The organism is Pantoea sp. nfd-35, assembly GCF_056892255.1.
Genome location: NZ_CP122403.1, coordinates 2,590,804 through 2,821,489 on the forward strand (window position 1 = coordinate 2,590,804; position 230,686 = coordinate 2,821,489).

Sequence of the window (230,686 nt, forward strand, 5' to 3'; positions counted from 1 at the left end):
AGGCCACGGAGACAGCATTGGCGCCAATATCGGTTTCGGTACGAACGCGTTTGGCCACCGAGAAGGTTTTCTGGAACATGCGTTCCAGCTCGCTGCTCAGCGCATGACCACGCTGAGAGTCGGCAAAGGCTTTTTTGACCTGCCCCAGAATCTGGGGTTCACCCAACACCAGCGAGTCCAGCCCGCTGGCCACGCGCATCAGGTGGCTAACCGCCTCGTTATCCTGATGCCAGTAGAGACTGTTGCGCACGTCCGCTTCATCAAGCTGATGGTATTCACACAGCCAGCGCACCAGACGTTCCTGAAGATCGACCTGTTGCTCTACACTGAGGTACAGCTCGGTTCGGTTACAGGTAGAGAGCACGACGCCGCTCTGCACCATAGGCTGGGATAACAGGCTGTTTAAGGCCTGCTCCAGCGACTCCGGCCCGAACGCAACGCGTTCGCGCAGAGCAATGGGTGCAGTTTTGTGATTGATTCCGAGTGCGAGCAGCGTCATAGCGTTTTAGGTTGGGTTATCCCAATAAATGTCAGGGTTTTGTGAAGCGCATTCTACAAGATGCAGCAGATCAAGAAAAGCCATACAAAGGCTATGACTGTAATAAGATTAAGCCGATCATAGCGTTTTTGCCGTATAAGAGCATTGACGGTTAAAACGCGGATGGTTAGCGTTACCTGTTATCAATTAAAAATGTGTCCGAGGAGATGACCACTTGATGCTGACTTCTACACGCAACCTGTTGCGCCTTTTACCCCTTGCCAGTGTTCTGCTGGCTGCCTGTAGCATCAATAAACCACAAGGTCCTGGCCCGAGCGTCACCGCGCCACAGTGGCAACAGCATCAGCAAGCCGTCAGCCACGTGACCCAGTATCAGACGCGCGGCGCGTTCGCCTATCTGTCGGATAAACAAAAAGTCTATGCCCGCTTTAACTGGCAGCAGACCGCGGCCGACCGCTATCGCCTGCTGTTAACCAACCCGTTAGGCAGCACCGAGCTTCAGCTGGATGCTCAGGGTTCAGTGGTGCAGATTGTGGACAACAAAGGCAAACGTTATGTCAGCAACGATGCGCAGAAGATGATTTCGCAGCTGACCGGCATGGATATCCCGCTGACCAACCTGCGCCAGTGGATGATGGGCCTGCCGGGCGATGCGACCGATTACCAGCTCAACGATCAGTACCAGCTAAGCAGCCTGACCTACAAGCATGACGGCCAGACCTGGCAGGTGACCATTGCTGACTATGACAACAAGGTCAATCCACCGCTTCCGGCCAGCCTGGAGTTAAAAGAAGGCGATCAGCGTATTAAATTACGTATGGATAACTGGACGCTGAAATGATGACCACCTGGCCTGCTCCGGCAAAACTGAATCTGTTTTTGTACATCACCGGTCGTCGGCCTGATGGTTACCATAATCTGCAAACCCTGTTTCAGTTTCTTGATTATGGCGACAGCCTGACAATCACGCCCGACACGAGCGATGAGATCAGGCTGTTAACGCCGGTGCCTGGCGTGCCGGATGCGCAAAACCTGATTGTCCGGGCGGCAGAGAGCCTCAAGTCGGCGGCGCGTGAAAACGGCAGCCTGCCTGCCAGGGCTGGTGCGCGCATTGCCATTGAAAAGCGTTTGCCCATGGGCGGCGGGCTGGGCGGCGGCTCGTCGAATGCCGCCACCGTGCTGGTTGCGCTAAACCACCTGTGGCAGACCGGCTTTTCCCCTGAGGCGCTGGCGGAACTGGGCGTGAAACTGGGCGCCGACGTCCCGGTTTTTGTTAAAGGCTATGCCGCCTTTGCCGAAGGCGTCGGTGAGGTGCTTTCTCCAGCATCGCCTGCAGAAAAATGGTATCTTGTTGCCCATCCAGGCGTCAGCGTGGCCACGCCGGTGGTCTTCAACGATCCGGCGCTTACCCGTGACACGCCCGTGCGCAGTTTATCAGCACTTTTACAGGCTCCGTTCGTCAACGATTGCGAATCAGTAGTAAGAAAACGTTTTCGTGAGGTTGATGAGCTTGTTTCATGGCTGCTAGAATACGCGCCGTCGCGCCTGACGGGGACAGGTGCTTGTGTGTTTGCTGAATTTGACACCGAGCATGCTGCTCGCCAGGTGCTGGAACTTGCCCCACCATGGGTGCGCGGTTTTGTAGCTCGAGGCCTTAACGTCTCGCCGTTACAGCGTACTCTGCAAGGCGATTAGCGATAGCGTGACTGTGTCACCCTGTTCCAGACACAGCACGTTTCGCACTCACATACCCGTGTGAACGTTCACGACAGTATTCGCCGGTTACTGTCATGACGTTCATTCTCTGGACGCAAAGCCTGAGGTTCTTCTCGTGCCTGATATGAAGCTTTTTGCTGGTAACGCCACCCCGGAACTAGCACAACGTATTGCCAACCGCCTTTACACCAGCCTGGGAGACGCCGCCGTTGGCCGTTTCAGTGATGGCGAAGTAAGCGTACAGATTAATGAAAATGTACGCGGTGGTGATATTTTCATCATCCAGTCCACCTGTGCTCCCACCAATGATAATTTGATGGAACTGGTCGTGATGGTCGACGCGCTGCGTCGTGCTTCAGCTGGTCGTATTACCGCTGTTATCCCCTACTTTGGTTATGCCCGCCAGGACCGCCGCGTGCGCTCCGCCCGCGTGCCTATTACGGCTAAAGTTGTGGCTGACTTCCTTTCCAGCGTCGGTGTTGACCGTGTTCTGACGGTTGACCTGCACGCCGAGCAGATCCAGGGCTTCTTTGACGTCCCGGTTGATAACGTATTCGGCAGCCCGATTCTGCTGGAGGATATGTTACAAATCGGTCTGGAAAACCCGATTGTTGTGTCTCCGGACATTGGCGGCGTAGTGCGCGCTCGTGCCATTGCCAAACTGCTGAACGACACCGATATGGCAATCATCGATAAACGTCGCCCGCGTGCGAACGTTTCTCAGGTCATGCATATCATTGGTGACGTTGCGGGCCGTGACTGTGTGCTGGTCGACGACATGATCGACACCGGCGGCACACTGTGCAAAGCCGCAGAAGCGTTAAAAGAGCGCGGTGCCAAGCGCGTGTTCGCTTACGCTACGCACCCTATCTTCTCTGGCAATGCGGTGGAAAACCTGCGTAAATCTGTTATCGATCAGGTTATCGTCTGTGACACCATTCCGTTATCAGAAGAGATGAAGTCGCTGCCAAACGTCCGTACCCTGACGCTGTCAGGTATGCTGGCCGAAGCGATTCGCCGCATCAGTAACGAAGAGTCCATTTCGGCAATGTTCGAACATTAATCTTCGCAGGCCGGGCATTATGCCCGGCCTTTTCTTTTGTCTCCTGTTTATTCCCTCCGACAAAGCTGCTTGGTTTTCAGAAATTTTCATTATGAGTGACCTCAGTTATTGTCACGATCACTACGAAAAACTCTTTCGCTGAAATTATGTTATCTGGCCTTTTGCCTTTTTGAGTTGAGTGGTAATTTGCCCGCACTTTTTATTGCGATCGCCGCCCACTATGAACCTCGACGTCTTTACGTTATTTATTTGCGAACTCTACGTACTGGGGTTTATGAGCCTGATTATGATCTTTGCCTGGGTCGGATCTCACTATGACCGCATTCTGGGGTATGTCTGTGTCGCCATCGTACTCACGCTTGTTGCCTTTTTTCTCAGCAGCTTGCGCAGCAAGGGCGATCAGTTCTTGCCGGTGGCCGTAAGCAACGTATTAGTGATGCTGGCCTACGGGGGGTTATTTAGCGCTTTTCGCACATTCTGTGGTAAATCCCCAGGCATGACCGGCTTAGCAGGGGCGGCACTGTGGTCTCTGCTCTGCCTGTTTCCGACCTTTTATTACAGCTTATCACTGCGTGTTTTGGTGCTCTGCCTGCTTTGCATCGCCTATACCGCCGCACTCATTTATCTGCTCTGGCTGGCACGCCGTGATATGAATACCACCTTTTGGCCCGCACAATTATTGCTCTGGACTCACCTGCTTTTTCACGTCGCCCGGTTATTTCTGGATAACACCCGTCCTGTTGGCATACAGGGGGCGATCAGCGGTTCTGACTTTTCGATCTACGTGATTCTGGAATCCATGCTTTTCGTGATTGGCTTCACCGTCACCATATTAGCTATGGTGAATGAACGCACCCGTAATGCACTTAAGGACGCCTCGCTTCATGACCCGCTAACCAATATCTGGAATCGTCGTGCACTGTTTTCCGGGGCGGACGCTATGATCCGGTTTTGCCTGAAGCAAAACAAAGCGCTGACGGTCGTGTTATTCGACCTTGATCATTTTAAAGGGATCAATGACCGCTACGGGCACCAGCAAGGGGATCGGGTGTTAATTGATTTTTGTAACAGGGTCTCGGGAACGCTGCCACAGGATGGCCGCTTTGCAAGACTGGGCGGTGAGGAGTTTGCAGCACTGCTGCCGCTCAGCTTTGAGCAAGCCCGAGTGTGGTGCGAACAGGTACGCCAGACCGTTCAGCATTCGCGTCCCGGCCAGATCGCCTATTCAGTCAGTATCGGTTTTGCGACTGCAGATAACGGCGAAATAGATTTTGGTCAACTAATGGCTCTGGCGGATAAAGCACTCTATCGCGCCAAAGCCAAGGGCAGAAATCGGACAGAACCTTACATGGTTATGTCAGAAAATCTAATGTGACGAATGATGGGTGCGGCGACAGCGTTTATCGCCATAATGGCGCACCCAGTAATAGCGATCTTCTACTTTTTCACGACCGCTAATACAGGCGCCCACCAGCCATAACAGTGCGCCAAAGAAAATGCCGAACATCGCGCCCTGAGCCAGCATCTGTGGTAAATCAAGCGAAGGCAGCTGGTTGATAATCGAAAAACCGATGCCGAGAAGCATGGTCACGAGTCCAATTCCCATCAAGGCATTACCTGCCATGCGTGAGTGATGACGTTTCATCTTTCACCTCCTTTATGCGCGGTCGGATGAGCGCACACAATGTTAAACTGATAGTAGTGTAGGCAATGCCCTCAGGCTAATTTGTGCACTAACTCACATAAAGGCCAGATGATTTGTGACCAATACGTTATTCCAGTTTATTGATTTAGATGAAAAATAATTAATCACTGACACTAATAATTTCCCCTGCGCGGTCTTTGTGATCCGCGTCGCGGCACAGTAAACTATCGCCCTTGAGTTATTACAGCAGGATATTCCTTGTGAGCAGCATAAAACTGATTGTGGGCCTGGCGAATCCCGGCGCGGAATATGCCGCCACGCGCCACAATGCGGGTGCCTGGTATCTGGACTTGCTGGCTGAGCGTCACAATCAGTCGTTGAAAGAAGAAGCCAAATTTTATGGCTATACGGCACGACTGGCTTTAGCCGGTGAAGACGTGCGCTTGCTGGTGCCGACCACGTTTATGAACCTCAGCGGCAAAGCCGTGGCAGCCATGGCGACCTTCTATCGCATTGCGCCGGAAGAGATCCTGGTGGCCCATGATGAACTTGACCTTCCCCCTGGCATTGCCAAATTTAAACAAGGCGGCGGACATGGCGGGCATAACGGCCTGAAAGACATTATCAGCAAGCTCGGCAACAACAATAACTTTCACCGCCTGCGGATTGGCATCGGCCATCCCGGCGATCGCAATAAGGTCACCGGCTTTGTTTTGGGCAAGCCCCCAGCCAGCGAGCAAAAACTGATTGATGATGCCATTGACGAGGCGGCGCGCTGCACCGAACTGTGGCTAAAGGAAGACCGCATCAAGGCGATGAACCGCCTGCATGCCTTTAAGCCTGTCTAATCGCCCAGATTGTCGCGAATCTGTGTATAATGCGCGAAAATTATCTTACGTTTCCGGCGGAGCCTGCTAATGGCTCTGCCCATACAGCTATAAAGGGTACTAAACCATGGGATTCAAATGCGGTATCGTGGGCCTGCCAAATGTCGGTAAATCCACTCTTTTTAACGCGCTGACTAAAGCGGGTATTGAAGCGGCTAACTTCCCCTTCTGCACGATTGAACCCAATACTGGCGTCGTCCCTATGCCAGACCTGCGTCTGGATCAGCTGTCTGAGATCGTTAAGCCGCAGCGCGTAGTGCCCACCACCATGGAATTCGTTGATATCGCCGGCCTGGTAAAAGGCGCCTCCAAAGGTGAAGGCCTGGGCAACCAGTTCCTGACCAACATCCGTGAGACCGAAGCGATTGGTCACGTGGTGCGCTGCTTCGAGAACGACAATATCATTCACGTGAATAACAAAGTCGATCCGGCTGATGATATTGAAACCATCAACACCGAGCTGGCGCTGGCGGATCTGGACACCTGTGAACGTGCTCTGCAGCGCGTACAGAAGAAAGCCAAAGGCGGCGATAAAGACGCTAAAGCAGAACAGGCCGCACTGGAAAAATGCCTGCCGCATTTAGAAAATGCGGGCATGCTGCGCGCGCTGGATCTGACGGAAGAAGACAAGGCCGCCCTGCGTTACCTGAGTTTCCTGACGCTGAAGCCCACCATGTACATCGCCAACGTCAACGAAGACGGTTTTGAGAACAACCCCTATCTGGATAAAGTGCGCGAAATTGCGGCTAAAGAAGGTTCTGTTGTGGTGCCCGTCTGCGCCGCCGTTGAGTCCGACATCGCCGAGCTGGAAGATGAAGATCGTGATGAGTTTATGGCCGAGTTGGGCATTGAAGAGCCAGGCCTGAACCGCGTGATCCGCGCCGGTTACTCCCTGCTAAACCTGCAAACCTATTTCACCGCTGGCGTGAAAGAAGTTCGCGCATGGACTATCCCTGTCGGTGCCACCGCGCCACAGGCAGCCGGTAAAATCCATACCGACTTCGAGAAAGGCTTTATCCGCGCGCAAACTATCGCGTTTGAAGACTTTATTGCCTACAAGGGCGAGCAAGGCGCGAAAGAAGCCGGAAAAATGCGTTCAGAAGGTAAAGAATACATCGTTAAAGATGGCGACGTGATGAACTTCTTGTTTAACGTCTAAATAAAATGTGTTGTCTCATGAGGTTTCATTGAATCTCATGAGCTTCACAAAAACTGATTAAATCCACGCAGTTGCGTGGATTTTTTCATTTCATAACGTCTCAAATGATTTCGTAGAAGCGCAGTCAAAAATGAGTAGATGGATGAGTACAACATTCTTCCATTTTCCTTTTTAAGTGAATACAGAAACGGTGTAATAAATAAACTAGGCCCCGTTACGCTCACCAATACGCAATGTCGCACTGCCAGGCCGAAAGAAAAACTCTATCGACTTAATGATTTCAACGGTCTCTACCTCGAAGTGAAACCCAATGGCAAAAAGGCATAATGCTATCGGTTTAAACTCAGGGTAAATCAAGCATGTTTGCGTTGGGTGAGTATCTGGCGATAAAGCTCGCCGAAGCTCGCGAGAAATACGAGCAAGCGCGAAAACAGTCGCAGATGGCGTTAGCCCGACACAGGCTCGTTAGTGAGATAAGATCCGCAAGGTCAATGACGCTTCTAATAACTTTGAGCTCATCGCCAAAGAGTGGTTGCAGATGAAAGACTGGGCCGAAATCACCAAAACGCGGCGACTGGATATGCTTGAACGTGTGGTTTTCCCTGCAATCGGTAAGCTCCCAGTCAGAGAGATCACCCCACATCACATTCTGAAAATTCTTCAGGAAACGGCTAAGCGCGGCGCTCCGACCGTTGCCGCTGAAGCCCGCCGCACCATTTCATCCGTTTTTGAGCTGGCGGTGGCGACGATTAGAGCAGATAGCGATCCTGTCTGACTGGCGCGCAAGGCCCTCCCCGCCAATAAGAAACAGCATAAACAGGCATTGAGTCCACAGCAAATCGGGAGGCTATTAAGCTGTTTTGACAACAGTCGCGGCTCGTACCAAGTTAACTATTGCATGTGGCTAATGTGGTGGACGCGGGCGCGGCCAGCCGAAGTCACAGAGGCAGAATGGGCAGAATTCGATCTTGGTAACGCACTGTGGACCATTCCGGCAACGCGCATGAAAGCCCGCAGAGAACATGTTATTCGCCTTCCCTATCAAGCTGTCAACATGCTCAGAACACTACAGGGATTAACCGGGCATCGACAGCCCTTTTCCGGGCAGGGATAATCCTCCAGGTCTAATGACATCGCACTCTCTGCGCCAGCTACTTAAAAGCCTTGGCTTGAGTGGTACTTATAGCCCACATGCTACAAGAATTACAGGCTGTAAACGTTTAAACGAGATGGGCTAACGGCCTGATGCTATTGAGGCCCAACTTGCGCACGCTGATATTGTAAGTATCCCGCATAATCGTGCCATTCACATTTAGAGATCCTCCGGCATAATCACTCTGTCAACAAAGGAGATCGCTATGCGTAAAGCCCGTTTTACTGAGCATCAGATCATTGCCGTAATTAAATAGGTTGAAGCCGGACGAACCGTTAAAGATGTCTGCCGGGAGGCCGGTATCTCTGAAGCCACCTACTACAACTGGAAGTCCAGATACGGCGGCATGGAGGCTTCTGACATTAAAAAGATCAAGGATCTTGAGGACGAGAATCGGCGTCTCAAACAGATGTTTGCCGACCTGAGCCTTGAGAACCGGGCGCTGAAAGACGTTATCGAAAAAAAGCTTTAAAACCAGCCTTTAAGCGTGAGCTGGTCACTCATCTGATAACGACATTTGGACTCAGTATCCGTCAGGCCTGCCGGAGTCTGAACCTGAGCAGAACGGTTTACCATTACCGTCCGGATACCACGCGTGACGAACCCGTTATTGTCGCGTTGCAGGCAGTGGCAGACCGATACCCACGGTATGGTTTTCCAAAACTTTTCCAGGTTCTGCGGCGGCAGGGATACCCGTGGAATCACAAAAGGATCCATCGGATTTATTGTCTGCTGAAGCTGAATTTTCGCCGTAAAGGCAAACAACGGTTGCCGGTGCGTAATCCCTCGCCACTGGTCACACCGGAAGCGCTGAACCAGAGCTGGTCTGTCGATTTTATGCATGATGCTCTGGTCTGTGGCCGTCGTTTTCGCACGTTCAATGTCGTTGATGACTTTAACCGTGAGGCATTGTCGATTGAAATCGATCTGAATCTGCCAGCTTTGCGCGTGGTCCGTGTACTCGACAGGATTGCGGCAAATCGCGGCTATCCGGTCATGCTACGCATGGATAATGGTCCGGAATTTATCTCACATGCACTGGCTGAATGGGCAGAGCAACATGCAGTAAAACTGGAATTTATTCAGCCGGGTAAGCCGACGCGGAACGCTTTTATTGAGCGCTTTAACCGAACATACCGTACAGAAATACTCGATTTTTATCTGTTCAGAACGCTGAATGAAGTGCGGGAAATCACGGAAAGGTGGGTGTCAGAATATAACTGTGAACGCCCGCATGAATCACTGAACAATATGACGCCGGAGGAATATCGGCAACACAATCATTTGGCCGGGATCTCAAAAAATGCCTGGAACTAAAACGGGTCTATCTACATTAGGAAGGGTTATTATGTAGCCTTAAATGAAGTCATCTGCTGAGGAGTTAGTGTTTGTAAGCCCGTCAGCAACTATGACAGGCTTATAATATGTCAAGAATTTGATTAGGAATTTAGTTTCCTTCCTTTAATTTCAGTTACAACAGAGTCGATGCTGGGCCTGGAGTGAGCAAAAAGGCTATATATTGTACATAGTAAACATATAATCAGACCAATTATAAAAAGCCCTTTCCACGCTCCAGCATCAATCCCTGCAAAATTTTTAAAATCAGAGGTTAATAAAGAGATAAGTATCGTAAACCCTATGCTTAAGTAAGTTATCCAAGATTTGCTTTTGCTAATATTTTGTGAGTAATTGTTGAGTATTAATAATAGCTTATCTTCACTAACTTCAATTAAAGATGACTTAATATTTGAAGATATCTCATCTACTTCAATAGTTCTGGTATTAAGGTTTTGATTTCCAGTAGGCATCATAATTCCCTAATCCAAAATTGAAGGGTAATAAAGTTAGTTTCACCAATAAGCGCGTTGTATAACATTAGGTCAACTATGTGGGTCTCCTCAATAGTAACCAATTCAAAGGGCTTGTTAAGTGATGTACCTAGCGGACTATTCCAGTTGGTAATGACGAAGTCTGCTGTACCATCTTTTTGGGGAGAAAATCCTGCTGAAGGATTTGATTTTTCATCATTATAAAATTTAATATTGATTGATATCTTAACCGGACTGCTCAAGCTGACTGCGTCGTTTTGGTCAAACAACAATTGCAGTTTCAAGGCTTCATTAGGTGGGATAAGATATTGAGAAGTTCCTAAAAATGTTCTGTTACCCAGAGTAGCTATCTCTTTCATGAGAAAATTCCTAAAAAATAAAATACTATCATTAATATCAAATTAGTCAAGGTTCTCTTATGTTCGGCGAAGATCGGGAGTTTTCCCAACTCGATCTAATTTAAATGTATGAGTTAATAATCTTCCCTCGCCCCGTATAGCACGAAATTATTACGACACCAATTTGATAGCAATCATTTTTATGACTCTTTCCTCTACAATTGCAAAGGTAAACACGTTCATGGAAGTTCTTAGAATAACTCTCTATTTCGTCTTTTGCACGTCCCACAGTTAAAGGGTTGAAAGAATGGTAAAAGCCTACGCACCAGAAGGAACGCTGTTTAATTTCTGTTTCAGCGTAATGTGATTTTATTATAGATCTAACTTTAACAATGTCTTTTAACATTGCCTTGACTAAAGTTGTTGCTTTGATAGCTCTCTTGAATTCAATATAAAAATAATTATTCCTTGCTGTATTTGGCTTTCTGAAAATTAAATCAACAAACATGTAAAGCCTTCCAAGTTTACTTCTCCCATCCGACTTAGCTTTTAATTCCCTTCTTGTTTTGAATTTCTTTTTGTTTAAAAGAAAGTACTCAAACTCAATCTGAAACCATTTCTCCCAGTCATTGTATTCATTTTTAATGACATAAGCGAATTTTTCTTTAATTTCCTTTCGGGTTAAAAATTCCAATAACAAGCATTTAACCAAATTAAAATCCTGAAGCTCACTCATTGTTAAAACCATAATTAATAAAAAAAGAATATTATTATAATGATAAGTATTAATCAACTCGCTAAGCAATATGGCTATGATGAGTCCATCATAAGGTAAATTTTGATTCTATAAGGCCTATATATGAGTCTTTCTGAGCAAGATATTAGGGTGACCCTGGCCCAAAATCCTACTCTGTTCAGAAACAGAATTCCGGCATGATTAATCCCCCCCGAGCGGAGGTTGAGCCAATGAAAAAGTCACGATTCACTGAAGAACAGATTGTCTTTGCCCTCAGGCAGGCTGAACAGGGTACATCAGTACCGGAGGTCTGTCGCAAGCTGGGTATCCCCGATGCCACATTCTGTACGTGGCGCAAGAAATACGGCTTGATTTCACCATCTGAACTGAAGCATATGCGACAGCCTGAGGAAGAGAATCTCAGGCTGAAGAAGCGGGTTGCTGATCTGAGCCTCGACAAGGCCATGCTGCAGGATGTGCTGGCAAAAAAGAACTTACGCTGGCGCGACTGCGCGAATGGGTCCGGGATCTGCAGGCACGCTAAGCCTGCGCATCAGGGAGTTCAGCGAAACCCGGATCCACTATGGCTATCGCAGAGTTCACGCCATGCTCAGGCGTAAAGGCTGGCAGCATAACCATAAACGCATCTGTCGACTCTACAGCGAGCAGGGTCTGTCCCTGCGTCTCAAACGTCCACTTCGTAACAAATCGGCACAGCGCCGACAACCCCAGCATCAGGGATTGTATCCGAATCATATCCGGGGCATGGACTTTGTCTCTGACGCATTATTTGACGGGCGTCGGTTACACCTGCTGACGGTAATTGATCTCTACACGCGTGAATGTCTGGGGATCTGCGTGGTCCAGAATCTGCGCTCAACGGAGGTTGCGGAGATGCTTGACAGTATTGCGTTCAGACGTCCTTTACCACAGTTGCTGAAAACCGATAACGGCTCTGAGTTTGCAGGAAAAATGCTGGACAAGTGGGTGTATGAACGGGGGAGCCGTATAGACTTCTCACGCCCGGGAACCCCAACGGAAAATGCGACGGTGGAGTCGTTCAACGGCAGGCTGCGGGAGTAATGCCTGAATGAAAACGGGTTCATGTCGCTGGAAGATGCCCGGTGCAAAATTGAGGCCTGGCGCATACACTATAACCAGAGACGTACCCATTCTACACTGGGCTGAATGACGCCGTCAGAATTTGCCGGGAAATCTGCCGGTTGCTAGAATATGCAGCCAGACTGAAGCCGGATATTACTGGTTATGAATGGATCATATACGGGGAGCGGGTCATTATGAAGACATTACTAACACTGCGGTGTGTTAATAAACGGGGAGCACGTAACTGGTAACTGGTAACTGGTAACTGGTAACTGGTAACTGCATCTCAACATTTTTACCAACACTTGCACATAAAGATCTTATTGGATAGTGAATGACACTTTATGCATAACTACATGAGAGCAGTACTAATTTCTTTTTATTCGATGCTTTGATCTTGAGTCCCAGAAGTCATACAGAAGGTTACTTTCAGATTCCTCGAGGTCTTTAATATTTTCTGATAATATCTCGTACAAACTTTCACTCTGAAACTCAACCGGTAACTGGTCATGTGAGTCTTTCATAAAATGTACAATGGTCGAATATACAGAGAGGTCATTGCATTGGTTTTTTGCTATGTTTACCAGTGATCTTTTTGTTGAAAAAATAGCCTCAAGGTTTTTTATTACAAAAATGTCATCTAATTTTTCTCGATAGGTATCAGATACATCGCTCCACTTATCTTTTTCCAAAAGAAGACTTTCAAAATCAACAGGAAGAGCGTTACTAAAAGTTATTAACCTTTCACCTTTTTCGCGTCTAAAAATATCAATACCAATATTCCTGAAGACTACATCAACAAACTGAGAGCAGAAAAGAGATTTTTCATTCTCTCTGAGAATGATGCCTTTGTTATATGTCTTTTTCAGGTGAAATATTGCAAGTTCTTGTACTTTTTCTTCAATCTCTTGGTGCACGCCGCAATGTCTAATGACTCTCCAGTTACCTTCAGATTCACTAATCAATTCAGAGAGGAAAATTAAGTCAACGCCGCAAGACTTGCCAGCATGTATAAATCCGCCCTCACCTAAACTTAATGCAATATGGGTTGTGTTTACAGATCTTTGTGGGCGTAAAATCTTTTGTCCTAAAATGTTACCCCGAGTTCGATTATTAACTAAAAGAACATCACCTGCATTCAAGCCAAAAATAGACATTTTCTTTCCTTTTACTAGTAGTTTATCTCATCAAGACCTATCAATTTTAATTCCACGTATTTTTTATCACAGTTTTAATCATGGAACATAGTCAAAGGGGCATTTAAAATACTCATTGCCTGAAAGACCACTGACAGATTCTGTTAGTAGCCCCCCCCACTCTGATAAATTCCATTGCTCCCGAATAACTCTTTCCATTGAGGGAAGCATCCTCTCGCAAGATCACCTCCACTCAGATCATTTTGAGCTGGGGGAGGATATCTCTGTGTCCTTAGACATTTGTCTCAAATCTCCTTGTGTGCTGCCTTCATCCCAGACATAGGCTCGCGATCACAATAAGCAGAATGACATGAACTAGGGATAGCGGATTCTCCTCAGGACTGTTGCAATCATCTTATGTCACTTCATCCTTAAGCTTGATCCCCTTGCTACCTTCACACGAGCTATCCAGTTGCAGGTATGCTGAACGCGTTTACGCCACGCACTAAAAGCGTCATGCGCATAATCAAATGCACCCGGCTGCTCACAAGATATGATTAGAAGCTTGTGTGCAGTCACTGTAGTTGCTTCAACGGATAAGAATTGGAGCTACTGGAACCGTCGCTGTAGACCTCTGTAATAATGATTTTTTTACCCTCAACAGCATATTTGACTGTGCTGTCTGCAGGATCGTCCCGCCAGCGACCGGTGCTGTCAGGGTTGTCAGACGCCCACATCACTTGATTGCCGATAAGTTTGCACTTGATGGCCCAGCGGGTGTCATCGCTCTGTCGGATATAATGTACGTAAGCAGTACCTGACTCGACTTTGTCCAGCTGCATAATTTTGTGGTCACGGCCGAACATCGCCGCTGAAGCAGCCTTGCAAATCTGACCCACCGTCACTTCAGAAGCCAGTACCGGAGCAGCAAACACGAGCGGAACAAGAAGCAGGAGTTTATTCATGCGGATCCATCCTTTTGGTTATGTTCATGATTAACGCTTAATGTATATTTCGGCAGCCTAGAGTATTTCTTGACGAGAATTTAGCGTTGCGATGACAGGTGTGACTAACAGGATCCCTAGCGTAATCTCAGACACTCCCCGACTGTCAGTCCAGCTCCTGCTGTGCATCCTCAGCATGGTAAGCGAACGAAACATCGGGCATGAGGTCGGTTTTCTCAATGGTTGCCAGCACGGACTGCGTTGAAGCCTCGGAAATAACCTTCATCGCCTCATCACGTATTTCAACATACGCAGGGTCTTCACGGGGCACGAAAGGCTCCAGGAGGTGGGCAATGGCTTTACCGTTAACAGAAAGGCTGAACGTGCCAGCAGCACGATCCACATTCCAGATGTAGATGAGTGGCCATAGCCCCAGCTCGTCGCATTCAGCCTCACTGCGGATCCCCGGCAGGTACACAGGCATCGACAACTTTTCATCACTCAGCGTCAGCGCGATAAACTGTTGCGCCGTCAGTCGGGGAGCTTGCCCGGGCTCAGCGTCAGGTTTTTTCTTTTTAAAGAATCCGAACATGGTCTTTCCTTGTTTATGACGAATCGGAGGATAGTCACTGTCTTACTGAGCTGATTAATCAGGGCATCACTGTGACCTGCCCCCGGGATTAGATGCAACGCTCACTTAGTAATGTCGGATCCTTGACCCGCTCCCCGTATGTGATCCATTCATAATCGGGAATATCCGGTTTAAGACCGATCCCTTAACACCTGATAATGGGCACAGCCAGCCCATATCACCGCTTTTCCTTTGCATCCTTTTTACACCTCGCCATTTCTTTTTTACGCCACTTTTACACGCCGGGCGTTTTAATCAACGGCACCGGGTACTCATGGCCCATGCATAAGGAAGTCGTTGATGAAATGCGTTAATGCGCCCTTTTCTCTGCCTGTCAGTGGCAATGCCGCCTTAGTCGAGCTGGCTGAGCAGCAACGTCTTCGGCTGATGTCACCCCGTAAATGGTTCAGAGACGCGATTGAGGTCAACACCGATCCGACCAGGCTTAACCCCCGGCTGATTGCTCAATGGCTGGGGGCGACGATCCCCGATGCGCGCCTTCTGACGCTGGCGTTGAACAGCAGTCTCTGTTTTGGCGTCTACCGTAATGCACGACAAATCGGCTTTGCACGCGTCGTAACCGATATGGCCGAAACCTGGGTAATCCAGGATCTGTTTATTTCGCCAGAATATCGCTTTATCGGTCTGGGATCCTGGCTATTGCGCTGCTGTCTGTCGCATCCAGGTGCCTGCGGCTGCCATAGTATTATCGCCCTGAGTGAATCCGCACCGGAGTTTCTTCAACACAACGGCTTCATCTGTCATCCCTCACTGCCGGGTATTTACGTGGCGCCGCCTCAGTATCACGGCGTTGACTATCCAGCAGGCTCCGATATCACACGTAGACATTAAGCGACTATAACGATGAGCAGCCTGCTTCAGTTTCTCATTCGGCCTCAATTATCCAGCTGTTGGTCGTTAAGCAATGCGACTGACGAACCTCTGTCTCACAAGGAAAACACCATGTCAGGTCTTATCCTGGTATCACATAATCATTCTCAACGCTCCACGCTTACTGCGATTTACGAAGGCATTCTCGCCCATCAAGGTGGGCTCTGGGTGAGCTGGGATGGCCAGACCGCAGTTCTGCCATTGGATACGGCAAGACCTCTGTCATCTCAGCAGAAAGATCACTATGAAACCCTGACCTTTCCCCTGACACCCGGCGAGGCGAATGAGGGTTATCACAATTACGTTCATAAAGGACTCTGGCCTGTTTTCCACCAGCGCCCGGATCTGGCTCGTTTTTCCGCTGACGGCTATCGGGAATATAAAAATATTAATGAGGCTTATGCGCGTGCCATTTGTGAGCACGCCCTGCCCGAGGACAGAATCTGGATACAGGATTATCATCTGCTGGGTTGCGCCCGCTATCTTCGCGAAGCCGGTTTGACCAATCCAGTGGGCTTTTTTCTGCATCAGCCTTTCCCATCGGGCAAGATGTTTGAGGCCATTCCCGACTGGCGCTGGCTCACCGAATCCCTGCTGTGCTGTGACGTGATCGGTTTTCAGACGGTACAGGACATGAACAACTTTATTGTCTGGCTGGAAAGTGAATTCCGTACAGAGCGTTTGGCTGGCGACAGCTTTCGGGTACAAGGCCGTATTGTCCGGCTCGGCGTCTTTCCTGTGGGGATTGACCTTGACGATGCCCGCTGTCTGCGCGACAGCAATAGCTGTGCCTTCATGGAAATGCAGTGCCGCGAAAACTTGCCAGAAAATACCGTACTGAGTGGCGGCCATCTTGATGACAGTGCCGGGCTGCCTTACCGAATCAGCGCCGTGGAAGTGCTGCTGCGCAAACATGCTGTTTACCAAAAAAATATCACCCTGTTGCAGTTGGCTCCGCCCTCTGCCGGGTATGCGCATCGCGCGCCGGAAATCAGTCAAACCTTAGAAACCCTGTGCGGCGAGTTTAACGGCGTGCACGGCATGATGAACTGGTACCCGGTGAACTGTCTGACGCATGCTTACAGTCGGGAAGAGCAGGCGGGAATCTATCGCGCTTCCCGTGTTGCGCTGGTGACCCCACTGATGGCGGGCATGAGCCTGATGGCGAAGATGTATGTTGCACTTCAGGATCCCGATAACCCTGGCGTGCTGATCCTGTCGCAGTTTGCAGGCGCAGCAGAGCAGATGGACGGCGCGATAATCGTCAATCCTTACGATCCCGATGCGATGGCCGATGCCATTCATAGCGCACTGCTGATGCCGGTCAGGGAACGGCGTCATCTTCACGCGCGTCTGATGAAGGGATTGCATTTGCACAGCAGTCATCGCTGGTCTCAGGCATTTTTGTCCATGCTGAGCGATCAGCCCGTGATGCCCGGGCCGGTCGTCGCAACCGCCCCCTCTTTGCGTCTGAACAGTAGTCGGGCCCGATACTGACGTTACCGTCCTCAGTAAGCGGCAGGTCTGCATCGCCTCTGCTTTGCGGACCGGGCTTTTAGCTGCAACACAACGATGAAATAGCCTGAAAACGGCTCAGCCCTGAGCCATTTTCATCAAGCTATTGAATCGCAGCCGCTGGTGCAGCGTGGTGATAACGGCTGAGGCGTGCGTTAACGAGAAGCCGAAAGGGTTTGCAGCACTTTCAGCTCGGCCACCGCTTCCTGCATGGCATCCATTCCCGCCGTTAAGGTGCGCAGGCTATCCAACTGTTTCGCCATACCTGCCCGCTCATGGCGGGTGCGGTCGCTCATCGCCGCTATGGCATCGGCTGCGTGGATACTGCGCTCTGCCATGTCCGTGGCAGTTTGCACGGTGTTTGTCGCCACATTGCGAATGCGGGAAATCGTGCTGACCGCATCGTTGATATTGCTTGCCGTGGCTTCCGCCTGCTCTTTGGAGGATTGCGCCAGACGACGCACTTCTCCGGCGACAACCGCAAACCCCCTGCCCGCCTCACCCGCACGGGCGGCTTCAACAGCCGCATTAAGCGCCAGAATATTGGTCTGGAACGCGATATTGCTGATGCCATGCGTAATGACGTTGATGCCATTGGAGATCGCCTCCAGATCGTCCAACCCGTCGCCTAAGCGGCCCTGTGCCTGCTGGCTCTCTTTGGCGATATCGCTGATAGCGCGGATGCTGCTCTCGGCCATCGTCAACGCCTCACTCTGGCTCTGGGTTGCCGCCTCAAGCACCGGCAGTGCCTGGACGATAGGCGCTAACTCCTGCTGATAATTCACCACGCGCGCCAGCACGCCGGACTGCACCCTGTTCAGCGCCTCCCAGCGACGCAGGGCGCGCTGAGCGTAGTGAGCCGCATAGCTGGCATATTCCACCGGGAATTGCGCCATCGCATTGACGCTGTGATTAAAGAACACCAGCGCAGAGAGCGTCTGGTTGATCGGCACGCCGAGAATCTCACCAAAACTGGAGAAGCCGGCGGCCGGGATCCCTTTAAAGAAATGCGCATCGTGCAGCTTATCGGCATTCCCTACGCGACGCAGTATGCAATCGTTCATCAGAATCGCTGCCGGTTTGCCGTGGCGTTGGGTAAAGGCCTGCCAGTCACGCTGCGTGGCCTGTTTAAAATCGGTTTCACGCATTAAGTAAAGCCGATCGCCAAATTCCAGGTCGCAGAAAAACTGCACGCTCTGGCTGTCCATTTTCGCCACGGAACGAATAAAGAAGGCTTCGCCTACCTTGACGGCAAATGTCAGACCTTTAAGCCGCTCGCTGAGCTGCTGTTCGTTGCAGCCAAGATGTTCGGCCAGCGCCTGGGTGAATGGCTGCTGCTGTCCCTGCGCGTTGAACACCGACGTCAACGTACGCTTTACCGGATCGGCCTCTGCAATCAGCCAGCTTTTATTCAGCGGTTCGAAATTCTGGCTTTTGAAGGGTGCGAAGGATTTACCCGCTGCCATTTTGCAGAACACGATAACGGCCTTGCCCTGCAGCACACGACCGCCGACACCCATCCATGTGCCGTCAAAGGTTGCACGTCCTCCTGCGGAGCCACCAATCGCCAGGCACGGAAAGCGCCCGGTGTTATACCAGGCCTGCATCAGAAAGCCTTCTGATGCGGACAGTCCGTCGCAGTAAATCATAGCGAAGGTGCGATCGGCAGAAAGCGGCATGCGCAGCTTCAGTGCGGCCAATTCATGCTGAATGGCGCTGATGCGATCGGTCGCCGTGTGCGTGTCGTGAAGATGCAGATCGACAATGTGCGTTTCATGCTCCGCTATCAGGTTGCGAGGCAGCCAGAGCCAGCTGCCCTCTTGTCCGTCTCCCTTGCAGTAAGTTGTCTGCTTGCCGCTGGCGCTGAGCGCCCCGTTCGAGGAGAGCGTAATGACGGTCAGATCCGCCGATGTTAAACGTTGCCATGCCTGACTGACCTTCTGAAAATCTGCCTCTGGCGGTACAAACGTCAGCAAAATACCCGCAGCACGTTTGCTAAGGCCTGCAGCAGAGAGCGATGCAGGTAAGCTTTCACAGTGAAAGATCCCGTCCGCGGGCCGAGCGGCCCCTGCAAAACGGGAACCGGTTAAGCTTCTGGTCATTGTCTTAATGACAGACATATTGTTATTTCCATTGTAATTAAAAGGAATGCACGTACTGGTGTTGTAAAAAAGAGGGCCAAATGCTGCGCCGGTATGACCAGAACGCATGAGCCCTCTTCAGCCCCAAAAATGAGCTGAGCATGCGTTATCGACTCACGCGGCCATAGCTTCAGCGATTACCGGGATTATTATTAGCGATGCGTGCGGGTAAGCGTTTGCGTTTGATGTCCGTCAGGTACAGAGAAAGTTTGCGCCAGTTTAAAAGAATGAACGTCGGCTCAGAGCGAGAAGTGGTCTTTTGTTAATTTTCCAGAAATGAAGTGGGTATGCTTTGACTTTCCGCCTTGATGAACACCTTCACAACAGGATGGACAAGATGAAACAGGTCAGGATTTATACACTCAAAGACAGCCAGTCAGCAGAAATTTATTTTCACATACACTGGCCCCGACACAGGGTTTCTCTTTCTGCTTTTGATATTTATGTCAATGATGTCTATCTGGGAGAAAACTGTCAGGTCATTGCAACAGTGACCTATCAGGAGGGAGCCGATATACAGGCTATCAATCAGAAATACATGAGCAGCGAGGCGTTCATGTCAGACATGAAGGGTTTCGACATGTCTTCAATCCTCCGGGTGAACGAAATCACCATTAAAGAAACACTTTTCTGACCATGCGACGTTCACAGTCAACTGAGGCGTTCCCTTTTTAGCCTCTGAAATTTGTACACCGCAACTCAGTCGCCCTTATCGCGGTGTTCAGACAGAAAGCAATTGATCGGTTCACTTCTGGCTGTGAGTTCAATCAACGGATGAAACACATTGGTCAAAACGCTCTCCGGGGAATTCAGAGCCTGGCGCATTTCCCGGCCTTTCGCTGAGCTGCCTGACAACAGGGTTTAATCTTTGCCAGGGGGGAACAGATGCGTCGCTTCCTTTTGGAAAGTGTTGTCTGAGGGATCTGTTCGTCATTTCATTTGAGCCACATCGCGCGGGAGCTTAGGGATCACAGACCTAAATCTGGATGTCTGTCTCTACAGTAAATCGGGTGCGGCGGGTTAGTTCGGCGCTCCGATCCCGTGTTTATGTTTTATAACGCTCGAAAGCTCATTTCCGGGCTTGTTTGATGAGGGCAGATATCACCGTTAAGGCCTTGTTGTCTCTGATACAGGTGGGGATTACTAAGCGGGAGTGGCGTTATGAGAGGGTAAGAATACTGGTGGTTTTAAGCCCTCACCCATTACCTGGCCACTTGCCACAGTGGCCAGGTACGTTAATGATTATTTAATATTGAAATCAATCCATTCACCGCCCGCATCAGCAGATTTGACGCAGTGCTCTACCCAGTTCACACCGATCTGACCGGCGTGCACATCGGGATACCAGAATGATTCCAGGAATTTCGCGTCGCCACGATCGGTTGCATCCATTGCAATCGCAAAGCGGCGATAAAGATTAGACCATGCTTCAAACAATCCTTCCGGGTGTCCACCCCCGATGCGATCGTCAGCCAGAGCCTGCGAACTGAGATAAGGCATTCCGCGTTCAAGGATCCGAACAGGCTCCCCCTGGATTTCATAGCGAAGCTGGTTAGGTTGCTCATCCCACCACTCCAGGCTTGCCTTCGAACCCACAACACGAATTTTCTGACCATGCATAGAACCGCAGTTCACCGCTGAGCACCACATAGAACCCACCGCACCGTTGTCATATTCCATCAGCACATAGGCGTTATCTTCCAGCGGTGCGCGGGATTTGACAAAGCTCTGCCGCGAGCACAGCAACCGTGTGATGCTCAATTGAGGCAGCATCGTTTCAGCCAGAAACAGCGGATGGGTAGCCAGATCGCCCAGAACATAACCTGGCCCGACATATTTAGGGTCCACGCGCCAGCGGGTGGAGGGATTATCCAGTTCTACTGCTTCTGCATGAAAACCGTGCGCGAAGGACATGTTAATGATACGGATATCACCGAGCAGCCCTTCCTCGATCATCTGCCGCGCCTGCAAAATTAATTGATGCCCTGCATATCCATATGTGACACCAATGATTTTTGTATGGGTTCTGCATAACGCCGCAAGAATGCTTGCTTCCTCGCCGGTAAAACAGAGCGGCTTTTCGCAAATCACATGCAAACCGGCTTCCAGTGCAGCTTTGCATATAGCAAAGTGTGTATTGTTTGGGGTGGCAATTGAGACAGCTTCAATGCCATCTTCACGACTCGCCTCTTCCCGGAACAGGGTTGCATAATCGGGATAGCATCGATCTTCTGCAATACCGAGTTGAACACCAAAGGCTTTACCTCGTTCAGCATCAATATCTAATACGCCTGCCAGTAAAGTGAATGCGTTGTCTCTTAAGGCTGCAGAACGATGAATATAACCAATCTGGCTTGTGCCACCTCCCCCAACCATTCCCCAACGAACAGATCTGTTAAGCGGTTTTAGTCCGTTAATCATAATGTTATCTCCGGTTAGAAGCCGACTGATTTTAGCCACTTAAGACTTTCGGTCACATCGTGTAGACTGCCATCAGCCTGGCGTGGATCGCGTTCCTGCTCAATCGTGATCCAGCCTTGATAATTCAAGTCGTTAAGGAGTTTCTTAATTGCGGGATAATCAATTGCCCCTTTGCCAATGGGGCACATTACGCCTTCTGCGCATGCGGCAAAGAAATCCAGTCCACGCTTGAGTACATCTTTATGGACACTTTCGTTCACATCTTTGAAATGAATATAATCAAGGCGATCGAAATAACTCTCAAGCCAGCTTACAGGGTCCATGCCAGAATAATAAAGGTGCCCTGTATCCAGACATAACCCAGCAACTGAATGCGGTATATCCTCAGCAATTTTGATAATTTCATCTGAGAACTCAATACATCCCCCCGCATGCGGATGAATTACCGGACGAACACCGTATTCACTCCAGGCCAGAGAACTTATTTCTTTAATATGTGAGACCATGCGCTGCCAGTCATCAGCACTCAGGCGAGGTGCTTTATCTGAATGTCCGGCATAACGAGCGCGTTCTTCATTACCAAAATCAATAATCACCAAATATGGCGCGGGATAATTAGAGCTGTGATCTTTCACCGCAGTGGGTATTTTAGAAAGATTTCGACACAGATTATGCGTCAACTCAATCATGTTATCAAAATTACTGTCACTGACTAAATCATCAAAAATTGTACCCGCCACGATTGAAAGCGAGGCCTTATTTAAGGCTTCCGTCAGTTTGACCGGATCCGTTGGTAAATATGTCCACGGTCCGAGTTCAATACTTTTATAACCCGCCTGATTTGCCTCACTGAGAACTTTTTGCCAGGGCGGCAGAAACGGATTTTTAGGATCATCAACTCCCCAACTGCAAGGTGCATTAGCAATATGAATAGTCATAATTACGTCCTTACTATATTAATGTTTTATATCACTGGTCGTGACGGATACAGAATTTTTATTGATAAGGGCATTCATGAGTTCTTCGACTTTCTCGAGTGCCACACCTTTTGTTTCCGGAATGTAGCGTTTTACGAACCACCAGGATATCAGGCAGGATACTGAGAACAGCAGCAGCGGGAATCCACCGTGGAATTTTTCACGCAGCCATGGATTATCATTGATAATCGGGAAAACCTGGCTAATGATAAAGTTGGATACCCACATTGAGGCATAAGCGATCCCCATGCCCATTGCGCGAAGGCGGTTAGGCAGAATTTCGCCCACCACGGTCCAGGCGATTTGCGACCATGTTAAGCCAAAGATGAACATGAAGCCTAACAGGCCGATGATTGAGGCATAGCCTTTAATACCAAAATAGAAAGTCAGGAAGGTAAGCGCCAGACAGATGAAGGTGCCGAAAGAGCCAATCAGCAGTAAAATACGGCGTCCGACACGATCAACAAAGACAATACCGACAAGCACGCCCAGGAACTGCAACGCCGCTAGCCAGGTGACCATAAACATGGCTTCTTCCATGCTGCTTGTGACATTCATCAACAAGGTTGGCCCAAAGTACTGAATAACGTTGATGCCGGTGAACTGGTTGAATACGGCAATCATTGACGCAATGATGATGAACATCTTCGCGTTACGTGTTAACCCCTTTATCGAAGGTACATTTTTTACAGATGTCGTTACTGAATCAGTATTAAAAGATGCTTTAATTTCATTAAATAAATTCGAGGCATGCGTAGGGTTGGAGATGCGAGTCAAGGTTTTCATCGCTTCGGCATCACGATTTTTCATTATATTCCAGCGAGGAGACTCCGGAATAAAAGCCATAAACATTAAATACAGGAAGCAAGGAATAACACCAAATCCAAGCATATAACGCCAGCCAACCGTCACCAGCCAGGTTTCATCTGCTCCTTTGGCGATCAAATAATTAACGATCAGCACCAAAACCTGTCCACCAACGAAAAAGACCATATTCATTGCGACAACGCGGCCGCGATAATCCCTTGGTGCAACTTCCGTCATATAAATAGGTGACACAACCGATGCCAGTCCAATGCCGAATCCGCCCAGAATACGGAAGATAATAAACATCGTAAAGTCGGTGGCTAATGCCATGCCCGCTACAGAAACCAGCATAAAGAATACTGTTATAGTCAGGGCTTTTTTTCTGCCATAATTATCGGCAAGTTTACCGGCGAGCCATGCGCCTAATACGCAGCCGATAACGATACTTGATACCGCCCAACCGGTCTGCGATGGCGTTAAACTAAAATGTCTGTTGAGAGGCTCAATAACACCTGAAATAACAGAAGTATCATACCCTTGTAACAGGCCACCCAATGCTGCCACGGTGCAGATCGCCATAACATAGGCGAGATTATATTTCTTCTCTTTCGTACTCATACGGTTACCTTTGCGTTTAATTCACACAGTTTGACTGAGTGAAGTCATATAATGACTGTTTTGAATTTGCGTAGATAATGAAATAGAAACGTAAAAGACAAACAATGTTAAACTGTCATTCTTAATATGTAGCCTCCAGAAAATCAGGCATGGATACGCCGCACACAAAAAATCCCTCCGGCGCTGATGTCATCTTTATGATTGACCTAAAAGTTCTCTTTCGATAATCCTGCGCGTGTCGACGGCCTGTGAGTTCATTTTTTCCGGATATCATAATAGTGATGCGGTAATAATGGATTCACCGCCGACTTCGAATTTTCGATTTGCAAAATTCATTTCACGTAATACGCGAAAAATCCACTTTACCTTTGCCAATGCCCCTATGCTGGTGAATTATGGCATTAACATCTGGTGGATTAGCGATGAAGGAAGGGAGTTCCACCCCGTACTGATTCAGTGCACGTTTATACTCGCTCATCAACGCTCTGGAAGCTCGGGGATGTTTACAGAACGGGTTGATACGCGGATGCGGGGATTGTTCAATATATTTATAACCCCACTCAGAAACCTGACGAATCATGCAGGTTATTGATAAATGCTTAATGACGTCAACATCAAAAGCGACTTTCATTATCCCTTTCTCCTTCTGAATAAATCAGTAGTGACAGGCCTGGCCATTTCTTTTCGCCAGCATATCGGCAATAGCGCGAATGCTCTCTTTTGCGATACCCGGCTTGGGCACCAGCGACATGCCATCTCCTCTCTTTTCGTGACTGACAGACAGCGATGCCCCCTCGCTCTCCTCCAGGCGCCCGACCTGAACCCAACACATATCCCTGCCCAAAAATAGCGAAAATGCCTTTAACGAATGTCTTCGCGTTGCCATCTACTTCAATGTATTGATTATCAATGAGCTGAACGCATGCCTGGGCCATAGTCAATCTGATGGTTTCCATTCGATCCGCCTGCCAGTTTCAAGGTTGTTCACCAGCGAACGCAGGTAAGGAATGGCATGCAGGTAATGGATTAACAGGATTATGAAACAAACAATCGAAACATCAACACATTTAAAATTCATCTTTCATTTTTGGGAAGACGATCTCAAAAAGGAACATTTAAGCCGTAAATTCCCTTTACATGAAATATTTATTTTTCAATCAAAAAAATTACATATGCATGATTTATAATGAATATAAACCAACAAAAAGGCAATCGCAGACGGGTAATGAGTGATTTCAATTACATGCAGCAGTAAAATTTTAAATCCATTTATGTTGAAAATGGAATTTTAAATCTCTAACATTCATGTTGAACATCGTGGCTTATCCCTCTTTTATACACAGTCGAAGGTGCCCCGTTATGGTCAGGAGACCAAAAAAATCAGATGTCATTTACCCTGGCCGTATCGCTGTAGATCCCGACGGACAGCTAACTGGCGCTTGTCTGGAAGACATAAGTACATTCTTTAACGCTTCAGATGGCTCTTCAGGCAACGCCGCCTATGGCACAGCGATTCAAGGGCTGCGCTCAGGCATGCAAGCGATCGCCCTGCGACTCACGCGTAAGCCTGTATTTGGCCCTGATCAACATTCAGGGCCATTCAGTAAAAAATCATTTATCTGGTGAATGCCAATGCGTTTAACTACGGCTGTATTCAACGATCGCCAGTCAACCTTGCACATGTTACGTATCAGTTTCGCCATGTTTTTTGCCTACATGACCATTGGGCTCTCCCTGACGGTCGTTCCTCTCTATGTCCATAATATTCTTGGTTACAGCGACACCCTGGTTGGATTAGTCATGGGATGCCAGTTTGTCGCAACGCTGCTGACGCGCGGGATCGCGGGACGTAATGCAGATGAACGTGGCGCAAAACAAGTGATGCATATGGGGTTGGCGGTTAGCACACTTTCCGGCCTTATGCTGCTTGTGGCGGACAGGGTCGCCCACTTTCCTTTCCTGACGTTATTCTTCCTTTTTGCCGCCCGGATACTGTTGGGCATCAGTGAAAGCCAGATCCTGACAGGGAACCTGGCATGGGGGCTGGGTTTGAGTGGCGACAAAAAAGGGGGCCGAGTCATGTCATGGAACGGGATAGCCACATATGGTGCTCTGGCAGCAGGCGCGCCTTTTGGCCTTTATCTCTTTCACTATTATGGATTTTGGGCAATTGGCCTTTGTACCGTCATGCTGCCTGTTATTGCCTTTACGCTGAATGCTGCCGTTCCCGCTGTCATCCCCTCACATGGCGTTCGCCTGCCTCTGTGGTCCGTTGTCGGCAAAATCTGGCGTCCAGGGCTGGCTCTTGCACTTCAGGGCATTGGTTTTGCTGTTCTCGGTACGTTTGTCTCCCTTCATTTTAACCAGCAGCACTGGGCGAACGCGGGACTGGCATTAACAGCGTTTGGCGCGATGTTTATCGCTGTACGACTCATTTTTAGTCATTTCCCGGACCGGTTTGGCGGCAAAACTGTCGCAATTTTTTCGCTTTTAACTGAAAGCCTGGGGTTGCTGACATTGGGTACAGCATCCACACAAATGCTCGCTTTGATTGGAGCAGGCATGACCGGTGCCGGATGCTCTTTAATCTTTCCCTCGCTAGGTGTTATCGCCTTGCGTCATTCTCCTCCGCAAACAAGAGGAACGGCATTAGGTGGCTATGCCGCTTTTCAGGACATCGCCTATGGGCTTAGTGGCCCCCTTGCAGGTTTGATCGCGGTTGCAGCCGGTTATCCGATGGTCTTCCTGTTGGCGGGTGGATGTAGCATTGCGGGCGTCATTTTTGTAGCCCTTTTCATCAAGAATGAATGAGAAGCATGAAAATTTTTCTCATGACAGACCTGCTGTTCAGTAAGCAAAATCCAGGAGATCGGGGCATGTTTAACCTGTAACGCCAGAAAAGGCAGATTAGGTTTGATATTTGGCATCTCAAGGCAGGACGTTAACAATGTGATTTTTTAACGTGGCAAATCATGCATAGCGGGCCTGGCCTGGACCCGCCAGAAAGTAAGTTACTTAGCTAACAGAGGAGGGACAGACGGGACTTCCGGCGCATTATCAATATCACGTTGAGTCATCCGGAAGGCTTCAGGATAATGTTCCCGCTCCGTTCTTCGGGCTGGCTCTGTATTGCGCCATGTGTACAGGCAATGCTGACACTGATGCACCGTCCATATCCCCTCAACTGGGGATGTTGCCATGATTTCAATGTGTTCATCAGCACAACGTGGACAAATCATACTTTCTCCTTAACCGCGATTTGATAACAGGGACGTTAACTTCTCAACCCAGATTGAAGTTTCTGGCAGGTCTTTTACCGGCTGACTGTAGTGGCCGCGGGTATCCGGTGCCACGGGAGTCGTCGCATCGATCACAAGTTTATCCGTGATTCCCGCAGGGCTGGAACCCGGGTCCAGTTCCAGTACGGACATGTTTGGCAGTTGAACGAGATCGCCTTGCGGATTGACCTTTGAAGACAGCGCCCACATCACCTGAGGCAGGTTAAAGGGATCGACATCCTCATCGACCATGATCACCATCTTGACGTAGCCCAGACCATGCGGGGTTGTCATCGCCCGTACGCCTACAGCACGGGCAAATCCACCATAACGTTTCTTTGTAGAAATAATGGCCAGTAATCCGTGTGTATACATTGCATTTACAGCCTGCACCTCAGGGAAATCCGCTTTCAGCTGTTGATACAAAGGGACACAGGTTGCCGGGCCCATCAGATAATCAATTTCGGTCCAGGGCATTCCCAGATACAATGACTCGAATATTGGCTTAGTGCGGTAGGAGACCTTATCAATCCGTACAACGGTCATATTGCGACCGCCGGAATAATGGCCGGTGAATTCGCCAAACGGTCCTTCAATCTCACGTTTGCGCCCTTCTATCACGCCTTCAAGAATGACTTCCGATCCCCACGGCACATCAAAGCCGGTCAGAGGCGCGGAGGCGATGGGGTACGGGCTTTCACGCAGCGCACCTGCCATCTCATATTCTGACTGGTCGTATTTCAGCGGCGTGGCGCCCATCAATGTAATAATGGGGTCATTGCCCAGCGTAATAGCCACTGGCAGATCGTCGCCACGTTCTTCGGCCTTATGGAGATGAAGTGCAATGTCATGCATCGGCACGGGCTGTAGCCCGAGTTTACGTTTACCTTTCACCTCCATCCGGTAAATGCCGACGTTTTGCTTACCGAAATGTTCTGGATCAAGCGGGTCACGTGATACTACGCAGGCCTTATCAAGATAGAAACCGCCGTCGCCGTCGTTCAGGCGGAACAGGGGAAGGATGTCGAAGAGATTGATCTCTTCACCATCAACGGTATTTTCTGACCAGGGCGCATTGTCGCGCCGCTCTGGTGCCACAGGAAAAGTGTCCCAGCGACGAATGAATTCATCTATCTGCTGTTTCACTGGGGTATTCATTGGGAGGCCCAGTGAAATTGCATGGTTTTGCCAGGAACCAATAGTGTTCATCACAACATGAGCATGATTGAACCCCTTTATTTTTTTGAATGAGATTGCCGGTGCACCTTCACCGATTCGGCCTGTAGCATTAGCGGCCGCGGCAATATCAGGTTCGGGTAAAACCTCTTCATCAATCTCAAGAAGCTGCCCCTGCTCGTCCAGAGCCTTAAGGAAGCTACGTAGGTCATCAAAAGCCATTATTTACTCTCCATACTCAGGGATTTCTTAGAATTGTTCAGGCCTTTCCAGCGATTTGCCTTTGGCGAGGCAATCCCAAACTGGTCGAGAACACGAGAAACGACATGATCGATCACATCATCAATTACTGCGGGGTGGTTATAAAAAGCGGGCATGGGCGGAACCATGGATACGCCAAGACGGGAAAGGGCTAGCATATTTTCCAGGTGAATGGTGCTGAGAGGCGTCTCTCTGGGGACCAGCACAAGTTTTCTGCCTTCTTTAATGACGACATCAGCAGCCCGTCCAATAAGGCCTTCCGCGTATCCCATGCGAATTCCCGCTAAGGTTTTCATACTACAAGGAATAATGACCATCCCATCGGTGTGAAAAGAACCTGACGAGAGAGTAGCGGCCTGGTCGGACGGGCCATACACAACATCAGCCATGCTCATCACCTCACGCGATGAAAAAGGCGTTTCGAGTTCAATTGTGGTTTTAGCCCACTTGCTCAAAATCAGATGAGTTTCAACCTCTTTGATTTCCTGCAAAATACTGAGCAGAGCCACCCCTAAAGGGGCACCTGTTGCTCCCGTCATACCGATTACAATTCTCATCTGACTTCCTTGCAAATAACGTTCGTGTACGAATGAAATTAACGGTAATCTACTCAAACCCATAAAGTCAATTGATTTCCATGGTTACTATTTTTAGTGTGACCTTTTGTATCTGGTGATAAAGAATGTTTAACGGTGGGATAATGATTTAACATTAACTAAATACGAGGATGACAGAGCCAGAGAAAAGTTAATATGAACAATGACTTGAGCAACCTTTTCTTTCATTTGACGAGGCAACTTCTACAGGAACATACCGCCCTGTGGCAGGAAGCGATGCCCTTTCTGACAAAGCAGCAGTATGCTGTTCTTTCAGCCGTTCATGCTAAACCGGGAATCGAACAACTGGAATTAACAGAGGCGGCGTTAAGTTCGAAGGCTACGCTGGCAGAATTGCTGGTTCGCATGGAACATAAAGGTCTGATACAACGTGAAGAAGGAAAAAAAGACAAACGTCGTAGATTTGTTACGCTTACCGATCAGGGCGAAGAGATGCTTAACACTGCATCACCGATTGCTGAAAGCGTTGATTCACATTTTCTGAACAGGTTAGAAGACCATGAGCAAAAGGAAATCATAAGCCTTCTTAAAATCATGTTAAAAAAACAGGCTTCCTGAAAGCATCCCGTTATTCTTCAGAAACAGATTTAATGGCAGGGTTGTGCCTTGATCGGGCATGATTCACGCAACGCTGAGTTAATCAAAGGTCGGCGGGTCACTGAAATGACAGAGAAAACAGCGCTGGTTGACGGGGCGAAGCAAGAAACCGTCTGAGTGCTCATCTTTACCCTGACTAACACGCACTTTAAGGATTTCAGCATGACCACTTTTCATCAACTCAACGCCACCAGCCTGAATGGCCAGCACATCTCGATGGCCGACTATGCTGGCAAGCTGGTTCTGGTGGTGAATACCGCCAGCCATTGTGGATTCACTCCACAATATGCAGGTCTTGAAGCACTCTACAAAAAGTACGCTGCGCAGGGGCTGGTGGTGCTGGGTTTCCCTTGCAACCAGTTCGGTAAGCAGGAACCGGGCAGTGCCGACGACATCGCGCAGACCTGTCACATTCACTACGGTGTGAGCTTCCCCATGTTCGAAAAAGTAGAGGTTAACGGCCCCGGAACGCATCCGCTATTTCGTTACCTGAAAGCGGAGTTACCCGGTGTGCTGGGTGAGCGGATTAAATGGAATTTCACTAAGTTTTTGATCGGACGCGACGGCAAACCACTCAAGCGTTTTGCACCCATCGCTACGCCGGAAAAAATGGAAGCCACCCTCCTTGCGGCACTTGAAAGCTAACCAGGGTGGTCAAATTTATCCTTGGCCATTTTCTACAAACTGATGCTATCCAGACTGGATTACCCTTTACTGATCGCTCGCAACGTCTTTTAACGCTATAACTTTGCTCATTACGCAAAGAGCCGGTCGCTTAATAAAAAGCACGCCCTTCTCTTGAGCAGGGATGGCAGGGATGTTGCTATATCCTGTCCTCAGCGCGCAATACCGGTATCCATTCATTTTTAATGCCACTATCCAGCACTGAAGCGTAATCGGCCAGGCGCGACGATTTTCGCCTTTACCACGTGTTACTTGAGGCAAGCGGATGAACATTGACTGGCACAGCGCAGAACTGACGCGCATGACGATCGTGGATAAAAACTATAAAAATACGCAAAATGTGCGCCGCTTTATGGTTGCACAGTGCGGAGAACGTTTCCGGTTCGATCGGGATTTTATGGCCTGGATACGCAATGACATTCCCAAAAACCTGGGAGAGGTGGTGGATGAGTGGAAGCGCAGAAAGGCTGGCTGACACTCACAATCTGTTCATCCCCTCTCCTTTTTGCTTTCGGGCATCTGTCCGGGCACCGTTTACGTCCACACCTGATGCCAGCGCGTGAAAATAACGGCCAGCAGGTGTACGCGGCGGTTATTTTATTGCGGCTTTACAGAGCCAAGCCTGACAGGGTGACAAAAAAAGGCCCGATCACCGATCGGGCCTTTGCTCATACACAGGTCATTCACCGAATGTCTGACGCCGTTATTTCGACAGCAGTTCTTTACGGATGATTTCTGCACCGGCGCTGAGGGCACTCAGCTTGCCCCGGGCAACCTGACGGGATAACGGCGTCATGCCACAGTTGGTAGAGGGATAAAGCTTATCGGCATCCACAAACTGAAGGGCTTTACGCAGCGTATCGGCCACTTCTTCAGGGGTTTCGATCGCGTTGGTTGCCACATCAATGGCCCCGACCATCACTTTTTTACCGCGAATCAGTTCGATAAGATCCATCGGCACGCGAGAGTTTTGGCATTCCAGCGAGATGATATCGATGTTCGACTTCTGCAGCTTAGGGAAGACTTCTTCATACTGACGCCATTCGGTTCCGAGCGTCTTTTTCCAGTCGGTGTTGGCTTTGATGCCGTAACCGTAGCAAATGTGCACAGCGGTCTCGCACTTGAGCCCTTCAACGGCGCGTTCCAGGGCGGCAATGCCCCAGTCATTCACCTCATCGAAAAACACGTTAAATGCCGGTTCGTCAAACTGGATAATATCGACACCCGCCGCCTCAAGTTCCTTCGCTTCCTGGTTAAGAATTTTGGCAAATTCCCAGGCCAGTTTTTCGCGGCTCTTGTAATGGTTGTCATACAGCGTATCGATCATGGTCATGGGACCCGGCAGCGCCCATTTGATCTGTTTATTCGTCAGCTGACGTAAAAATTTGGCATCTTCAACGAAGACCGGCTTCTGACGGGCCACTTCACCCACCACACTCGGCACGCTGGCATCATAACGATTACGGATTTTGACGATCTCGCGTTTTTCAAAATCCACACCGCTAAGGTGTTCAATAAAGGTGGTCACAAAGTGTTGGCGCGTTTGCTCACCATCGCTGACGATATCGATACCGGCGCGATCCTGATCGTCCAGAATCAAACGCAGTGCGTCTTTCTTGCCATCGATTAATTCTTCATTTTCCAGTTTCCAGGGCGACCACAGTGTTTCAGGTTGCGCAAGCCAGGACGGTTTTGGCAGGCTTCCCGCCGTGGAAGTCGGTAACAAAGTTTTCATAACAGGTAACCTTATACTGAGTTAATCAAAGAACGTAATTAGCAGACCATTGCTCAAGAACATTTTTGTAGGGTTTGATGAAGTTCTTCTCGGTAAACTTCCCTTGTTCAATAGCCAGATGGCTACGCTCTTCTCGGTCGTAAACAATTTGCGTTAAAGAATAATCCCGATGGCTCAGGCTCGGTTGATATTCAATACCAGCCGGCGAGTTTGCATTATAGATCTCAGGGCGATAAATCTTCTGGAACGTTTCCATCGTACTGATGGTGCTGATGAGTTCGAGATTAGTGTAATCACGCAGCAGATCACCCGTAAAATAGAACGCCAGGGGCGCAACGCTGTTTTCAGGCATAAAATAGCGCGCATGTAATCCCATCTTGCTGAAGTATTTATCGGTCAGCGAATATTCATCCTGCTGGTACTCAATGCCCAGTACCGGGTGACGGTTGCCGGTGCGGACATAGGTGTTTTTGCTTGAAACACTCAGGCAGATCACCGGTGACTTGCTAAAATTCGCCTTGTAAGCCTCTGATTGCAGGAAGCATTTGAAGATATTGCCATGCAGCTCGCCAAAGTTTTCCGGGATAGTAAACACCGGATTATTTTTGTTGTGCTCTGACAGCAAGACGCTGAAGTCATAGTCACGCACGTAAGAAGAGAAGTTGTTCCCCACAATGCCTTCAATACGTTCGTCGGTTTTTTTATCGACGATACTGGTTTTCAATATTTCGATAACCGGGAAAGCATCGCGATTATTTTCCACATTGATATTCATCTCAACGGAAATGATCTCAAGCTCGACAGAATAACGGTCCCCTTTCGGGTTATCCCAGTGCGCCAGGGAATTAAAACGATTATCCATCATCACCAGGGCGTTACGCAGGTTTTCCTGGCGGTTCTTGCCACGGGCCAGGTTAGCGAAGTTGGTCGTGATGCGCGTGTTTTCTGACGGATTATAATTCTCATCAAAAACACTGCTCTTAATCGTAAAGGTGAAATTGTTATTCATCGTGTCTGGATCCTGAATTCTGATGTAAAAACTGCGTTATTTGCCAGACTGGTCTGCTTGTCTCGTCTGCTTCACAGTTTTTAACGCGCCTGCAATCAATAAGCATATTTTATGCCAGAGTCGTAACATGAGTGAAAGCGACTTAATTTCACATTAACATGAGCCTTCTTCATGGTGGTCCTTCCGTTGCTGTACGAACCCCATGCCCACACAGTGGCTGGTGGGCATGGGGAGCGCAACGTGCAGAGTAAAAAAAGGCCTGCCGGGCTGACAGAACGCGGCAAACATTCGGCAGGCCGCCTCTCTCCTGCCCTGTTCCAAACGCTGCCAGATGTCAGCACCTGCCATCGTCATGCAGAAAGACAAGATGCAACAGGATGGCCAGCGGTTATTTCTTTTTGGTGAGCATCGACTTTAGATCGGCAAAGGGATTGTAGGTGGCGGCCCCCACATCATCCTGCGCATCCTCGCCAGCCACAACGGAGGTGCCGTACTGATCGGCTTCCGTATATTTTGAGTGTTCATGATCATGGCAGTACAGGCACAGCAGCTCCCAGTTACTGCCGTCTGGCGGATTATTGGTGTGGTCGTGATCGATGTGGTGAACCGTTAATTCCCGCAGGTTTGAATAAACAAACTCCCGCGAGCATCGCCCACAAACCCACGGATAGATTTTTAACGCTTTTTCACGATAGCCACTTTCCAGCCGCGAGTAGTTTTTGGGGATCAGAGCCATGACCGACGTTACCTGTATGATGAGATTTTTTCACTTGTGATTGCAGCAGGCTAACCTGCTTATCGGATGACTTCAAGTTGTATGCTGGGTCCGTTTTTTGCCCGTTTTTCCCGCCGCCTACCTGTTCCGTTCAGCGCTAAAGCCAGAAGCACATTTCCTGTCTGTTGAGCAATGCCTGGGTGCGATAACGTTATGTGTGCTGGATAAAGGGACAGGACCAGAAGCCGGTAACCAGGCCCCCTCATCGGCCTGTTAAAATGCCAAGCCTGCCCTGAATGATTTCACCTGACCCGATACAAAACGTGCATGTTATTCTGCACAGACATGCATTGTAAGCATTTCCCTTAACGTAAGCCTTCCAGCTTTGGAGCGTCCCAGACAGAATAAAAAATTCGTTCATGATTTCAGGCCTTCTCTAAAGCCGTTTTTCCTTTGAATTTATGGAGCAGAAATGAGAACGCAGAAACGTTGCATAGGTTATATCGCCATTGTGGTTGATGACTACGATCGGGCTATTGAGTATTACACTGACAAGCTGGGCTTTATTCTTGTTGAGGACACACCGCAGCCGGGTAAACGTTGGGTGGTCGTCACGCCGAATCCGGAAAGCGATTGTCATCTCCTCCTGGCACGCGCCTCAAATGACCGCCAGGAAAGCTTTATTGGTAATCAATGCGGCGGCAGAGTGTTCCTGTTCCTGCAGAGCAATGATTTCTGGCACGACTACCAAGCCATGAAAGCGAAAGGTGTGACGTTTTGTGAGGAACCACGAGAGGAAGAGTATGGGCTGGTTGTGGTATTTGAAGACCTCTATGGTAACCGTTGGGATCTTTACCAGAACAGGTAAACCAAAACGACAGGCCTGTAAAACAGGAAACAGAGGTTCACAAATAAGGGCTGCCATCTGCCCTTGTGATGTGATTACCCATACTCAATGCGGTGGTTCAGTTTCCTTAATCGCTGGACATCGATGACAGGGGCCATAAATATGGATGTCTTCTGATCCCAGAGCTTCAGCAGATAAAGGCATTATGGAAGAAAAGCTAAAATTTATGATGTTGGCGCTTGAGTACTCCCGCCAGGCATTACCCGAATGCAGACCCAATCCCCCTGTCGGATGCGTGATCGTTCATGACGGTGAGGTTGTTGCTAAGGGGTTTACACAACCGCCAGGCCAACACCATGCTGAGATCGACGCGATCGCAAAACTTACCTTCCCCATTAGCGAATGTGAAATATATGTCACGCTTGAGCCCTGCTCTTTTCAGGGCAGAACGCCTTCGTGTGCTTTAACAATTGCAGAGCTAAAGCCAAAACATATTTATATTGCCATGGACGATCCGCACCCGAAGAACAGGGGAGCGGGACGCACTATTTTAAAAAAGGCAGGCATCAGCTTTACATCGGGCATCGGAAAGCAGGCGGTCGAGAAATTTCTTTTCCCCTATCTGGACACGTCTTCTTCATAAACATCACTTTTATCGCCGCATTGGGATCTCCGCGGGACGTTATCCCATCATCATCCCGACATTTTCGTCGTGATGGCACTTACCGCCCGGCCAGAACGGCCCGGCTTTGCCAGTAGCCAATAATCTGTTCTGTGGGCACGCGCAGCTCACTCTGGTTAATGCATGAACGGGCAAATAAGCGGATGCCCGCACGCTTGTTAATTTTCCCGCCCCCCGCCGCTGACTGGCAGAAAAATCGCGAGATGAATGTTATGATTAACCCATTCTATTCAGTCACAAAAGACACAGGTGCAAACCCTGAGGGCAAGATATGAACAACGAAGTCTCACTGAAATACTATGACATTGCCGATGAGTATTCGTCAGAAACGGAAACGCCGGTAAGCGAATCCGAGCGTGACGCCCTGGCACACTATTTCCAGTTGCTGATTGGCCGTTTAATGAATAACGAAGAAATCAGTGAAGAAGCGCAGAAAGAGATGGCCGTTGAAGCGGGCATTAATGAACAACGCATTGATGAGATCGCCACCTTCCTGAATCAGTGGGGCAACGAAGACTAATTCCGGTAAACGCTGCCGCTAAAGCACCTGTGCCGGAGCACAGGTGCAGGCGATAAACACTATACCGCGTGTTGGCTAAAGGATACGGATTCCGCTTCCTCATCGGTAATGTTGGGTTGAGAAAAGCTCGCTTTAACGCCCCAAAAGTAGCAGGCCAGAGACGCGACAATAATGAGGATCATGTCGAGTGGTGCGTCAATCATACCGCTTCCGCCATAGGTACCCAGCATAGAAACCACCATGACCGCGATGTAATAAGCCAGCAGCCACCAGGCGCACTGCAAATCCTGACTGAACTGGTTGCTCTTTTTGCCAAAGATCGCGTAAGCGACCCAGGCAACAATCAGAATCGGAATGAGGATCTCATTAACAGACCAGCCGCTCCAGTAAATCAAAAGCGTACTGGCAACAAACGCCAGCGGGCTGAGAACCGCCGCAACGGGCAGACGAAACGGACGCTGCATATCGGGCAGGTGTTGACGAAAAGCGCCCAGGGTTATCGGGCCGGGCATGTAAGTAAAAACGGTTGCCGACGTCACCGCGCCGATTAAACCGCCCCAGACCTGAAACTCGGAAGGCAATGTCCAGGCGATGGCCAGCAGCAACGACAGCCACAATGCACCGCGCGGTACGCCAGATTTTGCATCCACTTTGCCAAACACTTTAAACAGATGGCCATTACGCGCCCAGGCAAACAGCACGCGCGCGGCGCCGGCCAGGTAGATGTTGCCGGTCCCGGCCGGGGAAATCACCGCGTCGATCAGAATCAGGTTAATCAACCAGGTCAGCCCCAGGCTGCGCGCCAGATCGGCATAGGGAGACTGGAATATCTGCTTCAGCCCTGCCCAGCCATGTTGTGACAGCAAATCGGTCGGTACCGCCCCCATGAACGCATACTGCAGGGCCAGGTAAATCACGAAGCTGACAGCAATGGCAATACCGATTGCCAGCGGCACGTTGCGCTGTGGATTTTTAGCTTCACTGGCAAAATCAACCGCCTGACGAAAGCCAAGATAGGCAAAGACGATCCCTGCCCCCGTCAGTGAGCTGAAAACGCCATGAGCCCCACCCGGCGGAGAAGGTGGAACATCAAGGTTCGGCGCATGGAAGTAAAGCAGAAGTGTCACGATGGTCAGCAACGGCACGATAAATTTGAAGGTGGTGACAATCGTGTTCACCCGCCCAAAGAAGCTGACGCTCCAGTAGTTGAGCAGAAAAAACACCACCAGCAGCCCAATCTGCACGCCAAACCCTAACCCCGTTGGGCTGCCGTCCTCATGCCCCAGTGCGGGCCACCAGTAGATCGCATACTGACGAACGGCCTCAACTTCCACCCCTGCGGTGCTGGTATAGGCCAGCAGCGAGCTGACACCAATCACGAAACCGACGATGTTGCCGTGCGAATAATTGGGATAGCGAACAAAACCGCCGGCGCGCGGTAGCGCTGAGGACAGCTCGGCGTAAACCAGGCCAATCATCAGAACAATCACGGCACCCAGTACCCATGCCCAGCCGGTATGGCTGCCCGCATAGCCGGAACTGTTAAGGGCGGCATATAACCAGCCCGAACCGATCATTGAGCCGATGCCAAGTAATGACAGATCGACCAACCCTAATTTCTTTTTAAGTCCCGTAGATGCCATGCTATGCCCCTGTCTGATTATTGGATGTTGTAGGTGGGAATAAAGCATATTGTGTGCCAGCAATATTTTGCTGTCGTAATAGTTTATGTAAGAAACATTCCAGATCACATAACCTGCCAGATAAGGGTTTCAGGAATCCGTTTCAACAGAAATATAAAATATCCGTCGGCGTGAGTAGCGATGTTAAGCATGAGATCAGGGTGCAACGCGCACTGCAATGATCCAGAAAATATATAGCGATGCTATTTGAAACATTCCGTCACCAGTGCAAAAGTTGTGACATATATTCAGGGGACAGGTCGTTAGCAACGCCTTTAGTCAGTTGAATGACGCCACGCAAAATAACGCGACGTGAGTTTCCCCGTCATCCCTTTGCTGTCAGGGCCTGCGTTGCAGTGATGGAGGAGCATCGAGGTGTCAAGCAGACTGCGTAAAAATGCGGATGAGGTTGGCCTTTTTCACCTCACACCCGATATTTCAATGCGTTTTCCCATCTGGTGTTTTATGAATAAAAAAGAAAGTTAAAAAAGAGAGGGGTCATCAGACATTCAGCGTAATGATGCTGCTGCGTCCTGTGTTAATGATTATGGCAATAAGAAATCATCGTCTGAAAAAGGTGCCCTCTGTCTCCTTGTTTTTTTTTAGTTCAAGGATCAGCAGAAGCACCCTATATTCAACTTGAGGCTATCCGTTGCGGTAACCGCATTTTAATCTGCCATCAGTCCACAATAAACAGCGTCGCCCCTTCTCTGGTGGTTGATCGATGGGCTTCGGCATCGTCGGCAACCTGATAACTCACGCCCGGCGTTAATACAAACGTGCGTCCATCATCCAGCTCTGTGACCATTTCGCCTTTCAGGCACAGAAGAATATGCCCTTTTATACACCAGTGATCGGCCACGTAGCCGGGGGAATAGTCAACCATTCTGACTCTGATATCGCCAAACTTTGCCACGCGCCAGAGCGCAAACCCGCTATCACCCGGATGCCGTTCTGCCTCTATCTGTGCCCAGTCTGTTATCCCGAAAGGGATATTTTCCATTTTCATTTTTCAGGCCTTATTGTTGCGCTTCGCTGACAGTTAGGTGCGTGGGCGAGAAACGGCACGCCAATGTATTATTCCGGATTCAGTAGACGTGATTTCGTTATTTAAGGCAACGGGCAACGTAAAATCGGGAGGTGTTAATCTGCGGCGTCAAAGGCCAATGTGATAGTCGGTCAGAGAAGTCAAATTTTATCCGGGTAAAACACCGGCCCTTTTTAATTACAGGTCGCACACCCGAATACCTGTCCCCGCCGCACAGTCGAGGCACAGAATGTTCAGCTGAAGATGCGTCGTATAAAGCCATCGTTTTTAACCTGCGCCCCTTTATCACAGGAGCCGGCATTCGCGTCTGTTTCAGCCACCGCGTCCCGTAACCGAAAGTAAAAGGCTTGTGGGTTACGGCTAAGGCTTTTTCATCCGTTACCTTCCCTGTTACCTCCCTCACCTGTAACTTGCCCGGATGCACTCTCGCGCATCCGGATTATTACGCGCGGCGCTTAAGACATCGCCGTCCAACGCTTTTTAAGCAGAAAAGCGGAGGCCTTAGGTTTACGGTCTCGGGTAAATACGCCCTTTTTATTTCCCCCTACCCGAATAATGCCCTGCGAGGTGGCGAAGTCGGCAAAGTTCCACACGTGCTCCCCGACGACAAAGGGTAAGCGATCAAAGACCTTATGGTACATCTCAAGGAACGCGCACTGGTACTCTTCAGACCACATTTCGTTATAGACGGAATGAAGGCCCGACAGCGTATCAGTCCCGTATTCGGTGATGATGATGGGCTTTTGATGGCGATCGTGCCAGGCGGTAAGTTCCGCTTCCAGCGTTTTCTCCGCTGCCGTCAGATCGGCGGGATTTTCATACCAGCCGTAATATCGGTTCAGGCAAAGTACGTCAAACAGATCGCTGATCTGGTCTTCATCCAGCGAGGATTTCGTAATATTAACGCAGCAAACCGGACGGCTGGGATCCCGTTGCTTTGTCGCCTCAACCAAAGGTAGAAAATAATTCCGGCTGGCGGGTTCACGTGCGTCCGGCTCATTCGCGATACTCCACATCACCACCGAAGGATGATTTTTATCCCGGTCAATCAGTTCATGTATTGCCTCAAGATGCGCCTGCTGCGTGACCTCGTTAAGCGCGTCGGCGCAAAACAGTTTTTCTGGCCGGGCAATGTTGCGAATCATAGGCAGCGAAACGTTAAATCCGACCGCCGGGGTTTCATTAATGACCACGATGCCGTGCTCATCCGCCCAATCGAGCATCTCTTCTGCATAGGGATAATGCGCGGTTCGGTAAGAGTTGGCTCCTGTCCAGGACATCAATGCATGGTCGTGCACCAGCAGCACATTGTCGAAGCCTTTGCCGCGGAGATCGGCATCTTCATGTCGACCAAATCCCTTGAAGTAAAAGGGCTGGTTATTAATAAGAAAACGGTCGCCCTTCACCTGGACAGTCCGAATCCCCACCGGCAGTTCATAACAGTCGGTTTCGGCATTAACGATCAACCGGTACAGGTAGGCCTTACCGGGCTGCCAGAGCACGGGCCGACTCACCGCCAGACATCCTTCACGTCCCGAACCTTGCGCAACCGGCGTTCCCTCATGATCGATTAACTGACAGGTCACATTACCCGGTGCGTCAATGCGGTAATGCACCGCGCCCGAAAGGAGATCGTCGGTGAAATCCGTATGTACCTCAATGTCCCTAATAAACTCGCGCGGCGAGGTATAAAGCCAGACGTGACGATGAATGCCCGCATAGTTAAAGAAATCGTGGAAATAGTGCTGCTTCAACCGCCCGTCCTGCTCGGCAACCACGCCCGGCGGAATGGTGTGCCACGACAGCTCGTTGTTTACACACACCGTGAGACGTACGACGCGTTTCGTCGCCACATGGGCGGTAATATCGCATTCGAATGGCGTATAACCGCCCTGGTGGAACAGAATCTGTTCGTCGTCCAGCCATACCGTTCCACGATGCGTGACAGCGTCAAAACGCAGCACCACGCGCTGCTCATGCCAGCGATCGGGAATGCGGACCTCGGTCTGGTACCAGACATCGCCCACATGCGAGCGCACCTCCTCATCGGCGAACTGATCGTTATAGCTTCCGGGAACCGCCACTTTGCGGGCACCGTTGAGACGGCCTTTCCACCACTCATCGGTCAATCCGCGCCTGTCTGCATCACGTTTAAACGTCCATAAACCATCGAGTAATTTAGCTTCACGTGACGCCGTTTCAATAGGTTTTAACATCTGACCTCCCTTCTGTTCGTTAAAGCGCAAAAAATATTGGTTATTTCAACATAAAGTCGTACTGTATTCCGGCTTTGACATCCCAGTAATAGAGGTTATTACCCAGCGAACTGCCGTACCTTTTTTCTTTAGCGACATCCGACGCCACATACATTTTCAATCCTGATAGCGGCCCTTCCTGTACGTTATAGAAAACACCGGCGAGAATGCCCCGTCCCTTCATCCGGATGGTTCGTCTTGTATCTTCATAACCGCGGGTAATCAGAGGGGCGAGCATGACGCTCAGGTTTGGCTGAAAGAAATAGTGTGCGCCGGCCTGTAGAGAAAACATATCTTCTTTATTTCTGTCGATACTCAGGGAGTTGGGATAGCCGATATCAGTATCAACATTCGAACCAATGCCGTTCATTGCATGAGTGACAATTCCTGCCGCGCCAAAAAAGCTTATTTTGGGCATGCTGTAGGTAACCTGACCTGAATAAACCTGAGTATTATTGTGATAGCTCTGAGTACGTGATACGCCATTTAACAACGCATGAAACGCCAGCAGTTCGACTTTAATTACGTTGTTATTTTCAAAGGGGAATTTCTTTTCAATCATGGTCTGATACTGAGAAGAAACATCCTCCTGCCACGCGCCGCCAAGAGCATAAAGGCTGTTTTCATCACGCCAGCTGCCGGCCAGAAATGAACGTGCCCGCCGGGTGTCGTAACGACCGGTGGCGGTGTTATAGATCCCTTCATTGCGGACCCCGACTGCCGCATCCGGCCAGAGAAAAACGCGTGTGCGATACATTGCCCACAGATCGATATTGTCGTCTGGCTGATAATGGCCCAGCACGCCTTCCGATAGCGTCGGCATGGTTCGGGTGGATCCAGAGGCAATCAGTGGAATGCGATATGGCAAACTGCCATAGCCGTTATCAGTACCGAAGCGACCTATTTTAAGGTGGATATTATCCTGAAGTTTTAACTTTACCGCCCCCGTCACCAGGCCAAAGCTGTCGTGGTCGGCAAGATAGCCGCGTGTACTCCATTGTTCTTTGGCACCAAGCTTATAAACATAATAAGCTCCGGCTTCGATACCAATTAAATCTGAATAATAGTGCGAGTTTGCATCAATCATGGCGCCCTGGACCCAGCCATAAATATTTTCTTCGTAATTACCTGCACTGGGTCGATCGGCGCGACGAAAATCATTTTTCAGTCGAATGCGTAACGCATCTTCATCATCGTTAATGTCTGCGGCCTGGAGTAAGGGTGAAGTGAATGCCAATAGTAATAACGCTATTGTGAATTTTTTAGTTTTCATAATCATTTTCTTTTTAGAGAGCAGAGGTAGGGTTATGTTATTAATTAAATTATATCAGCAGGTTATTCCCGTTTATTTTTCTGTTCTGTTTACACCGGGCAGCCTCAGCAGACAACCGCCCTCAGAATCTTATTTATCAGGCAAAATGTGCGTACGCATTAAACCGGTTTGCCTGCGCCCTCTTTTTCCAGCATATAAGACGCTGTATCTGCCCTTTTGAAAAAGGGATACCAGACAATTATCTGCACCGCGACCAGCGCAACCTGTAATACCGCAATTTTCCAGCTGCCTTCCATAATGCCGCTTAAGATAATGGGCATGCCCGTGATTGGTGTAATCCCGGCAACGCGAGGCACAAGACCGATATAGGTTGCTACATAGGCAATGACCAGGCTGATGGCGTTCATAAAGATAAAGGGAATAGCAAAACGGAAGTTAAATACCATCGGTGTGCCAAACACCAGGGGTTCACTGATGCCAAACAGCGCGGGAACCGTAGTGAGTTTGCCCAGGGTTTTATATTGCTGGCTTCGGGCAAAAAACAGCATGAGTAACGTCAGACCAATCGCACTGGCCGACATGGTATAGGTGCTGACAAAGGCCCGCCCGGTGATGTTCGGCAATGACTCACCGGCAGAGTACGCGGCCAGTTGCATTGCATCCATCGCGGTAAAAATTGGCAGCACGACGGAGTAGATGACCATGGTGCCGTGGATCCCGACAAACCACAGCAGCTGCGCCAGCGTCCAGAGCAGAATGATGGAGACAATATTTCCTCCCATGCCCTGAAGCGGAATTTGCAGGAAGGTATAGATAAACTGATGCATGTTTTTGAACGGCGTGGCGGTAAAAATGACCGACACGGCAGCAAACAAAATTAATGAGACGAAACCAGGGATCAGGCTACTAAAACTGCTGGACACCACCGGCGGCACGCTGGCAGGCATCTTAATAGTAAACCCTCTTTGTTTAATAAAAACGTAGACCCGGGTTGAAAGCAAGCTGACCACAATGGCGGTAAATATGCCCGTTCCACCTAACCATTGCATAGGAATAATGGGCATGCCGGTTTCGGCGAAGGCCACCGGCGTCACGATGAAGAAGTTCAGCAACGCCAGGATTCCACAGAATAACGCATCTTCGTCATGTTGCCTGGCATAACTTCCCGCTATCGCGACCCCGAATATCACAGCAAGGAAGTTGGTGGTGAACATAATGATCGTTTTCAGTGCGGTGGCAATCCCTACACTGGCAATAAAGGCGCTATAGGCCGGAACGGGTAAATTCAGGAACAATGCGGCAAATGCACCCAGTATCGTTATCGGCATGGCACTCATCATGCCGCCTGTAATGCCGTTTACCAGTTTACTGCTCTGAATGGTATTAACTACAGGATTAATTTTATTGGTTATCGTCTTTCGGTCAAATTTAGGCATAATGATCCCCTGCCAAATTTATTTGGCTATGCACCTGATGTTTTATTCGTGGTTTACTTTAATAAAGCGAGCGCGTCTGCCAGGACTTTTTCACCATTCATCATTCCGTAGTCCACCATATCGACCACGGCGACGCTAATGCCCTGAGGTTCATACTTTTCGCGCAGGTCATCTTCCAGATAGGATATTTGTGGCCCGAGAAGAAGTACGTCTGTCTTTCCGTTATGCGTTTTGAATTTTTCTTCTGGCATCGCAACAATGCTCACGTCGATTTGACGCTGTTTGGCACTTTGCTGCATTTTTGCCATCAACATAGAGGTGGACATTCCAGCCGCGCAAACTAATGTGATGTAGATCATATGTATTTCCTTATCGCTATTTATTGTGGATGAGTTTATACATTTCAATCATTTCGATGGCGATATCTCGTGTTGTCATCGCACTGATTAAATGATCCTGACCGTGGACCATAATAAGTGAAACGGCACAGGGGTTCTCTTCACGAGCCTCCGCCTGAATCATTTCCGTCTGAAAATGGTGAGCCTTTTGTAAAAATTCACTGGCTTCTTTTATCCGCAATTCTGCCATTTCAAAATCGCCCAATCTGGCCGCTTTCATGGCCTGCATGGCTTTACTTTTCGCGCTGCCGCCGTTGACAACTAACTCAGTGATAATATCCTCAAGACTAATTTCCATCACGTTACCGCTCCGTTTTCTGATGATTTACGTTCATCTTAATCCTCACCCTTTTCTCTCTCCAGCGGGAAATTTACCATATTGAACATGGTAAATTTTGCCTGTCGCTTACAGCGCGTCACTTCCTTTAAGCAGATCCATGATGACGTCAAAGGTTGGGTTATTAAGCAGTTGTTGTATCGCGGCAGAATCAAACAGCAACTTTGTTGTCAGTTGATAAAAATGGCCGACGTCGCTGTCTTCATCGGCAGAAATCGAGACAAGGAATACCACCTGTACATCGTTGTGGCCCCACCATACCGGGCGCTCTAATATTCCGATGGCGACAAAGCTATTTGGCGTCATCACCTGGAAGGGATGCGGAATGGCCACAAGATTACCAAAGTCGGTTTGCCCTAATGCTTCCCTTTTCATCACCGCATCATAAAAGCCGGCGGGCAGCGGAAAGGTTTTTTCCGTGTGCTGGCACAATATCCTCAGCACCTCTTCTTTTGTAGATGCGCTGATATTGGTCAAAAAAAGTTCGGGCCGATAGTATTTATATAAAAAAACATGATTATTGCTTTCAAATACTTCACTGCAGGTTGCGATATCTTTGCTTTCAAGAAACTGTGTGACTTCGAAGACGGGCACTGGCACCTCTGTATTCACGGGAACCGTAGTGAAAATGTAATCAATGTTCTTGCCGGCAAAGTCAAAGCTCCCCAGTTCCCAGGCGGTACATTCATAAATGTGCTCTACATAGTTTCCAAACGCCTGTCTGTATTTATACATGAATAACTGCGTTGTGCCTTTTCCCGACGCACATACGATGATGATATTTTTCTTCTCTATTTTTTTATCTTTTTTCATCCGCGCCAGTTCAAAGATGATGGCAAAATAAGCAATTTCATCGTCAGGAATCCGGGTGGCATAATGTTCAGACAGTGCAATACAGGCTGTGGCCGCCAGAGTATAGGCAAAGGCATATTCTTTTTTAATTTCATGCAGCAGTGGATTACTGAGTGGAATGTCGAACTGCATGCGAATGTCCAGCGGAACCAGATGTTGATTTAACGACATGCGCAGCTCAAGGTTATCCATGAAATCGATGTTGAAACTCTTGAGCAGAATTTCCAGCATTCGCCCGGTCAACTCGTCGATCTTGCGCGAGATAACGATATTGACGCCGGATTTTTTACCTGGTGTGGAAGAGAGCTTGGCGCCCATGTGCAGGGCAATATAAGAAAATTCGTTTTGATTCAACGGGAGGCTTAGCGCTTCCTCAACCTGTTGCACGATCAGCCCTGTCGCCTCAATAACCTCAGGCTTGACCAACATGCCTATTCTTTGGTGATCGATGGAAACGGCATGACCGTGCTTTGTTCGGTACACCGCAATAAAAACATGTGAAACCAGATTTTCCAGTGAGACTTCGGAGATGCTTAAGCCACAGCGGTGCAGCACGGATAAAACAATTTTACCGATTATCTTCAATCCCTGCTCTTTCTCCCCCTCTACATTCATAAAATGATTAAACCGGATAAGGTTATTGGCTATACAAGTACGTTTATCAAATTCATTTCCCTGAACTGCAATACCATAGTTAGGCCGACGGTCGAGTATGAGTTGATGCAGATGAAGGATGTCCTCGACTTTTTTCAGGTCCGCAGTCATCGTATTGCGGGAAACGTAACAGGTTTCACACAGGTCATCTAATTTAATATAGTTCTCGCGGCTCAGCAGATTAGCCAGAATAAAAATCACTCTTTCATTTGAATTGGTCGGCCGCTGTGCGTTGCTGCCTTTTTCCAGCGAGGTTGTCAGGCTTTGAAAGTCTTCCTGGTTATAAACCACCAGCTGATAGCCCATGCTGGATTTGGAATGTATTGAGGCACCGCGCGAAGTCAGGATGTCATTTAACGCTTTTAACCGGGTCCGCACCGTTTTTTCACTCACATTCAGCCGACCCGCCAAATCGCGTGCTGTATGAAAATCCTGGTCAAGCATTTCATTAAAAAGGACCGATAATTTACTGTACATACCATCCCCTTTATAATAATTATCTGCATCCTGATAACTTTATCATTGCCGATTTACCAACTCCACCCAGGTGGTCACCATTTGAATCTGGTAAGCAATTGGGTTAAAAGCCTTTTTTTTAGATGCGAGTCACACATTTGCTATGCGTGCAGCAAAACATGGCATCGGTGAAGCCTGATTCTCACGCCTGTCATTATGCGAATTCAGCCTGAATCCCGGCGACAAACACCCGGACAGAATTCAGCCCGAATACGCGAATTTGGCGTATGCTTTAATTTTGACGGACACAGAGGTTATTGTCGGAGAAGTGATAATCAGGATATTTAACCGTTTTATCTCATTATTTTTACTGCGGCCGCAACCCAATCAAGTCCGTTATTAAACAATTAAAAGAAAATAGTGGTTAAATATCGAATGCGTGCGATTTCAAATTAAAAGTCTCGTATTTCAGTCACGCACGGATACCTGTTGACGAAACTGCCAGGATTTTTTTACGCCACCGCTCCGCTGGCGACGTGCATTACTAGCCTGGCCGCTATTCGCTGACGGGCACCCTTAGCCGCGCAGGGTAAGCTTATTCCTGCGCCTCGGGATTTATTAAATGGCTTCGGTCACCATCGAAAAAGCGCACCACGTTTTCGAACGCGGTGCCGAAATACAGGCTGTAGCTGTCCTTCTCGACATAGCCGATGTGCGGCGTGCAGAGCACGTTGGGCAGTGATAACAGCGGATGCGCGGGATCGTATACCGGCTCCTGCTCGTAAACGTCCAGAGCGGCAAAACCCGGGCGGCCCTGGCGCAGCGCACTCAGCAGCGCATCGGCAGCCACCAGCTCAGCCCGGCTGGTGTTGACGAACAATGCATCGGGCTTCATCTGCACCAGATCGTCGCGCGTGATATTGCCCTCGGTTGCTGCCACTAAGCGCTGATGAACGGTTATCACGTCGCTGGAGGCAAAAAATGCCTCACGGCTGGCTGGCACCATCACTCCCTCCTGCTGCGCTTCCTGCCTGGCGCGATCGCTTCCCCAGACCTGCAACCGCATACCAAATGCCTTTGCATAAGCCGCAATCCGCTTGCCAATTTTACCGTAGCCCAGGATCCCCAGCGTCTGGTTACTCACGCCCTGCCCCAGCTCTGCCTGCCAGTGACCGGCGCGCATGGCGTTAACGGCCTGAACGAACTTTCTGCGGGCTGCCATAATCAGCAGCCACGTCAGTTCAGCCGGTGCAACGGGCGAGCCGACGCCCTCGACAATCGCCACACCCGCCCGTGAGCAGGCCGCAATATCGATATTGCGGGCGACCTTACCGGTCTGGCTGATAAGCTTTAGTTGCGGCGTGCGCTGTAAAAAGGCCTCGTCAATGGTGGTGCGCTCACGGATCAGGATCAAGGCCTGAGCCGTCGCCAGCGCCTGTTCTGCATCAGGATCGAGGCTGATATCCCCAACAGCGGTACAGGTAAATTGGGGATGGCATTGCAGGCAGTCGAGGCCTGCCGTGGCCTGATGATAATCGTCGGGAATACAAACCTGTATTGTCATGGGATCGCGCGCCTTAAGAATGGAGTTGGCTTGTTACCGTCGGCTGAATAACCGCCCTACATCATTAAAACAGCCTCTCGGTTACGTCAATGTCCTTGTGCAGAATGCGCGCCATGCCGCCCGAGGCAGTGCGAAGTGTGCGCCGGACGATGTCATTCGCACCTCAGCGATTGTTCACCCTTTCCCCGTCACTTATCTCGCTCTAAAACATCGCAAAAAAAGTCGAATAAAAAAGTCGAATAAAAATCCGCATACGCACGTTCACTCATCATAAACCTGAAGGAGAGAACGAAAGCCATGATTCACACACAACCCAAGAAACCCCGACAGCGCTACGACGGAATGACCCTGGCGCTGCACTGGATTACCGCGGCCAGCGTCATCTTTTTGTTTGCCAGTGCGCACATCTGGGAATGGCTGGAGCGCGGGACACCGCTCCGGAAAGGCTTACAGTCAGTGCATATTTCCTGCGGGATCGTGCTGGCGCTGGTCATGGTGATCCGTCCGGTCTGGCGGCTAATGAGCCAACGTTCGCCGCGTTACGCGATGCCCGCTGCCGCCGTTTCACGTCCGGCGAAATTCCTTTCTCACTGCGTTCACGGTGCGCTCTATCTGCTGCTGTTCACGCAAATTGTGCTGGGCTTTATGTTTCGCTGGGCGCAGCAGGAACCCTTTGGCTTTTTTGGCCTGTTCGATCTGAGCGGATGGGTGCATGTCGATCCTCTGCTCAAACATGCTCTGGGTGAATTACACAACAATGTCGCCTGGGCGTTAATTATTCTGGCCGCGTTCCATGCTCTGGCCGCCCTGTTCCATCACTATTTTCTCCGCGATAACGTGCTGCGCCGCATGCTGCCCGTTCGCCTCTTTCGTTAACTGGAGCACTACCATGAAAAACACCGCTTCACTGCTGCGTACCCCAGGCCGTAAGCTGCTGGTTCCGGCCCTGCTGTTCGTTATCCACGTCGCCCCGGCACTGGCCGCAGGCGATGACAGCACCAACAGTAAAATTCCGGACTGTCCGCGCGGGCAGGTTTACGACAGCAAGACCAAACAGTGTGTTTCCGACAAAACGGCGCGCCTGAGTGACGAAGACAAGACAAACTATGCCTATCATCTGGCGAAGAAAGGCGACTATCAGGCCGCGCTTACCCTGCTGGATAGTCTGAAACAGCCCGACACCGCAGAAGCCTGGAATTACCGGGGTTATGCCACCCGAAAACTCGGGCGTACCGACGAAGGGATCGGGTATTATCAACGCTCGCTGGCGCTTAACCCGCGCTATGCGAAAGTGCGCGAATACCTGGGCGAAGCGTGGCTGATTAAGGGCCGTCCCGACCTGGCAGAAGCGCAGTTGAAAACCATCGCCAGCCTGTGCGGTACAGGATGCGAAGAGTATCGTGATTTGCAGGCCGCCATTAATGGTCATCCGGAATCCTGATACCTACGATGAGGACAGTCACATCACGACCAGCGAAGTTCGCCAGCAGCTTGCTGCCCATCTGACGCGCCTGTGGCGCTACGGGCTGGTGCTGTCCCGAAACCACGACGTTGCTGAAGAACTCGTGCAGTCTACATGCGTACGCGCGCTCGAAAAGAGCGCGCAGTTTACGCCGGGTACCCGGATAGATCGCTGGCTGTTCTCGATCCTTCACTCTATCTGGATTTCCGACCTGCGCGCCCGCCGCGTGCGGTTAGGACAGGGCTTTGTTGAAAGTGAGGAACTGCTGGCGCCTGACACGCGGGAACGTGATGATGAACGCCTGCATTTTCAGAAAATCATGCAGCGCGTCAGCGCATTGCCAGAAGCCCAGCGCAATACCGTCTTTCTCGTCTATGTTGAAGGATTTACCTATCAGGAAGCCGCAGAGACGCTGGCCGTACCCATCGGCACCATTATGAGCCGGCTGGCAACCGCGCGTTCGGCGCTGGCAAAATCGTTCGATGCTCAGGCTTCTGCGCAGGAGAAACGCTCATGAACACGCTACGCTTTGCGCCCCCCTTCAGCGACGAAGCGCTGGTGGCTTGGCTGGATGGCGAAATGAACCCTGATGACGCACGCAGGCTCGAATTACTGCTGGAAACCGATGCTGAACTGGCTGAACGCATCGATGAACTGATGAAAAGCCAGCTCGACTTTGACACGGCCTTTGCGCCCTTACTGGATAAGGCCCCGGAAGCAAAAATGCAGCGCCGGCTCGACGCGTTGTTAAACGCGCCAGCGCAGGCACCCGCCGCCGATGTTGTCGCTACCGCGACATCGGGCATTAGCCGTCGTTCGCTGATTGCAGCCTCGCTGAGTTTTCTGATGATCGGTTCAGGCCTCGGCTACCTCGCCCGCCCGGCTAAAACCAGGCTGAGTGAGAGCGAGAAGATTCGCGATCTTGAAGCCCAGTACATGTCGCTCTACAGCGCAGAAACGCTGCTGGATGCGGATAACTCCCCTGCCGCGTTACAGCATGGCCTGGCCCGCACCGCGCAGGATATTGGCCTACATCTCAATACGCAGCAGCTTTCCCTGCCGGATGCAGAGCTGAAGATGGTGCGCATGTTGCGCTATGACAGCACATCTATCGCGCAAATTGCGTGGATCCATGCGGAATATGGCCCGATGGCGCTATGCATTTCGCCGGACGCCCAGCCTGCCTCAACCGGGCTTCAGCGCGAACAGCGACATGATATGCGCCTGGTCTGGTGGCACCACGGCGGCTATCAGTTTGTCCTGATTGGCCGCAACCCGGACGAAGCACTGGCAGACAGCGCCAGCGCCCTGAAAAACGCCCTTAGCGCTTAACGGCGTGGGACGCTTTCAAGGCACATGACTGGCCTCTGCCTGAATATCAATCTTGATCGTCACCGTATCATCCACCAACGCGGTGAAGCGATCCATATGGTAGGCCGAGCGGGAAATCGTGGTCATGGCATGTAGCGCGATCCGTTCATCGCGTTGCGCCGTGCGGTCGTGCTCTTCCATCGTGGCTTCCAGAATGACCGGTCGCTGAACGTCTTTTACCGACAATGAGCCAAAAATCCTGAAATTGCCGTTGCCCTGCGCCACGATCCGGCTGCTGGTAAAAACGATATTGGGATAACGGGGAGCATCAAAAAACATGCTGCTTTTTAACTGATACGTCAGCAGGTTGTTGGACGCGATAAGCGTGGTGACCGGAATAGTGACCTTCACACGATTATCCATTTCATTTGCCGGATTCAGCGCAACCTCGCCGGTTACGCCCGTTAATTTCGCATGCGAAATACCGCCAAATGCGTGCCATGACAGCCCTATCGCGGTGTCAGGTGTGGAAATCGTGTAGTAAAGTGAAGCCGCGTGGGATAACGGATTCAGCAGCAACCCAGCAACCAGAATAGATACAGCGCGCGTCATAACGGGATTCTCCAGTAAACAGACAACGCATTAACGCGCCAGGTAGCAACTTTATTCGATTAATACTTACAGTTATATAACATTTGAAAGGATGTGGATCCCGCCTCATCGCTTTGATGTGGAAGCGGGTAGCTTGTGCGGCTCAGACAGACTCGGGATGCCGGGTGCTGATGATGTTTTGCGGGTGCGCCTTGATGACCGGCATTCTGCTTGTAGCGTTCTGGAAAACGGTTTTGTCTGCTGTCAGCCTTGAAATAAGACTGTCTGCTTCTGGCACAAATCAGATGAGCATGTCGGGTCCGCAATAAGTGACAAGCAGACATTCGCCGTTTTTCTACACTAGATACCGGCTTGTACCTGGTCGCGTATTGTTCAACAGGGAGCAGGTAACCTGTACGGCTGTCGCTGTGGATGGCTCATAACGACATGATTCAGACCGCTCTCAGTTGTGCTTTTTCCTTAACAAATTCCATCGCACTTACCGTGAAGAAATAAATCAGCAATTTTAGATAGTTAAGTGCTCAATTTTTGCAACCAGCAGGTGATGTCATGATCTTAAGTGCTAATCACGTCGGTTTTTCAGTCAAAAATATTGAAGACGCATTATTCGTCTGGACCCATATTCTTGGAGGGAAGTTATTACGCGAAGGGAACATGTCTGGACCCATTATTGATGAAGTCACAGGCGCAAGGGGAGCGGATGTACGAATGGCTTTGCTTGAAGTGGCTGGTATGAACATTGAATTACTGCAATACAATAACATTGAACAGCCAGAAGCGCCTTCAGCACCCTATATCCCAGGCTACGCGCACCTGGCGTTTATGGTTAAGGATCTTGATACGCTCCTGAGCAAAGTATCGGACTATGGCTGGAAGACGCCAGGAAAACCCCAGACAGTCTCATCAGGCCCCATGCAGGGAACCAGAGTCATATATTTACAAAGCCCTGATGGTCAGACGCTTGAGTTGATGGAACGCAATCAATGAAGTCTACATGTCATGATCCACTACCTTCTTATCAGAGCGGTGATGTTTGCAACGTGCGCTTGGTGGCACAGAGCGGACTGACCTGCTCCCTGTAAACTAACCTACCATGATGCAAGCAGCGTCCGCTCCTGGCACTAAGCGGACGTTCCGTAGACCCGCTAAAAATTACATTTATGGTTTAATTAATTATTAGCGTACAAGCATGCGTACTTGCTTACCGCGATAGGTAACATAATCTTGAAACTGGAAACCAAAGCGCTCAGCCAGATGATTTGAACGTTTATTTTCTTCGTCAATAATGCAGCACAATGGGGAGGATAATGTCTGATCGGCCCATAGTAAAACTGCGGCCAGTGCTTCAGACGCATAACCTTTGCCTTGAACTTCAGGAATTAATGTCCATCCAGCTTCAGGGTATTTTAACTGAGGTGTGATATCACGATGAACATCCTGGAAACCAAACGAACCAGCATAACGGCCTGTAGTTTTCTCAAACACCGCCCAGTAGCCATACCCTAACGCTTGCCAGTGTCCGATATAACGTAATAAGCGGCTCCAAACACTTTCTGTCGTTGGTTTCTCACCGCCATTAATTTTAATCATTTCAGGCGTGCTCCAGCACGCCATAAGCGCTGGAAAATCGTCGAGCGTAAATTGCTTTAAAATTAGTCGTTCTGTCTCAAGTCGAGGCGCATCCTGAAATGTCATCACTTCTCCTGGTGTTAGCATATTTAAAGCGACTGCTTTACCAAAATGCACAATTCTTCTTTCAGGGACAATAAAATTTTGCCAATGCCCGCTTCTGGCACAAACCGGACAAGGTAACTAAGTTGAAGGTCCGCTATGAGAAAGCAGACATTAAGCGTTAAGCATGTCCTCAAAAGCGAGGCTCCACGATAAAACCTCAACCGATGCTCGTAAACCATGGATCCAAAAAGGGTCATCGGAAAATATGGATAAGGCTTCTTCTTCATGCTCAGCCTTAACTACCCATAGAGCTCCGACAGGTTGATCGTTATTTTTTTCACGTAATGAACCAGCAGCAAGAACCACACCTCGTTTTTGCTTTAACCAGTCCAAATGAGGATTAAGATATTGTTTTCTGACATTGTATTCACCTGGGTGATCCGTAAACCTTATTGCGAAAAGCATTCCTTCTCCCATTTTGCAGCATTTTGGATGCCGATTCCTGAATGTTAATAAGCACTAAAGATGACTTTTTATCAAGCGTTGACGTCCGTTTTTGGCACAAAGCGGACATATGCAATAAACAATGTTCGCTTTGTGAGGAATTGAATGTTTTGTGTTTATCATTCAGAAATTGTGAATAAACACTGGAGATAAGTGCGTTTTCCTGAATGATAAATAGCATCATTGGGTTTTAACGATAGCTAGAACGAAACCATCCCATCCCTTTTCACCAACAGTCTGAACTGCCGTCGCTTCAAGGCGCTCATCCTCAGAAATCATTTCTACAAATTTTCGCAGGCCTATAACGTTCGGATCTTCACTACCAGATTCGATGACATTGCCACCGCGCACGGTGTTATCTGCTACGATAACAGTGCCTGGTTTCGACAATTTGATAGCCCATTCAAGGTAGTGGGGGTTATTCACTTTATCGGCATCGATAAAAATCAGGTCAAAAGGCGCATCAAGCGTGGGTAAGACCTCAAGCGCAGCTCCCCTGTGCAACGTGACGCGCTCAGCCAGCCCCGCTTTATTGATGTTCTGACTGGCCACTTCTGCATGATGGTCGTTGAATTCAATTGTCGTTATGCTTCCATGGGGTGGAAGAGCTTTGGCCATCCATATGGTGCTATACCCCCCAAGTGTGCCTATTTCAAGAACACGAACGGCACGTGACATTTGCATGAAAATAGCCAGCATTTTTCCCTGCAAAGAGGATACGTCATGTGTCGGCAAACCTTGAGCTGAGTTATTAGCGAGAGCGTATTTTAAATCTGAATCTTCAGCGGCTAGCTTTTCAGAAAACCAGGCATCTACCTGAGCCCATTTATCGGAATCTTGTGAAGGGTAATCCGGAATGCGCATATGAATTTACTCTCCTTAAAAAACTTCAGTAATGAACCAGCCCACCATCTACAGCATACTGGCTGCCGGTAACATAGGATGCGTCATCGGACAGCAGGAAAAGTGCAACTGCAGCGGCCTCTTCTGCTGTTCCGGCTCGGCCTAAAGGAACCTGGCTTACCACAAAATCTTCAAACTGCTGACGTGACTCTTCTGGCATAAAGTGCCTGAAGTTGGTTTCAATCGGACCCGGCACCAATGTGTTAGCGCGGATACCGCGTTCAGCCAGCGCTGATGCCCAGCTTTTGACCATAGCGATAATGGCACCTTTCGTCGCTGCATACAGACTTGTCATCGCCGCACCTTCATAGACAGAGGAGGAAGAAGTTACCAAAATAGACGCGCCTGAATTGAGCGATTCGGACAGGGCTGCCAGCTGTAGCATCGGGCCTCGCACATTAACGTTCATCATACGATTAAAAGAATCTGCCGTTACAGATTCCGGGGAGCCTACTTCAGCATAACCGCCATTTAGCCATAATCCATCAAGTGAACCCCAGTCGTTAATAGCCTCACCAAGCCCATGTATATCAGCTTCGCTTGCAGCATCGCTTTTCAGAATAAGCGAAGCTGCAGGAAGCAGACTGCGTGCACGCTCCAGTCTTTCTTCATTAAGACCGGTTATGGCTACATGGCCACCTTCCGTGACAATACGCTGAGCGCCTGCCAGCCCCATGCCACTCGTGCCTCCAGTAATTAGTATCCGTTTACCCTTAAATCTGCCCACGCTTACAGCCTTATTTGTCTCTGGAATCAGCATTTAACTTACGTAAAAAAATACTATTCATCATCTGTTTCATTATGCAACGATGACATTGTTGCCTGAAGGTCCGCTTCTGGCACAGAGCGGACAGGCTAATTGAGCTAAGGTCCGCTATGAGCGAGGAGCGGACATCAAATGGTGGTCACAGGGAAGCTCTGGCACATTAGACATAACAACCCCTGGCCGCACCATCTGAAAAGCTCTCAGCGCGTTTCCGCCGCGTCCGGGCTGTTTCCGGCACCTTTCCCTGCTTCAAAACCTGAAAAACGCGCCTGATGATTTCTGCGCGCCTGCATGATTATGTAGTAAAAGCTATTCTCGACAAATTAGTGCGTGCAGATGCTGAAAACGTCCGCTTCTGGCACAAAGCGGACGCTAACATCTCTTCCTTTGTCCGCTATGAGCGATTAACGGACATTGCAAACACTCTTCTGTGCAAATCGACGGGAAGTAGTTCAGATTGTCTGTTTCATAGCCCGTTTTTTCCGGAAACGTGAACCGGCGGACCGGACGCTCACCGGCTGAGTGCCCGGTGCCGGGTTTAAAGACCCAGCACGCCTGCCAGGCCACCGATATCCCTGATTTCATGATACTGATAAAAAGGCGTGCCCGGCTCGTGGCCACGCTGTACGAAAACCTTATGAACAATGCCCATATCATGCGCCGTCATCAGGTCATAACGCATGCTGGATGAAACGTGCATAATCTCTTCCGGTCCGCATCCCAGTTGATCCAGCATATATTCAAACGCCTTCATCTGCGGTTTGTAAGCCTGCGCCTGCTCTGCGGTGTACACCGCGTGAATGGGAGCCCCCAGTCTGGGCACATGGTACGTGATTAAATCGTTCATTGAATTCGTCAACAGAACCAGGGGTATCTCTCTGGCCACCTTGCTCAGTCCAGCGGGAACATCCGGATGCGGTCCCCAGGTCGTCACAGCGTGATTAATGGCCGCACAGTCCTCGTCGTGGCAGACAATTTTCCATTTTTTACAGGTACGTCTGACGGAATTGTTCACAACTTCCGCGTAGGGTTTCCAGGCACCAAGCACTTCATCAAGACGATAAGCCGCAAAATCTTTAACAAATGCCGCCATATCGTTGCCGTTAATACGATCGGCAAATTGTGTTCTGGCTGCGCCTGCCATATCGAAATTGATCAAGGTACCGTAGCAGTCGAACGTAATATATTTTGGTTTGAACAGCGACATCGTCATATTCTCCTGGTTGTCTGTTTTGTTTAAAGCATGCTGGCGATCATTTTTAATTAAACATCTCTTCCATTACGTCGGTCATGACAGCAAGAAGGTAGTGCGCGTTTTCGGCAGAGAAAACCAGGGGCGGCCGTATTTTTAAAACATGGCTGTCCTTACCACAGGCGCTGATAAGAATCTGGCGCGCCCTTAAACGGTTAACCACATCCAGCGCATATTCCCCGGCCGGTTTTTTAGTTGCATTATCGCTGACCAGCTCTGCGCCAATAAATAATCCGCTGCCTCTGACATTACCTATAACGGGAAAGCGTTGTGCCAGCGTATTCAGCCCGTTAATCAGTAACTGGCCCGTTTCAGCGGCGTTCTGTTGCAGCTGTTGTTTTTCGATAACATCAAGCACGGCCATCCCGGCAGCGCAACTGACCGGGTTACCGCCAAACGTATTAAAATAACGGGCAATCCCGGCGAAGCGTTGCAAACAGGCTGGCCGGGCAACCACGCCACCAATGGGAAGACCATTGCCCATGGGTTTCCCCAGGATGACTAAATCGGGAACAATTCCGTGGCGCTCAAATCCCCACATGTGCGTGCCCAGCCGGCCAAATCCAGGCTGAACTTCATCGGCAATAAACAGCCCACCCGCCTCACGAATCGCCGTCACTGCCCCCTGTAAAAAGCCTGCCGGCCCGGAATAAATTCCGTCGCTTGAAAAAATGGTATCGGTGACCAGCGCGGCGGGACGAATACCGTGGCGCCGCAGATCGGCTATGGCGTTGCGCACAGCCTCTGTGAATAAATCGGCCGTATTGCCCTCGCCCTGGTGATAAGCATTGGGTGCCGGGACAACACGCACGTGAGTGCCCAGCGGCACCCCCTTACCCAGCGACGGTGAGATTTCAGCAACTGCGGCGGTAATGCCGTGATAGGCATTTTCCGTCACAATGATGCCCGTACCGTCTGTGTGGCAACGGGCAATACGAAGCGCAAGGTCGGACGATTCACTGCCTGTGCAGGTAAACATGACATTGCTTAAGTCTGACGGAAACGTTGAGACCAGCCGTTCGGCATAATCCAGCACCACCTCATTCAGATAACGTGTATGCGTATTCAGCGTGCATAATTGCCGGCTGACCGCGTCAGTGACGGCGGGATGACAATGCCCCACTGCGGGTACGTTGTTATAAACATCCAGATAAGCTTTACCATATTGGTCATAAAGCCATACACCTTCACTGCGAACGACGTGCAGCGGATGTTTATAAAATAATTTATATGAGGGACCCAGCACACGGCCCCGACGCGCAATTAACGCGGCGGTATGGCGATCCAGGATGGTATTTTCAGACGGTTCGTAGGCATTGACCATTAGGGCAGGTTTCATCATTCCCCCTCAGTTACAGGCCGCGCGCAGTATTCTGCGGGCAGATAAAAAATCGATCGTTATTAACCGGGAAAGTCCCAGCCACGCAGAGTGGGTATTTTTTAAGATGTATTTTCTGTTTTCCGGATAGAGACGAGCGCGATATTCGGTGATGACGATCGTCATACATAACCTGGCAATAATCAGGTCATACAGCATGTCAATTTCTTCCCTCTCGAGCGGAAAGACAGAATGATAGCCCTGCACTAAAGGAATTATATGATCAAACGGATTCTCACCTGAAAGATGATAACTTGCTGCAATGGCAATATCGTTTACGCGCGCCGTATACGTCATATCACCGAAATCAAAAATACCCGATATATTTGCTGGTTCGTGAGGTGACATGACAAAATTATGCGGATTCATATCGGCATGAATGATCTGCTTACTGAAGTTTCTTATCGGCCCTACAATCCGCGTATCGATGTGGTCGAAAAACTGATAAACCGCTTTCCATTTTTTGTCCGGGCAGTGACCGGGCAAAAAGACCTGACAGTCAGCGATATGACTCAGATCCCAGTTTAAAGGCCGGAACGCGCCATCATGACGAAAGTCTTTTAAAACACGTCCCAGTCTGGCCAGTATCACACCGATATTAAAGAACTGAGCCTCACTCTCCGGTAAAGTTCGCAGAGGAACGCCGTCCAGCCAGGTGCTGAGCCAGGTCAGACGCGGTGGCGTCCCTGACTGAGCATCCAGCGTCTGACTTAATAGCACAGTCTGGCCGGTCTGACTTTTTATGATCCTCGGCACTGGTAAATCCGGTGCCTGCCGCGCTATCCACTGCAACGCCTGCACCTGCAGGTCCGTTGTTTCGGGACAGTCGGCGGGGTTGGCCAGCCGCAATATACCGCGCTTCCCGGAAGCATCCTCGAGACAAAAAAGCTCATCCCGCTCGCTGGCCAGCCGTTGAGCACGGGCCTCCCAGCCATAATTTCGCCTGACAAAATCCTCAATGCGCTGCGGCGAAGACGCGTCCACCGACGTGATCATACTGGCATGAAGCCGGACATCATAAGACTGCGCCATAGCTTGTCCCGGTGTTGAAGCAACCGATTTCACAGCCGCCCCGTCACCCGAAAATAAAAAGTGTGGATGATGGCACAGCGTGATTATCCCCCGATGAGGTTGGCTGAAAAATAAGACATAATGGACTGACACTCTATAGCCAATCCGGATCAATTTTTATGTCCACTTCCCAATCCGTTCTGCTCTGCGATCTTATTCTTCAGGATATTGATGCCGATGCGCATCGTCCCCTGCAGGTCAGGATTTTCAGCATTATTCAGAAGGCGATACTGGGTGGCATGTTGATTTCCGGGTCCAGGCTGCCCTCAACACGTCAGCTTTCTGCTGAGCTCGGTGTGTCACGTATGACGCTGACGCTGACCTATGACAGACTTTCCGCTGAGGGCTACATTCTTTGCCAGCGTGGCAAAGGCACTTTTGTCGCCGACGTTGCGCCTTCAGCAACCGGCCGGCTGGCGCCTGCGCCCCCGGAAGCCCAGGCGGCGTTGTCATCGCGGGCGAAAATCATGATTTCAGGTGTTTCCGGCGTTTCGCAGCATGCAGGCGCGTTTGTGCCCGGGGTAGTTGAAACCAGTAACTTTCCCTTTCCGGTGTGGAAGCGCATGCAGAACCGCCATATTCGTCGGCCCGCGGCGCACATGACCGGCTACGACAGCGAAGGTGGCTATTTACCTTTACGCGAAGCGATTGCGCATTATCTGCAGGTTTCCCGCTCGGTGGTGTGCCAGCCGGAACAAATCCTTATCACCATGGGCAGTAATCAGTCACTGAGTCTGTGCGCCCATATGCTGGCGGATCCCGGTGACAGTGCGTTAACAGAGGATCCCTGTAACTGGAGCACCGCCCTGCTCTGGCAGGCAGCAGGACTGAACATTATCCCCGTACCCGTTGATGATCAGGGCATTGATATCAGCCAGTTTTCGTTTGCGGCCCCGTTTCCCAGATTGCTGTTCACCTCGCCGTCACATCAGTATTCGATGGGCGTTGCGCTCACGTTGCAGCGCAGGCGTCAACTCACCGAACTGGCTGCCGAATACGGCTTCTGGATCGTTGAGGACGACTACGACAGCGAGTTCCGTTACGACAGGAGTCCGATCTCGTCTCTGCAGGGACTGGACAGCTACCAGCGCGTTATTTACTGCGGGACGTTCAGTAAAGTCATGTTTCCGGGATTACGCATCAGCTATATGGTGTTGCCGGAAAAACTCGCGGGTGCCTTTAAAAAAGGGCTGGTTCAGCTTTACCGCCCAGGCCAGTTTACGGTGCAGGCGGCGCTGGCTGACTTTATCAGTGAAGGCTATTTTTCCACCCATATCAGACGGATGCGCGGGATTTACGCTGAGCGTCAGCACACGCTGCGCAGCGCGTTGACTCAGGTTTTTGGCAATGAAGTCACGATGTCCGGGGGGAATGCAGGGCTGCACCTGACGGCCCTGTTTAATGCGTCAGTTGATATAAACAGGATGACGGCCAGTGCGGCCAGTAAAGGTGTCGCGTTAAGGGAACTCGGGCACTATTATTTTCAGCCCCGTCGGAGCAACGGCCTTGTGCTGGGCTTCGGTGGCATAAAGAGCGAAAACATTGCTTCGGCCGTTAACATTATGGCGGAATCAATCTGACTGCCCTTTAAGAAGGCATGATGAGCGATAACAGTCGTAGAGGTGTTATCCCCCTCAGACAGGGTAACCATCGATAAACAGATGTGAAAACTTGCTCACTGTTTTGTGGTTCCCTGAAAATGGAAGCTGGCTTTTGTAACGGTGATTTCTGTGCTGCGTGAAATATCTGATTCAGGCTGAGTTGACAGTTTGCTGACTGAAGTGCTCATGATTGTAAACGGGCAAAGTCTGCTATGAGCGATAAGCGGACATTGGTTTTATGAGCGTTTCAGAACTTAAACAGTCGTAACTGGTCTTTAATCTGGTATTGCCGAGCAGCAAGAATCATTCGCACAACGTATATGAGCACGCACGACGCTTGGTGAAAATAAATACTAGATCCTCAGAACCACAACGCCGGAAATTATCATAAAAAGGCCTGACAATCGTGGCAGACTCAGACGCTCCTGTTTCAGAGTAAAGCCCAGCAATGCAGTAACTGCGCTGGCCAGAGAACTTAAAACCGTAACTACAGCAACGTGGCCAAGGCTTGCTCCGTATGCAAGCGTAAAGAAGCCTGTAAGGCTCATACAGCTGATACAAAAAAGCAAACCAAGCATCCCTAAAGAAGGGCTTTTCACGTCTTTTCTACCCATAACGACCAGAGACAGAAACATCAGAGCGGTGGCATAGTAAATCCATAGCGACTGTATTACGCCCAGTTCTTTAACTGCAAACTCACCCTGCAGCCAGAATCCCAGCCCAAGCGATAGTGAAGACATCAAAGCGAAGCCGACGGAAGCCGGGGATTCTCTTTTTCCGTCGTGCGAAGGTGAAATGCTGGCAAGACAGGCACCGAGTATGCACAAAAAAAGGCCGGATAAAATAATCCATGAAACCTGCCTGCCACTGATAATGGCGAGCACAGTTGTTACTGCGCCGTACAAGGAAACAAGAGGCGCAACGACTGAAACTTTCCCAATTGAAAGCGCTTTTAGCAAAAAAGCCATGCCCAACAGATTACAAAATGAGGCAATGGCTGCAGTCAGAAGTCCTGAAATCTGAAGCTCAAAAGGAATTGAGAAAACGAAAAAAATAAGCGAAAGCATCATTAACCCAAACAACTGGCTCACAAAAAGCGCCTTAAAAACCCCAAGTTCACGGGCTGCTTTTCCTGACAAATAATCCGTACCGCCCCAGCAAAGTGCAGATAATAATCCCATTAACAGATACATAACCGCCCTTATCAATATTTTCTACTGCTACGAATACGAAGCTGCTGACCATGACAGCGAAAGTGTTGAGTACACTGTGCTTAAGGACGTAGCTGCTGTAAAATTAAAGTTCAAGATCCTAATCATTAGGTGAGCTACTGATAAAATGATGAATCTTTTGCACTGGCGCTTGATTGTTGCCGTTGCCGATTCTGGAAATATCACGCGAGCTGCAGAGCAGACAGGCATGACTCAGTCTGGAGCCAGCCAGGCAATTGCCCAGTTAGAAGCCTCCCTAGGATTCCGGATGTTTATTCGCGAACGGCGACATACCAGTGTTACCGCGCTGGGTGAAGAGGTCATCGGACACGCAAGGCTTATGGTGTCCCGACTGGATGCTATCAGGGCACTGGCCGACGACGAGCGTGGCCTGAAAGACGCCCGCATCAGAATAGCCAGCTTTCCGACCGTAACTTCAACATTCTTACCCGGCCTGCTGCGAGAATTTAAACGCCTGCATCCGGGTATTAATGTGGTTGTTCTTGAAGGAACGGATCATGAAGTGGAAGAGTGGCTTTCGAAAGACACTGTAGATCTCGGCGTAGTCATGAACCCTCTGCCCGGCTATTGTGACTTACTTCTGGGAAGGGATGAATGGGCTGCGGTGCTACCAGCTGGTCATGCTCACTCCCGTCAGGCAGCGTTGAGCGGCATATCGCTAGAGGTTCTGACAAGTCTGCCGTTTATTCTTGCAACGGGCGGCTGTGCAGTGAACCCAAAAAGCCTTGCTGAGCAGGCGGGTTTGCAGATCTCTGACATCCGTATAACCGTACGAGACTGGATTAGCGCCTGTATGTTAGTGCGCGAAAATATGGGAGTTGCTCTTATTCCCCAGTCAGCATTGCCTGCTGATTTGCATGGTTTATCTGTTATAACAGTAACCCCAAGGATTTACCGGGAATTTGGCCTTATTTGCTCTTCATTAGGCAGATCTTCACCTGCGGTTCAGACGTTGTTAGAAAGTTTGTTTAACAGGGCCGGCACAACACTCAAATATGAAATCTAAAGTCTGCTAAAGTTCCGCTTCTGGCACAAAGCGGACGTTCGCAGTTATTCTGAAGCAGGCTGAAGTTTGTCACATTGTCGCGTATTGCTTAACAGGTGGCGGGTCACTGCAGACAATGTAAGTATCTAGGATCGCTTCTCACGGCCAGCTTTATTGCCAAAAAATTAATTAAATATCAGTTAAGGAAAGTTAGGGTGCCATAACCCAGCTGGTCATACCCGCCACTGTTCGGGCCGTAATTACCGCCTCCACCCTCAAGGCCCTCCTTCTCCAGCGCCACCTTTATCTCTGGTGCGCTGAGATGCATAAGCTGTACATAATGTCCGTACAACAATGCCCACACAGGTCTTATTTCTCCACGACCTTTGTCTGAAATAACTGACTGTGCGACGTCACTGTTATGGTAAACAGTATAAGGGACGCTGATTCCTGAATTATATCTGGCTACGTAGCGGGCCGCCCCGAGTAAGCGATTATTATAGGCACCAAACAGGTCATCACCCTGGTTCCAGGCAAGCTGACAGATGGTTCCTGCCAGACCAATGCCGAGCAACGTGTGCGCCTGATCTCGCCCGCTCTCCTGCCACTGGACAAGTCCGTCAGGATAAACTTTCCATGCAGCTTTTCTGAGCGCGCCGTTACCGTTTCCATCAAGATAGTAGTGCCGGGCCTTTTCATAAAAATCTTTTCGGTCTGCATAGATACCAATAGCCATCAGTGAAGCGGTACTAGACAGGTCCCAGTTTGCCCAGTAGTGGTCCGTTTTTGCGCCGTTATGATGCTCAAGAAAGGCGATGTTCATGGGTGCAAACACCGTAACGAGCATATTTCTGATCGCCTTTTGCTGAGAAGCTGAGAAGTCGGATGACCCCCGAAGCGTTTCGGCTGCGACAGCAAGCTGGTAGCCGTAGAGTCCGGCCGCGAGAAATTTATCTGATGTTCCGTCAATGGATCGCAGTTTTTCCGCCCACTGAGTGAGAATATAAACGGCCCGCTTTGCACGTGAGTCGTCTCCGCTCAACCGCCAGTCCAGAGCTAGAGCATATGCGGCCGCAGCGTCATTAAAGAGGAGTGCGTAATTTTCTTTTGGATGGCCTGCCGCCGTGCCCCTGTAAAGAACAGCCACAGGATGAGGCGTATAGTCAGGTGAATCATGCGCATTACTGCGTAATAACGCAAAATCTGAAGACCAGGGTTGATGTCCTTCTTTTACTTCCAGAGCTGTTTTTTTGAAGTCATCAGCCGTGTTTAATGCACCAGGATGGATAAACGAACCATTTTCAGAAAAACACGAAGGTGAAAGTCCAAAAAAGAACATGGCTGTAATAATCGCGTTTTTACTTTTCATCATGTTAGCTCATTTATCCCGATATTTTATCGTACGAAAGTAATACAGCTTAAACCCGCATCTCTTTTGACATGCTACCCCTTAAACTGGTTCCCGCCGAAGTTAGCAACGCGAGCTTATGGCACAATCGCTGGTCAAATCAAAGCCAGTAAGCAGCGCAAAACAAACAAGAAGATTGCAACTTTCATCCATATGCAGAATCCAGAAATGGAATTACGCAATACCTGAGGGGTTCAGGGGAAGGTGAGATGGTCATTCGTCCGCTTTGAGCGAGGAGCAGACATAGCTAACAGTATTCTGTATGAATCAACAGGGAGTAAATCACCAAAACTGTACTTCACTCGAATTATAAACCTTAACGAGTCCAGAACCTGCTAATCAACTGAAAACGAGGTTAGCAGCCACCGCAGTGAAATATTCTTGAAGATGATGCTTCAGCGGCATGAAGGGACCAACTTATGCCCGCCAGGATAAACTGGCCACATGTCGCCGATAGCTTGGCGAAGCCGGTTCCCGTTAAATATATTCTGCCAATCCCCAACCTTTGGAATGATTGTAGTCATGGGAAATATTTAAAATATTAATTGATACTTGGACTTATTTTTATTGCGTTGGGTTATATACTGTTTTAATACGTTAGAATATAATCGGGTTAAAATTGACAAACTCAATCAAGGGCGTGCAGGATGGAAAAGACAGGAATTATAAAACTCACACTTAAAAAAGCCATTTTCGCTCCAAAAAAGTCAGTGTTGTTATCCGTATTATATTTTTTGTCAGTGTTGTATTTTGAATTTACCAGGTATGCTAACTTCAACGCTTACAGTTTCACTGTGTTTCAAATAGCGTCGCTTTTGTTATTGACATGTTTTATATGGTTTTTAATACTGTTACGATGGATGGATGCTGTGGTAATTGCTCTGGCAGTATTCACGGTTGGTAAATTTTTCCATAGTGATATAAGCACTCTTGTGGTTCGCACAGGATTCGTTTTCTTTCAAAAAGAATTAATAAAAAATCCATCTGTATGCACCCCCGAAAAATATAATAATGGTAAGGATTTACTTTCATACTGTTTCAGGACCTATTCAGAAAAGCAAGGGGTTGTTAGAGATGTTTTTTATGATTCAGGCCATGAAATACCCTTAAATAATTATCAACGTCTTTGCTCATGGAGAGATGCATGGGTAAAGTTTGCCAATAAACCTAATGAAAGTTTATTGTATAATTTAGATGCACCTTCGCTGGCCCCGGTCCTGGAATTACATGCTGTTGATTTGAGCTCTGGTTTTTATCAGCTGGAATACAATGAACAACAACCTCTCTACAAAGACGCACTTCATACTTCCTGTATAAAAAATAGATAGTTTTATCTTAGAAAAGGAATCTGCGCCTGTGCAGGGCACAGAAATCCTCAATACATCATAAGCACATCTTCAGTGTCTTTAGTCAGAATTATGCTGAGCAACCGGGCGCGCTTCTCGCAGACCAGAGTCTGAACTGCGTTCCCGGGTAATCTTAAGTTTTTGTCAGGACAGATAGTTGAGTGACTGCTCAATGTTGAGCTTATCGTGCCGCATGACAACTATGATAAGCGAGTAGTCTGCACGGTATCGCTTGAGAAGGTGGCCACATTGTCTTTCCAAAAATCAAGATGCCCGGCAGTCTGGCGCGTAGTCATGACCTACTCCCCTTTGATTAATAAACCGATATGTTAGCAACGTCCGCTCCTGGCACTGAGCGGACTTACGAACAGACCGGTTTCAGCTATGAGCCAAATGAGAGCCCCTGCACCCGAGTGATAGCATCTCTTTAAATGCCCGGAAAGTATATGTTAAAACTCTTTATGACATTTTTCATAGACGATAAAAGGGCTGTTAATGGCTACAGTTGAGGTATTAAAAGCAAAGTATCCAGGAGCAGTTGCCTGGCAGTTTGGTGACAGCCCAGAGCTGGCAAGCAATCTGGCTGACCTGATTAAAAAAGGGATCAAAACGGCCTCCTGCTGCTCTCTTATATCTTACCAGCAGGAAGAGCCTGCCCCGAAAATTGGTAGCTATAACATCATCCTTGATGGAGAGAACGTCCCGGTCTGCGTAACCAGACTGGTTTCAATGAAACTGGTTCGTTATTGTGATGTTACTGAGGAGTTTGCCCGCAAAGAAGGTGAAGGCGATTTAAGTCTTGAATACTGGCAGCAAGAGCATAAGAGGTTTTTCTCGAGTGTAGGACATTTTTCTGACGATATGGAACTAATCACAGAAGAATTTGAGGTGGTTGAGTCGCTGTAAGATTCAATAAATACTCTGGCGTTTCAAACCTTATCATTTATTACAATGTCCGCTTCTGGCACAAAGCGGACGATCTAACTTAGCTGAAGGTCCGCTGAGAGCGAGAAGCGGACATAGTGTAAGTTTATACTCATAAAGCTTTTAGTAAATTTATGCACTAATTACTAACTTGAATGAACGCGAATTCAAAGAGTGTCAAGATGAAGAAAGAACCCAAGTGTCTATTCGCAAAAGTGCGGCAACCTTGTGATTATCGTCCAAACGTAACGGCTATCGTGCTGTTTGGGTTAAAGGTCATGGGAGATGAAGAAACGGTTTATATTGAGATCCGCTTTATCGATTACGACAGCTTGCAGGTTGAGGGCGACCATATAATGTTTTCACTTGAAGAGGCCCTTCAGTTTGCTCTTATAGATTATGGTATTGAGGCGTCGGATTGGCGCGAGATGAACCAGCAGGAAATAAGTCGGATTGAATGGTAGCCAGTGACCTGCTCCCCATAGATTAACATATCTTAATATTATCAATGTCGGCCTTTGGCACAAAGCGGGCAGGCTGACTGAGCTGGAGGTTCGCTATGAGCGATAAGCGGACGTTGGCACTCTGCTTCCCGCAAGAGTGGCCACTTAAACAGTCGCAATTTACTTTGCTAACTTTGGTTTGTGACAAATGAGTCAGTGCATACTGAAATGAACAAGGTATCTGCCATATTGTGCTTCAATGACAAACTCTTCGTGCAGAGAGCCATACCACACTGGTGGGCTGGTAATAAGAGTAAAGAACTCTGCAATACCGGTCATTTCATCGAGAGCAACTGTAAAATTGGCGAGGAGGTTCTGCTTGAGTGCGGAGGGCAGAAGTTGCATGTCCTTATGCTCAAAGAACCATAAAGCCACTCTCTCCATAAATATTTTTTGAGAGCATGCTTTGAGTTGTGGGTGCCAGTATGCGGACGGAAACTTATCTGTGATGGATGAGTGATACATCCCCAAAGACGTCAGCATGCTGTCACTTTCCTCAAGTCTAATCACAAAATAGTCAGATACGCGGTTTGCCGCATCATTCATACAGCCTACAGCCAGCATAAATCCTGTGAGTCGTTCCGCATAATTATCCATTTTTCCTCTCTAAGCGCGTTCCCCTATCTGAATTCGCATGTCTGGAGTAACGTTTCAGGACATTACAGCATGTCTGCAGGTGTACATGTTAAACAACTCGAGGGGATAGTAAAACCTTGAACCGCCCCAAATGACCAAGACATACTGCTGTAACAACGTCCGCTTCTGGCAAAAAGCGGACAGGCTGACTGAGCATGAGGTCCGCTATGAGCGAAAAGCGGACCAAGCGAGTTTCGCTTATGAGTTGAATAACAGCGTTAGAGAAATTAAAAGTATGTACTTCATATAAAAGCCTTTAACTCATCAGCCTTTATGTTCGCCAGCATTGATGCTTTCAAATGTGGGGATGAAGCGAGATACCTGGATATCAGATTGAACCCTGCGGTATAACCCAGCCACCTTGGTAAATCTCCTGTTCCGAAAAACCAGGTATTATGGTCGTAATCAGTGTGATTCCAGATTTCAAACATGAGTGGATAGTAGGGCTTAACAATATCGGACTTGAGGCTTTCCCAGGGCTCAGCTTCACCACCCAAAAGCTCAAGAGAAAAATGGCCGGCAAGTCCTTCAGAGACCAGTGCTTCCCCCAGCGTTGAGCCGTATCCCGGTCCTGCCCACCTTGCCGCATGGTGAAGTTCATGAGCGAACATACGTTCAATAGAATGCGCAACGTTTTTGCAAAATGCAGGGTTTTCAGGATCGACGGTTATATAGATAACACCAGATTCAGGACAAAAACCGGCATGCCCTTTTTCGGGGATAACAGACTTCCCAGCCTTAACTATGACATCAACTGAAGGGGTCGCCATCAGCCTTGTGACTTTTACATAGGTATCGGTCAGGGTAGTTCGCAGCCATTCACAGTGAACAGTGAGTTTTTCCTGAGCATTCAGAATATGGATGGTTATTTGAGGCATGTCAGTCTTACCCAGAATCATTAGTAATGTGCGTATATTAACAGACATACAGGGCATGTAATGTTGCTGCTCAGCAGTGGCCGACCAATGATCACTAATGTCAGCATCTGGCACAGAGCGGACGCTAACATTTCTTTCTTTGTCCGCTATGAGTGATCTGCGGATATTGTTAACAGCGTTCTGTGTAAGAGCAGGTTATCGCCACCCGCATTGGACAGAAATTGTCCTAAGTGCAGTATGTAAGCAATCAGTATGCGTTCATGTCCCACACTTCCTTAAGACCGTGTGTCACTCACTTTATAAATAAAATTAGGCATATAGCTTACTTATAACCTGATCTGGTACCCGTTGATTCACAGGGGCTGTTATTATCTACTTCCGCCTTTGGCATGGAGAAAACATCCTGGGCAATAAGGACAGAAGCTGTACCGGTGTCATAAGGGGCACCCAGGAAATTCTGTCCAGTCTAAGCAGACTGAAAACACTGGAGTGGCTCATGGATATTCATTTCGCAGAAATCTCCCCGGACAGCTCAGGATTTGTCGAATTGCGAACGCAGAGCATGACTGAAGGATTGAACATGCTGCGTCGGCTAGAAGAAAATTGGCTCAGCGGCTATAACCGTTTTGACAGGCCTGGAGAAAAACTGATTGGGGCTTATGTTGATCGTTTAATTATTGGCGTGTGTGGGCTTAACGTCGATCCTTTTACACAAGAAACTGGTGTCGGTCGTCTACGGCATCTTTATGTAGACACTGAATGGAGAAAAAATCGGATTGGCAGTGCTCTACTCAATGAGATTCTGAAAGATGCTGGCCGCTGGTTTGATTTTATCAACACGAATGCACCTTCATCAGCATTCACTTTCTATGAACGAGCTGGTTTTGTAGCTTTATCAGGTGTAGAAAAAGTTACACATCAGTTATGCCTGAAAAACCCAGCACGGCACTTCATCAGGTACTGAACACAAATCCAACTCTTGTCCAAACATGCTGAGTGGCTGCCGAAACACCTTACGGAGATTAAAGTACCTGACTGGCAGCTATGAGCGAGAAGCGGACATTGCTAATAGCGTTATGAGTGAATCAACGGGGAGCAGGTCACTCGCAGCGATCAAAGCGCCTGCCAGGTCAGATAGTTTTGCTTCACCTTACACCCCCGAGACAACGTCCTTCGGCGACATATTAATAATACATGTGCGCGAACCGCATTTAGTTCAGCCGACTCATTCAAATCTCAGTAAAAATTCTCAGATGAAAATCCAGCAATGGCTAATGCCGCTGCGAACAGAACTTCATCCCGAGAAAAAATGATTATTTAGCTTAAGTGCTTTGTTTAACGTTACTAAAAGTTTATTCCGTAAAGCAGTAAATCAACAATGCGGTATAAAGTTAATGAAGGAATAACCGATAAAAAGGTTAAGGTGCTTTGCAAATGTATCTTTTGCAATTGTCACTATAACGAACTAATTCACCAGGAATTATAAATGAATAAGATTCTAAACAATATAAGTCTTACCGCCAAATTTGCCATTCTGGGCCTGTTTTCCCTTGTTCTGTTCTCAGTTCCTACCATGCTTTTTGTTTCCGAAGGTAATAAATACATTCAGGACAAGCAAAGAGAGCTAACAGGTGTACCCGTAGAAAATAAGATTTTAGCCCTGCTGAATTTGATACAGCGCCATCGTGCAGAAACCGCCCTGGCCATTGCAACTAAAAATCCAGCAACACCGTCCCGCGTTCAGGTCAGAGATGAAATTGAAAACATCACTGACGTTATTACTAAAGATATGGCCAAGACAGAAGGCAGCGCTGCCATAATCAGCAAAATTAATGATGTGCGCACACAGTGGAGCCAGCTACAGCAGAGAATAGATTCTTCACAACTGACTCTGACAGCCAGTCTTGATGCGCATGCCCTCCTCATCCGCAACCTTTTGAACGCGAACCGTGATGTGCTGGATTTTTACGGCCTTTCTCTCGATTCAGATATCAACACGTACCGTTTAATTACGAGTAATTTTTCATCATTGCCTGAATTGACCGAAAGCCTTGGGAAAATACGTGCATTCGGCACTTCCCTTCTTGCCCGAAATGAAAGCATAAGTGAAGCAGACTCTGTCCGTATGGAGTCTTTAATCAGTAATGGTTCGTATAACCTGAATTTATTTGTTCAGGATTCTGAAAAACTATTTTTATCTGATAACACACTTAAGCAAAAGTTCAGTGCAGATGCAGATGCAGCCGTTCAGGAGGCAAACAGTGCTCTCAAAACCGCTGAGGCGATTTTTATTAACCGGAGCATGACGAATCAAAACCCGAAGGACTATGCAGCGCTCTTTACGCACGCTATTAACAAATTCAGCGACTACGCCATTGGTGGAGGTAATGAGCTGAGTGAAATACTGAATGCGCAGATTAAGGAACACCGATATGCACAATATGCACTACTGACCGTTCTTGTTTTTATCGTCCTGTTGGCAGTAATTTTCGCTCTGGTTATCATTCGCTCCGTTACCAGACCTGTCAGTGCAGCATCAAAGCTGGCGCTTGAAGTCGCAGGTGGTGACCTTACGTCAACATTTACGGTGACAGGACGTAATGAAACTGCCGGACTGCTCAAGGCATTACTGCAAATGAGTCAGCGACTTACACTTACGGTTGAAAGCATCAAAAGCAACGCTGTCACTATCGCTACCTCATCTGAAGAAATTGCTCGCGGAAATGGTGATCTTTCTGCGCGAACTGAACAACAGGCAGCCTCTCTGGCTGAGACTGCGGCCAGTATGGAGCAGTTATCGTCAATTATCGGCAATAATGCAGATAACACGCGCCATGCTGCTGAAATGGCCAACTCCGCTACCAGTGCGGCCTTAAGAGGCGGTGAGGCGATGGAGTCAGTGCTGGCTTCAATGGAAAAAATAAGCAACAGTGCGGGGCAGATTAAAGAAATCATCTCCGTTATTGACGGGATAGCGTTTCAGACGAATATTCTTGCTTTAAATGCAGCCGTTGAAGCTGCCCGGGCAGGTGAGCACGGCAAGGGCTTTGCTGTTGTTGCATCTGAAGTCAGGGCACTGGCACAGCGATCGGCTGGAGCGGCGAAGGAGATCAAAGGACTGATTGAGCAGTCAGTTGAGCATGCCGAACAGGGCATTTCGATGGCCCGGGATGCCGGTGAAAAAGTTAAGCAAAGCGTGGAAGCTATTGAGCAAACATCTCAATTAGTCAGAGAGATTTCATCTTCTTCTGAAGAACAAAGTGCGGGCATATCTCAGATAAATATTGCGGTGACACAGATGGATCAGGTTACGCAGCAGAATGCCGTACTGGTTGAAGAGTCTGCATCATCTGCTGATGAACTTGCAAGCCGGGCCGCAAGCCTGAGGGATGCTGTCAGCGTATTCCGCACAAACGCTGTATAATTGGTTCAAATACTTTGGTTGTGTGCCATTTAATGCGGCAACATTTTTACAAAACTGCGTCTGTATTTGCACTTGATAAGCCATCTTCAGGGATGGCTTATCTCATTTAAAACCATGATAAAGTTATACTTTTGCACTTAAAGGCCCGGTGGACTAATTAAACGCCTGTTGAAATATTTGGCATTACCCCCCAATTGCCCATATGAGCTACGCTCATAACATCCGTAATGCAACCTGCAACGCGTTCCTCTTTAAAGTTGTTTCTATTGCAGATGGCCTTCATAATTCCTCTCGTGCCGGACGGCGCGTTACACCTTCCCCCTGGGGCGCTGTTCTGCACTCGCGCCATCCGGCCATTCAGTCAAATCTCTTACTACGCAGTTTCATAAATCAGACTTCAAATTTGAAAATGGCGATATGCAGAAAATCATTAGATGCGGGGTTAGCTGCATAGAGGCGCTGACCTGCTCCCGGTAAACTAACATTCCATGATGCAAGCAACGTCCGCTTTTGGCACAAAGCGGACAGGCTGACTGAGCTGAAGGTCCGCTTTGAGCTGTGAATTCAACCGATGAACGCACACATGCATAACGCCTCTGATGAACAGAGCGCTGAACTGTGCTGAATTTATCAGGGTTCAGGAAGCAGACTGAAGATCACCGAAAAAGAGACGTCATTTTACTAAAAAAAGAGTCATTCGGCCTGCTCTCCCGAACTTAATCCTAATCCTAAATACGAGGTATCACATGTTCGTCAGGACGCCATGCCTTCCGCTTATTAATATTTACTTACCGTAATTAACTAAAGGCGTCATCAAACTGTCATCAAAAAATCTTTGAATAACCGAGGCGCATCTGGGTTTCACCTTCCAGGCAACCCGCTGTGTTCCTACAAGTTTTTGTGATTACGTTTCTCAATTCGCTGAGCGCTGTCAGGGCAATCAGCCTTCTGTTTTCTTAAGCTGAGAGGAATCGTTATGCCTGTATCTGTTATAAAATACGCAGTTAAAACCGCCGCGTTAGCAGCGATCGTACTGGCTGGCCTGCAGGGCGTTTCGTTCGCAAATGATCTGCCTTCTCGCACGACTTTAGGGCCCGATTCAGTTAAAGAAATGTCCGCTCAAAAAGCAGACGCCTCCACTAATGAAAGCGCTATCAAACTGGCCGCGTGGCATCACCATCTGGAGATTAATCCGGGTTGTAATGATCCCTCTTCAGGTCTCGGTTGCACCGACGATGATAATGCATAACGCGTAAAAGCGGCAGGCACCGTTTACAGATTCGGTGTCTGCACTGAGAGGAATAGATAAAAAGTACCGTCATCCAGACTGCTATTCATTCAGGCACTGGAGCATGAGGCATGTAAAGCCTCTTACAAAGTAAAGGCTGGCGTCGCGTGCTGGTTACTGCCCTGCCGACCCGGCCATTCCTACCGGTTTATTTGCAGGGTCTTGCCAGATACCCGTTTACCTGTAGAGGGTCAGAGGTGTCGTGAGTTTGAACCTCCTCCGTTCACGGGAATTCGCGGATAACATATAAACCCGATGCGGTGTTATTCCTCTCAATATAAATATCCGGAGCTGCATAAACGAAAGACTGACCTTATTCAATGCGCCAGTCAGTTACGTTTTTTCAGAATTTTATCTCTCAGCTGTGGGTAGCAGACCTGCAAACCTGTATCCCTCAATAAGTTCATCAAAAAGCTGAATATTGTTCCGGCTTCTGGCCATTAGCTGTGCGCCGGCGATGGCTGAAAAAATGGCACCGGCACGCATTCTGCTGTCTTCTGACGCAGTGATCCCCGCTTCCAGTAGCTGCCCTGCCAGCCAGTCTATATTGACGTCCGCAAACTTTTGCACCTCAACTTTGACAGGTTCAGGCAGATCATCATATTCCGCCGACATGAAACTTCCCATACAAAGTCGGTTTCCGCTTTCCAGCGAACGGCGAAATATTTGTGGATAGCGGCTCAGACTCCTGAGCGCATCGCCTTCCGCATCCCTCAGTACGTCCAGGTCACGCGCCGTATCCTCCCAATAACGCTGGGCCACCGCCGCACCCAGCTCGGCCTTGCTGGGGAAATGATAGTAAATGCTTGCCGCTTTAATCCCCACTTCATCTGCCAGTCCGCGGATATTTAAACCTGTATAACCATGCGCCTGCGCCGCCAGACGGGCTGCGTTCAGAATTTCGTCGCGGGATGTTTTGCTCATTATGTCACTCCTCCAGAAACCAGAACCCCAATTCTAACATTTGTTAGGTAGGTATTGACAGCGTCATTTTACAGGACTAGAGTTTACCTACCAACTGTTAGGTAGGCTATTAACCAAGAGGATTTATCATGAGCAAAGAAATTTATTACTCAGACGCGACTCACCTGGCCAGCATGATCCGTAACCGCGACGTTTCTCCCGTTGAGGTGATGCAAGCGCATCTTGATCGGATTGCCGCCACTAACCCGGACGTCAATGCTGTTGTAACAGTGGCAGACGATGCCCTGAAGCAGGCTGCCGCTGCCGAAGCCGCCGTGATGAAGGGTGAGAAACTGGGCCCGCTTCACGGCGTTCCTTTTACCGTAAAGGACTCCATCGATACGGCAGGTGTGCTGACTCAGCGTGGTTCACCTATTTTCAAAGGCCGTCGTCCTGACGAAGACGCAACCAGCGTGGCTCGTCTTAAAAAAGCAGGCGGCATCCTGCTGGCTAAGACGAACCTGCCGGAATTTTCATACTGGATTGAAAGCGACAACCTGCTGTCCGGGCGCTCTAATAACCCATGGGACCTGACCCGGACGCCCGGCGGCTCCAGTGGCGGTGAGTCTGCCGCGATTGCCGCAGGCATGTCTCCGCTGGGACTTGGCACGGATTTGGCCATCTCGGTACGAGGCCCTGCGGCGCAGACCGGCATCACTTCCATGAAAGCCACGCACGGCAGCGTGCCCATGACAGGCATCTGGCCGCGTGCGCCCCGCCGCTTCTGGCATGTTGGCCCTATGGCCCGCTCAGTTCGCGATATTGCCCTGGCATTCTCGCAGCTTTCGGGACCGGATGGTCACGACGCATTCTCCAGCGCTGCGCCCGTTCATTCTGACGGGCTGCCGTTTGTAGCATCGCGTCCGCTGCGAATTGGCTGGATGACCGGCCCGGGCTTTGGGCCGGTTGATCCGGACGTTAACGCCATCGTGAAGGCGGCTGCGGAAGCGCTAAAAGCACCGGGCGTCGTTGTGGAGCATGTCGGCATTCCTGCACTGGAGAAGGACTTTGCGCTGGATGTGTTTAACCGGCTCCACGTCATGGAAATGAAGCCCGCCTTTGCGGCGGCCACGGCCGGTCGCCAGCCTGATGAGATCTATAAAATGGCGAAAACCATGCTGTCGTTACCTGATACACCGATGTCTGCTTATATTGATGCAGAGCAGGCCGCCGAACGATTGCGTGACGGCTTCGCGGAATACTTTTCACGCTACGATGCGCTTATCACGCATGTACTCCCCATCCCGGCACATAAACACGGCGTGGACAGGTTTGTTATTGACGGTCAGGACGTTGATGCCACTTATCTGCAAGGTGCCACGGTGCCGCTTAACGTCACAGGGTTGCCTGGCGTAGCGTTGCCGTTTGGTAAGAGTCGTGAAGGCTTGCCGATTAACGTGCAGATCGTCGGCAAATGGCATGATGAGCACGTCATTCTCCATATTGCCTCTCTGCTGGAAGCAGTGAGCCCTGTGAAAGGTTCTCATCCGTCACTGTAACAAGGATCGTGCCCCACGAACCCCGTGGGGCATGTAAGATCGTCGCTCACGTCTCAGCATGGAGCTTAACCCGTTGCTCCACATTTCCTTCATGGCGCACGCAATTACCGCTAATGACCGTCGGCAACCCACCCAGAAGCACTGTCGATCAACCGCTTCAGAGCTGACGAAATGTTCTGCTGATTCCAGGCCAGCCCGGTTTCGAGGTCAGGCGCCTCGCCTTGTAACTGCAGGTAAAGTACGCCGTGACGTTGCAGGTTTCTTAGCGATGCAGTAACCCGCGCTATTCCCATCCCTGCTGAAACGAGGTCTGCATGGTCACTGCCTGACCATCACCGGTCGCAGCCTGGCAGAGGAGCTGGCGGATATTCCAGCACAACCGCAGCCTGATCAGAACGTCATCCTGCCGCTTCAGGCCCCCTCTATAAAGAAGGCCACCTGGCAATACTTAAGGGTAATCTGGCCCCTGACGGGGCGGTCGCAAAAATCAGCGGCCTGAAGATGCCCGCCATCACCGGTCCGGCGCGCGTCGCAAAGCAGGCGATCCTTGAGGATCGGATACAGCCTGGTGATGTGCTGGTGCTGGGATATTTAGGGCCTAAAGGGGGGCCGGGGATGCCCGAAATGCTCTCCCCGACAGCGGCCCTGGTGGGCAAAGGATTGGGAGAGAGCGTTGGCCTGATCACTAACGGCCGCTTCTCTGGTGGCACCAAGGAAATGGTGGTCGGTCATGTCGCACCGGAAACTTTTGTAGACAGAACCCTTGCCTTGGTGGAGGAAGGCGACGCCATCACTATTGATGCCCATCGGCAACTGCTGCAACTGAGTGTCGATGAGGCGCTACTGCAGGAAAGAAGAAACCGCTGGAGCCCACCAGCGCCACGTTACACAAGAGGTGTGCTTGCGAAGTTTGCCCAAATGGCGATTCCGGCTTCCAGGGGCGCGTGTAACGGATAAACGTACCGGATTACGCTGTTTACTGACAATGGTCGAGGTATGTCAGTAATCAGCAGTCCGGGGAGCCCTAGCCAGCCCCTGCTTTGATAGCGATGTTGTCGTCGTGGTCTCTTTTACTGGGATACTTTTCTGCTTTACCTAAAGCAATGTTTTTGCGGTTGCTAAAGCCTCTTCTTTAGAAGCGGCCATCAATAAAGGATAGCCCCAAAATTTTTCATAAATAATGGCGAAAGGTCTGGCTGCAGCCCTTTTTACAGTGTTGGGTTCAATCAGGATTGACGCTTTAACAAAGGCTTTTAATTCATTTTTATGCGCTTTCATCCAGCGGGTTGTCATCTTCATCTCATCGGCGGAATGCTCATGTTTGCTTTCAGTAAAGCCTTCACCGCTAAGCAGTACGAAGGGTGTTTTGCGGGCGAGTAACGCTTCGAATTCATTAAATGCGGGGGCAGCCGAATCCTTTCCAGGAGCATTCATTTTTATCCATACAACGGGAAAATCGGCATCGTCAATTTGCATAGTCATAATCCTGTGAATCGGTTGATTAAGATTTTCAGCCCTCCTGATGCAGCGCTGAAAAATGGCCGCTTCGGTAGCATGACGCGCAACGCACCAGGCAACCGCCAGCCCTGTTAAATGAAATTATCTGAATCCCTTTTAGACTGCATTGCGAATGTTGGTCATAATATTATTCAAAATTGCCAAATGCTGCTTTCAAAACCAAGGTTGAATACATGTCCCGGCTATCTTCTCTGAATGCTGTTGCTTTGCCTGATATTGACAGTATCCCTCGCCCCATCTTTGCACTGAGCGCATCCATGATTTCAAATGGCTGGGAACATGAAACACACCAACATCGTAAGTCGCAATTGCTCTATTCAGTCCGTGGTGTGCTCAATTGTGAGGTCGACGAGGGGATGTGGATTGTTCCACCTCAATGTGCAGTCTGGATACCGGGCAACATGCCACATTCAGCACGGGGTTCTGGAAATACAGAATGTTACTGTCTGTTTATTGAACCTGAGGCGATACCCGCGCTTCCAAAAACCTGCTGTACACTCTCCGTAAACCCACTCCTGCGCGAGTTGTTGCTTAAAGCTGCGGGGTTACCGCGGCTTTATCCGACAGAGGGACCGGAAAGCCGCTTGATAGCAACCCTTCTTGATGAATTATCAGCGGCGCCAGTAGAAGATCTGCATCTGCCAATGCCACGCGATCGAAGGCTGCGACAGCTTGCTGAAAAGCTACTGGCCGAACCTGCTGATAAATCCTCTTTGGGCGAATGGGCCCATCGCATCGGTATGAGTGAAAGAACCATGAGCCGGCTGATGCTGCAGGAGATCGGAATGAGTTTTGGTCATTGGCGTCGGCAGTTACATGTCATCCTTTCACTTCAACGGCTAACCCGTGGGGAGAGTGTTCAGACAGTCGCGCTGGAACTTGGCTATGAGAACGCCAGCGGATTCATCACCATGTTTCGAAAAGCAGTAGGCAAGCCGCCCGCTCGCTACCTTTTCGAAAGAACAGAGAAGGCAACAGGCGGAGCTTCGGGCATTATGCCCGGCAAAATTTATTTGGATTAAAGGCACTGCCGGATCCGTCATCCATTGCACACTCTGTTCGTCGACGCTAAAGCCGTTACCCTTCTTTCTGCACTGACAGCGCTGCCTTGCGTTAACCGGTCATCCCCTGCGCGATGCTATCGGTATGAGGCGGGCGCTGACGGAAGACGCCGGGCAATAACAATCCATAATGCCAAGAAACATTCCGGCAGCATCTCTGACTTCTTTTTGAACATACCTCCCGTCGCAATTCAAGACAGTGTTGAGGCACCTAAGGGGAACGATCCTGGATGGGTATTGCTTATCATCCGGCAGCACGTAAGACGAAAAAGATTCGCACCGTCAGCGCCATTACCTTACCGACAGTGCGTAAAAGAACCGACTTTTCTGCAGCAACGTTAATATTCCCCCCTTTTAAGCTGCCTGTCTGACAGGCACTCATCCCTTAATTGTCCGAAACGATTGCCCGAGTGCGCCCGCGTTTTCTGTCGTTAAATCTGTCTTTACCCTGATGTAAAGAAAACAGGCAACTTTTGGCTGAAATGAAAAATTTTATGTCTGTGTTTCGCTATCGGAAAAAAGATTTTCGCTGTTAAATGAGAATGATTTTTATTTTTAATTACATGAGTCTTATGTGATTGAAATGTCAGGAGTCAGCGTACTGCAGCGGCAACAGGTGCTGAATTCACTGCAGCGCAGGGTAAGTGGCATTGACTGATAACGAAGTCATGGAAGGCGTGGATACGACCATTCGGGTACGATTTAACGTTATGAAAAGCATACTGATGTTTAAAAAAACATCGTGAGCAACCTGGCTCTTATTCGTTTCAGTGAAATGTATTTTATTAAACCTAGACGAGTACATACAGACATGAAAGTTCGAAGAGCTCTGATTCCACGTTCTTGTGCAGTAATGCTTAGTGCATTAATGAGTTCACTGTCATTCCCTGCACTGTCAGCAGACAGCGCCGTGGCTGCGACTAAACAGAATACCCTCACTGTAACAAGCGAGGGGAAGACTCCCCCGGAAGAAAATGCCTGGGGGCCAGTAGGCTCTGTGGTGGCAAAGCGAAGCGCGACAGCGACTAAAACTGACACGCCACTCCGTAAAACGCCTCAGTCCATTACCGTTGTTACGCGTGAAGAGATGGATTTGCTAGACCCACCGACGCTGAAAGATGCTTTTCGTTACGCTGCAGATGTGATGGTTGACAGTCGGGGGTCGGTAAGCGGCTTTAATTCAGTCAATATCCGGGGGTTCAGCCAGATCTCGGATAATATTTATCTGGACGGACTCAAACTTCAGGCCGACAGTTTTACTTCCTTCCAGGTCGATCCTTACATGCTTGAACGTGCTGAATTGCTGCGTGGCCCTGCATCTGTTCTGTATGGTCTGAGTGAGCCTGGCGGTGTTATCGCGCTGGTCAGTAAGCGCCCCACTCCGCAGACCATTCGCGAAGTGCAGTTTAAAACTGGCAACCATAATCTTTTCCAGACGGGCTTTGATTTTGGCGGCGCGGTTGATGATGACGAGAAATTAACCTACCGCCTGACAGGTGTTGCCAGCGATCAGGACCAGCAACAGACGGGTGAAAAAGCAAAGCGTTATTCATTAGCGCCTTCATTCACATGGCGCCCCGATGACAAAACTCAGTTTACTTTTTTAAGCAGTTTCCTCGATGAACCCAATATAGGATGGTTTGGCTATTTACCGAAAGACGGCACGGTAACCAGCGGTGCGGGTGGAAAATTACCCACAAGTTTTAATGATGGGGAACCGGGTTATAACAAAATTTCCCGTAAGCAGAAGTTAGTCGGTTATACCTTTGAGCATCAAATTAATGACAACTGGACTGTGCGTCAGAACTTGCGCTACGGAACGGTAGATATGGATTACCGAACCATCTATGGAAGCAGTGTTTCTCCGTTTGATCCTTCTTTTTTAACCCGGGGTGCACTTGCGGCCAAAGAGCATTTATCGAGCTTCGCGATGGATACTCAGGTGCAAAATAAATTTTCTACAGGTAACACAGACCATACCCTGCTTATGGGCATAGATTACCGGCGCACACGGAATGATGTCTGGCAGGCGCTCGGTCTGGCATCCAGTCTGAACCTGGTTAATCCTGTGTATGGTAATACCGCTGTACAATATTTCGGTTACAGGAGTCAGGTCGATCGTCTTGAACAGACTGGCCTCTATTTGCAGGATCAGGCTGAATGGAATCACTGGCTATTAACATTGGGTGGTCGTTATGACTGGTCTGAAGCAGACAGCGTCAATCGCCTTAATAACAATTCCGCCTCCAAACAGGACGATAATGAATTTACATGGCGAGGAGGTCTGAACTACCTGTTTGATAATGGTCTTTCACCTTTCATTAGCTACAGTGAATCCTTCCTGCCAACAGCAGGAGCGGATTATACAGGGAAAATGTTTCGGGCATCTCGCGCCAAACAGTATGAAGCCGGAATCAAATATATACCTGACGGTAAATTGATTTCCGCCACCTTATCGCTGTTCCAGATAACAAAAGATAAAAATCTGACGTCAGATCCTGAGCATATTTTATATTCAGTGCAAAATGGCGAGTTACGCTCCAGAGGCATAGAACTGGAGACGAAAGCAGCACTGACAGAAAATGTGGATATTATCGGCAGCTATTCCTACACGGATGCTGAGTATACCAAAGACACCTCATACGAAGGTAATCGCCCAGCTGAGATCCCTAAAAATATGGCGGCATTATGGGGAAACTACACTTTTCATGAAACGGCGTTAAGCGGATTGACGTTAGGGCTGGGAAGTCGCTATGTCGGGTCGACGGAAGGTGATAACGCTAACTCCTTTAAAGTGAAGCCCTACACGATCTGGAATGCCGTCATCCAGTACGATCTGAGCAGGTTCAATCTGCCGGGTTCATCAATTGGCTTAAATGTTAACAATCTTTTTGATAAGAACTACGTCGCAGGCTGTTACGCCACGACGGCGTGTTTTTACGGCGCGGAGCGACAAATTACGGCAACGGCTACGCTCAGGTTCTGATAATGCACGTACTGAAATGAATGTTTCCCAGAATCAGACTGGCTTTTATCCTGCGAGTTCCACCGATGGATGCAACACATTAATTGAATCGCTCTGCGGGTGATTCAGGGTATGGCGGATTTCCCGGCCTCTCGTCGAGCGGCCGGGCGACGCCATAAACGCTTTACTGGCGGTAACCCGGTAAACAAGTGCCTGAGGGAAAATGTTGTCTGAGCACGCTGTTCGTATTTTCATTTAAGCCGCATTGCCAGGGAGATTGAGGAGCACAGAAATAAATCCGAATGTCTGTCGCTACAGTAAATTAGGTGTGACTGATCCTTTCACCTCCCCGAATCCATGTTGATATTTTATAACGCTCAGCAGCTCATTCCAGGGCTTATGTGATGAGTGGAGGCATCACCCTTAGGATCTGCTGTCCCAGACTTTAGCCAGCCTAAGCAAGCCGGAATGGCGTTCTGCAGAGTGACGATAACCCCTTTGATACCCTTAAATAAGGGGTCTGACGGTGGAATATCCTTCGCCTGGTAAAGTCGTCTGGTGCGATAATGTCGATTAACCAGCCGTCGCTGCAACGGGCGGCAGGGAATCAGAACGCGCTTAAGCGTTGAAGCTGAACACATGTGGTTTATTCTGGAAAGTCTGCCTCAGATGCCACCTGAGCAGCTTCATGACGCGGGAACGATGCGGACCGAAGGCCTGAAGAAATGGGGCCCGGCTGCAGTGTCACGTCACCCTCATCGGCGAATAACGCCTTCAACTCTGCTCTGGAGAAACTGAATGTTTACCGGTTTGTCTGCTTTCCCGTTAACACCTGTCACGGCGCGTGGTGTCGATGAAGAGGGATTGACTAAGATTCTGGCTCGCCTGACGGCAGCCGGTGTCGATTCGTTGGGTATTCTGGGTTCAACCGGCAGCTATGCCTATTTGAGCAGGGAAAAGCGTAAACGCGTCGCAACGCTCGCCCGTCAGATTGCCGGGCAAATCCCCATGATGGTTTGCGTGGGTGCAATGAGCACCGATGCCGTGCTGCATCTGGCTGAAGATGCGCAGTCTGCAGGCGCTGATGCGTTGCTGCTTCCGGCGATGAGCTACCAGCCGCTGCGTAATGAAGAGGTTTATGCGTTTTATGAGACGGTTACCCGACATGTTTCAGTCCCGGTTTGTGTTTATGACAACCCACGGACCACGCATTTCACGTTCACAGATGAACTGCACGGGCAGCTGTCGTCACTGAAGGGCATTCGCTCAGTTAAAATTCCAGGCGTATCGGATAATCCCGTTGCTGCGGCTGAACGGGTCAATGCATTACGGCAACATCTTCGTCCTGGCATGACCATTGGCATCAGCGGTGACGCCAGTGCCGGGCTGGGATTAAATGCCGGTTGTGAAGTCTGGTATTCCGTTTGCGGTGGTCTGTTTCCGGAAACCGCCAAACAAATTACGCAGGCCGCCGCAGTTAACGACCATGAACGCGTGACTGCCTTCACTACCCGTCTGGAACCTTTATGGGCGCTGTTTCGTAAACATGGGGGAAGCATCCGTGTAATCGCCGCTGCAGCAGGCATACTCGGGCTTACCGATCCAGACTGTCTGCCTCGTCCCCTGCTGCCGTTGTCGAAAGAAGATATTGCCGATGTCGCAGGTGTGATTGCAGATCTGGATCTTAAATAACGCGCCAACAGGATCGGTTATCCGCCGATCCTCAACATATCTGGCTGGAGCATAATCTTAATAATGCGCCTTATCATTATGAGCGCCGTTGGCCGGGCAGGTTTCAAGCACTCGTGCAGAGCGTGAGATCGCGTTGTCCGCTGCCCGGTTTAATGCGGGCGTTGCTGATGGACATGTCCGGTTTGTGCCAGGCGCGGGGAGTGAAAGTCGAAAAGGGAACTCCCCTCTTTCGCTAAGCCTTATTTCTGTAGTCTGGCTGCGGCTTTTAACGTCGCCTGTCGCCTCTTTTCAATAAATGGCGCTGTTTGTTCCCGCGCCTTTTTTAACTGCTCTTCAGATGCAGTTCGGGGCGAGCCACAGGTAAACGGCGGTGCGGGATCATATTCCATATGCAGTTGAATATTTTCAGCAACACTGCTCCCGTGCATTTCTGATACAACGGTGAGCGCAAAATCTATACCTGAAGTGACACCTGCGCCGGTTATACGGTTACGGTCACGGACGACGCGCTCATTAACCGGCTCCGCACCTAACAGAGCGAGTTGGTCCAGAGAAGCCCAGTGCGTCGTTGCTTTATATCCATCCAGAAGTCCTGCTGCGCCCAGAATCAGCGAACCAGTGCATACAGAAGTCACCAGCTTTGCTTCTTCACTTTGGAAACGGATAAATGAAAGAACGTCTTCATCATCCATTAGGTTTATCTGACCAGGCCCTCCGGGGATACAAATTACATCCAGTTGTGGGCATGTGTTAAAAGTGGTCGTTGGCTGTATAGCCATACCACGATCGGAAACAACAAGGTCCAGGTTTTTCCAGATGAGATGAACCTTTGTATTGGGTGCCCTGACGAAAACTTCATATGGCGCGGTAAGATCAAGCTGAGTAAGCGCTGGGAACAGGAGCAGCCCGATTGATTTGCTTGCAGAATCACGCATAGAAAATCCTTTAACCTAAAAAGATATAATGGCTTTTCCTTCACCAAAGGCAATCGTTGCGTAAAAAACAGACGCTCGCCGAATGGATGTCCTGTTTAACCCAGCTTTATTATCGTAGCGTTAAGCAATTTATGACCCACCCAAACGTCAGGATGATTTATGGGTAAAACATCCGATTCTCGCTCATCGCAGACATCACCTACGCACAGTCGCTTTGTGCCAGGAGCAGACATTGATATTTCAGCATTGCTGTGATTATTGGGGTGCAGGCCAGGCGGCCCCCCATCCCTTAGAGCTGCTGGCCACGCTGAAGCAGCGCGGCGAAAAGGCCGCCCAAAAACGTTATAAATCAACATATGCAACCTCAGAGCATGCCAATTAGTCTCTGAATTAATGGTATCCATCTAAGCAAGTCAACGTAAGAATCGTAGATATATGAATGGCCAACGTCCGCTTTTCGCCCATGTTCTACTGATTGATACGTACAGTTTGCACCTGGATGTTCCCTCTGAAACGCAACTTTGGTGTTAATAAAGGCTATTTGTGATTAACACCTTATTTACACGATTAACATTCTCTTTTTACTGGCTTGCCCTCAGGAAATGACTTTATAGTCGATTCATTCTGTAAAACACAGTTTTACCCTGTAAACCCTGAGTTGCATTCAGCCTGGCTTCTGAGCCCTGTGAGCAACGTCAGAACAGACGCGGTTAAAAAGCATAAGGGGAAGCGATGGAGACAGTTAATGCACCGCATTTGCCTGTCAGAGAAAACTGGCTGGCACTGCATCACGAAAAAGCGTTGATGCCCGATCTGGCGATAGTCGATGCTCATCATCACTTATGGGATCGCCAGTCAGGACGTTATCTGGTTCCTGATTTCAGCCACGATATTGAGCAGTCCGGACACCGGGTTCTGTCGACGGTTTATGTGCAGTGCCGTTCCATGCTGCGCCGTAACGGACCAGAAACCTTCAGGCCAGTCGGTGAGGTTGAGTTCGCGAGCGGCGCTGCCGCTATGTTTGACAGTGGCCACTATGGCAAGGCATCAGGCTGTGAAGCGATAGTGGGTGGTGTCAGTTTGCTGGCAGAGGATGACCTGCAACCCGTCATTGAACTCATGATGGCGCGCTCTGGTGGACGTTTACGAGGGCTGCGTAATCCGCTTGCCTGGCACAGTGATCCTCGCGTTGTATCAAGCCCTGTCACACCCCCTGCTGGCCTTGCCACCACTACCGCATTTCGCAAAGGCGCAGCCTGCCTTGTCCGGAACGGACTTTCGCTGGATGTCTGGGTTTACCACACCCAGCTTGATGACATTATTGCGCTGGCAGATGCGTTGCCCGATCTTCATATCATTGTGGACCACTGCGGCGGGCCGCTCGGCACGGGGCCTTATGCCAGCAAAAGGGATACCGCCTTTCAGGCGTGGCAAAAATCCATTACCGCTCTGGCTGAACGGCCAAACGTGAGCATGAAGATCAGCGGCTTTGGTATGACTGTCATGGGCTTTCCCTTCGCACAAAGCGCCACACCGCCAGACTCGCGGGCGCTGTGTCTCGCCTGGCGGCCACTGTTTGAAACGTTGGTCGAAACGTTCGGCGTCAGGCGCTGTATGTTTGCAAGCAATTTTCCGGTCGACAAAGGCATGTTCAGCTATGGCGTTTTCTGGAACGCCTGCAAACGGTTGGCGGAGCACGCGTCCGTCGAGGAAAAAGCACATCTTTTCTGGCGCACCGCAGCGTTAAGCTATCGCTTATCTTCCCTGGAGAATGCTGATGAATATCAAATCAAGACCGCATGAGACTCATCCACTGGAACAGAATGAAGCCAACCTGACACTCTCTCAAACATCGGTAGAAAAACGAACGCTCGCGCTGGGTGGGCTCGGGTGGGCTTTTGAAAGCTATGACTCATTTTTGCTATCGCTTTTATTGCCTGTGCTTGGCGTGGTGTTTGCTGTCAGCAAAACTGAACTGGGTCTGTTTATCAGCACCACGGCTGGCGGACAGATCATTGGCGGCATTCTGTTCGGGATGGTCGCCGACAAAATCGGACGAGTCAGAACCGCTTTCATTTGTATTACGATCTATTCGCTTTTCTCAGGACTCCTGGCCTTTTCTCATCATCAACAAACCTTTGTTTTGTTGCGATTTTGCGGGGCACTGGGAATGGGTGGAATGTGGACCTCTGGCGCAGCACTCATCGCCGAAACATGGCGTCCTGAACGCCGTGCCCGGGGTGGTGCACTGATGCAAATGGGACTGCCGGTGGGGGCCATTTTAGCGATTGGGCTGACGGCACTGGTCACGGCGATGACAGGCAAACTGGAAAACGGCGGCTGGCGATACCTTTTCATGATTGGCGCCTTGCCGGTTTTTATCATGATGGTCATTGCGTATATCACGCCTGAATCGCCAGTGTGGCTGGCACGCCAGCGGGAACGGATTAACAGACCGACCCAAACGGCGCGGTCGGGCAAAACAAACCTCAAAGGACTGTTACTGGCCTTTACCTTTATCTTTTTCATTCAGTATCTGTTCTGGGGGGTTTTCACCTGGACGCCCACCTATCTTCGTGAAGTGAAGCATCTTGATTTCCTGCACAGCCTGAAATTTGTACTTGCCTTACAAACAGGTGCGATTGCCGGCTTCCTTGTGTTTTCACTCCTGGCAGATAAATGGGGACGCAGGCCCATGTTTTTGATCTACCTGTTTATCGGCGCTGTGGCAGTCGGCCTGTATCTGGCGACAACTCAGCCATTGATTCTGATGGCCGCCATCTTTATGGCGGGGTTTGGTGTAAACGGCATCTTTGCCGGCTCCGGGCCGTTCCTTGCCGAAATGATTGGCGACACACAGTCACGCGGCTTTTTAATGGGTCTGGCTTATAACGGCGGTCGCTTAGGTGGGTTTATTGCGCCGCTACTCATTGGCTATGTTGCCAGCATAGGAGGATTTACCGCAGGGCTGGCGACTACCGTTGTGGCCTTTATCGCCGCGATGGTTGTCGTGTGGATGGCACCCGAAACGAAAGGCATTAAGCTGCAATAGCCCTTTTCCTTTAGCCTGATAAGGCACGGCTGTTTTGGTCGTGCTTTATTCAGTGGCGTGAAGAGACAACCGATGGTCAGTACAATGCTAACCCTCTTTCCGGGCCCACCGCTTCCGATCAATTCATCACCCTAATGACGTGCGACTCTTGCTGCCACAGGCCGACTGTCGGAAGAGCGTTAATCCGGCTTTCGCTTTTTACTTTTCTTGCTGAAAATGATGTCCGCTTTGTGCCATGAGCGGACGTTGCTAAACGTAGTTGGGTAATCGAGTCTCTTCCCGGCACGCATTCTTTATCAGGGCAAGCTTGCTCCCTTCAAGTATCTGCGCGTGCCGCTCCTGCTCCCAGAAACTGGCATCAACGGTGATGTTAAAATTAGGGCTGTATATTGCTTTTTCCGCCCCTGTCAGGCTCTGACTATAGCTGGCCCAATTGAACCGGTTTCTTTATTATCTACTCAAACATGAATGCAGTTGAAACATTCGGGTAAGCTTTATCAGGTATGATTTACATGGATAAATTTGTCGCATATTTCTCCTTAAAGATGAGACAAATATGTAAGTTCGATAAAAAAGTACTATCTATATAACAGGATTTAATGATGTCAATTGCTACCATCGGGCCTGCAAAATACGATTTTCAGGATTTTGTTTGTATAAAGTTTGCGCTGGATTTTTATAAATTTGAGAATGCAACTCTCATTGTTGAAGGCGAAGGGGGTGAGGATGCGGAAATATCTGCAGACATTGACGGCACGAAGATTGTGTATGAGATTCAGGTGAAAGGTTCTGAAGAGCATTTCGGCCTCCCTCTTTTGGCAGAATGCCTCAGCCATTTTCCAGCACATGAGCCCACTCACTTTTTCCTAGAACGCCTAGTTAACGATCCAAATCGTTTTGCCGTCATGGTGATGTCGGGGCGCGCGAATGATTCTCTTCAGAAGTTTATACCAAGAGGGAACTGGCGTGGCAAAGAACATAGCACTATTTATTTCACACTTCAGGAAGCCGAACTGCTGATTGATGCAATGCGGAGTCATGCTGAATCGTTGAAAGGATCTGATCTTAAGGCTGAAAGAAAAAAATATCTGAATGACTACTTAACGGGTATTGACAGAAAATCCCTCACCGCAGCATTTAAACGACTCATTATCATTGATGGCATCAAAGATACAGACCTAAGCGAAGCTTGCAGGCAAATCCTGCGAAGTGATTTTTTGGTTCCAGATGATTTATTTGATGCACAGATTAATGGTCTCCGGTCAGTAATGAAGATTGGGAGATCTTCTCAACAAAATATCATGGCGGAATTTATTGCCAAGTTGCAGGAGAACCCCGTTGAGTGTGTCAGGCCCAGAAAATATGCCTTACGTGGAGATGAGGATAATTATCTCAGCATACTTAAAAATCAACATGCTCTGCTGCTTTCAGGCAAGCCTCGTGTAGGGAAAAGCAGTGTGGCTAGGTGGATTGCTGCTACTTATCAAAAGCAGGGATACCGCGTTTTACGCACACAAGATGCAGATGCGGCTGAGCGTTTTTTACTGGACCCTGTGAGCAGCCATCGACTTGTATTGATCGATGACCCTCTGGGTGGCGCGCATGCAACCAACAAACCGCATGAAAAATGGATGCTGCTTAAACGAGTCATAGACAATGCCGACGCAGGCAGAAAAGTGATTGTCGCGCAGGGGCAAGAGCGCTTGTATGAGCTCAATGGGGGGCACGAACTAACCGCCCTACAGCTCCTTGGACATCACTGGAACGATTTGAGTGAAACCCCCGATTCCTTTTTGCTCAACTGCTGGGCGCAGTATGAAAGTCATGTACCTTATGAATTTTATCATAAAATAGCTGGGTATATCCTTCAGGGGCTTCTTAATATTGAGCCCGGATGCCTGAGTTATCTTGCCATGACAGACTCAGGGCTTGAAACGCTTGACTCACCTGAAAAAATTATTCGCTTTGCACGAAAAGAATCAAGTGACCTGGCTAACGGACTGGTCGCTGAAGGGTATAAACATCTATTACTTGGCCTTGCAGTATCCACAAGCCATTTAGAAAGCATCAGCGATCGTGAGTTAGCCTGGATTTTAAATGAAGAAAGTGAAGGAACCTATGGGGTATCTAAAAACTCATTAGGTTATTCTTTTGGGCGTCGCGAAGAAGATGAAGTTCTTCCCTTCCCTGAATACACTCCCGAGCCTGAGTTAACCTCAAGCGATGGTGATAATCTTGACCGTTTGGAAAAAAGACACATTCTTCAGATAGATGATTTGGAAAGAACGAATTTTACACACCCATTTTATCGTTCTGCCGCTGAATCACTATTTAGAGAAGCTGGCAGACGCGAATTTAAAAATATTGAACGAGCGTTACGCAAAGGTATTTTTTGTCTTTCGCCATCAACCGCCAGAGCAAGCGCAAGCAACCTTTACTGGATATATCAACAAACATACGCAGTTTCAAATAAAGATTTAATAATTAAGATGGCAATCGATGGGTTGGATTCAAGCTACCCTTCCGTACGCGATATCTGCTTTGATTTTCTCATTCAGCAAACTCCGACCTTAAGTCCGGATATACAGAACCAGTTGCCATCGTGGACTCACAAAGTTAACAACAACAGCCATACAGTTCTTCAGTGGGAAAATGGACAGCCCTGGTACCCGATGAACAGTGAACTCATCATTAGTACGAGATGGTTCCATGAATATGACAAGCAACACGTTGAAACTCTTCTAGATGAAATTGCGTCAGGCTTGGATGTCATCCTCACTTCCAAAGACGCTTATGACATTGTTCATCACTTGGAGACGTCACGGGAGAGACTCGATCACAAACTCATGGCTAAGTTGCTGAGTGTAAATGAGCGGTTTATTCGTGCACTGGCTGCAAAACTATGGATGCGTATTAACCGAGAAAATGATTTTGATATTCTTGAGCGAATATTCAATGAAACACACCCAGCTGTTGCAGAATCTGTCTTCCAGTCGGCTATGAAGGGATGGCATCTGTACTCCGCAGAAAGGCAACATTACGTTCTGAATGCACTTGAACGCATCGCATCTCAACCAGTTCTGGCAAATGCCATCATACAATTGCTGGTTATATTTGAACGAGAGCATGCTACAGGAGATACCCCCCCTTGGCAGGTCTTTGCTCGGTTATTTCCTATCGCACTTTCCTCTCTGACAGCAACCGTGCATTTAAGTTTTGCACGCCTCGCTCATGTTGTCGAAGAAGCTCAGCAAAAACTTACACCTGATGAAATGATGGACGTGCTGACAAGCTGGGTTACATTACTTGAAAAACTGAGGTTTTACAGGGATAGCTTTGCTTTAAATGCAACTAATGCACTGCTAGGTATTGAAATATCAGAATCGCTGCTATCGCGAAGACTTTCTTTGATTGAACGCTTGTTAGCACTATGCAGTACCAATGACAGGATGAGAATAGTACAAGACCTTGTTTACGCCTGGAAACAATTGACATCTGCTGAACAAGCAGCAGTCGGTGCGGTGTTAACCAAGGGAGGTCCGGACAATCGGTGGATATTGGCGGCCATTCTCATAATGTCAAATATCCCCCGTGAGCTTGTAAAAAAAATTTTACCCAATCATGAAGGTAACGCGCTTTCGGTCGCGGCAATAATATCTCTTGAACCTGCATTATTTGAGGCCATTGCATTGGTCGCAACCCATTCTATTCCATGCGACGTATATCATATTAACTCAGAGTTACAGCATGCATTGATAAAGATGCTTGTCATGGATGAGTTAAGTCCTTATGCACCTATGGCGTTTGATTATGTTCTGATGTTTTTTGAGGATAAGGAGGAATTGCTTTGTGAGGTTATCAACGTATCGGATGAATCGCGATTGCAGAAAATTTTTGACTACCTATTTTACTTTTATCAGGATTCCAATCCCGAATATCTTCCTCTCGTATGGGAAACGTTGTTCAGTCGAGCTACTGAAGATGTAATCTGCGATAACTGGCTGCCGTTGTTCGTTAGATATGCCAATCGTATCTTTAAAGATTTTCTCGTTGAAGAAATGGAAAAATTCATCCCGCAACGCTATATTCATATATTTTTAAAGAAAATTCCCGATACGTTTTATTACATGTACTCCCATAATTTTCTGAAAAGTGAATTTTGTGAACATAAAGGTAATGAAATTATAGTAAGTGAAGAGATGATGTCTGTGTTTTATAAAAACATCAATGACCGAATGGTCAAATCACCTCCAGTACACCATAACACCTATGATCACATTATAAACACATTAAGGAAGATGCATGGTTCGGAGGAAATCATTCAGGCTTGGAATGATGCAAGGAGCAGCTTGTTTGAGTATACATCCCATGAGTCTCCTTTCCTCCCTCCTGCTTTAAATGACTGGCAGAACTAGCAGCCTCATAATGTCGCAGTACTCACTGCGGCATTATTCATCGAATCCGTTTCTGCTAAAATCTATCGTACTTGAAGAGGATCGGAAATAATTCACGGTCAAGCAGCTTGGTCAGCCCCCATTTATTGGTGCTTAGAATTGTTCGTAATCTTCTATCAGCAGCGAGAACATCAGGTGAGGGGCTGGGCGATACAAGTGGCAGCGACAGCGTATTGATAACCTACTTTTTGGTCAACTTCATCATCTATGCCTATGTTGGGTTAATCAGATTAACCTTCCCGATAAACAAGGTCCTGAATGTCCGCTCCTCGCTCATAGCGGACCTCGCGACGCTTTAGGCGGTCCCCTCCGTGCCTGGAGGGTAACTTACTTACATCGTATTATGTTAGTTTGCTGGGAGCTGGTCGCCTTATATGTTATGAACCTGGAGATAACCTTGAGCGCATCTACTGGTCAGGCGAAGTGATTCCCCATTCTACGCATCGTGGCAAGGGGATAGGCTCTGCATTAATAAAACGCATCGTTGAATTAGCTACTAAAAGAAATATTTCTGAACTCTGGCTCTATACGCCTGACAAGCAGGCGCTATACCGGAATTTAGGCTGGAAAGAACGTGAACAACGTCTCGTAGCGGGTGAATCTGTTACGGTGATGGTTCTCAGCCTGCCCTGCCCGGACGCGGCCTGAAAGCGACAGGCAATATCGCGGTACGGTTAACGTTTTATCTGACCATACATTAAACGTTAACGGCCTGTATCCCCTGCTCTTCCGGCATCCATTCAGTCCACTGTGGGCGCTTTGTGAACGTTTCTCCACGAGTCTGTGAGCGTTGCACCGCAAGCGAAGGTGCGCATAAGCGGGTGATTTTAATGTCTGACGCACGGTTTTAAGAGGGTCACTCCTCTTTGAGAAGCCGCCTACAGCTGCTGGAGAGACCTGATAATCGCCTCATTCATCTCGCATACCGCCTGTTCGCGTCGGCGATAGTAGGTCCATTTTCCTACTTTACTGGCCTCAAGCAGACCGGCATCATGCAGCGCTTTAAGACACAGTGAGGTAGCGGGCTGTGAAAGGCCCGCTTTGTCCTGAATAAGACTGGCACAGACACCGTACTGATCGAAGGGATAGAGCTGAGAATAATCAGCAAAGGCTTCGTCAGGGCTTTTAAGCCATTTGAGCACCGCAACCCGTGTCGGGTTGGCCAGTAATTTAATGGCATTTTCGGGTGTCATGCCGTCTTCAAACCTCAAGCAGAATAAAAAGGATAGTCAGTATAGCCTTTCTGGCTTCCACCATACAGTGAGGCGCTATCGACGTCGTTCAGCGGATAGCCCATTTTGAAACGCGCCGGTAAATCGGGGTTAGCGATAAACGTGCGCCCGAAGCCAAACAGATCTCCCCATCCCTTTTCCAGCATGCGCTCGGCTTTTTCTTTGGTGTAACGGCCCGAATACATAATGGGCGAACGGAAGGCTTCGCGAAGCGCTTTGCGAAAATCTTCAGGCATATCCGGGCTGTTGTCCCAGTCAGCTTCGGCGATGGAGAGATATCCCGTTTCGAGCGCGTTCAACATCTGGGCCGCACGGAGGTAGGTAGCCTGCGGATCGCTCTCCACCAGCCCCAGATAAACGCGCTCTTCCTCTGTGCTTGAGAACAGAGGCGCGAAACGCACGCCGACACGATGACTGCCAAACACCGAACTCACGGCCTCGGTAACTTCACGCAGGAAGCGCAGGCGGTTATCAAGCGAACCGCCATATTCATCGGTGCGGAAGTTAGTATGTTCAGAAATAAACTGATTGATCAGATAACCATTGGCGGCATGCAGTTCGATACCGTCAAAGCCCGCTTTTTTGGCATTCTCCGCCGCCGTACGGTACATCGCCACAATCGCTTTCACTTCCGATGTGGTTAACTCGCGCGGCATGCTGGGTTCCGTCAGAATACCGGCACCAGGCCCGGTTTCGATAAACACCCGTACGCCGCTGGCGGCAACGGCTGACGGTGCAACAGGTGGCTGCTTTCCGGGCTGCAGTTCATTGTGCGATACGCGACCAACGTGCCAGAGCTGACAAAAGAGGATCCCACCTTCTGCATGAACGGCGTCGGTTACTTTTCGCCAACCCGCGATTTGTGCTTCGCTGTGAATGCCAGGTGTCCAGGCATATCCCTGCCCGCGTGGCTCAATTTGCGTCCCTTCGGTTACCATAAATCCCGCACTGGCACGCTGGCGATAGTAGTCCACCATCATCGTGCCAGGTACGTTGCCCGGCTGCTCACTGCGGCAACGGGTTAGCGGTGGGAGCGCAATACGGTTACGCAAGCTGAGATCACCCAGCGTCAGGGGCGCGAAGAGAGACGACATAACAATTATCCTGTGAGAAGAAAGAAAGACAACATTATATTTACACATTTAAATTTGTAAATGTGTAATTTGTGCGGTCATACAGCCCTGCTCCCTGTTAATGCGTCAGTGAAGACGCCAACAAAACCGCTATCCGCATCAGGAAAACGGCGGATGTCTCCTCCTCGCGCACAGCGAACACGATCCCGCGCGCATTCTTAAGCTGATGTCGTGCGGCGCTGGCGTTGCGCCTGGTGCGAAGTGATCGCCGATGCGGTGGTATCTACGACATCCACAGAAATTACGCCCCCTGATGCTGATTATCTCGCACTCACGCAGCGTTGCAGGGCGCGGTTGATCTCTGCCGGGTGGCTTAATCCAGCAGCCTGTATTTTCGGTAAAATTCCTATCTGGGGCAGAAGGTCAGCAAGCCTGGATTGCGCGTCTCAAACACGACAGAGCATTGGGGCCGTTTGTCATCCCCCTTACATCGGCAATGGCTGAAGATGTGTACCGGCACGGCATCCGTTATCTTCAGGGGCGGTAACAGCCGTTTGCAGAGGCTGCCCTGAACAGGCAGCCGCTCTATTTCGCGCAAACGGCTCGGGGCGAATACGACCTCAGGTACGCTACAGGTCCAGTGCGAGCCAGCATCCGCGCGCATAACGCGCCAAACCTGCCGCCTCAAAGCGCCACAGATGGAGCCAGCCGTTATCCAGCAGTTGCCGGATGACCTCATGCTTTCCGATTACCGCTTCAATGGCCGTTTGCGGTGCGTCGATAACCACTGTCAGGCGCAGCGGCTCGTGCATCCAGCGCTCGCCGTCGTGGAGCGACTGGCGTGACAAGCCGATGCGCAGATCGCCGCCGTTGCCCTCAAAGACGCCGATGCGTCCACCCACCACGTTATGCAGCACCTTGTTGCCGCTGCCCAGTCGCTGCGGATCGCAAGTGGATGCGTGATACTGCCAGTTGATCCAGTGTGTAACCAGCATCGGAGCGGTCATTAAACCCTCGAGCAGGCTACCGTCAACATCCTGACTGGCGTCGTAATCATGCAGAAAACTGCGCCCGCTCAGTACTACGCCGCGGCTACGGTGACGCGACGCGATCAGAAAGGCAGCGTTGCCCGCGAGTCCCCATTCAGGTCGGGTTTGCGCGCCGTCGTTAGCGCGACGGCGTAACTGACCCAGTAACACATCCTCACGTGCTTGCGGGTCCAGTTGCAGGCCGGGCGCTCGCTCACGGCGTACCTGGTCGCAGGCTTGATGAAAAATCGGTTGTATCCTCTCACAGCGTGCACGCGCCGCCTGGGGCAGCAGGTCGAGATCGAACCACTCGATTTCATCGGTGGTCGTGTTGTGCAGCGCAGCCACGAACGCCGTTGAATCAGGAACGTCCACGCCTTGCAGTTTCAGCCCCTGGCGAACCGCCGGTTCATTGAGCAACTGGGCCAGGCTGCGCGCATTCACTTCGCCGGTCTGGCCACAGCAGGCACCACAGTCCAGTGCCGCTGCGTGAGCATTGTTAGCCGACTGGCTGCCATGACCGACAAGGAGCACTGTCGGAGCCAGACGTTGCGCCAGGCCCATGGCATGAAGAACTCCCGCCGCCAGCTTAACTTTAGCCTCTGTATTCAGCCCAACCAACTGTGGACGGCAGATCGCGCGGTAACGCGCAGCCAGGCCAGCCAGATCGTCCCTGGCACGTGCTTTTTTGCCCGGCAGTAACCCCTTCACCAGCTTGACGGAGTAGCCCAGTCCGACCGCTTCCACAAAGGAGAAGGCGGCACCGGGCCAGTGGCTAACGGCATTCCACTGATCGGCCATGGCAAATCGGGCCTGACGCGACCTGCTGGCTGCGTTTTGCAGCGCTGTATCGGCCCGGGATGGCGTCGAATTCGCGCTCACAATACGGTCGTTGACGTCGATGGAAGGCGCAAGTAAGCCGGGTAACTGGGGGCGCCGGGCTTGGGTAGCAAGAGGCGTGTACGCAACCGTAAGGCCGAAGAACCCCGCACAGCCGAGCGTATGAACGCCAGGACTCGCGGCCTCCAGGGCGCGGCGCAACGGTTCACTGCGAACATCAATGCAGAAAGCGGCCTGGACTTCGATCGCCTCAGCGTCCACATCCTGCCCCTTAGCCGTGGCCAGCCGATGCGCCAACTCACGCTGATAGCCAATCTCCAGCGCCAGCTGCCACACTTCGTCAACCCGCAGCGCGTATTCGGTCTCCTCCAGCACGTGAGGAGCCTGAGCCCAGGCCTGCTGAAGGGAAGCAAATGCTTGCCGGGTGGCGGCATCATCTTTGCATTCTAAAAGGATGATGCCCCAGGCCAGACGAATAGCCAGTAACTCACGCAGGTGCGCATCCTTACCGCCCGCCAACCCTGCCTGCCAGCCGAGATACGCGCACCAGGAGGCCCAGCCATTAACGGTAAGCAGCACCGACTCCAGATAATCTGCCCACACGGTTTCAGGCAGGCCAAGCCGCTCAATGACCCAGCCTCCAGCGTCCATGGCGTTATCCGGTAACGTCTTGATAGCCTGCCTGATGTTCGGTAAGCCCATTAACAGACCAATGCCATGGTCGTGCTTCAGCGTGTCGAGCCAGAAGGCATATAAGCCCTGCTGACGCTCAGGCTGCCAGCTCGCCTGATGTTCGTCGAAGTAAGCCGCACAGGTTTGGCTAACCTGATGCGTGATGGCTTGCCGCCAGGATAACCTTTTGTGGCGATGGGGATCGTTGTCGAGCACATCGATCAGCAGCGGTAACTGTACTTGCAGACTACCTGCTTGCAGCGCCTGCGTGCACTGTTCAACCGTCAGGCCGGCCGCTTGCGCCTCAGGTAGCTGTTGCAGCGCCTGGGTGAGATCAGCAACGCTAATACGCCCCTCACGCCAGGCCTGCATCTGCCGATCGCGCGGTGGGAAAACCTGAATACCGCCTAGCGCAGCCATGCGCGCGGCCACCCTGCGCACCGGCATGCCAATACGCGCCCAATGAGGATTGACAGCGATGGCGCGATCCAGTGGCCATGCCGGTGCAATCGCCTGGCAGGCGCGGTGGCAAGCTTGCTCAATGGCGGCCTGCCGTGAATCTGCATTGCGTGCGGATTGCGTCAGGCTCGCCGACACGGATTTCTCTTTGTTGGTCAGTGTATCCATCAGGAAACGCTCCGGGTTGTCAGTGTTATTCAGCGCGGCCTGTCAGCAACAGGTGCATCAGGCATTTCAGGTTTAACGGGCGTGGCATTGCCGGATGCCCAGGTCGTTGGCCACAGGAGCAGCGTCAGGCGCGTATAGGCTTCGTCCAGGTAAAACCCCGCGTAGCTCCAGCGACGCCAGCGCGACAGGCGTTGTGGTTGCTTTTGCAGCAACACCTGGCACAGATACAAGGCCGCCATTCCTGTCAGCGCGATCAGGCCCAGACGTTCATCGGGGGCATCCTGCAGGCCGAGCGGCAGCGCATGCAGAAACAGGGCAATCATCGACAGGCCGATAACAGTGAAGAGCCCGAAAAGAAGCTGTGAGGCAGGTGAAGCGCCGTCGTCTTGCGCATCAGGCAACCACAGCAAGGGCGCCCACGCCATGCCCAACACCCCGCTCCACCACCAGGGCCAGGCGGCCAGATCTGCCAGCCTCAGCACCAGAAACACCGCTGAAATCGTCAGCACTGGGGCGAGCATCACACTCACGGTGCCGGGCAACGAGGTCCGGTGCAGCGTCTGCTGGCGAGTTTGTCTTACGCTTTCTGAAGCGGACAGGAAAGCATGGGCTTTGTAGAGCGAATGGCCAATGAGATGCAGAGCTGCCAGGGTGTAAAGGCCAAGCGCGCACTCAAGCAGCATGAAGCCCATCTGCGCGACGGTGGACCAGGCCAGCCGTACTTTTACGCTGATGCGCGTCAACATGACAATGCCTGCCAGTACAGCGGTCGTCAGCGCGAAAATCAGTAACAACACGCGCGCAGCGCCTGCCTGTTCTAACATCGGGGCGAAGCGAATCAGGACAAAGCCGCCAAGATTAACGACGCCTGCATGCAAGAGCGCAGATACCGGCGTCGGGGCTTCCATCACCTGTATCAACCAGCCATGCACCGGCAGCAAGGCCGTGCGAAGAATAACAGCCATCACGAGCAAAACGGCGCTCGCCTGCAAGGGCACGGACGCCCCCTGCTGGGCAATGTGCGCCCACAAAGCTGACAGCGAGAAACTGCCCACTTCCCACCAGGCCAGCGCGGAAGCGCCGAGCAACATCACGTCTGCTATCCGGTCAGCAATATACTTTTTGTGTGCCGCAAACAGGGCAAAGGGGCGATCGGGATAGAAGCAAAGCAGCTGCTGTAGCGCCAGGCCTACAGCGGCCCAGGCGGCAATGAGTAGCAGCCAGTTATCGGCCAGCAGGAGCAGATGAACACTACCCAGTACAGCGGACAGTGCGCCAATGTAGCGCCGCTGGTTCGCTTCGCCTTCAAGGTAACGCACAGAAAATGATGCGATGACTTTGCCAAGCAGTTGTACCAGCAAAGCCAGCACCAGGCCAAACGTCGTTGCTTTTACTAAACCAAGCCATTGCGCCCCGCTGGTGCCCGCGGCAAGGGACACGCCTGCGAAGGCAATGGCGCCATATGACACAATCTGCAGCACACGCCACAGCGCCGTTGTAGACATCCCACTTAAACGTGTCAGCCCTGCTAAGCCCGCCATTAAAACAGCTGGTGCCAAAAAACAAACCAGGTATAAAACTTCAAGGATATTCATCGCATAGCCCTTATGAATGTGACTGAGCCTATGTTCCTTGACGGTTAATATTCTGTAAAATATATTTATTTGAATAAATTGATACCTAAAACAGAACAAATGAATCTCAATCAGCTGAACTTTCATCACCTTTTCTATTTTTGGCGAGTCGCCAGGCTCGGGCACCTGACGCGGGCGGCCGAAGAGCTGGCGACCTCACAATCAGCCGTTTCGGTGCAAATCCGACAGCTTGAGGACCGGCTGGGAGAAAGTTTGTTAATCCGTAAAGGCCGCCGCCTGATCCTGACGGACACAGGTCAGTTGGTCATGGCTTATGCCGATAACATCTTTGGGCTCAGTCAGGAGATGTTGGGACGCTTAAAAGGCCGGTCTGCCGGTGTTACACGGCTACGCGTGGGCAGCGTGGCAACCCTGTCGCGCAACTATCAGGAAAACTGGATTCGACCTGCACTTGCCGATCCTGGTGTGGTGCTGACGCTGGAGTCCGGATTACTGGAAGGCCTGCTGGTCAGGTTGATGCAACATCAGCTCGATGTGGTGCTGGCCAATGAAACCGTTCCCGTGGATACCGATCGCCCTTTGCACTTCGTGTTTCTGGGCAGTCAGTCCATCTCTTTGGTCGGCCCGGCGAGCAAATGGGCATCGCGCAGTCTGCGCATCCCGGAAGATTTGGATGGCGTGGAGATTGCCCTGCCCGGCCCACGCCATGCCTTGCGCGCGCAGTTTGATGCGCTGTGTTCCACAGCGGGCGTAAGGCCCAGAGTGCGCGCTGAAGTCGATGACATGGCGATGCTGCGTCTGATCGCGCGTGACAGCGGCTGGCTCACCGTATTGCCCGAGGTCGTCGTTCAGGATGAACTGCGTAGCGGATTGCTCGTCACCGTCGGCCAGTCTGCGGATCTGCAGGAGCGCTTCTACGCCATTACGACGCCTCAACGGCATCGTATCGACGTGCTTGAACAACTTCTGACGGGCCAAAAACGCCCGGCGCACGATTAAGCATCACCGCTATCGCTCTTTGCCTGCTAACGGGCAAAGAGCGGGCAAATGCCACTTAAGCCTCAGGAGAGGAATGATTTGAACACGCTGCATTTAGTCGATCCCGAGTTACTTCCCATTCTCGCAAACAGCGCGCCGCTGGCAATTACGCCTGAAACGATTGTGGCACTGCGCCAACAGCGTCAGGATGCTGCCGTTAAGCAGGTTCAGTCTTATCGCGACCTTGGGCTTCACATCCATGAGCAGCAGATTGATTTTCCCGATCGTCCCCCCGTCAGAGTCTGTGTGATAACGCCCGTAACCGCCGCCGAAAAGCGCATGGGCATTTTGCACATTCATGGCGGCGGTCACCTGTTCGGCAGCCCGGAGCAGTCGCTTTCACTGACCAGTGCCACGGCGCTGCGCCAGAACTGCGTGGTGGTCTCGGTGGACTATCGCCTGGCCCCGGAAACGGTGTTTCCCGGATCGCTTGAGGACGGCTATGCGGTGCTGAACTGGATGGTAAGCCAGGCCGACAGGCTGGGCATCGATCCGGCTCATATCGGCTTAATGGGCGACAGCGCCGGTGGCGGACTGGCCGCCTCGCTGGCGCTGCTGGCAAGGGATCGCAATGGCCCCAAACTGGCCTTCCAGAATCTGATGTTCCCGATGCTGGACGACCGCACGGTGACGGAAACACATCCCAATCCCGTGACTGGCGAGTTTGTCTGGACGCGCGAATACAATCGTATTGGCTGGACCGCCCTGCTGGGCGAGGAACCCGGCAGCGAAACGATCTCGCCTTATGCCGCACCGGCACGCGCCAGCAACCTTGCCGGGCTTCCCCCTGCCTGGATCGGCGTCGGCACGCTGGACCTGTTTCTGGATGAGAACCTCGATTATGCACAACGGCTGATCCGTGCCGGCGTTGCCGTGGAGCTGCACGTCTGGCCCGGTGCCTTTCATGGCTTCCATGCCAGCGACACGGCCGCCGTTTCGCTGCAGGCCAGGGAACTGCGTCAGTGCTGGCTGTCGCGCTTTAATCCCTGCCCGGCAGGTTGATGGGCGACGCATATCCTGCCAGGGTTGAGCAACGCCGTTAACGCACGGAGCTTCGTGATGCAAACGCTCAACATTGTACCCCGCCTGATGACAGCGCTGCGGGCGGGGGAAAAACGCCATACGATTCGCTGGCAGGAACAGAAGATTACGCCGGGACCACTTTGCTATGTCAGTAACGAGGATCCTGCGACCTGGGTGATCGTTGATGTAGCGCAGGTGGTGACCATGCCGCTGTCATCCGTCGCGCACTATCTGGGCAAAGGTGATGAATGGCCCGATGCGGTCTTGCTGGCCGGAATGCAGGAACATTATCCTGCGATTCAGCTCGATTCACAGGTTGAGGTGATTCACCACTCCGCGCCGCGTCAGGATGAGCGTGCGCTTCACCTCGCATTGCTGGCGGCCCTGACGGTGCTGGAATGCAGTCTGCATCATGAAAAGCGCCACGATTTAGCGTGGCTTGACCAGAGACTGCATCCCGAATTTAAAGAGATCACCCTTTCAGGCACGCTGCTGAACCGTGAGCAAATCATCGCGGCGCTAATGAATGAAGAGAACGCGCAGGCCATTATCAGCAGCGACTTTCAACTGATGGAGGTCGGAACCCAGCATGCCATTTTGCTTTACCGCACCGCGCAGCCAGACGGCAGCCGCCTGGTCATAGTCTGGGGTTTGGGGTTTGGGGTTTGGGGTTTGGGGAAAAAGCGTGGGCTGTCCACGCAGCCGTAAAACAGACCCACAAGCTCTGACAATCATGGCCGACATGCGGCCATGAGCGCTATTTCACCACAGGGTTTTTCTGCAGCGACAGCGCATCCATAAAGGCATCATCAAGCTGCAGATGTTCTTTCACCAAATCGCGCGGCGTACCGGCCAGCCACTGATTCAGGGAAATATCAGCGTAATAATCACTTTTGAATAACTCCAGGAAACGCAGCGGCCCCTTACCGGTATTTTCAACATAGTGGCCCATCGCGAACGGCACATAGCCGACGTCCCCTGCCCGGTAGTCAAAGGTTCTGGCCTGCCCTGACGACGCAAACACGCCCATGCGCCCTTCACCTTCCAGGTAGTATTGCCACTCGTCGTTGTTCGGATGCCAGTGCAGCTCGCGCAATCCACCAGGTTCGATCTCCACCAGCGCGGCCGCGATGGTCTTTGAAACCTTAAAGGTCGAAGAGTCAGTGATTCTGACCGTGCCGCCCGGCGCCTTGATCGGTTCCTGCGCCAGCATGCGGTGCGTAAAGGTGCGTTTAGCTTGGGTTGCCCCTTTCACCGCCACGGATGAGAGGCTGCCGGGCACCGGCGCGGCGAAGATGTATTCATCTTCAGGCGAGGGCAGTTTGGCAAAGGTTGAGACCGGCACCTTGAAATTTTTGGCCAGAATCTCGGGCGGGATGTGTTTGAACCAGTCGGACAGCAGGAAGGTACTGTCTTCATCGAATCCGCCGTCATCAAAGGCCAGCAGAAACTCGCAGCCGTCCGGCCCCAGCCCCTGAATAGAGTGCGGAATGCCCGGCGGGAAATACCATAGATCACCCGCACCAATATCGTCCACGAACCAGGTGCCGTCAGTATCGAACGCCGTGACGCGGGCATTGCCATAGGTCATATAGGCCCATTCGCCCTCTTTGTGCCAGTGCAGCTCGCGAATGCCACCGGCGTTCAGGCGCATATCCACGCCCGCAATGGTGGTGGAGACGCCGAGCTCACGTTGGGTGACCTGACGGGTCCATCCGCCGCTGCTTTTACGCACGTGCGCGTCGCTGAAGGAAAAGCGCAGGTTTGGCAAAGTGCCGCTGTCGGTAGGCGGAGGATTTACGATGTCAGGATTTTCCGCTTCGCGGATGGGATCGTGCGGGCCGGGATCTCTGCCAGCGCCGGAAAAGGACTGAATGCTGTCATGTGCGTGAACCTGCCCGGCCGCCAGGGCGACCGTGCCGCCTGCCGCAAAGGCCATAAAGCTTCTTCGGGTTAATTTACTCATTAATAAAATACCTCGTTCCTTGCTGATAAATTCGACGACACGCGCTGTCATAAGAAATTTATAGCGGGCTAAGTTAAATTTTATTTATGGGATATGTAAATTTTGATGACATCCGCATGGCCGATTTGGGTACGGGAATTATCAACCCGTGCTGCCTTTTTACCGGTGATTGAGGAAGCGTTAACTTTTCTTATTGGTTCAATCTCATAACTGGCACGAAAGGATCATTTTCACGCGTTACGGTAATATCAATGCCGATCATACTTCGTTACAGGTTCAGGCTGAGGCGTTGTCTGTTGCAAGTCAGAAACAAACCGCTCTGATGAGGATCATTCCGTCGCAGCCAGCAGCGTTCGAGGCATGACGCGCAGCGAGTGAAACGGCAGGGGTTGTGAAGGGAAAGGCCTTAATGCGCACTGCGCCCCCGGCCGGCAAACACTGAGCAGGCCAGACGACAGGGTAATGCCGCTAGAAGAACCTATGCTGACCCGGACTGGCTTCGGCCTGAGGCGCGCGGGCTGAGGCGGCGGCACCTTCAGCCTGCAGCGGACAAAACGGGTAAGCCCGGTGGCGTTCGGGCAAATTAACAATGATGATGCTCTCTTCCGGTCCATCAAGCACATCATCCATCAGACTCAGATATTCATAAGGATTTTGCATAACTTGTCTCTGTTCCGTTATCCATAGTGAAGCAGGTCATACAGTCAACTCAGGTTCGGCATGTTCGCTGCGATAGATCGATAATAGCTGTTAACTAACCTGTCACAAGCAGATTACGCCTATATGACAGCCAACAGACGGAAAATAGCGGCGCGCACAAGGCACGCCGCACAGGGTCAGAAGAAGCCAAGCGGCTGGATGCTGTAGCTTACCAGCAGATTTTTCGTCTGCTGATAGTGATCAAGCATCATCTTGTGCGTCTCGCGACCGATACCTGATTTTTTATAGCCACCGAAGGCCGCGTGAGCGGGATAAAGGTGATAGCAGTTCGTCCAGACACGTCCGGCTTTGATTGCCCGCCCGACGCGGTAGGCCCGGTTGATATCCCGCGTCCAGACGCCCGCGCCCAGGCCGTAGATGGAGTCGTTGGCGATGGCGATGGCCTCTGCCTCATCCTTGAAGGTGGTGATGCCCACCACCGGGCCAAAGATCTCTTCCTGGAATACCCGCATGCTGTTGTTGCCTTTCAGCAGCGTCGGCTGAATGTAGTAGCCGCTGGCCAGCGTGTCATCGAGCGTCTCAACACCGCCGCCGATCAGCACCTCGGCCCCTTCCTGACGGGCGATCTCCAGATAGGAAAGAATTTTATCGAACTGCTGCTGAGAAGCCTGCGCGCCCACCATCGTTTCCGTATCCATGGGATCGCCGCGCTTGATGGTTTTAATGCGTTTAAGCACTGCCGCCATAAAGGGCTCGTAAATGGACTCCTGTACCAGCGCCCGCGACGGACAGGTACAGACTTCACCCTGATTCAGGAAGCCAAGCACAACCCCTTCCGCCGCTTTTTCAATAAAGCTTTCTTCGGCCTGCATGATATCTTCGAAAAAGATGTTCGGCGATTTCCCGCCCAGTTCGACCGTAGACGGAATCAAGCTTTTCGCCGCCAGTTCCAGGATATGGCCGCCCGTCGCCGTCGATCCCGTAAATGCCACTTTGGCAATGCCCGGATGGGAGGCCAGCGCCTCACCCGCTTCTTTACCATAACCGTGGACCACGTTGACCACGCCGGGCGGCAGCAGATCTTTAATCAGGTCAACAAACAGGGTAATCGACAGCGGCGTTTGCTCCGCGGGCTTGAGCACCACGCAGTTCCCTGCCCCCAGGGCTGGCGCCAGCTTCCATGCCGCCATCAGCAGCGGAAAGTTCCACGGGATGATCTGCGCCACCACGCCCAGGGGTTCATGAAAGTGATAGGCGGCAGTAAATTCGTCGATCTCCGCCGCGCTGCCCTCCTGCGCCCTGACACAACCGGCAAAATAGCGGAAGTGATCCACCGCCAGCGGCATATCGGCGGCCAGCGTTTCACGAACCGGTTTACCGTTGTCCCAGGTTTCATTTACCGCCAGGTATTCCAGCTTCTCTTCCAGCCGATCGGCGATTTTAAGCAGCACCAGGGCGCGCTGCTGAGGCGAGGTTTTTCCCCAGGCATCCGCCGCGGCGGCAGCGGCAGCGACCGCGTTATCGACGTCTGCCTTGTCTGAGCGGGGAAACGCCCCGGCATCTGAACCATTAACGGGCGAGGTATTGGTGAAGTAGTGGCCATTGACCGGCGCAACGAACTCCCCATTGATGAAATTGCCATAGTGCTTTTGCAGCGTGATGAGAGAACCGGATTCACCTGGAGCGGCATAGCGCATGTTGAATCTCCTTACGCAGTAAGATGTGAAACAACTATGAAACCTATTTTTAACATATTAGATCAGCGCCAGCCTGACAGGTTTGTTGTCCTTAAACTGTGACCGCGACGAAGGAAAATCCCCGTTGGGCCCACTACAGATAATTCCGACTTTTTGCCGCTTCGCCAGTTATCTGGAAACTTTTAGGCACGATGGGGTCAATATGGGGATATGTTTACTCTGGAGGTATGTCAGCATGTTAGCTTCGGCTTTCACCTTAATGCGCGCTAAAGCAGATTTCGTCCACCAGTTCATTCGTAATCCGCGCAAAATGGGCAGCATTACTCCTTCCTCTGATGCGCTGTGTCGCACCATGGTTGACTCGGTGGCGTGGAGCGGTCAGTTGCGGGTTGCCGAACTGGGCGCGGGCGATGGCGTTCTGACGCGTCGTCTGCTGGCGCAGATGGCACCGAACGCGACGCTGGACGTATTTGAAATCAGCAGCGCGCTGGCGCAAAAGTTAAGCGCGCTGAATGACGAGCGAATGACGGTGCGGACCTGTTCGGCCGAGTACCTGAACGGCAGCTATGATGCCATTTTCTCTGGCCTGCCGCTGCTGTCGCTGTCGCCGGAACTGCGGGATGCCATCCTACAGGCGGTGTACCATGCCCTGGGGCCGAACGGCGTTTTTGTGCAGTTTCAGTACACGTCGCTCACCCAGCCCGATCTGTCTCGTTATTTTACCTGGGAGCGCCAGCGGGTGTTAAAAAACGTTCCGCCGGCCTGGGTTTATCGTTGTACCCGTCACTATGCGCCCTGAGCGCTTTTAACCGCCGGGCGCGTTTGCAACCAGAAATGGTATAAGAGGCTACGCGCCCAGTCCGCCCCCTGCAGTTCCGTTCCGTCATTTTCCTCATTTTCTGGCAGGCATGCATCCATAATGCGGCGATCAAACTCCGGGTGAAACTGCACCGACAGCGCACAGGCTGAATAGCGCAAGACCTGGCAGCCGTCCATGTCCGAAACGGCCAGCACGGTGGCGTGCGCGGGCGGCGTCATCACCGACTGGCGATGCGAAAGCCAGGCCTCGAAGGTTTCCGGCAACGTGGCCAGTAGCGGATCGTGGCGGGCCTGAGAAGTGGTGGTTAACGTCATCAGACCGCGTTCCCAGCCATTAGGGTTGTCGCCTACTTTTCCCCCCAGTGCATAAGCCATCAGCTGGTGGCCGTAGCAGACGCCAAGCAGCGGCAGACGCGCCTCCATCGCTGCCCGAATCCAGGCCGCTGTGCGTTCACTCCAGTCAGCATGATCGGTCACCATTGCCCAGGAACCACTTAACACCGCACCGGAAATATCAGTAAACTGCGGCAGCGTTTCGCCCAGATGGGGACGGACAATAACGTAATCATCAGGCTGTAAATTCAGGGCATCAATAAACCATACCGGTTGTTCACCGATTTTCTCGACCACGTTGGCGGGGGGAACGTCTAACTGAATCAAGGCAAGGGGCAATGCAGGCGCAGAAATCATACCGAATCGGATCCTCAAAAGGGTTGGCGTTTCGGAATATCAGTCTGACAGTAACTGTTGTAAATGTCTTATGAATTTTTTGAGCTTTATTTCCTGCTTAACTAAATAAAAAATGTTAATCATTGCCAGAACGTCGTGGGTTCGTGCCATGATTATCAGGTATCGGGTTTATTTTTAAAGGACAACATTGTGGCAGTGCGGCATTTCTTTATGGTTCTGATGGTGGTTTCTATCTGGGCCTTTAATAACGTGGCGGTAAAATGGGGTTTAGTTGAGTTACCGCCTTTGTTTCTTACGTGGATGCGTTTTGCGGTCGTGGCGATTGTGCTGGTGCCGTTTTGCCGCATTAACCGCCAGCAGTTTCCCTGGTTGCTACTGCTGGCCTTCACATTTGGGTTTATGCACTTCTCTCTCCTGTTCGTCGGTATGCGTTTTACCGATGCCGGAACGGGCGCGATTGTCGTGCAGTTGGGTACGCCGATTGCCATGCTGCTGGCGATGGTGGTGCTGAAAGAGAAGCTGCGGTTGATTCAGCTGATCGGCATTATGATCTCGCTAAGTGGTGTAGTGGTGCTGTCTGGTAGCCCCACCATTCCTGCCTGGTGGGTACTGTGCATCCTGCTGTGCAGCGCCACGGGCTGGGCGATCAGCAACCTGATTGTGAAAAAATCGCCGCCGATTAAACCCCTGACGCTGACCGGCTGGATCGCCTTTCTGGCCCTGCCGATTGTGGGGGCCGCCAGCTTGATGCTGGAGTCTCATCAGCTCTATGCGCTGCAACATGCTGGCTGGCGCGGCTGGTTTGCCATTCTTTACAGTGCCATTGCCTCTTCCGTGGTGGCGTACACCTTATGGTATGCCCTACTGAAGAAATACAACGTCAACCTGATCATGCCCTACTCGCTGCTGACGCCGGTGCTGGCGGTCTTAATGGGCATCGTGGTGCTGGGCGACAGCCTGAACAGTTTCAAAATTATTGGCGCTTCGCTGGTCATTCTGGGCACGACGATTGCGGTGATTAACCTGCGCAATCTGCGCATGCACGCACGCTTTCCTCGCCTGCGACGCCGTTAAGGGCACATGCTATGCTTCAGGCATCGCCCTTATCAGGAGCCTGTTGCATGAATCATCTGGCTAACGCACTTTGGCAGCAGATGTGGCAGGGATTGCACGGCAATCATGCGCCACAAATGCTGCCTGTTTTTACCGACCACGCCACCTTTTCCTCCGCCTATGCCGTCAGTGAACTGGCGGCCACCAGCCTGGGTCTGGCGATGCAGGGCGTGGCCGACCTGCTTAATCGTCCTGCCCGTCCGCAGGTTAACGTCCGACTGGCCTCACGCTGGTTTCAGCACAGTTTTATGCCGCTTAATCGCGCTGCGCCCGCGCTGTGGGATCCCTTTGCCGGCGATTATGCCTGCCGCAACGGCTGGATCCGCCTGCACACCAATGCTCCGCACCATCGGCTGGCAATGGAACGCGTGCTTGGCCGTCACCCGGATCGCGCGGCACTGGCACGGGAAGTGGCGCAGTGGCAAGCCACGGAGCTGGAACAGGCGGTGATTGAGGCAGGCGGCTGCGCGGCAGAGATGCGCAGTGCCGAGGCATGGCAGCAGCATCCACAGGGGATGGCCGTCATACATGAACCGCTCTTCGCGCGAGAAACCCTGGCCGACGGCCCCGCGGTCACGTGGGCGTTGCCCGCGGCGCGTCCGTTACTTGGCATCAAGGTTTTGGATCTGACCCGTATCATTGCAGGCCCGGTGGCGACGCGCTTTCTGGCCAGCCTGGGGGCAAACGTTTTACGGATCGATCCGCCCGGCTGGCAGGAACCCGGTGTGGACGAAGAGCTTGCCTGCGGCAAACGCCGTGCCGTGCTGGATTTAACACAGCCAGCCGACCGCGCCCAGTTTATCTGGTTACTGAAACAGGCCGATGTGATGGTGCACGGCTACCGCGCCGACGCACTGGAAAAGCTGGGATTTGATGCGGCATCGCTGCAGGCCCTGAGCCCCGGTCTGGTCGACGTCAGTTTAAATGCCTGGGGCTGGCAGGGACCGTGGCGCAACCGGCGCGGTTTCGACAGTCTGGTGCAGATGAGTTGCGGGATTGCCGAACAGGGAATGCGATGGCAGCAGCATGATGCGCCGGTACCGCTTCCGGTACAGGCGCTGGATCATGCCACTGGCTACCTGATGGCCGCCGCGGTTCTGGCAGGATTGCGTCAGCGCCTGCAGCACGGCTGCGGCAATCAGACGCGGCTGTCGCTGGCGCGTACCGCCTGGCTGCTTGAGCAACACCGTTATGGGTTGAATGAACCGCAGACCGGCATTACGCCACGGCTCTGCGACAACCAGCCCTGCATTGAGCTTACGCCGTGGGGCATTGGCGTCCGGTTACGATCCGCCGTCTGGCTGCCCGGCACCACATTACAGTGCGCCACGCCCGGCAACCCGCCCGGCACGCATCCGGCGCACTGGTGATTCAGGCGTCGTCGCCCTGCTCGCTGGCGCTTTCCACCAGCTCATCATACATGGCCTGAATCGCCTCACGGCTCAGCACCGCCAGCGTACGATAAAACGCCGTGTTGGCATGGGCTTCAACTTTGCCGAGAAACGTGCCGCACCACGGCATCAGGTACACGTCAAACAGCGCCAGCTGCGCGGCGCTTTCATCGGCCGCAGACTGATCTTCCAGCCAGGATGCCGCCAGCAGCAGCCCACCGAAATGGTCGGCAGGCGCCTCGCCCAGCGGCATACCGCGCGCGGTCAAAAAGGCACGAATATCAGCTTCCAGCTTTCCTTCCGGCCAGCGTGACGCAAACGGCGATACCTTGCAGTCACTGCCGACAAACAGCGCATCGTAGTCTGCCGCCAGCGCCTGCGGATCGCTGTTTTGCTGCAGGCGCGTTAACAGCTCATCCTGCTCCAGCGGCCACTGTGCCGCCAGTTTACCTTCACGAATCAGCGTAAACAGCGGGGCCAGCAGCGCATCCTGCGGATGGCGGTTAAACAGCGAGCCAATAATACGGCACAGAATGGAAAACTCATTCATGCGTCAACATTCCTTGAGGGAGATAAATTAAAAGTCAGCCAGCTCGGCGATAGGTTTGCCGGTACGCAGTTCCAGAAAATCGAGCAGGCGACGCGGCGTGACATTTAACACGCGATCCTCGGGAAAATCCACTTCTCTGGCAATCCGCAGGCAGTGCTCGAAGTTGCCGAGGGTGAAAGCGGTGTGGGAATCGGAGCCGAAGGCCAGCCGCCCGCCCGCTTTGCCGACCGCTTCCGCAATCGCCCGGCAGTTGGGCTCGCTGCCCGGACGGGAATGGGTAAAGGAGGAGTTATTCAGCTCCAGCGCCACATTGTAGTGCGCGGCGGCTTCGGTGATAGCGGGAATATCGACGGGATATTTTGGGTTGCCGGGATGGCTAATGATGTGAACCAGCCCGCCCGCCATGGCGGCAATCATCGCCTCGGTATTCTGTGTCAGATCGCGCGGCGCATAAACCGCTTCGTGAAAGCCCGCCACAATGAGATCCAGCGATTCCAGCATCGGTCCGGAGCAGTCAATCTCGCCCTGCTGGTTCTTAATATTGGCCTCGATACCGCGCAGAATCGCCACGCCATCAATGATCCGTGGCCAGATGCGCATATTAACGAAGTGCCAGTAATGCGGTGCATCGGCCATGTCCGGACCGTGATCGGTGATAGCAAACAACTTGAGGCCGTTCAGTTTTGCCTGCGCCACATAGTCGTGCAGCGTGCTGTAAGCGTGGGTACTGGCAACCGTGTGCATGTGAAGATCTACCGGATACATTGTCTGCTCCTGCAAAGGCCGGTTAAGGCATCAGTGATTAATAGCCGCGCTGACGATCGACGAGGCCCTGAGGATGTTCACCCCTTTCGAGCTGCCCGATAGCGTGGGCAATAAAGTCCATCGCCTCTTCTTTCAGGGTGACCGCCGCATTGTGAGGGGTAATTGTTACGCGCGGATGGAACCATAAGGGATGATCGGCAGGCAGCGGTTCAGTCTGAAACACATCCAGCGCGGCCCCCTTCAACTGTCCGCGATCAAGGGCAGCGAGTAAATCCGCTTCCACGACCTGATCGCCACGGGCGAGGTTAAGGAAAAAAGCCTCCTGCGGCAACTGCTGCAACAGTTTATGATCAATCAGATTGCGCGTTTCGGGCGTGCTGGGCAGCAGGTTAATCAGCACCCGGGTTTCGCGCAGGAAGTCATTCAGCGCCGCCGCGCCAGCGAAGCTGGTTACGCCGGGAATCTGCTTCGGAGAACGGCTCCAGACGCGCACCGGAAATCCCCGCGCCTTAAGCGTTTCGGCGACCTGCTGCCCGAGTACGCCTGCACCTAAAATGCCGATGTGAAAGGTTTCGCGCGGGTAAGAAGGCAGCGGCTGCCACTGGGCCGACTGCTGCTGCTGGAGATAGTCATCGAAGCGTCGGAACCAGCCCAGGACGCGGCACAGCGCATATTCCTGCATCTGCTGCGCCATGCCGGTGTCTTTCAGGCGATAGAGCGGAACGTTGTCCGTGAGCATATCCGGGTGCTGCGCCAGCTGCCGCAGGATTTCATCCACGCCTGCGCCCAGTGCAAATACGCCTTTTAACGCGTGGCGGCCACGAAGCATTTCAGGCGGTGGCGAACGCACCAGCGCATAGTCTGCGGGCGCGTTGTCGCCCGGTGCCCACGCGCGCACGCGGGCCTGGGGTAAACGCTGCTGCAGGCCATGTATCCAGTCCGTTGCGCTCTGCGACGGATGAAACCATACAATCTCCATACTGCTCTCCTTTTATTCCCGCCTAGGGTAAACGTGCACAAGGGCAAGCGAAGCCCTAAAAAATGCCTTTTTTCTAACATACCGCAAATAAATAATTCATGCCGCTTCACATTTCCGCCGCACTTAAGGGTGAAAATTGTGGTTAAGGTCTAAAGTTGTTGGGTGGTCAATGCGTTACACAGGGCCGCATTTCGGACAAGGAGAAACACCGATGATGAACACTGAGGTAAAAACGAAAAAACGGCCTCAACGCCATGCGCCGATCCTGCTCAGCCTGTTGCTGAGCGCCAGCGTATTCAACAGCTGGGCGGCAGAGGAATCCCGATTACTGAACAATCCACCGCAGCCGCCGGATGTCCGCTTAGGGCCATTGTTTAATGCCGTTCAACAGGCGAAATTTTACCCCGATCAAAAAACGTTTGCCGATGCAGTACCAAAGTACGATCCTTCGTCAATTCTTGCCGACTGGCAGATGCAAAAAAATCAGCGCGGCTTTGATTTAAAACGGTTTGTTGCAGCGAATTTTACCCTGCCTGGCGACGGCGATAAATATGTGCCGCCTGCAGGCCAGAATCTGCGCGACCATATTAACGGCCTGTGGCCGGTTTTAACCCGCACCACTAACAGTGTGGGAAAATACGACTCGCTGCTGCCGCTGCCTAAGCCTTATGTCGTGCCGGGCGGACGTTTCCGTGAGGTTTATTACTGGGACAGCTATTTCACCATGTTGGGGCTGGCAGAGAGCGGCCATTGGGACAAAGTCCAGGACATGGTTGATAACTTTGCTTCCCTGCTGGATCGCTACGGCCACATTCCTAACGGTAACCGCACCTACTACCTGAGCCGGTCACAGCCGCCGTTCTTTAGCCTGATGGTCGATCTGCTGGCAACCCATGAAGGCGACAAAGCCTATACCCGCTATTTGCCGCAGCTGCAAAAAGAATACGACTACTGGATGGCAGACAGCGACAGCGTCGCAGCGGGCAGTGCCAGCAAACGGGTGATCAAGCTGGCCGACGGTACGTTGCTAAATCGCTACTGGGATGCGCGCGACGTGCCGCGGACGGAATCCTGGATGGATGATATTACGACGGCCAGTAAAGCGCCGCAGCGCAACAAGGCCGAGATGTACCGCGAGCTGCGTGCCGGAGCCGCCTCGGGCTGGGACTTCAGTTCGCGCTGGTTCACCGACGCTCATAACCTGGCTACTATCCGTACCACCCAACTGGCCCCGGTGGATCTGAACAGCCTGATGTTCCACCTGGAAAAAACCCTGTCTACCGCCTATCGACTGAACAAACAGGACGATCGGGCAAAGGCCTTTGCAGACCGGGCAGAAAAACGTCAGGCGGCGGTTAACCGTTACCTGTGGGACAGCAAGCAGGGCTGGTACGCGGACTATGACTGGAAGAAACGCCAGATCCATCCGCAGCTCACCGCTGCCACGCTCTTTCCGCTCTATATGCAGATTGCCAGCGACAAACAGGCTGACAGCACCGCCAGCGCGGTGGAAAAACAGCTGCTCAAACCGGGCGGCCTGGTGACCACGACGGTGAACAATGGTCAACAGTGGGACGCGCCTAACGGCTGGGCACCGCTGCAGTGGGTCGCGGTAGAAGGCCTGGAGCACTACAAGAAACCTCAACTGGCGCAGCAGGTGGGCTTACGTTTCCTGCGTAACGTACAGCTGACCTACGACAAGGAGCATAAGCTGGTCGAAAAATATGTGGTGGAAGGTGCGAACCTGGGCGGCGGCGGCGGCGGTGAATACCCGCTGCAGGATGGCTTCGGCTGGACCAACGGCGTGACGCTGAAGCTGCTGGATAAATATTGCCCGAAAGAGAAAACCTGTAACAGCGCGCACGATATTCCCGAGGCGCAGAGCAGCGCACAATAACGGCAAGGTCATTGCCAATATAAAAAGGGCCTGCAGTCACCTGCGGGCCCTTTTTTTACATCATGTTCTGCGTTAACTGCGTACTTTGCGGTAGATAAACAGCACGACAAGCGCACCGATGACCGCGACAACGAAGCTACCAAAGTTGAACCCGTCCACACGGCCAAAACCGAAGAAGGTACTGATCCAACCACCGACTACGGCACCGATAATACCCAGAATCACGGTAATGATGAAACCACCACCATCTTTACCTGGCATGATCCATTTCGCCAGGATACCGGCGATTAAACCAAAGATGATCCATGAAATAATACCCATCCGTTACTCCTTCCTTTTGGTTAGTCAATGGCGATCGCCTGATTAATCAAGCGGTTCACTGCGCCAAGTATAGTCGCGTTTTTCCAAAAATGTAGCGCAAGCAGTTAATGATAGTGGTTATTGTGTTAAAGCTTTATTATTGTGCGCCGATAACGAACGGGTAGTAACAGGATAATTACGTGAAAAAACGTTGCTCATCTGGAGCCAGCAAGTGAAAGAAACCGATAAAGAACAGTATCTGAAACGTGGCACGCTGGCCGTGCTTGGCGTGATGAAGGACCTGCTTCAGTTACAAACACCTTTGCTGGTGAATTTTTCGCGCGGGCAGTTTATTAGCCGTATGCTGGCTGCCGATGAAACGCGCATTGTGTTTGATCTGGGAAGCAATAACCTCGATAACGACTACGCGCTGCACTGCAACGAAATCACGGTCTTCGCCGAAACCCACGGCGCCAAAATCGAATTTGCCCTTGGGGCACTGGAAAAAACCGACTTTGAGGGGTTACCTGCTTTTCAGGCCGCCCTGCCGGACGTACTGTGGCAAATCCAGCGTCGGGAATTTTTCCGCATCAGCGCCCCTATGGAGCCGCAGTTCTGGTGCCATTGCCAGTGGCCTGACGGCACGGCCGCGCGCCTGCGCTTACAGGATCTCTCCCTGGGCGGCATTGGTGTTCTGGTGGAAGAAGCGATGCCGGAAGGGCTGAAAAGCGGGGACGATTTCAACAGCCTGCAGGTCGAACTGGGGGAATTTGGCCAGTTCAACGTCAGCGCTAAGCTTATGCACATTGGCGAACGCAGCATTATCACCAATAAAAATGAGACGAAAGTGACGCCTCGCCTGAGCTTCCGTTTTACTGCACTTGAGCCCCATCAGGAGCGGCAGCTGCAGCAGATTATTTTTGCCTTAGAGCGCCAGGCGCGCGACAAAGCACAACGCTTCCAGTAATCCGCCCTTCATCCTGCGCCGCGCACCGGCGGCGCATCCAGGCTATGCTTTCCCTTGCTTTCACGTTTAACCGGAACCAGCAAGGAGAATCTCCCCAATGGAAAACTGGCTCAGTTCGCGTCATTTTCAGTCCATTTTTTTCAATCAAACACTCTGGATCAACAGCGCTATTGTTATCGTTGCTACCCTTGTCATTTACTGGCTGCTGCGCAGCCTGATTCGTTTTGCCTCTAACCGCATTGCCCACTACAGCGAAGTTCGCTACGCCCGGTTTACCGGTATTCTGGTCGAGATCTTGCGCAGCACCAGCCAGCTCCTGCTGCTGATTTTTTCCTTTCTAATCGCCCTGCGCTTTATCGATCTCCCTGACGCCTGGCGCGCGACGATCTCGCACAGCTGGTTCCTGGCCCTGATTGTGCAGATTACGCTGTGGATCGACGGCGGTATCCGTCTGTGGTTAAAGAGCCTGCTGCGCGATCCGCAGCATGTGCGCAATCCTGTCACCACGGTGATTATGGGCATTTTGCTGCGCGTGCTGGTTTGGGTCATGATGCTGCTGGCCATTTTATCGAACATGGGCATCGACATTACGGCGCTGGTTGCCAGCCTGGGCGTGGGCGGTATTGCCATCGCCCTCGCCATTCAGACGGTGCTGAGTGATGTGTTTGCCTCACTGGCGATTGGCTTTGATAAGCCTTTCGAACACGGTGATTTTATTGTCTTTGGCGACATCGCGGGGACCATCGAACATATCGGCCTGAAAACCACGCGCCTGCGCAGCCTGAGTGGTGAACAGATCGTCTGTTCCAACACCATTCTGCTGCAGCAAACGATTCACAACTACAAACGTATGCAGCAGCGCCGTATCGTGTTTAGGTTTGGTATCAGCTATGCCACACCTTCTGAGCAGGTACGCGAGATAAGTGAACAGGTGAAAACCATCATTCAGGGCATCGAGATGACCCGCTTTGACCGCGCCCATTTTCTGGCGTTCGATGATTCGAAGCTGACGTTTGAAGTGGTCTATTTTGTGTTGAGTGCCGACTACAACCAGTACATGGATATTCAACAGGAGATTAACCTGCAGCTGATGGCGGCACTGGAAGAACGCAATATACGCTTTGCCTTCCCGATCCGTCAGGTCGAATTCAGCGGGGGCAGTTTGCCGCCGGTCGATCTTAAGCCGGTTCCCGATGACGACGCGGCCCAGCTACGCCGCGCGAATCGTTAAGCGCCGGGACGAACGGAGGATCGCGGCACGCTGCCCGATCCTCTTGCAGCCCTTATGCGGGCTGATAGCGACAGCGGGCAACGGCGTTCAGCCAGCCCTGATAGCTGTCCTGCATTTTCTGCGCCAGCTGCCTGCGCGGCATCACGACGTTGCCGCCCTGAAGAGCCTGCATATCACTCCCCTGTTGCCACCATCCCAGCTGTTTACCTGCCAGCAGTGCCGCCCCCAGCGCGGAGGCTTCAGCGGTAGGCGCACAATGCAGCGGGCGCTGCAGGACGTCCGCCTGAAACTGCATCAGCCAGCGATTTTGTGTCGCACTGCCGTCAACGCACAGCGCAGGTAATGTGTCGCCGCTTGCCTGTTCCATAGCGAAAAAGACATCAGCAATTTGCCAGGTAATCGACTCCAGTGCGACCCGCGCCAGCACCGCCGGGGTGGCCGCATCGGTCAGGCCGCACAGCATGCCGCGGGCTTTTAAATCCCACCAGGGCGCGCCCAGTCCGGACAGGGCCGGGACAAAATAGCAGCCCTGATTGTCATCGCAGCTTTCGGCCATTGCCGTCAGCTGCCGGGGATCGGTGACGCCGAGCATTTTTCCCAGCCAGGCCGCACCTGAACCGGTGTGGGTAATATTGCCTTCAAACGCAAAGCGCGGTTGACCGTCGTGCCACGCCACGGTGGTGCTGAGGCCATTGTCGGTCAGGATCGGCGTTGCCATCGACATCATCAGCGAGGAGCCCGTGCCATAGGTTGCCTTGACCACTTCCGCCTCGTCACGGCGCTGGGCATAAAGCGCCGCATGGGAATCGCCAATGCGTGCCAGGATCGGGGTGCCAGGTGCCAGACCGGCAATATCAGTTAAGGCAACCACGCCCGCACAACCCGCTGAGGCGTTAATCTGCGGCAACGCAGCGCGCGGCAGGCTGAACAGGGACAGCAGTTCATCATCCCAGTCGTTGGTGTGCAGACTGTAAAGCTGCGTGCGTGCCGAATTGGCATGGTCGGTAACGAAGCACTCTCCCGCCGACAGTTGCCAGGTCAGCCAGCTGTCCACTGTACCAATACATAACTCCCCCGCCGCCGCTCTGGCAAAACCGTCAGGCAGTGACGCCAGCATGCCAGTCAGCTTGGCGGCAGGAAACATAGGATCGACCGCCAGCCCGGTTAGCGCCGTAATCTTCCCGGCCAGTCCAGACAGATGAAGATCGCGGCAAAACGATTCCGAACGGCGGTCCTGCCAGCTCACCAGCGGGGTGAGCGGCATGCCGTCCCGACGCTGCCATATCAAAACCGATTCACGCTGATTGCTGATCGCAACCGCCGCGACCGGTGCGTCGGCGCACTGGGCAAGACAGTCGGCTATCGCCTGCCTGACGGCCAGCCAGATGGCCATGGGGGCCTGCTCGGCCAGACCGGGTTGCGGATGCTGCAGCGTCAGGCCCTGACTGGCCCGCGCCACCACTTTTCCCTGACGATTTACGGCGACCGCTTTGGCGTTGGTGGTGCCTTCATCAATAGCCAGAATCACGGACTCATGCATCGTCAGCCTCCTGTGCAAAGGCGCAGCGCCTGGGCCGCCACGCTGCTGGCGTCAATGCCATGACAGGCCCGGGTAGAGGCGCGATCGCCGGCGATGGCGTACTCGCCATCCGCAATGCCCAGACGCAACAGCTTAACCGGCAAGCCGTTCTCGGCCAGGACCTCCGCCACCAGGCTGCCTACGCCACCATTGATGTTGTGCTCTTCAACCGTGATGACGCTACGGTAGTGACTCAGCAGATTATGCAATTGCTGAGTGTTACAGGGACGAAGAGAAGGCACGGCGATTACCGCAGCGGAAACCCCCTGCTTTTCCAACTGCTCTGCGGCGGTAACGGCCTCATGTACCGTTGAGCCCATGGCAACAAGCGCAATGTCATGGCCTTCGCGCAGCAGATCGATCGCCCCAGGTGTAAAGCGGTATTCGTCGTCATGCAACTGCGGCAACGCCTTGCCATCCAGCCGAATATAAACCGGCCCCACATGATCAAGGGCATAGTCGATGATTTGGCGGCACTCAAGGGGACAGGAAGGCGCGTAGATTTCAATATTGCCAAATCCACGCAGGATGGCGATGTCGTCAATGCTGTGGTGCGTGCTGGCGAGCGGGCCGTAGCTGGCTCCTGCATTCAGCCCAAACAGCTTAACGTTAGTATTGTTATAACAGACGTCGATTTTCACCTGCTCGTTAGCGCGGGAGATCAGAAAGGGTGCGGCGTTACAGGTTACAGCCACTTTTCCGCCCAGCGCCAGCCCGGCAGCCGTGCCCACCAGCGCCTGCTCGGCGATGCCCACGTTAATTAACCGGCCGGGAAACGCCTTAATAAACGGCGCGATTTTAGCAGTTGAGGTGGAGTCAGCCACCACCGGAACCACATCGATACCGCGATCAACCGCCGCCATCAATGCTTCTACCATGACCTCTGCCAGATGTTGTGCCTTACTCATCTTTTAACTCCTCCAGTGCCCGGTCGATTTCTTCACCCTTGGGCACCCGGTGGTGCCATTCCGCTTTGCCCTGGATAAAGGAGATACCAAACCCTTTTTCCGTGTGGGCGATAATCACCCGCGGTTTGCCGCTTACCGGCGGCTGTTCGAGTGCGCTGACCACCGATGCCATGTCATTGCCCTGGCATTCACTCACCGCCAGACCAAAGGCACGCCATTTCTCCGCTAGCGGATCGGTGTTCATGATGTCACGCGTCGATCCCGCCAGTTGGAGTTTGTTTTTGTCGTTAATCACAATCAGGTTATCCAGCCCGTAATGGGCTGCCACCAGCGCCGCTTCCCAGTTACTGCCTTCTGCCAGCTCGCCGTCGCCGGTCACGACAAAAATACGCCGCCGACTGTTGCTCTTCTTCGCCGCCAGCGCAATGCCCACCGCCACGGGCAATCCGTGCCCCAGCGCGCCCGTGTTCAGTTCGACGCCCGGCGTCTTTTGCCGCACCGGATGCCCCGGTAAAGCGGAGTGTGCATGTTGATAGGTCGCCAGCCACTCCAGCGGGAAATACCCGGCTTCCGCCAGCACACAGTAATATCCTCCCACGGCATGACCTTTTGACTGGATATAGATATCACGCTCGTCATCTGCCGTCCGGTCGGGCGCACAGTTGAGGATGCGGAAATAGAGCGCAGTCAGGATTTCAACCTGCGACAGGTCCGCGCCGGTGTGCCCCCCCGCCGGGCTGCCCGCGTTAAGCTGAATAATGCGGCGGCGCACTGAACGCGCTCGTTTTTCAAGCTCATTTACAGAAAGCATAAAAGGATTCATAGCTCACCTATTGAATTTTAAGTCCACACTGAATATATATTCAGGCTGGGTGTTATTGCACCGTGCTGACAGGCAATGCGTGAAAGTCTCACACTTACATGCGCTGCCAGACCAAAGTCCTTTCCCTTTATGAATATATATTCAATAATGATTTTATATTCAAATCCACTATGCGCCTTGCGGGTGACGCCGTCCAGACAGGAAGTGATAAAAAGCGAAAATGATCACAAATTGCCGTGGATTGTGATTTTTACGTGGGTGGTTAACAATGGCAGGCAGAACACGAGAGGAAAAAAACCAATGGCGAAGCAGGATGAACAGCGGCTCATGGTAAAAATTGCCACACTTTACTATGTCGAAGGCAGGAAGCAGTCCGATATTGCACAGCTACTCAAGCTGTCTCAATCGTTCGTATCGCGCATTCTGAACCGCAGTGTGAAGGAAGGCGTGGTAAAAATCAGCGTGGTGCCGCCTGCTAATATCTTTCCGGAACTGGAAAAAGCGCTTGAGCAACGCTATCAGCTGCCGCAGGCCATTGTGGTGGATGTGCCAGAACAAGCGTCCGCTGGCGAGATCAAACAGGCGATTGGATCGGCGGCGGCTCACTATCTTGAAACCCGACTGCGCGCGGACGAACTTATTGGCATCTCCTCCTGGAGCGGTACCATTCGTGCAATGGTGGATGCCCTGCATCCTCTCAATAACGCCTGTAAAGGGGTGATTCAGCTGCTGGGCGGCGTGGGGGCCAACGGAAACGTCCAGGCTACGATACTGACGCAAAATCTTGCCGCGCTGTTGAATTGCCCCGCCTGGCTGCTGCCCTCTCAGTCCATTGAACATTCGGTCACGGATCGCCAGCGGCTGGCCGCCAATCCCGACGTCGCCGAAGTGCTGAATAAGTTTAATGAGGTGGACTTAGCCATTGTCGGCATTGGCGATCTTGAACCTTCTGCGCTGCTGCGCAATTCGGGTAACTACTACGACGCAACCATGTTACGCACCCTGGCCGAACGCGGCGCGGTGGGCGATATTTGCCTGCACTATTTTGATGAACAGGGTCAACCCGTGCTGAACGCCGATGAAGATCCGGTCATTGGCATGGAACTGGAACAGGTGCGACAGTGCGCGCAGGTGGTAGCGCTGGCAGGCGGCAAAGAGAAAGCACAGGCGATTCGCGGGGCGCTGCGGGGTGGCTATGTGAATGTGCTGATTGTGGATTATCCCACGGCAAGGCTGCTGACCACTTAACTGTTCTCTCCTCACCTGCCAAAAAGGAAGGTGAGGAGAAAACATGGGGATCAGCTGTTAGCGCGATAAGCCGTGGTGACTTTCCACAGGTAACGTGGCGCCTGGGCTGCAGGATGTTTGTTTTGTACGTGCTGATAGAACTCGTCCGGCGTCATGGCATTTATCATGGCAATGGCCCGATCGCGATTGCTGGAGAAGGTGCGCAGTAACGCGCCAGCACCGTTTGCATAGGAAACAATGGTGGCGTAACGCAGCGTGAGGGGATCGCGGATGCCCGAAAGCGCGGACTGCTGCAGAATTTTGATGTACGCGGTACCAATATCAATATTTCTGGCCGGATCGCGCAGCTCTGCGTTACTCGGCTGACCGTGGCGCCCCTGGGTGCGGTACACTTCCCGGCCCGCGGTTGAGGCTTTGATCTGCATTAATCCCACCGCATTAGAACGGCTGACCACGCCAGGGTTCCCACCGGACTCCACATTGATAATGGCGCTGATCAGTTTTTCATCCACGCCATACTGGCTGGCGGCCGTTTCGGTAAAGAGTGACCAGGTTCCACTGATGCGTGAAGGCGGTGCCTGAGTTAACGGCGTATTCTTCTCTTTAACGTAAGTATGCGGCGGTTCACTGGCACAGCCCGTCAGCAGCAAGGCTGAAATGACAAAGTAGCGAATTTTTAGCAATTTTTTATCTCGTCGCAGAAGTGGCGGAAGCTATCATACCGAGCCGGCTGAATTGCAAAATTACCGTTTATCCTAATTACAGCAGTCTGATGACTTATTTACGGTTTTTCGTCATTATCGTGAAGTCTGTCACTGACTAATTTCAGGAATTTACTATGACGTCACGTTCCATCCGTCTTATTGCCCCTTCAGGTTATTGCCATAATCAACCTGCGGCCCTGCTCGGGGTTGAACGCCTGCGAGCGGAAGGACATCGCGTGGACAATGACGCCGTCATCGCGCGGCGCTTCCAGCGCTTTGCTGGCACCGACGAGGCGCGCTCAGGCGATATTAATGAACTGGCTGACTTAGCAACCCTACCCGATATTGTGCTGGCGGTGCGCGGCGGTTATGGCGCAACACGGCTGCTGCCGTCGGTGGATTATGCCGGCCTGAAGCGTCGTTTAGCGCACCAGCCGCTGGCCATCTGTGGGCACAGCGACTTCACCGTGTTGCAGTTAGCGCTGCTCCAACATGCCGGTTTGATTAGCTTCAGTGGACCGATGCTGGCGGGCAATTTTGGCGCTGAGGTTTTATCCGAATTTACCCTGCAGCACTTTTGGCATGCGCTGACATCACCTACAGTCAAGGTGGCCTGGCAAAGTGAAACACCCGATAACGGCCACTGGCAGGGGACGCTGTGGGGCGGCAACCTGGCGATGCTCTGCTCGCTAATCGGGACGCCATGGCTGCCGCAGATTGAGAACGGCATTCTGGTTATCGAAGATGTTAATGAGCATCCGTTCCGTATTGAACGTATGCTGCTGCAGTTGCACCAATGCGGCGTGCTGGCCAGACAGCAGGCAATTGTCACCGGCAGTTTCACCAGTACCGCTCTGTCGGAGTACGACAACGGATTTGATTTTCCTACTGTCTGGCAGCACATTCGCGAGGTCAGCGGCCTGCCGGTTATCAGCGACCTGGACTTCGGTCACGCTCCGGATACCGTCACCTTACCTCTGGGTGCAACGGCCACGCTGCAGGTGAATCAGGGTCAGGTTGTATTACAGGCGAGCGGACATCCCGTATTGCGCACATAGCTGAAGTTGCAGGAGATCGACATTGAAGCCGCTGTATGACGATTTGTGGATCTCAACGCCGGAGTTTCCGGCCGAAGGTACCGAAGACATTATGATGCATGGTTTTTTGCTGCGTCATCCGCGCGGCAATTTACTGATTGGACGGGTAGAAAACCCGCTGGATCATGAAGTGCTGGCGGACGATAACGGCATAATCCGGCATTACCTGACCCACTGGCATGAATCCGCGCCCGGCGCGGCGCGTATCCAGCAGCGCTTTAACAGCGCGCTCTACTGCCACAGCCGATCATTGGGGCAGATCAGCCGCTTTGTCGAACCTGACGATACCTTCACGCAGCAGGAAACGCATTTTGGTGATTTTCACCTGTTGCCGACGCCCGGCCACACGCCCGGCAGCTGCAGCTATCTTTACGCTTCCCCTAACGGCCTGACCTACTTGTTTGTCGGTGATACACTCACACGTCAGCATGACCGCTGGATAACCGTGCTGGTGCCCGAGAGCAATCCTGCCGAACTGGCCGCTTCGCTGGAGCTCTACCGGACTCTGCGCCCTGACGTGGTGCTGATGAGCACCACGCGCGGCCATCTTTCATGGCAAAAAGTGACCCTGTCCGGCTGGCTGGCCGCTATCGACGAGGCAGAGCTGCACCCGCTGGATCTGCGCCAGCAGGCGGTGCTGTAGTTAAAGGATTTTGGTCAGATAATGGCGCTGGTGATGGTGAATATAGTCGCCAAGCGTTAACCGGACGTGATAGCCCAACTTTTCGTAGAAGGGCCGAGCCTGAAAGCTGGCCGTATCGACCTGGGCAAAACGGCATCCTCGCTGGCGCGCCTCTTTTTCTGCCGCCAGCATCAACTGACTTCCCGTGCCCTGCCCCCGGAGACTGTCGCTGACCCAAAGCAAATCGATGCGTAACCAGTTACCTGTCGTCGTACCGGTTAACCCTGCCAGCTTCTTACCCTGAGAATCACAGATAAACAGCCCCAGCGGTTTAATCAGGTCCACGTCAAAAAATTTGCTGTTATGCGCATTCAGGCCCAGCCGGAGTTCATCCTGATCTTTACTGGTCACCTTATCAGTGAGGGTAATCTGCATTGGCATTCCTTATCGCGGCAAATCAGGAGTCGTTACGTTGTCTGTCGTCGTAGCGCTCAAGGCTCAGGACGTCCACGTCACGCTTCGCGCTGCGGCTGCAGGGCACCAGCGCGTCGCTGTCATGGTAGACAAAGAAGGTGTCGAGATTGCTTTTGTTGACGATCAACTGATCGCCGTTGCGGAAGCGGGTAATGGCCACTTTGTCACCGCCCTCAATCTGCGTGTTCAGTTGCCCCGCCGCAATCTGGAAGTGCTGTTTGGGCCAGGAGAGCGTACTCAGCCCATATTCAGCGCGTGAAATGGTCATGGTAGGCCGACCGGGACAATGGATCTGGAATTCGCTTTCGCTCCACGCTGACGCGCTATAACAGGCCAACAGGCACAGGGCAAGACGGACTGCTTTCATCTGATTTCCTCCGCTGAATACGTCATTTCCCATTGTCAGGGGAGTTTATCACAATAAAAGCCAGGCAGAGCAGGACGGGACAGGTTGCCGCAGGGATTCAGGCGTGCCGGAGAGACAGCCGCTCACCTGCCCTGCGCACCACCAGAAAACCGAACGGGCGGGATGGCATCGGGTAAACCACGGCTCAATTAGTCTGCAGCCACTTCTGCTGCGACCAACATTAACGCCAAGTCGGCGTGTTCGCTGTCGAAGCTGCTCATCACATCGCGAATTTCAGCGGCACAGGCAATGACCTGCTGCCTTTTTTCTGCATCCAGCGATTCGATGGCGTGGCGAATAATCATTAGGCTGGCTTCTTCTTCTTTCATCATTTATCCCTGAATTTGCTTAAGCGATGCGCAAAGATGGCAAGAATAACGTTTATTCCACCTCAAAGTCATCTTTTGCATTTCTGTTGCTTAACCTTTGAGCAAAGCACAAATCAGCCTGTGTCGCAGAACTGCTATGATCATGTTATTTGCGGCGCAACAGGATAGAATCGTTCACCGCTTTCATGGACTTGGGCAGGGACAGGATATGTTGCGATCGGTAGTTTTCATTTTTATGGCACTGCTTGCGGGCTGCTCATCGTCGCCGAAAGGCGTGGAATGCCCGGGCGAGGTCAGCACCCTTTACGGTCAGTCGCTGGGCCAGACCCAGGGGACGATTTTCGATCTGGTCACCTCATTTAGCGTCAGTCGGGACGGCGCAAGCGTGCAGAGCGGTCCGCTGCAGTCGCAGGATCGCTTCCAGTACATTCCTTCCGCCGTCACGCGTGAGGGTTATTATGCGCAACGCCTGTCGGACAAGCAGTTCCGGCTCATCAATCCCTATCAGGATACCCTGATCACCTGGACCTGCCCGTAGAGGGGTGAATCCGGGCGCAGAATGGTATAGTGTCAGGAAACGTCAAGAGACAGGTCATCCTTCACATGGAAAAGCGTCTGGATAACAACGGCTATATCGATTTTCCCTTCCCGGCGACCCGCAATGAAGACGGTACGGTCAATCCCTGCGGCATCGACTTAACGCTGGAAACAGAGCGCCTTGAAGAGGTTGCAGTGCTGCGCCACTCAGCAAACCTGCAGCGTCTGGTGGAAGAGGTGAATCTTCAGGACGGGCTGTTCATGACGCTGGCCTGCGACTGGCAACAGCAGGAAAACGCGGTGTGCGGGTTTATTGATATCGCCTTTCGTCCCGAGTTGCCTGGCCATTCACGTGCTGAGACGCTGCAGCTGGAAACCGCGTTTTACACCTATCTCAAAGAGCAGGCGCAACAGCATGGGCTGGCAGCGGATGCGCTGGTTAACTATGCCCGTGCTGTACTCGACTGGGGCTGGTCGCCGCTGCAGCAACGTCAGCGCCGCTATGAAAAAATCACAATTCAGTACTACTGCCCTCAGTTGGAGGATGCGGAATGGTGCTTCGACCATATTCGCCACTTTCTGGTGAGCTGGTACCCTCAGTACATCGCCGCTCCGGGCAATGCCGTTTTGTGAAACAGCTGGTAATGATTTTTCCCTGCACACATTAGCCACTGGCGAGTTGCCGCGTTTCCCCGCTTCACGCCCCTGCCTGCGCGCCTCTCAGGCCAGCGATATGACGCGGTGGCAGATATTTTCCCCTGACCTTTGCCTCCTGCACAGAAGATTAATGCGCCCTGGGGCAGCACGACGGCTAAGCTTTGCTACGCTTTAGGTGACTGTGATAACCAAGGAGATGAAGCATGTCAGGAAAAATTGAAGATGCAGTGAAAGAAGTCGCCGGTGCCGCAGAGCAACAATGGGGTGAAGTTACCGACTCCCCGCGTCACCGTGCCCGTGGTGCAGCACGCCGCTACACCAATCAGGCATCCTACGCCGCACGTGATGCCGCTGATTGCATCAAGGATCAGGTGCAGTCTAACCCGTTCGCGGGTCTGGCCGTAGCCGCTGGCGTTGGCGTGGTACTTGGCTTCCTGCTGGGCCGCAAATAAGTCTTAAAACGGGAGCGTTGGCTCCCGTTTTACCCTCATACCAGATCGCGCAGATGATCGTCTTTGTTTAACGTCATCAGTGCCGGTATTGTTACCAACGCCGTTGCCATCATGTACCACGCCGGAATATCCAGATTGCCCGTCTGCTTGACCAGCCCTGTAATAATCAACCCCGCACAGCCCGAGAAAACGGCATTCGATAGCGAATACGCCAGTCCCAGTCCGGTGTAGCGAACCCGTGTGGGAAACATTTCGGCCAGCATCGCCGGCCCCGGTCCTGCCAGTAAGCCCACCACGCCGCCTGCAATAAACACCACCAGCGCTTTGCTGGGTAACGCCACCGTTTCCGCCTGCAGCACCTTCAGCAGCGGCATCGCCAGTAACAGCAACAGTACGCTGGCCACCACCATCACCCGGCGTCGCCCTATCCTGTCACTGAGTATCCCCGCCGGAATAATGGTCAAGGCAAACCCCAGATTGGAAATCACGGCGATCGCCAGCGCCTGGTGCAGTCCGGTTTGCAGGGCGGACTGAAGGTAGGCTGGCATAATGACCAGACAAGTGTAACCCGCCGCTGACCACAGCATCACGCGCGCCACGGCCAGCAGAATGGTTTTCAACGTCTGGAGCGGTGCGGCTTTGCCCCCCTTCTGCTGCTGTTGCTGACGGACAAAGCCGGGCGTTTCGTCCATTGCCAGCCGCAGCCAGAGCGCCACCATGCCCAGCGGTAATGCCAGGATAAACGGAATGCGCCAGCCCCAGGCCAGCATGGCTTGTGGGCTGAGCATAAACGACAACAGCGCCACCAGCCCGACGCCAGCCAGCAGGCCCAGCGCCACCGTGAGCGACTGCCACGCACCATACAGGCCGCGCTTGCCTCGCGGCGCAAATTCCGTCATCAGGGAGACCGCACCGCCGTATTCTCCTCCGGCAAACAACCCCTGCAGGATACGCAGCCCGGTCAGGATTAACGGTGCTGCGATGCCCACTGAGGCATAGGTCGGCACCAGGCCAATCGCCGTGGTCGCCAGCGTCATGAACACCAGCACCATAATCAGCGTCGGTTTGCGGCCGATGCGATCGCCGATACGGCCAAACACCAGCGCACCCAGTGGCCGAAAGAAAAATGCGACGGCAAAGGAGGCCCAGGTGAGAATCAGCCCACTCAAGGCCGACTCGCCCTGTAACTGGAAAAAGTTCTGCGCAATCAGCGTGGCGAGAAAACCATAGATGGCGAACTCATACCACTCAATAAAGTTGCCAACCGAACCCGCAACCAGCGCACGTTTATGTTGCTTTACCTGGGGTGAATAGGTTTCCATTTGACTATCCTCAACTTGCAGCCTGCAAAAGCAGTACGGCGATAAGAGAGATAGTATAGAATTCCAGCAGATAAGGTTATGTATCCCAGACGAGAATAATGACATCACAGCATAATGCCCTTTTCAGTCATCTGAGCAGCGTGCTCAGCGCCGAGAGCAAAACCCCGCTCTATAAACGTTTCGTGCAGGTGATTAAAGACGCCGTGCGCGACGGCGTGCTGCGTCACGAAGAGGTGTTGCCCAGCGAGCGCGAATTTTCTCACTCTCTGGGGATTTCCCGCATCACGGTGCGTAAAGCGATGGATGCGCTCTCTCAGGAAGGGATTGTTCATCGCTCGCGTGGCTATGGCACGCAGATTTGTCGCGCACTGGAATACTCACTGAAAGAGCCGCAGGGATTTTCACAGCAGGTCGTATTACGGGGTAAAAAGCCCGATACGGAATGGCTGCAAAAACATCGTATCCGTTGCGAAGATGACATTGCGCAGAAGCTGCAGCTGCCCCCGGACAGTGAGGTCTATTTGCTGAAGCGCCTGCGTTATGTCGATCAACAGGCCGTGTCCGTGGAAACGTCCTGGGTGCCGTGCGATTTGATCAACGATGCCAGCGACATCGGTATTTCGCTGTACGACTATTTTCGCCGCCACCAGATCCAGCCGGTGAAAACGCAAAGTCGCGTCAGTGCGCAAATGCCGGATGCGGAATTACAGCGCCTCATTGCCCTGCCCGAGCGGATTCCCGTACTGGTGATTAAGCAGTTGGCGCTGGATGCGCGCGATCGTCCTCTGGAATACAGCATCAGCTACTGTCGCAGTGATTTGTACGTGTTTATTGCCGAGTAAGGCACTGCTGCCAGTGGCGAATCAGCGCTGCACGGTCGGGGGCGGTATCGCCTCCACGCTGCGTAACCACGAATGATGCGACGGCATTCCCCAGCGCCACTGCGTTATCAAGTGGCCAGCCAGATGCGAGCGCAGCCAGTAATCCTCCCGTGTGGCTGTCACCGGCCCCAATCGTATCGACCACCGCCGTCTTGAATGCTGCGATCCAGCCGTACTGTCCGTGATGGCTGAAGCCTGCGCCTTCGCTATCCAGCCTGACCACCAGCGGGCTGGCAAAATGTTTTGCCCACTGGGTAATCAGCGCCTGCGCGTTAAAAGACCCGTCCTGCTGCAAACGCTGGTGCCAGACGTGTTCGGCTTCCTGGCGATTAAGCGTAATCAACGGCTGCAGCGCCATCACGCGCTGCCAGTGATCCGGCGCGATCGCAGGCAGACGCGGCCCAAAATCGATTGCCAGCCGCGGCCTGTTTGCCAGCCCTTCCAGCCAGGACAGCAGTGTTTCCGCATTCTTGCCGATGAGCTGATAACCCGACAGATACAGCCAGCCTTCTGCGTGAAGCGGAACAGAGGCCAGCATCGCCTCATCCCACTGGTTCTCCACCCCGGCCACCGACAGGAACGTGCGTTCTCCGTCGGGTTCAACCAGCGCCAGGCACCAGCCATTGTCGCCCTTGTGGGTTTCCGTGACGCTGGTCAGGCCACAGGCCGCAAGCTTTTGCCGGAGTAGCTCAGCCCAGACGCCCTGGCCGAGCGGTAACGCAGAAACGGCATCCATACCTAAGCGGTGCAGCGCCAGCGCCACGTTCAACGCACAGCCTCCCACGCTGATACTTTGCTGCTGCAGCGCGCTGTCGCCGCCGCGCTGGGGAAGCTGCTCGGCGCGGGCGATGACATCCACGACGGCGGCGCCCAGTACGACGATCGGGGCCCGGTTGCCTAATGTTGCCACGCTCTGGGAATCAACCATGCGCCGCCTCCCGCTTGAGGCGAAAAGCGGTAAACGCCCGGCCGTAGCTTTCAAAGTCCAGTTTATTTACGCTATCCAGCTGCTGTCGGAGCGCAGGGTCAATGGCATCAATACCGTTAAGCGCACCACAAATGGCAACCGCCATCGCACCAATGGTGTCCGTGTCGCCGCCCAGATTGGCGCAAAGAATGGCGCAGCGGTTGGGATCGGTTCCTGCCAGTTCAACCATCGCGATGGCGGCGGGCACGGACTCGATGGTGCTGGTGCCTGTTCCCACCAGGGCATAGATGTTCTCCATAGTGGATTCAACACCGCGCCCCTGTTCAACGACCGAAAACGCCAGCTCAAGGCGCGCAGACATGGCCGCACTAAAGGTGGTTATCTGCCGCTCCTGCGCCGCACGCGCGACCGCAGGCAGCGCGTCACGAATCTGTCTCCAGCCTGCGCCCTCTATCGCCCGGGAAACGGCCCAGGCAATCACGGTTGCCCCGGCAATCGCGACGTCGGCCTTGTGGGTGGGGCTGGAAGCCAACGCAACCGCATCAATAAAACCGTGCAAATCTCGCGCGGGTAACAGGCAGCCCAGCGGGGCAATACGCATCGCCGCCCCATTAGTCAGGCCGTTGTTTTCCAGCGCGCTGATCGGCTGGCCGGCCTGTAATGCGCGCAGCGCGATTTTTGATGTGGGCCCCAGAACATTTTTATTAAACGCGTCAAACCCTTCTGCCCAGCGCAGGATGTTAAGACCAATGGTTTCAGCGACGATCTCTCCGTCATGACGGATGATGGCATCGGCCAGCGCCAGCGCCATCGATGTATCGTCAGTGAACTCGGCGCGGCCGAAATAGCAGGCGGCGTTATTCTCTGCCGGGCCGGGCAGGAAACGATCAATCCAGCCAAAATGTGCTTTTACGCGGCTTCGCGGCCAGAGTTCTGACGGCATGCCCATGGCATCGCCAAGCGCCTGACCATAAAACGCGCCGGTGATCCTTTGTTGTACGGTAATCATCTTCTCTTCCTTATTTTTGGCTTTCCGTCGCGGCGGCAGGCTCAACCACGTTAAGCTCATCGCTGCGTTTTTTCGTATCGCGGAACAGCAGAATAAACGCCACGGTAATCAATATGATCATCACGCTGCCAAACAGCCACATTCCCGCCCAGTTGAACGTCAGGCCGTTGCGCGGTTGACCATAGGCAAACATCTCCTGCATCAGATAGCCCCCCAGGCGATAACCTAACAGGCTGCCGATTCCCTGACAGGCCAGGGTAATTAATCCCTGCGCCGCATTGCGCATGCTCACAGGGGATTTTTTATCGACGTAGATGTAGGCAGTAATAAAGTAAAAGTCATAGCTGACGCCGTGCAGCAGAATGCCCATAAATAACAGGCCATAGGTGAGCAGGTTCTGATCGCTGCCAAAAACAAAAAACAGATAACGCAGCGCGGCCGTCACCAGGCCGAGCAGCAAGACCTTGCCGATACCAAAACGTTTGATAAAGAACGGCAGCGCCAGTAAAAACAGAATTTCGGACATCTGCCCTAACGTCATCCAGCCCGTGGCGTGCGCCAGGCCCACTTCGGTCAGGAAGCCCTCGGCAAAGATGTAATAGAACGCCAGCGGCATACTGAACAGGAAGGAACAGACAAAAAAGACCAGGAAGCTGCGATCTTTTAACAGATGCAGGGCATCCAGGCCCAGCGCGGTTCGCACACTAAAGGCGCCGGTACTTTTAGGCTCCGTGGCGGGCAGCATAAAGGCGAATATACCCAGCAGCAGCGAGCTGGCGGCGGTAATCAGCAGCGGCACATTGCTGGCGGAGATATCGCCAAAGCCCAGTAACGACGGCAGAAAACCGCAGACGATACCGGATGCGATCCAGCCAAGCGTGCCCAGCACGCGGATGCGCGGATAATCACGCTCCACGTCTGCTACATGCGAAAACGCAATGCTGTTGGTGAGGGCAATCGTGGGCATATAGGTCAGCGCATACAGCAGCAACAGGGGAAAGAAACCGCTGAAGTGCGTTTGCTGCGCCGCGAAGTACATCAGCCCGGCGCCCACGATCATCAGCACACCCAGCACTTTCTGGGCCTGAAAAAAGCGGTCTGCCAGCGATCCCACCAGAATGGGCGACAGAATGGCGGCGATGGAGGTGCAGGCATAGCACCACGCAATCTCGACGGGCGTGAAACCATTTTTGCTAAGGAAGGCCCAGAGCGGGACAAACCACGCGCCCCAGATAAACCATTCCACAAACATCATCAATGACAGGCTGACCGTTTTCGTTTTCATTATGGTGTGTTCCCCGGTGTTGGTAAGGCCAATCTAACACCACAAACATAACCTTTATAATACCTTTGGGTGGAATTTTGAGCTACCTCCCATTCTCGGTGAGAACGGTTTTATGCGCGCCACGGGAAACGGTGGCGTCTTCTGTCTGGTCTCACCCGACCGCCGGATGCGAGACGTTGAGCACTTAATGCTCTGGAAAGGCAGCGCGTCTTTGCAGGCGGTTCGGGCTTACAAACACGCCACCGGCCGTAGGCTTTGGGCTTTGGGCTTTGGGCTTTGGGCTTTGGGCTTTGGGCTTTGGGCTTTGGGCTTTGGGCTTTGGGCTTTGGGCTTCGGGCTTTGGGCTTCGGGCTTCGGGCTTCGGGCTTCGGGCTTCGGGCTTCGGGCTTCGGGCTTCGGGCTTCGGGCTTCGGGCTTCGGGCTTCGGGCTTCGGGCTTCGGGCCGCAGGCAACCACAATGCGGCCCGCACGGCATCCTCTAACAACGTATGCGGTTCCTGGCCGAGAAAACTCACCCGTTGAGTATTTTCCATTCGGACAGGCCGCTGCCACAAATAACGCATCTCAAGCATTTCATGTAGCGTGGTATGAAATGGAGCCCGCGCAGAAACACGCCACCAGGCTGTAAGGCGGCGGAATTCGCTCGCCTTCAGGCTCATTCTCCAGGCGCGTCTCTGAACAATGCAGCCGCGCTGCTCATTTCTGGACATCCTTCTTTTCGCTTTGCTGACATACAGATTCTTGTGCATTTATTACACTGCGCGCTGAGAATGAACGTTCATTACAGGGTACTTCATGAAAACTTTACAGCGCAGTATGATCGCCGGGCTGGTCGTGATGATCGCGGGCTGCGATCAAAACAGTCCTCCCGCCGATGCCAACATGACCACCGAAGTCGGGGTAAAAACGTTGCAAAGCGCATCGGTGACACTGGACAGCCAGCTTGCCGGGCGCGTCACCGGCAGTATGACGTCTGATGTCAGGCCGCAGGTGGATGGGATCATTCAGAAACGTCTGTTCACCGAAGGCGATGAGGTGAAAGCCGGACAGGTGCTGTATCAGATCGATCCGGCCAGCTATCAGGCCAGCTACGATCAGGCCGTCGCACAACTTAAGAATGCGCAGGCTCTGGTGAAGAGCAGCAAACTGAAAGCCGAACGCTATGCCGCACTGGTGAAAGATAACGGCGTTTCACGTCAGGATGCGGATGATGCGCAGGCAACGTATCAACAGAACGTTGCTTCCGTGGATCAGTACCGTGCTGCCGTCGAAAGTGCGCGCATCAACCTGAATTACACCCAAATCAAAGCGCCGATTAGCGGTCGCATTGGGATTTCATCGGTTACGCCTGGCGCGCTGGTGACCGCCAGCCAGACCACCGCGCTGGCGACGATTCGCGCACTAGATCCTATCTATGTCGATCTCACGCAATCCAGCGTGCAATTGCTCAAACTGAGACGCCAACAGGCGTCACTGCAGCAGAACAAAGATGGCGTGCCCGTGACGGTGAAACTGGAAGATGGTACGACCTACGATCATCCCGGCAAGCTGGAACTGACCGAGGTGTCGGTGGATGAGGCGACGGGCACTGTGACGCTGCGTGCGATTTTCCCCAATCCCCAACATGAACTGTTGCCGGGTATGTACGTGCGCGCCAGCGTCACCAACGGCGTGAAAAGCGATGCCATTTTGGCGCCTCAGCAAGGCATCACCCGTGATGCGAAAGGCAATGCTACCGCGCTGGTGGTCGATAAAGAGAACAAAGTCGAAAGTCGCGACGTAGTGACCGACCGCGTAATGGGCAATAACTGGCTGATTACTTCCGGCCTCAACCAGGGTGACAAGCTGATTGTTGAAGGCACCGCAAAAGTTCAGGCGGGCATGCAGGTGAAAGCGGTAGACGTCTCTTCGGGCGATAACGCTCCGACCAGCGAGGGTCACTGATATGTTGGCGCAGTTCTTTATCCGTCGGCCGGTCTTTGCCTGGGTGATCGCCCTTTGCATCATGCTGTTCGGTATCCTGAGTATTCGCAGCCTGCCCGTGGCGCAGTATCCCGATGTGGCACCGCCACAAATCAGTATTCAGGCCACCTATACGGGCGCATCGGCGGAAACGCTGGAAAGCAGCGTGACCCAGGTTATTGAGCAACAGCTCACCGGACTGGATGGACTGCTCTATTTCAGTTCGACCAGTACCGCATCCACCGGCCAGGTGAAAATCAATGTCACGTTTAAACAGGGCACCGATCCCGATATTGCTCAGGTCCAGGTGCAGAATAAGGTGCAGCAGGCCGAGAGCCGCTTGCCGAGCGCCGTGACCTCACAGGGCGTGACCGTGCAGAAAGCCCAGAGCGACTTTCTGCTGATTTTGGCGGTGTACGATAAAAGCAACAAAAGCAGCGCTTCCGATGTCGCCGACTATATGGTCAGCAACATGGAAGACACGCTGGCGCGCGTGACAGGCGTCGGTAACGTACAGGTTTTTGGCGCCGAGTACGCGATGCGTATCTGGCTCGATCCCAGCAAGCTGGCGTCGTATTCGCTGATGCCTTCTGATGTCACCACCGCTCTCGAGAGTCAAAATACCCAGGTGTCTTCCGGGCAGCTGGGCGCGCAACCGTCCAGCAACACGCAACAACTGGTGGCGACGGTACGTTCGCGTTCACGCCTGCAAACCCCTGAGCAGTTCCGCAACATTGTGCTGAAAAGCCAGGCCGATGGTTCTGTGGTCCGTCTGAGCGATGTCGCACGCGTAGAAATGGGCGATGAAGACTACAGTGCCAATGTCATGGCGAACGGCCATCCGGCATCCGGTATGGCTATCCAACTGGCATCTGGCGCTAATGCACTCTCCACCGCCGAAAAGGTGAAATCCACCATTGACGAATTCCGGAGCAGCATGCCGGCGGGCTATGAAATAGCCTATCCGCTCGACAGCACTGACTTCGTTAAAATCTCGATTGAAGAAGTGGTGAAAACGCTGGTCGAAGCGGTCATTTTAGTGGTGATTGTGATGTTTGTGTTCCTGCAAAACATCCGCACCACGCTGATTCCCACGATTGCAGTTCCGGTCGTTCTCCTGGGCACCTTTGGTGTGCTGTCTTTCTTTGGTTATTCGATTAACACGCTTACCATGTTCGGCATGGTGCTCGCCATTGGCTTGCTCGTCGATGATGCCATCGTCGTGGTTGAAAACGTCGAACGCGTGATGCGCGAAGAGGGATTACCCCCGCGAGAAGCAACCGAGAAATCGATGAGGGAGATTACTGGTGCGTTGGTTGGCATCGCGCTGGTGCTCTCTGCCGTGTTCCTGCCGATGACCTTCTTTAGCGGTTCAACAGGCGTGATTTACCGTCAGTTCTCTATCACCATCGTCTCTTCCATGGTGCTGTCGGTGATTGTGGCGCTGACGCTGACGCCCGCCCTCTGTGCCACCTTGCTTAAACCGCACAATCACGACAGCGGTCGCAACGGTTTCTTTGGCTGGTTTAACCAGCGCTATGAAAACGTGCAGGCACGCTATCAACGTGGCGTCGGGAAGGTCATGCACCGTTCCGTGCGCTATCTGCTGCTGTACGGCGTGCTGTTGATCGGCTGTGCCGTACTCTATATGCGCCTGCCAACCGGCTTTCTGCCGACCGAAGATCAGGGTTACATCATGGTGCAGTATCAGTTGGCACCGGGCGCGACGGAAAATCGCACCCGTGAAGTCCGTCGTCAGGTCCAGCAGTATTTCGCCACCCAAGAGAAAGATAACGTTAACGTTAGCATGCTGGTAGACGGCTTCAGTTTTGCCGGTAACGGACAGAATGCGGGGGTCGGCTTTATCTCGCTTAAAAACTGGCGTGACCGTAAAGGCAGTGAGAACAGTGCTGATGCGATTGCAGGCCGCGCCATGGCGGCGCTGTCGCGGATTCGTGATGCCCAGATCTTTGTGCTGTCGCCGCCCGCCGTCTCCGGGCTGGGTCAATCCAACGGCTTCACGTTTGAGCTGCAAGCGCGTGGTGCTACCGCACGCGATCAACTGCTGAAAATGCGCGATCAGCTGATTGCAAAAGCGAATCAGGATAAGGATCTCAGCGCTGTACGTGCCAACTCGCTGCCGGACCTGCCGCAGCTGGATGTCAGTATCGATGATGCGAAAGCACAGTCACTGGGCCTGACCATCAGCGACATCAATAATACGCTCAGCGCAGCCATTGGCGGCAGTTATGTCAATGACTTCTCCGACCGCGGCCGCGTGAAGAAAGTCTATATGCAGGGCGATCAATCGTTCCGCAGCAAGCCAGAGGATATTGATCAATGGTATGTCCGCGGAACAGACAGCAGCAATAACACCACCATGGTGCCCTTCTCGTCCTTTGCCTCGTCGAAATGGTCCTATGGTCCGGATGTGCTTTCACGTTACAACGGCCTGGCATCCTATGAAATTCAGGGATCGGCCGCCGAAGGGAAAAGCTCCGGGGATGCCATCACCGCAATGGAAAAACTTGCGGCGACCTTGCCTGCGGGCACCACCTTCGCCTGGAGTGGGCTCTCTTATCAGGAAAAACTTTCCGGTAATCAGGCGCTGTCGCTGTATGGCATTTCACTGGTTGTGGTGTTCCTGTGCCTGGCCGCCCTGTATGAGAGCTGGGCAGTGCCGCTTTCGGTGATGTTGGTGGTGCCGTTGGGCGTCATCGGCTCACTACTGGCGATTACGCTGCGTGGCCTGGAAAATGACGTTTACTTTCAGGTTGCGCTGCTCACGATCATCGGACTTTCCTCGAAGAATGCCATTCTGATTGTGGAGTTCGCTGAAGAGCACTACCGCAAGGGCGAGAGCCTGATAAACGCGGCGGTTCATGCGGCGACGATGCGCTTGCGTCCCATCATCATGACCTCACTGGCCTTTACCGCAGGCGTACTGCCGCTGGCGATCTCCACGGGCGCGGGGGCCAACAGCCGTATCGCCATCGGTACCGGTATTATTGGCGGCACCTTAACCGCCACCCTGCTGGCTATTTTCTTTGTACCGCTGTTTTTTGTGCTGGTCCGCCGGGTCTTTCCGGCACAGCCGCATGACACGGTCCGGTCAACCGACTCAGCAGCGAAGGTGAAGGAATAATGACCATGACTGCAAAACTTTTCACCGTGTTTTTACCCTGCTTCCTTGCGGGCTGCGTGTCGCTGGATCCGCATTATGATCGTCCTGTGGATGCCGTGAAGGCGACAAACCCGACCGGGGAAGCCTACCCTAACCTGCAAGGGACTGCCGTCAATTATCGCGCTATCCGTTGGCAGGATTATGTGCTGAACAGCCAACTCAATCAGGTTGTCGGCATGGCGTTGGACAGTAGCCGCGACTTACGTGAAGCGGTGGCGAGTGTAAAATCCGCGCATGCGCAATACGCTGAGCAACGTGCCGATCTCTTCCCGTCATTGAGCGCCGGCGTCAGCGGGACGCGCTCACGTGCCCTGACGGGCGAAGGCAATCAAACGGCGCTGGGCAATTCTTACTCTGCCGAAGGCAGTGTCAGCGCATTTGAACTGGATTTATTTGGTAAGAATCAAAGCCTGTCGCGCCAGCAGTATGAAACCTACCTTGGTACGCTGGAGGGCGCGCGGAGTACGCGCCTGACGGTGCTGTATAACACCATTGATTACTGGCTTCAGTTGGCGGCGGATCGCAGCAATCTGGCCATTGCGAAAGAGACAGCTGAGAGTGCGCGGCAGTCACTGGACGTGACGCGCAAGCGCATGCAAAACGGTGTGGATTCGATGGTTGATGTGGCGTCTGCGGAAACCACCTATCAGTCTGCGCAGGCGGATGTGGCCAGCTATACTACCAGCGTGGCGCAGGATAAGAATGCGCTGGATCTGGTTGTTGGAAAACCTGTACCCGATACGTTGTTGCCGCAAAATCTTGAATCGATTGGCCATGCGTTGCGCGATGTGCCCGCAGGGATATCGTCGGATGTCCTCAATAATCGTCCAGATGTCTTGCAGGCTGAGCACAACCTGAAGGCGGCGAATGCCAACATCGGGGCAGCGCGGGCCAATTTCTTCCCCAGCATTTCACTGACCGCCAGCGGTGGCGTTGGCAGTGCCGATCTCGCCTCGCTGTTCAAAAACGGCGTGGGAATTTGGTCGTTTTCCCCCAGTATCTCGCTGCCTGTCTTCAAGGGCGGCTACAACGTGGCCTACCTGAATTACACCAAAGCGCAGAAGGAGTAATACGTGGCGGCGTACGAAAAGTCGGTGCAGACCGCTTTCCGCGAAGTCGCGGATGCCCTGGCGCGGCGCGGCACCATCAACGATCAATTGACCAGCCAGCGTAACAATGTGGCAGCCTCACAGATTTACGCGCATCTGGCCGATCTGCGTTATCAAAGCGGCGTGGATACCTGGCTGAATGCGTTAACCGCCCAGCGAACGCTCTACTCCGCCAGAACCCGTCTGGTCAGCGTGGAACAGGCGTACTACCAAAACCTAAATACATTCTACAAGGTGATGGGAGGCGGCTCGGCGCGACAGGCGTCTGAACAAACGGTAGATGTGCGTTGAACGCCCAAATGCGCAGGGATGCGCACCCGACAAACTGCGCGCAATAACATCGCGCGCTGCCCTCAATAGTGGAACAGGGCAAATCCCGATACACGGACATCAGGCCATTCTGTGTCAGAATGTGTGACGGCGATTCCCTCGCCCCGGAGCCTCGCGTACCATGCCAGAATAAGTCAATAAAAAGGGCCGCATATCGGCCTGTATTCAGGAGAGTTTTTTGAGCAAGCCTGATAATGAAACGTTCTTTAAGCAGCGGCAGCAACTGATCATTTCAGCCGCGAAGAACTGCTTCAGCCGTTCCGGTTTTCACGGTGCAAGTATGGCCGATATCAGTCGTGAATCCGGTTTAGGTGCAGGTCAGCTTTATCGCTACTTTAACAGTAAAGAAGTGATTGTCAGTGAAACCATAAAAAGTATCGCAGAAAACTGGCGGACGTTTTTGCTGCATAGTTTGGCGCACGAAACGCACACCGCCAATATTATTGATACCGACTCGCCCTTTTGGCAGAACTGGTCTCCTGAGGACCGGTGTTTATTACTGGAAATGTATTCCGAAGCCTCACGTCATGAATCAGTGCGCTCAATGCTGGCCCGCGAGGAAGCCTTATTGGTCGCAGATCTGGACAGGCTATTCAGGCAGAAAATGCCGACAGAAAGTCCACTCCAGCGCAGCAACCGTATCCAGTTTTTGCTGATGCTGGTGGATGGCGTCGCCTGTCATGCATATGGAGATAAAAATGTGGATCAGCAGGAACTGAGCCGGATCAATGCTGTACTCGACCGTCACCTGTTTTGATGCGTTACTCAGCATCCGGTTGGTGGATGTCATGGCTAACCGCCTCAAAGAACGGCATAAAGCTGTCTTCTGTCTCGCGGCGTTTCATAAAACGGCGAATGATCATGCCGTCTATTGCCAGGGAAACCACATGCAATCGTGCATGGATGATGTTCGCCTCCAGTGCCGGATTGAGCGCCTGTTGCTCAGTAATAAAATTCTCTTTTAAAACCTGCCAGGCATCGTGAAGAATCTGACGAATACGCGCATTACGCGTGGATTCGGATGATATCTCGATGAGCAACACAATGCTTTGTTCGACTTCTGGTGACGCCAAATCTCCCGGCAGATGCGTCACTCTCCCCGCGTTCGCCATTTTCTCGAAGTCGGCTTTCAGTAACACGATCATACGCTGCACCACTTTCGTGACCAGTGCTTCAACGATCGCTTCCTTATTTTTATAATATTTATAAATCAGCCCGATGCTGACATTTGCCTGACTGGCGATACTCTGAATGGAGGTTTGATAAAACCCTTTTTGTCGCATGCAGTATTCGGCTGCATCAAGAATTTCTTCGCTGCGATTCATCAGGATACTCACAAGATAAAAGAAATGACTTTAGTGTCTGTCATTACCAATAGCTATGGCAAGTGGGTAAGGCATTTCACGTCCTGTCGTATTCGGCGTGATGAAACAACCCCCTTTCCTGCGTCCGTTTGCCTGACGGTTGTCTTCCATCAGGCGAACGGGCGTTGCTCAACGAACTGCGCGTGGCTTTTCCATACGAAATCCCATGCCGATGAGTCGGCCAAAAATAAAGCGTAAAAAGGGATATTTACGGATGATGCCGGGCATTTTGCTTTTGCCTTCCCCACCCGGTTTCTTTTTACTGCTCATTTTTATTTGCAGGAACTGCGTCGCAACGGTGGGAAACTGACGGCGCTGCTGTACTTTTTTCAGATCCCTGAACGTGACCTTCCTCTTTAACAAAGGCCGGGTAAGCAGATTCGCCGTGGCCACCGCATCCTGGATGGCAAGATTAACCCCCACTCCGCCAATGGGTGACATCGCATGAGCCGCATCACCGATGCAGAGCACGCCCGGTTTTGCCCACTGATTCAACCTGTCGATACGGATTGACAGCAGTTTGAAACTCTCCCAGCTGTCAATTTCCGCCAGCCGTTCGACGCTAAAAGGGGAGACGGTGGCAATGTTGTGTTTCATCGCGTCAAGCCCACGGGCCTGGATCGCCTCAAACTGCCCTTTTTCAATCGTCAGCCCACACTGCCAGTAATCGCCCCTGTCGATCACGATAACGTTATTTCGCGGGCCAGTGTGGCCCATCCCTGACTGCGGATCCTCTGGCTGTTTGTTCAGGCGAAACCACAAAACGTCGCGTGGTGAGCCAAAATGCTGGCTCACCAGTCCGGCCTGTGCGCGAACGGCAGAGTTGCGCCCGTCTGCCCCCACCACCAGGCGGGAACGTATCTCAACGGGCTGACCCGACTGTAAGGCCAGAACACCCCGAACCTCACCCTCTTCGATGATCAACTGGCTTAACGAGGTGGATTTTAGCAGGGTGAAGCCGGGAAACTGCGCGCTCTGTTCCGCCAGAAAATTCAGGAAATCCCACTGCGGCATGAAGGCGATAAAACGGCACTGCAGCGGCAGGCGCGAGAAATCGGCCATCGTGACCTCCTCGCCCCCCATTTCCGCCTGCAGCTTTTCCGCACGCTGATGAGGAAGTTTCAGCAGATCGTCCAGCAGGCCCAGCTGATGCATGACCTCCAGCGTAGAAGGATGGATCGTGTCACCACGAAAATCGCGGAGAAAATCGGCATGTTTTTCCAGCACGACAACCTGTAAACCGGCGCGGGCCAGTAGATAGCCCAGCATCAAACCGGCCGGGCCGCCGCCGACGATACAGCAGTCAGAGATAACGTGTTCAGTGGATGGCATAGCTTACCCCTCATAATATGCGTGGTAAGTGTATGCCACTGCGGATGATTTAAGTACCGAGGAACGACAGGGATAAGCGTTGTTGTCCCGGCCAGACCAGGTGCACCAGTGCAACAGCGTGGTCATCTGGCGTTCTCTTCTTTTATCTCTACCAGCACCAGCGGACATTTTCTGACCTGGCAGGCGTGATGATAGGCCATGGAGCATACGGAGCAATAATCGGCAGAATCTGACTGATACTCGTACTCCTGAAAATAGCGAAAGCCGCCGCTGTCAGCATCGGCGCGCGCGCTGTAGAAAGCATGGTCAGCAAGCTGCTCGTCCAGCTGCATGAACGTAAGTGCGGAGGGGTTGTGATAACCCACTTTAATGCGATATGTGGTCATAGTGACGAGTATTGCTATGCAAAGCTGCATTAGCCAGACATTTTGGGTGTTGACTGTGATAGTTAAAAATTATCAAAACCGTTGCTGACCTTAGTAAACCTCAGCGTCACTAAACCTTTCCTGCGCAAATCGGCATCGGTCTTTTTTTAAGCATGAGACACCTCTTTTGCCCGCTTGTCTGCACATATTCAGGCGCCCGGCGGGCGTTAAATCCTGTTCAGCCACCCTTTCTCTGAGTGCGTAATCGCCGACATAAAAAAGCCAGGACGCTATATTTATACTATTTAACATCACCGTGATGATTCCCTGTGAAAACGTCGCTGGAAGAAAAAAATAAAATTGTTAAAACACTTAAATAACTATCATCTAACTGCAAAGGTACACTTTAGGATAAATATAACAAATCAACTTTAGCTACTCTACATGTTGCACAATAATGCACCGGAAACTCTACGCAAGGTAAAAAACAGCAGACTCAATTTAACAAAGAATTTTAATAATTTAATGAACATACAGAACAGAGCGTTTAGTTTTGCACAACGATAAACCTTAACTTTTTGATAAATGACGCAGAATTTATCATTTTGTGCTGTTTTTTTATTGATCCTTTTCCCTTGAGGACGGGAATAATCCTGGGCGACCGTAAATATTCTTAAATGGAAACTGTACAAGATAATCATTTAATCATCGTAATTTTAACATTCTCAGGAAGATTACCGCTTAATGACGCATCACAATTGTGCGTAACCGACATCAGAATTTTCTTGGTTAAAGAAGCCGTTCTTTCTTTTAACCCGTTGAAGGAAAAGGAAACCCACTGTTATGATAGGTCAACTTTCTTAACAAGCGGTAGAAATCGGCTGATGAGAAGGATAACCAAAGAGGATGTTCGCTGCTCAAGTTGTAAATATTGTTGCCAACTGACGAGCAATACTCAGGAAGAGATATTACGATGCCCAATTCAAAAGATTGCCGTATGGCCAGGCAATAATCATTTTTTGATAAAAGGCGTTTTGTCGTTGGTCGCCGGACGATACGAAAGCCTGTTCTGCAGAGGATGCATATTTGTTGACTTTTCGATTCATAACCTCCGTTATTTTACCAGCAAAAACTGGATGGATTATCTGCGAGGAACCGGCCTTGCCATTATTATCATCAGCGATCGCCGAATGGAATCTCTGGCGTCATTTTGGCGGAGACAGGAGCCCACGATAAATACTGTGATTTATGCGGACGGTAAAATTGAGGATATTAAAAAAGCGGTTAATGCCTGTTATTACGGATTAAAGGGAGGTGAAAGGAAACGCGTCAACGCTTTGACGCTGGAAGAAGTTAAATTTTTGGACCTTGCCAATTATGGCCATTCGCTGGGTGAAATTTCCAGCGAAATGAAACTTGGCGTTAAGAAGGTTTACATCATTAAAGACGCTGTCAGAAGGAAAACTGGAATCAATCTTAATCAGTTACTTTCCAGTTAATTGATCATAAAGGAAGATAAAATGACTTATCACACCAATAAATTTAGCTTGTCTCTGATTGTGAGTGCCTTTCTGCTGTCAGGATATGCACAAGCAGATTCTGCTAATACCATTAATTTTCAGGGCGAAGTCTCTGATGAAACCTGTTCAGTTGCCATTAACGGCAATGAGAGTTCACCCGTTGTACTGCTTCCTACCGTAAGTAAAGCGGATTTAGATACCAGTGGTAAGACGGCAGGTAAAACTGACTTTATCGTCGGTCTGACAGGCTGCAGCGGTTCAGCGACCACCACCCAAATCTCAACGGTATTCGTGGGCAATAACGTGAGCGCAGCAGGTAACCTGACGAACACCGGGTCGGCTGAAAATGTTGAGATTCAGATGCTGGATACGGCGGGTACGGTAATCAACCTGACGGGGGGCTTTACCGGTAGCGGCGACTTAAGTTTATCCGCGAATGAGACTGAAAAGTCAGCGACCTATGGCGCGCAATACTTTTCAACCGGGGTGGCAACATCCGGTACGGTCGCTGCCTCCATTCAGTATGCCATAACTTACCGTTAGTTCTGTTCGGGTGCGCCACGGTTATTATGGGGCGCACGTTTTTTTTGAGGAATCAAATATGGAAAACCGCTGGCTGGTGTTTGCGCTAAAATTATTTTTCATTACTTTCCTGTTCTTACTTGCAGTAAATAACGCCAGAGCGAACGTGACTATTCTTGGTAGCCGTCTCATTTACCCTGCCAGTGCCAAAACCGTTGATGTGCAGTTAAAAAACAACGGTGATATCCCCTATGTTATTCAGGCCTGGTTTGATAACGGCGATGCCAATTCTCAACCTGAGCAAAGCAGTCAAACGCCCTTTATTGTGACACCACCCGTTTTTCGTATACAGCCCAAGACGGGCCAAATTGCACGAATTATATTCAACGGTAGCCTGCCTCTCCCTCAGGATCGGGAGTCTGTCTTTTGGTTTAACACATTGCAGATCCCCCCTGCGAATCTGAAAAATGAAAATAATCAAAATGCCATGATGGTCATGTTACGAAACCGCCTTAAAATCTTTTACCGTCCTGTTTCAGTGGGAAACCCGAATAACATATTAAAGAATATCTCGCTTAAATTCGTTCACGATAATCATAAAGGGCTGGGCATTGAAATCAATAACCCTCAACCCTGGCATGCTTCATTACTCGACATTTCATTTAAGGTGGCAAATCAAGACCTGCATTCCGATGCTGATATGATTCCGCCTTTTAGCAAAAAAACCTTTTGGTTCAGTGCGGATAAAAAACGTTTACAGGGCGTAAACATTGTCTCCGTTGCTGCAGTTAACGACCAGGGAGCCAGAATAAGTGAAAACTATAAGGTTGAAATTAATTAACTCAAAATTAATTGCATTCACCATTTCGATTTCCTTTTCTCAGCATGCTTACTGCGAAGATTATTATTTTGACTCAAGCCTGTTTAAAGGCTCGGCATTTGGACAGAACATTGAACAATTTAATCAGAACGCCACGCCTGCTGGCAATTATCTGGTCGATATTTATCTCAATAATAAACGGGTTACATCCGGTGTCAAAATCGCGTTTATCCAGTCTGACCTCCAACAGGATGCGGAACCTTGCCTTCCGTCAAAGGTTGTTGCCTTGCTGCAGCTAAAAGTGCCACCCACGCCTGAACCTGAAGAGCAGTGTCATCCACTGGGTTACTGGTCATCAGACAGTCATTGGCAATTTGATCCGGCATCACTGCAATTACAGCTCACGATCCCAAACTCAAGCCTCGATAAGAAGCCGAGAGGTTACATCCCTACATCTGAATGGGAAGAAGGTATTAGTGCAGTATTTTTACGGCACAACACCAATTACACCTGGAACGAAAACCGTACGTCTGATTATCGCTATCAATATTTATGGAGTGGGATCACCGCGGGTACCAATCTGATGAAGTGGCAGTTCCGTCATCAGGGTAATGCGCGCTATCTCAATGACAGTGCAGGCGGCAGTCGATACCGTTACAACACCGTGAAAAGCTGGGTACAACGCCCGCTGGAACAGCTTAACAGCATACTGTCTTTAGGTGACAATGCCACCGACAGTTCCCTGTTTGGCAGCCTGGCTTTTAACGGGATTAAATTGTCTACCGACCCACGGATGTGGCCACAAGGCAGGCGGGGTTATGCCCCTGAAGTCAGGGGCGTGGCAACCTCCAGCGCGCGGGTTGTCATTAAACAACTGGATAAAGTGATCTATGAAACCACAGTGCCACCAGGCCCTTTTGTCATTGATGACTTGTACAACACGCGCAATCAGGGTGACCTCGCTGTTGAGGTCATTGAAGCTAACGGTAAGCGTTCGACCTTTACCGTTCCTTATGCTTCCGTTCCAGACTCTGTGCGCCCGGGCAACTGGCAGTACTCGCTGGCGCTGGGACGGGTTCGCCAATATTACCGTGTCAATAACACCTTTTTTGAGAGCATTCTGCAACGGGGCATCAGTAATCGCCTGACGGCGACGGCGGGTACCAGGCAGGCAAACGATTATCAGGCGTGGCTGTTAGGTGGCGTGCTGGCAACAGAGATCGGCGCACTGGGAATGAACAGCACCTTTTCACATGCGCGGGTTGAACAGAACAAAACAGCGTCAGGCTGGCGCGCGGAGATCAACTACAGCAAGACGTTTGACACCGGCACCAACCTGGTTCTGGCTGCCTACCGGTATTCAACGAGTGGGTTCCGTGATTTGCAGGATGTTCTGGGCGTGAGACGTCAGCAAGACGCAGGCATTCAGTATTATTCTGATTCATTAAATCAGCGTAACCGTTTGACTGCCACACTGAGTCAGTCCATGGACAGATTCGGTTTGATCAGTTTGAGTGCCAGTACTGCTGATTATTACAATAACCAGTCGCGCATCACGCAATTGCAACTTGGCTATAGCAACACCTGGAAAACTATCAGCTACGGTATCAACATAGGTCGTCAGCGTACGGTCTGGTATAACAACCGCTATGATTCAGGTTTTTCCCTACAGCAGGATGACAGCCGCCAGCAAAAATACACCGAAAATACCTTTTCACTCAACGTATCCATTCCGCTTGACTGGGGTAAAAGCCTCTCGTCAGTCGCTTATAACGTTAACCAGTCCAGTCAAAATCGCAACACATCCCTGTCGCTGTCGGGAACGGCAGGCGATAACCGTGACTTATCTTATTCACTCTACTCTGGCCTCGATCAGAACCGGGATGGGCAGCGCAATCGTGCCCTGAGTTTCGGTGGCAATCTGCAACAAAATACCCGACTGGGTGCGGTACGCGCCAGTTATGGGCAGGCCGAGAGTTATCGCCAGGTCGGATTAGGCTCGTCAGGCACCCTGGTTGTGCATCGCGGTGGGGTGACGGTGGGCCCCTATACCAGTGATACGTTTGCGTTAATAAAAGCCGAGGGCGCGCAAGGCGCGACAGTGCGTAATGGTCAGGGTGCTGTTGTGGATGCGTTCGGCTATGCCATCTTACCTTCTCTGACCTCCTATCGCGAAAACACCGTCAGTCTGGACACACTCAACATGCAGGCTGACGCGGAACTGAGCGGTGGAAGTCAACGCGTGGTGCCTTATGCCGGTGCGGTGGTGCAGGTGCATTTCGCCACGCTCAAAGGCAAAGCGGTCCTCATCAATCTGAAGACAGCCAACGGTGAGATGCCGCCCATGGGCGCTGAGGTCCGTGACGCAGAGAATACGGTAATCGGCGTGGTTGGCCAGGGGGGGCAGCTATATGCGCGCGTGCCTCATGACTCGGGGGTGCTGCGCGTAAGCTGGAATAACAACGGGCCGCAGCGCTGCCGGGTTAATTATCAGATTACCGGCCAGTTTGACAGCCAAATCATCCACCTCGACAGCCTGTGTAGCAAGGAGTGATGCAGTGTCTTTTTATCGATCTTTTTTCTTCATCGCAATGCTGTGCGCAACGCCGCTGCCGCTGCTGGCAAACTGCAGCAAGGTAACGAGCGCATCTTCACTTTCAACGGAGGCGAAGGAGGCAGGTTACACGGCAAGTTCGTGGTCAGGTGCCTGCGATACCTGCTCAGGCAATGTGGGCCTGCCGTCGATCATCAGCATCAACTCGGGTAATACATTTCAACCCTCAGGTACGCTGCTGGCGAGTTCAGTGGGTAATTTTCTGACAGCATCCACTGACAAAGCCTACACGCCGAATCAGATTCTTTATCGGTGCGCGCAGGCCGATGCCGATAAGCTGTATGAAATGTACGCCACTAACGGTGATTCACCTTTTGCCGGGAAAAACAGCACCAGCGAAGTCGACGGTGCTTATTATGACTATGTGAAAAATGTTGCCGTTCGCCTGACTAATCTTGCCACAGGAGAATATTACAGCCGTTACTGGAAGAGCCGTAAACTTACCGCTGATGACTGGTATTCCGATGGACAGTATATTTATATCCCCGCCAGCGCTTTCAGTAATGTGCTTTATGAGATGTTTAAAATTGACTCTACCAGCTATTACGGAAACAGCGCTAATCGTTACGTGGATGGCCATGCACAACCACGGGGATATATCGCTTTTAAAGGGCCAGGGTTAGATACAAATAACCTTGATGAAGGCAAAGACAGTAGCACTGTCTGGAATGGATTTTACAACAACTGGCCTGGCGGCTGGAGCACATATAAAAACGTCACCTATGTCCGCGGTGCAATCTGTGAAGTGAAAGATTACCCTTCCGTCGTATTGCTTCCTACCGTCAGCACCGCCACGCTGGCCGCAGGCGGTAGCAGCCAGGCGCCCTTTTCTGTCGCGCTTCAGTGCGAATCGGGCGCGATTTCCAGCATCAACGCGTCAACCAGCAGCGCAGCGAATGTCGCCATGGGCTTTCTGGTCAATCAACCCAATGCCGTGGCAAAGGCGAACAGCCTTGGCCTGACGACCAGCGGCGGCGGCTTAACCTGGCTACTGGACACCCGGTATGGCAATAGCGACGTTGCGTCAGGAGTGGGAATTAAAATCTACAACAGCAATGGAACAGCCATGAATTTATTACCGGATTTTACCAGCACCGGCTCAGGAAACAGTCGTGGATGGTATGCCTATAAAGACTTAACCTCACTGATTTCCTCAAGTCATGGTGAAACCTATCAAGGAGACTTCACCGCCTCGCTTGAAGCCATTCCCGGACAGATCACTACTGCAGGAACCGTCAATGCTCAGTTACAGGTCGTTGTTAGTTTTCAGTAGATTCATGCTGCTGTCGATGTTTATGCTACCGGGCGTCAATCAGGCCGCCGTGAATATCGATAAAACACGGATTGTTTTTAACGCTGGGGACACTGCACAATCCGTCAACCTGATAAACAAGGCAGAAAGCCCTGCCATTGTGCAAATCTGGACGGATGAAGGTGATATCCATCTGTCGCCCGATAAAAGTAAAACACCTGTGATGGCTATGCCGCCGATATTTAACATGCAGCCCGGCGAAGTCCGTTCGGTGAAACTGATGCTGACCACACGTTCTGCGCTCGCCCCGGATAAAGAAACCTTATACTGGCTAAACCTTTATCAGATACCGGCGATCAAAAAATCCGATGGTCAGAACCCACGGAAGCTGATATTGCCACTGCGCCTGCGTTTGAAAGTGTTCGTACGGCCAACAGGGTTAAGAGCGCCTCAGCCAGAGGATGCAAAGAAGCTGAACTTTATCCTGAAGGGACAAGAGCTAAAAATAACAAATCCAACGCCCTGGTATATGAGCCTGAATGCGAAAGTGGATAATGCTGTGCTGAGGGATATTATGGTGCAACCGCATTCTTATGTTCTGCTTTCCCCTTCCACATCGCTTAATCCTGGCTCCATCGTGTCCTATGAAGTCATTAATCAGAATGGTAATGCTGAGAAGTATCACGGTACGCTTCTCGATACCGTCGTTCACTAGCTGAATGGAGCATATTCGGAACAGTGGATAAAATGCCCTCGCGCTGGAGTGTAGTAAATCTTCAATAAGGCGTTGAACATTGATGCCTCATCAATGATCTTCTGTTCAGACAGTAGAAAATTAACGCTTTCTGCTTTCGGCATTGTGAGAAGATGCAACATGACATATCAGATAACAGAAACAGAAACAGAAACAGAAACAGAAACAGAAACAGAAACAGAAACAGAAACAGAAACAGAAACAGAAACAGAAACAGATAAATTATAAAACACGCAGAGTTAGCAGCCAAAAAAAAATTCAAAACACTATTTTTTCTTAGGCGATATTATATCAGCATTATAAACCCATTATTTCAAGCCAAACAAAAATGAGAAGCCATAGAAAGATTATTTATAAAAATCCATTGAATTTATTTTTTATTTTCATGACGAGCTTACATTAGCTCCATTAAGTAAAAAATCGATAAAAGGAGGACGGCTTACCCCTTCCTCCTGAGATATTTTCAAGACAGATTTCGCGCTACCGCATCATATACATGAGTCCAGTTGATTCCACGCAATCCATTTTTTTCATCATCTGGATGTAAAACCTGATGGATACCTTTGTCTTGAAGGGGCGCGCCACCGTCTATCGTGCTCTGGTTAGGAAACAAGGCAACTGTCGGTGTCTTTACCGCGATAGCAAGATGTAAAGGGCCTGTATCTCCAACAATTAACGTCGTGAAACCACTTATTTTCTCAGCCAGTTGTATCAAATTTGTACTTCCTGCAACGTTGATCACCCTGTCACTTTGCGATTCCATTCCCTCAATGATGCGTTGATTTAGGGCTTTTTCTCCAGGAGCACCGATGAGTTCAATAACCAAATCGCTATACTCATTAATTAATTTACTGATTAACAGTGAGAAAGCAGATTCAGGCCAGCATCTTTCTGTACTGGATGCCCCAGCATGTATGCCAATAACTGTCTTATCATAGCGCTGAGGTTTATAGGGTGCGGGAATAAACATTGATTCAGACTTTACCATAATGCCTACTGATTCAAGCATTTCAGTTTTTTGGCGAATAAAGTGGATATTCCCTTTTTTTCTGTTATCGTAAAACGAAGACAAGCATGTTTTCAGAATAAAGTCTTTTCTGCCCTGATAATCAGTATAATAAACATCTTTAAAAATATAACGAGAACCTGCTAACGAAGCGGTAAGGATATCATAAGGCGTTCGCGAATGAAGGATGAACGTTGCCTCAACCTGATTTTTTCTTAATGATTTTATCAAAGAGAGCATACCTGAAACTTTTCCTCCCCAATATAAAACCTCATCAAAAATATTACTCCCTTCTACCAGGGGATGATTTCTCTTTAAGATGACCAGCGTAATTTTGGCATTTGGCCAGCGTTCTTTTATTGCACGAATAGAAGGCGTGTTAAATAAAAAATCACCCAAGGCCGTATTTGAAATAATAGCAATGCTTTTAAGATTATCATTTTCAGAAAAACGGGCAATTTTTCTTACGCGATAGCCGGTTACTTTCCACATGGAAAGAAATAATTTTGCAGCGAATTGTTTTGTGATTTTACTCATTTAAATTGTCCCGACTCAAGCCTTAACATCCTAAGGGTCTAACCATAAATAGCATTGCCGATGCAATTAATCTGCCAGACGCATCTTATGCACATTAACATTACGCCATCACTCAGGCCACAGTATATATTATAAATTATCCGGGACGAAGAAGCCGTTTACTCTGTTTAGATACACACTATGATGGTGAGACCATGACGCACTGTTCGGGTTCAGTCTTGTTCATTTTTAATCATTTTTCTTCGTTAAAAACAAAACCGTCAATGTCAAACCAATATCATCCTCCGGCCTGCTTCGCCAGAATACAGGGTTTGCCTGAGTCCTTTGTTCACTTTTTGCTCACCGCCACGTTACTGATGCAGCAAACTTCGGATGATATACAAAGAATATGTTGAAAACGTCAGAAATCATACCGACCTTTTTTGGCCAATTCAGAAAGCTCCGCATTTCGTGGGCAACGTTCACTTTTCGAAAAGTCTTACAAGGCTAATGGATTTAATACATAGAAATAAATCGATCACGCTTCACCTCCGTAGACGTCAAAATACCAAGATGATCGTGGAAAAGACTGAACGATTGTAGCCGCCTGAGCAGCATGTTTTACAATCAGTTTTGGGGAGGATTCGGGGAAAGGATTGGAGAAAAGAAAAGCCAGCATAAATTGAGATCTATGCTGGCTGGATCAGGCAAGGCTGGTGTTACATATTCGCGATAATCGCGTCACCAAACTCTGAACATTTCAGCAGTTTAGCGCCATCCATCAGACGTTCGAAGTCATAGGTCACGGTCTTGGCAGCGATTGCGCCTTCCATGCCTTTAACAATCAGGTCTGCGGCTTCGAACCATTCCATATGACGCAGCATCATTTCAGCTGACAGGATGACGGAACCTGGGTTCACTTTATCCTGACCCGCATACTTCGGTGCTGTACCGTGGGTTGCTTCGAACAGGGCACATTCGTCACCGATGTTTGCGCCTGGTGCGATACCAATTCCGCCAACCTGCGCCGCCAGGGCGTCGGAGATGTAGTCGCCGTTCAGGTTCATACAGGCAATAACGTCGTATTCAGCCGGACGCAGCAGGATTTGCTGCAGGAAGGCATCCGCGATCACGTCTTTCACAACGATCTCTTTGCCGGTGTTTGGATTTTTAAACTTCATCCATGGACCACCATCGATCAGCTCGCCGCCGAACTCTTCTTTCACTAACTGGTAACCCCAGTCTTTGAATGAGCCTTCGGTGAACTTCATGATGTTGCCTTTGTGAACCAGAGTCAGTGAATCACGATCGTTAGTGATGGTGTATTCCACTGCCGCACGCACCAGGCGCTTGGTCCCCTCTTCCGAACAAGGCTTAACGCCGATGCCGCAGTTCTGTGGGAAGCGAATTTTCTTCACGCCCATTTCTTCGCGCAGGAATTTGATCACCTTGTCGGCTTCTGCCGTGCCCGCTTTCCACTCGATACCGGCATAGATATCTTCTGAGTTTTCACGGAAGATCACCATATCGGTATCTTCAGGACGTTTAACCGGGCTTGGTGTGCCGGTGTAGTAACGAACCGGACGCAGACAAACGTACAGATCAAGTTCCTGACGCAGCGCAACGTTCAGAGAACGGATGCCGCCGCCGACTGGCGTGGTCAGTGGACCTTTGATCGCTACGCGGTATTCTTTGATTAAATCGAGGGTTTCTTGCGGCAGCCAGACATCCTGACCGTAGAGTTCAACCGATTTTTCGCCGGTATAAATCTCCATCCAGGAGATTTTACGCTCGCCGTTGTAGGCTTTTTTCACAGCGGCATCAACCACTTTCAGCATCACTGGTGAAACATCAACACCGATACCATCCCCTTCGATATAAGGGATAACCGGGTTGTTTGGCACAACCAGTTTGCCTTGATTCAGGGTGATTTTCTGACCTTCCGCCGGAACAACTACTTTGCTTTCCATTAACCTCTCCTTCGAGCGATTTTTTGTTAATGATTTGTAAGATGCGCGTCAATACTACTTGAATATTGACGCCACGCCAATCACCGCAATTTCGCGTTATAATGCGCTGAATGTTTCTGACTGCAAAGCTTATGCGAAAAACTAATCAGACTTCTCAACCAAATAAACGATTCAGCCGACAAACTCGCCCCGTGCAACGTAAAGCGGTAGCGCCGCCTGCCGTCAGGCGCGTGCTCCTGTTCAATAAACCCTTTGATGTGTTACCGCAGTTTACGGACGAAGCCGGCCGCCGGACGCTTAAAGATTTTATTGATGTGAGCGAGGTTTATGCCGCGGGTCGTCTTGACCGCGACAGTGAAGGACTGATGGTGCTGACCAACGATGGAGCCTTGCAGGCCGCGCTCACCCAGCCCGGCAAGCGTACCGGCAAGATTTATTATGTTCAGGTTGAAGGCGCGCCAGAAGAGCGCGATCTGCAGCCCCTACGGGATGGGGTTAATCTGAAAGACGGCCTTACTCTGCCAGCCGGTATCGAAAAAGTAGCAGAACCCGAATGGTTGTGGGCACGTCAGCCGCCCATTCGTGAGCGAAAAGCGATACCCACGCAGTGGCTGAAAATCACCCTGTATGAAGGACGCAACCGCCAGGTCAGACGCATGACCGCCCATATTGGCTTCCCGACATTGCGCCTGGTGCGCTATGCGATGGGTGACTTTGAGCTGGATAATCTGGCCCCCGGCGAATGGCGGGATATCAGCACCTTAGTCTGAATGCTGTTATCATTTCCATAACTTCAAGTTAACAATTCCGGAGGATCGATGTTTAAACCGCATGTCACCGTGGCGTGCCTGGTACAGGCACAGGGAAAACTTCTGGTCGTGGAAGAACAGGTGAACGGTGTGGCAACCTGGAACCAGCCCGCCGGTCATCTTGAAGCCGACGAAACACTTCATGAAGCCGCGCAGCGTGAACTGATTGAAGAGACAGGAATTGACGCCGCGGTGCAGTATTTTATTGGAATCAACCAGTGGATAGCCCCCGATAATACGCCTTTTGTGCGGTTTCTGTTTGGTCTGGATCTGGATGCGCCACTGCCCACCGCTCCGCAGGACAGCGACATTGATCGCTGCTGGTGGCTGCCGCCAGAGCAGATACTGACGGCATCTAACCTGCGTTCGCCGCTGGTGGCAGAAAGCGTACGTCGATGGCAACAGGGGGTTCGCTACCCGTTAGACCTGATTAGCCCGTTCAACTGGCCGTTTCATGCAGGTGCGCACCCGACTTCAGCGTGATAGAATGCGCCGCCTGTTTTATTGTTTTGCGAGCTTGTGATGTCTGATAACTGCCAGAAAAAAGTGATCGTCGGGATGTCCGGCGGCGTCGATTCTTCCGTTTCCGCCTGGTTACTGCAACAGCAGGGCTATCAGGTTGAAGGCCTGTTCATGAAGAACTGGGAGGAAGACGATGGCGAGGAGTATTGTACCGCCGCTGACGATCTGGCGGATGCGCAAGCCGTGTGCGACAAACTGGGTATTAAACTGCACAAAGTGAATTTTGCGGCGGAATACTGGGATAACGTCTTTGAGCACTTCCTTGAAGAGTACAAGGCCGGTCGCACACCGAATCCCGATATCCTGTGTAATAAAGAAATTAAGTTCAAAGCGTTTCTGGAGTTTGCCGCTGAAGATCTGGGCGCAGACTTTATCGCAACCGGTCACTACGTCCGTCGTCAGGACAGTGACGGCCGCAGCCATCTGCTGCGCGGACGGGATGGAAACAAAGACCAGAGCTACTTCCTTTATACGCTCAGCCATGAACAAATTGCCCAGAGCCTGTTTCCGGTCGGCGAGCTGGAAAAACCCGAAGTCCGCCGCATCGCTGAAGAGCTTGAATTAATCACGGCTAAGAAAAAAGATTCCACCGGCATTTGTTTCATCGGTGAACGCAAGTTCCGTGAATTCCTGGCGCGCTACCTGCCCGCTCAGCCCGGTGAAATCGAAACCGTTGATGGCCAGGTTGTCGGTGAGCATCAGGGGCTGATGTACCATACGCTGGGCCAGCGCAAAGGGCTGGGCATCGGCGGTATGAAAGAAAGCAAAGACGATCCCTGGTATGTGGTAGATAAAGACGTGGCGCGTAATCGTTTGATCGTGGCGCAGGGTGGCGATCACCCGCGTCTGATGTCGGTCGGCCTCATCGCCCAGCAACTGCACTGGGTCGATCGTCAGCCGCTCCGCGCCCCGCTGCGCTGTACGGTGAAAACCCGCTATCGCCAGACCGATATCCCGTGCGAAATCATTCCGCAAGGCGATGACAAAATTGAAGTCCGGTTCGACGAACCGGTTGCCGCGGTCACCCCGGGGCAGTCTGCGGTGTTCTACCTTGGCGATGTTTGCCTGGGTGGCGGCATCATTGAAGAGCGTTTGCCTTGGGTTGCCGCATAATACCGGCGCTAATAACGCGTAAACAGGAGTGACCGTGGCAAAAAACTATCAGGAAATCACCCTCGCGCTGGCGGGCATTTGCCAGGCTGCCCATCTTGTGCAGCAGTTAGCCAATCAGGGTCACTGTCAGCCTGAAGCGCTGACGGTATCCCTGCGCAGCGTGCTGGATCTCAACCCCACCTCCACGCTGGCGGTATTCGGCAACAATGAAGCCAACCTGCGCCTTGGGCTTGAAACCCTGATGGCGGTGCTGAACAGCAGCAACCGTAAAGGCGCCAGCGCAGAGCTGACCCGTTATACGCTGAGTCTGATGGTGCTGGAGCGCAAACTGAATGCCAATAAGCAGGCCATGAATACGCTGGCCCAGCGCATCAGCCAGCTCGATCGCCAACTGGCGCACTACGAACTGGAATCGGACACGATTCTGAGTGCCATGGCCGGTATTTATGTGGATGTCATCAGCCCGCTCGGGCCGCGCATTCAGGTTACCGGTTCCCCGGCTGTCCTGCAGAATTCCCTGTTACAAAGTAAAGTTCGCGCCACGTTGCTGGCCGGTATTCGTGCCGCCGTACTCTGGCAGCAGGTCGGCGGAGGCCGACTGCAGCTGATGTTTTCGCGCCAGCGCCTGCTGCGCGAAGCCAAAGCCCTTTTATCCCGCCTGCCACTGGCTTACTGAGTCAGTGGGGCAAACACCGTAAATGAATCAGGAGTTGCACTGATGGAATTATCCTCTCTGACCGCCGTCTCACCTGTCGATGGTCGTTACGGCGATAAAGTCAGCCCGCTGCGCGCAATCTTCAGCGAATTTGGTTTGCTGAAGTTCCGCGTTGAGGTTGAAGTTCGCTGGTTACAAAAACTGGCTGCGACCGCAGAGATCAAGGAAGTTCCTGCATTTGATGCTGACGCAAACGCTTTCCTTGATGGGATTGTCACCAGTTTCAATGAAACGGACGCCGCGCGCATCAAAACGATTGAGCGCACCACTAACCATGACGTGAAAGCGGTTGAGTATTTCCTGAAAGAAAAAGTGGCTGACGTGCCTGCGCTGCACGCGGTGTCTGAGTTTATTCACTTCGCCTGTACCTCTGAAGACATCAATAACCTGTCTCACGCGTTAATGCTGGAAACGGCGCGTCGCGATGTCATTCTGCCTTACTGGCAGCAGCTGATTGCCGCGGTAAAAGGACTGGCGCAGGAATACCGTGACATTCCTCTGCTGTCACGTACTCACGGTCAGCCCGCAACGCCGTCCACCATGGGTAAAGAGATGGCCAACGTGGCCTACCGCATGGAACGTCAGCTACGCCAGCTGTCGCAGATTGAAGTGCTGGGCAAAATCAACGGTGCCGTGGGCAACTATAACGCGCACATTGCCGCTTACCCGGAAGCCGACTGGCACCAGTTAAGCGAAGAATTTGTGACCTCGCTGGGCATTACCTGGAATCCCTACACCACCCAGATTGAGCCACACGACTATATTGCCGAGCTGTTCGACTGCATCGCCCGCTTTAATACCATCCTGATCGATTTCGATCGCGATATCTGGGGCTATGTGGCGCTCAACCACTTCAAACAAAAAACCATCGCGGGCGAAATCGGCTCTTCCACCATGCCGCATAAAGTAAACCCGATTGACTTCGAAAACTCAGAAGGCAATCTGGGCCTGGCAAACGCGGTGATGCAGCACCTGGCCAGCAAACTGCCGGTTTCCCGCTGGCAGCGCGATCTGACCGACTCTACCGTGCTGCGTAACCTTGGCGTGGGCGTGGGTTATGCGCTGATCGCTTATCAGGCTACCCTGAAAGGCATTTCCAAGCTGGAAGTGAACCGGGATCGTCTGCTTGACGAACTGGATCATAACTGGGAAGTGCTGGCAGAGCCGATCCAGACCGTTATGCGTCGCTACGGTATTGAAAAACCTTATGAGAAGTTGAAAGAACTGACCCGTGGCAAGCGCGTTGATGCGGCCGGTATGCAGGCCTTTATCGACAGCCTGGCGCTGCCGGAAGACGAAAAAGTTCGCTTAAAACAGATGACCCCGGCAAATTATATTGGTCGCGCGATTCAGATGGTTGATGACCTGAAATAAAATCCTGCCTGCAGACCGGTTGCCGCCGGTCTGCGTTAACCTGCTGTTTAGTTCATTTCGCTTATACTTGTTTAAATTCGTTTCGATCTGATGCTAAAGGAAATCCTATGCGTGTTCTGGTTGTGGAAGATAATGCCCTGCTGCGCCACCATCTTTCAGTACAACTGCGAGAAATGGGTCATCAGGTTGATGCTGCCGAAGATGCCAAAGAAGCCGATTATTTTCTCCAGGAACATCTGCCCGACATTGCGTTGGTCGATCTGGGATTACCGGACGAAGATGGCATGTCGTTAATTCGTCGCTGGCGTAATGACGCCGTGCGTCAGCCTATTTTGGTCCTGACCGCACGCGAAGGCTGGCAGGCGAAAGTCGAAGCCCTGGAAGCCGGTGCGGATGATTATGTGACGAAGCCTTTTCATATTGAGGAAGTCGCCGCACGCCTGCAGGCATTAATGCGCCGCAACAGCGGTCATGCGTCGCAGATTATTGCCATGGCCCCCTTTCAGGTGGATTTATCCCGTCGCGAACTCACGATTCACGACCAGCCCGTTAAGCTGACCGCATTTGAATACACGATTGTGGAAACCCTTATTCGCAACGCTGGCAAAGTGGTGAGTAAAGACTCCTTAATGCTGCAGCTTTATCCCGATGCAGAATTACGTGAAAGTCACACGATCGATGTTTTAATGGGACGTCTGCGTAAAAAGATTCTTGCGCTGCATTCTGACGAAGTCATCGCTACCGTTCGCGGCCAGGGCTACCGCTTTGATCTCTGATGATGTCCTGGTTTAAACGCTATCGCCCTATTTCGCTGCGGACGCGCTTCTTACTGGCTTCCGCCGCCATTGTATTAATTCTTTCCCTTTCTTATGGCATGGTTGCGGTCATTGGCTATGTGGTAAGTTTTGATAAAAATACCTATCGCGTGATGCGGGGAGAAAGTAATTTATTTTTCACCCTGGCACAGTGGAAAGATAATAAGCTCACCATCGCCCAGCCTGAGCGCACGATGCTCAATTTCCCAACGCTGGTATTTATTTATGATGAACACGGCAAACTGCTCTGGCAGCAGCGCGACGTGCCGGAAATTCGTGAAAAGATCCAACCTGAATGGCTGTTGAAGCCGGACTTCTATGAGATAGATACCAACAACAGCACCAGCCGGGCTGCGATGGGCGATAACCTTACCGCTCAGCAGCAGCTCCACGCCTGGGATAATGACGATGACGATCAGGACACCTTTACCCACTCGGTAGCGGTAAACCGCTATGACGCGACAACCAATCTGCCCGCGCTGACCATTGTCGTGGTCGATACGATTCCGCAGGAGCTTCAGCATTCCGATGTGGTCTGGTCATGGTTCAGCTATGTGCTGGCGGCCAACCTGATTTTAATCGTTCCCTTGCTCTGGCTGGCGGCCCACTGGAGCCTGCGTCCAATCGGGCATTTAACGCTTCAGGTGCGCGAGCTGGAAACCGGACAGCGTGAAAACCTGGATGACAATCCGCCGCAGGAGTTACGCTCGCTGGTGCGTAACCTTAATCTGCTGCTGACCAACGAACGTCAGCGGTATACCCGCTACCGCACCACGCTTGCTGACCTGACCCATAGCCTGAAAACGCCGCTGGCGGTGCTGCAAACTACCCTGCGCTCTCTGCGCGGCGGTAAAGAGCTGACGGTGGAACAGGCCGAACCGATTATGCTGGAGCAGATCAGCCGCATTTCGCAGCAGGTGGGATATTACCTGCACCGCGCCAGCATGCAGGCCGATCACAATCCGCTGCAGCGCGATCTGCATTCAGTGTCCGGTTTGCTGGACAGCTTGTGTTCAGCGCTGAATAAGGTTTATCAGCGCAAAGGCGTCGAAATCACGCTGGATATCTCACCGGAAACCACCTTCTTCGGCGATCAGAATGACTTTATGGAAGTGCTGGGTAACGTCCTGGATAACGCCTGCAAGTACTGTCTGGAATTTATTGAAGTCAGCGCCCATCAGACCGACCATGCCTTGCATCTTTATATTGATGATGACGGTCCGGGCATTCCTGAAAGCAAACGCGATATGATATTTGTGCGTGGGCAGCGCGCCGATACCTTACGTCCCGGTCAGGGGCTAGGGCTGGCGGTAGTTCGCGATATTCTCGAACAGTATGCCGGTAAGGTGATTGCCTCCAGTAGCCCGTTAGGCGGTGCGCGCATGGAAGTGGTGTTTGAGCGGCAGGAAATGGAACATCGCCGCGAGTAGTTCACGCCGCGGGCTGTTATACTTGCGGGTATTTACAGCCCTTAGCGGAATCTCTCTATGGATTATCAGCTCGATCTCAACTGGCCCGATTTTATTCAGCGTTACTGGCAAAAGCGCCCGGTGGTGCTGAAGCGTGGCTTCAAGAACTTTATCGATCCCATCTCGCCTGATGAACTGGCGGGATTAGCTATGGAAAATGAGGTCGACAGCCGTCTGGTCAGCCAGCAAAACGAAAAGTGGCAGGTCAGCCACGGTCCGTTTGAAAGTTATGATCACCTGGGTGAGAACAACTGGTCACTGCTGGTGCAGGCGGTGAACCACTGGCATGAACCTTCCGCCGCGCTGATGCGCCCTTTCCGCTTTCTGCCGGACTGGCGCTTAGATGACCTGATGATCTCCTTTTCCGTACCCGGCGGAGGCGTTGGCCCGCACTTTGACCAGTATGATGTGTTTATCATTCAGGGCACCGGCCGTCGTCGCTGGCGCGTCGGGGAAAAAGTACCGCTGAAACAGCATTGTCCTCATCCTGACCTGCTTCAGGTCGAACCTTTCGATGCCATCATTGATGAAGAGATGGAGCCGGGCGATATTCTGTATATTCCACCCGGATTTCCGCACGAAGGATACTCGCTGGAAAATGCTCTGAACTACTCTGTGGGCTTCCGCGCGCCCAGCGGGCGTGAGCTGATTAGCGGCTTTGCCGATTACGCGCTGGCGAATGAGCTGGGTAGCCTGCGTTACAGCGATCCGGACGTGCCCGCGCGTGACTGCCCGTCGCTGATCCTGCCGCAGGAGGTCGAAGGCTTGCGCAAGGTGATGCTGGATGTGGTGAATCAGCCAGCGCATTTTGAACAGTGGCTGGGTGAGTTTATTTCGCAGTCCCGACATGAACTCGATGTTGCGCCGCCGGAGCCGCCTTATCAGCCCGATGAAATCTACGATGCGCTGCAGCAGGGCGATGTGCTGTCGCGCCTTGGCGGCTTACGCGTCCTGACGCTGGGCAATGCCGTCTATATCAACGGCGAACGCGTTGAGTGCGCGCACCCGGCGGTCATGGCTGTGCTGGCGCACAATCACGAAATCGCGCTTGAGGATTTGGGTGATGCGCTGGACGATCCCGCGGTACTGGCGCAGATTGCCGGGCTGGTCAACGCCGGTTACTGGTACTTTAGCGCGGAATAACGCCTTGCCGTTGCCACGGTTTTAACGGCCGCGTTGCCCTGTCGGGCAACGCGGCCTTTTATATTCAGGCTTTTCTCTGCCCCGCCAGCGCCGCCAGACGGACGATAACCTCAACCGATTGCGCCATAATATTCAGCGACGCAAATTCATGTTTGCCGTGATAGTTATAGCCACCGGTAAACAGGTTTGGACAAGGTAGCCCTTTCCATGACAGCGACGAACCGTCCGTACCGCCGCGAATCGGTTTCACCACCGGCTCGATGCCGCAGTCGCGCATCGCCTGCAGGGCCAGGTCGATAATGTGCGGGAAAGGTTCGACTTTCTCACGCATGTTGCGATAGCTGTTGCTGATCTCCACGGTAACAGAGCAGTCCGGATGCAATCCCTTGTTGATCTCCTCCGCCACCTGCAGCAGCGTATTTTTCCGCTGTTCAAAGGCTGCCGTATCGAAATCACGGATGATGTAGTGCATCTCCGCATTTTCAACCGTGCCCTTCATCTGGTGAAGATGGAAGAAGCCTTCATAGCCGTCAGTGCACTCTGGTTTCTCTCCGGCAGGCAGCGCGGCGTTAAAGCGGGTGGCCAGTTCCAGCGCATTCACCATCACGTTTTTCGCGGAGCCGGGGTGAACGTTGTTACCCACCACCTTCACCAGCGCCGAAGCCGCATTGAAGTTTTCGTATTCGAATTCGCCCACATCGCTACCGTCAACGGTATAAGCCCAGTCTGCCGCAAAACCTTCAACATCGAAATGCGATGTGCCGCGGCCAATCTCTTCATCCGGAGTGAAGGCAACGCGAATCGCGCCGTGCGGAATATCGCCCTCTGCCAGCCGCGCCATCGCCGTCATGATTTCTGCTATACCGGCTTTGTCATCAGCACCCAGCAGAGTTTTTCCGTCGGTGGTGATCAGCGTGTGCCCCGTCAGCTTATGGAGCACCGGAAACATCACCGGTGACAGCACTTCATCCCCATTTCCCAGCGCAATATCTCCGCCCCGGTAGTTTTCGATGATCTGCGGATTGACATTTTTCGCAGTAAAATCCGGCGAGGTATCCATATGAGAAATAAAGCCAATAACCGGCGTTGGCCAGTCAACATTTGCCGGTAACGTGCCCATCACACAGCAGTGATCGCTGAGGCTGACATCAACAAAGCCCAACGCCAGCAGCTCTTCCTGCAGCTGGCGGGCCAGAATCCACTGCCCTTCACTGCTTGGCACCTGACGTGCCTGAGGTTTTGCCTGAGTTTCCACTGCCACATAACGCAAAAAGCGTTCGAGTAATTGCTTCATATGCCATCCTTAAAATTTGCCGCCCGTTATTATTAACAGACGAGCAAGCGGTCGCGTTGCGTCAAATCATTATCCTTCAGGTTAGTCCCTGTGCGGCAAATTAAGAATGGCGAATTGCATTAAAAAGCATGCAACCGCTGTTTTTTGCGGCGATTTTCGCACGCTTTTCACGGCCGTCGCCCGCAGCATTAAAGCTGGGCCTGTTTTTGAACGCTGTGCGGGTCTGCGTGGGGCCGCTGGCAGCCTGCGGACAGGCGACACACAATGGTTTCCGGGCGGAAAAAATGGGTGCGGCGATCGCGCTGAAACGAAGGAGGACGGAAGGACGCTGGAAACGTGTCTGGATGAACAGCGGGCGAGTAGCCCGCGATTCATCCGGTGGCACAAGGCGTTATTTGTGTAGCGCGTGCAGCAGCTTATGCACAAAAGCAGGCACCACCTCGCTGGCCAGTCCATAGTGGCTTTCGGCAAACTCGTTACCGACCTGGCTCGGTTCAAGGTTCAGCTCTACCGTATGCGCCCCCTGCAGTTTTGCCTCATGGACGAATCCGGCGGCCGGATAAACATGGCCCGAGGTGCCAATGGCGATAAACAGATTCGCCTGCTCCAGCGCCTGGTAGATCTCTTCCATGCCGAGCGGCATTTCGCCGAACCAGACGACGTGCGGACGCAGCACCGAGGGGAACTGACAGCAGGTACAGCGATCTTCTGGCGTGACATCTTCATGCCAGTCGATAACCTGGCCGCTGTTGGCGCAGCGCACTTTTAACAGCTCGCCGTGCATGTGCAGCACGCGGCTGTTGCCCGCGCGTTCATGCAAATTATCGATATTCTGCGTGACCAACAGAAAGTTATCGCCCAATACCTGTTCCAGCTCCGCCAGGGCAAGATGTGCCGCGTTGGGCTGGATCTCCGGCTGCTGTAGCTGCTGGCGACGGGCGTTATAAAAACGCTGAACCAGCGCCGGGTCACGTCTGAAACCTTCTGGCGTCGCGACATCTTCTACCCGGTGCTCTTCCCATAATCCGTCAGCGGCACGAAAGGTGTTAATTCCCGATTCTGCGGATATCCCCGCACCCGTTAAGACAACGATTCTCGGCAACGGGTGCGCCGCCAGTTCGGCCTGACGATCGCGTTCGAAAATACGCTGGCGAAAGCGCTGATGCACTTTTCTGCGCGTTTTCTTCAGGCGGGCAAGTCGTAAACGGCGACGAGGTGTACGCATAAAGTCTCCTGGTGCGGTAGCGAAAGGCAGCTACCGCGGTTCAATATAAAGCGGGCGATGAGGCCCGGTGGTCGGTTTAAGGTTTACATCATCCTGCTGTCAGGCGCGGGCGCCTGAGCTGATTACTGGCCGCTCAGCACGCGAGCCGGATCGATACGACTGGCGCGCCGCGCCGGATACCAACTTGCCAGCAGGCTTAGCACAATAGCGGTAATCAATACCGAAAACACGTCCAGCCAGTGTAATTCAGACGGCAGGAAGTCAATGAAATAGATATCGCCCGCTAATAAATGGTGACCGGTCAGGGATTCCAGCCCTTTCATCAGCGAAGTGAGGTTGAGCGCCACCAGCACCCCAACCACTACGCCGCTGACGCTGCCCAGTAAGCCCGCCAGCAGGCCATACCAGATAAAGATGGCGCGGATCAGCCCGTCTTTCGCCCCCAGCGTGCGCAGTACCGCAATATCACTGCTCTTGTCTTTCACGGCCATCACCAGCGTGGAAACGATGTTGAAACAGGCCACGCCAATAACCAGCACCATCGCCAGATACATGATGGCGCGGATCATTTGAATATCGCGGTACATATAGCCGTAGGTGCCGATCCAGCTTTTGATATAGACGTAAGCGTGCGTGACTTCTCCGGCCGCCCGCACCAGTTTGGCCGCCTGGAACGGATCGTTCATTTTCAGCGCGATACCGGTGACGTTGTCGCCCATATCCAGATATTGCTGCGCATCCGCAAGCGGCACCAGCGCCAGGCTGTGATCCAGCATGCCGCTCAACTGAAGAATGCCGCTCACCTGCAAACGAATGCGTTTAGGTTGCAGTAGTTTATTTTCGCCATCATTGTTAGGGATCATGATGGTGATCCAGTCGCCCTGCTTCACGTTCAGCGCCTGAGCAATGCCGCCACCGAGGATGATCTGACTTTTACCCGGCGCAAAGCTTGCCCAGGCGTTGTTTGTGACAAACTGCGGCAGCGCGCTTAAACGCGGTTCCTGCGCCGGATCCACGCCTTTAACCTGCAGCGCTTCCATCTTTGTGCCGCTTTCAATCAGTCCGGTAAAATTGATATAGGGAGCCGCAGCGGCGATACCCGATACCTGCTCAATCGGTGCAATCATGGACTGCCAGTGCTGAAACGGCGGATTAACCGCTTCAATCTCCCCGTGCGGCACCACGGCAAGAATGCGCTTGTTCAGCTCACGTTCAAATCCGTTCATTGCGCTGAGGCCAATGATTAATACCGCCACGCCCAGGGCGATACCGATCGTGGAAATAACGGAGATCAGCGAAACCATTCCCCCCCGACGGCGACCGCGGCTAAAACGCAGCCCCAACAGCAGCGATAACGACGATCCCATCAGACCGCTCCCGCAAGAACGATGCGATCGCTTAACTGGCCGTCACGCATCTCCATCTGCCGCGACATGCGCTTCGCCAGATGCAGGTCGTGTGTCACCACCAGAAACGCGGTGCCCTGACGCACATTCAGTTCACCCAACAGTTCGAAAATCGCGTCGGCGTTGCGCGCATCCAGGTTACCCGTTGGCTCATCGGCCATGACCAGGCGCGGGCGGTTAACCAGCGCACGGGCGATAGCCACACGTTGACGTTCACCGCCAGAGAGTTCCGAGGGACGATGCGCCGCACGGTGTTCCAGCCCGACCGCCGCCAGCATTTCGCGCGCGCGGGTCTGCGCTTCGCCTTTAGCCACTTTGCCGATCAGTAACGGCATGGCGACATTTTCCAGCGCGGTGAAATCAGGCAGCAGATGGTGAAACTGATAGATAAAGCCGAGCTCACGATTACGTAACTCCGCTTTAGCAGAGGATGACATCCCGTTTAGCGAACGGCCGTCAAACACCACTTCTCCCGAGGTGGGCGCATCCAGCCCGCCCAGCAGGTGCAACAGGGTACTTTTACCTGAACCCGAACTGCCAACAATCGCCATCAGTTCACCAGGTTGCACATCAAAGGTCACATTGCGCAGTACGTCGGTCTGGACGCTGCCTTCCTGATAGCGTTTGCACAGGTCACGGCACTGCAACAAAGGAGAGTTACTCATAGCGTAAAGCCTCAGCGGGTTGTACGGCGGCAGCGCGCCATGAAGGGTAAAGCGTGGAAAGCAGAGCAATAATCATTGCGCTGAAGGCGATAGTCACCACCTGCCACATATTAATATCGACGGGCAGCGCCGCGCCATCCAGGAACAGGCCGATAACCGGCATCAGGTTGTTAAGCTGGCTGGCTAACAGCACGCCCAGCAGTGCACCGAGCAGCGTGCCGATGATGCCGGCACTGGCGCCCTGTACCATAAAGACGGCGACAATCTGACGGCGGGTTAATCCCTGGGTTTGCAGAATAGCCACTTCGCCCTGCTTCTCCATGATCAACAGGCCCAGCGAGGTGATGATATTAAAGGCAGCGACGGCAATAATCAGGCTCAGCAGCAGCCCCATCATGTTCTTTTCCATGCGCACGGCCTGGAACAGATCCCCTTTACGCTCGCGCCAGTCCTTCCATACCATTCCCGCCGGTAAGCGTTGCTGAGTGACGGTATCTACCTGCAGCGGTTTATCCAGCCACAGACGCCAGCCGGTGATATTCCCTGCCGGATAGCGCATTATCCGTGAGGCATCCTGTTGATTGACCAGGATCTGGTAGCCGTCCACCTCGCTGTTAGCCGCATAGGTTCCGGCGACGGTAAACAGACGCTGGCTCGGTACGCGGCCCATCGGGGTGAACTGGCTCACCGACGGCACCATTAATCGCAGCGTATCTCCGCGTTTGACGCCGAGTTGCGAGGCCAGTTGTTCACCCAGGATAACGTTGTACTGTCCCGGCTGCAGCACAGTCTGCTGGGTGTTAACGAGGTAGGGCGTAAGCGGGTCTTTTTCATCCGGCTGAATGCCTAACATCACCCCAACCGAAACGCTGTGTGGGCTTTGCAGCACGACGTTCGCGGTGGTTAACGGCGCAATGCGGTTAACGCCGTTCAGCTTAAGAGCGGATGCCGGGAATTGTTGAGGATTGATGCTGCCTTTGTCGCTGGTGACCAGCGCCTGCGGCATCAGGCCCAGGATGTTGCCCTCAAGCTCTCGCTCGAAACCATTCATCACAGACAGCACAGTAATCATTGCCAGCACGCCAAGCGTGATACCAATGGTGGAGAGCCAGGAGACAAAGCGACCGAAACGGTCTGCGGCTCTTCCGCGCATGTAGCGCAGACCGATAAATAGCGCGACAGGTTGATACATGGAATCCAATGTGCAGTTGCTGGAAAATAAGTAGAGAGGATGATAAAGGAGCGGCCCACTTTATGAAACCACTAACCCTCTGAGTCTGCTGCAAAGTTGTATCAGAATAGGTTAGGAAAGTGTTCGATGCACAGGATTAGGCTACAAAGAGGGGGTTAATCGTACGATTATTCAGCGCGGAAGCCGATATACTCCGTATCCTAAAGTGATGACGGCAATGAACGTCGCGCTGATGTACCCGTTTGACTTTCCTGCGGACCTTGTTCGCAAAAAAGATTTACACACAGCAACCCTTCAGCCACGCCTGCCTAAAGGCGAAGCGGTAGAAAAATTTACCGCAGAGGTGATCCCCATGGCGTATTATGGAATGATTACGCCCTGGTAAAAATGGAGCAACCTCGAGATCACATGTCCGAACCGACTCGCTATACCCTGCCCGTGAAATCTGGCGATCAACGCCAGCTCGGCCAGCTGACTGGCGCTGCGCACGCGGTTGAGTGTGCCAGCATTACCGAGCGTCATGCTGGTCCGGTGTTAATGATTACACCCGATACGCAAACCGCCCTGCGACTGCTGGACGAGATTCGTCAGTTTACCGATTTGCCTGTCACGCATCTCGCAGACTGGGAGACGCTGCCTTATGACAGTTTCTCACCGCATCAGGACATTATTTCGGCCCGTCTTTCCACCCTGTATCAACTGCCTACCTTGCAGCGCGGCATGCTGATTATGCCGGTCAACACGCTGATGCAGCGCGTTTGCCCGCACAGCTTCCTGCACGGCCATGCGCTGGTGATGCAGCAGGGTCAGAAACTGTCACGCGATCGCCTGCGCGATCAGCTTGAACAGGCGGGCTACCGCCATGTGGACCAGGTGATGGAGCACGGGGAATACGCGACCCGCGGCGCCCTGCTCGACCTGTTCCCGATGGGCAGCGAGCAACCTTACCGTATTGATTTTTTTGATGACGAGATCGACAGCCTGCGCCTGTTTGACGTCGACAGCCAGCGCACGCTGGAAGCCGTTCCCGCCATCAATCTGCTGCCGGCCCACGAGTTTCCCAGCGATAAAGCCGCTATAGAGCTCTTCCGCAGCCGCTGGCGTGAAATTTTTGATGTTCGCCGTGAAGCCGAGCATGTTTATCAGCAGGTGAGCAAAGGCACCCTCCCCGCCGGTATTGAATACTGGCAACCCTTGTTCTTTGAACAGCCGTTACCCTCGCTGTTCAGCTATCTGCCTGATAATACGCTGATTGTTAACTGCGGCGATCTGGAAGGCGGCGCAGACCGATTCTGGAATGATGCCAACGCGCGCTACGAAAATCGCCGTGTTGACCCGATGCGTCCGCTGCTTGAGCCCGCCACGCTGTGGCTGAGGCCGGATGCGTTGATGAGCGAGCTGAAAGCCTGGCCGCGCATCCGTATGTCCCATGACGTTTTGCCTGCCAAAGCGGCCAACACCAACCTGGGTTATGAATCTCTGCCGGACTTATCGGTTCAGGCCCAGGCGAAAGCCCCGCTGGATAACCTGCGTCAGTTTCTGGAGCAGTTCAGCGGCGGCGTCGTGTTCTCCGTGGAGAGCGAAGGCCGCCGTGAAAGCCTGCAAGAGCTGCTGGCGCGCATCAAAATTCGCCCTAAGGCTATTCATCATCTGCGCGAAGTCAGCGCCGGAGAGCATGCGCTAATGATCGGCGCCAGCGAGCGTGGCTTTGTGGATACGCAAGGCCATCGTGCGCTGATCTGTGAAAGCGATCTGCTGGGCGAGCGCATCAGCCGTCGCCGCCAGGATACGCGCCGTACCATTAATCCGGACATTCTGATCCGCAACCTGGCGGAATTGCATCCGGGGCAGCCGGTCGTGCATCTTGAACATGGTGTGGGCCGCTATATCGGCCTGACCACGCTTGAAGCCGGCGGCATCCAGGCCGAGTATCTGATGCTCTCTTATGCCAACGATGCCAAGCTGTACGTGCCGGTTTCCTCGCTTCATCTGATCAGCCGCTATGCGGGTGGCGCCGATGAAAACGCGCCGCTGCACAAGCTGGGCAGCGATGCCTGGTCACGCGCCCGTCAGAAAGCGGCCGAGAAAGTGCGCGACGTCGCCGCCGAGCTGCTGGATATCTATGCGCAGCGCGCGGCAAAAAGCGGCTATGCCTTTAAACACGACCGCGAGCAGTATCAGCTCTTCTGCGAAAGCTTCCCGTTTGAAACCACGCCCGATCAGGCTCAGGCTATCAATGCCGTGTTAAGCGATATGTGTCAGCCGCTGGCGATGGATCGTCTGGTCTGTGGCGATGTGGGCTTCGGTAAAACAGAAGTGGCGATGCGTGCCGCCTTCCTGGCGGTGGAAAACAATAAGCAGGTGGCGGTGCTGGTGCCGACCACGCTGCTGGCACAGCAGCACTATGATAACTTCCGCGATCGTTTCGCTAACTGGCCCGTGCGCATCGAAATGCTGTCCCGCTTCCGCAGCGCCAGGGAGCAAAACCAGATACTACAGGAAGCCAGCGAAGGCAAAATCGACATTCTGATTGGTACGCATAAGCTGTTGATGAGCGATATCAAATGGCACGATCTGGGCTTGCTGATTGTGGATGAAGAGCACCGGTTTGGCGTGCGTCATAAAGAGCGCATCAAAGCGATGCGTGCCGATGTCGATATTCTGACGCTGACCGCTACGCCGATCCCCCGCACCCTGAATATGGCCATGAGCGGAATGCGCGATCTGTCCATCATCGCCACGCCACCAGCGCGTCGACTCGCGGTAAAAACCTTTGTTCGGGAATTTGACGATCTGGTGATCCGCGAAGCGATTCTGCGCGAAATCCTGCGTGGGGGTCAGGTTTATTACCTGTACAACGATGTTGAGAACATTGAGAAAGCCGCTCAGCGCCTGACGGAACTGGTGCCAGAGGCGCGCGTCGCCATCGGCCACGGGCAAATGCGCGAGCGCGACCTTGAGCGGGTGATGAATGACTTCCATCATCAGCGTTTCAACGTTCTGGTCTGCACCACCATTATTGAAACCGGCATTGATATCCCAACGGCCAATACCATTATTATTGAGCGCGCCGACCACTTCGGGCTGGCGCAGCTGCACCAGCTGCGCGGACGCGTAGGCCGATCGCACCACCAGGCTTATGCCTGGCTGCTGACGCCGCACCCGAAAGCCATGACGACCGACGCGCAAAAACGCCTGGAAGCTATCGCCTCGCTGGAAGATCTGGGCGCAGGCTTTGCCCTGGCGACGCACGATCTGGAGATTCGTGGCGCGGGCGAACTGCTGGGTGAAGAACAAAGTGGTCAGATGGAAACGCTGGGCTTTTCACTCTACATGGAACTGCTGGAAAATGCGGTTGATGCCCTGAAAGCCGGTCGGGAACCTTCCCTCGAAGATCTCACCAGCAATCAAACTGAAGTCGAGTTACGTATGCCCGCCCTGCTGCCTGAGGCGTTTATTCCGGACGTGAATACGCGCCTGTCGCTGTATAAACGCATCGCCAGTGCCGAAGCAGAAGACGAGTTGCAGGAGCTGAAGGTGGAAATGATCGACCGCTTCGGTCTGTTACCCGATCCGGCCCGTAACCTGCTGGACATTGCCCTGTTGCGGATGAAGGCAAGAGCACTTGGCGTGCGTAAAATCGAAGCCAGCGATAAAGGTGGCTATTTTGATTTCGCGCCGCAAAACAGTGTGGATCCTGCCTGGCTAATCGGCCTGCTGCAAAAAGATGCGAAGCAGTGGAAGCTTGAAGGCCCGACGCGCCTGCGCTTTACCCGTGAACTGGCGGAAAGAAAGGTGCGTATGGAATGGGTGCAGTCGTTTATGGCGCAGCTCATGGAAAACCGGGTCGCCTCTTAACCCGCTCACCACCAGCATCAAGCGAAGCCGCCCCGCTCAGGGCGGCTTTTTTTATGCCTGCCTTCCGGCGGCCTCGTGAGCAAACAGGCTTATCCGGAACGGCGTGCCCTGTACTTATCTGGGCAGCGGCGGAGCAAACTGCAACGCACCTGCAATTCGGTTCCAGGCGTTGATCGCCCCAATTGCCGAGGTCAGGAAAATCATCTCCTGCGACGTAAACAGGGTACTGACCTCATCATATAGCGCATCCGGAATCGGCTGCTGTGCCATCAGCGTAAGCGCCTCCGTCCATGCCAGAGCGGCCGCTTCACGCCCGGAATAAATGCCCGCGTCGCGCCAGGTCGCGACTAAATCGATTTTCGCTGAAGCCAGCCCGGCTTTACGCGCCACATTAAGATGAAACTGAAGGCAAAATGCGCAGCCATTCAACTGCGATGCCCGGAGTTTGATCAGTTCGGTCAGTGTTTTATCCAGGCCTGCGTGGTCAACCGCCTTGCCCAGCATGCCCAGCGCTGCAACGACCTCGGGCGCAGCTTGTTCAAATGTAGACCAGTCGCTTCGGTGGTGAGAATACGATGCCATAATCAATCCTGCCTGTTAATATAAGAACACGAACAACAATATAAGAGCTCTTACATTATGCGCAAGTCAGGATCGCACAATCTGTCGCTGCCCGGCCCTGGAGAAGGCATGCGCGGCACAAAAGGCCACATTGGCTATCTGCTTCGTCAGGCGCATGCCGTTCATAAGATGCGGATGGAACATGCCCTGAAAGCCACGGGCCTGACTCTGCCCCAGTTTTCCGTGCTGACGATGCTGGCAGCCTACCCTGGTGCATCGGGTGCCGAACTGGCCCGGCTCTCCTTGCTGACGCCACAAACCATGAGCGTGATTGTCAGCAACCTTGAGCGGGCAAGCCTGATCCACCGTCGCCCTCACGAGGAGCATGGTCGAATTCAGATTATTGGCCTGACGGATGAAGGACAGCAGGTTCTGACCCGGAGCAAAGCGGCCGTTAAGGCGGCCGAAGCGGGTCTGCTTGCCGATCTGTCTTCTGAGGATGAAGGCGCTGTGCGGCGATGGCTGGTGAAGGTGGCGACCTTACCGACTGACCCGGTCTAAGGGCGATGTTGTCTGGCGCGCACCGCTTTACCGCTCAGCAGAATAAGGTTTATCGCTGTGTTCGGCTCGCCCGGCGGCTTCATCGGGTCACGCAGGTTGGTAAAGCCTTCATGGTGACCCATAAAAAAAGCGCATCCGGAGATGCGCTTTCGTGTTTCATGGTGTGCTGTGTGACCGCAATGCGGCAAGCTTTGCCCTGGATCTTATGCTTTATCGCCGTTCAGGATTAACTGTCCGTTACGGTCAACCGGGATACGGGTACCGGGATCGTTTTCCATGCGGATTTTACCCTGCTGGTCGCCGATCTTATAGGTGACGTCATAACCCAGCATTTTTTCCTGCTTGTCGTACACGGTTTTACAACGCTGTTCAGAGGTGGTGTAGGTATCGCGATCCTGCATACCGCCCTGAACCTGGTTGCCCGCATAACCGCCCGCCAGCGCACCGGCTACCGTTGCGACGTCGCGTCCACGACCGCCGCCAAACTGGTGGCCGAGAACACCACCGGCTACCGCACCCAGTACTGAACCGGCGATACGGTTTTCATCCTGAACCGGACGACGGTGCGTCAGCGTCACGTTACGACACTCCTGACGCGGTTGTTTAATCGATTCTTTAATTGGGGTTGCTGACAGCACCTGTGCGTATTGTGGACCGCGATCAAACACGTTAATGCTTGCTACGGCGGCTACACCCAGTGCCGCTGCCACGCCAATACCGATACCCGCTAACATTGATTTATTCACAGGAAGTTCCTCCTGAAAGTGTTACCGCGCATTCCTGCCGCTGGGAAATCCCTTACAGCTCTGGCAGAACCGACGTGCGCGACTCGCCGTTTGGTTGAGATAAGTTTTACAGATGTAAAGCTTTTGCAATATCAGACAATGGGAAGAAAAGCGTGCCTGAAGCGTTAGTGCCACGTTTTCGGAGAGTTCTGAGCGACGATGAGGGGGCCGGATACCGCGCTGACTTCACGGCATAACAGACAAGTTAGCAATGAAATCAGCGGGTTAAAACAAAATCAGATGATGCGATTAGTGAAGCTTCAGACGGGGGCGGATGACCCGGTTGAGACTGCCCACGATCATCATTAGCCCGGTCTTAATATAACCGTGCAACGCGACCTGATGCATACGATACAGTGATATATAGACAAATCGGGCAATGCGCCCTTCTATCATCATCGATCCGCGCATCAGATTGCCCATCAGGCTTCCTACGGTGCTGAAGCGTGACAGAGAAACCAGTGAACCGTGGTCTTTATAAACATAGGCTTTAAGCGGCTTGCCCTGGTATTGCAACAGGATGTTATCCAGCGCACAGGATGCCATCTGGTGTGCGGACTGCGCGCGCGGGGGCACAAATCCACCGCCGGGTAAGGCGCAGGACGCGCAATCACCGATGGCATAGATGTCGTCATCCAGCGTGGTCTGGAGTGTCTCTTTCACCACCAGTTGGTTGATGCGATTGGTTTCCAGCCCGCCGATCGCTTTCATAAAGTCAGGCGCTTTAATCCCTGCCGCCCAGACCATTAAGTCGGCTTCAATAAACTCGCCACTTTTGGTATGCAGGCCCAGCTTGTCTGCGCTGGTCACCATCGTTTGTGTCAGAACGCGTACGCCAAGCTTGCTGAGCTCCTGATGGGCCGCAGAGGAGATACGTGGCGGTAGCGCAGGCAGAATACGTTCGCCCGCCTCCACCAGCGTGACGTTGAGTGCCTCGCTGCCCAGTGCTTTATACCCGTAGCTGTGTAGCTGCTTAACTGCATTGTGCAGTTCTGCCGACAGCTCAACACCCGTTGCACCGCCGCCGACGATAGCAATGTTCACCTTCTCCACCGCCCCTTCGCTGGCAGAGAATTTCAGGAACAGATTCAGCATTTCATTATGGAAACGACGCGCCTGCTGCGGATTGTCGAGGAAAATACAGTGATCTTTAACGCCTGGCGTGCCGAAATCGTTTGAGGTACTGCCCAGCGCCATGACCAGCGTGTCATAAGCCAGCTCGCGCTCGGGAACCAATACCTCCCCCTGCGAATTCACGACTTCAGCCAGTTGGATGACTTTTTTCTCACGGTTGATGTTCGTCAACGAGCCCAGTTGGAACTGAAAACCGTGGTTGCGGGCATGCGCCAGATAGCTGAGGGCGTCAATGCCTTCATCCATGGAGCCGGTGGCCACTTCATGCAGCAACGGCTTCCACAGATGGCTGTGGTTGCGGTCAACCAGGATAATCTCGGCTTTCTTCTTGCGACCCAGCTTATGGCCTAACTGCGTTGCCATCTCCAGCCCACCGGCGCCACCGCCGACGATGACAATTTTCTTAACAGATGTAGTCAACAAAAACCCCCTCAAATTGTGAACCAAAAGTTAATCAATGGTTAAATTAAACCTTAATAAACATAGGGTTGGCGACATAATTTCGCTATCTGGGGGCAGAATAGCATGGCGGGAAGCGATGGGCCTCAGAAAATTGATGTACATCAAATTTAGCAGACAGTTCCTGGCAACGCCGACTACACAATCGGGCACCGCATGGGCGCCCGGCTGCGTCAATCTGCCGTTTTAAAGGCGTTCAGTCGGTGAAGATGGGGGGAAAGATTGCGGAACTTGTGGCTTTCGCTTTCGTCCCAAACGATCGGGTAGTAGGGATCCAGCAGTGCGGCGCTGCGCTGGCTGTCGAGAATCTCATCGTGGCGGGATAAAAGGGTCAGGCAGCGGCCGCGGTTACGTTCGCGAAAATCGCTGACGCACTTGGTGGCAATGTCCAGGTACTCTTCAGGTCGATCTATCTTGCCTTCCATATTTTCGTACGGAAACAGGTTGGGATTGAAAATCGCCTGGCGGATCGCGCACAAGAAACCAATACGTTCTGACCAGTACCCGCCCAGCCCTACGCCGCAGATCAGCGGATGCGGATCGTCGCTCAGACTGAGCATTTTATCGGTTTCTTTGAGCAGAAACTGCATGTCATGTTTGGGATGGCGCGTGCTGTAGCTGATGAGCCTGACGTCAGGATCGATAAACTGCAGTTGCAGCACTTTTTCGTGGTTGCCCGGACTGGATGAATCGAAACCGTGAAGATAAATAATCATGTTTATCCTTGAAGATCATCACACCGGGCAACCCGTGATTACCACGTCGCTTTATGCGCCAGCCAGCGTTCCTGCAGCGCGCTTAACTGCTGCGCATTCTGTTTCCAGCGGCGACTGGCCTTCAGGCTGTCCCGGCTAAAGGTTCCCCGATGGTACAACTGCACCACCGGCTCTGCCTCGATCACGGTCAAATTATCGATCACGCTTACCGCGCCCTGACGGTCGTTACAGACCAGAATCATGTCGCATCCGGCAGACAGAGACTGTTGCGCACGCTCGGCATAGCTGCCCATCACCGCCGCGCCTTCCATTGAAAGATCGTCCGAGAAAATCACGCCCTTGAAACCCAGCTCCTGGCGTAACACCGTTTTCAGCCAGTAAGGTGAACCGCTGGCGGGGAGCGGATCGGCCTCCGTATAGATCACGTGTGCGGGCATAATAGCGTCGAGCGCCTGCTCGCCGATCAGCGTGCGGAATATCGCCATATCATGCTCGCGCAGTTCGGCTTCGCTGCGGCCATCACGCGGTGTCTCTTTGTGGGAATCTGCACTGACCGCGCCGTGACCGGGGAAATGCTTACCGGTGGTTTTCATTCCGGCCTCATGCATGCCGGCAATAAAACGCCGCGCCATCGCCAGGGCAATCGCAGGATCCTCATGGAACGCACGATCGCCAATGGCCGCACTGATATGGCCGATATCCAGCACCGGCGCAAAGCTGATATCGATATCCAGCGCGATCATTTCGGCCGCCATCTGCCAGCCAGCCTGCTGCGCCAGCTCGCCTGCCGTTGTCATATCGTTGAGCGCGGCAAAAGACTGCATCGCGGGCAAATTCGTAAAGCCATCACGAAAACGCTGTACTCGCCCGCCCTCCTGATCCACCGCCACCACCAGGCGCGTAGGCGAGGCGGCACGAATCTGACGCACCAGCTCGGCCAGTTGAGCGGGGTCATGATAGTTGCGGGCGAAAAGGATTAATCCACCCACCAGCGGATGGCGCAGTATCTCACGCTCTTCCGCATCCAGTTCGAAACCTTCGACGTCCAGCATCAAGGGGCCGGGGAAACCTGTTGTCATAGCCTGAATCCTGTTTCTCGGCACAAAGCCGTTAAATCTGCTGCCAGCTCTGTTGAGCCAGCTGTTGTAAATGCGCATCGCCGCTCTGTTCGGCGCGCAGTTGATACCAACTGGCGACTAACAGATGCAGCCAGGGATGCCAGCGCGAAACCTGGTGTTGCAATGATGTCAGCGGGATCTGCATGAGCGCGGCATAGTCACGTAGCCACTGCTCTTGCTGAGTGGGATCGGATAAACAGACGGCCGCCAGCTCAAGCGCCACGTCGCCGTCTGCGGCATATTCCCAGTCAATAAGGTGCAGCCCCTGTTCAGACTGAATCAGATTAGCGGGATGCACGTCCATATGCAGCGGCGCAAGGCGTAACGGCCGCGGTTCGCCCTGTCTGGTTAGTCGTTGTAGCTGCTGCAACCAGCGGTGCTGTCGCTGCTGGCAACGCTGCCAGTACTGCCACAGCAGGGGCAAAAGGGATAAACGGTAACCGGTGAGCGGCTGCTGGTGTAGCCGTTGCAATAAGGCAAGTACCTGAGGCCGTGCAGCACGGAATCCGGCATCGCTCATCACCTCACCGTCCTGCCAGGGCAGGATAATGCCGTGCCGGTTACCCGCCAGCGGGCGCTGCACCAGGCCGCTCAGCCGCAATTTACGCAGCACGCGCCCTTCGCGCTGGCGATTGACGAAAGGTATCGCTGACTGTGGCGCCGGGCGGAGGAGAAGCCGTTCGTTTTGTGTGACGATCTGACAGCTCTGCCCGGTTAATCCTGCCAACGGTGTTACCGTTACCCGATGCCCGCCCGTTGTTGCCTTGATCAGTTGCAGAAGCGCCGCATTAATTTTGGGCGACACCGTTTCCAGACCAGATAATTTCACCCGTCTGCACCAGCATCAGCTGCATTTGTAAGGTCGGTGATTTTACATCGCCTTTGGCCGTGCTGTAGAGCACGTACTGCGCGTTGAGATTACGCGCCAGGCCAATCGCCTTGCTGCGCGAGTTCAGGCTGTCGTCTGGCGAAAGGCCAAGTGTTTGTTTCGCCTGCGCCAGCTGTTCTGACGACACCAGAGTGAACTTACCGTTGTTATTCAACGCGTTCTGAATAGCACTGGTCGCCTTTTCACCCTGCAGTGCGCCGTTAGTGCTGTTTTTAATGCGATCGACCAGCAACACGCTTCCCGGCGTCACCGTGGCGGCGCGCACCATTTGTGCGACCAAAGGTTCCACGCTGGCATCCCAGTTAATCGTCACCAGCTTAGGCGGTTGCGGAACAGGTTGAGGCTGGGGGATCGGTTGCTCTGGCTGAGGAACAGGCTGAACCGGCTCCACAGGCTGAGTCGGTTCGACCGGTGCTGGCTGCTGCTGTTTCATCACGCAGCCAGAAAGAATAAGCGCCATCATTAGCGCGCCAGTACGGTTAACACTGCGAATCACGTAACAGTCCTCAGAGATAGATATAGAGACGAACCTTGCTGGCCGTCAGATTACCCAGTTGCGACACCGCAGCGACGCTTCCGTTGGGGGGAACCGTGACAACCTGAGCCGGTTCACGCGGCGTTATTTCAAGCCCTTTGTCGTCGTACCAGTAGTAACGATAGTGCACAACCACCGGCGTTTCACGCTGATTGTAAAGTATGCTGCTGGCACGTTTCTGGCCGTCATGGTCATCCAGCGTTGGCTCGTCGGTAATAATACCCGCCGAGAGGACAGACGACTCCATGACCAGTGACTGCGATGTATTAATCATCGGTTTGTCGCTGCTGCAACCAGTAAGGCTCAGCAACGCCACGGGCAGACATATCAACCATGAACGCATAGCAAGGTTCCCTTCAGGGATCAGTGTGACAGCATCGGGCCAAGCGGCTTGCCGCCCACCAGATGCATATGGATATGATAAACTTCCTGACCGCCATGTTTATTGCAGTTAACAATCAGGCGATAGCCGTCTTCGTCAATGCCTTCTTCCCGCGCAATCTTTGCGGCGGCGGTGAACATCCGACCCAGCGCCTGCTCGTGCGCCGCCTCGACGTCATTGGCGGTTGGGATCAGGATATTGGGGATAATCAAAATATGCGTTGGCGCCTGGGGTGAAATATCGCGAAAAGCCGTTACCAGTTCGTCCTGATACACCACGTCGGCGGGGATCTCCCGACGGAGAATTTTACTGAAAATAGTTTCTTCAGCCATAAAGCAATTCCTTGAGCCTGAGGTAATACCTCAGTATGCGGGAGAAATTCGTTTTCTTTCAACCTCAGGCGACTTTTTCTTGTTATGACCGGCGGCGTTTAACGCATTTAATAGCGCCCGTATGCGAAAAACCGCCTTTCCTGTCTCTGCCCCCTCTGCACTCGTCGCCCCCTTTATGTTGCCTGCGGCCAGACCTGACACGCGCGCTTGCAGGGCTGTCCGACGGGAACCCCCGCTCCATTTGTTTCTACAGGAGACACCTGGACAAAAGTTGCAACAATTGATCAATAAACCACCAATGCTACCTGCCGAAACTATCAACAGCGTATCGGGTTAACCTGCTTTCTGTGATGCGCGACGCCTGACAGTCAAGAAAACGATTACATCAACGATTAAACAGGATGTTGAATATGAGCATTTTACAACGTGTCAAATTGTCACATCGCCTGATTTTTCTCATCGCTTTTTTCCTTCTCGCCATGGTTGTTATCGCTGTGATCTCTCTTCACTCACTTCGGTCGCTGGCTGCGTCAGAACAGCAGCTCTACGCTTCCCGGCTGGAGCCTGTGCAGATAATGAACGTTGCCGCCCGGGAGATGGCCACGCATTTTCGCCGTTCCTATGCTTACGTCTTTCCGGTTAGCTCCGCCACGCCCGTTGAATCACGCCAAACCACCTCTAAATTTAACCAGAAGTCTCAGCAAGCTGTGCAAAATGCGATTGATTTTCTTAAGCAATCTCAGGATCCGGCGCTGGTTGCTATCACGCAGAAAGTGTTGCAGGCCTGGCCTGACTACCTGGCGTCCATGCAACGCGTCTACGCCCTTGCCAACGAAAACAATGTGGCAGGAGCGCTAAAGGAAATCGCAACGACGACAGATCGTTTACATGTCGCGGTCCGGGATCCCCTGTTAGAAGCCGTAAAGATCTACAATGCGTCCGTCAGCCAGATCATTGACGACAACGTTTCCCATATTGACCGAACCTCCTTGATGTTGATTCTGTTAATTAGCCTGACCTTTATCGCCGGCGGCGCACTGGGCACGCTGATATTTTTTTCCGTTATGAAGCAGCTGGGTGCCGAGCCTGACGTTGCCGTCAGAGTGGCGGGCCTGATCGCCGACGGTCATCTTTATGAGCACAACGCCATTAAAGCCGGGGATACCTCCAGCCTGATTTACCAGTTATCCGTGATGCGCCAGCACATCCGCGACCTGATCAGTGAGGTTCAGGAAGCGGCGGAACAGGTAGCCAAATCCTCGACGGAAATCGCCCAGGGTACCCGCGATCTGTCACAACGAACGGAATCACAGGCTTCAGCGCTGGAAGAAACCAGTGCTTCGATGGAGCAGCTGTCCTCAGCCGTACAAAGCAATGCAGACAACGCCAGGATCGCGAACGACGTGGTCAGCAACGCCTTTCAGAAGGTGGCCAGCGGCGGTCAGTCAGTGTCTGACGTTGAGCAGACGATGCGCGCCATTCAGGACAGCAGTAGCAAAATCGGCGAAATCATCAGCGTCATTGACAGCATTGCTTTTCAAACCAATATTCTGGCGCTTAACGCGGCGGTGGAAGCGGCACGTGCCGGGGATGAAGGTCGGGGGTTTGCTGTGGTCGCGGGCGAAGTCAGAAACCTGGCGCAGCGCAGCGCCGTGGCAGCCCAGGAAATTAAAACGCTGATTACAGAAAGTCATTCACGTGTCGAAACCGGCGTGACCAATGTCAGCGTGGCAGGCGAAACCATGAAGGCGGTCATTAAAGAGATTCATCGCGTCAACGACCTGGTGGCTGAGATCAGCACGGGAAGTCATGAGCAAAGCACCGGTGTGAAACAGATCGGTATTGCCGTGGCGCAAATGGATACCGACACGCAGCAGAATGCGGCGCTGGTAGAAGAAACGGCGACCGCAACGGCACAGTTGCAACGGTTATCCGATCGACTGTTGCAGACTACCTCAAAATTTTTGACTCGCGAAGCAAACTGACAGGCTAAAGCGCGATGCCCTGTCAGACTTAACTTCGGGCAAAAAAAACAGCGTTGAGCCGAGACTCAACGCTGTTTTCGCCGTGCCAGAACGGCATCAGACCTTATGACTTGTTACGGATGTAGTCATCCATATCTGTTTTCAGGTTATCGGATTTGGTGCCGAAAATCGCCTGAACGCCTGAACCGGCCACCACGACGCCACGTGCGCCCAAGTTTTTCAGTTCAGTTTGGTCCACTTTGCTTACATCGGCCACGCTGACGCGCAGACGCGTGATACAGGCATCCAGGTTAGTGATGTTTTCTTTGCCACCAAATGCAGACACCAGTTTGCCCGCCATTTCACCGCCGGTCGCGGAAGAAGACTGTTCGCTTGTGCTGTCTTCACGCCCAGGGGTTTTCAGATCCAGCTTCACGATCAGGACGCGGAAAACAGTGTAGTAAACCGCGGCGTAGATCATACCGATAATCGGGAACAACCAGATTTTGCTGCTGTTACCACTCAGGACGATAAAGTCGATCAGGCCATGGGAGAAACTGGTACCGTCACGCATGCCCAGCAGGATACAGATTGGGAAAGCCAGACCGGCCAGAATGGCATGGATGACATACAGGATTGGCGCAACAAACATGAACGAGAACTCGATCGGCTCGGTAATACCGGTCAGGAACGAGGTCAACGCCGCAGAGATCATGATACCGCCCACTTTGGCACGGTTTTCAGGTTTTGCCGAATGCCAGATGGCAATCGCCGCGGCAGGCAGGCCATACATTTTGAACAGGAAGCCGCCAGAAAGTTTACCTGCGGTTGGGTCACCCGCCATGTAGCGAGGGATATCGCCGTGGAATACCTGACCTGCGGCATTGGTGTACTCACCAATCTGCATCTGGAAAGGAACGTTCCAGATGTGGTGCAGACCAAATGGCACCAGCGCACGTTCAACGACGCCGTAGATACCAAACGCCACCACCGGGTTTTGGTAGGCCGCCCACTGAGAGAAGTCCTGAATCGCTGAACCGACCGGTGGCCAGATAAACGACAGCACCAGCCCCATCGCGATAGCCGCCAGGCCCGAGATAATCGGCACAAAGCGTTTACCGGCAAAGAAGCCCAGATATTCGGGCAGCTTAATGCGATAGAAGCGGTTAAACATATACGCGGCGATGGAGCCGGCAATAATACCGCCCAGCACCCCGGTATCGGCAAGGTGTTTTGCCTCAATTTCCGCTGCCGGCAGATGCAGGACTAAAGGAGCGACCACCGCCATGGTTTTCACCATGATGCCGTAAGCCACGACCGCTGCCAGTGCGGAAACACCGTCGTTATTGGTAAAGCCGAGTGCCACGCCAATGGCAAAAATCAGCGGCATATTGGCAAAGACCGATCCACCCGCTTCCGCCATTACATGCGATACCACCGCAGGTAACCAGCTAAAGTTCGCTGAACCAACACCTAATAAAATACCGGCAATCGGAAGAACCGATACCGGCAGCATGAGCGATTTACCAACCTTTTGTAAGTTGGCAAAAGCATTTTTGAACATAGCGTGAAACTCCTGAGTATGAGTGCGTTTTTCGCGCAGTGCGCGTGGTAAAGAGGGAGGTTCTTTACCGGTTGGCGTTATCCGCCTTTTTGATTTATTACGAAGGGTAAAATAAATTACCCTTCGTTACTTTGACGGCTATCACGTTTCGTCAATCACACGCCAGCAGCCGGCCACAACGGCGGTTTTTTTGCTGATTTTTCAGCCAATAAAAGTTGACCCTGTCGAATCACAACAGGGTCAACGAACATAATCTCGTATTTATTACAACGTCTGAAATAACTCTGAATCAGGCACCAAGACGGCTCATCGGCACATGAAACAGCGTAGAAAAGTTTTTTGTGGTGGCGGCGGCCAGCGTCTCAATATCTACGCCTTTCAGCACCGCAAGATAATCGGCAACGTCACGCGTGTAAGCAGGCTGGTTCTCTTTGCCCCGGTAAGGAACAGGCGCCAGATAAGGGGAGTCGGTTTCGACCAGAATGCGATCCAGCGGGACGTAGCGCGCCGCGTCACGAATCTGCTCTGCATTGCGGAAGGTGACGATGCCCGAGAATGAGATATAGAACCCCATATCCAGCAGTTTTGCTGCCGTCGCCTGATCTTCTGTAAAGCAGTGCAGTACGCCGCCACAGCGTTCAACCTGCTCTTCCTTGAGAATGGCCAGCGTGTCTTCACGTGCATCACGCGTATGCACGATAATCGGCTTATTCAGCGTAATTCCGCTACGGATATGTTCACGAAAAGAGTCCTGCTGCTGAGCTTTGGTTTCCTGCTGATAGTAGTAATCCAGCCCGGTCTCGCCCAGCGCGATCACCTGAGGATCGGCGGCCAGGCGGCGGAATAACTCAACATCATACGGCGCCTCCTGATTCAGCGGATGCACGCCACAGGAGAGCGCAATATTTTCACGATCGCCCACCAGCGCTTTCAGCGTACTAAAGCCGGGTAAGGTCGTGGCGATAGCCAGCATGAACCGGACGTCGCGCGCCGCCGCTTTGGCAATCACATCATCAAGGTCGTGATGATTTTTCTCATAATCCAGACCATCAAGATGGCAATGGGAATCAACAATAAACATATTTTTCTCAGTCATTTAGCCGGGTAACCTGGGCTTCAGGTTATCTGCCCAACTCAGTAATCGGTCAGTCAGGAGGAGTTCACGATTCACTGCCGCAACCTGTAATAACGATTCACGGCAGCGCATCCAGTCTTGAGCGCTGTTATTGAGCGCCGTTTGCGAGAAGTGCTGCGCCAGCATGGCGACCACGTCCTGACGATCGACGTTAGTCAGCCACTGGGTTGCGCCCTGCTGCCATTTCATCGCATCCAGTATGAATGATAACAGCCAGCCAATCCGTGCCGCGCTGTTATCTGCGTTCAGCACGGGCAGGAGTTGCAGGATGTCCTGTTGCAACGCACCCGGCAGGGAATCGCACAGTTTTTGCCGGGCCTGCCACAGGCCATCATCCAACAGCGTCAGCGCCGCACCGGGCGCACCGGCACTGAGCCGCAGCGCGGCCAGTAGCGGGGCCTCATCATGTTGCCCCTGCTTTCTCAGCCAGGCCAGACTGTGATTTTCATCTGGTGGAGGTAACGTCAGCACCATGCAGCGACTACGCAGCGTTGCCAGCAGGCGGGAGGGCTCGCGACAGCTTAAAAAGAACCAACTGTTGGCTGGCGGCTCTTCCAGCGTTTTCAGTAAGGCGTTAGCCGCCGCCTCGCTGAGCTGAGCCGCATCTGGCAGCCAGACAACCTTGGCACCGCCCTGCTGCGCATAGTGATACATTTTTTCCGTAACCTGACGCACGGCATCAATGCCCAGCGTCGTTTTGCCTTTTTCGGCTTCAAGCCGGTACCAGTCAGGGTGCGTATTTGCCTGCATCAGCTGGCAGCCATGGCAGTGACCACAGCTTTTTAATCCGTCGCGTTGCAGGCACATCAGCCAGCGGCTGATCCCCCACACCAGCGCATCATCGCCCATGCCGTCAAGAGAGGTGATCAACAACGCATGATGGGCACGGCCATCCTGATGCTGACCAATCACCTGGCGGTAAGGTTGATTGAGCCAGGGATACCAGTTCATGCGCGCTGTTCCGCCAGCCAGGCCGTCAGGGTGGCGTGCAGCGCGCTTGTAACCTGCTCAAGCGGCTGAGTGGCATCTATCGTCAGGATACTGTCATCGGCGGCAGCCAGCGCCAGATAGCGCTCACGCGTGCGTTCAAAAAAGCGCAGCGACTCCTGCTCAATGCGGTCTAATTCTCCGCGGGCGCGGGCACGCTTTAACCCGGTTTCAGGCGTAACATCGAGGTACAGCGTCAGGTCAGGACGAAAGTCGCCCAGTACCGTATCCCGTAAGGTGCGCATCAGTTCGGCGTCCAGCCCGCGACCGCCGCCCTGATATGCCTGGGAGGAGAGATCGTGACGATCGCCTATCACCCAGGCCCCCCGCGCCAGCGCAGGCTTGATCACCGTTTCCACCAGTTGGACGCGCGCGGCATACAGCATTAACAGTTCCGCTTTATCGGTTACCTGCTCGCCCTCAATGCCCTGCTTGACCAGCACGCGGAGCTGCTCAGCCAGCGGTGTGCCGCCGGGTTCGCGGGTAAAGACAATATCGTCGATTCCACTGGCCCGCAGTGTTGCAACGACCGCATCGCGCGCCGTGGTTTTCCCTGCGCCTTCCAGGCCTTCAATAACAATAAACTTACTGTCCATTTTTTTCCTTTAACACCAGCCGGTAAGCCTGCACGGCCTTGTTGTGGCTGGCTAGATTGGTGGTGAAGGTATGTCCACCTTTGCCATCCGCCACGAAGTAGAGATAGTTAGTTTTTTCCGGATGCGCGGCCGCAATCAGTGAGGCTTTGCTCGGCATCGCAATTGGCCCCGGCGGCAGGCCGCTGATGATATAGGTATTATACGGCGACGGCGTTTCCAGATCTTTACGCGTCAGCGTGCCAGTATAGGCGTTACCCATGCCGTAGATCACGGTAGGATCGGTTTGCAGACGCATCCCCACGCGCAGGCGATTAATAAACACGGAAGCCACCTTAGCCCGCTCTTCACTCACACCGGTTTCTTTTTCGATGATCGACGCCATCGTGACCATTTCCTGCGCATCTTTGTAGGGCAGGTTATCCATCCTGCCCTGCCAGACTTCATCGATGGTCTTTTTCATCCGCTGATGCGCGCGTTCCAGCAAGGCGACGTCGGTGGTGTTTGCGGTATACAGATAAGTATCCGGAAAGAAACTGCCTTCCAGCGCCTTTTCGTCCAGCTTCAGCGTGCTGGCGACGGTCGCATAGCTGTCATCCGGCAGCGTATGTTTCACGTAGGGCGCTTTACGTAATTCGCTAAGCCACTCTTGCAGGCGTTGTCCTTCCACAAACCGCAGCGGGAATTGCGCCTCTTTGCCGCTGGCGAGCAATTCCAGCAAACTGCGGACCGTCATTGTCGGTTCAAGGCGATAGGTTCCGGCTTTGAATTTGGCCAGCTCAGGCTCCAGTTTAAGCAATGCGCCAAACCAGATGCTGTGAGGGATAATCTTTTGACTTTCCAACTGCGCTTCCAGTGCAACGCGACCGGTTCCTGCCGGCAGCGTGTAGATCGTTTCCTGGGAAAGGGTCAACCGGGTTGCTGCAAGTTGTTTAACCTGCCAGTAACTCACGGCTGCCGCGATGAGCAGGATGACCACAACGCTCACCCCTATTTTTTTGATTCGGCTCATGATGCTTCCATTATCTTTCTACAGCTCGCCTGTAGCTGGTTAAACAAGGTGCGCTGTTCAAACGACAGCGCATCAAGTTGTCGAACGGGTAATACGGGCATCAGCGCGTTGCATACCACAATCTCATCGGCTGCCTGGAGTTGCGCCAGTCCCGCCTGAACCACCTGACAAATCTGACCTGCGGCGCGCATTTCCGCTATCAGACTGCGCCGCATAATGCCGTCAACGCCCGCCTGATCCAGCGCCGGGGTAAAAACCGTGCCGCCGCTTCGCCAGAATAAATTGGCCGCACAGCATTCCACCACCCAACCGTCAGTGTCAAGCACCAGCGCCTCATCGGCGTCGGTCTGCTCAAGGTGGGCACGAATCATCACCTGTTCCAGCCGGTTCAGGTGCTTAAGGCCGGCAAACTGAGGCTGGCGCGCCAGGCGGACCGGGCTCACGGCCAGCCTGACGCCGGTTTGCTGTAGCGCCGCATAATGCGCAGGCCAGGGGGATACCGAAACGATTCGTGTGGGGCCGCTACAACCGCTGCGGCTGTAGCCCCTCCCGCCGCTGCCCGCGCTGATGATGACTTTAAGCACTGCCCTGTCATGTCCGCTGGCCGCGTGTTGCATCTCCTGCGCCAGCGCGGGCCAGTCAACGCCATTCAGCCACAGCCGTTCACAGCTTTGCTGCAATCGCTGCATGTGCCTGTCAAACAGCAGGATTTTGCCGTTGCCGATCGCGGCGGTCGTAAAGCAGCCATCGCCAAACTGTACGGCACGATCGTTGGCCGCCAGCTGGGATTGCTCAGTGCCGTTTATCCACATTGCCGTTTCTCCGGTATCAGAACGTTGCTCGACGATGGCCATGATTTTATCGGTTTCTTCGCGCCGCTGGATAGAAAAAAGGCCCGCATTGCGGGCCTTTACAGCAATCATAAACGGAATGTTTAGATTTTACGGAAAATCAGCGAGCCGTTGGTACCGCCGAAGCCGAAGGAGTTACACAGCGTGTATTCCAGCCCCGAAACCTGACGAGCGGTGTGCGGAACGAAATCAAGATCGCAACCTTCATCAGGATTATCCAGGTTCAGCGTCGGTGGAATCGCCTGGTCGCGCAGGGCCAGAATCGAATAGATCGACTCAACCGCGCCCGCCGCACCCAACAGATGGCCGGTCATGGATTTGGTGGAGCTGACCATTACCGTACTGGCTGCTGCACCAAAAACGGATTTCACCGCCTGGGCTTCCGCTTTATCGCCGGCTGGGGTTGAGGTACCGTGTGCATTGACGTAACCAATCTTATCTGGCGTCATCTGCGCATCACGCAGCGCGTTGATCATCGCAGCGGCTGCACCTGAACCGTCTTCCGGCGGTGAGGTCATGTGATAAGCATCGCTGCTCATCCCAAAGCCCACAATTTCCGCATAGATTTTTGCGCCACGTTTCTTAGCATGCTCATACTCTTCCAGTACGATAATGCCAGCGCCGTCGCCCAGTACAAATCCATCTCGGTCTTTATCCCATGGACGGCTTGCCGCCTGGGGGTTTTCGTTACGCGTCGACAGCGCACGTGCCGCGCCGAATCCGCCAACGCCAAGTGGCGTACTGGCTTTTTCCGCACCGCCCGCCAGCATCACGTCGGCATCGTTATAGGCGATGATACGTGCAGCATGACCGATATTGTGCACGCCAGACGTACAGGCGGTCGCAATGGAGATGCTGGGGCCTTTCAGGCCATACATGATGGTGAGATGCCCCGCCACCATATTGACGATTGTGGAAGGCACAAAGAATGGGCTAATTTTACGCGGGCCACCGTTCACCAGAGAGGTATGGTTGTCTTCAATAAGACCCAAGCCCCCGATGCCCGAACCAATTGCTGCGCCAACCCGGCCTGCATTTTCGTCGGTCACAACCAGACCGCTGTCCTGCATGGCCTGAATGCCTGCCACGATGCCGTACTGAATGAAGTCATCCATCTTGCGTTGATCTTTACGAGAGATAAAGTCATCGCAATTAAAATCTCTTACCAGACCTGCAAAACGTGTTGCATAGGCGCTGGTATCAAAATGGTCGATCAGGTTAATGCCGCTCTGACCGGCAAGGAGAGCACTCCAGGTAGACTCTACGGTATTGCCGACAGGAGACAACATGCCAAGACCAGTCACAACTACACGACGCTTAGACACGTTCGTCCTCCAGGGAGGGATAAAAATGACTATTGTGGGGCAAACATAAAACTCAGGCGGTCATATGACCGCCTGAAGATATTCATTAGCCTTTATGGCTATTGATATAGTCGATCGCTGCCTGAACGGTAGTGATTTTCTCAGCTTCTTCGTCTGGAATTTCAGTATCAAACTCTTCTTCCAGAGCCATTACCAGCTCAACGGTATCAAGAGAATCGGCACCCAGGTCTTCTACGAAAGATGCAGAGTTGGTCACTTCTTCCTCTTTCACACCCAGCTGCTCACTGATGATTTTCTTAACGCGTTGTTCGATATCGCTCATACTATTTAATTTCCTATCAAAACTCGCTTTCGCGATGGTTTTCGTAGTGTATAAAATGTTGAAAAAGATGCAACAAAATCCCGGCTGGTCGAACCACGATTTTACGCTATTGTGCGGTTTTATCCGCAAATAATGCAAATGATTTCGTGATTATCAGACCATATACATGCCGCCATTGACGTGCAGCGTCTCACCCGTGATGTAGGCTGCTTCGTCAGAGGCTAAGAATGCAACGGCATTAGCAATTTCCTGCGCTTCGCCTAAACGACCCGCTGGGACCTCCGCCAGAATACCGGAACGTTGATCTTCGTTCAGTGCCCGCGTCATGTCAGTCTCTATGAAGCCCGGAGCCACGACGTTGACGGTAATGCCACGTGACGCGATTTCGCGCGCCAGTGATTTGCTAAAGCCAATCAAACCTGCTTTTGCTGCAGCGTAGTTTGCCTGACCCGCATTGCCCATGGTTCCAACAACAGAACCGATGGTGATGATACGACCCATGCGCTTTTTCATCATGGCACGCATCACCGCCTTCGAAAGACGGAAAACCGATGTGAGGTTGGTATCCAGGATATCCTGCCACTCATCGTCCTTCATACGCATCAGTAGATTATCACGCGTAATGCCTGCATTATTGACTAAAATGTCCACTTCGCCAAATTCAGCGCGAATTTTCTCTAAAACGCTGTTTACAGAAGCGGCATCCGTCACGTTTAACAGCAGACCTTGTCCTTTATCGCCAAGGTAATCACTGATAGCATCGGCGCCACTTTGGCTGGTTGCAGTACCTACCACTTTCGCACCGCGTGCGGCCAGGGTTTCTGCAATCGCACGGCCGATGCCGCGGCTTGCGCCAGTTACCAGCGCTACTTTACCTTCAAAGCTCATGATTTTCCTCTTATTCCTGTGCAAGCGCCGCAGTCAATGACGCAGTATCGTTCACCGCTGCTGCGGACAGGCCGTCTACAATGCGTTTTGTCAGACCGGTAAGGACTTTACCCGGTCCCATTTCAATAAGTTGCGTGACGCCCTGCGCGGCCATAGCCTCAACGCTCTCGGTCCAGCGGACCGGGCTGTAAAGCTGACGAATCAGCGCATGTCGAATCGCGTCGGCGTCCGTTTCGGCTTTGACATCCACGTTGTTAATGACCGGCACAGCTGGCGCACTAAACGTGATGTTTTCCAGTGTTAATGCCAGCTTATCGGCAGCCGGTTTCATCAGCGCGCAGTGTGAAGGGACGCTTACCGGCAGCGGTAGCGCACGTTTTGCGCCTGCCGCTTTGCAGGCTGCACCCGCACGTTCAACCGCCTCTTTATTGCCGGCGATAACCACCTGGCCTGGCGAGTTGAAGTTAACCGGCGAAACCACTTGGCCCTGCGCACTTTCTTCACAGGCTTTAGCAATCGCAGCGTCATCAAGGCCGATAATTGCCTGCATCGCACCCGTGCCCTCAGGCACGGCTTCCTGCATCAGCTTACCGCGCAGTTCAACCAGCTTGATCGCGTCCGCAAAATTCAGCACACCTGCGCAGACCAGCGCGGAGTATTCTCCCAGGCTGTGACCTGCCATCAGGGCGGGTTGTTGACCGCCCTGCTGCTGCCAGACACGATAGATGGCTACCGAGGCAGCCAGCAAAGCAGGCTGCGTCTGCCAGGTTTTATTCAGCTCTTCAGCCGGCCCCTGGCTGACTAACTGCCACAGATCGTAACCGAGAACATCAGAAGCTTCACGAAACGTCGCTTCAACCGCCGGATAAGCAGCGGCCAGATCCGCTAACATGCCCACAGTCTGTGAACCCTGACCTGGGAAAACAAAAGCAAATTGCGTCATTTTCAATTCCTGTCAATCAAAAGCGAACCAGCGCAGAACCCCAGGTGAATCCACCACCAAAGGCTTCCAGCAAAATAAGTTGTCCGGGTTTGATGCGGCCATCGCGCACCGCCTCATCCAGCGCACTTGGCACGGATGCGGCAGAGGTATTTCCATGGCGATCCAGCGTCACGACCACTTTCTCCATGGTCATACCCAGTTTTTTCGCCGTGGCGCTGATAATACGCAGGTTAGCCTGATGCGGCACCAGCCAGTCCAGCTCTTCACGCGCAATGTTATTTGCCTGCAAGGTTTCGTCCACAATGTGGGCTAACTCGGTAACCGCCACTTTGAAGACTTCATTTCCTGCCATTGTCAAATAAGCGGGCTGATCCTGATTTTCGCGATCCTGATACGGCAGCGTCAACAGTTTCGCATAGCGACCGTCAGCGTGCAGGTGGGTTGAAATGATCCCCTGCTCTTCGCTCTGGCCCAGCACAACAGCGCCGGCACCATCACCAAACAGGATGATCGTCCCACGATCGTCTGGATTGAGCGTACGCGCGAGGACATCGGCACCGATGACTAACGCATGTTTAACGGCACCGTTTTTAATATATTGATCGGCCACGCTTAACGCATAGGTAAAGCCGGCACAGGCTGCTGCGAGGTCAAACGCCGCACAGTCTTTGATGTCAAGCATCTGCTGAATCAGGCAGGCAGAGCTTGGAAAGGCGTGACTGGACGAGGTGGTCGCAACGATGATCAGACCGATATCATTGGCGTCAACGCCTGCCATTTCCAGTGCACGTTGTGCAGCCTGATGTCCCATACTTGCGACAGTCTCATCCGGCGCAGCAATACGGCGCTCACGAATGCCGGTACGGGTAACAATCCACTCGTCCGAAGTCTCCACCATTTTTTCCAGATCGGCATTGGTGCGGATCTGGCTGGGCAAATAACTGCCCGTACCGATAATTTTGGTAAACATCTAGGCTTTGTCACTCCTGGCTAATACAGCGTCCAGACGGGCGGCAATGCGTTCAGGCACCTGCCGCCTCACCGTCTGCTCGGCCTGATTGATCGCCACGGCAAAAGCATGTTGATTTGCTGCACCATGGCTCTTTATCACTGTCCCGCGTAATCCTAACAGACAAGCGCCATTATACTGGTCGGGGTTGAGATGCCCGAAGCGCCTGACCAAACGCTTTTTCATCCAGCGCCCCAGCAACGTCAGCCACCACGACCGCTTCTTACCTTCCTCTGATGACTTGAACAGAGAAAGAAACATTCTTACTACGCCTTCCATTGTCTTCAGAGTGATGTTTCCTGCGAAACCATCACAGACCAGCACATCCGTTTTGCCAGTCAGTAAATCATTACCTTCAAGGTAACCAATGTAGTTAATCTGCGGCAATGCCTTGAGACTTAACGCCGCATCGCGGATGCTTTCAAGCCCTTTATGCTCTTCATGACCAATATTGAGAAGTGCCACACGGGGATTCGCAATCCCCAACACTTCTTCCGCCATCACTGAGCCCATTACCGCAAACTGCACCAGCATCGCACTGTCTGAGTCGACATTGGCACCTAAATCTAAAATGACCGTTTTTCCCTTCTGCTGATGGGGTAAAACGGTCATAAGCGCCGGACGTTTAATCCCGTCCAGCGGCTTCAGTAATAATGTCGCCAGCCCCATCAGCGCGCCCGTGTTGCCGCTGCTGACGCAGGCCTGAGCCCGCCCTTCTTTAACCAACTCTAACGCCACTCGCATAGAACTGCCGCGGCTGTTACGGATGGCTTGTGCGGGTCGCGCATCACTTGCAATAACTGATTCGGCAGGCACAACCTGCAGTCGCTCCAGCAAGGAGGAATCCGCTTCGGCAAGCAATGGCGTGAGAATGTCGGGATCTCCGACAAGAAGAAGGATAATTTCCGAATGAGAGGCCAGTGCCTGCAATGCTGCAGGCACCGTCACGCAGGGACCGAAGTCCCCGCCCATGGCATCGATAGCCAGGGTCAAACGTGCCAAGGTATCGCCTTGCTAAGCAAAGAACTTACTTAACGATAACCTTGCGACCGCGGTAGTAACCGTCCGCAGTGATGTGGTGACGCAGATGAGTTTCACCAGAAACTTTATCTACTGACAGAGTGGCAGTGGTCAGCGCATCGTGCGAACGACGCATACCACGCTTAGAACGGGTGGGTTTATTCTGTTGTACGGCCATGGACCTTACTCCTATTACTTACGCTTTAAACTGGCTAATACGGCAAATGGGTTTGGTTTTTCTGCCTCTGCAGGCAACTGACCAAAGACCATGTCCGCCTCGGACACTTCACAGTGTTCAGAATCGTGCACCGGAACCACAGGCAGCGCGAGAATAACTTCATCCTCGATAACTGCCAGCAGGTCGATCTCACCAAACTCGTTGACATCAACCGGCTCGTACGCTTCCGGCAACGCTTCGGCCTGCTCGTCAGACGACACAGGACTGAAGCAATAGCTTACGTGTACATGATGTGGAAAAACCTGGTTGCAGCGCTGACAACGTAGCGTAACCTGTACATCAGCAGTACCCGTCAGTACTGCCAGACGCTGGTTGTCAACCGCAAACGACATGACACAATCTACATCACTGTCCACACTGACGACCGACTCAGCAACACGCTCAACCTGTTGAGAGGTATAAACACCTTGATAATCCAGGCGTTTTTGAGCGGTGCGGACTGGGTCCAGCGTCAGGGGTAATTTTACCTTTTGCATAGGGCGCGCATATTAACTTTGTAATCACATAGAGTCAAAGAAAAAGGCCGTTTACCAGCATCTTTCAACCACTATTCGCATCCAGTGCGGCGCACAGTTTAAAATGACTGCCACCAATTCGCTATCAATATTGAAAAAAAATGACAGCATCGATTCTTTTAGCATCAACGTCGCCCTTTCGTCAGGCACTGTTAGCGCGGCTGGGGCTGCCTTTCACGGTCGATTCGCCGCAGACAGATGAAACGCCGTTAGCGCATGAAAGCGCGGAAGCGCTGGTCACCCGATTAGCCATCGCCAAGGCGCAGGCGCTGGCCCAACGTTATCCTGACCACTGGATTATTGGTTCTGACCAGGTCTGCGTGCTGAATGGCGTGATAACCGGGAAACCCCATACGGTTGAAAACGCGGAAGCACAGTTGCGGGCCGCCAGCGGCCAGCGCGTAACGTTTTATACCGGGCTGGCGCTATACCACCCTGCCAGCCAGCGCTTAATGCAATGCTGTGAGCCGTTTAGCGTCCATTTCCGCACGCTAACCGACGCCGAGATCCGTGCCTATATAAAGAAAGAGCAACCGCTGCAGTGCGCAGGGAGCTTTAAAAGCGAAGGGTTGGGGATTTGTTTATTCGATCGTCTTGAGGGACGCGATCCGAATACGCTGGTCGGTTTACCGCTTATCGCGCTCAGCACTATGCTGCGAGAAGCAGGCATCAACCCCCTGTCGGATTGATGCCCGGCGCGTCAGCTTTTCTGCTGGCGCAGCATCGTCAGGCAATGCTGCAACTTGTCATCCAGTGGCGCTTCCATGCGGAGCGTCTCACCCGTGTTGGGATGCGTAAAGGTCAGCGCGGCCGCATGCAGGAACAAGCGGTTAAGCCCCGTAGAGGACAGCTGGCTGTCAAACGCGCGATCGCCGTAGCGGTCGTCGAATGCAATAGGATGACCGGCATGCAGCGTATGCACACGAATCTGGTGGGTACGTCCGGTAACCGGGCTGGCTTTTACAAGGGTGGCGAAGTCGAAGCGCTCTTCCACTTTAAACCGGGTTTCTGAAGGCTTGCCGTCGCTGCTCACGCGTACCATGCGCTCACCGCTTTGCAGAATGTTTTTCAGCAACGGTGCCTGAACCACTTTCAGATGCGATGGCCAGTTACCCTGAACCAGCGCCAGATAGTCTTTATGCATGCCTTTCTCACGCAGTTGTTCATGCAGCGAGCGCAAGGCTGAACGCTTTTTGGCCACCAGCAGCACGCCAGAGGTGTCACGATCCAGACGGTGCACCAGCTCCAGGAAACGAGCCTCAGGACGCAGGGCGCGCAAGCCTTCTATCACGCCAAAGCTCAGGCCGCTGCCACCGTGTACCGCTGTACCGGACGGCTTATTCAGCACCAGCAGGTGATCGTCTTCAAAGAGAATGGCATTGGCTAAAGAAGCCACTTTGGCCAGCTTGGGCGAAACGGCCTCTTCGTCCCGTTCGGCTACCCGGACGGGCGGGATACGCACCTCATCGCCCTCTTCCAGCTTATATTCTGGCTTGATGCGTTTCTTGTTAACCCGCACCTCGCCTTTACGCACGATGCGATAAATCATGCTTTTCGGCACGCCCTTTAACTGGGTGCGCAAAAAGTTGTCAATGCGTTGTCCGGCATTTTCAGCCGTGATGGCGACAAAGTGTACGCCTGGATTCTCTGTTTTCATGGCGGCGATTCTAAATAGTGTCCCCTGATAGCGCCACCCCTTTTTCTGTGCTTAACTCTTTGCGTCTCGTCAGGAAGCGTAATGTGATTGCTGTGATTTTCAGCAGCGCGGGTGCACTTCTTGTCGTAGGGTTCTTAAAATGTAAAGAAAATTGATCAGTGAGTTAAAGTCACCTTGCTATATGAAGGTTAGCAGTGGAATAATGCTTGGGTTTCTTAGCTGAAGATTCAGATAAGAAAAAAAACGAAATTAGTTATTTTGTCGGATTGAGCAGACACGCAGCAATGGCGTAAGACGTAATGCGAAATCAGACACTTAGCGGGCTGCGGGTTGCGGCCTGGACATGAGATGGAGTGCACGGGTTTACTGAATTATCTCTCGCATTTCCACTATCTGGTGCTGTTGTTCCTTATGAAAAACAGGCCACCGACGTTATTTGCGCCCCTCGCGCGGTCGATAACCGTGAGGTTGACGACATTGCACTAAGTCACGGGGCCATCGGTTGATACTCGTCCAGGGTAACTATGCCCGCAGCTTTAATCACTCATGAAAGAATAACGAGTACGTTACGATGAAAAGAATGTTAATCAACGCAACTCAGCAGGAGGAGTTGCGCGTTGCCCTGGTTGATGGTCAACGTCTGTACGATCTGGATATCGAAAGCCCAGGACACGAACAGAAAAAAGCCAATATCTACAAAGGTAAAATCACCCGTATCGAACCCAGCCTTGAAGCGGCTTTTGTCGATTACGGTGCAGAACGTCACGGTTTCCTCCCTCTGAAAGAAATTTCCCGCGAATACTTCCCTGCTAATTACAACTCACACGGTCGTCCGAACATTAAAGACGTGCTGCGTGAAGGTCAGGAAGTCATTGTTCAGATTGATAAAGAAGAACGCGGCAACAAAGGCGCTGCGCTCACTACCTTTATCTCTCTGGCAGGCAGCTATCTGGTATTGATGCCAAATAACCCGCGCGCGGGTGGGATTTCACGTCGGATTGAAGGCGATGACCGTACCGAACTGAAAGAGGCGCTATCGGCGCTGGAACTCCCTGATGGCATGGGGCTGATTGTTCGCACGGCGGGCGTCGGTAAATCAGCCGAATCGCTGCAGTGGGACCTTAGCTTCCGTCTGAAGCATTGGGAAGCCATCAAAAAAGCGGCTGACAGCCGCGCGGCCCCGTTCCTGATCCATCAGGAAAGCAACGTGATCGTGCGCGCCTTCCGCGACTATCTGCGTCAGGATATCGGTGAGATTCTTATCGATAACCCGAAAGTGCTGGAGCTGGCACGTCAGCATATCGCCGCGCTGGGCCGTCCGGACTTTAGCAGCAAAATTAAGCTCTACACCGGTGAGATTCCGCTGTTCAGCCATTACCAAATCGAATCGCAAATCGAATCCGCTTTTCAGCGTGAAGTTCGCTTGCCGTCAGGCGGCTCAATCGTTATCGACAGTACTGAAGCGCTTACCGCCATCGATATCAACTCCGCCCGTGCCACGCGCGGTGGCGATATTGAAGAAACCGCCTTTAATACCAACCTGGAAGCGGCCGACGAAATTGCTCGCCAGCTGCGTCTGCGCGACCTGGGCGGCCTGATCGTTATCGACTTCATCGATATGACACCGGTTCGTCACCAGCGCGCGGTTGAAAACCGTCTGCGTGAAGCCGTCCGTCAGGATCGCGCCCGAATTCAAATCAGCCATATTTCACGTTTTGGCCTGCTGGAGATGTCCCGCCAGCGCCTCAGCCCGTCCCTGGGCGAGTCCAGCCACCACGTCTGTCCACGTTGTAGCGGCACCGGCACTATTCGTGATAACGAATCTCTGTCGCTGTCCATTCTGCGCCTGATTGAAGAAGAAGCGCTGAAAGACAACACCAAAGAAGTGCATGCTATCGTGCCGGTCCCGGTTGCCTCTTACCTGCTGAATGAAAAACGTGAAGCGGTAAATGCTATCGAGAAACGTCAGGGCGGCGTTCGTGCGGTCATCGTGCCGGACGACCGGATGGAAACCCCGCACTACTCCGTTCTGCGCGTGCGCAAAGGCGAAGAAACGCAAACGCTGAGCTATCACCTGCCGAAACTGCATGAAGCCGAGATGGCGATGCCATCTGAAGAGGAGCATGCTGAGCGCCGTCGTCCAGAGCAGCCTGCTCTCGCAGCCTTTGTGATGCCCGATGCGCCGCCAGCACCGGCCGAAGCCTCACCGGAAGTGGCCACACCTTCAGCGACTGTGACGCAACCCGCACCAGCGGCCGCGCCGGCCAGTGAAGGTTTTGTCAGCCGTCTGCTGAGCGGATTGAAAAAACTGTTTGCTGGCGAACCTGCTCCGGCGGCTGTCGAGCCGGTTGCCGAGGTGACGGCCCCGCAGAAAACCAGCGAGGACGAGAACGGCAACCCGCGTGGCGATCGTCGTAATAATCGTCGCAACAATAACCGTCGCGAACGTACCCCGCGCAACGGTGATAACGCACAACCGCGCGAATCTCGCGATAACCGTGACTCTCGTGATAACCGTGATAACCGTGATAACCGTGATAACCGTGATAACCGTGGTGAGTCTCGAGATAATCGCGAGCCGCGTGAGGACAATCGTCGTAACAAGCGTCAGGCCCAGCCTAATGAGGCGCGTGACGATCGTCCGGTACTGAGCGATGAAGCGCGTCAGCAGCGTGATGAGCAGCAGCAACAGCGCCGCGAACAACGTGCTGAACGTCAGCGTCGTCGTCAGGAAGAGAAACGTGCTCAGCAGGACGCTAACAGCGCGGTGGAACAAACCGCCGAAGCGGTCGCGCCTGCTGCTGTGGATGCGCAGGAAGACGAGCGCGTTCAGGTAATGCCACGCCGTAAACCGCGTCAGCTGACGCAGAAAGTCCGCGTTGGTGATAACAATGACCAGCCGCAGGCCGCCGCCGTTGAATCAGCCGAATCGGCTGACGTTCAAAAGGTTCAGCCTGTTGTCGAAACGTCACAGGTTGAAGAGACGGAGGAGAACGAAGGTCGCGATAATGCCAATATGCCACGTCGTTCACGCCGTTCACCTCGCCATCTGCGCGTAAGTGGTCAGCGTCGCCGTCGTTACCGTGATGAACGTTATCCGACCCAGTCCGCGATGCCTTTAGACGCCGCTGCGGCTTCGCCTGAGATGGCGTCCGGCAAAGTCTGGATTCGCTACCCGGTCGCGCAAGCGAATGAAGAGCAAATCGTTCAGGATGCGCTTCAATCGACACCGGACTACAGCCGTGAAGAGACTGCACCTGCTGTTGCCCTGCCTGTCGCCACCGAGGAAGCGCCGGCTTCACAGGCTGCGCCAGTACAAATCGCAGAGCCGCAGGCTGACGCCCCGGTTACCGTGGTGAATACTGACGATACTCAGGCCATTGAAGCCCCGGTTCATCATGAACCTTCGGTGATTCCAGCCGCCGCTGAAGCCAGTGCTGAAGCGATCGCGCAACAGGCTCAGCCTGCTGACGCTGTCGAAGCGCCGGAAGTGAGCGTGCTGGAGGTGAAGGTGCCGGTTGTCGCAGAATCCGCGCCTGAAGAAACGGCGGATGAGCATGCGGGCACTGAAGTCAGCGCTGCGACCGAAGCGCAGGTGGAAGAGGTTTTACACGCGCCTGTTGCCGCTGAGGAAGCCATTACGCCGGTTAGTGAACCTCATGCACCTGTTGCCGCACGCGACATCCCTGTTGAGGCATTAAAAGCCAACGCCGAAACGCGCTGGAAGCACTTTGCTTCTGCACCGATGACCAAGGCGCCTGCGCCAGTGTGGCAACCCGAGCCTGCCCGTCAAAGTGACTGGCAACGTCCGGCCTTTAAATTTGAGGGCAGAGGTTCTGCTGGCGGCCACAGCGCCACCCATCAGGCTACTGCACCTGCCACCAAGCCGTAAGGCGCGCTAGCAGCACACATGAACCCGGCTCCGGCCGGGTTTTTTATTGCATGCTCGGCGTAACAGGCGATGGTTCGGGGATACGCAGCCCTTAACTGAATGCGGCTCTCAGACAGGGCAGCGTTACAGGGATAAAACCGCGCGCGCGAGTCACGCGTTAACGCATGCTTCTCAGAGTGGCCTTGTGGCAACGCACAGGCTGCAGGCAAAAAAAATCCCACCGTCCCTTATCAGGACGGTGGGAAAAACTAAGCGCACCCGGTTAAAGTACGCCCAAATTTTTTATGAATTTAACTGAAACAGCGACATCTGAGACATATCGGTAAAGGTCTTGTATGAAGCCTGCAGCGCCTGCTGTTGCATGGTGTAGCTGGAGATCGCCTGGGTGTAATCAACGTCCACCAGGCTGCTCATCTGGGAATCATAAATGACCTTGCGATCGTCCCCCTGCGCATTCAACGTATCTAACTCTTTCAACTGAGTACCGATCTCGGAACGGACGCTGAGCACGTTGTTCAACGAGTTGCTCAAACCACGGCTGGTTTTATCCATTGCCGCAGAAAACGTGGCTTTCGTCGCATCGTCCGCGCCGTTTTGCGGCACTTTCAGCGCACTGATGGCGCTGTCCAGCATGTTAAACAAGTTCGTTTCACTGGTACCGCCGTTAGGCTCTTTCACCGCATTGCTGGTGATAGACATCACGATGCTGTTACCAGTATGACCGATGGTCATGGTACGGTCAGTGTCCACTTTTTGCGTAATGGCGTCGGTTCCGCCCTGATAGGTCACACCGCCCGCACCGTCCACAAACGGCGGGCTATCGGTTTTGTAACCCGCGAAAATATAGCGACCGTTGGCGTCTTTGCTGTTGACCTGGTTTAGTAACTGCGCACGCACGCCTTCCAGCTGAGTCGCATAGGAGGCGCGGTCATCATCGCTTAAGGAACCGTTTGCCGCGGCCACGATCATCGACTGCGCGCTCATGATGCTGTTCGTGACGCCGTTAAGGGTATTTTCTTCCAGCGATAATCCCTGGTCGGCAAAGGTACGCGCAACAGAATACTGGCTTGCCTGCGCCTGCGTTTGCGACAGCACGACCGCACGCGATGCGGCAATCGGGTCGTCTGAAGGATTAGACACTCTGAGTCCGGTGGAAAGCTGTTTTCCCGCGTTTAACCAGGAGGATTGCGCATCGCTAACGCCGCGAACCTGCTGGTCAAAAATCATATTTGTACTGAGTCGCATGATGTCCTCTGCTTTTAGTTGATGCTAAGCAGGGCGTCAAAAACGGTGCTGGCCGTTTTTAAAACCTGCGCATTCGCCATGTAATATTGTTGGTATTTCGTCAGGTTCGCGTACTCTTCATCCAGGTTCACGCCAGAAACAGACTGCTGGCGGTTGGTTAGCTGCGTCACCACGTTCTGCTGTGTCGTGCTGGCGGTTTTGAGTGCCTGAGTTTTGTTGCCAACGGTACTCACCATCGCGCCGTAAGCCTGGGAAATCGTCGCGTTGCCGTTAACAATTTTGGCATCCTGCAACGCCAGCAGCTTTTGCGCATTGCGGTTATCACTTTCACCGCCGGTCGCGGCCGCAGCGGCGATTTGCGATCCGCTGGTAATAGCAACCGACATGCCGTTAACCACGTTCTGAACCGGCTTCACCAGGAAACTGTCTTTGGCGTTTGGCGTGCCGTTGACCGTCAGGCTCATTCCATCCAGATTAAGCGTCGTAACGCCGCCCGAGGTCGTGGGTGTAAGCGTGGTTTTGCTGTTATCTGACAAACGTGTCGCTGACCAGTTTGTCCCGTCATAGCTGACGGTATAGTTTGATGCCTGCAGGGCACTGGTGTTAGTCCACGCGGCCGTCAGGGTGGCAGAAGAGGTATTTTTGCTGTCCCCCTGCGCCGTAGGAGTGCCGATATTAAAGAAGTCGACGCCCTGATTACCGTTGCTGTCGAAGCCTTGCTTATGCACGGCGTTAAAACTGGTTGTAAAGGCCGCCGCTAACTGGCCCAGTTGGTTTTGTGCCAGGTCCAGATCCTGCGAACGAAAGTTCAGCATACCGCCCAGCGAACCCGTAGTTATGGATGATTCGGGAAGCTGCACGTTGCCAGCTTGTGGATCAACATAACCCACTGTGGTGCGGGTCAGGTCACTGCTGGAGGGCATAGCCACCAGCTTGGTGGACTGAAAACCATTCACCAGCGAAAGGCCGTTAGCCATGGAAACGGTATAGCTTCCATCTTGTTGCGACACTGTCACACCAACGATATTATTCAGACCATTTACTAACTGATCGCGCTGATCCAGCAAATCATTCGGTGTTGCACCGTTAGCCGTGCTGAGTTTGGCAATTTGCTGGTTAAGATTCGAGATCTGCGTGGTGAAGGTATTAATCTGATCAACATTAGAGGCAATGTTGGTGTTCACGCTGTTTTGCATGTTGGTCAGGTACTGCGCCTGGGTCTGGAACTGGTTAACCAGCCCCTGCGAGTTGCTGAGCATCGACTGACGCGCCGCCGGATCGTTGGCGTTACTGACCACGTTCTGCATGTTGCTGAAGAAGCCCTGAATCGCCGTCGACAAGTTAGTGGTCGAGGTCGACATCAGATCGTCAATGTTCGATACCTGCGAATACTGTGTATTCGCTGCGTTATAGGTGGCTGACGAACCGCGCAGCTGAGCCGCGATAAAACTATCATATTCACGCTGAACGCCAGTGACGTTAACGCCGTTGCCGTAATAGCTTTTCCCCTGCAGGGTACTGTTTGCTTCGGCCAGAATGGTGGTCTGACGTGAGTAACCCGCGACAGTGTAGTTACTGATATTGTTACTGGTCGTGCTTAAGGCGGCCTGTGCGGCACTGAGCCCGCTCATTGCGGAGTTAATTATGCTGGACATCTCGGTTCCTTACATTCCCCCGTTAACCGGGTTGCTGTCATCAGTGTGGTCGCCAACATGCGCTGGCGCGCCTGGCTCTTGCTGTTATTATCGGCATGCTTAAGTGAAACTTGAGGCGGAATAATCAGAACAGCGTACTTAAATCCTGGCTATAGGCTTTAACGACTTTCTCGCCCATGCTCTTGAATTGCTGGATCATTCCTACCAGTTTTTGTGCGTATTTCGGATCGGTCGCATAACCCGCGGCCTGTAATGCCTGCGCGCCCTGCTCGGCACTTTGCGCATTGGCCACGGCCGCATAACGCGGATTATTCGAAATCAGTTTGACGTAGTCGTTTAACGCTTCGAAATAGGAGCCATAGACCCGGAATGTCGCGCGCACTTTTTTCGCTTCGCCATGCTCGTATTCGGTGGTCATGATATCGGTTGTTTCGCCCTTCCAGTTGCCGCTGGCTTTAATGCCGAAGACGTTGTAGCTCGGCTTGCCGTCACGGGTCAGGATTTGACGCTGCCCCCAGCCGGACTCCAGCGCGGCCTGCGCCAGAATCAGGTGGTGAGGAATACCGCTTTGCTGGCTGGCAGCCTGAGCAGGCTGCGTCAGTTGCGCAATAAAATCGCGGCTGTCACTGGGCAGACCGGTCGGTGATGGCGCGGGCAGGCGCGGCATCGCTTTACGCACCATCTGCTCCAGCGGCGTTGCCCCTATGCTGCTCATGATAAAGCTGTTATCCAGCTTCATCGGTACGGTTCCGGCGGTTTCGTCCGGTGCTTTGGCGGGTTCCATCTGTTTAACGATGATATCCGCCAGGCCCAGGCCACGTTTACCAATATCCTGCGCAATCTGCTGATCGTACATTGACGTGAAAAGTTTGGTCTGTTCATTGCTGAGTATGCCGTCCTGCGGTAGCGCCTCGCGCATACTCTTCAGCATCATCTGAACAAACATCCCTTCGACCTGCTGTGCCACCTGTAGCGCTTTTCCTTTCGGATCAACAGTCACCTGGCGTTTAAGGTCATTCAGTGAGCGGCTGTCGAAAGCCGCATTCATCAGCGATTGCGCATCGTTCATCAGATAATTTCCAGTTTAGCGCGCAGGCAACCCGCGCTTTGCATTGACTGCAAAATAGACATCAGTTCGATAGGCGATGCCCCCAGGGCATTGAGCGCGCGCACGACACTGTTCAGGTTGGCGCTGGAGTTAACCCGCTGGAGAGCGCCGCCGCTCTGACGCAGATCGATCTGCGTATTGGTGGTGGCCACGGTTTGTCCACCCGCCAGTGGCGTATTAGGCTGGCTCACGTTTTGCTGCTGATTGACCGTGACTGACAGGTTGCCCTGCGCGACGGCACAGGTATTCAGTTTCACTTCACGGTTCATGACGACAGAGCCGGTACGTGAGTTGATGATCACCTTGGCATCTTCTACAGGGACAGACACATCGATATTCTGTATCTCAGCCAGTAAGCGAACCTGTGCACCGTTATTCGGCGATACGCGGACCTGCACAGTACGCGCATCCAGCGGCTGAGCAGAACCGTATCCGCCACGGGCGTTAATGGCATCCGCAATACGCTGCGCCATAGAGAAATCTTCGGTGTTGAGCTGCAGGTTGATGGTGTTCTGCGAGCCAAAGTTGCTCTGCAGCTCACGTTCAACCGTGGCACCATCGGTAATACGTCCCCCGTTAAGCTGGTTGACCTGCACGCTGCTGCCGCCTGCTGCGGCACCCGCGCCGCCGACCAGGATGTTGCCCTGAGCCAGCGCATAGACCTGGTTATCGACACCTTTCATCGGCGTCATTAACAGCGTACCGCCGCGCAGACTTTTCGCATTACCCATGGACGAGACAACCACGTCCAGCGTCTGTCCCTGGCGGGCAAACGAAGGCAGTTTTGCCGTCACCATAACCGCCGCCACGTTTTTGAGCTGCATGTTGGTGCCAGGCGGGACGGTAATGCCCAGCTGAGACAGCATGTTACTCACGGTCTGCGTGGTAAAAGGCGTCTGGGTGGTCTGGTCACCGGTACCGTCAAGGCCAACCACCAGTCCGTAGCCCAGCAGTTGGTTATCACGCACGCCCTGGACGGTGGTTAAATCGCGAATCAGATCGGCACGGGCCATCAGGCTTACGCCTAACAGTAACCCCAGACCGACACGCCATAATGCTAACTTTTTCATTGCAACCTCTTAGAACGGCGAGATATTCAGGAAGAAGCGCTGCAACCAGCCCATATTCTGCGCTTCATTGATATAACCATTTCCGACGTACTCAATACGTGCATCGGCGACGGCCGTTGATAACACCGCGTTGCTGGCGCTGATGGTGCGTGGGTTAACCACGCCCGAGAAGCGAATAAACTCGGTGCCCTGGTTGATCTCAATCTGTTTTTCCCCGACCACGTGCAGGTTGCCATTCGACAGAACCTGATCCACCGTGACGGTGATGGTGCCGGTAAAGGTGTTATTGGCAGAAGCCCCGCCTTTACCTGCGAAATCATTTTTGCCACCCGCCGCAAAGTTGGCTTTCTCGCCCGACGCGCCGGCTAAACCGGCTAAACCGGTAGGAACGGCCGTGATGCCCAGACTGCCGCTGCCGTTACGGCTGGCATTCGAGGTTGAACTTTTGCTGGCGCTGACGTTTTCCTGCAAGGTGATGGTCAGCGTATCGCCGATATTACGTGGACGACGATCCTCAAACAGCGGCTGATAACCGTAGTTAAGCGGCGCGACGCCCTGAAAAATTGAACCGTTCACCACCGGTGGTGCAGATGGCAACGGCTGAGCCGTGGTCGCCCCTTGCACCAACGGCGTGCGCGGTACCAGTGCACAACCGTTAAGAGTGAGTAGCAGGCTTGCTACTAACCAATGTCCAGGCTTGAGAATATGTTGCATCGCCACGGAGTCACGACCTTATAAATGACTGTTCTTCAGGCCAGCCTGCGCCGGCCCTGTTCGTATTACAGCTGAGTTAACTTCGCCAGCATTTGATCGGAGGTGCTGATCGCTTTGCTGTTAATTTCATACGCGCGCTGCGTCTGGATCATGGTGACCAGCTCTTCCGCAACGTTAACGTTGGAGGTTTCGGCATAGCCCTGATACAGCAAACCTGCACCGTTCTGGCCCGGCGTACTGTCAGTCGGGGCACCGGATGCCTGGGTTTCTTTGTAGAGGTTTTCACCCACGCTATCGAGACCGGCATTGTTCATAAAGGTGCTCAGGGTTAACTGACCAACCTGGGCGGCCTGTGTCTGCCCCTGCTGGGTAACGCTCACCACACCATCGCGCGACACGGTAATGCTGGTGGCGTTAGCGGGAATCGTGATGCCAGGCTGAACCGGGAAACCGGAGTTGGTCACTAACTGACCATTCTGATCGACCTGAAACGAACCATCACGGGTGTAAGCAGACGTGCCATCTGGCATCTGGATTTGGAAAAAACCCTGTCCGTTAATGGCGATATCTTTTGAGTTATTGGTCTGCGACAGGTTGCCTTGGGTATGCAGACGTTCGGTCGTCACCGGACGTACACCGGTACCAATTTGCAAACCTGACGGCAGCGTGGTTTGCTCAGATGACTGGGTACCCGGCTGACGCATCGTCTGGTACATCAGGTCTTCAAATACCGCACGTGAACGTTTAAAGCCATTGGTACTGACGTTTGCCAGGTTGTTGGCGATAACGTCCATGTTCATCTGCTGGGCATCAAGACCGGTTTTCGCGATCCATAAAGAACGAATCATGTATTTATCCTCGTGCCTTAGCTGCCGATGCTCAGCAACTGATTGGCTTTTTGTTCGTTTTCGTTGACGTTTGAAATGACTTTCATCTGCATCTCAAAACGTCGGGCATTGGCGATCATATCGACCATGGTCTCAACCGGTTTGACGTTACTGCCTTCCAGAACGCCGGGCATCACCTGCATGTTCGGATCGGCCTGCAGTGCGGCACCGCGAGTCGCCTGCGTCGCGGCGGTCGGACGGAACATGCCATCGTCACCGCGCTGTAACTCTTTACCTGTTGCCTGAACCAGCTTCAGACGACCCAGTTGCACGGTGGCATTGGGTGAGTCGCCAGCGTTCAGTCCGGTAATCGAACCGTCAGCCGCAATCGTGATCTCTGAACCTTGTGGGATCACAATCGGGCCGCCCTCGCCCATGACGGGATTGCCCTGCACCGTCAGCGTGCCGTCCGAACGGATTTGCATGTTGCCGTTGCGGGTATAGGCTTCGCTGCCGTCTGCAGTACGCACTGCAAGCCAGCCATCCTGCTGCATCGCCACGTCCAGCGGACGTTCGGTGTAATCCATTGCACCCTGACTCATATCGGCACCCGGCGTGGATGCCGTTACCAGCGTACGCGTGGGCAGTGACCAGCCGTTAACCGGTACAGCACGCAACGCGTTCAACTGCGCCCGGAAACCGGGCGTTGAGGCGTTGGCTAGGTTGCTGGCGGTAACCGCCTGCTGATCCAGTGTCTGACTGGCCGCGCCCATCGCGGTATATATCGCGTGATCCATAGAGCAATCCCGTTAGCGAATTAACGTAAGTTGACCAGGGTGTTAAGGATCTGGTCCTGCGTTTTGATGGTCTGCGCGTTCGCCTGATAGTTGCGTTGCGCGACGATCATGTTGACCAGCTCTTTACTCATATCGACGTTCGAAGACTCCAGCGCACCTGCGGTCAGTGAACCAAATGTTCCGGTGTTCGCCAGGCCAACAGCGGCCTGTCCAGACGCATTGGTTTCTGCCCAGACGTTGTCGCCCTGAGATTTCAGACCTTCCGGGTTAGAGAAGCTGGCCAGTACGATCTGTCCCAGCAGCTGAGTGCGTTGGTTGGAGTAACTGCCGGTGATGGTACCGTCATTGTTGATGGCGTAGCTGGTCAGGTCGCCAGGCGCGTAGCCGTTTTGTGTGGCGTTACCAAACGTGGTGGCACCGGTGTTTTGCTGCAGGCTGCCCACAAAGTTCAAGGCGACGGTGGTACCGTTTGCGCCATTCACACCAGGAATGGTCACAGTAGCGGTGCTGGCCGTGGTTGAGCCCGCGACGACGTTGCCGGTCGCATCCAGTGAAGAAACGCCCGTCAGCTGACCGTTGGCATTGTAGCTCATCTGGTAATTACCCACGTTTGAGCCCGCAGTGGAGTCAATGCCGTGAATTTTCCAGGTGTTGTCTGCAGTTTTAACGAAGTACAGATCAAGCGAGTGCGAGTTACCCTGAGTGTCGTACATGGTGATGGTGTTTTTGGCACTGTACGTCGTTGGGTCAGTCGCCGAGAACTTGGTGTCATCCAGTGCTGCAGACGTGGAGTTCAGCTTCGCAACCTGATTCGCCGTGGTGGTGGCATTCGCCGGCATTTGCGTGGTAGGGATTTTAATCGCAACCGGGCTCGCACCGGTCTGGATTGTGGGTGGCACGCCTGACGCCGGATAGCCGGTCACATTCAGACCCTGGGTATTCACCAGGTTACGGTTCTGATCCAGCGTAAACTGGCCGTTACGGGAATAGGAAACCGCACCCGCCGAGTTGGTCAGACGGAAAAAACCGTTGCCGCTCAGCGCAACATCCAGCCCACGGCTGGTGGTGGTGGTAGAGCCATCGTTGAAGTTCTGGATAACGGCCGCAACTTTTGTACCCAAACCCACGTTAGAGCCGGCAAACATATCGGCAAACGCGATGGTACTGGATTTGAAGCCCGCTGTGGCGGAGTTAGCGATGTTGTTACCGATAACGTCCAGGTTACTTGAGGCAGCGCCGAGACCGCTGACCGCTTGTGAAAATGACATTTAAACCTCTCCTGTCTACAGGTGAATCAGAGAATCTGACGTACGTCGTCAAGGGTGGCGGAGCCCATGGTGCCGAGATCCAGTTTTGCGGTATTACCCGCCGTGCTTACGCCATTGACGTAGGCATAATTAAGTGGCTGAGCCACCTGTTGACCGCTGCTGTTACTGGCAGCAATCGCAACCTTGTATTTCCCGTCTGGCGCCACGCTGCCATCCGGTAATTTGCCGTCCCACGAGAACGTATGGACGCCGGCGCTCAGTGCGCCCAGATCCTGAGTGCTCACCACGTTGCCTTGCGCGTCGCTAATCGTCGCCGTGGCAGTAGTGGCCGCGTTGGTCAGCTCAACGCCGAATGGCGTCGTGGTGCCTTTGCCGACCAGAATCTGAGAGCCATTCACCATCACGCCATGCCCAATCAGCGTGGAGCTCTGCAGAGACTGGCTGGTGCTGATCTGGCCGGAAATGGATCCCAGCGTGGTATTGAGTTTTTCAATGCCGCTCAGGGTGTTGATCTGTGCCAGCTGCGTTGTCAGCTGGCTGTTATCCATCGGATTGGTCGGATCCTGGTTTTGCAGCTGCGTGACCAGCATGGTCAGGAACTGGTTTTGCAGGTCCTGAGAGCTGTTCCCCGTTCCGGTGCTGGATGAACTCAGTACCGTGGGGTCCAGCTTCTCGTTAACGCCTACCGAAATAGCCATTATTTTTCTCCGTTACTGACCCATCGTCAGCGTTTTCATCATCATCGACTTCACGGTATTCAGCACCTCGACGTTAGCCTGGTAGCTGCGTGACGCCGACATGGTGTTAACCGTTTCGGCTACCACGTCCACGTTAGGCATCTTCACGTACCCTTTGGCATCGGCCATGGGATTACCTGGGTCATACACCAGTTTTGCCGGGGTCGGATCGTCCACCACCTGCGCCACTTTCACTCCACCCGTTGCGGCGCCAGCGGCGGCATCGGTCTGAAAAACGACCTGTTTTGCCACGTAAGGCTGTCCGTCCGGACCGGTTACGCTGTCGGCGTTTGCCAGGTTACTGGCGCTGACGTTTAATCGCTGTGATTGCGCGGTCATCGCTGAACCGGCAATGTCAAAAATATTAAGCAAGGCCATAATTATTGCCCTTGTAACACGCTCATCATGCCCTTGATCTGGCTACTGATAAGCGTGAGGTCGGTTTGATATTTCAGGCTGTTATCCGCGAACTGCGTACGTTCACGGTCCATATCCACGGTGTTACCGTCGGCTGATGGCTGATCCGGAATGCGATACAGCAAGTCCATTGACGGTGCCGAATTCGTCTGCGCTTCAATGTGGCGCGCCGACGTGACTTTAAGCGCCAGGCTACTGCCTTCAGCACGTCCATTCGCCATTGCCCGATTCAGCTCGCTGGCAAAGTCGATATCCCTGGCCTGATAGCCCGGGGTGTCGGCGTTGGCAATGTTTGATGCCAGAATCTCCTGACGTTGAGCTCGCAGGTTAAGGGCTTCGGTACCGAAATGTAGCGCCGCATCGAGTTTGTCGAGCATGCTTCCTCCGCAAATGAGAATTTCGAGCTGGCAGCTTAATCGGGAAAAAGCAAGAGTCATCGTCTGAATAACGCCTCAAATCGTCGCTATTTTTGCTCTTGAGTTTTTTTTTATGCGCGTACACTCGTTGGCATCATCAGTGAGGAAAAGCACATGCGTGGATATTCAGCCCTGTTAGCAAGCCTGCTGGCCCTGATTGCCCTACCCGTAATGGCAGGCGATTTCAGCGCCCAACTGAGCCAGTTTTTTAAGGCACGCGATCCCCAGCACGCGGCCGGAATGAATGTGGTGATTCGTACGCCGCAGGCCCAGTGGCCAGAATGTGAGGCCCCGCAGTTTACCCTGCCGGGCAACAGCCGGGCCTGGGGCAACATGAGCGTGGCGGCTAACTGTGGTGAGAACCGTCGTTATATTCAGGTCCAGGTTCAGGTAACCGGTGACTATCTGGTCGCAACAAAATTAATTGCCCGTGGCAGCACCGTCAGTAAAGAGGATTTCCGTATTGAAAACGGACGTCTTGATAACCTGCCCCCGCGCACACTGTTCACCGATGAGTCCGTAGCGGATTCGGTGGTCCTGCGTGACATCCAGCCGGGACAACCCGTGAGTCAGTCCATGCTGCGCCAGCCGTGGCGCGTCAAAGCGGGTCAGGACGTGATGGTGGTGGCCAGCGGAGACGGATTTGACGCCAGCGGCGAAGGCAAAGCGTTAAACAACGGTACGATTTCACAGTGGGTTCGGGTGCGTATGGGAAATGGCCAGGTTGTAAGTGGCCGGGTGAGCGATGATGGGAAAATTCTTATAACACTATAAAACATTAAAGAAGCCTGTTTATCTGCCGATAGAAGAATCAGCTAAGCGATTACGCTATTATGATTCAGGTGGCAGACTCCCCTGACTTTACAGGAGCCCGAATATGAGCATCGACAGAACACAACCGACAAAGCCCGCCAGCACTGTGCAAACACGTGACAGCAGCGAGCAACAAACTACCCGCCTGCGTCAGAGCAGCACCACGACTGCTACAACGCCTGCGGCCGCTCAGGTCAGCCTGAGCAGCGCACAAGCACAGCTGATGCAGCCCGGCAGCCAGGACATTAACGTCCAGCGCGTAGAACAATTAAAAACCGCCATTCGCAATGGCGAGTTGAAGATGGATACCGGCAAAATCGCTGATGCGCTGATTGCCGACACTAAGGCGTATTTAGAGGGTAAATAATCCCCATGAGTAATTTGCTGACCACGTTAGATAAGATGCAGGAAGTGCTGGTGTCTCTGGCCATCGTTCTGGATGAAGAGCAACAGCAGCTGTCGTCTGGAATGATCAACAGCAACAACCTGCAGCGTATTACGGAAGACAAGAGCGCGCTGCTGAGTACGTTGAATTATTTAGACGAGATGCGTCGCAGCAACGAGAAAAGTCTGGGTACATCTGCACCTTATCGTGGTCAAAGTGACATGGCGCGCCGCTGGGAAGGTATTCAGCAGCATACGCGTCGGTTACATAACGCAAATACGCACAATGGTATTCTGTTGCAGCATCAAATTACCTTTACCCATGACGCGTTAGACATTTTGAAGCCGCATCAGACGCAGGCGTTTTATGGTCCGGATGGTAAAGGACAGGGCCAGGCAACGTTAAGTCGTAAAGTCTGACCTGTTTTCCTCCCTCCCGGTATCGCGGGCTGCCTCAGCGAATCTGATGCAGGCGTGACCCGGGCAGGCGTAAAAAGCCGTCATCTCGCTGAGAAGATGGCTTTTTTTGTATCCGCTCGCCGAAATTTCCCCTCCTCTGCGCCCTGCGTAACCCTTCTTCTCTCTGCTTCGCGCCTGACGGAATGACGCAATGCACTCACGGGTACGCCAGGCGCATCCCGCGATATTCTCCGCAAGACAGGCGATTCAGCCTGTTCGCCCAAAGGCCTACGGTTGAACGTCTCAGTTATTGCTGTACGACGCTGTGCAGAGTGCCGCCGGACGCGCGTTCACCAGACAGGTAAAACGCGCGCCTTAATCCTTTCCCGGCTTAAAATGCCTCCCAGTTTTCATGTCCACGTTCAGACGGAATGACGGGCGCCACAGCCGCTTTCAGGGTCGCAGGGAGAGTGGCGTTCGCATGTTTCAAAGGCGGGCTTTCAAGTTTGAAAACCGAAACGGCCTGGGTCAGTTTGTCAGCCTGCTCTTCAAGCGAGGCGGCTGCAGCCGAGGCCTGCTCAACCAACGACGCGTTCTGCTGTGTCACATCATCCATCTCGGTAACGGCCAGGCTGACCTGCTGAATGCCCCGGCTCTGCTCATCGGAAGCCGCCGCGATCTCCGAAATGATGTCATTTACCCGACGGAAAGCTTCTACCGTTTCCATCATGGTGCTACCCGCATTGCTGACAAGCGTGGTGCCGCCGTTGATGAGCCCGACCGAAGCAGAAATGAGCCCTTCGATCTCTTTGGCCGCCTGCGCGCTTCGCTGCGCCAGACTGCGCACTTCGCTGGCAACCACGGCGAATCCGCGGCCCTGTTCTCCTGCCCGCGCGGCTTCCACCGCCGCATTTAGCGCAAGAATGTTGGTCTGGAAGGCAATGCTGTTGATGACGCTGGTGATCTCGGCAATCTTTTTCGAACTGCCGGAGATATCGTCCATGGTTTTCACCACGCGATTAACGATGTTCCCGCCCGTATGGGCTTTGTCAGAAGCGTCAGAGGCCAGCTGACAGGCATGGTGAGCATTGTCAGCGTTCTGTTTCACCGTGGCGGTCAGTTGCTCCATGCTTGCCGCTGTCTGTTCCAGTGACGCCGCCTGTTGTTCTGTTCTTGACGAGAGATCGGTATTCCCGGAAGAAATTTCTCCCGCGCTCTGAAGAATGGCAATGGCACCATCGCGCACGGTTCCAACCGTACTCGACAGCGAGGACTGCATCAGTTGAAGACGCGAGAGCAGCAGGCCTGGCTCGTTTCGGCCACAAACGTCAGGCGGTAGCGTCAAGTCACCATGTGCAATCAGGTCGATACGCGAGAGGGATTGCCGTAACGGGGTGATAATGACCTTTTTCAACAGAACAAAAGCCAGGAGTACGATCGTCACCGATGCCACAAAAGCCGCCAGCATCGTGATATAGCCCGTATTCACCTGATCCACCGCATCCTGTTTTATCGCCTGCGACCGCTGATTGCGCATATCAATCGCTTTCATCAACACATCTTTATAAGCTTTATCGAGTCTGTCGGCTTCCGTTTCATCGGCGATGATTTCTTCAAAGCTCCCCTGTTTCGCCGCGTCAATCATCGGCAGCAAACCTTTACGAAGATAATCGCTGAAACGTGCCTGAAGCTGTGTATCAATATCCGCGCCTTCGGGCGATTTGACGGCGCGATGCAGATAAATGTTAAGCCCTTTCTCTGCCTTCTTTAGGCTGACATCTGTTGCAAGTAAATGCGCTTTATAGTTATCCGTGTCCGCAATGCGCGCGGCGGCACCCGCCTGAATAATTTGCAGCCGCGCCGAACGCATATGTGTCGAACTGTCGAGCAGCCCCTGGCGAACCGCAATCTCGTCAGTCGAATCATCCAGCGAGTGTTTGCTCTGGGCAAGAAACCAGGCCGAAAGGCCTATGCCAGAGACGAATAACAGTAAGATGCAGCCAAATACCAGGCTGAATAAAGGAACAAGCTTAAGGTTATGCCAGAGACTCAGCTTGACGTTGTCATTGGCTGTGATGTGCATTTTCGTCCTCTCCTTATGTGATGAACTGTTTATAGTCATCGGCAGGAAAAGGGCAGTTTTTACGATGAAATTGACCTCAGAATCAATTCCTTACAACATGTCATCATTCTCACGTGATGTTTTTAATAAAGCTAAATATCACGTCAACAGACCTGTTTTTTTAACGATTTTTTAGGAAAAAACATCTTACTGTCACAAAGACGTTCAACGTGAATGTCAGGCTGAGCGCGATATTCACGCAGCAGCTTATGACGTTCACTGTCGCCTTGGGTTAAACAACAAAAAGGCCGCAACGTGCGCCGTTGCGGCCTTGCTTACAGGTGACGCGCCGAATGAGGTTCAGCGCAGGTTGATATTCAGACGGTTGTGCGCCGTGCGTAATCCCGCAGGCGAAAACCCATCAGCCCCAGGGCCAGGAAGTAGGCTCCCCCGCCTACCGCACAGACTAATGCGAGTCGCAGCAGGCGCCAGAGCATATTCCCTTGTTCCCAGACGGGCATCCAGTACAGCATGCCAAACAGCGCGGCTGCCATTATCGCGACGGCCACCAGTAAGCGCAGCAGGAAACCCAGCCAGCCCGGCTGCGGCTGGAAGATCGCCTTTTTGCGCAACTGCCAGTAAAGCAGTGCAGCATTGAGGCAGGCCCCCAGACCAATCGAGAGCGCGAGGCCAGCATGCTTAAGGGGGCCGATAAAGGCCAGGTTCATGAGCTGAGTCACGATCAGCGTGATAATGGCAATTTTGACCGGGGTTTTAATGTCCTGGCGCGAATAAAATCCCGGTGCCAGGACTTTCACGACAATCAGCCCCATCAGCCCGACCGAATAGGCAACAAGCGCGCGCTGGGTCATGGCGGCATCGAACGCGGTGAATTTGCCATACTGGAACAGCGCGACAGTCAGGGGACCGGATAACATTCCCAAGGCTACCGCGCTGGGTAACGCCAGCAAAAAGCACAAACGCAGGCCCCAGTCCATTAAGCGTGAATACTCATCGTGATTGCCGCTGGAGAAGCTTTTCGCCAGCGACGGTAACAAGATGGTGCCCAGCGCCACGCCCAACACGCCGGAAGGAAACTCCATCAGACGATCGGCATAGTACATCCAGGAGACAGAGCCCGATACCAGGAAAGAGGCAAAAATGGTGTTGATAATCAGCGAGATTTGACTGACGGAGACGCCCAGGATGGCGGGCCCCATCTGACGCATGACGCGCCACACACCTGCATCACGCAGGTTAAGACGCGGCAGTACCAGCATGCCGAGTTTCTTGAGATGCGGTAACTGATAGCCTAACTGCAGCAGTCCACCCACGACGACGGCCCACGCCAGCGCCATCACTGGCGGATGGAAATGCGGCGCCGCAAACAGGGCAAAACCAATCATGCTGACGTTCAGCAGCGTGGGCGCAAAAGCCGGTACGGAAAAACGGTTCCAGGTGTTAAGTATTGCCCCGGCCAGGGAAGCAAGGGAGATCAACAGAATATAGGGAAAGGTGACGCGCAGCAGCGCGCTGGTCAGGGCGAATTTATCCGCCGTATCCGCGAATCCCGGCGCAGTGACCAGAATGACCCAGGGCGCGGCAACCATTCCCGCAACCGTCACAACAGCCAATGCCAGCGTCAGCAGCCCCGATACGTAGGCAACAAATAACCGCGTCGCCTCTTCTCCCTGCTTGCTCTTGTACTCGGCTAAAATAGGCACAAAAGCCTGCGAGAATGCGCCTTCCGCAAAAATGCGTCGCAGCAGATTCGGTAGTTTAAAGGCAACAAAGAAGGCATCGGTAGCCATACCGGCCCCGAATACGCGCGCCACAATGGCATCACGGGCGAAGCCCAGCACGCGGGAAAACAGCGTCATGGAACTGACCGCTGCCAGCGATTTCAACAAATTCATAATTGACGGGGCATCCTGAAAAAAATCGGCAAATGCGTGACTTAGCACGGGTTATGTCACATCTCGGCCGTTAGTCTACTGCCATCGCGCGAAATGACCAGTGCTGAGTGTTACAAGGCGTTATTCCCGTTCGGCATCGCGCCACATCGATTCGACCACGCGTTGCGCCAGCAGGGCCTGCTCGCCACTGGTCTCCGGCTTTGTCTGATTTTCGACACACTGGATAAAATGCTCTGCGGCCCCGACGAATCCGCGCTGGGCCAGATGGCTCTGCCAGGAGGGAGAAGGCGTGATCACCACCCCCGCCCCTCGCTCCACTTGCCCGTCGCGCATATCATGAATATCAATGCATCGCCCATCGCCTATGGCGCTGACGCGTTCGCGCTGGCTTCCTGCCCGACGATGCATGCTGGTCGTGACCTGCAACTGTCCGGCATTGAAATGGTGCTCCGCATACAGCATCTGTCCCTGCTCATTGGTCAAGATGTGCCCCTGACGCGGAAGCGAACGTCCCCCGGCCAGCCACAAGGCGGTGTCGACAACATGGAGATAATCATCCAGTAACGTGAAGCGCAGATCCTGTGGACCCACGCTGTCGCTGCGGTGTTTCTCAACACGCAGCGAAGCAACCGATGCCATCTCGTCTTTGAGCTGCTGATAGGCGGGCGCAAAACGGCGATTAAAGGCCACCATCAGTCGGCGCTGTTTCTTTTCGGCCAGCGTAACAAGCGCCTCGGCCTGACTCAGGTTTTCTGCCAGCGGCTTATCGACACAGACGTCTTTTCCCGCCTGCAGCAGTGCATGCACGACCTCGTAATGACTGGCCGTACTGGTATGAACAAACACGGCATCACAGGCGGCCGCCAGGGCATTCAGCGTGCTGAAACAGGGGATCCGGTAACGTTCGCACACGACCTGCGCGTTCGCCTGGTTCGGCGAAAATGCCCCCACTAACTGCCAGGCACGTGCCTGCGATAATACGGGCAGCCAGGCCTTTTGCGCGATGCCGCCTAAGCCGACAACACCAATACGAATCGTCATTTAGTGTTCTCTTTCCTGTAGCAGCGCCAGCTGCGCCTGTAAGTCTGCCACCTGCTGCTCCAGCGCGACGACGCGTTCCAGTAGGGCGACATCATGTGTGACTGCGTCAACCTGCGTCGGTGCGGGCGCTACCTCGCCGGCCAACAAGTGCATAAAGCGGCTTTCACGCTTGCCGGGCTCACGGGCCAGCCGTACAACCATCGGGCCGTCATCGCGTGACGCCAGCCCTTCCAGGGTCTGTTCGACTTCAGCCACGTCGGCAAACTCGTGCAGGCGTCCGCTTCGCGTGCGCAGTTCACCCGGCGTCTGCGCGCCGCGCAGGAACAGAAGCGTCAGAACGGCTACTTCTGCACGGCTGAGCTGCAGATGTCCAAAGGCCGAATTGCAGAAGCGCTGCTCATATTTAACGACCCGCTGGCCGAAGCCACTGTTCGCCGTCACCAGGTGTTTTTTAACCAGCTGGTCGAGCTCATTCTGGACATCGCTTTCGCTCAGTTCCATCACCGGCTCGCGGTTTGACTTCTGATTGCAGGCGTTAACCACCGCGTTCAACGAAAGCGGGTACTGTTCCGGCGTGGTCACCTGTTTTTCCAGCAGGCAACCTAACACGCGCAGAGCCTGCACCGACAAGGCTATCTTCATTTACCCCTCCTCGGGTTATCCACGACGGTTGGGCGTCCATTCTTTGCAGGTCAACGCCGTCAGGACATGATCCTGCCACTCGCCATTAATCATTAAATAATTTTTAGCATATCCCTCTTTTTCAAACCCGAGGCGCGCCAGCAGATCGCCACTACGCTGGTTGTGCGGCATATAGTTAGCCATGATGCGATGAATATACTGTTGCCGCTGCATATAACGAATCGCCGACTGCAGCGCCTCAAACATCATGCCCTGCCCCTGCCATTTTTCGCCGAGGGAATACCCAAGGTAACAGGCATGAAAGGCCCCGCGCAGGACATTGCTGAAGTTAGCCACGCCGCGTACCTCGGTTTCGTTGCTGTCCATCAACACAAAGTAGAAAGCCGATCCCTGTTTATGCATATCCGCAATCAGGCCGAGCCGCGCCTGCCAGCCAGAGGGATAACAATGGCTGTCATCGCGAACCGGTTCCCACGGCCTGAGAAAATCGCGATTTTCCGCATAGTAATCCGCTAACCGCCACGCATCGCGTTCGTGAACCAGTCTTACCACCAGCCGCTCGGTCGTGAGTCTCACCCTCAGCGCGGCAGAACGATAGCCAAACATCATCTCTCCTGAAATCCATGGCGGGAAGGAAATGCCAGTCTTTGATAACGTTCACTATAACCGTCGCCAGGTCTGCGGTAAAACGTTACGCGCGCAATCACAGACGGGCTGACCGTTTATGCTCCTGTGCGCTGACAGTGAAACCGCTCTTAACTGTTTCACTGCAGTCTGCGCGACACAAAAGACGCGTCGCGTCCCCTGTCCTGCACGTGAACAGTTGCCCTTGCTGGCATGGGTGGGTTAGCCGTCACTGATCACGATGCCTGACCTGCCGGACGAGGCCTGGCTGACCCGGCGATCGCCGGCGAAGGGCGGCCAGCCCTGCAGCGAAAGGCACGTTCGGTTACTCTAACTCAGCCCATTCCTGATGACAGACTGCACGCATTAGGGCAGGCTATGCCCTGATCTACTTTTTCATTTAAACGAGGGAATTATGAAGAAGGCTTTTCACGGGCTGATTGCCCTGTTTTTCGCGGTATTGCTGAGCGGCTGTAATCAGTTAACCCAGTACACCATCAGCGAGCAGGAGGTCAATCAGGCGCTGCAAAAACACAATAATTTCGAAAAAGACGTTGGCGTCTCAGGGCTGGTGAATGCCCATATTGTCCTGAATAACCTGACCAGTCAGATTGGTCGCGAAGAGCCGGGTAAAGTAACGTTATCAGGTAATGCGAAAATCAACGTGTCTTCGCTGTTTGGTCCACAACAGGCCGATATGCAGCTGAAGATGCGTGCGCAACCGGTGTTCGACAAACAGCAGGGTGCGATTTATCTGCGCGATATGGAAATTGTGGATGCACAGGTTCAGCCAGACAAGATGGCGTCCATCATGAAAACGCTGACGCCCTACCTGAATCAATCGCTGAAAAGCTATTTTGACCAGCAGCCTGCCTATGTGCTGAGTGCCGATCGCAGTAAAGCTGAATCGCTGGCGAAGAAATTTGCTAAAGGGTTGGAAGTGAAGCCAGGCGAGCTGGTGATCCCGTTCACCGATTAGCGCGTTCCGACAAATTTATCGCCTGCCTGATCCGCGCCTTTCGGCGCGGATTGCTTATCAGATGCAAAAACAGGTGCAAACGGTTGCCTGAGTCCTTATGCTTATAACCCGGCCTAAACACGCCATTCGTTTATCCTTCATGCCGGAGCCGTATTAATGACCGCACAACCTCAGCAACTTACTATCCGCCGCCCAGATGACTGGCATATCCATCTTCGTGATGACGAGATGCTTAAAACGGTGCTGCCTTACACCAGCGCGGTGAACGGTCGGGCTATCGTGATGCCCAACCTGGTTCCGCCGGTGGTCAGCGTCGCGGCGGGCGAAGCCTATCGCGACCGCATTCTGGCCGCGTTGCCTGACGGTCATGACTTTACCCCGCTGATGACCTGCTACCTGACCGACTCGTTAGACGCCGAAGAACTGGCGCGCGGTTACCACTCCGGCTTGTTCACTGCGGCCAAGCTCTATCCTGCCCATGCGACAACCAACTCCAGCCACGGCGTGACCAACATTGCGTCAATCGCGTCGGTGCTGGAGCGGATGCAAACGCTGGGCATGCCGCTGTTAGTGCATGGCGAGGTGACTGATTCACATATTGATATCTTTGACCGTGAAGCCCGCTTTATTGAAACGGTGATGGAACCGCTGCGTAAGCAATTCCCTGCGCTGAAAGTCGTGATGGAGCATATTACGACCAAAGATGCCGCAGACTATGTGGAAAGCGCCAATGAAAACCTGGCCGCTACCCTTACCCCCCAGCACCTGATGTTTAACCGTAACCATATGCTGGTGGGCGGAATTCGTCCGCACCTTTACTGTCTGCCCATTCTGAAGCGCAATACGCATCAGCAGGCGTTGCGCAAAGTGGTGGCCAGCGGTCATCCACGTTTCTTCCTGGGTACCGACACCGCGCCTCACCTGAGCCATCTGAAAGAGAGCAGCTGCGGCTGTGCTGGCGTATTCAATGCGCCTACCTCCCTGCCCGCTTATGCCACGGTGTTTGAGGAGATCGGTGCGCTGGCGCATTTTGAAGCGTTCTGTTCAGAGAACGGTCCCCGCTTCTATGGTCTGCCGCTGAACGAAGGCACCATCACGCTGGTGCGTGAGCCCTGGACAGTCGCAGAAACAATTGAAATGGGCTCACATCAGCTGGTGCCTTTCCTGGCCGGTGAAACGCTGAACTGGCGTGTAAAATAATTTCACTTGCCTCCGGCATATTTATACTGTAGTTATATACAGTATCTTATACGGAGGCTTTTATGCGTGTTGAAATTACCGTTGCCAAGACCCAACCTCTACCCGCTGGTGCGATAGAAGCCCTGAGCCAGGAACTGTCGCGCCGTATCGATGAACAATTCCCGCAATTCACCAATCACGTCAAAGTGCGTTACGCCACGGCTAACCAGCTGAGCGTGATGGGCGGAGATAAAGAGACGCGTGAACAAATCAGCGAAATCCTGCAACAAACGTGGGAAAGCGCTGACGACTGGTTCATTACCGATTAACCGCCACTGTGCTGTTTTTTGCCGGGTTTCGCCACCCGGTTTTTTTATCTTCATTTAAAGTCTGCCTAACCCCTCTCCCCATCTGGACTCTGAATGATCAATGTCCTATGCTGGCGCTGATCATGCATAAAAGGAGTTGCATCCCATGACTACAGATAAACCCGAAGAAGCGATGACCTTTGGCGAGTTGTTAACGCTGATTGGTGAACAGCAGCGTCGTTTAACGGTGCTGGAAAATGCGTTCTCCAGCCTGATTTTCTGTCTTGATGACCGGGCCAGTCAGTTACTGGTGCATAATCTTTCTCTTGAAGCCCAGAATCAAAACCATGATGAGCAACTGCAGCAGCAGTTTGCGCGCCTGGCCGAAACGTTACAGAAGCGCAGTGGGACAACCGGCGCGGAGACCGCCCTAATCTGACGTGCGGTTAACGCCAGTGATGAACAACTTTTACTGTTTAAATAGGACGATTACCTACCTGTCATTCTGGTATTATATCTTCTCAGCTTTACCGTTTTAGAGACAAACATTCTGCTTTCAGGCGTTCCGTGATACGTTTTAATCAGTAAATCGCTATATTGCTGTTATAATTGTTTCGCAGTGGAAATAAAAAAGCCGCATTGAACCTCATCATGCACTTCGTTTAACGAGTAATAAGGAGGTTATAATGGACAGTCGCAAAGATGTAATTCAGACCCATCCACTGGTGGGCTGGGATATCAGTACTGTTGACAGCTATGATGCGATGATGATCCGCCTGCACTCCCTTTCGTCGCAAGATCAAACAGAAGAAGACGCAGACGTTGGCCCGACTTACTGGCTGACGACTGATGTAGCAAAGCAGTTCATCTCCATTCTTGAAGCCGGTATCGCCAAGATAGAATCTGCCGAGCAAGTAGAACGACTACTAAAGAAGCATTAATACTGCTGCATCAGCAAGGCACCCTTCAGGGTGCCTTTTTTATTGGGCTTTCTGGTATGCTGTTGATTATGTAACCCTTTCAGGAGTTCCATTTTCATGATTTACGATCTTATTGTGGTCGGGAGCGGCTCAGTCGGCGCAGCAGCAGGCTATTACGCCACGCAGGCCGGCCTCTCCGTACTGATGATTGACAGCGCCCATCCGCCTCATACTCAGGGCGCCCACCACGGCGAAAGCCGCCTGATTCGTCATGCTTACGGAGAAGGCGAGCGCTATGTGCCGCTGGTATTGCGTGCGCAGACGTTATGGGATGCGCTTGAGCAGCAGGCTGGCGAGCGCATTATGCACCGGTGCGGCGTCCTGAATATCGCCCCTGCTCACTCCGTGTTTATTCAAAACGTCATCAACAGCGCAAAAGCCTGGCAGCTTCCCGTCGAGATATTACAGGCCGCGGAGGTCAGAAAACGCTGGCCGCAGTTTAACGTCCCCGATGAGTACCTGGGCGTATTTGAGCCACAGTCCGGTTTTTTAAAAAGTGAACAGGCGGTGCGGAGCTGGATTCAGCTGGCGGAAAAACAGGGCTGCGCGCAGCTGTTTAACTGCCCCGTCACGCAAATCAGTCGTGAAGGCGATTTACAGCAGGTCACCACGATTGACGGCATTTACCGTGGGCGAAAAATGCTGGTGAGCGCCGGGACATGGGTCAGCAAACTGGTGCCGAATTTGCCAGTGGCACCAACGCGTAAGGTCTTTGCCTGGTATCAGGCTGATGGTCGTTACAGTGAAAACAATGCCTTTCCCGGATTCACCTGCGAAATGGCCGATGGCAGCCAGTATTATGGTTTCCCTGCCGATAACAACGCCCTGAAGTTAGGCCGCCATGATGGGGGCCAGTTGATGACCCAACCCGAAGATCGCAAACCCTTCGGTAGCCTGGCCGCCGATGGCAGCGAAACATTCCGCTTTTTGCGCCAGTTTTTACCCGGCGTTGGCGTGTGTTTGCACGGGGAAGCCTGCAGTTATGATGTCAGCCCCGATGAAGACTTTATTATCGATACCGTGCCGGGCGATCCTGACCGTCTGGTGATAACGGGCTTAAGCGGACACGGTTTCAAATTTGCCAGCGTTTTAGGCGAGCTTGCCAGTCAGTTTGCGCAGAATCAGCCTTTCAGTTTTGATCTCACACCGTTCAGACTGTCACGCTTTCAGTAAATAGGATGCGGCGGCCCGGTTTTACGCGGCGCCGCACTGACATATATTTACATTCCGGTTTTATCTGATGCTCTTCCTACTGTTATATCCACGCAAACAGGCCCGTTTATCCACTTTTCCACGTCTCAGCGCCCGCGTAAAACAGCCTTGTTCAATAATATTGTGCTTACGCGCACCGCTACGCGAGCCGATTTCATTAGTACAGGAGATATTTATAGAAAAGTAAGCATTATTGCTTTTGTGTTTCATTCTGTAGATTCTTATTTCTACATATTCTTAAGATACTGCTGCAAAAATGTTGCTAAGAAATTCACCCGGTCGTTATGGATGGCTCTCCATTTTCCTACACTGGTCAATGGCATTGGTTATCTATGCCATGTTCGCCCTGGGATTATGGATGGTTGGGCTGAGCTATTACGATACCTGGTATCACAATGCGCCAGAGATTCATAAGAGCATCGGGGTCATTCTGATGCTGGCCCTGATTATTCGTCTGATATGGCGCGTGGTTTCGCCGCCGCCTAAACCCCTGAGCAGTTATTCCCCTCTTGTGCGCATCACGGCTGTCGTGGCGCACGGATTACTCTATGGCCTGCTGATCGCCATCCTCTTCAGTGGCTATTTAATCTCTACCGCCGACGGCAAACCGGTTTCGGTGTTTGGCTGGTTCTCTCTGCCTGCTGTACTGACCGGCGCGGGCGAACAGGCAGATTTAGCGGGAGATATTCATTTATGGCTGGCCTGGAGCATCGTGATCCTGTCGGTGTTACATGGCCTGGCCGCACTAAAGCACCACTTTATCGATCGCGATATCACCCTGAAAAGGATGCTGGGTCTGGGCATCCGTTCACCCTCTGAAAAGGAAAAATAATATGTTCAAAAAAACGCTTCTGGCCATCACAGGTGCCGGCCTGCTGCTGGGTTCCCTGACCGCCAGTGCCGCTGATTACAAAATTGATAAAGAGGGCCAGCACGCCTTTGTACAGTTTCGTATCAAGCACTTAGGCTACAGCTGGCTGTACGGCACCTTTAAAGATTTCGACGGTTCGTTCAGCTTCGATGCCAGTAATCCTTCAGCCGATAAAGTGGATGTGACCATCAACACCAACAGCGTGGACACCAACCATGCCGAGCGTGACAAGCATATTCGCGGTCCTGAATTCCTGAATGTGGCCAAACATCCCACTGCGACCTTTAAATCAACCTCGGTGAAGAAAGACGGCGATAAACTGGCCGTTACAGGAGATTTAACGCTGAATGGCGTGACCAAACCTGTGACGCTGGAAGCCAAAATGATGGGTGAAGGTAAGGATCCGTGGGGCGGCTATCGTGCCGGTTTTGAAGCGGAAGGCGAGATTGCGCTGAAAGACTTTAATATTACTCAGGATCTTGGGCCAGCCTCTCAGAACGTTGAGTTAATCATCTCAGTAGAAGGCGTACGTCAGTAATCTTAAGCCGCCTGAAGCCAGGCTTCAGGCGGCTCCGGCTATTTGCGGGTTGGCGCAGGAATGGTCATGTTCAGCAAGCCACGCGACTTGTTGAAAATTTTATTGCCATTCTCACGTCCTGCCCGGCGAGCGCGTTGCTCTTCGGGTGACAGGCGGGCTTCCTCCTGACAGAGCGGGCTACAGCAGTGCTCGTACTTTTCAGCACAACGTTCACACTGGATAAACAGCAGGTGACAGCCGTCATTAACGCAGTTTACGTGGGTGTCACACGGCGTCCCGCACTGGTGGCAGTGGGATAATACATCATCCGAAATACGCTCGCCCATGCGTTCATCAAAGACAAAGTTCTTGCCTTTGAAACGCACCGGAAGATTTTGTTCCCGTGCGCGGCGCGCATACTCAATAATGCCGCCTTCGACGTGATAAACATCTTCGAACCCGTTATGGCGCATCCAGGCGCTGGCTTTTTCACAGCGAATCCCCCCGGTGCAGTACATGACGATTTTTTTATCCTTCTTATCCTTCAGCATGTCCACCGCCATCGGCAACTGGTCACGGAAGGTATCGGCAGGCACCTCAAGCGCATTATCAAAGCGCCCGACTTCATACTCGTAATGATTTCGCATATCCACGAATACCGCATCGGGATCGTCAAGCATAGCGTTCACTTCCGCCGCTTTCAGATAGTTGCCGACGTTGCTGGCATCAAAAGTTTCATCGTCGATGCCGTCCGCGACAATGCGGTCACGTACTTTCAGACGCAATACCCAAAACGATTTGCCATCGTCGTCGAGCGCGATATTCATACGCAGATGATTTAACGCCGGATCAAAACCGTACAAATAGGCCTTCATCGCCTCGTACTGGCTGGCGGGCACGCTCAGTTGTGCGTTGATGCCTTCGTGCGCAACGTAAATACGCCCAAACACCTTCAATGCGGTTAACCCGAGATAGAGTTCGTCGCGAAACGCTTTTGGATCGGCAATAGTGAAATACTTGTAAAAAGAGACTGTGGTGCGCGGCTCGGTTTCCGCCAGCATGCGCGCCTTCAGCTCTTTATTGGAAACAAGGTTGTGTAACACTGGCATGGTGTTCGTTCCTGTTATCAATAGAAGAAATTTAGCGCGCACATGATACCTGAATTGAAAAAAATGCGAAGCGTATAAGAAAAATTGATAGTTTAACCTGTACATTTTCGCCGGTCCGGGTATTCATACTTCTCTTTTTGCTCCCGACAACAACCTGCGAAATGCTGTAACATTTCAGCAGTGGGAAAAAAATGGCACAATAACCGCAACTGACGAAAAACAGCACCGCTGGTGCACGACGCAGGATAATAATATTTAAGATGACCCAATTGCCCCAATTTTCACGCGCGCTTTTGCATCCCCGCTATTGGTTAACCTGGCTGGGCATAATTCTGTTGTATATCCTGGTATTGCTGCCCTATCCACTACTCTATGCACTTGGTTGCCGTATTGGTCGCCTTGGTATGCGCTTCATGAAGCGACGCGTGGCCATTGCGCGCCGTAATCTGGAGCTCAGCTTTCCCGAGATGCCGGAAGTCGATCGCGAAGCCATGATTAAGCATAACTTTGAATCGGTAGGGATGGGGCTGATTGAAACCGGCATGGCCTGGTTCTGGCCCGACTGGCGCATCCACAAATGGCACAAACCTTCTGGTCTGGAACATATTCAGCAGGCCCATGATAGCCAGCGCGGCGTGCTGTTAATTGGCATGCATTTCTTAACGCTGGAGATCGGTGCTCGCATGTTTGGCATCCATAATCCCGGCATTGGCGTCTACCGGCCTAACGACAATAAATTAATCGACTGGCTGCAGACGCGCGGTCGTATGCGCTCAAACAAAGGGATGTTAGATCGTAAAGATCTCAAAGGCATGATTCGGGCGTTAAAGCGCGGCGATATCATCTGGTACGCGCCCGACCATGATTATGGCCCGCGCAGCAGCGTATTTGTGCCCTTCTTTGGCGTGGAAAAGGCGGCAACAACCGTGGGTACGCATATGCTGATCCGCACCGGTAAACCCGCCGTCATCCCCTTTGTTCCACGTCGCCTGCCCGAAGGACGCGGCTACGAACTGATTATTCTGCCTGACGTCAGCGCGAATTTCCCCCTGACCAGCGACGAAGACACGGCTCTGCGCATGAACAAGGTGGTTGAAGAAGGCGTGCTCATCGCCCCTGAACAGTACATGTGGCTGCACCGCCGTTTCAAAACCCGGCCAGAAGGTGAGCCTTCACGCTATTAGATCCGCTGCTCAGCCGCTGTTCGCGCTTACTGCGAGCAGCGGCCGCCGGGCGATAACGGACTGAACAGTTCCAACGTAATCAGGCGATGAATATGATTATCCGAGGCGGCGATGTCCAGCCCAGGCATGTTGAGTATGCAAAGCCCGTCGAGCCCACAGACCAGACTAATCAGCCGCCAGGCAATATTTTCCGCTTTATCAAGTAGCCTGAACTCACCGGCTTCCTCCCCCGCCTTGATGACGGCGACTGTTTCCTGCTGCCACATCTCCATTGCAACGATATAGGCGCCGCGCATTTCTGCATCGCGTCCTGCCAGGATCTGGGCTTCGCGCCACAACCGAATGTAGGGCTCAAACCGGCCATCATCGCTACCCAGCATGGAGAAGAGTCGCTCACGCCAGCTGGCGTTTTCCGTTACGGTTTCGGTGTCCAGTATTCTTCGGCTCAGGCGAATAAACGCCTGGGACTTAAGCTCGCCAATACCCGAGAAGTGATGATGCACCTGACCGACGGCAACCTGCGCCTCTGCGGCGATACGTCTTACCGTCATGGCCGCATAGCCTTCCTGAAGGGCAACGGTCATTGCGGCCTGCAGTATGCCTTCCCGGCGCTCATCCCGACTTAAATAGTTCATCTCAACCTACCTGAAACGGTAAAGCAACGAGTCTAACAAAAAGCTGGACAAGCGTTCAACATTAAGTAGGATCCGTTTTGGACATGTGTTCAACTTTATTTCAAAGGGATCGTAATGCTTCGTCAGTGGGTCGCGTTGGTGATTATCGTCATGCTGTATATCCCGGTCGCAATCGATGCCACGGTGCTGCATGTTGCCGTACCGACGCTGAGCATGACGCTAAACGCCAGTGGCAACCAGCTGCTGTGGATCATTGATATCTACTCACTGGTCATGGCCGGTATGGTGTTACCTATGGGTGCACTGGGCGATCGTATCGGATTTAAACGCCTGCTGATAACGGGTAGCCTGCTGTTTGGCCTGTCATCGCTGGCGGCGGCGCTGGCCCCTTCGGCTGCGTGGCTGATAGCAACCCGCGCGTCACTGGCCATCGGGGCAGCCATGATAATCCCGGCAACGCTTGCCGGGATCCGTACACTGTTTGTTGAAGCGCGCGATCGCAATATTGCGCTGGGCGTCTGGGCCGCCGTCGGTTCCGGTGGCGCCGCGTTTGGCCCGCTGATTGGCGGTGCCGTACTGGAACATTATGACTGGGGGGCGATTTTTTTCATTAACGTCCCGCTTGTCGTGGTGATAGTTGCGCTCGCCGTCTGGCTGATTCCGGGACAGCCGGGGCGACCGGAGCAAAAACTGAATCTGCCCCATGCGCTGCTGTTGATCGTCGCCATACTGCTGTTGGTCTACAGCGCCAAAACGGCGCTCAAGGGTGATGTATCGCCGTCGCAGGTCACGGCAGCCCTGATCGCAGGCGCCGCGATGCTTGCCTTGTTTATCCGTCTTCAACGGCGAGCGGAACAGCCGATGATCGATTTGCAGCTGTTTTGCCATCGCATAATTTTAAGTGGTGTGGTGATGGCCCTGACCGCGATGATCGCGCTGGTGGGGTTTGAACTACTTATGGCGCAGGAGCTGCAGTTTGTCCATGGCTTCACGCCCTTCGAAGCCGGAAAATTTATGTTGCCGGTCATGATTGCCAGCGGTTTCAGCGGCCCCATCGCAGGGATACTGGTCGGCAAGCTGGGTCTGAGGCCGGTCGCAGTTGGCGGCATGGGATTCAGCGGTATCAGCTTTCTGGGGCTGTCGATGCTGGACTTCAGTACCCAGCAGTGGCAGGCCTGGAGCCTGATGGTGCTGCTGGGCTTTAGCGCATCCAGTGCCCTGCTGGCGTCGACCTCTGCCATTATGGCGGCCGCGCCAAAAGAAAAAGCCGCCGCAGCCGGCGCCATTGAAACCATGTCCTATGAGCTGGGTGCCGGACTGGGCATTGCCCTCTTTGGTCTGCTGCTGACCCGTAGCTTTACCGCTTCGATTGTGCTGCCATCGGCACTGGATCCTGGGCTTGCAGAAAAAGCCTCATCCTCCATCGGTGAGGCCATTAAAGTGGCGCAGACGCTGGATCCTGCACTCGCCGGGGCAACGATTCAGGCGGCAAAAGCGGCCTTTATCACCTCTCACAGCGTGGCGCTGGTCAGCGCGGCTGTGCTGTTACTCCTGCTGGCTGCCGGTATTGGATTTAGCCTGGCAAAGAGCACGCAGAAGTAACCGATGCGTTGCCGCGAACCGGCGCTGCAACGGGAGAACGATCCCGCAGTAACGATCGTGATAATATTCGCGATCGTTACTGCCTGAAGCCCTGTGATCAGGCTGGCGATAGCGCCGCTGAGCGGCTCAACAACGGAAAAATCTATGCTCTGGCTTATCTCTAAATATGCGATAACTGCCCTGATGGTGGTGATTATTTCTGAAGCGGCTAAACGTAGCGATCGCCTGGGTGGGCTCCTGGCCGCCCTGCCGCTTGTCACCATCCTGGTGTTGATCTGGATGAAACTTGAAGGACAGAGCCAGACGAAGATCGCCGCCCATGCCTGGTATACTTTCTGGTATGTGGTACCGACCCTGCCGATGTTTATACTCTTCCCGTTTTTGTACCAACGTACCGGCTTCTGGCTCACGCTGGGGCTGAGTTGCCTGATCACGATCGTCCTGTTCATGCTGTGGGCAGGTTTTCTGAAAAGGTTTGGTATTGACCTGTTGTAGCCTGCCGATATGGCCAGCAGGTGTTCAGCTATAGCAGCTAACGGATGCGATTCAGGACTGGCTGTATGTGCAGAACGTTCGTCCGCTAAAGTGGCCCGACTTTCCCTCCTGAGATTTTCGTCTATTCTTCACTGAAATCACGTTAATCAGGCAAGGAGAGAAGCATGAGTATGTTCACTACACTGGAAGAAGCGATTGATGCTGCGCGTGAAGAGTTTCTCGCCAGCCATCCGGATATTGAGCAAGACGATGCGGCCATCAACCAGTTTGGCCTGCAAAAATATGTGATGCAGGACGGTGACATCATGTGGCAGGCAGAGTTCTTCGAAGACGAAGGGGATTCGGGCGAGTGTTTGCCTGTGCGCAGCAATGAAGCCGCTCAGGCTATCTTTGACGGCGATTTTGATGAGATTGAACTGCGTCAGGAGTGGTTAGCAGAAAATACGCTGCACGAGTGGGATGACGGTGAGTTTCAACTTGAACCTCCGCTGGACAGCGAAGAAGGTAAAGCCGCGGCGCAGGAATGGGAAGACGATAACAGCGACTCTGACCGCAGTTACTCATAAGGTCCATGGCTGGCATCTACCGGAATCAGCAGCGTGTCGACCACCAGTGACAGCGGCAGGTCGAGAATGGTGATAACCCGCCATGCGCCATCACGGATATCCCACTTTACGCCGGGGTAAAACTGATTACCGTGTCCCTGCCCGGGCACGGTGCGGCTGATGATACTGCCACAGCCGCTCAGCGTAACGACGGCGAGGGATAACAGGATGACTTTAGCGAATGTATTCACAATAGCGACTCAGGTTAAACAGGCGCTATTTTAATCATGAGTTGAGCCGGGTTGCCATCCCCATTCGTGCAAAGTGCAAAATAATGTTGCCGTCTGTAACCGGCGACGGGCGTAAAAAAAGCGGCATTTCTGCCGCTTTCTTCGTTGCTACGCCTGATGCGGTAAGGCATCGGGGTTGAGAGGCATTTTTTGATAGCTCTCTACCCACTGATGATACTTTTCACCACTTTCCCACAGGCGAGTATGTACACGCGCCAGCACCACCGGATCGCTGATCAGCTGCAAGCGCTGCTCTCGATTCAGTTTTTCCGGCGCATCGCTCAGTGCCTGATCGACGCGGCGATCGCGCGCATGATCAAGTAACTGACTCTGCTTGTGGCGTGAGGTCGCAAGCGCGGTCGCCAGGGCGTTAAACGCAGGATGGAACAGCGCATGCATAAAGCCATTTTTCAGCACGCGCTGACGGTTGAGTTCCACATAGCGATCGGTATCCACCAGCTCTTTCGGCGGATCGTACTCTTCCGGGATCAGGAACAGCTTCGCTTTCTTACTCTTGATGCCGAGGCCAGAGCGGCTCGACATCACCGATACAAACGGCGACAGAATAAGCGAGAACACGATTGGCGCCAGCCACCACAGGAAGTTGAGATCCAGCCACCCCATCCCGGCAGCCCAGACAATGCCCAGGGCCATCTGCGAACCGTGACGCTTGAAGGCTTCGCTCCAGGGTGTGGCATCATCGTCACGCTGCGGTGAGTTCCAGACCACTTCCCAGCCCAGGAACGCGCTTACCACAAATACGGTGTGGAACAGCATACGCACCGGTGCCAGCAGCACCGAGAACAGCATCTCCAGCAGCAGCGAGACGAACAGACGTAGCGCACCGCCGTAGGGTTTCGCCCCCTTACACCAGATCAGCACGACGCTGAGCAGTTTCGGCAGGAACAGCAGCACCAGCGTGGTCGAGAACAGCGCAATCGCCAGTTCAGGACGCCACTGGGGCCAGACCGGGAACAGCTGCCTTGGCTGCAGGAAGTAAGTGGGCTCCATGAGCGTATGCACCACCTGTAACGCGGTGGACAGTGCCAGGAACAGGAACCACAGCGGTGCCGACAGATAAGACATCACGCCCGTCAGGAAGACGGCACGGTGCACCGGGTGCATCCCTTTCACCAGAAACAGGCGAAAGTTCATCAGGTTACCGTGACACCAGCGGCGATCGCGCTTAAGTTCGTCCAGCAGGTTTGGCGGGAGCTCCTCATAGGAACCCGGCAAATCATAGGCGATCCATACGCCCCAGCCAGCACGGCGCATCAGTGCCGCTTCCACGAAGTCATGCGACAGGATGGAACCGGCAAACGAGCCTTCACCCGGCAGCGGTGCCAGTGCGCAGTGCTCGATAAACGGCTTCACACGAATGATGGCGTTATGGCCCCAGTAGTGCGACTCACCCAACTGCCAGAAGTGCAGACCGGCGGTAAACAACGGGCCGTAAACGCGGGTCGCAAACTGCTGACAACGCGCATAAAGCGTGTCCATGCCCGAGGCTTTTGGCGAAGACTGGATGATACCGGCATTAGGGTTAGCATCCATCATGCGCACCAGGCCCGTCAGACATTCACCGCTCATGACGCTGTCGGCGTCCAGCACCACCATGTAGCTATAGTTGCTGCCCCAGCGACGGCAAAAGTCATCGATGTTGCCGCTTTTACGCTTCACACGGCGACGACGACGGCGATAGAATATCTTGCCCGCGCCACCGACGTCACGTACCAGCTCCATCCAGGCTTTCTGCTCAGCGATAGCGATATCGGCATCGTAACTGTCACTCAGGATGTAAACATCAAAGTGCTCAGCATTTCCGGTACGCACCACTGATTCCCAGGTCGCCCGTAAACCAGCAAAAACGCGTCCTACATCTTCATTACAGATCGGCATGATCAGCGCGGTACGGTGCGCAGGATTAAGGGGTTCATCGCCGACGGTAGAATAGGAAATGCTGTATTTATCCCGACCAATCAGCAGTTGCAGGAAGCCCATCAACGCCGTCCAGAAACCCGCCGACACCCAGCAGAACAGGATCGCAAACAGGAACAGAATCCCGGTCTGCAACACATAAGGCAGAATCTGCATAACAGACTGCTGCCAGTTCTGGTTGATCATGTCCATGGGATCCAGCAGCGTCCAGCCCTGGTAAGGCAAAATGGTTTTCATGTACCACGTCGCCACCACGGTCTGCATAATCGTGAGGATCAACAGAATATAACGACGAATGGACCCCACGTGGCGCCACTTCTCTTCCGCGCGCTGCTCTTCGGCCGAAGCATAACGGGGAACAGACTTGTGTCCCCGTAGCGAGTCCCAGGCGCGAGCCAGCGGGTTAGTGCGCCAGGCTTCCGGGAACATCAATGAACGCTTCACTTTTGGCATCGCCTTTAACGTGGTGCGATCAAGATAGTCCTTGCCTAGCTGCTGTCCCCCGGCAAGTGAATCGGGCCAGGCCATTTCCACTCGCGACGACACCGATTTTAAAGGTGCATCCTCAGGGCGATCGCTGGCAGCCACATCCTGGCCCAGCGATTCGTGTAACTGGTGAAACGTCTGCGCATTTTGCAACGAAGCGGCCAGACGCGTTTTTCCTGCCGCATCCAGCGGCAGGGCTTCTACATAGCGTTGAGGTGTAAAAGTCAAATTATTCATTGGCAGGTAACTGATAGCTCCAGGTTTCCGTCAATGTCTTGTCACCGCTGACCAGCGCTGCACGCATCTCTGTCGCCTGCTTGTTATCTTTCACGCGCAGACGCAATACCAGACGCCAGCCTTTGGTGACCGGATTGTAGCGAACGCTTTGTTCGACCACTTCGGCGTTCTTGCCTACGCTGACCTGCGGCGCAACCTGACTGTCGGCAGGCATTTCACTCATGTCTTTGCCGACGAAATCGATGGTGAAGGCAACAGTGCCATCCGGTTGACGGACTAAATTCGACTGCTTCACATCGCCCGCTGAACGCAGCGTATCTTTCACCCAGGCAACATCGTCAGAATGCAGTTTGTTTTCATTACGGCCAAAGTGCAGACGGTATTTGAAATCCATCGCTTTACCCGGTTCCGGCAGGTTTTCCGGTGTCCAGAACGTCACGATGTTATCGTTCGTCTCATCTGCGGTAGGAATCTCAACCAGCTCAACGCGTCCTTTACCCCAGTCGCCGATTGGCTCAACCCAGCCGCTTGGACGCAGGTCGTAACGGTCATCCAGGTCCTGATAGTTATTGAAATCACGTCCGCGCTGTAACAGCCCGAAGCCTTTTGGATTTTCAATGGTATAGGTGCTGACGGCCAGGTGACGCGGGTTATTCAGCGGACGCCAAATCCACTCACCGTTGCCGCTGTGAATCGACAGACCGTCTGAATCATGCAGTTCAGGACGGAAATTAGACACTGGCGACGGCTGATTGCGACCAAACAGGAACATGCTGGTTAACGGTGCAATACCCAGTTTACCTACGTTGTCGCGTAAATAGACTTTGGTCTGCACATCAACCGTGGATTCCTGGCCTGGATGGATGGTAAAGCGATAAGCACCGGTCGCGCGTGGAGAATCCAGCAGTGCGTAGATCACCAGCTGTTTGTCCTGCGGTTTGGGTCGTTCAATCCAGAACTCTTTAAAACGCGGGAACTCTTCGCCTGATGGCAGCGCGGTGTCGATAGCCAGACCACGGGCAGACAGGCCATAAACCTGACCGGCACCGATCACGCGGAAATAGCTGGCACCGAGGAAGCTGGCGATTTCGTCATCTTTCTTGTTCTTGCTGTTCAACGGATACAGCACTTTAAAACCCGCAAAGCCGAGGTTTTTCACCGCATCGGCATCGTGTTTCACATTGCCGAAGTTGAAATAATCAGGACTGTATTTGATTTCGCGAACGGTATTGGCGGTGATCTCGTTAATTTTCACCGGCAGATCAAAGTACATCCCCTGATGGTAGAATTCGAGTTTGAACGGCGTACGCAGTTTGCCCCAATACGCTTTATCGTGGTTGAACTGAATCTGCTGGTAGTCAGCAAATTTCATATCACGAA

212 protein-coding genes and 8 pseudogenes (2 of these 220 running past the window's edge) are annotated in these 230,686 nt (G+C 52.6%); 96 read left to right on the forward strand and 124 right to left on the reverse strand.

Annotation, left to right across the window (positions count from 1 at the left end):
- Positions 1–499, reverse strand: the beginning of a protein-coding gene (hemA, locus tag P9J57_RS12040; RefSeq protein WP_014605998.1) for a glutamyl-tRNA reductase. Its footprint begins 758 nt before the window's first position; 499 of the gene's 1,257 nt are visible here — the first part of the coding sequence; it begins with the start codon at positions 497–499; the stop codon falls past the left edge of the window.
- Positions 500–716: 217 nt separating this feature from the next.
- Here hemA and lolB point away from each other — a divergent pair, with 217 nt between their 5' ends.
- The 4 genes from lolB to P9J57_RS12060 all read left to right on the forward strand — a co-directional run bounded on the left by lolB (position 717) and on the right by P9J57_RS12060 (position 4,653).
- Complete coding sequence (gene lolB / locus P9J57_RS12045; protein WP_014605999.1) at positions 717–1,340, forward strand: lipoprotein insertase outer membrane protein LolB; 624 nt, start codon at positions 717–719, stop codon at positions 1,338–1,340.
- Complete coding sequence (ispE, locus tag P9J57_RS12050) at positions 1,337–2,194, forward strand: 4-(cytidine 5'-diphospho)-2-C-methyl-D-erythritol kinase (protein ID WP_013025521.1); 858 nt, start codon at positions 1,337–1,339, stop codon at positions 2,192–2,194. The genes lolB and ispE overlap by 4 nt, the downstream gene beginning before the upstream one ends.
- Before the next feature lie 136 nt (positions 2,195–2,330).
- Positions 2,331–3,278, forward strand: a complete 948-nt coding sequence (gene prs / locus P9J57_RS12055) for a ribose-phosphate diphosphokinase (RefSeq protein ID WP_006118899.1) — start codon at positions 2,331–2,333, stop codon at positions 3,276–3,278.
- A 220-nt stretch (positions 3,279–3,498) separates the two neighbouring features.
- Positions 3,499–4,653 carry a GGDEF domain-containing protein gene (locus P9J57_RS12060; protein ID WP_483279229.1) on the forward strand — a complete coding sequence of 385 codons (1,155 nt, stop codon included), beginning with the start codon at positions 3,499–3,501 and terminating at the stop codon, positions 4,651–4,653.
- Here the strand turns inward: P9J57_RS12060 and ychH are convergent.
- Positions 4,645–4,923, reverse strand: coding sequence for a stress-induced protein YchH (gene ychH / locus P9J57_RS12065; protein ID WP_013025519.1), 279 nt, complete (start codon positions 4,921–4,923; stop codon positions 4,645–4,647). The two genes, P9J57_RS12060 and ychH, sit on opposite strands and share 9 nt — an antisense overlap.
- Before the next feature lie 260 nt (positions 4,924–5,183).
- On the opposite strand from ychH, the gene pth reads away from it, so the two are divergent.
- The 4 genes and pseudogenes from pth to P9J57_RS12085 all read left to right on the forward strand — a co-directional run bounded on the left by pth (position 5,184) and on the right by P9J57_RS12085 (position 9,439).
- Positions 5,184–5,771 carry an aminoacyl-tRNA hydrolase gene (gene pth, locus P9J57_RS12070; protein ID WP_014606001.1) on the forward strand — a complete coding sequence of 196 codons (588 nt, stop codon included), beginning with the start codon at positions 5,184–5,186 and terminating at the stop codon, positions 5,769–5,771.
- Positions 5,772–5,877: 106 nt separating this feature from the next.
- Entirely contained in the window at positions 5,878–6,969 is a 1,092-nt protein-coding gene (ychF, locus tag P9J57_RS12075; protein ID WP_013025517.1) for a redox-regulated ATPase YchF, read from the forward strand.
- A gap of 195 nt (positions 6,970–7,164) precedes the next feature.
- Positions 7,165–8,285, forward strand: a pseudogene (locus P9J57_RS12080) (tyrosine-type recombinase/integrase).
- A gap of 42 nt (positions 8,286–8,327) precedes the next feature.
- Positions 8,328–9,439, forward strand: a pseudogene (locus tag P9J57_RS12085) (IS3 family transposase).
- A 490-nt stretch (positions 9,440–9,929) separates the two neighbouring features.
- Here the strand turns inward: P9J57_RS12085 and P9J57_RS12090 are convergent.
- Together P9J57_RS12090 and P9J57_RS12095 are read right to left on the reverse strand one after the other, a co-directional pair.
- Positions 9,930–10,310 carry a hypothetical protein gene (locus tag P9J57_RS12090; RefSeq protein WP_105083104.1) on the reverse strand — a complete coding sequence of 127 codons (381 nt, stop codon included), beginning with the start codon at positions 10,308–10,310 and terminating at the stop codon, positions 9,930–9,932.
- Between the two features lie 100 nt (positions 10,311–10,410).
- The gene (locus P9J57_RS12095) at positions 10,411–11,025 is read right to left on the reverse strand and encodes a hypothetical protein (protein WP_105083103.1); all 615 of its coding nucleotides are present in this window, start codon (positions 11,023–11,025) and stop codon (positions 10,411–10,413) included.
- A gap of 230 nt (positions 11,026–11,255) precedes the next feature.
- On the opposite strand from P9J57_RS12095, the pseudogene P9J57_RS12100 reads away from it, so the two are divergent.
- A pseudogene (locus P9J57_RS12100) lies at positions 11,256–12,213 on the forward strand (IS3 family transposase).
- Between the two features lie 284 nt (positions 12,214–12,497).
- On the opposite strand, the gene P9J57_RS12105 reads toward P9J57_RS12100, so the two are convergent.
- The 3 genes from P9J57_RS12105 to P9J57_RS12115 form a co-directional block, all read right to left on the reverse strand.
- Positions 12,498–13,286 carry a YiiX/YebB-like N1pC/P60 family cysteine hydrolase gene (locus P9J57_RS12105; protein WP_105083102.1) on the reverse strand — a complete coding sequence of 263 codons (789 nt, stop codon included), beginning with the start codon at positions 13,284–13,286 and terminating at the stop codon, positions 12,498–12,500.
- A gap of 554 nt (positions 13,287–13,840) precedes the next feature.
- Entirely contained in the window at positions 13,841–14,230 is a 390-nt protein-coding gene (locus P9J57_RS12110; protein ID WP_105083101.1) for a hypothetical protein, read from the reverse strand.
- Between the two features lie 145 nt (positions 14,231–14,375).
- A complete protein-coding gene (locus tag P9J57_RS12115) occupies positions 14,376–14,801 on the reverse strand; it encodes a hypothetical protein (RefSeq protein WP_105083100.1) in 426 nt (141 codons plus the stop codon).
- A gap of 339 nt (positions 14,802–15,140) precedes the next feature.
- Here P9J57_RS12115 and P9J57_RS12120 point away from each other — a divergent pair, with 339 nt between their 5' ends.
- Together P9J57_RS12120 and P9J57_RS12125 are read left to right on the forward strand one after the other, a co-directional pair.
- A complete protein-coding gene (locus P9J57_RS12120) occupies positions 15,141–15,692 on the forward strand; it encodes a GNAT family N-acetyltransferase (RefSeq protein ID WP_104933334.1) in 552 nt (183 codons plus the stop codon).
- A 111-nt stretch (positions 15,693–15,803) separates the two neighbouring features.
- On the forward strand, positions 15,804–17,228 hold the full coding sequence (locus P9J57_RS12125; protein WP_174260729.1) for an alpha,alpha-trehalose-phosphate synthase (UDP-forming): 1,425 nt from the start codon (positions 15,804–15,806) through the stop codon (positions 17,226–17,228).
- Positions 17,229–17,401: 173 nt separating this feature from the next.
- Here the strand turns inward: P9J57_RS12125 and P9J57_RS12130 are convergent, their stop codons facing one another.
- Positions 17,402–19,366, reverse strand: a complete 1,965-nt coding sequence (locus tag P9J57_RS12130; RefSeq protein WP_033770758.1) for a methyl-accepting chemotaxis protein — start codon at positions 19,364–19,366, stop codon at positions 17,402–17,404.
- A gap of 358 nt (positions 19,367–19,724) precedes the next feature.
- Here P9J57_RS12130 and P9J57_RS12135 point away from each other — a divergent pair, with 358 nt between their 5' ends.
- The gene (locus tag P9J57_RS12135) at positions 19,725–20,021 is read left to right on the forward strand and encodes a hypothetical protein (protein WP_019105787.1); all 297 of its coding nucleotides are present in this window, start codon (positions 19,725–19,727) and stop codon (positions 20,019–20,021) included.
- Between the two features lie 129 nt (positions 20,022–20,150).
- Here P9J57_RS12135 and P9J57_RS12140 read toward each other — a convergent pair.
- The 5 genes and pseudogenes from P9J57_RS12140 to P9J57_RS12160 form a co-directional block, all read right to left on the reverse strand.
- Positions 20,151–20,546, reverse strand: a pseudogene (locus P9J57_RS12140) (transposase); the annotation flags it as partial.
- Between the two features lie 83 nt (positions 20,547–20,629).
- Entirely contained in the window at positions 20,630–21,808 is a 1,179-nt protein-coding gene (locus tag P9J57_RS12145; protein WP_024471205.1) for a Gfo/Idh/MocA family protein, read from the reverse strand.
- Between the two features lie 14 nt (positions 21,809–21,822).
- Positions 21,823–22,746, reverse strand: coding sequence for a sugar phosphate isomerase/epimerase family protein (locus P9J57_RS12150; protein WP_028715050.1), 924 nt, complete (start codon positions 22,744–22,746; stop codon positions 21,823–21,825).
- An 18-nt stretch (positions 22,747–22,764) separates the two neighbouring features.
- A complete protein-coding gene (locus tag P9J57_RS12155) occupies positions 22,765–24,210 on the reverse strand; it encodes a sugar porter family MFS transporter (RefSeq protein WP_133344282.1) in 1,446 nt (481 codons plus the stop codon).
- A 195-nt stretch (positions 24,211–24,405) separates the two neighbouring features.
- A pseudogene (locus tag P9J57_RS12160) lies at positions 24,406–24,841 on the reverse strand (hypothetical protein).
- 728 nt (positions 24,842–25,569) lie between these two features.
- On the opposite strand from P9J57_RS12160, the pseudogene P9J57_RS12165 reads away from it, so the two are divergent.
- A pseudogene (locus P9J57_RS12165) lies at positions 25,570–25,752 on the forward strand (hypothetical protein); the annotation flags it as partial.
- A gap of 90 nt (positions 25,753–25,842) precedes the next feature.
- On the forward strand, positions 25,843–27,021 hold the full coding sequence (locus tag P9J57_RS12170) for an MFS transporter (protein WP_483279230.1): 1,179 nt from the start codon (positions 25,843–25,845) through the stop codon (positions 27,019–27,021).
- 200 nt (positions 27,022–27,221) lie between these two features.
- On the opposite strand, the gene P9J57_RS12175 is transcribed toward P9J57_RS12170, so the two are convergent.
- The 3 genes from P9J57_RS12175 to P9J57_RS12185 are packed head-to-tail and all read right to left on the reverse strand — an operon-like array spanning position 27,222 to position 29,482.
- Positions 27,222–27,449 carry a non-oxidative hydroxyarylic acid decarboxylases subunit D gene (locus tag P9J57_RS12175; RefSeq protein ID WP_013025504.1) on the reverse strand — a complete coding sequence of 76 codons (228 nt, stop codon included), beginning with the start codon at positions 27,447–27,449 and terminating at the stop codon, positions 27,222–27,224.
- A 9-nt stretch (positions 27,450–27,458) separates the two neighbouring features.
- A complete protein-coding gene (locus tag P9J57_RS12180; RefSeq protein ID WP_015700477.1) occupies positions 27,459–28,886 on the reverse strand; it encodes a non-oxidative hydroxyarylic acid decarboxylases subunit C in 1,428 nt (475 codons plus the stop codon).
- Complete coding sequence (locus P9J57_RS12185) at positions 28,886–29,482, reverse strand: non-oxidative hydroxyarylic acid decarboxylases subunit B (protein WP_014606031.1); 597 nt, start codon at positions 29,480–29,482, stop codon at positions 28,886–28,888. Before P9J57_RS12185 ends, P9J57_RS12180 begins: the two co-directional genes overlap by 1 nt.
- A gap of 195 nt (positions 29,483–29,677) precedes the next feature.
- Between P9J57_RS12185 and P9J57_RS12190 the strand changes: the two genes are divergently transcribed.
- From P9J57_RS12190 to P9J57_RS12200, 3 genes are all read left to right on the forward strand, one after another.
- A complete protein-coding gene (locus tag P9J57_RS12190; RefSeq protein WP_013025501.1) occupies positions 29,678–30,100 on the forward strand; it encodes a MarR family winged helix-turn-helix transcriptional regulator in 423 nt (140 codons plus the stop codon).
- Between the two features lie 201 nt (positions 30,101–30,301).
- Positions 30,302–30,784: a glutathione peroxidase gene (locus P9J57_RS12195; RefSeq protein WP_028715045.1), complete on the forward strand. Its 483-nt coding sequence runs from the start codon at positions 30,302–30,304 to the stop codon at positions 30,782–30,784.
- A gap of 304 nt (positions 30,785–31,088) precedes the next feature.
- Positions 31,089–31,298, forward strand: coding sequence for a DUF6434 domain-containing protein (locus P9J57_RS12200; protein ID WP_019105799.1), 210 nt, complete (start codon positions 31,089–31,091; stop codon positions 31,296–31,298).
- A 228-nt stretch (positions 31,299–31,526) separates the two neighbouring features.
- Here the strand turns inward: P9J57_RS12200 and P9J57_RS12205 are convergent, their stop codons facing one another.
- The 3 genes from P9J57_RS12205 to yajD form a co-directional block, all read right to left on the reverse strand.
- Positions 31,527–32,558 (reverse strand): methionine synthase, encoded by a 1,032-nt coding sequence (locus tag P9J57_RS12205; protein ID WP_013025498.1) that lies wholly within the window; start codon positions 32,556–32,558, stop codon positions 31,527–31,529.
- A gap of 25 nt (positions 32,559–32,583) precedes the next feature.
- Positions 32,584–33,567 carry a DUF1852 domain-containing protein gene (locus P9J57_RS12210; RefSeq protein ID WP_013025497.1) on the reverse strand — a complete coding sequence of 328 codons (984 nt, stop codon included), beginning with the start codon at positions 33,565–33,567 and terminating at the stop codon, positions 32,584–32,586.
- Positions 33,568–33,955: 388 nt separating this feature from the next.
- The gene (gene yajD / locus P9J57_RS12215; protein ID WP_013025496.1) at positions 33,956–34,303 is read right to left on the reverse strand and encodes an HNH nuclease YajD; all 348 of its coding nucleotides are present in this window, start codon (positions 34,301–34,303) and stop codon (positions 33,956–33,958) included.
- Between the two features lie 451 nt (positions 34,304–34,754).
- Here yajD and P9J57_RS12220 point away from each other — a divergent pair, with 451 nt between their 5' ends.
- The 3 genes from P9J57_RS12220 (at position 34,755) to P9J57_RS12230 (ending at position 36,331) form a co-directional block, all read left to right on the forward strand.
- On the forward strand, positions 34,755–35,150 hold the full coding sequence (locus P9J57_RS12220) for a VOC family protein (protein ID WP_013025495.1): 396 nt from the start codon (positions 34,755–34,757) through the stop codon (positions 35,148–35,150).
- 145 nt (positions 35,151–35,295) lie between these two features.
- Entirely contained in the window at positions 35,296–35,772 is a 477-nt protein-coding gene (locus P9J57_RS12225; RefSeq protein WP_015700482.1) for a bifunctional diaminohydroxyphosphoribosylaminopyrimidine deaminase/5-amino-6-(5-phosphoribosylamino)uracil reductase RibD, read from the forward strand.
- Positions 35,773–36,082: 310 nt separating this feature from the next.
- Entirely contained in the window at positions 36,083–36,331 is a 249-nt protein-coding gene (locus P9J57_RS12230) for a DUF2543 family protein (protein ID WP_013025493.1), read from the forward strand.
- 59 nt (positions 36,332–36,390) lie between these two features.
- Here P9J57_RS12230 and P9J57_RS12235 read toward each other — a convergent pair whose 3' ends face one another.
- The 9 genes from P9J57_RS12235 to P9J57_RS12275 form a co-directional block, all read right to left on the reverse strand.
- Entirely contained in the window at positions 36,391–37,974 is a 1,584-nt protein-coding gene (locus P9J57_RS12235) for an APC family permease (RefSeq protein WP_483279231.1), read from the reverse strand.
- 718 nt (positions 37,975–38,692) lie between these two features.
- Positions 38,693–39,022, reverse strand: coding sequence for a DHCW motif cupin fold protein (locus P9J57_RS12240; RefSeq protein WP_013025491.1), 330 nt, complete (start codon positions 39,020–39,022; stop codon positions 38,693–38,695).
- Between the two features lie 494 nt (positions 39,023–39,516).
- Positions 39,517–41,277 carry a beta-glucuronidase gene (gene uidA, locus P9J57_RS12245; protein ID WP_019105801.1) on the reverse strand — a complete coding sequence of 587 codons (1,761 nt, stop codon included), beginning with the start codon at positions 41,275–41,277 and terminating at the stop codon, positions 39,517–39,519.
- Positions 41,278–41,317: 40 nt separating this feature from the next.
- Positions 41,318–42,589 (reverse strand): glucuronide uptake porin UidC, encoded by a 1,272-nt coding sequence (gene uidC / locus P9J57_RS12250; protein WP_483279232.1) that lies wholly within the window; start codon positions 42,587–42,589, stop codon positions 41,318–41,320.
- A 158-nt stretch (positions 42,590–42,747) separates the two neighbouring features.
- Positions 42,748–44,025, reverse strand: a complete 1,278-nt coding sequence (locus P9J57_RS12255; RefSeq protein ID WP_019105803.1) for a PTS sugar transporter subunit IIC — start codon at positions 44,023–44,025, stop codon at positions 42,748–42,750.
- A 53-nt stretch (positions 44,026–44,078) separates the two neighbouring features.
- Positions 44,079–44,384: a PTS sugar transporter subunit IIB gene (locus P9J57_RS12260; protein ID WP_019105804.1), complete on the reverse strand. Its 306-nt coding sequence runs from the start codon at positions 44,382–44,384 to the stop codon at positions 44,079–44,081.
- 16 nt (positions 44,385–44,400) lie between these two features.
- Positions 44,401–44,721: a PTS lactose/cellobiose transporter subunit IIA gene (locus tag P9J57_RS12265; protein ID WP_014606042.1), complete on the reverse strand. Its 321-nt coding sequence runs from the start codon at positions 44,719–44,721 to the stop codon at positions 44,401–44,403.
- Positions 44,722–44,829: 108 nt separating this feature from the next.
- The gene (locus tag P9J57_RS12270) at positions 44,830–46,743 is read right to left on the reverse strand and encodes a BglG family transcription antiterminator (protein WP_014606043.1); all 1,914 of its coding nucleotides are present in this window, start codon (positions 46,741–46,743) and stop codon (positions 44,830–44,832) included.
- 574 nt (positions 46,744–47,317) lie between these two features.
- Positions 47,318–48,286, reverse strand: a complete 969-nt coding sequence (locus P9J57_RS12275; protein WP_483279233.1) for a D-2-hydroxyacid dehydrogenase family protein — start codon at positions 48,284–48,286, stop codon at positions 47,318–47,320.
- Between the two features lie 297 nt (positions 48,287–48,583).
- Between P9J57_RS12275 and P9J57_RS12280 the strand changes: the two genes are divergently transcribed.
- From P9J57_RS12280 to P9J57_RS12295, 4 genes are read left to right on the forward strand one after another with little or no spacing between them, the layout of a single operon-like run.
- Entirely contained in the window at positions 48,584–49,162 is a 579-nt protein-coding gene (locus P9J57_RS12280; protein ID WP_013025489.1) for a cytochrome b, read from the forward strand.
- Positions 49,163–49,175: 13 nt separating this feature from the next.
- The gene (locus tag P9J57_RS12285) at positions 49,176–49,727 is read left to right on the forward strand and encodes a tetratricopeptide repeat protein (RefSeq protein ID WP_089517411.1); all 552 of its coding nucleotides are present in this window, start codon (positions 49,176–49,178) and stop codon (positions 49,725–49,727) included.
- A complete protein-coding gene (locus tag P9J57_RS12290) occupies positions 49,708–50,265 on the forward strand; it encodes a sigma-70 family RNA polymerase sigma factor (protein WP_014606046.1) in 558 nt (185 codons plus the stop codon). The genes P9J57_RS12285 and P9J57_RS12290 overlap by 20 nt, the downstream gene beginning before the upstream one ends.
- Complete coding sequence (locus tag P9J57_RS12295; protein WP_015700487.1) at positions 50,262–51,080, forward strand: anti-sigma factor family protein; 819 nt, start codon at positions 50,262–50,264, stop codon at positions 51,078–51,080. The genes P9J57_RS12290 and P9J57_RS12295 overlap by 4 nt, the downstream gene beginning before the upstream one ends.
- A 15-nt stretch (positions 51,081–51,095) precedes the next feature.
- On the opposite strand, the gene P9J57_RS12300 is transcribed toward P9J57_RS12295, so the two are convergent.
- Complete coding sequence (locus P9J57_RS12300; RefSeq protein ID WP_014606048.1) at positions 51,096–51,671, reverse strand: YceI family protein; 576 nt, start codon at positions 51,669–51,671, stop codon at positions 51,096–51,098.
- Positions 51,672–52,220: 549 nt separating this feature from the next.
- On the opposite strand from P9J57_RS12300, the gene P9J57_RS12305 reads away from it, so the two are divergent.
- Positions 52,221–52,658 (forward strand): VOC family protein, encoded by a 438-nt coding sequence (locus P9J57_RS12305; RefSeq protein ID WP_064352626.1) that lies wholly within the window; start codon positions 52,221–52,223, stop codon positions 52,656–52,658.
- Positions 52,659–52,847: 189 nt separating this feature from the next.
- Here the strand turns inward: P9J57_RS12305 and P9J57_RS12310 are convergent, their stop codons facing one another.
- The 7 genes from P9J57_RS12310 to P9J57_RS12340 all read right to left on the reverse strand — a co-directional run bounded on the left by P9J57_RS12310 (position 52,848) and on the right by P9J57_RS12340 (position 59,180).
- Positions 52,848–53,366, reverse strand: coding sequence for a GNAT family N-acetyltransferase (locus tag P9J57_RS12310; RefSeq protein WP_014606774.1), 519 nt, complete (start codon positions 53,364–53,366; stop codon positions 52,848–52,850).
- A 150-nt stretch (positions 53,367–53,516) separates the two neighbouring features.
- Complete coding sequence (locus tag P9J57_RS12315) at positions 53,517–53,822, reverse strand: YciI family protein (RefSeq protein ID WP_019105808.1); 306 nt, start codon at positions 53,820–53,822, stop codon at positions 53,517–53,519.
- A gap of 207 nt (positions 53,823–54,029) precedes the next feature.
- On the reverse strand, positions 54,030–54,713 hold the full coding sequence (locus P9J57_RS12320; RefSeq protein WP_483279234.1) for an O-methyltransferase: 684 nt from the start codon (positions 54,711–54,713) through the stop codon (positions 54,030–54,032).
- Between the two features lie 25 nt (positions 54,714–54,738).
- Entirely contained in the window at positions 54,739–55,479 is a 741-nt protein-coding gene (locus P9J57_RS12325; protein WP_026021006.1) for an SDR family oxidoreductase, read from the reverse strand.
- 577 nt (positions 55,480–56,056) lie between these two features.
- The gene (locus tag P9J57_RS12330; protein ID WP_058702432.1) at positions 56,057–56,725 is read right to left on the reverse strand and encodes a haloacid dehalogenase type II; all 669 of its coding nucleotides are present in this window, start codon (positions 56,723–56,725) and stop codon (positions 56,057–56,059) included.
- Positions 56,726–56,777: 52 nt separating this feature from the next.
- Positions 56,778–58,109, reverse strand: a complete 1,332-nt coding sequence (locus P9J57_RS12335; protein ID WP_110145781.1) for an aspartate aminotransferase family protein — start codon at positions 58,107–58,109, stop codon at positions 56,778–56,780.
- 9 nt (positions 58,110–58,118) lie between these two features.
- Complete coding sequence (locus P9J57_RS12340; RefSeq protein WP_058706896.1) at positions 58,119–59,180, reverse strand: phosphotransferase; 1,062 nt, start codon at positions 59,178–59,180, stop codon at positions 58,119–58,121.
- A gap of 158 nt (positions 59,181–59,338) precedes the next feature.
- Between P9J57_RS12340 and pdxR the strand changes: the two genes are divergently transcribed.
- Complete coding sequence (gene pdxR, locus P9J57_RS12345; protein ID WP_483279235.1) at positions 59,339–60,799, forward strand: MocR-like pyridoxine biosynthesis transcription factor PdxR; 1,461 nt, start codon at positions 59,339–59,341, stop codon at positions 60,797–60,799.
- Positions 60,800–61,173: 374 nt separating this feature from the next.
- Here the strand turns inward: pdxR and P9J57_RS12350 are convergent, their stop codons facing one another.
- Entirely contained in the window at positions 61,174–62,013 is an 840-nt protein-coding gene (locus P9J57_RS12350) for an EamA family transporter (RefSeq protein ID WP_483279236.1), read from the reverse strand.
- A 145-nt stretch (positions 62,014–62,158) separates the two neighbouring features.
- Between P9J57_RS12350 and P9J57_RS12355 the strand changes: the two genes are divergently transcribed.
- Positions 62,159–63,058, forward strand: a complete 900-nt coding sequence (locus P9J57_RS12355; RefSeq protein ID WP_019105023.1) for a LysR family transcriptional regulator — start codon at positions 62,159–62,161, stop codon at positions 63,056–63,058.
- Between the two features lie 175 nt (positions 63,059–63,233).
- On the opposite strand, the gene P9J57_RS12360 is transcribed toward P9J57_RS12355, so the two are convergent.
- Positions 63,234–64,409 carry an alginate lyase family protein gene (locus P9J57_RS12360; protein ID WP_014606069.1) on the reverse strand — a complete coding sequence of 392 codons (1,176 nt, stop codon included), beginning with the start codon at positions 64,407–64,409 and terminating at the stop codon, positions 63,234–63,236.
- A gap of 905 nt (positions 64,410–65,314) precedes the next feature.
- Here P9J57_RS12360 and P9J57_RS12365 point away from each other — a divergent pair.
- The 3 genes from P9J57_RS12365 to P9J57_RS12375 all read left to right on the forward strand — a co-directional run bounded on the left by P9J57_RS12365 (position 65,315) and on the right by P9J57_RS12375 (position 67,179).
- Positions 65,315–65,773, forward strand: coding sequence for a hypothetical protein (locus P9J57_RS12365; protein WP_231858595.1), 459 nt, complete (start codon positions 65,315–65,317; stop codon positions 65,771–65,773).
- Positions 65,774–66,286: 513 nt separating this feature from the next.
- Positions 66,287–66,697 carry an ASCH domain-containing protein gene (locus tag P9J57_RS12370; protein ID WP_015701119.1) on the forward strand — a complete coding sequence of 137 codons (411 nt, stop codon included), beginning with the start codon at positions 66,287–66,289 and terminating at the stop codon, positions 66,695–66,697.
- Between the two features lie 200 nt (positions 66,698–66,897).
- Positions 66,898–67,179, forward strand: coding sequence for a hypothetical protein (locus P9J57_RS12375; RefSeq protein WP_227022864.1), 282 nt, complete (start codon positions 66,898–66,900; stop codon positions 67,177–67,179).
- A gap of 192 nt (positions 67,180–67,371) precedes the next feature.
- On the opposite strand, the gene P9J57_RS12380 is transcribed toward P9J57_RS12375, so the two are convergent.
- Both P9J57_RS12380 and P9J57_RS12385 read right to left on the reverse strand, forming a co-directional pair.
- Positions 67,372–67,815, reverse strand: a complete 444-nt coding sequence (locus tag P9J57_RS12380) for a hypothetical protein (protein WP_015701120.1) — start codon at positions 67,813–67,815, stop codon at positions 67,372–67,374.
- Between the two features lie 281 nt (positions 67,816–68,096).
- Positions 68,097–68,732, reverse strand: a complete 636-nt coding sequence (locus P9J57_RS12385; RefSeq protein WP_015701121.1) for a DUF2268 domain-containing putative Zn-dependent protease — start codon at positions 68,730–68,732, stop codon at positions 68,097–68,099.
- 496 nt (positions 68,733–69,228) lie between these two features.
- Here P9J57_RS12385 and P9J57_RS12390 point away from each other — a divergent pair, with 496 nt between their 5' ends.
- From P9J57_RS12390 to P9J57_RS12400, 3 genes are all read left to right on the forward strand, one after another.
- A complete protein-coding gene (locus P9J57_RS12390; protein WP_015701122.1) occupies positions 69,229–69,696 on the forward strand; it encodes a GNAT family N-acetyltransferase in 468 nt (155 codons plus the stop codon).
- A 522-nt stretch (positions 69,697–70,218) separates the two neighbouring features.
- Positions 70,219–72,156 carry a methyl-accepting chemotaxis protein gene (locus tag P9J57_RS12395; protein ID WP_015700497.1) on the forward strand — a complete coding sequence of 646 codons (1,938 nt, stop codon included), beginning with the start codon at positions 70,219–70,221 and terminating at the stop codon, positions 72,154–72,156.
- Positions 72,157–73,132: 976 nt separating this feature from the next.
- Positions 73,133–73,405, forward strand: coding sequence for a hypothetical protein (locus tag P9J57_RS12400; protein ID WP_029568683.1), 273 nt, complete (start codon positions 73,133–73,135; stop codon positions 73,403–73,405).
- Positions 73,406–73,795: 390 nt separating this feature from the next.
- Here P9J57_RS12400 and P9J57_RS12405 read toward each other — a convergent pair whose 3' ends face one another.
- Positions 73,796–74,368 carry a TetR/AcrR family transcriptional regulator gene (locus P9J57_RS12405; RefSeq protein WP_014593504.1) on the reverse strand — a complete coding sequence of 191 codons (573 nt, stop codon included), beginning with the start codon at positions 74,366–74,368 and terminating at the stop codon, positions 73,796–73,798.
- A 128-nt stretch (positions 74,369–74,496) separates the two neighbouring features.
- On the opposite strand from P9J57_RS12405, the gene P9J57_RS12410 reads away from it, so the two are divergent.
- A complete protein-coding gene (locus tag P9J57_RS12410; protein ID WP_105082522.1) occupies positions 74,497–75,906 on the forward strand; it encodes an amidase in 1,410 nt (469 codons plus the stop codon).
- Between the two features lie 110 nt (positions 75,907–76,016).
- On the opposite strand, the gene P9J57_RS12415 is transcribed toward P9J57_RS12410, so the two are convergent.
- Complete coding sequence (locus P9J57_RS12415; protein WP_110287061.1) at positions 76,017–76,199, reverse strand: type 2 periplasmic-binding domain-containing protein; 183 nt, start codon at positions 76,197–76,199, stop codon at positions 76,017–76,019.
- A gap of 166 nt (positions 76,200–76,365) precedes the next feature.
- Here P9J57_RS12415 and P9J57_RS12420 point away from each other — a divergent pair, with 166 nt between their 5' ends.
- Positions 76,366–76,863 carry an IlvD/Edd family dehydratase gene (locus tag P9J57_RS12420; RefSeq protein WP_259019491.1) on the forward strand — a complete coding sequence of 166 codons (498 nt, stop codon included), beginning with the start codon at positions 76,366–76,368 and terminating at the stop codon, positions 76,861–76,863.
- Positions 76,864–77,001: 138 nt separating this feature from the next.
- Here the strand turns inward: P9J57_RS12420 and P9J57_RS12425 are convergent, their stop codons facing one another.
- Positions 77,002–77,382, reverse strand: a complete 381-nt coding sequence (locus P9J57_RS12425) for a hypothetical protein (RefSeq protein WP_024471859.1) — start codon at positions 77,380–77,382, stop codon at positions 77,002–77,004.
- A gap of 215 nt (positions 77,383–77,597) precedes the next feature.
- On the opposite strand from P9J57_RS12425, the gene P9J57_RS12430 reads away from it, so the two are divergent.
- Both P9J57_RS12430 and fhuA read left to right on the forward strand, forming a co-directional pair.
- Positions 77,598–78,446: an AraC family transcriptional regulator gene (locus P9J57_RS12430; protein WP_014593501.1), complete on the forward strand. Its 849-nt coding sequence runs from the start codon at positions 77,598–77,600 to the stop codon at positions 78,444–78,446.
- Positions 78,447–79,296: 850 nt separating this feature from the next.
- Complete coding sequence (fhuA, locus tag P9J57_RS12435) at positions 79,297–81,471, forward strand: ferrichrome porin FhuA (protein WP_105079508.1); 2,175 nt, start codon at positions 79,297–79,299, stop codon at positions 81,469–81,471.
- Between the two features lie 79 nt (positions 81,472–81,550).
- Here fhuA and P9J57_RS12440 read toward each other — a convergent pair.
- A pseudogene (locus P9J57_RS12440) lies at positions 81,551–81,832 on the reverse strand (IS30 family transposase); the annotation flags it as partial.
- A gap of 416 nt (positions 81,833–82,248) precedes the next feature.
- Here P9J57_RS12440 and P9J57_RS12445 point away from each other — a divergent pair.
- On the forward strand, positions 82,249–83,142 hold the full coding sequence (locus P9J57_RS12445) for a dihydrodipicolinate synthase family protein (RefSeq protein ID WP_029568680.1): 894 nt from the start codon (positions 82,249–82,251) through the stop codon (positions 83,140–83,142).
- A 239-nt stretch (positions 83,143–83,381) separates the two neighbouring features.
- Here P9J57_RS12445 and P9J57_RS12450 read toward each other — a convergent pair whose 3' ends face one another.
- On the reverse strand, positions 83,382–84,077 hold the full coding sequence (locus P9J57_RS12450) for a DJ-1/PfpI family protein (protein WP_029569894.1): 696 nt from the start codon (positions 84,075–84,077) through the stop codon (positions 83,382–83,384).
- Between the two features lie 732 nt (positions 84,078–84,809).
- Here P9J57_RS12450 and P9J57_RS12455 point away from each other — a divergent pair.
- The 4 genes from P9J57_RS12455 (at position 84,810) to P9J57_RS12470 (ending at position 92,231) form a co-directional block, all read left to right on the forward strand.
- Positions 84,810–85,880 carry an amidohydrolase family protein gene (locus P9J57_RS12455; RefSeq protein WP_013025464.1) on the forward strand — a complete coding sequence of 357 codons (1,071 nt, stop codon included), beginning with the start codon at positions 84,810–84,812 and terminating at the stop codon, positions 85,878–85,880.
- Positions 85,855–87,129 carry an MFS transporter gene (locus tag P9J57_RS12460; RefSeq protein ID WP_064373604.1) on the forward strand — a complete coding sequence of 425 codons (1,275 nt, stop codon included), beginning with the start codon at positions 85,855–85,857 and terminating at the stop codon, positions 87,127–87,129. Before P9J57_RS12455 ends, P9J57_RS12460 begins: the two co-directional genes overlap by 26 nt.
- Positions 87,130–87,728: 599 nt before the next feature.
- Entirely contained in the window at positions 87,729–91,544 is a 3,816-nt protein-coding gene (locus P9J57_RS12465) for an nSTAND3 domain-containing NTPase (protein ID WP_483279237.1), read from the forward strand.
- Between the two features lie 390 nt (positions 91,545–91,934).
- Complete coding sequence (locus P9J57_RS12470) at positions 91,935–92,231, forward strand: GNAT family N-acetyltransferase (protein ID WP_246871198.1); 297 nt, start codon at positions 91,935–91,937, stop codon at positions 92,229–92,231.
- Positions 92,232–92,461: 230 nt separating this feature from the next.
- Here the strand turns inward: P9J57_RS12470 and P9J57_RS12475 are convergent, their stop codons facing one another.
- The 4 genes from P9J57_RS12475 to P9J57_RS12490 all read right to left on the reverse strand — a co-directional run bounded on the left by P9J57_RS12475 (position 92,462) and on the right by P9J57_RS12490 (position 98,596).
- Positions 92,462–92,776, reverse strand: coding sequence for an ArsR/SmtB family transcription factor (locus P9J57_RS12475; RefSeq protein WP_014606072.1), 315 nt, complete (start codon positions 92,774–92,776; stop codon positions 92,462–92,464).
- Positions 92,777–92,790: 14 nt separating this feature from the next.
- Entirely contained in the window at positions 92,791–93,909 is a 1,119-nt protein-coding gene (locus tag P9J57_RS12480; RefSeq protein WP_014606073.1) for an alkene reductase, read from the reverse strand.
- A gap of 608 nt (positions 93,910–94,517) precedes the next feature.
- Positions 94,518–97,055 carry a YbcC family protein gene (locus P9J57_RS12485; protein WP_483279238.1) on the reverse strand — a complete coding sequence of 846 codons (2,538 nt, stop codon included), beginning with the start codon at positions 97,053–97,055 and terminating at the stop codon, positions 94,518–94,520.
- 29 nt (positions 97,056–97,084) lie between these two features.
- On the reverse strand, positions 97,085–98,596 hold the full coding sequence (locus P9J57_RS12490) for an NADH-quinone oxidoreductase subunit L (RefSeq protein ID WP_483279239.1): 1,512 nt from the start codon (positions 98,594–98,596) through the stop codon (positions 97,085–97,087).
- Positions 98,597–98,749: 153 nt separating this feature from the next.
- Here P9J57_RS12490 and P9J57_RS12495 point away from each other — a divergent pair, with 153 nt between their 5' ends.
- The 3 genes from P9J57_RS12495 (at position 98,750) to P9J57_RS12505 (ending at position 101,419) form a co-directional block, all read left to right on the forward strand.
- A complete protein-coding gene (locus P9J57_RS12495; protein ID WP_026020934.1) occupies positions 98,750–99,649 on the forward strand; it encodes a LysR substrate-binding domain-containing protein in 900 nt (299 codons plus the stop codon).
- 78 nt (positions 99,650–99,727) lie between these two features.
- Positions 99,728–100,690 carry an alpha/beta hydrolase gene (locus P9J57_RS12500; RefSeq protein ID WP_483279240.1) on the forward strand — a complete coding sequence of 321 codons (963 nt, stop codon included), beginning with the start codon at positions 99,728–99,730 and terminating at the stop codon, positions 100,688–100,690.
- Positions 100,691–100,747: 57 nt separating this feature from the next.
- Positions 100,748–101,419: a hypothetical protein gene (locus tag P9J57_RS12505; RefSeq protein ID WP_483279241.1), complete on the forward strand. Its 672-nt coding sequence runs from the start codon at positions 100,748–100,750 to the stop codon at positions 101,417–101,419.
- Between the two features lie 49 nt (positions 101,420–101,468).
- Here the strand turns inward: P9J57_RS12505 and P9J57_RS12510 are convergent, their stop codons facing one another.
- The 3 genes from P9J57_RS12510 to exaC form a co-directional block, all read right to left on the reverse strand.
- Positions 101,469–102,677: a cupin domain-containing protein gene (locus tag P9J57_RS12510; protein ID WP_022623574.1), complete on the reverse strand. Its 1,209-nt coding sequence runs from the start codon at positions 102,675–102,677 to the stop codon at positions 101,469–101,471.
- 468 nt (positions 102,678–103,145) lie between these two features.
- The gene (locus P9J57_RS12515; protein ID WP_014606081.1) at positions 103,146–103,337 is read right to left on the reverse strand and encodes a hypothetical protein; all 192 of its coding nucleotides are present in this window, start codon (positions 103,335–103,337) and stop codon (positions 103,146–103,148) included.
- A gap of 176 nt (positions 103,338–103,513) precedes the next feature.
- A complete protein-coding gene (gene exaC, locus P9J57_RS12520; protein WP_014606082.1) occupies positions 103,514–105,034 on the reverse strand; it encodes an acetaldehyde dehydrogenase ExaC in 1,521 nt (506 codons plus the stop codon).
- 235 nt (positions 105,035–105,269) lie between these two features.
- On the opposite strand from exaC, the gene P9J57_RS12525 reads away from it, so the two are divergent.
- Complete coding sequence (locus P9J57_RS12525; protein WP_019105667.1) at positions 105,270–105,833, forward strand: class I SAM-dependent methyltransferase; 564 nt, start codon at positions 105,270–105,272, stop codon at positions 105,831–105,833.
- On the opposite strand, the gene P9J57_RS12530 is transcribed toward P9J57_RS12525, so the two are convergent.
- Positions 105,821–106,543, reverse strand: a complete 723-nt coding sequence (locus P9J57_RS12530; protein WP_014593482.1) for a glutamine amidotransferase — start codon at positions 106,541–106,543, stop codon at positions 105,821–105,823. The genes P9J57_RS12525 and P9J57_RS12530 overlap by 13 nt on opposite strands.
- A gap of 189 nt (positions 106,544–106,732) precedes the next feature.
- Here P9J57_RS12530 and P9J57_RS12535 point away from each other — a divergent pair, with 189 nt between their 5' ends.
- Positions 106,733–107,617 (forward strand): DMT family transporter, encoded by an 885-nt coding sequence (locus tag P9J57_RS12535; RefSeq protein ID WP_014606084.1) that lies wholly within the window; start codon positions 106,733–106,735, stop codon positions 107,615–107,617.
- A 47-nt stretch (positions 107,618–107,664) separates the two neighbouring features.
- Positions 107,665–109,026 (forward strand): CoA transferase, encoded by a 1,362-nt coding sequence (locus tag P9J57_RS12540; RefSeq protein ID WP_426142869.1) that lies wholly within the window; start codon positions 107,665–107,667, stop codon positions 109,024–109,026.
- 1 nt (position 109,027) lies between these two features.
- On the opposite strand, the gene P9J57_RS12545 is transcribed toward P9J57_RS12540, so the two are convergent.
- The 3 genes from P9J57_RS12545 to ghrA are packed head-to-tail and all read right to left on the reverse strand — an operon-like array spanning position 109,028 to position 111,341.
- Positions 109,028–109,597 carry a TorD/DmsD family molecular chaperone gene (locus tag P9J57_RS12545; RefSeq protein ID WP_145031736.1) on the reverse strand — a complete coding sequence of 190 codons (570 nt, stop codon included), beginning with the start codon at positions 109,595–109,597 and terminating at the stop codon, positions 109,028–109,030.
- A 27-nt stretch (positions 109,598–109,624) separates the two neighbouring features.
- Positions 109,625–110,362 (reverse strand): phosphatase, encoded by a 738-nt coding sequence (locus P9J57_RS12550; protein WP_064352640.1) that lies wholly within the window; start codon positions 110,360–110,362, stop codon positions 109,625–109,627.
- A gap of 37 nt (positions 110,363–110,399) precedes the next feature.
- Positions 110,400–111,341 (reverse strand): glyoxylate/hydroxypyruvate reductase GhrA, encoded by a 942-nt coding sequence (ghrA, locus tag P9J57_RS12555; RefSeq protein ID WP_042677776.1) that lies wholly within the window; start codon positions 111,339–111,341, stop codon positions 110,400–110,402.
- A gap of 211 nt (positions 111,342–111,552) precedes the next feature.
- Here ghrA and treA point away from each other — a divergent pair, with 211 nt between their 5' ends.
- Positions 111,553–113,238, forward strand: coding sequence for an alpha,alpha-trehalase TreA (treA, locus tag P9J57_RS12560; RefSeq protein WP_015700523.1), 1,686 nt, complete (start codon positions 111,553–111,555; stop codon positions 113,236–113,238).
- A 72-nt stretch (positions 113,239–113,310) separates the two neighbouring features.
- Here the strand turns inward: treA and P9J57_RS12565 are convergent, their stop codons facing one another.
- A complete protein-coding gene (locus P9J57_RS12565) occupies positions 113,311–113,559 on the reverse strand; it encodes a GlsB/YeaQ/YmgE family stress response membrane protein (RefSeq protein WP_013025436.1) in 249 nt (82 codons plus the stop codon).
- 211 nt (positions 113,560–113,770) lie between these two features.
- Between P9J57_RS12565 and P9J57_RS12570 the strand changes: the two genes are divergently transcribed.
- Both P9J57_RS12570 and P9J57_RS12575 read left to right on the forward strand, forming a co-directional pair.
- A complete protein-coding gene (locus tag P9J57_RS12570) occupies positions 113,771–114,505 on the forward strand; it encodes a flagellar brake protein (protein WP_014606088.1) in 735 nt (244 codons plus the stop codon).
- A gap of 97 nt (positions 114,506–114,602) precedes the next feature.
- Positions 114,603–115,736, forward strand: coding sequence for a mechanosensitive ion channel family protein (locus P9J57_RS12575; protein ID WP_013025434.1), 1,134 nt, complete (start codon positions 114,603–114,605; stop codon positions 115,734–115,736).
- 52 nt (positions 115,737–115,788) lie between these two features.
- On the opposite strand, the gene P9J57_RS12580 is transcribed toward P9J57_RS12575, so the two are convergent.
- The 3 genes from P9J57_RS12580 to P9J57_RS12590 are packed head-to-tail and all read right to left on the reverse strand — an operon-like array spanning position 115,789 to position 119,046.
- Positions 115,789–117,276 (reverse strand): FGGY family carbohydrate kinase, encoded by a 1,488-nt coding sequence (locus P9J57_RS12580; RefSeq protein ID WP_483279242.1) that lies wholly within the window; start codon positions 117,274–117,276, stop codon positions 115,789–115,791.
- A 2-nt stretch (positions 117,277–117,278) separates the two neighbouring features.
- Complete coding sequence (locus tag P9J57_RS12585; protein ID WP_013025432.1) at positions 117,279–118,223, reverse strand: transketolase family protein; 945 nt, start codon at positions 118,221–118,223, stop codon at positions 117,279–117,281.
- Positions 118,216–119,046, reverse strand: coding sequence for a transketolase (locus tag P9J57_RS12590; RefSeq protein WP_013025431.1), 831 nt, complete (start codon positions 119,044–119,046; stop codon positions 118,216–118,218). Before P9J57_RS12590 ends, P9J57_RS12585 begins: the two co-directional genes overlap by 8 nt.
- Before the next feature lie 300 nt (positions 119,047–119,346).
- Here P9J57_RS12590 and P9J57_RS12595 point away from each other — a divergent pair, with 300 nt between their 5' ends.
- Positions 119,347–120,294: a sugar-binding transcriptional regulator gene (locus P9J57_RS12595; RefSeq protein WP_161611223.1), complete on the forward strand. Its 948-nt coding sequence runs from the start codon at positions 119,347–119,349 to the stop codon at positions 120,292–120,294.
- A 50-nt stretch (positions 120,295–120,344) separates the two neighbouring features.
- Here the strand turns inward: P9J57_RS12595 and emtA are convergent, their stop codons facing one another.
- Positions 120,345–120,977, reverse strand: a complete 633-nt coding sequence (gene emtA, locus P9J57_RS12600; protein WP_014606092.1) for a membrane-bound lytic murein transglycosylase EmtA — start codon at positions 120,975–120,977, stop codon at positions 120,345–120,347.
- A 155-nt stretch (positions 120,978–121,132) separates the two neighbouring features.
- Between emtA and ldcA the strand changes: the two genes are divergently transcribed.
- Positions 121,133–122,056 (forward strand): muramoyltetrapeptide carboxypeptidase, encoded by a 924-nt coding sequence (gene ldcA / locus P9J57_RS12605; protein ID WP_064373537.1) that lies wholly within the window; start codon positions 121,133–121,135, stop codon positions 122,054–122,056.
- A 22-nt stretch (positions 122,057–122,078) separates the two neighbouring features.
- The gene (locus P9J57_RS12610; protein ID WP_064373535.1) at positions 122,079–122,738 is read left to right on the forward strand and encodes an MBL fold metallo-hydrolase; all 660 of its coding nucleotides are present in this window, start codon (positions 122,079–122,081) and stop codon (positions 122,736–122,738) included.
- Here the strand turns inward: P9J57_RS12610 and P9J57_RS12615 are convergent, their stop codons facing one another.
- From P9J57_RS12615 to P9J57_RS12625, 3 genes are all read right to left on the reverse strand, one after another.
- Positions 122,739–123,152 (reverse strand): GNAT family N-acetyltransferase, encoded by a 414-nt coding sequence (locus tag P9J57_RS12615; RefSeq protein WP_116219666.1) that lies wholly within the window; start codon positions 123,150–123,152, stop codon positions 122,739–122,741. It abuts the gene before it with no gap.
- A 22-nt stretch (positions 123,153–123,174) separates the two neighbouring features.
- Entirely contained in the window at positions 123,175–123,558 is a 384-nt protein-coding gene (locus P9J57_RS12620; RefSeq protein ID WP_014606096.1) for a hypothetical protein, read from the reverse strand.
- 188 nt (positions 123,559–123,746) lie between these two features.
- Positions 123,747–123,926, reverse strand: coding sequence for a hypothetical protein (locus P9J57_RS12625; RefSeq protein WP_033765874.1), 180 nt, complete (start codon positions 123,924–123,926; stop codon positions 123,747–123,749).
- Between the two features lie 208 nt (positions 123,927–124,134).
- Here P9J57_RS12625 and P9J57_RS12630 point away from each other — a divergent pair, with 208 nt between their 5' ends.
- From P9J57_RS12630 to P9J57_RS12640, 3 genes are all read left to right on the forward strand, one after another.
- The gene (locus tag P9J57_RS12630) at positions 124,135–124,464 is read left to right on the forward strand and encodes a hypothetical protein (RefSeq protein ID WP_015700529.1); all 330 of its coding nucleotides are present in this window, start codon (positions 124,135–124,137) and stop codon (positions 124,462–124,464) included.
- 65 nt (positions 124,465–124,529) lie between these two features.
- Positions 124,530–125,096, forward strand: coding sequence for a hypothetical protein (locus tag P9J57_RS12635; RefSeq protein ID WP_483279243.1), 567 nt, complete (start codon positions 124,530–124,532; stop codon positions 125,094–125,096).
- A gap of 227 nt (positions 125,097–125,323) precedes the next feature.
- On the forward strand, positions 125,324–125,572 hold the full coding sequence (locus P9J57_RS12640; RefSeq protein WP_013025421.1) for an ElaB/YgaM/YqjD family protein: 249 nt from the start codon (positions 125,324–125,326) through the stop codon (positions 125,570–125,572).
- A gap of 35 nt (positions 125,573–125,607) precedes the next feature.
- Here the strand turns inward: P9J57_RS12640 and P9J57_RS12645 are convergent, their stop codons facing one another.
- Positions 125,608–126,894, reverse strand: coding sequence for an MFS transporter (locus P9J57_RS12645; RefSeq protein ID WP_483279244.1), 1,287 nt, complete (start codon positions 126,892–126,894; stop codon positions 125,608–125,610).
- 98 nt (positions 126,895–126,992) lie between these two features.
- Here P9J57_RS12645 and P9J57_RS12650 point away from each other — a divergent pair, with 98 nt between their 5' ends.
- Positions 126,993–127,736: a GntR family transcriptional regulator gene (locus P9J57_RS12650; RefSeq protein ID WP_014593467.1), complete on the forward strand. Its 744-nt coding sequence runs from the start codon at positions 126,993–126,995 to the stop codon at positions 127,734–127,736.
- Here P9J57_RS12650 and P9J57_RS12655 read toward each other — a convergent pair.
- From P9J57_RS12655 to P9J57_RS12665, 3 genes are read right to left on the reverse strand one after another with little or no spacing between them, the layout of a single operon-like run.
- Positions 127,723–128,703 (reverse strand): PfkB family carbohydrate kinase, encoded by a 981-nt coding sequence (locus tag P9J57_RS12655; RefSeq protein ID WP_116584376.1) that lies wholly within the window; start codon positions 128,701–128,703, stop codon positions 127,723–127,725. The genes P9J57_RS12650 and P9J57_RS12655 overlap by 14 nt on opposite strands.
- Positions 128,696–129,712, reverse strand: a complete 1,017-nt coding sequence (locus tag P9J57_RS12660) for an ADP-ribosylglycohydrolase family protein (protein ID WP_022623587.1) — start codon at positions 129,710–129,712, stop codon at positions 128,696–128,698. The genes P9J57_RS12655 and P9J57_RS12660 overlap by 8 nt, the downstream gene beginning before the upstream one ends.
- 10 nt (positions 129,713–129,722) lie before the next feature.
- Positions 129,723–130,997 carry a nucleoside permease gene (locus tag P9J57_RS12665; protein WP_105080948.1) on the reverse strand — a complete coding sequence of 425 codons (1,275 nt, stop codon included), beginning with the start codon at positions 130,995–130,997 and terminating at the stop codon, positions 129,723–129,725.
- Between the two features lie 795 nt (positions 130,998–131,792).
- Here P9J57_RS12665 and P9J57_RS12670 point away from each other — a divergent pair.
- The 4 genes and pseudogenes from P9J57_RS12670 (at position 131,793) to P9J57_RS12685 (ending at position 138,339) form a co-directional block, all read left to right on the forward strand.
- Positions 131,793–132,941, forward strand: a complete 1,149-nt coding sequence (locus P9J57_RS12670) for an efflux RND transporter periplasmic adaptor subunit (RefSeq protein WP_089517440.1) — start codon at positions 131,793–131,795, stop codon at positions 132,939–132,941.
- Between the two features lies 1 nt (position 132,942).
- Entirely contained in the window at positions 132,943–136,104 is a 3,162-nt protein-coding gene (locus P9J57_RS12675; RefSeq protein ID WP_116219662.1) for an efflux RND transporter permease subunit, read from the forward strand.
- Positions 136,104–137,543: pseudogene (locus P9J57_RS12680) on the forward strand (efflux transporter outer membrane subunit). The gene P9J57_RS12675 and the pseudogene P9J57_RS12680 overlap by 1 nt, the downstream one beginning before the upstream one ends.
- Positions 137,544–137,760: 217 nt before the next feature.
- Positions 137,761–138,339 carry a TetR/AcrR family transcriptional regulator gene (locus P9J57_RS12685; protein ID WP_014606105.1) on the forward strand — a complete coding sequence of 193 codons (579 nt, stop codon included), beginning with the start codon at positions 137,761–137,763 and terminating at the stop codon, positions 138,337–138,339.
- 4 nt (positions 138,340–138,343) lie between these two features.
- Here the strand turns inward: P9J57_RS12685 and P9J57_RS12690 are convergent, their stop codons facing one another.
- The 3 genes from P9J57_RS12690 to P9J57_RS12700 all read right to left on the reverse strand — a co-directional run bounded on the left by P9J57_RS12690 (position 138,344) and on the right by P9J57_RS12700 (position 140,664).
- On the reverse strand, positions 138,344–138,907 hold the full coding sequence (locus P9J57_RS12690; protein ID WP_022623594.1) for a TetR/AcrR family transcriptional regulator: 564 nt from the start codon (positions 138,905–138,907) through the stop codon (positions 138,344–138,346).
- A gap of 168 nt (positions 138,908–139,075) precedes the next feature.
- The gene (locus P9J57_RS12695) at positions 139,076–140,278 is read right to left on the reverse strand and encodes an FAD-dependent oxidoreductase (protein ID WP_116197378.1); all 1,203 of its coding nucleotides are present in this window, start codon (positions 140,276–140,278) and stop codon (positions 139,076–139,078) included.
- A 122-nt stretch (positions 140,279–140,400) separates the two neighbouring features.
- Entirely contained in the window at positions 140,401–140,664 is a 264-nt protein-coding gene (locus P9J57_RS12700) for a hypothetical protein (RefSeq protein WP_019105685.1), read from the reverse strand.
- Positions 140,665–141,320: 656 nt separating this feature from the next.
- Between P9J57_RS12700 and P9J57_RS12705 the strand changes: the two genes are divergently transcribed.
- From P9J57_RS12705 to P9J57_RS12730, 6 genes are read left to right on the forward strand one after another with little or no spacing between them, the layout of a single operon-like run.
- Entirely contained in the window at positions 141,321–142,142 is an 822-nt protein-coding gene (locus P9J57_RS12705; protein WP_483279245.1) for a hypothetical protein, read from the forward strand.
- 21 nt (positions 142,143–142,163) lie between these two features.
- Positions 142,164–142,706, forward strand: coding sequence for a fimbrial protein (locus P9J57_RS12710; protein ID WP_483279246.1), 543 nt, complete (start codon positions 142,164–142,166; stop codon positions 142,704–142,706).
- Positions 142,707–142,764: 58 nt separating this feature from the next.
- Positions 142,765–143,526, forward strand: a complete 762-nt coding sequence (locus P9J57_RS12715) for a fimbria/pilus periplasmic chaperone (RefSeq protein WP_116584373.1) — start codon at positions 142,765–142,767, stop codon at positions 143,524–143,526.
- A complete protein-coding gene (locus P9J57_RS12720) occupies positions 143,498–146,059 on the forward strand; it encodes a fimbrial outer membrane usher protein (protein ID WP_483279247.1) in 2,562 nt (853 codons plus the stop codon). Before P9J57_RS12715 ends, P9J57_RS12720 begins: the two co-directional genes overlap by 29 nt.
- A gap of 37 nt (positions 146,060–146,096) precedes the next feature.
- A complete protein-coding gene (gene stbD / locus P9J57_RS12725) occupies positions 146,097–147,392 on the forward strand; it encodes a fimbrial usher protein StbD (RefSeq protein ID WP_483279507.1) in 1,296 nt (431 codons plus the stop codon).
- Between the two features lie 22 nt (positions 147,393–147,414).
- Positions 147,415–148,086, forward strand: a complete 672-nt coding sequence (locus P9J57_RS12730; protein ID WP_232285094.1) for a fimbrial assembly chaperone — start codon at positions 147,415–147,417, stop codon at positions 148,084–148,086.
- A gap of 502 nt (positions 148,087–148,588) precedes the next feature.
- On the opposite strand, the gene P9J57_RS12735 is transcribed toward P9J57_RS12730, so the two are convergent.
- Positions 148,589–149,668, reverse strand: coding sequence for a glycosyltransferase family 9 protein (locus P9J57_RS12735; RefSeq protein WP_019105691.1), 1,080 nt, complete (start codon positions 149,666–149,668; stop codon positions 148,589–148,591).
- A 698-nt stretch (positions 149,669–150,366) separates the two neighbouring features.
- Positions 150,367–151,617, reverse strand: coding sequence for an NADP-dependent isocitrate dehydrogenase (gene icd / locus P9J57_RS12740; RefSeq protein ID WP_013025401.1), 1,251 nt, complete (start codon positions 151,615–151,617; stop codon positions 150,367–150,369).
- A 110-nt stretch (positions 151,618–151,727) separates the two neighbouring features.
- Here icd and rluE point away from each other — a divergent pair, with 110 nt between their 5' ends.
- The 8 genes from rluE (at position 151,728) to P9J57_RS12780 (ending at position 159,577) form a co-directional block, all read left to right on the forward strand.
- On the forward strand, positions 151,728–152,387 hold the full coding sequence (gene rluE, locus P9J57_RS12745; RefSeq protein WP_022623601.1) for a 23S rRNA pseudouridine(2457) synthase RluE: 660 nt from the start codon (positions 151,728–151,730) through the stop codon (positions 152,385–152,387).
- Positions 152,388–152,435: 48 nt separating this feature from the next.
- A complete protein-coding gene (locus tag P9J57_RS12750) occupies positions 152,436–152,909 on the forward strand; it encodes an NUDIX domain-containing protein (RefSeq protein WP_013025399.1) in 474 nt (157 codons plus the stop codon).
- A 39-nt stretch (positions 152,910–152,948) separates the two neighbouring features.
- Positions 152,949–154,061 (forward strand): tRNA 2-thiouridine(34) synthase MnmA, encoded by a 1,113-nt coding sequence (mnmA, locus tag P9J57_RS12755; protein WP_014606115.1) that lies wholly within the window; start codon positions 152,949–152,951, stop codon positions 154,059–154,061.
- Between the two features lie 34 nt (positions 154,062–154,095).
- Entirely contained in the window at positions 154,096–154,737 is a 642-nt protein-coding gene (gene hflD, locus P9J57_RS12760) for a high frequency lysogenization protein HflD (protein ID WP_015700544.1), read from the forward strand.
- Between the two features lie 42 nt (positions 154,738–154,779).
- The gene (purB, locus tag P9J57_RS12765) at positions 154,780–156,150 is read left to right on the forward strand and encodes an adenylosuccinate lyase (protein ID WP_014606117.1); all 1,371 of its coding nucleotides are present in this window, start codon (positions 154,780–154,782) and stop codon (positions 156,148–156,150) included.
- Between the two features lie 107 nt (positions 156,151–156,257).
- Positions 156,258–156,926, forward strand: a complete 669-nt coding sequence (phoP, locus tag P9J57_RS12770; RefSeq protein ID WP_013025395.1) for a two-component system response regulator PhoP — start codon at positions 156,258–156,260, stop codon at positions 156,924–156,926.
- Positions 156,927–156,928: 2 nt separating this feature from the next.
- Positions 156,929–158,395 carry a two-component system sensor histidine kinase PhoQ gene (phoQ, locus tag P9J57_RS12775; protein ID WP_033765901.1) on the forward strand — a complete coding sequence of 489 codons (1,467 nt, stop codon included), beginning with the start codon at positions 156,929–156,931 and terminating at the stop codon, positions 158,393–158,395.
- Between the two features lie 57 nt (positions 158,396–158,452).
- Positions 158,453–159,577 (forward strand): ribosomal protein uL16 3-hydroxylase, encoded by a 1,125-nt coding sequence (locus tag P9J57_RS12780; RefSeq protein WP_013025393.1) that lies wholly within the window; start codon positions 158,453–158,455, stop codon positions 159,575–159,577.
- Positions 159,578–159,641: 64 nt separating this feature from the next.
- On the opposite strand, the gene pepT is transcribed toward P9J57_RS12780, so the two are convergent.
- The 5 genes from pepT to lolC all read right to left on the reverse strand — a co-directional run bounded on the left by pepT (position 159,642) and on the right by lolC (position 165,359).
- Entirely contained in the window at positions 159,642–160,871 is a 1,230-nt protein-coding gene (gene pepT / locus P9J57_RS12785; RefSeq protein WP_013025392.1) for a peptidase T, read from the reverse strand.
- A 391-nt stretch (positions 160,872–161,262) separates the two neighbouring features.
- Complete coding sequence (gene cobB / locus P9J57_RS12790; RefSeq protein WP_014606118.1) at positions 161,263–162,096, reverse strand: Sir2 family NAD+-dependent deacetylase; 834 nt, start codon at positions 162,094–162,096, stop codon at positions 161,263–161,265.
- Positions 162,097–162,218: 122 nt separating this feature from the next.
- Positions 162,219–163,463: a lipoprotein-releasing ABC transporter permease subunit LolE gene (gene lolE / locus P9J57_RS12795; RefSeq protein WP_483279248.1), complete on the reverse strand. Its 1,245-nt coding sequence runs from the start codon at positions 163,461–163,463 to the stop codon at positions 162,219–162,221.
- A complete protein-coding gene (lolD, locus tag P9J57_RS12800) occupies positions 163,463–164,167 on the reverse strand; it encodes a lipoprotein-releasing ABC transporter ATP-binding protein LolD (RefSeq protein WP_014606120.1) in 705 nt (234 codons plus the stop codon). The genes lolE and lolD overlap by 1 nt, the downstream gene beginning before the upstream one ends.
- On the reverse strand, positions 164,160–165,359 hold the full coding sequence (gene lolC, locus P9J57_RS12805; RefSeq protein WP_014593442.1) for a lipoprotein-releasing ABC transporter permease subunit LolC: 1,200 nt from the start codon (positions 165,357–165,359) through the stop codon (positions 164,160–164,162). Before lolC ends, lolD begins: the two co-directional genes overlap by 8 nt.
- A gap of 408 nt (positions 165,360–165,767) precedes the next feature.
- Here lolC and mfd point away from each other — a divergent pair, with 408 nt between their 5' ends.
- Positions 165,768–169,217, forward strand: a complete 3,450-nt coding sequence (gene mfd / locus P9J57_RS12810) for a transcription-repair coupling factor (protein ID WP_028715013.1) — start codon at positions 165,768–165,770, stop codon at positions 169,215–169,217.
- A gap of 114 nt (positions 169,218–169,331) precedes the next feature.
- On the opposite strand, the gene P9J57_RS12815 is transcribed toward mfd, so the two are convergent.
- Entirely contained in the window at positions 169,332–169,799 is a 468-nt protein-coding gene (locus P9J57_RS12815) for a carboxymuconolactone decarboxylase family protein (protein WP_029568640.1), read from the reverse strand.
- Positions 169,800–169,907: 108 nt separating this feature from the next.
- Between P9J57_RS12815 and P9J57_RS12820 the strand changes: the two genes are divergently transcribed.
- Positions 169,908–170,339 carry a MarR family winged helix-turn-helix transcriptional regulator gene (locus P9J57_RS12820; RefSeq protein ID WP_227008725.1) on the forward strand — a complete coding sequence of 144 codons (432 nt, stop codon included), beginning with the start codon at positions 169,908–169,910 and terminating at the stop codon, positions 170,337–170,339.
- Here the strand turns inward: P9J57_RS12820 and P9J57_RS12825 are convergent.
- The 9 genes from P9J57_RS12825 to hinT all read right to left on the reverse strand — a co-directional run bounded on the left by P9J57_RS12825 (position 170,336) and on the right by hinT (position 176,689).
- Entirely contained in the window at positions 170,336–170,461 is a 126-nt protein-coding gene (locus tag P9J57_RS12825) for a hypothetical protein (RefSeq protein WP_275269359.1), read from the reverse strand. The genes P9J57_RS12820 and P9J57_RS12825 overlap by 4 nt on opposite strands.
- Before the next feature lie 81 nt (positions 170,462–170,542).
- The gene (locus P9J57_RS12830; protein ID WP_013025383.1) at positions 170,543–171,085 is read right to left on the reverse strand and encodes a glycine zipper 2TM domain-containing protein; all 543 of its coding nucleotides are present in this window, start codon (positions 171,083–171,085) and stop codon (positions 170,543–170,545) included.
- A gap of 288 nt (positions 171,086–171,373) precedes the next feature.
- Positions 171,374–172,678, reverse strand: coding sequence for an NAD(P)/FAD-dependent oxidoreductase (locus tag P9J57_RS12835; RefSeq protein ID WP_015700551.1), 1,305 nt, complete (start codon positions 172,676–172,678; stop codon positions 171,374–171,376).
- 212 nt (positions 172,679–172,890) lie between these two features.
- Positions 172,891–173,433 carry an alpha/beta hydrolase YcfP gene (gene ycfP, locus P9J57_RS12840; RefSeq protein ID WP_014606124.1) on the reverse strand — a complete coding sequence of 181 codons (543 nt, stop codon included), beginning with the start codon at positions 173,431–173,433 and terminating at the stop codon, positions 172,891–172,893.
- 38 nt (positions 173,434–173,471) lie between these two features.
- On the reverse strand, positions 173,472–174,512 hold the full coding sequence (gene nagZ, locus P9J57_RS12845) for a beta-N-acetylhexosaminidase (protein ID WP_014593437.1): 1,041 nt from the start codon (positions 174,510–174,512) through the stop codon (positions 173,472–173,474).
- 31 nt (positions 174,513–174,543) lie between these two features.
- Complete coding sequence (gene thiK / locus P9J57_RS12850) at positions 174,544–175,380, reverse strand: thiamine kinase (protein WP_194762148.1); 837 nt, start codon at positions 175,378–175,380, stop codon at positions 174,544–174,546.
- Positions 175,340–175,936, reverse strand: coding sequence for a penicillin-binding protein activator LpoB (gene lpoB, locus P9J57_RS12855; protein ID WP_013025378.1), 597 nt, complete (start codon positions 175,934–175,936; stop codon positions 175,340–175,342). The genes thiK and lpoB overlap by 41 nt, the downstream gene beginning before the upstream one ends.
- Positions 175,937–175,946: 10 nt before the next feature.
- Positions 175,947–176,318 (reverse strand): YcfL family putative periplasmic lipoprotein, encoded by a 372-nt coding sequence (locus tag P9J57_RS12860; RefSeq protein WP_013025377.1) that lies wholly within the window; start codon positions 176,316–176,318, stop codon positions 175,947–175,949.
- Positions 176,319–176,338: 20 nt separating this feature from the next.
- On the reverse strand, positions 176,339–176,689 hold the full coding sequence (hinT, locus tag P9J57_RS12865; RefSeq protein ID WP_013025376.1) for a purine nucleoside phosphoramidase: 351 nt from the start codon (positions 176,687–176,689) through the stop codon (positions 176,339–176,341).
- 410 nt (positions 176,690–177,099) lie between these two features.
- Between hinT and P9J57_RS12870 the strand changes: the two genes are divergently transcribed.
- Entirely contained in the window at positions 177,100–178,674 is a 1,575-nt protein-coding gene (locus P9J57_RS12870) for a methyl-accepting chemotaxis protein (RefSeq protein WP_019105705.1), read from the forward strand.
- A gap of 103 nt (positions 178,675–178,777) precedes the next feature.
- Here the strand turns inward: P9J57_RS12870 and ptsG are convergent, their stop codons facing one another.
- The 14 genes from ptsG to yceD form a co-directional block, all read right to left on the reverse strand.
- On the reverse strand, positions 178,778–180,217 hold the full coding sequence (ptsG, locus tag P9J57_RS12875) for a PTS glucose transporter subunit IIBC (RefSeq protein ID WP_015700554.1): 1,440 nt from the start codon (positions 180,215–180,217) through the stop codon (positions 178,778–178,780).
- Positions 180,218–180,506: 289 nt separating this feature from the next.
- The gene (locus P9J57_RS12880) at positions 180,507–181,298 is read right to left on the reverse strand and encodes a metal-dependent hydrolase (protein WP_041457971.1); all 792 of its coding nucleotides are present in this window, start codon (positions 181,296–181,298) and stop codon (positions 180,507–180,509) included.
- 15 nt (positions 181,299–181,313) lie between these two features.
- Positions 181,314–182,303, reverse strand: coding sequence for a DNA polymerase III subunit delta' (gene holB, locus P9J57_RS12885; RefSeq protein ID WP_013025372.1), 990 nt, complete (start codon positions 182,301–182,303; stop codon positions 181,314–181,316).
- Positions 182,300–182,935 carry a dTMP kinase gene (gene tmk / locus P9J57_RS12890; RefSeq protein WP_483279249.1) on the reverse strand — a complete coding sequence of 212 codons (636 nt, stop codon included), beginning with the start codon at positions 182,933–182,935 and terminating at the stop codon, positions 182,300–182,302. Before tmk ends, holB begins: the two co-directional genes overlap by 4 nt.
- Positions 182,925–183,944, reverse strand: a complete 1,020-nt coding sequence (yceG, locus tag P9J57_RS12895; RefSeq protein WP_014593430.1) for a cell division protein YceG — start codon at positions 183,942–183,944, stop codon at positions 182,925–182,927. The genes tmk and yceG overlap by 11 nt, the downstream gene beginning before the upstream one ends.
- The gene (gene pabC, locus P9J57_RS12900) at positions 183,941–184,756 is read right to left on the reverse strand and encodes an aminodeoxychorismate lyase (RefSeq protein WP_483279508.1); all 816 of its coding nucleotides are present in this window, start codon (positions 184,754–184,756) and stop codon (positions 183,941–183,943) included. Before pabC ends, yceG begins: the two co-directional genes overlap by 4 nt.
- A 122-nt stretch (positions 184,757–184,878) precedes the next feature.
- A complete protein-coding gene (gene fabF / locus P9J57_RS12905; protein ID WP_013025368.1) occupies positions 184,879–186,120 on the reverse strand; it encodes a beta-ketoacyl-ACP synthase II in 1,242 nt (413 codons plus the stop codon).
- Between the two features lie 85 nt (positions 186,121–186,205).
- Positions 186,206–186,442, reverse strand: coding sequence for an acyl carrier protein (acpP, locus tag P9J57_RS12910; protein ID WP_003849865.1), 237 nt, complete (start codon positions 186,440–186,442; stop codon positions 186,206–186,208).
- Between the two features lie 153 nt (positions 186,443–186,595).
- Complete coding sequence (gene fabG / locus P9J57_RS12915; RefSeq protein WP_014593428.1) at positions 186,596–187,330, reverse strand: 3-oxoacyl-ACP reductase FabG; 735 nt, start codon at positions 187,328–187,330, stop codon at positions 186,596–186,598.
- A 10-nt stretch (positions 187,331–187,340) separates the two neighbouring features.
- Positions 187,341–188,273, reverse strand: coding sequence for an ACP S-malonyltransferase (gene fabD / locus P9J57_RS12920; protein ID WP_207806324.1), 933 nt, complete (start codon positions 188,271–188,273; stop codon positions 187,341–187,343).
- A gap of 16 nt (positions 188,274–188,289) precedes the next feature.
- Positions 188,290–189,243 (reverse strand): beta-ketoacyl-ACP synthase III, encoded by a 954-nt coding sequence (locus tag P9J57_RS12925; RefSeq protein ID WP_013025364.1) that lies wholly within the window; start codon positions 189,241–189,243, stop codon positions 188,290–188,292.
- Positions 189,244–190,284 carry a phosphate acyltransferase PlsX gene (plsX, locus tag P9J57_RS12930; protein WP_483279250.1) on the reverse strand — a complete coding sequence of 347 codons (1,041 nt, stop codon included), beginning with the start codon at positions 190,282–190,284 and terminating at the stop codon, positions 189,244–189,246. It abuts the gene before it with no gap.
- A 25-nt stretch (positions 190,285–190,309) separates the two neighbouring features.
- Positions 190,310–190,480, reverse strand: coding sequence for a 50S ribosomal protein L32 (rpmF, locus tag P9J57_RS12935; RefSeq protein ID WP_013025362.1), 171 nt, complete (start codon positions 190,478–190,480; stop codon positions 190,310–190,312).
- A gap of 14 nt (positions 190,481–190,494) precedes the next feature.
- A complete protein-coding gene (gene yceD, locus P9J57_RS12940; RefSeq protein WP_014593425.1) occupies positions 190,495–191,016 on the reverse strand; it encodes a 23S rRNA accumulation protein YceD in 522 nt (173 codons plus the stop codon).
- A gap of 140 nt (positions 191,017–191,156) precedes the next feature.
- On the opposite strand from yceD, the gene P9J57_RS12945 reads away from it, so the two are divergent.
- Positions 191,157–191,744, forward strand: coding sequence for a Maf family protein (locus P9J57_RS12945; RefSeq protein ID WP_104933307.1), 588 nt, complete (start codon positions 191,157–191,159; stop codon positions 191,742–191,744).
- 11 nt (positions 191,745–191,755) lie between these two features.
- Here the strand turns inward: P9J57_RS12945 and rluC are convergent, their stop codons facing one another.
- Positions 191,756–192,712: a 23S rRNA pseudouridine(955/2504/2580) synthase RluC gene (gene rluC, locus P9J57_RS12950; RefSeq protein ID WP_483279251.1), complete on the reverse strand. Its 957-nt coding sequence runs from the start codon at positions 192,710–192,712 to the stop codon at positions 191,756–191,758.
- Between the two features lie 571 nt (positions 192,713–193,283).
- On the opposite strand from rluC, the gene rne reads away from it, so the two are divergent.
- Positions 193,284–196,604, forward strand: a complete 3,321-nt coding sequence (gene rne, locus P9J57_RS12955; protein WP_483279252.1) for a ribonuclease E — start codon at positions 193,284–193,286, stop codon at positions 196,602–196,604.
- Between the two features lie 282 nt (positions 196,605–196,886).
- On the opposite strand, the gene flgL is transcribed toward rne, so the two are convergent.
- The 11 genes from flgL to flgB all read right to left on the reverse strand — a co-directional run bounded on the left by flgL (position 196,887) and on the right by flgB (position 206,819).
- Complete coding sequence (flgL, locus tag P9J57_RS12960) at positions 196,887–197,849, reverse strand: flagellar hook-associated protein FlgL (RefSeq protein ID WP_013025357.1); 963 nt, start codon at positions 197,847–197,849, stop codon at positions 196,887–196,889.
- Positions 197,850–197,863: 14 nt separating this feature from the next.
- The gene (gene flgK, locus P9J57_RS12965; RefSeq protein WP_013025356.1) at positions 197,864–199,504 is read right to left on the reverse strand and encodes a flagellar hook-associated protein FlgK; all 1,641 of its coding nucleotides are present in this window, start codon (positions 199,502–199,504) and stop codon (positions 197,864–197,866) included.
- A 124-nt stretch (positions 199,505–199,628) separates the two neighbouring features.
- Positions 199,629–200,573 (reverse strand): flagellar assembly peptidoglycan hydrolase FlgJ, encoded by a 945-nt coding sequence (gene flgJ / locus P9J57_RS12970; RefSeq protein ID WP_013025355.1) that lies wholly within the window; start codon positions 200,571–200,573, stop codon positions 199,629–199,631.
- Positions 200,573–201,682, reverse strand: a complete 1,110-nt coding sequence (locus tag P9J57_RS12975) for a flagellar basal body P-ring protein FlgI (protein WP_014593421.1) — start codon at positions 201,680–201,682, stop codon at positions 200,573–200,575. Before P9J57_RS12975 ends, flgJ begins: the two co-directional genes overlap by 1 nt.
- Before the next feature lie 9 nt (positions 201,683–201,691).
- Entirely contained in the window at positions 201,692–202,396 is a 705-nt protein-coding gene (locus P9J57_RS12980; RefSeq protein WP_014593420.1) for a flagellar basal body L-ring protein FlgH, read from the reverse strand.
- 65 nt (positions 202,397–202,461) lie between these two features.
- Positions 202,462–203,244: a flagellar basal-body rod protein FlgG gene (gene flgG / locus P9J57_RS12985; protein WP_013025352.1), complete on the reverse strand. Its 783-nt coding sequence runs from the start codon at positions 203,242–203,244 to the stop codon at positions 202,462–202,464.
- 17 nt (positions 203,245–203,261) lie between these two features.
- Positions 203,262–204,020 carry a flagellar basal body rod protein FlgF gene (locus P9J57_RS12990; RefSeq protein WP_014593419.1) on the reverse strand — a complete coding sequence of 253 codons (759 nt, stop codon included), beginning with the start codon at positions 204,018–204,020 and terminating at the stop codon, positions 203,262–203,264.
- A 20-nt stretch (positions 204,021–204,040) separates the two neighbouring features.
- A complete protein-coding gene (flgE, locus tag P9J57_RS12995) occupies positions 204,041–205,288 on the reverse strand; it encodes a flagellar hook protein FlgE (RefSeq protein ID WP_014606134.1) in 1,248 nt (415 codons plus the stop codon).
- A 26-nt stretch (positions 205,289–205,314) separates the two neighbouring features.
- A complete protein-coding gene (gene flgD, locus P9J57_RS13000) occupies positions 205,315–205,986 on the reverse strand; it encodes a flagellar hook assembly protein FlgD (RefSeq protein WP_013025349.1) in 672 nt (223 codons plus the stop codon).
- A 12-nt stretch (positions 205,987–205,998) separates the two neighbouring features.
- Positions 205,999–206,403, reverse strand: a complete 405-nt coding sequence (gene flgC / locus P9J57_RS13005) for a flagellar basal body rod protein FlgC (RefSeq protein ID WP_013025348.1) — start codon at positions 206,401–206,403, stop codon at positions 205,999–206,001.
- A 2-nt stretch (positions 206,404–206,405) separates the two neighbouring features.
- Positions 206,406–206,819, reverse strand: a complete 414-nt coding sequence (gene flgB / locus P9J57_RS13010) for a flagellar basal body rod protein FlgB (protein WP_015700561.1) — start codon at positions 206,817–206,819, stop codon at positions 206,406–206,408.
- 153 nt (positions 206,820–206,972) lie between these two features.
- On the opposite strand from flgB, the gene flgA reads away from it, so the two are divergent.
- The 3 genes from flgA (at position 206,973) to P9J57_RS13025 (ending at position 208,475) form a co-directional block, all read left to right on the forward strand.
- Positions 206,973–207,632, forward strand: coding sequence for a flagellar basal body P-ring formation chaperone FlgA (gene flgA / locus P9J57_RS13015; protein ID WP_013025346.1), 660 nt, complete (start codon positions 206,973–206,975; stop codon positions 207,630–207,632).
- A 103-nt stretch (positions 207,633–207,735) separates the two neighbouring features.
- Positions 207,736–208,038 (forward strand): flagellar biosynthesis anti-sigma factor FlgM, encoded by a 303-nt coding sequence (gene flgM, locus P9J57_RS13020; protein WP_015700562.1) that lies wholly within the window; start codon positions 207,736–207,738, stop codon positions 208,036–208,038.
- Positions 208,039–208,043: 5 nt separating this feature from the next.
- Positions 208,044–208,475, forward strand: coding sequence for a flagella synthesis protein FlgN (locus P9J57_RS13025; RefSeq protein ID WP_013025344.1), 432 nt, complete (start codon positions 208,044–208,046; stop codon positions 208,473–208,475).
- Positions 208,476–208,845: 370 nt separating this feature from the next.
- Here P9J57_RS13025 and P9J57_RS13030 read toward each other — a convergent pair whose 3' ends face one another.
- From P9J57_RS13030 to rimJ, 5 genes are all read right to left on the reverse strand, one after another.
- The gene (locus P9J57_RS13030; protein WP_019105711.1) at positions 208,846–210,537 is read right to left on the reverse strand and encodes a methyl-accepting chemotaxis protein; all 1,692 of its coding nucleotides are present in this window, start codon (positions 210,535–210,537) and stop codon (positions 208,846–208,848) included.
- Between the two features lie 356 nt (positions 210,538–210,893).
- Entirely contained in the window at positions 210,894–212,432 is a 1,539-nt protein-coding gene (murJ, locus tag P9J57_RS13035; protein ID WP_019105712.1) for a murein biosynthesis integral membrane protein MurJ, read from the reverse strand.
- 120 nt (positions 212,433–212,552) lie between these two features.
- Positions 212,553–213,473, reverse strand: a complete 921-nt coding sequence (locus P9J57_RS13040) for a Gfo/Idh/MocA family protein (protein ID WP_013025341.1) — start codon at positions 213,471–213,473, stop codon at positions 212,553–212,555.
- A complete protein-coding gene (locus P9J57_RS13045) occupies positions 213,474–214,115 on the reverse strand; it encodes a DUF480 domain-containing protein (protein ID WP_013025340.1) in 642 nt (213 codons plus the stop codon).
- Between the two features lie 15 nt (positions 214,116–214,130).
- Positions 214,131–214,721 (reverse strand): ribosomal protein S5-alanine N-acetyltransferase, encoded by a 591-nt coding sequence (gene rimJ, locus P9J57_RS13050; RefSeq protein ID WP_014606141.1) that lies wholly within the window; start codon positions 214,719–214,721, stop codon positions 214,131–214,133.
- A 433-nt stretch (positions 214,722–215,154) separates the two neighbouring features.
- Here rimJ and P9J57_RS13055 point away from each other — a divergent pair, with 433 nt between their 5' ends.
- The 8 genes from P9J57_RS13055 to P9J57_RS13090 all read left to right on the forward strand — a co-directional run bounded on the left by P9J57_RS13055 (position 215,155) and on the right by P9J57_RS13090 (position 220,806).
- Entirely contained in the window at positions 215,155–215,718 is a 564-nt protein-coding gene (locus tag P9J57_RS13055; protein WP_014593411.1) for a lipoprotein, read from the forward strand.
- 156 nt (positions 215,719–215,874) lie between these two features.
- Entirely contained in the window at positions 215,875–216,918 is a 1,044-nt protein-coding gene (gene pyrC / locus P9J57_RS13060; RefSeq protein ID WP_013025337.1) for a dihydroorotase, read from the forward strand.
- Between the two features lie 62 nt (positions 216,919–216,980).
- A complete protein-coding gene (dinI, locus tag P9J57_RS13065; protein WP_013025336.1) occupies positions 216,981–217,226 on the forward strand; it encodes a DNA damage-inducible protein I in 246 nt (81 codons plus the stop codon).
- Positions 217,227–217,371: 145 nt separating this feature from the next.
- Entirely contained in the window at positions 217,372–217,644 is a 273-nt protein-coding gene (locus tag P9J57_RS13070; RefSeq protein WP_014606143.1) for a hypothetical protein, read from the forward strand.
- Between the two features lie 247 nt (positions 217,645–217,891).
- Positions 217,892–218,146 carry a biofilm formation regulator BssS gene (bssS, locus tag P9J57_RS13075; RefSeq protein ID WP_013025334.1) on the forward strand — a complete coding sequence of 85 codons (255 nt, stop codon included), beginning with the start codon at positions 217,892–217,894 and terminating at the stop codon, positions 218,144–218,146.
- A gap of 96 nt (positions 218,147–218,242) precedes the next feature.
- A complete protein-coding gene (gene solA / locus P9J57_RS13080) occupies positions 218,243–219,358 on the forward strand; it encodes an N-methyl-L-tryptophan oxidase (protein ID WP_019105714.1) in 1,116 nt (371 codons plus the stop codon).
- A 295-nt stretch (positions 219,359–219,653) separates the two neighbouring features.
- Entirely contained in the window at positions 219,654–220,229 is a 576-nt protein-coding gene (locus P9J57_RS13085) for a cytochrome b (protein WP_014593409.1), read from the forward strand.
- A 1-nt stretch (position 220,230) separates the two neighbouring features.
- Positions 220,231–220,806: a YceI family protein gene (locus P9J57_RS13090; protein WP_013025331.1), complete on the forward strand. Its 576-nt coding sequence runs from the start codon at positions 220,231–220,233 to the stop codon at positions 220,804–220,806.
- 38 nt (positions 220,807–220,844) lie between these two features.
- On the opposite strand, the gene trhO is transcribed toward P9J57_RS13090, so the two are convergent.
- The gene (gene trhO / locus P9J57_RS13095) at positions 220,845–221,894 is read right to left on the reverse strand and encodes an oxygen-dependent tRNA uridine(34) hydroxylase TrhO (RefSeq protein ID WP_019105715.1); all 1,050 of its coding nucleotides are present in this window, start codon (positions 221,892–221,894) and stop codon (positions 220,845–220,847) included.
- A 260-nt stretch (positions 221,895–222,154) separates the two neighbouring features.
- Between trhO and P9J57_RS13100 the strand changes: the two genes are divergently transcribed.
- Entirely contained in the window at positions 222,155–223,078 is a 924-nt protein-coding gene (locus tag P9J57_RS13100; protein ID WP_013025329.1) for a Kdo(2)-lipid IV(A) acyltransferase, read from the forward strand.
- Positions 223,079–223,104: 26 nt separating this feature from the next.
- On the opposite strand, the gene P9J57_RS13105 is transcribed toward P9J57_RS13100, so the two are convergent.
- The gene (locus P9J57_RS13105) at positions 223,105–223,713 is read right to left on the reverse strand and encodes a TetR family transcriptional regulator (RefSeq protein ID WP_015700570.1); all 609 of its coding nucleotides are present in this window, start codon (positions 223,711–223,713) and stop codon (positions 223,105–223,107) included.
- A gap of 114 nt (positions 223,714–223,827) precedes the next feature.
- Between P9J57_RS13105 and P9J57_RS13110 the strand changes: the two genes are divergently transcribed.
- The 3 genes from P9J57_RS13110 (at position 223,828) to P9J57_RS13120 (ending at position 226,376) form a co-directional block, all read left to right on the forward strand.
- Positions 223,828–225,315 (forward strand): MFS transporter, encoded by a 1,488-nt coding sequence (locus tag P9J57_RS13110; RefSeq protein WP_072138672.1) that lies wholly within the window; start codon positions 223,828–223,830, stop codon positions 225,313–225,315.
- 144 nt (positions 225,316–225,459) lie between these two features.
- Positions 225,460–225,810 carry a DUF3147 family protein gene (locus tag P9J57_RS13115; RefSeq protein ID WP_013025326.1) on the forward strand — a complete coding sequence of 117 codons (351 nt, stop codon included), beginning with the start codon at positions 225,460–225,462 and terminating at the stop codon, positions 225,808–225,810.
- 164 nt (positions 225,811–225,974) lie between these two features.
- Positions 225,975–226,376, forward strand: coding sequence for a MysB family protein (locus tag P9J57_RS13120; RefSeq protein WP_013025325.1), 402 nt, complete (start codon positions 225,975–225,977; stop codon positions 226,374–226,376).
- On the opposite strand, the gene P9J57_RS13125 is transcribed toward P9J57_RS13120, so the two are convergent.
- The 3 genes from P9J57_RS13125 to P9J57_RS13135 all read right to left on the reverse strand — a co-directional run.
- Positions 226,367–226,606 (reverse strand): YceK/YidQ family lipoprotein, encoded by a 240-nt coding sequence (locus P9J57_RS13125; RefSeq protein WP_013025324.1) that lies wholly within the window; start codon positions 226,604–226,606, stop codon positions 226,367–226,369. The two genes, P9J57_RS13120 and P9J57_RS13125, sit on opposite strands and share 10 nt — an antisense overlap.
- Before the next feature lie 147 nt (positions 226,607–226,753).
- Positions 226,754–229,306 (reverse strand): glucans biosynthesis glucosyltransferase MdoH, encoded by a 2,553-nt coding sequence (gene mdoH, locus P9J57_RS13130; protein ID WP_013025323.1) that lies wholly within the window; start codon positions 229,304–229,306, stop codon positions 226,754–226,756.
- Positions 229,299–230,686: the 3' portion of a glucan biosynthesis protein G gene (locus tag P9J57_RS13135; RefSeq protein WP_041457564.1), read on the reverse strand. The gene runs 151 nt beyond the window's last position; only the last 1,388 of its 1,539 coding nucleotides appear in the window; its start codon lies beyond the right edge, outside the window; its stop codon occupies positions 229,299–229,301. The genes mdoH and P9J57_RS13135 overlap by 8 nt, the downstream gene beginning before the upstream one ends.

Coding starts and splice junctions, on each gene's coding strand:
- yajD (WP_013025496.1), bottom strand. CDS start 34,303: ATGGCTCTGATCCCCAAAAACTACTCGCGGCTGGAAAGTGGCTATCGT.
- P9J57_RS12300 (WP_014606048.1), bottom strand. CDS start 51,671: ATGACGCGCGCTGTATCTATTCTGGTTGCTGGGTTGCTGCTGAATCCG.
- phoP (WP_013025395.1), top strand. CDS start 156,258: ATGCGTGTTCTGGTTGTGGAAGATAATGCCCTGCTGCGCCACCATCTT.
- P9J57_RS12585 (WP_013025432.1), bottom strand. CDS start 118,223: ATGAGTAAGGCACAACATCTGGCAGAGGTCATGGTAGAAGCATTGATG.
- P9J57_RS12285 (WP_089517411.1), top strand. CDS start 49,176: ATGAAAAACACCGCTTCACTGCTGCGTACCCCAGGCCGTAAGCTGCTG.
- flgA (WP_013025346.1), top strand. CDS start 206,973: ATGCGTGGATATTCAGCCCTGTTAGCAAGCCTGCTGGCCCTGATTGCC.
- P9J57_RS12390 (WP_015701122.1), top strand. CDS start 69,229: ATGGATATTCATTTCGCAGAAATCTCCCCGGACAGCTCAGGATTTGTC.
- phoQ (WP_033765901.1), top strand. CDS start 156,929: ATGTCCTGGTTTAAACGCTATCGCCCTATTTCGCTGCGGACGCGCTTC.
- P9J57_RS12125 (WP_174260729.1), top strand. CDS start 15,804: ATGTCAGGTCTTATCCTGGTATCACATAATCATTCTCAACGCTCCACG.
- P9J57_RS13055 (WP_014593411.1), top strand. CDS start 215,155: ATGAAGAAGGCTTTTCACGGGCTGATTGCCCTGTTTTTCGCGGTATTG.
- ychF (WP_013025517.1), top strand. CDS start 5,878: ATGGGATTCAAATGCGGTATCGTGGGCCTGCCAAATGTCGGTAAATCC.
- P9J57_RS12945 (WP_104933307.1), top strand. CDS start 191,157: ATGACAGCATCGATTCTTTTAGCATCAACGTCGCCCTTTCGTCAGGCA.
- P9J57_RS12645 (WP_483279244.1), bottom strand. CDS start 126,894: ATGGAAACCTATTCACCCCAGGTAAAGCAACATAAACGTGCGCTGGTT.
- P9J57_RS12635 (WP_483279243.1), top strand. CDS start 124,530: ATGGAAAAGCGTCTGGATAACAACGGCTATATCGATTTTCCCTTCCCG.
- uidA (WP_019105801.1), bottom strand. CDS start 41,277: ATGTTAAAACCTATTGAAACGGCGTCACGTGAAGCTAAATTACTCGAT.
- nagZ (WP_014593437.1), bottom strand. CDS start 174,512: ATGACAACAGGTTTCCCCGGCCCCTTGATGCTGGACGTCGAAGGTTTC.
- P9J57_RS12460 (WP_064373604.1), top strand. CDS start 85,855: ATGAATATCAAATCAAGACCGCATGAGACTCATCCACTGGAACAGAAT.
- P9J57_RS12330 (WP_058702432.1), bottom strand. CDS start 56,725: ATGTCGCTGTTCAAACCAAAATATATTACGTTCGACTGCTACGGTACC.
- P9J57_RS12780 (WP_013025393.1), top strand. CDS start 158,453: ATGGATTATCAGCTCGATCTCAACTGGCCCGATTTTATTCAGCGTTAC.
- P9J57_RS12275 (WP_483279233.1), bottom strand. CDS start 48,286: ATGACAATACAGGTTTGTATTCCCGACGATTATCATCAGGCCACGGCA.
- fabG (WP_014593428.1), bottom strand. CDS start 187,330: ATGAGCTTTGAAGGTAAAGTAGCGCTGGTAACTGGCGCAAGCCGCGGC.
- P9J57_RS12090 (WP_105083104.1), bottom strand. CDS start 10,310: ATGAAAGAGATAGCTACTCTGGGTAACAGAACATTTTTAGGAACTTCT.
- P9J57_RS12220 (WP_013025495.1), top strand. CDS start 34,755: ATGAGAACGCAGAAACGTTGCATAGGTTATATCGCCATTGTGGTTGAT.
- P9J57_RS12575 (WP_013025434.1), top strand. CDS start 114,603: ATGGAAAACTGGCTCAGTTCGCGTCATTTTCAGTCCATTTTTTTCAAT.
- P9J57_RS12445 (WP_029568680.1), top strand. CDS start 82,249: ATGTTTACCGGTTTGTCTGCTTTCCCGTTAACACCTGTCACGGCGCGT.
- P9J57_RS13040 (WP_013025341.1), bottom strand. CDS start 213,473: ATGACGATTCGTATTGGTGTTGTCGGCTTAGGCGGCATCGCGCAAAAG.
- P9J57_RS12225 (WP_015700482.1), top strand. CDS start 35,296: ATGTCTTCTGATCCCAGAGCTTCAGCAGATAAAGGCATTATGGAAGAA.
- P9J57_RS12925 (WP_013025364.1), bottom strand. CDS start 189,243: ATGTTTACCAAAATTATCGGTACGGGCAGTTATTTGCCCAGCCAGATC.
- P9J57_RS12655 (WP_116584376.1), bottom strand. CDS start 128,703: ATGGTTGATTCCCAGAGCGTGGCAACATTAGGCAACCGGGCCCCGATC.
- P9J57_RS12270 (WP_014606043.1), bottom strand. CDS start 46,743: ATGTACAGTAAATTATCGGTCCTTTTTAATGAAATGCTTGACCAGGAT.
- rne (WP_483279252.1), top strand. CDS start 193,284: ATGAAAAGAATGTTAATCAACGCAACTCAGCAGGAGGAGTTGCGCGTT.
- P9J57_RS12190 (WP_013025501.1), top strand. CDS start 29,678: ATGAACAATGACTTGAGCAACCTTTTCTTTCATTTGACGAGGCAACTT.
- P9J57_RS12510 (WP_022623574.1), bottom strand. CDS start 102,677: ATGAGTAAATTAACCCGAAGAAGCTTTATGGCCTTTGCGGCAGGCGGC.
- P9J57_RS13045 (WP_013025340.1), bottom strand. CDS start 214,115: ATGAAGATAGCCTTGTCGGTGCAGGCTCTGCGCGTGTTAGGTTGCCTG.
- flgD (WP_013025349.1), bottom strand. CDS start 205,986: ATGGCTATTTCGGTAGGCGTTAACGAGAAGCTGGACCCCACGGTACTG.
- P9J57_RS12295 (WP_015700487.1), top strand. CDS start 50,262: ATGAACACGCTACGCTTTGCGCCCCCCTTCAGCGACGAAGCGCTGGTG.
- P9J57_RS12120 (WP_104933334.1), top strand. CDS start 15,141: ATGAAATGCGTTAATGCGCCCTTTTCTCTGCCTGTCAGTGGCAATGCC.
- P9J57_RS12505 (WP_483279241.1), top strand. CDS start 100,748: ATGCAAACGCTCAACATTGTACCCCGCCTGATGACAGCGCTGCGGGCG.
- P9J57_RS12370 (WP_015701119.1), top strand. CDS start 66,287: ATGGCTACAGTTGAGGTATTAAAAGCAAAGTATCCAGGAGCAGTTGCC.
- murJ (WP_019105712.1), bottom strand. CDS start 212,432: ATGAATTTGTTGAAATCGCTGGCAGCGGTCAGTTCCATGACGCTGTTT.
- P9J57_RS13090 (WP_013025331.1), top strand. CDS start 220,231: ATGTTCAAAAAAACGCTTCTGGCCATCACAGGTGCCGGCCTGCTGCTG.
- yceG (WP_014593430.1), bottom strand. CDS start 183,944: ATGAGCCGAATCAAAAAAATAGGGGTGAGCGTTGTGGTCATCCTGCTC.
- P9J57_RS12540 (WP_426142869.1), top strand. CDS start 107,665: ATGAATCATCTGGCTAACGCACTTTGGCAGCAGATGTGGCAGGGATTG.
- P9J57_RS12595 (WP_161611223.1), top strand. CDS start 119,347: ATGGCGAAGCAGGATGAACAGCGGCTCATGGTAAAAATTGCCACACTT.
- P9J57_RS12625 (WP_033765874.1), bottom strand. CDS start 123,926: ATGAAAGAAGAAGAAGCCAGCCTAATGATTATTCGCCACGCCATCGAA.
- P9J57_RS12815 (WP_029568640.1), bottom strand. CDS start 169,799: ATGGCATCGTATTCTCACCACCGAAGCGACTGGTCTACATTTGAACAA.
- P9J57_RS12485 (WP_483279238.1), bottom strand. CDS start 97,055: ATGGATACACTGACCAACAAAGAGAAATCCGTGTCGGCGAGCCTGACG.
- uidC (WP_483279232.1), bottom strand. CDS start 42,589: ATGAAAACTAAAAAATTCACAATAGCGTTATTACTATTGGCATTCACT.
- P9J57_RS12475 (WP_014606072.1), bottom strand. CDS start 92,776: ATGACACCCGAAAATGCCATTAAATTACTGGCCAACCCGACACGGGTT.
- pabC (WP_483279508.1), bottom strand. CDS start 184,756: ATGTGGATAAACGGCACTGAGCAATCCCAGCTGGCGGCCAACGATCGT.
- P9J57_RS12180 (WP_015700477.1), bottom strand. CDS start 28,886: ATGGCTTTTGATGACCTACGTAGCTTCCTTAAGGCTCTGGACGAGCAG.
- P9J57_RS12290 (WP_014606046.1), top strand. CDS start 49,708: ATGGTCATCCGGAATCCTGATACCTACGATGAGGACAGTCACATCACG.
- P9J57_RS12260 (WP_019105804.1), bottom strand. CDS start 44,384: ATGATCTACATCACATTAGTTTGCGCGGCTGGAATGTCCACCTCTATG.
- fabD (WP_207806324.1), bottom strand. CDS start 188,273: ATGACGCAATTTGCTTTTGTTTTCCCAGGTCAGGGTTCACAGACTGTG.
- P9J57_RS13120 (WP_013025325.1), top strand. CDS start 225,975: ATGAGTATGTTCACTACACTGGAAGAAGCGATTGATGCTGCGCGTGAA.
- P9J57_RS12870 (WP_019105705.1), top strand. CDS start 177,100: ATGAGCATTTTACAACGTGTCAAATTGTCACATCGCCTGATTTTTCTC.
- P9J57_RS12495 (WP_026020934.1), top strand. CDS start 98,750: ATGAATCTCAATCAGCTGAACTTTCATCACCTTTTCTATTTTTGGCGA.
- P9J57_RS12880 (WP_041457971.1), bottom strand. CDS start 181,298: ATGTTTATTGTTGATTCCCATTGCCATCTTGATGGTCTGGATTATGAG.
- P9J57_RS12350 (WP_483279236.1), bottom strand. CDS start 62,013: ATGTATCTGTTAATGGGATTATTATCTGCACTTTGCTGGGGCGGTACG.
- P9J57_RS12710 (WP_483279246.1), top strand. CDS start 142,164: ATGACTTATCACACCAATAAATTTAGCTTGTCTCTGATTGTGAGTGCC.
- lolC (WP_014593442.1), bottom strand. CDS start 165,359: ATGTATCAACCTGTCGCGCTATTTATCGGTCTGCGCTACATGCGCGGA.
- P9J57_RS12825 (WP_275269359.1), bottom strand. CDS start 170,461: ATGGGTCACCATGAAGGCTTTACCAACCTGCGTGACCCGATGAAGCCG.
- P9J57_RS12990 (WP_014593419.1), bottom strand. CDS start 204,020: ATGGATCACGCGATATATACCGCGATGGGCGCGGCCAGTCAGACACTG.
- P9J57_RS12410 (WP_105082522.1), top strand. CDS start 74,497: ATGAGCAAAGAAATTTATTACTCAGACGCGACTCACCTGGCCAGCATG.
- P9J57_RS12355 (WP_019105023.1), top strand. CDS start 62,159: ATGATGAATCTTTTGCACTGGCGCTTGATTGTTGCCGTTGCCGATTCT.
- P9J57_RS12380 (WP_015701120.1), bottom strand. CDS start 67,815: ATGGATAATTATGCGGAACGACTCACAGGATTTATGCTGGCTGTAGGC.
- P9J57_RS12405 (WP_014593504.1), bottom strand. CDS start 74,368: ATGAGCAAAACATCCCGCGACGAAATTCTGAACGCAGCCCGTCTGGCG.
- fhuA (WP_105079508.1), top strand. CDS start 79,297: ATGAAAGTTCGAAGAGCTCTGATTCCACGTTCTTGTGCAGTAATGCTT.
- P9J57_RS13100 (WP_013025329.1), top strand. CDS start 222,155: ATGACCCAATTGCCCCAATTTTCACGCGCGCTTTTGCATCCCCGCTAT.
- purB (WP_014606117.1), top strand. CDS start 154,780: ATGGAATTATCCTCTCTGACCGCCGTCTCACCTGTCGATGGTCGTTAC.
- P9J57_RS12700 (WP_019105685.1), bottom strand. CDS start 140,664: ATGACCACATATCGCATTAAAGTGGGTTATCACAACCCCTCCGCACTT.
- flgB (WP_015700561.1), bottom strand. CDS start 206,819: ATGCTCGACAAACTCGATGCGGCGCTACATTTCGGTACCGAAGCCCTT.
- P9J57_RS12375 (WP_227022864.1), top strand. CDS start 66,898: ATGAAGAAAGAACCCAAGTGTCTATTCGCAAAAGTGCGGCAACCTTGT.
- P9J57_RS12110 (WP_105083101.1), bottom strand. CDS start 14,230: ATGAATAAACTCCTGCTTCTTGTTCCGCTCGTGTTTGCTGCTCCGGTA.
- icd (WP_013025401.1), bottom strand. CDS start 151,617: ATGGAAAGCAAAGTAGTTGTTCCGGCGGAAGGTCAGAAAATCACCCTG.
- P9J57_RS12335 (WP_110145781.1), bottom strand. CDS start 58,109: ATGAAACCTGCCCTAATGGTCAATGCCTACGAACCGTCTGAAAATACC.
- mfd (WP_028715013.1), top strand. CDS start 165,768: ATGTCCGAACCGACTCGCTATACCCTGCCCGTGAAATCTGGCGATCAA.
- ghrA (WP_042677776.1), bottom strand. CDS start 111,341: ATGGAGATTGTATGGTTTCATCCGTCGCAGAGCGCAACGGACTGGATA.
- P9J57_RS12340 (WP_058706896.1), bottom strand. CDS start 59,180: ATGGCGCAGTCTTATGATGTCCGGCTTCATGCCAGTATGATCACGTCG.
- P9J57_RS13115 (WP_013025326.1), top strand. CDS start 225,460: ATGCTCTGGCTTATCTCTAAATATGCGATAACTGCCCTGATGGTGGTG.
- P9J57_RS12640 (WP_013025421.1), top strand. CDS start 125,324: ATGTCAGGAAAAATTGAAGATGCAGTGAAAGAAGTCGCCGGTGCCGCA.
- P9J57_RS13105 (WP_015700570.1), bottom strand. CDS start 223,713: ATGAACTATTTAAGTCGGGATGAGCGCCGGGAAGGCATACTGCAGGCC.
- P9J57_RS13070 (WP_014606143.1), top strand. CDS start 217,372: ATGACTACAGATAAACCCGAAGAAGCGATGACCTTTGGCGAGTTGTTA.
- P9J57_RS12310 (WP_014606774.1), bottom strand. CDS start 53,366: ATGACATTTCAGGATGCGCCTCGACTTGAGACAGAACGACTAATTTTA.
- flgJ (WP_013025355.1), bottom strand. CDS start 200,573: ATGAACGATGCGCAATCGCTGATGAATGCGGCTTTCGACAGCCGCTCA.
- P9J57_RS12860 (WP_013025377.1), bottom strand. CDS start 176,318: ATGCGTTCATGGTTGATATGTCTGCCCGTGGCGTTGCTGAGCCTTACT.
- P9J57_RS13030 (WP_019105711.1), bottom strand. CDS start 210,537: ATGCACATCACAGCCAATGACAACGTCAAGCTGAGTCTCTGGCATAAC.
- P9J57_RS12320 (WP_483279234.1), bottom strand. CDS start 54,713: ATGCGCATTCCGGATTACCCTTCACAAGATTCCGATAAATGGGCTCAG.
- rluC (WP_483279251.1), bottom strand. CDS start 192,712: ATGAAAACAGAGAATCCAGGCGTACACTTTGTCGCCATCACGGCTGAA.
- mdoH (WP_013025323.1), bottom strand. CDS start 229,306: ATGAATAATTTGACTTTTACACCTCAACGCTATGTAGAAGCCCTGCCG.
- P9J57_RS12135 (WP_019105787.1), top strand. CDS start 19,725: ATGAAACAGGTCAGGATTTATACACTCAAAGACAGCCAGTCAGCAGAA.
- flgL (WP_013025357.1), bottom strand. CDS start 197,849: ATGCGACTCAGTACAAATATGATTTTTGACCAGCAGGTTCGCGGCGTT.
- P9J57_RS12155 (WP_133344282.1), bottom strand. CDS start 24,210: ATGAGTACGAAAGAGAAGAAATATAATCTCGCCTATGTTATGGCGATC.
- P9J57_RS12750 (WP_013025399.1), top strand. CDS start 152,436: ATGTTTAAACCGCATGTCACCGTGGCGTGCCTGGTACAGGCACAGGGA.
- rimJ (WP_014606141.1), bottom strand. CDS start 214,721: ATGTTTGGCTATCGTTCTGCCGCGCTGAGGGTGAGACTCACGACCGAG.
- P9J57_RS12530 (WP_014593482.1), bottom strand. CDS start 106,543: ATGATTTCTGCGCCTGCATTGCCCCTTGCCTTGATTCAGTTAGACGTT.
- P9J57_RS12665 (WP_105080948.1), bottom strand. CDS start 130,997: ATGAAAACGAAAACGGTCAGCCTGTCATTGATGATGTTTGTGGAATGG.
- P9J57_RS12255 (WP_019105803.1), bottom strand. CDS start 44,025: ATGCCTAAATTTGACCGAAAGACGATAACCAATAAAATTAATCCTGTA.
- bssS (WP_013025334.1), top strand. CDS start 217,892: ATGGACAGTCGCAAAGATGTAATTCAGACCCATCCACTGGTGGGCTGG.
- P9J57_RS13110 (WP_072138672.1), top strand. CDS start 223,828: ATGCTTCGTCAGTGGGTCGCGTTGGTGATTATCGTCATGCTGTATATC.
- flgK (WP_013025356.1), bottom strand. CDS start 199,504: ATGTCCAGCATAATTAACTCCGCAATGAGCGGGCTCAGTGCCGCACAG.
- P9J57_RS12820 (WP_227008725.1), top strand. CDS start 169,908: ATGCGCGGCACAAAAGGCCACATTGGCTATCTGCTTCGTCAGGCGCAT.
- P9J57_RS12265 (WP_014606042.1), bottom strand. CDS start 44,721: ATGGAAATTAGTCTTGAGGATATTATCACTGAGTTAGTTGTCAACGGC.
- lolE (WP_483279248.1), bottom strand. CDS start 163,463: ATGGGATCGTCGTTATCGCTGCTGTTGGGGCTGCGTTTTAGCCGCGGT.
- P9J57_RS12205 (WP_013025498.1), bottom strand. CDS start 32,558: ATGAAAACTTTGTTACCGACTTCCACGGCGGGAAGCCTGCCAAAACCG.
- P9J57_RS12095 (WP_105083103.1), bottom strand. CDS start 11,025: ATGAGTGAGCTTCAGGATTTTAATTTGGTTAAATGCTTGTTATTGGAA.
- rpmF (WP_013025362.1), bottom strand. CDS start 190,480: ATGGCCGTACAACAGAATAAACCCACCCGTTCTAAGCGTGGTATGCGT.
- P9J57_RS12060 (WP_483279229.1), top strand. CDS start 3,499: ATGAACCTCGACGTCTTTACGTTATTTATTTGCGAACTCTACGTACTG.
- P9J57_RS12195 (WP_028715045.1), top strand. CDS start 30,302: ATGACCACTTTTCATCAACTCAACGCCACCAGCCTGAATGGCCAGCAC.
- P9J57_RS12425 (WP_024471859.1), bottom strand. CDS start 77,382: ATGCAAATTGACGATGCCGATTTTCCCGTTGTATGGATAAAAATGAAT.
- pyrC (WP_013025337.1), top strand. CDS start 215,875: ATGACCGCACAACCTCAGCAACTTACTATCCGCCGCCCAGATGACTGG.
- P9J57_RS13085 (WP_014593409.1), top strand. CDS start 219,654: ATGTTGCTAAGAAATTCACCCGGTCGTTATGGATGGCTCTCCATTTTC.
- holB (WP_013025372.1), bottom strand. CDS start 182,303: ATGAACTGGTATCCCTGGCTCAATCAACCTTACCGCCAGGTGATTGGT.
- ycfP (WP_014606124.1), bottom strand. CDS start 173,433: ATGATTATTTATCTTCACGGTTTCGATTCATCCAGTCCGGGCAACCAC.
- solA (WP_019105714.1), top strand. CDS start 218,243: ATGATTTACGATCTTATTGTGGTCGGGAGCGGCTCAGTCGGCGCAGCA.
- P9J57_RS12230 (WP_013025493.1), top strand. CDS start 36,083: ATGAACAACGAAGTCTCACTGAAATACTATGACATTGCCGATGAGTAT.
- P9J57_RS12490 (WP_483279239.1), bottom strand. CDS start 98,596: ATGGCGGGCTTAGCAGGGCTGACACGTTTAAGTGGGATGTCTACAACG.
- P9J57_RS12170 (WP_483279230.1), top strand. CDS start 25,843: ATGCGTTTAACTACGGCTGTATTCAACGATCGCCAGTCAACCTTGCAC.
- P9J57_RS13025 (WP_013025344.1), top strand. CDS start 208,044: ATGAGTAATTTGCTGACCACGTTAGATAAGATGCAGGAAGTGCTGGTG.
- P9J57_RS12735 (WP_019105691.1), bottom strand. CDS start 149,668: ATGAGTAAAATCACAAAACAATTCGCTGCAAAATTATTTCTTTCCATG.
- P9J57_RS12545 (WP_145031736.1), bottom strand. CDS start 109,597: ATGAATGAGTTTTCCATTCTGTGCCGTATTATTGGCTCGCTGTTTAAC.
- P9J57_RS12675 (WP_116219662.1), top strand. CDS start 132,943: ATGTTGGCGCAGTTCTTTATCCGTCGGCCGGTCTTTGCCTGGGTGATC.
- flgM (WP_015700562.1), top strand. CDS start 207,736: ATGAGCATCGACAGAACACAACCGACAAAGCCCGCCAGCACTGTGCAA.
- P9J57_RS12590 (WP_013025431.1), bottom strand. CDS start 119,046: ATGAATCCTTTTATGCTTTCTGTAAATGAGCTTGAAAAACGAGCGCGT.
- mnmA (WP_014606115.1), top strand. CDS start 152,949: ATGTCTGATAACTGCCAGAAAAAAGTGATCGTCGGGATGTCCGGCGGC.
- P9J57_RS12565 (WP_013025436.1), bottom strand. CDS start 113,559: ATGGGTATTATTTCATGGATCATCTTTGGTTTAATCGCCGGTATCCTG.
- ychH (WP_013025519.1), bottom strand. CDS start 4,923: ATGAAACGTCATCACTCACGCATGGCAGGTAATGCCTTGATGGGAATT.
- pdxR (WP_483279235.1), top strand. CDS start 59,339: ATGTCCACTTCCCAATCCGTTCTGCTCTGCGATCTTATTCTTCAGGAT.
- P9J57_RS12730 (WP_232285094.1), top strand. CDS start 147,415: ATGCTACCGGGCGTCAATCAGGCCGCCGTGAATATCGATAAAACACGG.
- P9J57_RS12360 (WP_014606069.1), bottom strand. CDS start 64,409: ATGATGAAAAGTAAAAACGCGATTATTACAGCCATGTTCTTTTTTGGA.
- P9J57_RS12235 (WP_483279231.1), bottom strand. CDS start 37,974: ATGGCATCTACGGGACTTAAAAAGAAATTAGGGTTGGTCGATCTGTCA.
- P9J57_RS12450 (WP_029569894.1), bottom strand. CDS start 84,077: ATGCGTGATTCTGCAAGCAAATCAATCGGGCTGCTCCTGTTCCCAGCG.
- P9J57_RS12980 (WP_014593420.1), bottom strand. CDS start 202,396: ATGCAACATATTCTCAAGCCTGGACATTGGTTAGTAGCAAGCCTGCTA.
- P9J57_RS12280 (WP_013025489.1), top strand. CDS start 48,584: ATGATTCACACACAACCCAAGAAACCCCGACAGCGCTACGACGGAATG.
- P9J57_RS12240 (WP_013025491.1), bottom strand. CDS start 39,022: ATGAAAATGGAAAATATCCCTTTCGGGATAACAGACTGGGCACAGATA.
- trhO (WP_019105715.1), bottom strand. CDS start 221,894: ATGCCAGTGTTACACAACCTTGTTTCCAATAAAGAGCTGAAGGCGCGC.
- P9J57_RS12695 (WP_116197378.1), bottom strand. CDS start 140,278: ATGCCATCCACTGAACACGTTATCTCTGACTGCTGTATCGTCGGCGGC.
- P9J57_RS12130 (WP_033770758.1), bottom strand. CDS start 19,366: ATGTCTGTCATTAAGACAATGACCAGAAGCTTAACCGGTTCCCGTTTT.
- P9J57_RS12385 (WP_015701121.1), bottom strand. CDS start 68,732: ATGCCTCAAATAACCATCCATATTCTGAATGCTCAGGAAAAACTCACT.
- P9J57_RS12200 (WP_019105799.1), top strand. CDS start 31,089: ATGAACATTGACTGGCACAGCGCAGAACTGACGCGCATGACGATCGTG.
- P9J57_RS12105 (WP_105083102.1), bottom strand. CDS start 13,286: ATGTCTATTTTTGGCTTGAATGCAGGTGATGTTCTTTTAGTTAATAAT.
- P9J57_RS12670 (WP_089517440.1), top strand. CDS start 131,793: ATGAAAACTTTACAGCGCAGTATGATCGCCGGGCTGGTCGTGATGATC.
- flgE (WP_014606134.1), bottom strand. CDS start 205,288: ATGTCATTTTCACAAGCGGTCAGCGGTCTCGGCGCTGCCTCAAGTAAC.
- P9J57_RS12705 (WP_483279245.1), top strand. CDS start 141,321: ATGGAAACTGTACAAGATAATCATTTAATCATCGTAATTTTAACATTC.
- P9J57_RS12400 (WP_029568683.1), top strand. CDS start 73,133: ATGCCTGTATCTGTTATAAAATACGCAGTTAAAACCGCCGCGTTAGCA.
- P9J57_RS12455 (WP_013025464.1), top strand. CDS start 84,810: ATGGAGACAGTTAATGCACCGCATTTGCCTGTCAGAGAAAACTGGCTG.
- rluE (WP_022623601.1), top strand. CDS start 151,728: ATGTTTCTGACTGCAAAGCTTATGCGAAAAACTAATCAGACTTCTCAA.
- P9J57_RS12150 (WP_028715050.1), bottom strand. CDS start 22,746: ATGACTATTCATATTGCTAATGCACCTTGCAGTTGGGGAGTTGATGAT.
- P9J57_RS12395 (WP_015700497.1), top strand. CDS start 70,219: ATGAATAAGATTCTAAACAATATAAGTCTTACCGCCAAATTTGCCATT.
- P9J57_RS12480 (WP_014606073.1), bottom strand. CDS start 93,909: ATGTCGTCTCTCTTCGCGCCCCTGACGCTGGGTGATCTCAGCTTGCGT.
- P9J57_RS12660 (WP_022623587.1), bottom strand. CDS start 129,712: ATGATTACCGTACAACAAAGGATCACCGGCGCGTTTTATGGTCAGGCG.
- P9J57_RS12715 (WP_116584373.1), top strand. CDS start 142,765: ATGGAAAACCGCTGGCTGGTGTTTGCGCTAAAATTATTTTTCATTACT.
- P9J57_RS12175 (WP_013025504.1), bottom strand. CDS start 27,449: ATGATTTGTCCACGTTGTGCTGATGAACACATTGAAATCATGGCAACA.
- flgC (WP_013025348.1), bottom strand. CDS start 206,403: ATGGCCTTGCTTAATATTTTTGACATTGCCGGTTCAGCGATGACCGCG.
- tmk (WP_483279249.1), bottom strand. CDS start 182,935: ATGGACAGTAAGTTTATTGTTATTGAAGGCCTGGAAGGCGCAGGGAAA.
- ispE (WP_013025521.1), top strand. CDS start 1,337: ATGATGACCACCTGGCCTGCTCCGGCAAAACTGAATCTGTTTTTGTAC.
- P9J57_RS12580 (WP_483279242.1), bottom strand. CDS start 117,276: ATGCATGAGTCCGTGATTCTGGCTATTGATGAAGGCACCACCAACGCC.
- ptsG (WP_015700554.1), bottom strand. CDS start 180,217: ATGTTCAAAAATGCTTTTGCCAACTTACAAAAGGTTGGTAAATCGCTC.
- dinI (WP_013025336.1), top strand. CDS start 216,981: ATGCGTGTTGAAATTACCGTTGCCAAGACCCAACCTCTACCCGCTGGT.
- P9J57_RS12430 (WP_014593501.1), top strand. CDS start 77,598: ATGTCCCGGCTATCTTCTCTGAATGCTGTTGCTTTGCCTGATATTGAC.
- P9J57_RS12525 (WP_019105667.1), top strand. CDS start 105,270: ATGTTAGCTTCGGCTTTCACCTTAATGCGCGCTAAAGCAGATTTCGTC.
- P9J57_RS12185 (WP_014606031.1), bottom strand. CDS start 29,482: ATGAGAATTGTAATCGGTATGACGGGAGCAACAGGTGCCCCTTTAGGG.
- P9J57_RS12615 (WP_116219666.1), bottom strand. CDS start 123,152: ATGCAGATTACCCTCACTGATAAGGTGACCAGTAAAGATCAGGATGAA.
- ldcA (WP_064373537.1), top strand. CDS start 121,133: ATGACGTCACGTTCCATCCGTCTTATTGCCCCTTCAGGTTATTGCCAT.
- lolD (WP_014606120.1), bottom strand. CDS start 164,167: ATGAGTAACTCTCCTTTGTTGCAGTGCCGTGACCTGTGCAAACGCTAT.
- P9J57_RS12415 (WP_110287061.1), bottom strand. CDS start 76,199: ATGGGAATAGCGCGGGTTACTGCATCGCTAAGAAACCTGCAACGTCAC.
- lolB (WP_014605999.1), top strand. CDS start 717: ATGCTGACTTCTACACGCAACCTGTTGCGCCTTTTACCCCTTGCCAGT.
- P9J57_RS12515 (WP_014606081.1), bottom strand. CDS start 103,337: ATGCAAAATCCTTATGAATATCTGAGTCTGATGGATGATGTGCTTGAT.
- stbD (WP_483279507.1), top strand. CDS start 146,097: ATGCTGTGCGCAACGCCGCTGCCGCTGCTGGCAAACTGCAGCAAGGTA.
- P9J57_RS12315 (WP_019105808.1), bottom strand. CDS start 53,822: ATGGGAGAAGGAATGCTTTTCGCAATAAGGTTTACGGATCACCCAGGT.
- P9J57_RS12465 (WP_483279237.1), top strand. CDS start 87,729: ATGATGTCAATTGCTACCATCGGGCCTGCAAAATACGATTTTCAGGAT.
- acpP (WP_003849865.1), bottom strand. CDS start 186,442: ATGAGCGATATCGAACAACGCGTTAAGAAAATCATCAGTGAGCAGCTG.
- pepT (WP_013025392.1), bottom strand. CDS start 160,871: ATGAAGCAATTACTCGAACGCTTTTTGCGTTATGTGGCAGTGGAAACT.
- P9J57_RS12630 (WP_015700529.1), top strand. CDS start 124,135: ATGTTGCGATCGGTAGTTTTCATTTTTATGGCACTGCTTGCGGGCTGC.
- P9J57_RS12620 (WP_014606096.1), bottom strand. CDS start 123,558: ATGAAAGCAGTCCGTCTTGCCCTGTGCCTGTTGGCCTGTTATAGCGCG.
- hinT (WP_013025376.1), bottom strand. CDS start 176,689: ATGGCTGAAGAAACTATTTTCAGTAAAATTCTCCGTCGGGAGATCCCC.
- P9J57_RS12145 (WP_024471205.1), bottom strand. CDS start 21,808: ATGATTAACGGACTAAAACCGCTTAACAGATCTGTTCGTTGGGGAATG.
- P9J57_RS12115 (WP_105083100.1), bottom strand. CDS start 14,801: ATGTTCGGATTCTTTAAAAAGAAAAAACCTGACGCTGAGCCCGGGCAA.
- P9J57_RS12210 (WP_013025497.1), bottom strand. CDS start 33,567: ATGAATAACAATTTCACCTTTACGATTAAGAGCAGTGTTTTTGATGAG.
- cobB (WP_014606118.1), bottom strand. CDS start 162,096: ATGCGTACACCTCGTCGCCGTTTACGACTTGCCCGCCTGAAGAAAACG.
- flgG (WP_013025352.1), bottom strand. CDS start 203,244: ATGATTCGTTCTTTATGGATCGCGAAAACCGGTCTTGATGCCCAGCAG.
- P9J57_RS12305 (WP_064352626.1), top strand. CDS start 52,221: ATGATCTTAAGTGCTAATCACGTCGGTTTTTCAGTCAAAAATATTGAA.
- P9J57_RS12975 (WP_014593421.1), bottom strand. CDS start 201,682: ATGAAAAAGTTAGCATTATGGCGTGTCGGTCTGGGGTTACTGTTAGGC.
- exaC (WP_014606082.1), bottom strand. CDS start 105,034: ATGCGCTATGCCGCTCCAGGTGAATCCGGTTCTCTCATCACGCTGCAA.
- P9J57_RS12550 (WP_064352640.1), bottom strand. CDS start 110,362: ATGTATCCGGTAGATCTTCACATGCACACGGTTGCCAGTACCCACGCT.
- P9J57_RS12650 (WP_014593467.1), top strand. CDS start 126,993: ATGACATCACAGCATAATGCCCTTTTCAGTCATCTGAGCAGCGTGCTC.
- yceD (WP_014593425.1), bottom strand. CDS start 191,016: ATGCAAAAGGTAAAATTACCCCTGACGCTGGACCCAGTCCGCACCGCT.
- P9J57_RS12690 (WP_022623594.1), bottom strand. CDS start 138,907: ATGAATCGCAGCGAAGAAATTCTTGATGCAGCCGAATACTGCATGCGA.
- treA (WP_015700523.1), top strand. CDS start 111,553: ATGATGAACACTGAGGTAAAAACGAAAAAACGGCCTCAACGCCATGCG.